The 224,271-nt window shown below is 40.1% G+C and carries 213 protein-coding genes and 1 pseudogene (1 of these 214 cut by a window edge); 71 read left to right on the forward strand and 143 right to left on the reverse strand.

All coding sequences use genetic code 11. The features are described from left to right. The 4 genes from FDK13_RS23515 to FDK13_RS23530 all read right to left on the reverse strand — a co-directional run. Positions 1-1,267 carry the 5' portion of a TonB-dependent receptor gene (locus FDK13_RS23515; protein ID WP_137342461.1) on the reverse strand. Its footprint begins 1,199 nt before the window's first position, so the window shows 1,267 of its 2,466 coding nt (coding positions 1-1,267); the start codon lies at positions 1,265-1,267; its stop codon lies off the left edge, out of view. 103 nt (positions 1,268-1,370) lie between these two features. Then, the gene (locus tag FDK13_RS23520; RefSeq protein WP_137342462.1) at positions 1,371-1,736 is read right to left on the reverse strand and encodes a DUF8478 family putative metalloprotein; all 366 of its coding nucleotides are present in this window, start codon (positions 1,734-1,736) and stop codon (positions 1,371-1,373) included. 505 nt (positions 1,737-2,241) lie between these two features. Further along, positions 2,242-3,111 carry a phosphoenolpyruvate hydrolase family protein gene (locus FDK13_RS23525; RefSeq protein ID WP_137342463.1) on the reverse strand — a complete coding sequence of 290 codons (870 nt, stop codon included), beginning with the start codon at positions 3,109-3,111 and terminating at the stop codon, positions 2,242-2,244. A gap of 35 nt (positions 3,112-3,146) precedes the next feature. Continuing rightward, on the reverse strand, positions 3,147-4,418 hold the full coding sequence (locus tag FDK13_RS23530; protein ID WP_229216189.1) for a Tm-1-like ATP-binding domain-containing protein: 1,272 nt from the start codon (positions 4,416-4,418) through the stop codon (positions 3,147-3,149). A 251-nt stretch (positions 4,419-4,669) separates the two neighbouring features. On the opposite strand from FDK13_RS23530, the gene FDK13_RS23535 reads away from it, so the two are divergent. Continuing rightward, the gene (locus FDK13_RS23535; RefSeq protein ID WP_137342464.1) at positions 4,670-6,208 is read left to right on the forward strand and encodes an MFS transporter; all 1,539 of its coding nucleotides are present in this window, start codon (positions 4,670-4,672) and stop codon (positions 6,206-6,208) included. Positions 6,209-6,235: 27 nt separating this feature from the next. Here the strand turns inward: FDK13_RS23535 and FDK13_RS23540 are convergent, their stop codons facing one another. From FDK13_RS23540 to FDK13_RS23560, 5 genes are all read right to left on the reverse strand, one after another. After that, positions 6,236-6,760, reverse strand: a complete 525-nt coding sequence (locus FDK13_RS23540) for a GNAT family N-acetyltransferase (RefSeq protein WP_137342465.1) — start codon at positions 6,758-6,760, stop codon at positions 6,236-6,238. Between the two features lie 52 nt (positions 6,761-6,812). Next, positions 6,813-7,520, reverse strand: a complete 708-nt coding sequence (locus tag FDK13_RS23545; RefSeq protein ID WP_170982895.1) for an OmpA family protein — start codon at positions 7,518-7,520, stop codon at positions 6,813-6,815. A 419-nt stretch (positions 7,521-7,939) separates the two neighbouring features. Then, on the reverse strand, positions 7,940-11,596 hold the full coding sequence (gene purL / locus FDK13_RS23550; RefSeq protein ID WP_137342467.1) for a phosphoribosylformylglycinamidine synthase: 3,657 nt from the start codon (positions 11,594-11,596) through the stop codon (positions 7,940-7,942). Positions 11,597-11,749: 153 nt separating this feature from the next. Further along, positions 11,750-12,496, reverse strand: coding sequence for a LytR/AlgR family response regulator transcription factor (locus FDK13_RS23555; RefSeq protein WP_310588138.1), 747 nt, complete (start codon positions 12,494-12,496; stop codon positions 11,750-11,752). A 9-nt stretch (positions 12,497-12,505) separates the two neighbouring features. Beyond that, positions 12,506-13,576, reverse strand: coding sequence for a sensor histidine kinase (locus FDK13_RS23560; protein ID WP_137342468.1), 1,071 nt, complete (start codon positions 13,574-13,576; stop codon positions 12,506-12,508). 300 nt (positions 13,577-13,876) lie between these two features. On the opposite strand from FDK13_RS23560, the gene FDK13_RS23565 reads away from it, so the two are divergent. Together FDK13_RS23565 and FDK13_RS23570 are read left to right on the forward strand one after the other, a co-directional pair. Further along, positions 13,877-14,404 carry a hypothetical protein gene (locus FDK13_RS23565; RefSeq protein ID WP_137342469.1) on the forward strand — a complete coding sequence of 176 codons (528 nt, stop codon included), beginning with the start codon at positions 13,877-13,879 and terminating at the stop codon, positions 14,402-14,404. Positions 14,405-14,454: 50 nt separating this feature from the next. After that, positions 14,455-15,045: a GntR family transcriptional regulator gene (locus tag FDK13_RS23570; RefSeq protein WP_137342470.1), complete on the forward strand. Its 591-nt coding sequence runs from the start codon at positions 14,455-14,457 to the stop codon at positions 15,043-15,045. Positions 15,046-15,120: 75 nt separating this feature from the next. Here FDK13_RS23570 and FDK13_RS23575 read toward each other — a convergent pair whose 3' ends face one another. The 7 genes from FDK13_RS23575 to FDK13_RS23605 form a co-directional block, all read right to left on the reverse strand. Continuing rightward, a complete protein-coding gene (locus FDK13_RS23575; protein WP_170982896.1) occupies positions 15,121-16,830 on the reverse strand; it encodes a SusD/RagB family nutrient-binding outer membrane lipoprotein in 1,710 nt (569 codons plus the stop codon). A 38-nt stretch (positions 16,831-16,868) separates the two neighbouring features. Then, positions 16,869-20,474 (reverse strand): SusC/RagA family TonB-linked outer membrane protein, encoded by a 3,606-nt coding sequence (locus FDK13_RS23580; RefSeq protein ID WP_170982897.1) that lies wholly within the window; start codon positions 20,472-20,474, stop codon positions 16,869-16,871. A 194-nt stretch (positions 20,475-20,668) separates the two neighbouring features. After that, entirely contained in the window at positions 20,669-21,724 is a 1,056-nt protein-coding gene (locus FDK13_RS23585; protein WP_137342473.1) for a FecR family protein, read from the reverse strand. A gap of 69 nt (positions 21,725-21,793) precedes the next feature. Next, positions 21,794-22,333: an RNA polymerase sigma-70 factor gene (locus FDK13_RS23590; RefSeq protein WP_137342474.1), complete on the reverse strand. Its 540-nt coding sequence runs from the start codon at positions 22,331-22,333 to the stop codon at positions 21,794-21,796. 465 nt (positions 22,334-22,798) lie between these two features. Next, positions 22,799-24,211, reverse strand: a complete 1,413-nt coding sequence (locus FDK13_RS23595) for a carboxylesterase family protein (RefSeq protein ID WP_137342475.1) — start codon at positions 24,209-24,211, stop codon at positions 22,799-22,801. 171 nt (positions 24,212-24,382) lie between these two features. Continuing rightward, complete coding sequence (locus FDK13_RS23600; RefSeq protein WP_137342476.1) at positions 24,383-25,075, reverse strand: hypothetical protein; 693 nt, start codon at positions 25,073-25,075, stop codon at positions 24,383-24,385. 8 nt (positions 25,076-25,083) lie between these two features. Continuing rightward, on the reverse strand, positions 25,084-25,440 hold the full coding sequence (locus FDK13_RS23605; protein ID WP_137342477.1) for a PadR family transcriptional regulator: 357 nt from the start codon (positions 25,438-25,440) through the stop codon (positions 25,084-25,086). Positions 25,441-25,789: 349 nt separating this feature from the next. On the opposite strand from FDK13_RS23605, the gene FDK13_RS23610 reads away from it, so the two are divergent. After that, the gene (locus FDK13_RS23610; protein ID WP_137342478.1) at positions 25,790-26,458 is read left to right on the forward strand and encodes an outer membrane beta-barrel protein; all 669 of its coding nucleotides are present in this window, start codon (positions 25,790-25,792) and stop codon (positions 26,456-26,458) included. 53 nt (positions 26,459-26,511) lie between these two features. On the opposite strand, the gene FDK13_RS23615 is transcribed toward FDK13_RS23610, so the two are convergent. From FDK13_RS23615 to FDK13_RS23685, 15 genes are all read right to left on the reverse strand, one after another. Beyond that, entirely contained in the window at positions 26,512-27,318 is an 807-nt protein-coding gene (locus FDK13_RS23615) for an alpha/beta fold hydrolase (protein WP_137342479.1), read from the reverse strand. A gap of 170 nt (positions 27,319-27,488) precedes the next feature. Continuing rightward, complete coding sequence (locus FDK13_RS23620; RefSeq protein ID WP_137342480.1) at positions 27,489-30,260, reverse strand: vWA domain-containing protein; 2,772 nt, start codon at positions 30,258-30,260, stop codon at positions 27,489-27,491. A gap of 94 nt (positions 30,261-30,354) precedes the next feature. Further along, complete coding sequence (locus FDK13_RS23625) at positions 30,355-30,669, reverse strand: hypothetical protein (RefSeq protein ID WP_137342481.1); 315 nt, start codon at positions 30,667-30,669, stop codon at positions 30,355-30,357. After that, the gene (locus FDK13_RS23630) at positions 30,666-30,875 is read right to left on the reverse strand and encodes a hypothetical protein (protein ID WP_137342482.1); all 210 of its coding nucleotides are present in this window, start codon (positions 30,873-30,875) and stop codon (positions 30,666-30,668) included. The genes FDK13_RS23625 and FDK13_RS23630 overlap by 4 nt, the downstream gene beginning before the upstream one ends. Positions 30,876-30,890: 15 nt before the next feature. Continuing rightward, positions 30,891-31,505, reverse strand: coding sequence for an HI_0983 family protein (locus FDK13_RS23635; protein ID WP_229216190.1), 615 nt, complete (start codon positions 31,503-31,505; stop codon positions 30,891-30,893). 44 nt (positions 31,506-31,549) lie between these two features. Next, complete coding sequence (locus FDK13_RS23640) at positions 31,550-31,810, reverse strand: hypothetical protein (protein WP_137342483.1); 261 nt, start codon at positions 31,808-31,810, stop codon at positions 31,550-31,552. Positions 31,811-31,904: 94 nt separating this feature from the next. Continuing rightward, on the reverse strand, positions 31,905-32,267 hold the full coding sequence (locus FDK13_RS23645) for a hypothetical protein (protein ID WP_137342484.1): 363 nt from the start codon (positions 32,265-32,267) through the stop codon (positions 31,905-31,907). A gap of 73 nt (positions 32,268-32,340) precedes the next feature. Further along, positions 32,341-32,613 (reverse strand): hypothetical protein, encoded by a 273-nt coding sequence (locus tag FDK13_RS23650; RefSeq protein WP_137342485.1) that lies wholly within the window; start codon positions 32,611-32,613, stop codon positions 32,341-32,343. A gap of 83 nt (positions 32,614-32,696) precedes the next feature. Continuing rightward, on the reverse strand, positions 32,697-33,587 hold the full coding sequence (locus tag FDK13_RS23655) for a DUF4595 domain-containing protein (RefSeq protein ID WP_137342486.1): 891 nt from the start codon (positions 33,585-33,587) through the stop codon (positions 32,697-32,699). Positions 33,588-33,643: 56 nt separating this feature from the next. Continuing rightward, entirely contained in the window at positions 33,644-34,039 is a 396-nt protein-coding gene (locus FDK13_RS23660; protein ID WP_137342487.1) for a hypothetical protein, read from the reverse strand. A gap of 503 nt (positions 34,040-34,542) precedes the next feature. Further along, positions 34,543-35,037 (reverse strand): DinB family protein, encoded by a 495-nt coding sequence (locus tag FDK13_RS23665; protein WP_137342488.1) that lies wholly within the window; start codon positions 35,035-35,037, stop codon positions 34,543-34,545. Between the two features lie 87 nt (positions 35,038-35,124). Beyond that, complete coding sequence (locus FDK13_RS23670; protein WP_137342489.1) at positions 35,125-35,652, reverse strand: YbhB/YbcL family Raf kinase inhibitor-like protein; 528 nt, start codon at positions 35,650-35,652, stop codon at positions 35,125-35,127. A gap of 88 nt (positions 35,653-35,740) precedes the next feature. Next, positions 35,741-36,607, reverse strand: a complete 867-nt coding sequence (locus FDK13_RS23675; RefSeq protein ID WP_220417411.1) for a helix-turn-helix domain-containing protein — start codon at positions 36,605-36,607, stop codon at positions 35,741-35,743. 112 nt (positions 36,608-36,719) lie between these two features. Then, a complete protein-coding gene (locus FDK13_RS23680) occupies positions 36,720-37,517 on the reverse strand; it encodes a lipid II flippase Amj family protein (protein WP_137342490.1) in 798 nt (265 codons plus the stop codon). Positions 37,518-37,643: 126 nt separating this feature from the next. Continuing rightward, entirely contained in the window at positions 37,644-38,009 is a 366-nt protein-coding gene (locus FDK13_RS23685; protein WP_137342491.1) for a winged helix-turn-helix transcriptional regulator, read from the reverse strand. Between the two features lie 196 nt (positions 38,010-38,205). Between FDK13_RS23685 and FDK13_RS23690 the strand changes: the two genes are divergently transcribed. Beyond that, positions 38,206-38,967, forward strand: a complete 762-nt coding sequence (locus tag FDK13_RS23690; RefSeq protein ID WP_137342492.1) for an SDR family oxidoreductase — start codon at positions 38,206-38,208, stop codon at positions 38,965-38,967. Positions 38,968-39,230: 263 nt separating this feature from the next. On the opposite strand, the gene FDK13_RS23695 is transcribed toward FDK13_RS23690, so the two are convergent. The 11 genes from FDK13_RS23695 to FDK13_RS23740 all read right to left on the reverse strand — a co-directional run bounded on the left by FDK13_RS23695 (position 39,231) and on the right by FDK13_RS23740 (position 48,327). Beyond that, the gene (locus tag FDK13_RS23695) at positions 39,231-39,623 is read right to left on the reverse strand and encodes a GreA/GreB family elongation factor (protein ID WP_137342493.1); all 393 of its coding nucleotides are present in this window, start codon (positions 39,621-39,623) and stop codon (positions 39,231-39,233) included. A 164-nt stretch (positions 39,624-39,787) separates the two neighbouring features. Next, complete coding sequence (locus tag FDK13_RS35540; RefSeq protein WP_170982898.1) at positions 39,788-39,955, reverse strand: hypothetical protein; 168 nt, start codon at positions 39,953-39,955, stop codon at positions 39,788-39,790. 50 nt (positions 39,956-40,005) lie between these two features. Beyond that, a complete protein-coding gene (locus FDK13_RS23700; RefSeq protein WP_137342494.1) occupies positions 40,006-40,353 on the reverse strand; it encodes a TerB family tellurite resistance protein in 348 nt (115 codons plus the stop codon). A gap of 78 nt (positions 40,354-40,431) precedes the next feature. After that, the gene (locus FDK13_RS23705) at positions 40,432-41,409 is read right to left on the reverse strand and encodes a hypothetical protein (RefSeq protein WP_137342495.1); all 978 of its coding nucleotides are present in this window, start codon (positions 41,407-41,409) and stop codon (positions 40,432-40,434) included. Between the two features lie 204 nt (positions 41,410-41,613). After that, complete coding sequence (locus tag FDK13_RS23710; protein WP_137342496.1) at positions 41,614-42,861, reverse strand: RNA polymerase sigma factor; 1,248 nt, start codon at positions 42,859-42,861, stop codon at positions 41,614-41,616. Between the two features lie 50 nt (positions 42,862-42,911). Next, positions 42,912-43,259, reverse strand: coding sequence for a YciI family protein (locus tag FDK13_RS23715; protein ID WP_137342497.1), 348 nt, complete (start codon positions 43,257-43,259; stop codon positions 42,912-42,914). An 80-nt stretch (positions 43,260-43,339) separates the two neighbouring features. Further along, positions 43,340-43,792: a carboxymuconolactone decarboxylase family protein gene (locus tag FDK13_RS23720; protein WP_137342498.1), complete on the reverse strand. Its 453-nt coding sequence runs from the start codon at positions 43,790-43,792 to the stop codon at positions 43,340-43,342. A 95-nt stretch (positions 43,793-43,887) separates the two neighbouring features. Continuing rightward, positions 43,888-44,442: a 2'-5' RNA ligase family protein gene (locus tag FDK13_RS23725; RefSeq protein WP_220417412.1), complete on the reverse strand. Its 555-nt coding sequence runs from the start codon at positions 44,440-44,442 to the stop codon at positions 43,888-43,890. Then, positions 44,439-45,593 (reverse strand): acyltransferase family protein, encoded by a 1,155-nt coding sequence (locus FDK13_RS23730; RefSeq protein ID WP_137342499.1) that lies wholly within the window; start codon positions 45,591-45,593, stop codon positions 44,439-44,441. Before FDK13_RS23730 ends, FDK13_RS23725 begins: the two co-directional genes overlap by 4 nt. 63 nt (positions 45,594-45,656) lie before the next feature. Next, entirely contained in the window at positions 45,657-46,910 is a 1,254-nt protein-coding gene (locus FDK13_RS23735) for an MFS transporter (protein ID WP_137342500.1), read from the reverse strand. A 451-nt stretch (positions 46,911-47,361) separates the two neighbouring features. Beyond that, the gene (locus FDK13_RS23740) at positions 47,362-48,327 is read right to left on the reverse strand and encodes a metallophosphoesterase (RefSeq protein ID WP_137342501.1); all 966 of its coding nucleotides are present in this window, start codon (positions 48,325-48,327) and stop codon (positions 47,362-47,364) included. A gap of 188 nt (positions 48,328-48,515) precedes the next feature. Here FDK13_RS23740 and FDK13_RS23745 point away from each other — a divergent pair, with 188 nt between their 5' ends. Further along, the gene (locus FDK13_RS23745; RefSeq protein WP_229216191.1) at positions 48,516-49,298 is read left to right on the forward strand and encodes a Type 1 glutamine amidotransferase-like domain-containing protein; all 783 of its coding nucleotides are present in this window, start codon (positions 48,516-48,518) and stop codon (positions 49,296-49,298) included. 104 nt (positions 49,299-49,402) lie between these two features. Here the strand turns inward: FDK13_RS23745 and FDK13_RS23750 are convergent, their stop codons facing one another. The 8 genes from FDK13_RS23750 to FDK13_RS23785 all read right to left on the reverse strand — a co-directional run bounded on the left by FDK13_RS23750 (position 49,403) and on the right by FDK13_RS23785 (position 59,782). After that, positions 49,403-52,636 carry a TonB-dependent receptor gene (locus tag FDK13_RS23750; RefSeq protein WP_137342502.1) on the reverse strand — a complete coding sequence of 1,078 codons (3,234 nt, stop codon included), beginning with the start codon at positions 52,634-52,636 and terminating at the stop codon, positions 49,403-49,405. Positions 52,637-52,803: 167 nt separating this feature from the next. Then, positions 52,804-53,244 carry a MarR family winged helix-turn-helix transcriptional regulator gene (locus tag FDK13_RS23755; RefSeq protein WP_137342503.1) on the reverse strand — a complete coding sequence of 147 codons (441 nt, stop codon included), beginning with the start codon at positions 53,242-53,244 and terminating at the stop codon, positions 52,804-52,806. A 10-nt stretch (positions 53,245-53,254) separates the two neighbouring features. After that, positions 53,255-54,082, reverse strand: coding sequence for a universal stress protein (locus tag FDK13_RS23760; protein WP_137342504.1), 828 nt, complete (start codon positions 54,080-54,082; stop codon positions 53,255-53,257). Positions 54,083-54,356: 274 nt separating this feature from the next. After that, positions 54,357-55,718, reverse strand: a complete 1,362-nt coding sequence (locus FDK13_RS23765) for a hypothetical protein (RefSeq protein ID WP_137342505.1) — start codon at positions 55,716-55,718, stop codon at positions 54,357-54,359. Positions 55,719-55,901: 183 nt separating this feature from the next. Next, positions 55,902-57,140, reverse strand: coding sequence for a sensor histidine kinase (locus FDK13_RS23770; protein WP_137342506.1), 1,239 nt, complete (start codon positions 57,138-57,140; stop codon positions 55,902-55,904). Next, positions 57,137-57,916 (reverse strand): LytR/AlgR family response regulator transcription factor, encoded by a 780-nt coding sequence (locus FDK13_RS23775; RefSeq protein ID WP_137342507.1) that lies wholly within the window; start codon positions 57,914-57,916, stop codon positions 57,137-57,139. The genes FDK13_RS23770 and FDK13_RS23775 overlap by 4 nt, the downstream gene beginning before the upstream one ends. A gap of 395 nt (positions 57,917-58,311) precedes the next feature. After that, positions 58,312-59,241 carry a carbon-nitrogen hydrolase family protein gene (locus FDK13_RS23780; RefSeq protein ID WP_137342508.1) on the reverse strand — a complete coding sequence of 310 codons (930 nt, stop codon included), beginning with the start codon at positions 59,239-59,241 and terminating at the stop codon, positions 58,312-58,314. Between the two features lie 37 nt (positions 59,242-59,278). Further along, on the reverse strand, positions 59,279-59,782 hold the full coding sequence (locus FDK13_RS23785; protein WP_137342509.1) for a GNAT family N-acetyltransferase: 504 nt from the start codon (positions 59,780-59,782) through the stop codon (positions 59,279-59,281). 248 nt (positions 59,783-60,030) lie between these two features. Between FDK13_RS23785 and FDK13_RS23790 the strand changes: the two genes are divergently transcribed. Continuing rightward, positions 60,031-60,699: an FAD-binding oxidoreductase gene (locus tag FDK13_RS23790; protein WP_137342510.1), complete on the forward strand. Its 669-nt coding sequence runs from the start codon at positions 60,031-60,033 to the stop codon at positions 60,697-60,699. 20 nt (positions 60,700-60,719) lie between these two features. Here the strand turns inward: FDK13_RS23790 and FDK13_RS23795 are convergent, their stop codons facing one another. The 3 genes from FDK13_RS23795 to FDK13_RS23805 form a co-directional block, all read right to left on the reverse strand. Next, positions 60,720-61,649, reverse strand: coding sequence for an EamA family transporter (locus FDK13_RS23795; RefSeq protein ID WP_137342511.1), 930 nt, complete (start codon positions 61,647-61,649; stop codon positions 60,720-60,722). A 101-nt stretch (positions 61,650-61,750) separates the two neighbouring features. Next, complete coding sequence (locus tag FDK13_RS23800) at positions 61,751-62,320, reverse strand: Crp/Fnr family transcriptional regulator (protein WP_137342512.1); 570 nt, start codon at positions 62,318-62,320, stop codon at positions 61,751-61,753. A 23-nt stretch (positions 62,321-62,343) separates the two neighbouring features. Continuing rightward, complete coding sequence (locus FDK13_RS23805; protein ID WP_137342513.1) at positions 62,344-64,059, reverse strand: arylsulfatase; 1,716 nt, start codon at positions 64,057-64,059, stop codon at positions 62,344-62,346. 351 nt (positions 64,060-64,410) lie between these two features. On the opposite strand from FDK13_RS23805, the gene FDK13_RS23810 reads away from it, so the two are divergent. Then, positions 64,411-65,478: a dipeptidase gene (locus FDK13_RS23810; protein ID WP_137342514.1), complete on the forward strand. Its 1,068-nt coding sequence runs from the start codon at positions 64,411-64,413 to the stop codon at positions 65,476-65,478. A 2-nt stretch (positions 65,479-65,480) separates the two neighbouring features. On the opposite strand, the gene FDK13_RS23815 is transcribed toward FDK13_RS23810, so the two are convergent. From FDK13_RS23815 to FDK13_RS23830, 4 genes are all read right to left on the reverse strand, one after another. Then, complete coding sequence (locus FDK13_RS23815) at positions 65,481-66,005, reverse strand: RidA family protein (RefSeq protein WP_137342515.1); 525 nt, start codon at positions 66,003-66,005, stop codon at positions 65,481-65,483. 73 nt (positions 66,006-66,078) lie between these two features. Continuing rightward, on the reverse strand, positions 66,079-67,002 hold the full coding sequence (locus tag FDK13_RS23820) for an alpha/beta fold hydrolase (RefSeq protein WP_137342516.1): 924 nt from the start codon (positions 67,000-67,002) through the stop codon (positions 66,079-66,081). Positions 67,003-67,146: 144 nt separating this feature from the next. After that, on the reverse strand, positions 67,147-68,457 hold the full coding sequence (locus FDK13_RS23825) for a M16 family metallopeptidase (protein ID WP_170982899.1): 1,311 nt from the start codon (positions 68,455-68,457) through the stop codon (positions 67,147-67,149). A gap of 16 nt (positions 68,458-68,473) precedes the next feature. Then, the gene (locus FDK13_RS23830; RefSeq protein WP_137342518.1) at positions 68,474-69,847 is read right to left on the reverse strand and encodes a M16 family metallopeptidase; all 1,374 of its coding nucleotides are present in this window, start codon (positions 69,845-69,847) and stop codon (positions 68,474-68,476) included. Positions 69,848-70,095: 248 nt separating this feature from the next. Here FDK13_RS23830 and FDK13_RS23835 point away from each other — a divergent pair, with 248 nt between their 5' ends. From FDK13_RS23835 to FDK13_RS23860, 6 genes are all read left to right on the forward strand, one after another. Further along, positions 70,096-71,355 (forward strand): hemolysin family protein, encoded by a 1,260-nt coding sequence (locus tag FDK13_RS23835; RefSeq protein WP_170982900.1) that lies wholly within the window; start codon positions 70,096-70,098, stop codon positions 71,353-71,355. 60 nt (positions 71,356-71,415) lie between these two features. Then, entirely contained in the window at positions 71,416-71,883 is a 468-nt protein-coding gene (locus FDK13_RS23840; protein ID WP_229216193.1) for a redoxin domain-containing protein, read from the forward strand. A gap of 6 nt (positions 71,884-71,889) precedes the next feature. Then, positions 71,890-72,417, forward strand: a complete 528-nt coding sequence (locus FDK13_RS23845) for a DsbA family protein (protein WP_137342520.1) — start codon at positions 71,890-71,892, stop codon at positions 72,415-72,417. Between the two features lie 220 nt (positions 72,418-72,637). Next, positions 72,638-74,578: a KUP/HAK/KT family potassium transporter gene (locus tag FDK13_RS23850; protein WP_137342521.1), complete on the forward strand. Its 1,941-nt coding sequence runs from the start codon at positions 72,638-72,640 to the stop codon at positions 74,576-74,578. A 584-nt stretch (positions 74,579-75,162) separates the two neighbouring features. After that, positions 75,163-75,723, forward strand: a complete 561-nt coding sequence (locus tag FDK13_RS23855) for a TetR/AcrR family transcriptional regulator (protein ID WP_137342522.1) — start codon at positions 75,163-75,165, stop codon at positions 75,721-75,723. 208 nt (positions 75,724-75,931) lie between these two features. Further along, complete coding sequence (locus FDK13_RS23860) at positions 75,932-79,108, forward strand: efflux RND transporter permease subunit (protein ID WP_137342523.1); 3,177 nt, start codon at positions 75,932-75,934, stop codon at positions 79,106-79,108. A 67-nt stretch (positions 79,109-79,175) separates the two neighbouring features. Here FDK13_RS23860 and FDK13_RS23865 read toward each other — a convergent pair whose 3' ends face one another. Next, the gene (locus FDK13_RS23865; RefSeq protein ID WP_137342524.1) at positions 79,176-79,709 is read right to left on the reverse strand and encodes a YceI family protein; all 534 of its coding nucleotides are present in this window, start codon (positions 79,707-79,709) and stop codon (positions 79,176-79,178) included. A 163-nt stretch (positions 79,710-79,872) separates the two neighbouring features. Here FDK13_RS23865 and FDK13_RS23870 point away from each other — a divergent pair, with 163 nt between their 5' ends. The 3 genes from FDK13_RS23870 (at position 79,873) to FDK13_RS23880 (ending at position 82,834) form a co-directional block, all read left to right on the forward strand. Further along, entirely contained in the window at positions 79,873-80,568 is a 696-nt protein-coding gene (locus tag FDK13_RS23870) for a GNAT family N-acetyltransferase (protein ID WP_137342525.1), read from the forward strand. 497 nt (positions 80,569-81,065) lie between these two features. Next, positions 81,066-81,827, forward strand: a complete 762-nt coding sequence (locus FDK13_RS23875; RefSeq protein WP_137342526.1) for an alpha/beta fold hydrolase — start codon at positions 81,066-81,068, stop codon at positions 81,825-81,827. A 653-nt stretch (positions 81,828-82,480) separates the two neighbouring features. Then, entirely contained in the window at positions 82,481-82,834 is a 354-nt protein-coding gene (locus tag FDK13_RS23880) for a hypothetical protein (protein ID WP_137342527.1), read from the forward strand. On the opposite strand, the gene FDK13_RS23885 is transcribed toward FDK13_RS23880, so the two are convergent. Together FDK13_RS23885 and FDK13_RS23890 are read right to left on the reverse strand one after the other, a co-directional pair. Continuing rightward, positions 82,820-83,920, reverse strand: a complete 1,101-nt coding sequence (locus FDK13_RS23885; RefSeq protein ID WP_137342528.1) for a Fic family protein — start codon at positions 83,918-83,920, stop codon at positions 82,820-82,822. The two genes, FDK13_RS23880 and FDK13_RS23885, sit on opposite strands and share 15 nt — an antisense overlap. A gap of 89 nt (positions 83,921-84,009) precedes the next feature. Beyond that, on the reverse strand, positions 84,010-84,474 hold the full coding sequence (locus FDK13_RS23890; RefSeq protein WP_137342529.1) for an SDR family NAD(P)-dependent oxidoreductase: 465 nt from the start codon (positions 84,472-84,474) through the stop codon (positions 84,010-84,012). A 140-nt stretch (positions 84,475-84,614) separates the two neighbouring features. Between FDK13_RS23890 and FDK13_RS23895 the strand changes: the two genes are divergently transcribed. Then, positions 84,615-85,007 (forward strand): RidA family protein, encoded by a 393-nt coding sequence (locus FDK13_RS23895; RefSeq protein ID WP_137342530.1) that lies wholly within the window; start codon positions 84,615-84,617, stop codon positions 85,005-85,007. A gap of 17 nt (positions 85,008-85,024) precedes the next feature. On the opposite strand, the gene FDK13_RS23900 is transcribed toward FDK13_RS23895, so the two are convergent. Continuing rightward, a complete protein-coding gene (locus tag FDK13_RS23900; protein WP_137342531.1) occupies positions 85,025-86,218 on the reverse strand; it encodes a glycosyltransferase family 87 protein in 1,194 nt (397 codons plus the stop codon). Positions 86,219-86,446: 228 nt separating this feature from the next. Next, a complete protein-coding gene (locus FDK13_RS23905; protein ID WP_137342532.1) occupies positions 86,447-87,292 on the reverse strand; it encodes a sugar phosphate isomerase/epimerase family protein in 846 nt (281 codons plus the stop codon). Positions 87,293-87,513: 221 nt separating this feature from the next. Here FDK13_RS23905 and FDK13_RS23910 point away from each other — a divergent pair, with 221 nt between their 5' ends. From FDK13_RS23910 to FDK13_RS23920, 3 genes are read left to right on the forward strand one after another with little or no spacing between them, the layout of a single operon-like run. After that, positions 87,514-90,279: a M14 family metallopeptidase gene (locus FDK13_RS23910; RefSeq protein WP_137342533.1), complete on the forward strand. Its 2,766-nt coding sequence runs from the start codon at positions 87,514-87,516 to the stop codon at positions 90,277-90,279. 54 nt (positions 90,280-90,333) lie between these two features. Beyond that, positions 90,334-91,665: a TldD/PmbA family protein gene (locus FDK13_RS23915; RefSeq protein WP_137342534.1), complete on the forward strand. Its 1,332-nt coding sequence runs from the start codon at positions 90,334-90,336 to the stop codon at positions 91,663-91,665. 56 nt (positions 91,666-91,721) lie between these two features. Beyond that, a complete protein-coding gene (locus FDK13_RS23920; RefSeq protein WP_137342535.1) occupies positions 91,722-93,365 on the forward strand; it encodes a TldD/PmbA family protein in 1,644 nt (547 codons plus the stop codon). Between the two features lie 870 nt (positions 93,366-94,235). On the opposite strand, the gene FDK13_RS23925 is transcribed toward FDK13_RS23920, so the two are convergent. The 3 genes from FDK13_RS23925 to FDK13_RS23935 are packed head-to-tail and all read right to left on the reverse strand — an operon-like array spanning position 94,236 to position 97,872. Further along, positions 94,236-94,748, reverse strand: a complete 513-nt coding sequence (locus FDK13_RS23925; RefSeq protein WP_137342536.1) for a molybdopterin-dependent oxidoreductase — start codon at positions 94,746-94,748, stop codon at positions 94,236-94,238. A gap of 1 nt (position 94,749) precedes the next feature. Then, positions 94,750-95,877 (reverse strand): cytochrome-c peroxidase, encoded by a 1,128-nt coding sequence (locus tag FDK13_RS23930; protein ID WP_137342537.1) that lies wholly within the window; start codon positions 95,875-95,877, stop codon positions 94,750-94,752. A 9-nt stretch (positions 95,878-95,886) separates the two neighbouring features. Then, a complete protein-coding gene (locus tag FDK13_RS23935; RefSeq protein ID WP_137342538.1) occupies positions 95,887-97,872 on the reverse strand; it encodes a TonB-dependent receptor plug domain-containing protein in 1,986 nt (661 codons plus the stop codon). A gap of 627 nt (positions 97,873-98,499) precedes the next feature. Between FDK13_RS23935 and FDK13_RS23940 the strand changes: the two genes are divergently transcribed. Beyond that, positions 98,500-98,868 (forward strand): BlaI/MecI/CopY family transcriptional regulator, encoded by a 369-nt coding sequence (locus FDK13_RS23940; RefSeq protein ID WP_137342539.1) that lies wholly within the window; start codon positions 98,500-98,502, stop codon positions 98,866-98,868. 13 nt (positions 98,869-98,881) lie between these two features. Next, a complete protein-coding gene (locus FDK13_RS23945) occupies positions 98,882-100,459 on the forward strand; it encodes a M56 family metallopeptidase (RefSeq protein WP_137342540.1) in 1,578 nt (525 codons plus the stop codon). A gap of 31 nt (positions 100,460-100,490) precedes the next feature. Here the strand turns inward: FDK13_RS23945 and FDK13_RS23950 are convergent, their stop codons facing one another. From FDK13_RS23950 to FDK13_RS23960, 3 genes are all read right to left on the reverse strand, one after another. Beyond that, the gene (locus FDK13_RS23950; RefSeq protein ID WP_137342541.1) at positions 100,491-101,621 is read right to left on the reverse strand and encodes an Ig-like domain-containing domain; all 1,131 of its coding nucleotides are present in this window, start codon (positions 101,619-101,621) and stop codon (positions 100,491-100,493) included. Beyond that, positions 101,605-102,717, reverse strand: a complete 1,113-nt coding sequence (locus tag FDK13_RS23955; protein WP_137342542.1) for a hypothetical protein — start codon at positions 102,715-102,717, stop codon at positions 101,605-101,607. Before FDK13_RS23955 ends, FDK13_RS23950 begins: the two co-directional genes overlap by 17 nt. Positions 102,718-102,863: 146 nt before the next feature. Beyond that, complete coding sequence (locus FDK13_RS23960; RefSeq protein ID WP_170982901.1) at positions 102,864-103,256, reverse strand: LytR/AlgR family response regulator transcription factor; 393 nt, start codon at positions 103,254-103,256, stop codon at positions 102,864-102,866. A 613-nt stretch (positions 103,257-103,869) separates the two neighbouring features. Between FDK13_RS23960 and FDK13_RS23965 the strand changes: the two genes are divergently transcribed. Continuing rightward, entirely contained in the window at positions 103,870-105,534 is a 1,665-nt protein-coding gene (locus FDK13_RS23965) for an ArnT family glycosyltransferase (protein ID WP_137342544.1), read from the forward strand. A 10-nt stretch (positions 105,535-105,544) separates the two neighbouring features. On the opposite strand, the gene FDK13_RS23970 is transcribed toward FDK13_RS23965, so the two are convergent. From FDK13_RS23970 to FDK13_RS23980, 3 genes are all read right to left on the reverse strand, one after another. Continuing rightward, positions 105,545-106,138: a hypothetical protein gene (locus FDK13_RS23970; protein ID WP_137342545.1), complete on the reverse strand. Its 594-nt coding sequence runs from the start codon at positions 106,136-106,138 to the stop codon at positions 105,545-105,547. A gap of 66 nt (positions 106,139-106,204) precedes the next feature. Next, a complete protein-coding gene (locus FDK13_RS23975; RefSeq protein ID WP_229216195.1) occupies positions 106,205-106,876 on the reverse strand; it encodes a CAP domain-containing protein in 672 nt (223 codons plus the stop codon). A 151-nt stretch (positions 106,877-107,027) separates the two neighbouring features. Continuing rightward, positions 107,028-108,002: a 3-keto-alpha-glucoside-1,2-lyase-like domain-containing protein gene (locus FDK13_RS23980; protein WP_137342546.1), complete on the reverse strand. Its 975-nt coding sequence runs from the start codon at positions 108,000-108,002 to the stop codon at positions 107,028-107,030. A gap of 180 nt (positions 108,003-108,182) precedes the next feature. On the opposite strand from FDK13_RS23980, the gene FDK13_RS23985 reads away from it, so the two are divergent. Next, on the forward strand, positions 108,183-109,631 hold the full coding sequence (locus FDK13_RS23985; RefSeq protein ID WP_137342547.1) for a TlpA family protein disulfide reductase: 1,449 nt from the start codon (positions 108,183-108,185) through the stop codon (positions 109,629-109,631). Positions 109,632-109,776: 145 nt separating this feature from the next. Here the strand turns inward: FDK13_RS23985 and FDK13_RS23990 are convergent, their stop codons facing one another. From FDK13_RS23990 to FDK13_RS24005, 4 genes are all read right to left on the reverse strand, one after another. Next, positions 109,777-110,022: an SRPBCC domain-containing protein gene (locus tag FDK13_RS23990; RefSeq protein ID WP_137342548.1), complete on the reverse strand. Its 246-nt coding sequence runs from the start codon at positions 110,020-110,022 to the stop codon at positions 109,777-109,779. Positions 110,023-110,327: 305 nt separating this feature from the next. Beyond that, positions 110,328-110,570 carry a hypothetical protein gene (locus FDK13_RS23995; RefSeq protein WP_137342549.1) on the reverse strand — a complete coding sequence of 81 codons (243 nt, stop codon included), beginning with the start codon at positions 110,568-110,570 and terminating at the stop codon, positions 110,328-110,330. 502 nt (positions 110,571-111,072) lie between these two features. Further along, on the reverse strand, positions 111,073-112,677 hold the full coding sequence (locus FDK13_RS24000; protein ID WP_137342550.1) for a Na+/H+ antiporter: 1,605 nt from the start codon (positions 112,675-112,677) through the stop codon (positions 111,073-111,075). An 87-nt stretch (positions 112,678-112,764) separates the two neighbouring features. Beyond that, a complete protein-coding gene (locus tag FDK13_RS24005) occupies positions 112,765-112,998 on the reverse strand; it encodes an acyl carrier protein (RefSeq protein ID WP_137342551.1) in 234 nt (77 codons plus the stop codon). A 492-nt stretch (positions 112,999-113,490) separates the two neighbouring features. Between FDK13_RS24005 and FDK13_RS24010 the strand changes: the two genes are divergently transcribed. After that, a complete protein-coding gene (locus FDK13_RS24010; protein ID WP_137342552.1) occupies positions 113,491-114,753 on the forward strand; it encodes a PepSY-associated TM helix domain-containing protein in 1,263 nt (420 codons plus the stop codon). 33 nt (positions 114,754-114,786) lie between these two features. Here FDK13_RS24010 and FDK13_RS24015 read toward each other — a convergent pair whose 3' ends face one another. Next, positions 114,787-115,908, reverse strand: a complete 1,122-nt coding sequence (locus FDK13_RS24015) for an AI-2E family transporter (protein WP_137342553.1) — start codon at positions 115,906-115,908, stop codon at positions 114,787-114,789. 131 nt (positions 115,909-116,039) lie between these two features. Between FDK13_RS24015 and FDK13_RS24020 the strand changes: the two genes are divergently transcribed. After that, positions 116,040-117,314 carry an MFS transporter gene (locus FDK13_RS24020; protein WP_137342554.1) on the forward strand — a complete coding sequence of 425 codons (1,275 nt, stop codon included), beginning with the start codon at positions 116,040-116,042 and terminating at the stop codon, positions 117,312-117,314. A 25-nt stretch (positions 117,315-117,339) separates the two neighbouring features. Here FDK13_RS24020 and FDK13_RS24025 read toward each other — a convergent pair whose 3' ends face one another. Next, entirely contained in the window at positions 117,340-118,719 is a 1,380-nt protein-coding gene (locus FDK13_RS24025; RefSeq protein WP_137342555.1) for a sensor histidine kinase, read from the reverse strand. Between the two features lie 137 nt (positions 118,720-118,856). Between FDK13_RS24025 and FDK13_RS35545 the strand changes: the two genes are divergently transcribed. Both FDK13_RS35545 and FDK13_RS24030 read left to right on the forward strand, forming a co-directional pair. After that, positions 118,857-119,030: a hypothetical protein gene (locus FDK13_RS35545; RefSeq protein WP_170982902.1), complete on the forward strand. Its 174-nt coding sequence runs from the start codon at positions 118,857-118,859 to the stop codon at positions 119,028-119,030. A 156-nt stretch (positions 119,031-119,186) separates the two neighbouring features. Beyond that, positions 119,187-119,474: a hypothetical protein gene (locus FDK13_RS24030; protein WP_137342556.1), complete on the forward strand. Its 288-nt coding sequence runs from the start codon at positions 119,187-119,189 to the stop codon at positions 119,472-119,474. Positions 119,475-119,623: 149 nt separating this feature from the next. On the opposite strand, the gene FDK13_RS35880 is transcribed toward FDK13_RS24030, so the two are convergent. The 4 genes from FDK13_RS35880 to FDK13_RS24045 all read right to left on the reverse strand — a co-directional run bounded on the left by FDK13_RS35880 (position 119,624) and on the right by FDK13_RS24045 (position 123,269). Then, positions 119,624-119,770: a hypothetical protein gene (locus tag FDK13_RS35880; protein WP_220417413.1), complete on the reverse strand. Its 147-nt coding sequence runs from the start codon at positions 119,768-119,770 to the stop codon at positions 119,624-119,626. Next, the gene (locus FDK13_RS24035) at positions 119,763-121,847 is read right to left on the reverse strand and encodes a TonB-dependent receptor domain-containing protein (protein WP_220417414.1); all 2,085 of its coding nucleotides are present in this window, start codon (positions 121,845-121,847) and stop codon (positions 119,763-119,765) included. The genes FDK13_RS35880 and FDK13_RS24035 overlap by 8 nt, the downstream gene beginning before the upstream one ends. A 277-nt stretch (positions 121,848-122,124) precedes the next feature. Further along, positions 122,125-122,373, reverse strand: a complete 249-nt coding sequence (locus tag FDK13_RS24040; protein WP_170982903.1) for a hypothetical protein — start codon at positions 122,371-122,373, stop codon at positions 122,125-122,127. Between the two features lie 77 nt (positions 122,374-122,450). Further along, entirely contained in the window at positions 122,451-123,269 is an 819-nt protein-coding gene (locus FDK13_RS24045) for a phytanoyl-CoA dioxygenase family protein (protein WP_137342558.1), read from the reverse strand. Positions 123,270-123,407: 138 nt separating this feature from the next. On the opposite strand from FDK13_RS24045, the gene FDK13_RS24050 reads away from it, so the two are divergent. Beyond that, a complete protein-coding gene (locus FDK13_RS24050) occupies positions 123,408-124,262 on the forward strand; it encodes an AraC family transcriptional regulator (protein ID WP_137342559.1) in 855 nt (284 codons plus the stop codon). A 97-nt stretch (positions 124,263-124,359) separates the two neighbouring features. Here the strand turns inward: FDK13_RS24050 and FDK13_RS24055 are convergent, their stop codons facing one another. Together FDK13_RS24055 and FDK13_RS24060 are read right to left on the reverse strand one after the other, a co-directional pair. Then, the gene (locus FDK13_RS24055; RefSeq protein ID WP_137342560.1) at positions 124,360-124,656 is read right to left on the reverse strand and encodes a Dabb family protein; all 297 of its coding nucleotides are present in this window, start codon (positions 124,654-124,656) and stop codon (positions 124,360-124,362) included. A gap of 147 nt (positions 124,657-124,803) precedes the next feature. Continuing rightward, the gene (locus tag FDK13_RS24060; protein ID WP_137342561.1) at positions 124,804-125,385 is read right to left on the reverse strand and encodes a porin family protein; all 582 of its coding nucleotides are present in this window, start codon (positions 125,383-125,385) and stop codon (positions 124,804-124,806) included. A gap of 388 nt (positions 125,386-125,773) precedes the next feature. On the opposite strand from FDK13_RS24060, the gene FDK13_RS24065 reads away from it, so the two are divergent. Next, a complete protein-coding gene (locus FDK13_RS24065; protein WP_137342562.1) occupies positions 125,774-126,946 on the forward strand; it encodes a threonine aldolase family protein in 1,173 nt (390 codons plus the stop codon). Positions 126,947-126,963: 17 nt separating this feature from the next. Here the strand turns inward: FDK13_RS24065 and FDK13_RS24070 are convergent, their stop codons facing one another. Both FDK13_RS24070 and FDK13_RS24075 read right to left on the reverse strand, forming a co-directional pair. Beyond that, positions 126,964-127,362, reverse strand: a complete 399-nt coding sequence (locus tag FDK13_RS24070; protein ID WP_137342563.1) for a response regulator — start codon at positions 127,360-127,362, stop codon at positions 126,964-126,966. Next, on the reverse strand, positions 127,349-128,959 hold the full coding sequence (locus FDK13_RS24075) for a sensor histidine kinase (protein ID WP_137342564.1): 1,611 nt from the start codon (positions 128,957-128,959) through the stop codon (positions 127,349-127,351). Before FDK13_RS24075 ends, FDK13_RS24070 begins: the two co-directional genes overlap by 14 nt. 615 nt (positions 128,960-129,574) lie before the next feature. Here FDK13_RS24075 and FDK13_RS36440 point away from each other — a divergent pair. Together FDK13_RS36440 and FDK13_RS24080 are read left to right on the forward strand one after the other, a co-directional pair. Beyond that, complete coding sequence (locus tag FDK13_RS36440) at positions 129,575-130,207, forward strand: alpha-amylase family glycosyl hydrolase (RefSeq protein ID WP_262711826.1); 633 nt, start codon at positions 129,575-129,577, stop codon at positions 130,205-130,207. Next, entirely contained in the window at positions 130,126-131,064 is a 939-nt protein-coding gene (locus FDK13_RS24080) for an alpha-amylase (protein WP_445438714.1), read from the forward strand. The genes FDK13_RS36440 and FDK13_RS24080 overlap by 82 nt, the downstream gene beginning before the upstream one ends. A gap of 67 nt (positions 131,065-131,131) precedes the next feature. Here FDK13_RS24080 and FDK13_RS24085 read toward each other — a convergent pair whose 3' ends face one another. Beyond that, a complete protein-coding gene (locus tag FDK13_RS24085) occupies positions 131,132-131,434 on the reverse strand; it encodes a hypothetical protein (protein WP_137342565.1) in 303 nt (100 codons plus the stop codon). A gap of 457 nt (positions 131,435-131,891) precedes the next feature. Between FDK13_RS24085 and FDK13_RS24095 the strand changes: the two genes are divergently transcribed. Then, positions 131,892-132,785 carry an SDR family oxidoreductase gene (locus FDK13_RS24095; protein ID WP_137342566.1) on the forward strand — a complete coding sequence of 298 codons (894 nt, stop codon included), beginning with the start codon at positions 131,892-131,894 and terminating at the stop codon, positions 132,783-132,785. A gap of 176 nt (positions 132,786-132,961) precedes the next feature. Here the strand turns inward: FDK13_RS24095 and FDK13_RS24100 are convergent, their stop codons facing one another. Both FDK13_RS24100 and FDK13_RS24105 read right to left on the reverse strand, forming a co-directional pair. Continuing rightward, on the reverse strand, positions 132,962-133,405 hold the full coding sequence (locus FDK13_RS24100) for a VOC family protein (protein ID WP_137342567.1): 444 nt from the start codon (positions 133,403-133,405) through the stop codon (positions 132,962-132,964). Between the two features lie 62 nt (positions 133,406-133,467). After that, complete coding sequence (locus tag FDK13_RS24105) at positions 133,468-134,172, reverse strand: 3-keto-disaccharide hydrolase (protein WP_137342568.1); 705 nt, start codon at positions 134,170-134,172, stop codon at positions 133,468-133,470. Positions 134,173-134,375: 203 nt separating this feature from the next. Between FDK13_RS24105 and FDK13_RS24110 the strand changes: the two genes are divergently transcribed. Continuing rightward, the gene (locus FDK13_RS24110) at positions 134,376-135,242 is read left to right on the forward strand and encodes an AraC family transcriptional regulator (RefSeq protein ID WP_137342569.1); all 867 of its coding nucleotides are present in this window, start codon (positions 134,376-134,378) and stop codon (positions 135,240-135,242) included. A gap of 212 nt (positions 135,243-135,454) precedes the next feature. Here the strand turns inward: FDK13_RS24110 and FDK13_RS24115 are convergent, their stop codons facing one another. After that, on the reverse strand, positions 135,455-136,405 hold the full coding sequence (locus FDK13_RS24115) for an aldo/keto reductase (RefSeq protein WP_137342570.1): 951 nt from the start codon (positions 136,403-136,405) through the stop codon (positions 135,455-135,457). 190 nt (positions 136,406-136,595) lie between these two features. On the opposite strand from FDK13_RS24115, the gene FDK13_RS24120 reads away from it, so the two are divergent. Next, positions 136,596-137,318 (forward strand): IclR family transcriptional regulator, encoded by a 723-nt coding sequence (locus FDK13_RS24120; RefSeq protein ID WP_137342571.1) that lies wholly within the window; start codon positions 136,596-136,598, stop codon positions 137,316-137,318. Positions 137,319-137,343: 25 nt separating this feature from the next. After that, a complete protein-coding gene (locus tag FDK13_RS24125) occupies positions 137,344-137,928 on the forward strand; it encodes a TetR/AcrR family transcriptional regulator (RefSeq protein ID WP_137342572.1) in 585 nt (194 codons plus the stop codon). Positions 137,929-138,021: 93 nt separating this feature from the next. On the opposite strand, the gene FDK13_RS24130 is transcribed toward FDK13_RS24125, so the two are convergent. From FDK13_RS24130 to FDK13_RS35550, 3 genes are all read right to left on the reverse strand, one after another. Further along, the gene (locus tag FDK13_RS24130) at positions 138,022-138,861 is read right to left on the reverse strand and encodes an oxidoreductase (protein ID WP_137342573.1); all 840 of its coding nucleotides are present in this window, start codon (positions 138,859-138,861) and stop codon (positions 138,022-138,024) included. Positions 138,862-139,006: 145 nt separating this feature from the next. Beyond that, a complete protein-coding gene (locus FDK13_RS24135; protein WP_137342574.1) occupies positions 139,007-140,332 on the reverse strand; it encodes an MATE family efflux transporter in 1,326 nt (441 codons plus the stop codon). 154 nt (positions 140,333-140,486) lie between these two features. Then, a complete protein-coding gene (locus tag FDK13_RS35550) occupies positions 140,487-140,657 on the reverse strand; it encodes a hypothetical protein (protein ID WP_170982904.1) in 171 nt (56 codons plus the stop codon). A gap of 311 nt (positions 140,658-140,968) precedes the next feature. Here FDK13_RS35550 and FDK13_RS24140 point away from each other — a divergent pair, with 311 nt between their 5' ends. Next, positions 140,969-141,148, forward strand: coding sequence for a hypothetical protein (locus FDK13_RS24140; RefSeq protein ID WP_137342575.1), 180 nt, complete (start codon positions 140,969-140,971; stop codon positions 141,146-141,148). 923 nt (positions 141,149-142,071) lie between these two features. Here the strand turns inward: FDK13_RS24140 and FDK13_RS24145 are convergent. Beyond that, the gene (locus tag FDK13_RS24145) at positions 142,072-142,623 is read right to left on the reverse strand and encodes a YfbU family protein (RefSeq protein ID WP_229216197.1); all 552 of its coding nucleotides are present in this window, start codon (positions 142,621-142,623) and stop codon (positions 142,072-142,074) included. Positions 142,624-143,092: 469 nt separating this feature from the next. Here FDK13_RS24145 and FDK13_RS24150 point away from each other — a divergent pair, with 469 nt between their 5' ends. From FDK13_RS24150 to FDK13_RS24165, 4 genes are all read left to right on the forward strand, one after another. After that, positions 143,093-144,340: a Pycsar system effector family protein gene (locus FDK13_RS24150; RefSeq protein WP_137342576.1), complete on the forward strand. Its 1,248-nt coding sequence runs from the start codon at positions 143,093-143,095 to the stop codon at positions 144,338-144,340. A gap of 15 nt (positions 144,341-144,355) precedes the next feature. Next, positions 144,356-146,377, forward strand: a complete 2,022-nt coding sequence (ppk1, locus tag FDK13_RS24155) for a polyphosphate kinase 1 (RefSeq protein ID WP_137342577.1) — start codon at positions 144,356-144,358, stop codon at positions 146,375-146,377. Positions 146,378-146,414: 37 nt separating this feature from the next. Further along, the gene (locus tag FDK13_RS24160; protein ID WP_137342578.1) at positions 146,415-147,272 is read left to right on the forward strand and encodes an SdiA-regulated domain-containing protein; all 858 of its coding nucleotides are present in this window, start codon (positions 146,415-146,417) and stop codon (positions 147,270-147,272) included. Between the two features lie 104 nt (positions 147,273-147,376). Then, positions 147,377-151,177 (forward strand): metallophosphoesterase, encoded by a 3,801-nt coding sequence (locus FDK13_RS24165; protein WP_137342579.1) that lies wholly within the window; start codon positions 147,377-147,379, stop codon positions 151,175-151,177. Between the two features lie 239 nt (positions 151,178-151,416). Here FDK13_RS24165 and FDK13_RS24170 read toward each other — a convergent pair whose 3' ends face one another. From FDK13_RS24170 to FDK13_RS24195, 6 genes are all read right to left on the reverse strand, one after another. Next, entirely contained in the window at positions 151,417-152,829 is a 1,413-nt protein-coding gene (locus FDK13_RS24170) for a TolC family protein (protein ID WP_137342580.1), read from the reverse strand. Positions 152,830-152,841: 12 nt separating this feature from the next. Beyond that, positions 152,842-156,018 carry an efflux RND transporter permease subunit gene (locus FDK13_RS24175; RefSeq protein ID WP_137342581.1) on the reverse strand — a complete coding sequence of 1,059 codons (3,177 nt, stop codon included), beginning with the start codon at positions 156,016-156,018 and terminating at the stop codon, positions 152,842-152,844. A gap of 18 nt (positions 156,019-156,036) precedes the next feature. Further along, positions 156,037-157,161 (reverse strand): efflux RND transporter periplasmic adaptor subunit, encoded by a 1,125-nt coding sequence (locus FDK13_RS24180; RefSeq protein ID WP_137342582.1) that lies wholly within the window; start codon positions 157,159-157,161, stop codon positions 156,037-156,039. A gap of 259 nt (positions 157,162-157,420) precedes the next feature. Further along, positions 157,421-159,793 (reverse strand): GAF domain-containing protein, encoded by a 2,373-nt coding sequence (locus FDK13_RS24185; RefSeq protein WP_137342583.1) that lies wholly within the window; start codon positions 159,791-159,793, stop codon positions 157,421-157,423. 320 nt (positions 159,794-160,113) lie between these two features. Next, positions 160,114-160,839, reverse strand: a complete 726-nt coding sequence (locus tag FDK13_RS24190; protein ID WP_137342584.1) for a lipid A-modifier LpxR family protein — start codon at positions 160,837-160,839, stop codon at positions 160,114-160,116. Positions 160,840-161,121: 282 nt separating this feature from the next. Further along, complete coding sequence (locus tag FDK13_RS24195) at positions 161,122-161,787, reverse strand: sterol desaturase family protein (RefSeq protein ID WP_137342585.1); 666 nt, start codon at positions 161,785-161,787, stop codon at positions 161,122-161,124. 569 nt (positions 161,788-162,356) lie between these two features. Between FDK13_RS24195 and FDK13_RS24200 the strand changes: the two genes are divergently transcribed. Continuing rightward, entirely contained in the window at positions 162,357-162,821 is a 465-nt protein-coding gene (locus tag FDK13_RS24200; protein ID WP_137342586.1) for a peroxiredoxin, read from the forward strand. A gap of 261 nt (positions 162,822-163,082) precedes the next feature. Here FDK13_RS24200 and FDK13_RS24205 read toward each other — a convergent pair whose 3' ends face one another. Next, positions 163,083-163,970 (reverse strand): SDR family oxidoreductase, encoded by an 888-nt coding sequence (locus tag FDK13_RS24205; protein ID WP_137342587.1) that lies wholly within the window; start codon positions 163,968-163,970, stop codon positions 163,083-163,085. A gap of 182 nt (positions 163,971-164,152) precedes the next feature. Between FDK13_RS24205 and FDK13_RS24210 the strand changes: the two genes are divergently transcribed. The 4 genes from FDK13_RS24210 (at position 164,153) to FDK13_RS24225 (ending at position 166,949) form a co-directional block, all read left to right on the forward strand. Then, the gene (locus FDK13_RS24210) at positions 164,153-165,001 is read left to right on the forward strand and encodes a helix-turn-helix domain-containing protein (protein WP_137342588.1); all 849 of its coding nucleotides are present in this window, start codon (positions 164,153-164,155) and stop codon (positions 164,999-165,001) included. Positions 165,002-165,076: 75 nt separating this feature from the next. Next, positions 165,077-165,409: a YegP family protein gene (locus FDK13_RS24215; protein WP_137342589.1), complete on the forward strand. Its 333-nt coding sequence runs from the start codon at positions 165,077-165,079 to the stop codon at positions 165,407-165,409. A gap of 71 nt (positions 165,410-165,480) precedes the next feature. Next, the gene (locus FDK13_RS24220; RefSeq protein WP_220417415.1) at positions 165,481-165,912 is read left to right on the forward strand and encodes a MarR family winged helix-turn-helix transcriptional regulator; all 432 of its coding nucleotides are present in this window, start codon (positions 165,481-165,483) and stop codon (positions 165,910-165,912) included. A gap of 11 nt (positions 165,913-165,923) precedes the next feature. Then, positions 165,924-166,949, forward strand: a complete 1,026-nt coding sequence (locus FDK13_RS24225) for a phosphotransferase (protein WP_137342590.1) — start codon at positions 165,924-165,926, stop codon at positions 166,947-166,949. A gap of 6 nt (positions 166,950-166,955) precedes the next feature. On the opposite strand, the gene FDK13_RS24230 is transcribed toward FDK13_RS24225, so the two are convergent. After that, positions 166,956-167,687 carry an SDR family oxidoreductase gene (locus FDK13_RS24230; RefSeq protein WP_137342591.1) on the reverse strand — a complete coding sequence of 244 codons (732 nt, stop codon included), beginning with the start codon at positions 167,685-167,687 and terminating at the stop codon, positions 166,956-166,958. Between the two features lie 1,219 nt (positions 167,688-168,906). Between FDK13_RS24230 and FDK13_RS24235 the strand changes: the two genes are divergently transcribed. The 3 genes and pseudogenes from FDK13_RS24235 to FDK13_RS24245 all read left to right on the forward strand — a co-directional run bounded on the left by FDK13_RS24235 (position 168,907) and on the right by FDK13_RS24245 (position 173,554). Beyond that, complete coding sequence (locus tag FDK13_RS24235; protein ID WP_220417416.1) at positions 168,907-171,051, forward strand: hypothetical protein; 2,145 nt, start codon at positions 168,907-168,909, stop codon at positions 171,049-171,051. Between the two features lie 6 nt (positions 171,052-171,057). Next, positions 171,058-172,079 (forward strand): annotated as a pseudogene (locus FDK13_RS24240) (pectinesterase family protein). 53 nt (positions 172,080-172,132) lie between these two features. After that, entirely contained in the window at positions 172,133-173,554 is a 1,422-nt protein-coding gene (locus tag FDK13_RS24245) for a glycoside hydrolase family 28 protein (protein ID WP_137342592.1), read from the forward strand. Between the two features lie 134 nt (positions 173,555-173,688). Here the strand turns inward: FDK13_RS24245 and FDK13_RS24250 are convergent, their stop codons facing one another. Further along, complete coding sequence (locus tag FDK13_RS24250) at positions 173,689-174,324, reverse strand: LysE family translocator (protein WP_137342593.1); 636 nt, start codon at positions 174,322-174,324, stop codon at positions 173,689-173,691. Between the two features lie 196 nt (positions 174,325-174,520). Between FDK13_RS24250 and FDK13_RS24255 the strand changes: the two genes are divergently transcribed. Both FDK13_RS24255 and FDK13_RS24260 read left to right on the forward strand, forming a co-directional pair. Further along, entirely contained in the window at positions 174,521-175,642 is a 1,122-nt protein-coding gene (locus FDK13_RS24255) for an AraC family transcriptional regulator (RefSeq protein WP_137342594.1), read from the forward strand. A 123-nt stretch (positions 175,643-175,765) separates the two neighbouring features. Continuing rightward, positions 175,766-177,631 carry a serine hydrolase domain-containing protein gene (locus tag FDK13_RS24260; RefSeq protein WP_137342595.1) on the forward strand — a complete coding sequence of 622 codons (1,866 nt, stop codon included), beginning with the start codon at positions 175,766-175,768 and terminating at the stop codon, positions 177,629-177,631. Positions 177,632-177,976: 345 nt separating this feature from the next. Here the strand turns inward: FDK13_RS24260 and FDK13_RS24265 are convergent, their stop codons facing one another. From FDK13_RS24265 to FDK13_RS24365, 21 genes are all read right to left on the reverse strand, one after another. Further along, on the reverse strand, positions 177,977-180,427 hold the full coding sequence (locus FDK13_RS24265; RefSeq protein ID WP_137342596.1) for a TonB-dependent receptor: 2,451 nt from the start codon (positions 180,425-180,427) through the stop codon (positions 177,977-177,979). A 34-nt stretch (positions 180,428-180,461) separates the two neighbouring features. Continuing rightward, the gene (locus FDK13_RS24270; protein ID WP_137342597.1) at positions 180,462-181,157 is read right to left on the reverse strand and encodes an ABC transporter ATP-binding protein; all 696 of its coding nucleotides are present in this window, start codon (positions 181,155-181,157) and stop codon (positions 180,462-180,464) included. Next, positions 181,150-181,860, reverse strand: a complete 711-nt coding sequence (locus tag FDK13_RS24275; protein WP_137342598.1) for a DUF3526 domain-containing protein — start codon at positions 181,858-181,860, stop codon at positions 181,150-181,152. The genes FDK13_RS24270 and FDK13_RS24275 overlap by 8 nt, the downstream gene beginning before the upstream one ends. 154 nt (positions 181,861-182,014) lie before the next feature. After that, a complete protein-coding gene (locus FDK13_RS24280; protein WP_137342599.1) occupies positions 182,015-182,200 on the reverse strand; it encodes a hypothetical protein in 186 nt (61 codons plus the stop codon). Between the two features lies 1 nt (position 182,201). Continuing rightward, the gene (locus tag FDK13_RS24285; RefSeq protein ID WP_137342600.1) at positions 182,202-182,561 is read right to left on the reverse strand and encodes a hypothetical protein; all 360 of its coding nucleotides are present in this window, start codon (positions 182,559-182,561) and stop codon (positions 182,202-182,204) included. Beyond that, entirely contained in the window at positions 182,558-183,124 is a 567-nt protein-coding gene (locus tag FDK13_RS24290) for a hypothetical protein (RefSeq protein WP_170982905.1), read from the reverse strand. The genes FDK13_RS24285 and FDK13_RS24290 overlap by 4 nt, the downstream gene beginning before the upstream one ends. A gap of 2 nt (positions 183,125-183,126) precedes the next feature. Further along, positions 183,127-186,549 carry a hypothetical protein gene (locus FDK13_RS24295; RefSeq protein WP_137342602.1) on the reverse strand — a complete coding sequence of 1,141 codons (3,423 nt, stop codon included), beginning with the start codon at positions 186,547-186,549 and terminating at the stop codon, positions 183,127-183,129. Further along, positions 186,549-187,352, reverse strand: coding sequence for a hypothetical protein (locus tag FDK13_RS24300; RefSeq protein WP_137342603.1), 804 nt, complete (start codon positions 187,350-187,352; stop codon positions 186,549-186,551). The genes FDK13_RS24295 and FDK13_RS24300 overlap by 1 nt, the downstream gene beginning before the upstream one ends. Then, positions 187,349-187,870: a hypothetical protein gene (locus FDK13_RS24305; RefSeq protein WP_137342604.1), complete on the reverse strand. Its 522-nt coding sequence runs from the start codon at positions 187,868-187,870 to the stop codon at positions 187,349-187,351. Before FDK13_RS24305 ends, FDK13_RS24300 begins: the two co-directional genes overlap by 4 nt. Continuing rightward, complete coding sequence (locus FDK13_RS24310; RefSeq protein ID WP_137342605.1) at positions 187,867-188,157, reverse strand: hypothetical protein; 291 nt, start codon at positions 188,155-188,157, stop codon at positions 187,867-187,869. Before FDK13_RS24310 ends, FDK13_RS24305 begins: the two co-directional genes overlap by 4 nt. Beyond that, the gene (locus FDK13_RS24315; RefSeq protein WP_137342606.1) at positions 188,154-188,747 is read right to left on the reverse strand and encodes a hypothetical protein; all 594 of its coding nucleotides are present in this window, start codon (positions 188,745-188,747) and stop codon (positions 188,154-188,156) included. Before FDK13_RS24315 ends, FDK13_RS24310 begins: the two co-directional genes overlap by 4 nt. 54 nt (positions 188,748-188,801) lie before the next feature. Next, on the reverse strand, positions 188,802-189,842 hold the full coding sequence (locus tag FDK13_RS24320) for a hypothetical protein (protein ID WP_137342607.1): 1,041 nt from the start codon (positions 189,840-189,842) through the stop codon (positions 188,802-188,804). Then, positions 189,842-190,339, reverse strand: coding sequence for a DUF6046 domain-containing protein (locus tag FDK13_RS24325; RefSeq protein ID WP_137342608.1), 498 nt, complete (start codon positions 190,337-190,339; stop codon positions 189,842-189,844). Before FDK13_RS24325 ends, FDK13_RS24320 begins: the two co-directional genes overlap by 1 nt. Next, positions 190,339-192,180, reverse strand: a complete 1,842-nt coding sequence (locus FDK13_RS24330) for a tape measure protein (RefSeq protein ID WP_137342609.1) — start codon at positions 192,178-192,180, stop codon at positions 190,339-190,341. Before FDK13_RS24330 ends, FDK13_RS24325 begins: the two co-directional genes overlap by 1 nt. Before the next feature lie 175 nt (positions 192,181-192,355). Further along, positions 192,356-192,727 carry a hypothetical protein gene (locus tag FDK13_RS24335; RefSeq protein WP_137342610.1) on the reverse strand — a complete coding sequence of 124 codons (372 nt, stop codon included), beginning with the start codon at positions 192,725-192,727 and terminating at the stop codon, positions 192,356-192,358. A 43-nt stretch (positions 192,728-192,770) separates the two neighbouring features. Further along, a complete protein-coding gene (locus FDK13_RS24340; protein ID WP_137342611.1) occupies positions 192,771-193,250 on the reverse strand; it encodes a M15 family metallopeptidase domain-containing protein in 480 nt (159 codons plus the stop codon). Continuing rightward, positions 193,240-193,563, reverse strand: coding sequence for a hypothetical protein (locus FDK13_RS24345; RefSeq protein ID WP_137342612.1), 324 nt, complete (start codon positions 193,561-193,563; stop codon positions 193,240-193,242). The genes FDK13_RS24340 and FDK13_RS24345 overlap by 11 nt, the downstream gene beginning before the upstream one ends. A 143-nt stretch (positions 193,564-193,706) precedes the next feature. After that, positions 193,707-194,117 carry a hypothetical protein gene (locus FDK13_RS24350; RefSeq protein ID WP_137342613.1) on the reverse strand — a complete coding sequence of 137 codons (411 nt, stop codon included), beginning with the start codon at positions 194,115-194,117 and terminating at the stop codon, positions 193,707-193,709. A gap of 6 nt (positions 194,118-194,123) precedes the next feature. After that, entirely contained in the window at positions 194,124-195,293 is a 1,170-nt protein-coding gene (locus FDK13_RS24355; protein ID WP_137342614.1) for a DUF2586 family protein, read from the reverse strand. Positions 195,294-195,386: 93 nt separating this feature from the next. Continuing rightward, positions 195,387-196,298 (reverse strand): phage capsid protein, encoded by a 912-nt coding sequence (locus tag FDK13_RS24360; protein WP_137342615.1) that lies wholly within the window; start codon positions 196,296-196,298, stop codon positions 195,387-195,389. Positions 196,299-196,433: 135 nt separating this feature from the next. Continuing rightward, positions 196,434-197,387, reverse strand: a complete 954-nt coding sequence (locus FDK13_RS24365; protein ID WP_137342616.1) for an HK97 family phage prohead protease — start codon at positions 197,385-197,387, stop codon at positions 196,434-196,436. A gap of 180 nt (positions 197,388-197,567) precedes the next feature. Between FDK13_RS24365 and FDK13_RS24370 the strand changes: the two genes are divergently transcribed. The 13 genes from FDK13_RS24370 (at position 197,568) to FDK13_RS24430 (ending at position 208,553) form a co-directional block, all read left to right on the forward strand. Beyond that, positions 197,568-198,029, forward strand: a complete 462-nt coding sequence (locus FDK13_RS24370; RefSeq protein ID WP_137342617.1) for a hypothetical protein — start codon at positions 197,568-197,570, stop codon at positions 198,027-198,029. Continuing rightward, positions 198,029-199,582 (forward strand): hypothetical protein, encoded by a 1,554-nt coding sequence (locus FDK13_RS24375; protein ID WP_137342618.1) that lies wholly within the window; start codon positions 198,029-198,031, stop codon positions 199,580-199,582. Before FDK13_RS24370 ends, FDK13_RS24375 begins: the two co-directional genes overlap by 1 nt. A gap of 1 nt (position 199,583) precedes the next feature. Continuing rightward, entirely contained in the window at positions 199,584-199,958 is a 375-nt protein-coding gene (locus FDK13_RS24380; RefSeq protein ID WP_137342619.1) for a hypothetical protein, read from the forward strand. 6 nt (positions 199,959-199,964) lie between these two features. Continuing rightward, the gene (locus FDK13_RS24385) at positions 199,965-200,171 is read left to right on the forward strand and encodes a hypothetical protein (protein WP_137342620.1); all 207 of its coding nucleotides are present in this window, start codon (positions 199,965-199,967) and stop codon (positions 200,169-200,171) included. Positions 200,172-200,175: 4 nt separating this feature from the next. Continuing rightward, on the forward strand, positions 200,176-200,595 hold the full coding sequence (locus FDK13_RS24390; RefSeq protein WP_137342621.1) for a phage protein Gp36 family protein: 420 nt from the start codon (positions 200,176-200,178) through the stop codon (positions 200,593-200,595). Between the two features lie 77 nt (positions 200,596-200,672). Next, positions 200,673-201,980, forward strand: coding sequence for a phage portal protein family protein (locus tag FDK13_RS24395; protein ID WP_137342622.1), 1,308 nt, complete (start codon positions 200,673-200,675; stop codon positions 201,978-201,980). Between the two features lie 17 nt (positions 201,981-201,997). Then, the gene (locus FDK13_RS24400; RefSeq protein ID WP_137342623.1) at positions 201,998-202,849 is read left to right on the forward strand and encodes a phage head morphogenesis protein; all 852 of its coding nucleotides are present in this window, start codon (positions 201,998-202,000) and stop codon (positions 202,847-202,849) included. Further along, the gene (locus FDK13_RS24405; RefSeq protein ID WP_170982906.1) at positions 202,824-203,342 is read left to right on the forward strand and encodes a phage virion morphogenesis family protein; all 519 of its coding nucleotides are present in this window, start codon (positions 202,824-202,826) and stop codon (positions 203,340-203,342) included. Before FDK13_RS24400 ends, FDK13_RS24405 begins: the two co-directional genes overlap by 26 nt. A gap of 177 nt (positions 203,343-203,519) precedes the next feature. After that, positions 203,520-204,005, forward strand: coding sequence for a hypothetical protein (locus tag FDK13_RS24410; protein ID WP_137342625.1), 486 nt, complete (start codon positions 203,520-203,522; stop codon positions 204,003-204,005). Beyond that, the gene (locus FDK13_RS24415) at positions 204,002-204,442 is read left to right on the forward strand and encodes a hypothetical protein (protein ID WP_137342626.1); all 441 of its coding nucleotides are present in this window, start codon (positions 204,002-204,004) and stop codon (positions 204,440-204,442) included. The genes FDK13_RS24410 and FDK13_RS24415 overlap by 4 nt, the downstream gene beginning before the upstream one ends. Next, complete coding sequence (locus FDK13_RS24420) at positions 204,439-204,795, forward strand: hypothetical protein (RefSeq protein WP_137342627.1); 357 nt, start codon at positions 204,439-204,441, stop codon at positions 204,793-204,795. Before FDK13_RS24415 ends, FDK13_RS24420 begins: the two co-directional genes overlap by 4 nt. 2 nt (positions 204,796-204,797) lie before the next feature. Then, positions 204,798-207,725 (forward strand): collagen-like domain-containing protein, encoded by a 2,928-nt coding sequence (locus FDK13_RS24425; protein WP_137342628.1) that lies wholly within the window; start codon positions 204,798-204,800, stop codon positions 207,723-207,725. Between the two features lie 24 nt (positions 207,726-207,749). Beyond that, positions 207,750-208,553, forward strand: coding sequence for a hypothetical protein (locus FDK13_RS24430; protein WP_137342629.1), 804 nt, complete (start codon positions 207,750-207,752; stop codon positions 208,551-208,553). A 65-nt stretch (positions 208,554-208,618) separates the two neighbouring features. Here FDK13_RS24430 and FDK13_RS24435 read toward each other — a convergent pair whose 3' ends face one another. The 16 genes from FDK13_RS24435 to FDK13_RS24505 all read right to left on the reverse strand — a co-directional run bounded on the left by FDK13_RS24435 (position 208,619) and on the right by FDK13_RS24505 (position 216,688). Beyond that, positions 208,619-208,888, reverse strand: a complete 270-nt coding sequence (locus FDK13_RS24435; RefSeq protein WP_137342630.1) for a hypothetical protein — start codon at positions 208,886-208,888, stop codon at positions 208,619-208,621. Positions 208,889-208,977: 89 nt separating this feature from the next. Continuing rightward, positions 208,978-209,139, reverse strand: coding sequence for a hypothetical protein (locus FDK13_RS35555; protein ID WP_170982907.1), 162 nt, complete (start codon positions 209,137-209,139; stop codon positions 208,978-208,980). 93 nt (positions 209,140-209,232) lie between these two features. Further along, complete coding sequence (locus FDK13_RS24440) at positions 209,233-209,745, reverse strand: hypothetical protein (protein ID WP_137342631.1); 513 nt, start codon at positions 209,743-209,745, stop codon at positions 209,233-209,235. 2 nt (positions 209,746-209,747) lie between these two features. Then, a complete protein-coding gene (locus FDK13_RS24445; RefSeq protein ID WP_137342632.1) occupies positions 209,748-210,200 on the reverse strand; it encodes an LvrA C-terminal domain-related protein in 453 nt (150 codons plus the stop codon). Further along, positions 210,197-210,574, reverse strand: a complete 378-nt coding sequence (locus FDK13_RS24450) for a hypothetical protein (protein WP_137342633.1) — start codon at positions 210,572-210,574, stop codon at positions 210,197-210,199. Before FDK13_RS24450 ends, FDK13_RS24445 begins: the two co-directional genes overlap by 4 nt. Beyond that, entirely contained in the window at positions 210,571-210,936 is a 366-nt protein-coding gene (locus FDK13_RS24455) for a hypothetical protein (protein ID WP_137342634.1), read from the reverse strand. Before FDK13_RS24455 ends, FDK13_RS24450 begins: the two co-directional genes overlap by 4 nt. After that, positions 210,937-211,356 carry a hypothetical protein gene (locus FDK13_RS24460; protein WP_137342635.1) on the reverse strand — a complete coding sequence of 140 codons (420 nt, stop codon included), beginning with the start codon at positions 211,354-211,356 and terminating at the stop codon, positions 210,937-210,939. 233 nt (positions 211,357-211,589) lie between these two features. Then, on the reverse strand, positions 211,590-212,042 hold the full coding sequence (locus FDK13_RS24465; protein WP_137342636.1) for a hypothetical protein: 453 nt from the start codon (positions 212,040-212,042) through the stop codon (positions 211,590-211,592). A gap of 37 nt (positions 212,043-212,079) precedes the next feature. Further along, a complete protein-coding gene (locus tag FDK13_RS24470) occupies positions 212,080-212,334 on the reverse strand; it encodes a hypothetical protein (RefSeq protein ID WP_137342637.1) in 255 nt (84 codons plus the stop codon). 9 nt (positions 212,335-212,343) lie between these two features. Beyond that, positions 212,344-212,703 carry a hypothetical protein gene (locus FDK13_RS24475; protein ID WP_137342638.1) on the reverse strand — a complete coding sequence of 120 codons (360 nt, stop codon included), beginning with the start codon at positions 212,701-212,703 and terminating at the stop codon, positions 212,344-212,346. Between the two features lie 2 nt (positions 212,704-212,705). Then, positions 212,706-212,918, reverse strand: a complete 213-nt coding sequence (locus FDK13_RS24480; RefSeq protein WP_137342639.1) for a hypothetical protein — start codon at positions 212,916-212,918, stop codon at positions 212,706-212,708. Between the two features lies 1 nt (position 212,919). Continuing rightward, entirely contained in the window at positions 212,920-213,132 is a 213-nt protein-coding gene (locus tag FDK13_RS24485; RefSeq protein WP_137342640.1) for a hypothetical protein, read from the reverse strand. 42 nt (positions 213,133-213,174) lie between these two features. Next, positions 213,175-214,101 (reverse strand): AAA family ATPase, encoded by a 927-nt coding sequence (locus FDK13_RS24490; RefSeq protein WP_137342641.1) that lies wholly within the window; start codon positions 214,099-214,101, stop codon positions 213,175-213,177. 62 nt (positions 214,102-214,163) lie between these two features. Beyond that, complete coding sequence (locus tag FDK13_RS24495; protein ID WP_137342642.1) at positions 214,164-214,403, reverse strand: hypothetical protein; 240 nt, start codon at positions 214,401-214,403, stop codon at positions 214,164-214,166. A 26-nt stretch (positions 214,404-214,429) separates the two neighbouring features. Further along, entirely contained in the window at positions 214,430-216,490 is a 2,061-nt protein-coding gene (locus tag FDK13_RS24500; protein WP_137342643.1) for an integrase catalytic domain-containing protein, read from the reverse strand. 6 nt (positions 216,491-216,496) lie between these two features. Beyond that, the gene (locus FDK13_RS24505; protein ID WP_137342644.1) at positions 216,497-216,688 is read right to left on the reverse strand and encodes a hypothetical protein; all 192 of its coding nucleotides are present in this window, start codon (positions 216,686-216,688) and stop codon (positions 216,497-216,499) included. A 139-nt stretch (positions 216,689-216,827) separates the two neighbouring features. On the opposite strand from FDK13_RS24505, the gene FDK13_RS24510 reads away from it, so the two are divergent. The 5 genes from FDK13_RS24510 to FDK13_RS24530 all read left to right on the forward strand — a co-directional run bounded on the left by FDK13_RS24510 (position 216,828) and on the right by FDK13_RS24530 (position 219,833). Next, positions 216,828-217,673, forward strand: coding sequence for a S24 family peptidase (locus FDK13_RS24510; RefSeq protein WP_137342645.1), 846 nt, complete (start codon positions 216,828-216,830; stop codon positions 217,671-217,673). Further along, complete coding sequence (locus FDK13_RS24515) at positions 217,670-218,578, forward strand: putative phage head morphogenesis protein (protein WP_137342646.1); 909 nt, start codon at positions 217,670-217,672, stop codon at positions 218,576-218,578. Before FDK13_RS24510 ends, FDK13_RS24515 begins: the two co-directional genes overlap by 4 nt. 107 nt (positions 218,579-218,685) lie before the next feature. Continuing rightward, on the forward strand, positions 218,686-218,994 hold the full coding sequence (locus FDK13_RS24520; protein ID WP_137342647.1) for a hypothetical protein: 309 nt from the start codon (positions 218,686-218,688) through the stop codon (positions 218,992-218,994). 69 nt (positions 218,995-219,063) lie between these two features. Then, positions 219,064-219,330: a hypothetical protein gene (locus FDK13_RS24525; RefSeq protein ID WP_137342648.1), complete on the forward strand. Its 267-nt coding sequence runs from the start codon at positions 219,064-219,066 to the stop codon at positions 219,328-219,330. Continuing rightward, positions 219,327-219,833, forward strand: coding sequence for a DUF5053 domain-containing protein (locus FDK13_RS24530; protein WP_137342649.1), 507 nt, complete (start codon positions 219,327-219,329; stop codon positions 219,831-219,833). Before FDK13_RS24525 ends, FDK13_RS24530 begins: the two co-directional genes overlap by 4 nt. A 230-nt stretch (positions 219,834-220,063) precedes the next feature. Here FDK13_RS24530 and FDK13_RS24535 read toward each other — a convergent pair whose 3' ends face one another. The 4 genes from FDK13_RS24535 to FDK13_RS24550 all read right to left on the reverse strand — a co-directional run bounded on the left by FDK13_RS24535 (position 220,064) and on the right by FDK13_RS24550 (position 223,955). After that, a complete protein-coding gene (locus FDK13_RS24535) occupies positions 220,064-220,741 on the reverse strand; it encodes an ABC transporter permease subunit (RefSeq protein WP_137342650.1) in 678 nt (225 codons plus the stop codon). Beyond that, positions 220,738-222,177, reverse strand: a complete 1,440-nt coding sequence (locus FDK13_RS24540) for an ABC transporter permease (protein ID WP_137342651.1) — start codon at positions 222,175-222,177, stop codon at positions 220,738-220,740. The genes FDK13_RS24535 and FDK13_RS24540 overlap by 4 nt, the downstream gene beginning before the upstream one ends. A 368-nt stretch (positions 222,178-222,545) precedes the next feature. Next, the gene (locus tag FDK13_RS24545) at positions 222,546-223,184 is read right to left on the reverse strand and encodes a class I SAM-dependent methyltransferase (RefSeq protein WP_137342652.1); all 639 of its coding nucleotides are present in this window, start codon (positions 223,182-223,184) and stop codon (positions 222,546-222,548) included. Positions 223,185-223,391: 207 nt separating this feature from the next. Beyond that, entirely contained in the window at positions 223,392-223,955 is a 564-nt protein-coding gene (locus tag FDK13_RS24550) for a DUF4256 domain-containing protein (RefSeq protein ID WP_374756111.1), read from the reverse strand. A 93-nt stretch (positions 223,956-224,048) separates the two neighbouring features. Here FDK13_RS24550 and FDK13_RS24555 point away from each other — a divergent pair. Then, positions 224,049-224,271 (forward strand): transposase (locus tag FDK13_RS24555; protein ID WP_137342654.1); only part of this gene is annotated, 223 nt, incomplete at its 3' end.

The following is a 224,271-nucleotide window of genomic DNA, read 5'->3' on the forward strand; positions in this document are numbered from 1 at the left end:
TATAGGTATTCAACTGGACATAAAGCCCTGGCTGCGCCGGCATAGTCGGGTGATTATATTCCCGACGTACACTTTGCTGAAATCCAAACAGTGCAGTCAGATCCGCTTTTCCCAATAAAAAACGGTTTCTCGTAAACAATCGGTAGTGCTGTATGCGCTGGTGAAGCGGATTGATGCTGTACGTTTTTAAATCGTGCTGAGACACCAGAGGCCGGTTTTTGATATTATCCGGGCCACTTTCAAGTACCTGCCTCGTAAATTTTCTTGTTAGGGAATCACGGCTGCCATCAGGAATTTCCTGTAAATTGTTATAAAGCGTTGCATATACGTAAGACGATCCCCAGCGCTTTTCAACGCCGGTCATCGCAGAAAGATTCAGCTCATTAAAGGCCGTTCCAAAAACTCTTCCGTCTATTTTATTTTTGTAAGCCGTTGCGTTTTTTCCGGAAACCCGGAATGCTGATTTCCATCCGTTTTTGTTATAAGCCAGTCCGCCCGAAGCACCGATCATGCCGTTGTTGGTGTGATATTCTGTCGTAATATCACCTTTAATTTTTCCCTCGGGGCCCTTTGGAATGTAGGGAATAAAATTAATCACACCAGCAACCGCGTCGGATCCGTAGATAAGACTGGCCGGACCTTTTACAACTTCGGCGCGCTCTACTCCATATTGATCAATTTCAATACCGTGTTCATCGCCCCATTGCTGCCCTTCCTGGCGGATTCCGTTATAGAGCGTAAGTACTCTGTTGTAGCCAAGTCCGCGGATAAAAGGCTTGGAAATATTCGGCCCGGTTGTAACCGCACTAAGTCCCGGAACGCCTTTTAAAACCGCATCAACAATGTTATTATTGACATTCATATCCATTTCCTTTTTGCTCATCACGGCAATTGCGACGGGACTTTTCCTAAGCTCGGTCGCTCTGGAAACACCGGTAACGACCACTTCGCTAAGTGTATTATTGACCGGTTTTAGGTCGATTGTAAGAGTCAAAGTTTTGGTTTCAGTAATGTCTATTTTTTTTGTAAAGCTTTCAAATCCGATGGATGAGGCTATTATTTCATATTTTCCAGCTACAATATTTGATAATTTAAAAGTACCTGAACTGTCTGCCTGGGTGCCAAAAGAAGTTTTAGAAAGAGATATCGATGCGTAAGGAACCGGCTTTCCGCCTGAATTAATCTGGCCTGAGACGAATCCGGTTTGTGCTCTTACAAGGGAATTTCCGGCTAGTAATAAGGTAATTAAGAGAATATATATTTTCATAAGTGAGTTAACGTTAAAGGCAATATCAATCTAAGTCACGTAACAATACGTGTTTGTTCGTTTTTAAAAAAGAGTAGTAAGAATTATGTTAATGCGTTGAAATTCAGCAAACAGGTGGTCCACGTAGAAATAAAACAGAAAGTTTTTGATCAGCTTTCTTTTCTACATACAGGTAATTTATAAGGACTGCTTTTTTAAAAATTCCGGTCTCAAAACCTATATCAGCAGTAAAAGAATCAAAGGGGATATTGCTGATACAATCCAGCCAGTTTAGCTCAGACTGGGAGTGATGATGATTCGGAAAAGGGCATTTTGAAGCAAATTCTGCATAGGGGTGGACGTGGCTGATGATGCGACCGTCAGGTAAACGATGAGAATGTCTAAAGACGACGTTACTCAGGCACATCAGTGCCCAGAGCACCAGCAGGAAGCTGGCCGTTCGTCGTCGTTTAGCAATTTGTTCTCTCATTAGTTAATTTTGTGCAACAATGTTGCAAATATATAATTATATAGAAACGGAAGTGATTTGTTAAATTTATTTTATCGAAACGCTCAATGAAAAGCTTTATATTAAAACTGATTAGCTGTGTTTTAAAAATAATTTAGGCAAATCTAAAAATTAAATTTAACAAAGCAAATTTAATAATTAGAATAATCATACACATAAGTTTAAATGTAACTTAATCTACTGATCAGTAATTGGTAATGAGATTTTTGTAGCTTGGGGATTTATTATTTGGTAGTATAGCGGGTTAGGAAAAGACTCGTTGCTGAAATTAACTACTACCTATTTCCTGCAAATTATGAAGGATTTAAAATTATTTGTACCATCGCCGGATTAGTGGAAGATGAGATACACAAAGATTTGGTTTCCAGTACTAAGTGGCCTGAATTGCCAGAGCAGTTGGTAAAATAAAAACGAAGAAAACTTTTACCAGAGCTTGGACTTGCCAACTCTGGTAATCAATTATTTTTTAATCTTTCTTTTCAATCGTAAGTGATTTAAAGCTTCGTGTCAAATCTGTAAGTGATTTTTCGACACCCATACGTTCAAGTGAAGAGGCTCCGACAAATCCGTGCACATTGGTTTTGTCTAATATAACACGCACATCCTCAGGTGTATTGATCGGGCCGCCGTGTGCCAGAAAGAAAATTTCAGGATTAATAGCTTTTGCTGCATCGATGATTTTTTGCGTACGTTCTATGGCATCATCCATCGTACACGAAGCATCAACGACACCGATAGAACCGCCAACGGTTGTCCCGACATGAGCAATAATAGCATCTGCGCCGGCTTCTGCCATCTGCGCAGCTTCCTCCGGTTTGGCCACATAAACGATAGAGAAAAGATCCATTTTACTGGCAATTCTCACCATTTCAACTTCTTTATCAAAGCCCATTCCAGTTTCTTCAAGGACCTGGCGGAAATGCCCGTCAACTATGGAATGGGTTGGGAAGTTATTAATCCCGGAAAAACCCATTTCTTTTACTTTTAGCAAATGATGCCACATCCGGCGCCTCGGATCGGAACCGTGTACGCCACAAATTACCGGAATTTCCTGAACCACAGGCAAAACTTCAAATTCTCCAATTTCCATGGCTTCTGCATTGGCATCTCCATAGGCCATCAGTCCGGCAGTCGAGCCATGTCCGGCCATTCTGAAACGGCCCGAGTTATAGATAATGATCATATCGGCACCGCCTTTTTCAATAAATTTGGCGCTGATTCCAGTACCCGCACCGGCAACAATTATGGCTTTATTTTGATCTAAGGTAGTCTTTAAGCGGTCTCTAACTTCCTGTCTCGTGTAAGGATTTCCCTTACCTGTCCATGGATTTGGCATAGTGATTTTTTTGTTAATAAGTATTTTGTGATGTTTTAAAAAGTTGATTTTCTAACACTGTTTAACGTTTCAATTAGTGTTTTTACCAGAATTTCAGCAAAAGATTTGTCGTTAATATGCGCATCTGCCTCGATAATCCTGACACTTTTATTTGCATTATTTTTGATCGAATCAAATAACGCCTGATCATTTTCTGGCTGGAAAAATATGCCGCCTTCACTATCAATCTGCGAAATTCCTTTCAACGGCAAAACAATACTTACCGGAGCCATGGATTTATTTAGTTTTTGTGAAAGCTCTTTTCCCAGGATTTTGTTTTCTTCAACATTAGTCCGCATAAGTGTAACATCCGGCGCCCAACTGTAAAAGAAACGGTATTTGTATTTTTCAGGAACCGTATCGGCATGACCAAAATTAACCATATCCAGACAACCCGGAACGACTACCTGTGGAAGATTCATTTCACCAGCCGCCAATAATCTTTCAGGACCGGCACTACAAATTCCTCCACAAAGATCGTCAGCAAGTTCCGTTGTTGTAATATCCAGAACTGCATCAAAATAACCTTCCCGTATCAACGCCTCCATTGTCCTTCCGCCAATTCCGGTGGCATGAAATGCGAGCACTTCATATCCTTCTTTTTTTAACAATTCTGTACACTGATCAACGCAGGCTGTTGTATTGCCAAACATGCTGATTGCGATTCTTTTGACGGCCTTATTTTCAGGATCAGCAATACTGTTGGACATTGCTGAAATGGCTGATGCCGACTGGCTGATCAATACTTTTATTATACTGTTCAATCCTGCAACGTCAACAACGGACGGCACAAGCGTGATATCCTTATGGCCGATTTGTCTTGAAAGATCTTTTGCAGCAATTGTGGTCAGACAAAGTTTGGGAATCCCAAAAGGGATTTGCTGCATCGCGGAAAGTGTAATATAAGTCCCGCCACCACCGCCCATGCCTATTGCGCCTTTCAGTTTTCCTTCGGCAATAAGTGTTTTAACAATCTCGGCAGCACCTTTTCCCATCACATCCATGGCATTACCACGGTCTCCAAGTTTTCTTAAACTGGAAATTTCAGAACCACCTTTCATAGCCACCACATCCGATTCAAAATCGACAGGAAATAAATTTGTTGTGCCCAAAACGCCCGTATTGATAGTAATCACAGTTTCACCTGATAACAGAATACAATTTCGCAAATGAGCGAAAACCTCACCTTTGGTATCAAAACAACCCAGAATTAAAATGTGCTTTTTGGAAGAAGGCATTTTTGATTTAACAGATTTGGTACCTGACATATGGCTGCCCAAATTTAAGGGATCACGCTGAGGTTTCTACTTTTCCGGGGGGCGATTATTTTAACCTTGATTTACAAGATTTGAAAACCGATTATGTCTAATGTGCTCGTATCTTTTTACATTAAAACGAAAACATTCATAACCAGTAGTCCGATGTGTACATTGCGGATTAAAATTGTTCTGTAAAATAACTGTAACTTAAATGAATTAATGTTGAGTAAACCTATCGAACCAGCTTATACTCTCAAAAAATGTCGACAGTTGCAATTGCGAGTACGGAGGGGAAATGGATTATGGCGTCAGTCATATTGGCTTCGGCGATGGCTTTTATTGACAGCACCGCGCTGAATGTCATTTTGCCTTCGCTGCAAAATAGTCTGGGCGCGACAGGCAGCGACCTTTTCTGGATCTTAAACGCTTATCTGCTTATGCTCGCATCCCTGATTTTGATTGGAGGAACTTTGGGAGATAATCTGGGTCGCAAAAAAGTTTTCATGGTCGGCATTGCCATTTTTATAGCTGGTTCTGCCGCCTGCGGATTTTGTCCAACAGTTACCTGGCTGGTTATTTTTAGATTGATCCAGGGAGTTGGAGGCGCACTGATGATCCCAGGAAGTTTGTCGTTGATTTCTTCTTCAATCAATGAAAAGGAGCGGGGGAAAGCGATTGGAACCTGGTCGGCATTTACGACCGTAGTAACCATTGGCGGACCAATTCTTGGTGGCGCTTTGGCCGATGCAGGTCTTTGGCGTTATATTTTCTTTATAAATGTGCCCATCGGCGCGGCTGCTTTGATCATGTTGTGGTTACGGGTTAAAGTGACTGAAGAAATACCTTCTGGTAAACCGCTGGATTTTGTCGGAGCCATTGTGATTGCTTTGGCACTTGCCACATTAACACTTGCTTTTTTGAGAATGCCGTCGATTGGTTTTAATAATTATCAAACATACATTTCTCTTGGTGCTGGTATTTCTCTGATCGTACTTTTTGTTTATCTGCAACACAAAAGTGCCAATCCGATGATGCCATTGAGTCTATTTTCCAGTGTTACTTTCAGCGGAGCCAATTTGCTTACCTTCTTTCTCTATGCTGGACTTGGGGGCGGAATGCTGTTTTTGTCACTCAATCTGGTACAGGTCCAGGGATATAGTCAGTTCGAATCCGGACTCACTTTTTTACCTTTTACAATGCTGATGATTTTGCTGGCCAGGTATGCCGGGAAACTGGCAGATAAATATGGCCCAAGGATTTTCCTGATCGCTGGTCCAATGACAACAGGAATCGGTTTGTTGATATTATCTTTTGTAAAACAAACCAACGGTCCGTCAGATTATTGGACGACATTTTTTCCGGGAATTTTGGTTTTCGGCCTGGGTATGTCTTTCACAGTTGCTCCTTTGACGACGGCCGTTATGGGCTCAGTCAGCGATCATTTTTCAGGAACCGCTTCCGGTGTTAATAATGCAATGACCAGAATTGCCAATGTTTTTGCAAATGCAATTTTCGGCGCATTGGCGGTTTTGTTTTTCTCAGGAGCATTGGCTGATCAGTTGGATAAATCTTCTTTTAGTAATGCTCAAAAAACTGAAATTCTGAAAGAAGCCGCCAATTTGGGAAATGCAAAAGTACCTTTCGAGATTGAAAAGTCGGAGAAATCAATCGTGATGAGTGCTTATCATGCATCGTTTATCCGCGCCTATGCAATTATTATGCGTATTTCTGCCGGACTTGGATTTTTGGGTGGATTGATGGCTGTGTTGTTCATTAAGTCTTTGAAGGCGAAGAACTGAAAAATGGCATTTAAATTTTGAGATAGATTATTTAGTCATTTCTTGTAAAGTTTTCTGTAACCAGATAATATCAAAATATGTCCCTTTTTTGTGAGCGATTCCTTTAAAATTTCCACATTCAACATAGCCTAACTTCTTATGAAAGTTCAGACTAACCAGGTTTTTAGAGGAAATATTGACTAAAATATTTTTGATGCCCAAAAGACTAAGTTCGTTTTCGAGAATATGATAAAATTTGCTTCCAATCCCTTTTCCTGTACATGTGGATTTTAGCCAATAAGTAAGTTTAACGGTTTCTGAAAAAGTATTTTCCGGTCTGAAATCATAAGCATAGCCAAATCCGATGATTTTTTCTTCACTTTGAATTACGTACCTGGGAAGATTAGTTTCTTTCATTATCAAATCATAGACCGCGCTGATCTCAATTGGTTCATCGGAAAAATGAAATGTCGTTTCTGAAATATAATAATTGACAATATTTAAAATATCATGAGCATCACTCAGCCGGATCGGCCTGAATGATATGTTTTGATGATCTAAATTGTCATTCATTTTTGGTATGATTAGTGTAACAGCGATATATATCAAGTGAATATGTCATTAATTATTCCTTCGTAACCTTCATTTCTACACGCCGGTTTCTTTTACGGTTTTCTTCACTATCATTCCGGGCCACAGGAATTTTACTTCCATAACCCTTTCCTGTAATCCTTCGACTGGCAATGCCATGGTCTGTCAGATATTTTTTTACAATTCCGACCCGTTCTTCTGACAATTTATAGTTTTTAATAGCATCACCACGGTTGTCCGTATGGCCGGATAAATCAATCTCCATAGTAGGGAATTGTACAAGATAATTCAAGATTCTGTCTAATTCGGGTTTAGAAGAAGGTAAAATAATCGCTTTACTCTGCTCAAATTGAATAGCTAAAATTACTTTTTCACCGAGCTTGGGTTTAGCAGCGTTTGAAGTATTGTCTCGTTTCTGAATTTCATTTTCCTTTCGGATTACTTGAATTGCCTCTGATTTTTTTTGCTCTAATATTTTTCCTGCAGCAGAGGATTTGTGTGTAGATTGTTCATTAAGTGTTACTTGTTTAATATCAAACGTACCGGGAGGACAGTCACCCTCTATATAATTTCCAGATTGATGGGCTTTATGACTTACCCACTTTCCTCTAATTTCAGATTTTCCTGTACCATAATCAGTAAATAGATAACCTTCCAGAATTTTCAGGCACCAAGGAAGTTTGTTTGACGATTCACTGATTACTTCATATTCTATCATTACAACTTTATAGTTGGTAATCATTCCTCTGAATTTTTGTATGACAAAACCTTTTGAATGATTTGTTTTTATTTGGCCACTCAGAAATACACCGACCTGATATAGAGATATTTCAACCGTGCCGTTTTTATATTCAGGATTTTCCTGGGTGATTTCTCCTGACCAGGAGCCCGACAGATTTTGACTTTTTACAGATAAAAAACTTATGAGGTGAAGAAATACAATGGCTATTAAACTTTTCATGGCTGTTAGGGAGGATGGTATTTATGATGATTCTCAAAGTAAGTTACCTTTGGAAACTTAAAACAAAATATCAAATCCAATCTACTATAAATTAATTATGGGCTTTTGCCTACTTTGTCGATTCAATATAAAAACAAAACACCCTCAATAAACGATTAAGTCTATTGAGGGTGTTTTTTAACTTTATTTATATCAGCTTCTTACTTTTCCAACCACAATCTCGCGTTCACAAACGCTTCCATCCATGGAGAAACTTCGTCTTTTCTTCCTTTTGGATAATTCGCCCAGTGCCACTGGAAGAGTGATCTTTCAATGTGCGGCATCATTACCAAATGTCTTCCTGATTTATCGCAAAGCATAGCCGTGTTGAAATCAGAACCGTTTGGATTAGCAGGATAAGACTCGTAACCATATTTCGCTACGATGCTGTATTTATCTTCTGTGTAAGGAAGTTCAAACTTACCCTCACCATGAGAAATCCATACACCGAGCGTGCTGCCGGCCAAAGTGGAAAGCATTACCGAATTATTTTCCTGTATAGTCAGTGACGTAAAACCGCTTTCATGCTTTTTACTTTCGTTGTGAAGCATTTTAGGTTTTTCTTCATGATCTTCATTGATAAGGCCAAGTTCTATAAACAACTGGCATCCGTTACAAATACCAACCGATAGCGTATCCTCGCGTTTGAAGAAGTTTTCCAAAGCGATTTTTGCCTTTTCATTGTAAAGAAATGCACCCGCCCAGCCTTTGGCAGAACCCAAAACATCTGAGTTTGAAAACCCACCCACAGCACCGATAAACTGAATATCTTCCAGCGTTTCACGGCCAGAGATCAGATCCGTCATGTGGACATCTTTTACATCAAAACCTGCCAGATACATTGCATTGGCCAATTCTCTTTCCGAGTTGCTGCCTTTTTCCCGGATAACAGCCGCTTTTGGTCTTGGTTTAGATGGATCAATTACTGGCTTTTTACCATCAAATTGCAATGGGAAATTGTATTGCAATACATGGTTTTTATAGTTGTCAAAACGTTCTTTTGCTTTAACCGGTCCGCTTTGTTTTTTATCTAACAAATAGGAAGTTTTAAACCAAACATCACGAAGTTCGTCGATTGCAAAATCCTGAGTTCCTGACTGATCTTTAACCGTCAATGTTGTAGTAGAAGTTACTGTTCCGATTTTATGGAATTCAACACCAGCAGCTCCAAGAACAGATTCGGCCTCTGAATCTGCCTGGAAAACGATTCCGATATTTTCAGAGAAAAGTTTGGTGATGATATCCTGGTCAGATAAAGATGAAAGATCAATATTAGCGCCAAGATCACGATCCGCAAAACACATTTCAAGAAGTGTAGTAATTAATCCGCCGCTGCCAATATCATGGCCCGCCTGAATTTTACCAGCTTTAATTAATTGTTGAATCGTGTTAAAAGTATTTTTGAATGATTCCGCGTTTTTAATGTCCGGTGTTTCCGTTCCGATTTTACCCAAGATCTGGGCAAAAGAAGAACCGCCCAGTTTATAAAGATCTTCTGAAAGATTGATATAATAAATCGCACCTCCGTCTTTTTGAAGTACTGGTTCGATTACTGCGGTAATATCATCGCAATGTCCGGCTGCTGAAATAATCACAGTTCCCGGAGCGATCACTTCTGCGTCTTTATATTTTTGTTTCATCGACAAGGAATCTTTTCCCGTAGGAATATTGATCCCAAGACTGATCGCAAATTCGGAACATGCTTTTACGGCTGCATATAAACGCGCATCTTCACCTTCATTTTTACAAGCCCACATCCAGTTGGCAGAAAGCGAAACGCTCGCAAGTCCGTCCTGCAAAGGTGCCCAGATAATATTCGAAAGGGATTCTGCAATCGCGTTACGACTTCCCGCAGCAGGATCGATCAAGGCAGAAAGAGGAGCGTGACCGATTGAGGTCGCGATTCCTTCTTTTCCTTTATAATCAAGCGCCATTACGCCAACATTGTTCAATGGCAATTGAAGCGGACCAGCACATTGCTGTTTCGCTACACGGCCGCCTACACAACGATCCACTTTATTGGTAAGCCAATCCTTACTCGCCACAGCTTCCAGTTGAAGAAGTTGCAACAGATAGGCATGAAGTTCTTTCTGGTCGTAAGTTACAGGCTGATATTTTCTGTCAACCGTTTTGTCGTGCATGATCACTTTTGGCGAGCTGCCAAACATATCATCCATTTCCAGATCCATCGGTTTTGCACCCGTGGAAGAAGATTCAAAAGTAAAGCGGTGATCCGAAGTTACTTGTCCGACAGTATACATCGGTGCTCTTTCGCGGTCTGCTATTCTTTGAAGCGTATCAATATTTTTCTGTCCGATCACAAGTCCCATACGTTCCTGGGATTCGTTTCCGATTATTTCTTTTGCAGAAAGGGTAGGATCACCCACCGGCAATTTATCAAGATCAATTTTCCCACCTGTTTCTTCCACAAGTTCAGAAAGACAGTTTAAGTGCCCGCCTGCTCCATGGTCGTGAATGGAAACAATCGTATTATGATCGCTTTCAACCATTCCGCGAACGGCATTGGCAACTCTTTTCTGCATTTCCGGATTAGAGCGTTGTACCGCATTAAGCTCAATTCCAGAGCTCATCGCACCGGTGTCTGCCGAGGATACTGCCGCGCCACCCATACCGATCCGGTAATTTTCACCGCCCAGTACTACAATTTTATCATCAACAGAAGGTTTTTCTTTTTGAGCCTGATCCGCTTTCCCATATCCGATTCCACCTGCCTGCATGATCACTTTGTCGTAACCAAGTTTTCTGGCATCTTCTTCATGCTCAAAGGTTAGCAAAGATCCGACGATCAAAGGCTGTCCGAATTTATTTCCAAAATCAGAAGCACCATTAGATGCTTTAATAAGAATATCCATCGGTGTCTGGTATAACCACGGCCTTTCCGCCATCGGTTGTTCCCACGGACGATTTTCTTCCAAACGAGAAAAAGAAGTCATATAAACAGCCGTTCCCGCTAGTGGCAAAGAACCCTGTCCACCGGCAAGTCTGTCTCTGATTTCTCCTCCTGATCCGGTTGCTGCGCCGTTAAAAGGCTCAACCGTAGTCGGGAAGTTGTGCGTTTCCGCTTTAAGGGAAATTACAGAATCAAAATCTTTTGTTTCGTAGTATTCAGGAACATCCGGACGTTTCGGAGCAAATTGCTGAACGCGCGGTCCTTTTACAAAAGCAACATTATCTTTATAAGCAGAAACAATCCCATTTGGATTGGTTTCCGACGTTTTGCGTATCAGTTTGAATAAAGAAGATGGCTGTTCTTCTCCGTCAATAACAAAAGTTCCGTTGAAAATTTTGTGACGGCAATGCTCCGAATTCACCTGAGAAAAACCAAAAACTTCCGAGTCGGTAAGTTTGCGATCCAGTTTTTCTGATAGCTTATTAAGGTAATCTATTTCTTCGGAGCTTAGCGACAAACCTTCCTGCTGATTGTATTCAGCAATATCCTTAATTTCAAGAATAGATTCAGGCTGGATGCTGATGGTGTAAATTTGCTGGTTAAGCTCGCTGTATTTTTGCGACAGCATCGGGTCAAAACCTGTAAAATCCTCTTCAACTTTTAAAAACTCCTCAATCCTGATAATGCCATGGATATCCATGTTCTGGGTAATTTCCACGGCGTTGGTACTCCATGGGGTAATCATCGCAGCACGCGGCCCTACAAAAAATCCTTTCAGTACAGTTTCTTCGCTGAGCTGGGCGTTACCAAAAAGCCAGGATAATTTAGAAATATTTGCCTGAGTGAGGGTTTGTTCAATTTGCAGAGCAAAGACAGTATTGCGGTCGTTGGAAAAGAAGTAAATCATGATATATTTTTAATGCGGCAAAGGTATTTAAAAAATTACCGAAGCCCATCTATAATGTAAAAATTGATCTGATTTATAAAAAAGGTTAAAACACCAAGGTTAGTTCCTGCGTTGGCATTTGATTTTGCTTAATGTTTAAAAATTGTATTTTAATCAGATCCAGTTTCCTGTCAATTTCTTAAAAGCGTCTTTGTACAATTCCCCAACTGCGATTTCTGTGGTGCCGATATGTACCGCATTTTTACTAATGGAATCAACTTTTGAAAGAGAAATAATAAAAGAGCGGTGTAAACGAAGAAACCTGGAAGCGGGCAATTTATCTTCTATCGATTTAAGGCTGCTTAGTGTAATGATAGGTTTTAGAGGAGGGGTTAAATGTATTTTAACATTATCCTTAACCGATTCAAGATACAGCACGGAATCAAAATCAACACGGACCAGTTTGTAATCCGCTTTAACAAACATGCAATTTTCGGTGCTTTCATCAGGCAGGACGGTATTTCCGTTCAGCAGTTCAAAATAATTTTTAACCCTTAACGCTGCATTTAAAAACGCATCATAACCAAACGGTTTTAGCAAATAATCCAGCGCGTTTACCTTGAAAGCTTCCAGTGCAAATTGATTATACGCCGTGGTAAATATAATTTTCGCGATAGGAGTTGTACTATTTTGGTTAATAACCCGGGCAAGTTCCATTCCATTCAAATGAGGCATTTGTATGTCTAATATAATAAGATCAATGGGTTGGCTATGAATGGCTTGCAGTGCTTCGATTCCGTTGGCATAACTTCCTTTCAAACTTAAAAAGGGCGTTTGCTCAACAAAAGTATTGATAAGGTTAAGTGCGAGCGGTTCGTCGTCGACTGTGATGCAATTCAAAAGGATATCCTGACCTGACATGGAGAATGTTTATGCATTTATTAACCACAAATCAATTTGTAAATCAACCTGATAAGTTCCTTTTTCGGTGTTTTCGTCTATGGCCAGTTTATAGCGATCCGGGTACAGCAAATCCAGTCTTCTTTTTGTATTAACCAATCCAATTCCGCCGCTCGATAAGTCCTGAGAAGCTGTTTCATCCTGAATGTGATTAAAGACTTTGAGCAACAAACTGCCTTTGTCAACGCTGAGATCAATTAAAATCTGTGTTTTTTCAAGAGAACTGGTTCCGTGTTTAAAAGCATTTTCAATAAAAGGCAGAAGCAGCATCGGTGCTACGGAATAATCATGGTCGGTGAGTGGCGGATTAAAATCCAAAGTTGTATGTCCGTGAAGCCGCAATTTCATCAGTTCAATATAATCATTAATAAAGGAAATTTCCTGGCTCAACATGGCCTTATCCTGCAAGGTATCGTACAATACATAACGCATCATCCGGGAAAGTTTTAAAATAGCTTCCCGGGATAAAGGAATATCGGAATAGGTAAGTGAATAAATATTATTGAGTGTATTGAAAAAAAAGTGTGGATTGATCTGTGCTTTTAATAAGGATAACTCCGACGCAATATGCTGTTTTTCAATCATTTCATGCTTTTTTTCATTAGCCTGCCATCTTTGTGCACCGGCGATACCAGTACTGATTACGAGCACTAAAAGTGTAACAATGAAAAGATATAAATCCAGGTAAAAGATACTTTTTGGTTTTTTATTTGGTGACAAAGCGGCCATTTCTTCCATAACGTGAAGATTGATTTCAATGATTCTGGCAGTAATTAAAACAAATACTAATGCAGCAATGAACCAGATAATGAATACCGCTCTTTTTTCCTGAAAGAGAAATTTCGGGGTCATGTAAAGTGCATTAAAATAGAATACAGCTGCCAAAATGAAAATATTCAGCGACTGCTTGATCCAGAAGGAAGCGGGGACTTTAATGTCCCATGTAAGCGGTGGAAAAAAAAGTAAAACGAATCCAAGAAGGACCCAAACCATGACGTGCACAAAAATGGTCAAACCATTTTTTGACTTTCCTGAAAGCATAGCGGTAAGTTAAGCTGCAAGGTTACGGCAATTAGATCAAAACATCAATAATAACCGATATAAAGGTAGTATTCGTGGATGCACTACGGAATTTTGGCTGCAAAAATGGAGTTTTTATCCTGATAATTCAGCTGTGAAAAAAGGTTTGACCGGAAATTTTAAGAGTCTGTCTATGATCTTTTGGTTTCTATCTGGTGGGTAGTTCTGTTTTAAATAATTTTAAGTCCATTTGCATATGTATTTGATACAAATACCAACGTTTTATTTTTTTGGAATTGAGATCAAACCCACCTTTAAATTATGAATGATATTGATAAAACGGACCCTGTGTTTCTTACGCTTTGCAGTGAGACTTTAAAAAACCTGATAAATCAGAATTCCCGGAAGGAAACTGTTCGGCAAATATTGGAAATAAAATTTGAGGCGAAAATGTCCGAGGAGGATTATATCCACTATATGTTCTTCAAGGCGTTGAGTGAAATGTACAAAGCAGGGCTTGAAGAAGGAGAGAGCCATGAAGAATCCGAAGTTGTGACGGATTCGAATCAGGAGAAAAGTGTTGTTTATTTTCGTGCAAGAAATTCAAAAAGAAGTATTCCGGCGGATAATTTTGCTATGAAGCTGGCTCCTGTTTTAAAAGAAATAAGACAAGCCGGACCTATTACACTTCTGGAAATTGCAAACAAACTTACCGAGCTTGGGATTAAAACTATGGAAGGAGGGAAATGGCATCCCGCTACGGTGAGATCTCTGGAAAACAGAATTATAAAAGTTACCAATAAAACTGCTGAATGGAATATGAGTCCCAAAGGAAATTCTAACAGGTAGAATATAACTTTTAGTAGTTGATAAAGAACGTGCTGTAAAATCAATAACCTATGAGCCAAACCAATAAAAATATCAATTCCTGGTTTATGGATGTGTTTTCCATTGAAAAAACCTCCCCAATACCAACGTATCAGCAACTGGTAAATGCGGTGTCTAATGCTGTGAAGGAAAATATTTTAAAGCAGGGAGAAAGACTTCCATCTATAAATCAATTGAGTGCGCACTATCAGGTTTCCAGAGCAACTGTTGAAAAAGCACTCGAAAACTTAAAGAAAAGAGGAATTGTCCAGTCGGCTCCGTACAAAGGCTTTTTTGTTGCTGAAAATCTCAGGCTTGAAAAACATAAAATACTATTGCTTTTTAATAATCAGGGATCAGTCAATGATTTGATTTACAGATCATTTTTGAGACGTGTTGGAAGTAATGTTCAGGTTGATTGTCTGGTTTACAACAACAATGTGGGACTTTTTAACCACATTTCGAAAACAACACCTAGCGACACTGACTTCGTGGTGATTCCGCAAATAACTGAGGATTTTGAAAACCTGTTTAGCAATATTATGAACCTTCCGGGAGAGAAATTGTCGATGCTGGAAAAGTATGTTGAGAAGTTGCTGGGTTCGGGTTTTGGGGGTTTGTAGGAAGATATGATTTTAAATCCAAACAAAAAAACGGCAACCCACTGGATTGCCGTTTCAAATTAAAACTAAAACCAATTATTGCAGCAGCCACATTTTTGACCATTGGTCATTAGTTGCCGGAACTAATCTGGAAATAGCATCACTTGTATTTTTTGGGTTATAGTTTGTTTCATTTTCACCATACATTAAGCGTGACGGAATTTTTGTTCCTTGAGAGCCATTCAGGATATTGCCAGCGATATTAGGGAAGCCCGTTCTGCGGTAATCAAACCAGCTTTCCATTGTCGCAAAAGATGAAACCCATTTTTGCTGCATAATAACTTCAAGCGGATTAGCAGCCGCGTTGAATTCCGTTTTTAACTTATCAAGATATTCTGTTTTATTAAAAGCAATAATCGCATGTGTTGAAGGATTATAAACCTTAACATCTCCATTTGCAATGCTATACTGATCCATTGAAGCGGATACTGCTGCAACCAGATAATCCGGCGCAGCACCTTTGATCCAGCCTCGGGAAGAAGCCTCAGCCAGTATGAAATTCACTTCTGATGCTGAAATAAATACACTTTTTATAAGCGGATCCGTGTTTGTCCTGAATATCGTTCCCAAATAAGAAACAAAAGGATTTGCTGCACCGCTGTTATACACACTGCTGCTAAGCGCCGCTGCCTGAGTACGTTGCGCCGCAACGTTGTTGTTGTAGCTGTCAGGATCTGTCAGCGCTATTTTCAAACCTACATATAAAGATGTATCAATTCCTGTCTGATAAGATTTTATGTATCGTTTTACTTTTCCGGCGGCATCCGTTGCAATAACCACATCCGCCCCTTTGTCGCGAACAAGCGTTTGTACGTCTACTGGCTTAAACCATACGGTTAAACGCGGATCATTGCGTACTTTCAAATAATCGACAATTGTAGCAGCTGCTTTGATTCTGTAAAACTCTGAAATTGTGGTTGTGACCAAAGGTCCAAGCGTGTAAGAATCCGTTGTGTTAGTACCTGGGAATTTGATCGAAGCGTCATCCGCACTACTTGTGATCAACGGATAAGTTGCAGGATCTGAAACAATTTTATTGAATTCGCTGGCAATATCAACGCCTGCTGCCTTCATTTCTGCCGCTTTTCCTGACAACCGCATGAGATATCTCAAATGCAGCGAATTAGCAAATTGTCTCCATTTTAAAAGTTTCCCCGTATAAAGTACATCAGCCGCAATCATGACCGACGAGTTAACAACCGTAGTTTTTGCCAAATAACTATTAGCATCTTCCAAATCTTTCAGGATCCCTTTAAATACATCAATTTGTTTGTCAAATGCCGGTTGCAAATTATCTGTACCTTTGAATGCCTGACTGTAAGGCACATCGCCCCAAGACGAAGACTGGACGCCAAACCATAACGCCTGCATGGTTTTGGATGTACCTTTTATGAACAAGGAATCAACATTTCCCGAAGCTCGTTTTTCAAGATAACTTGCATTGGACATCGGCAGATACAAACCACGGTAATCGAAATTAAGCGGGATCCAGGCAAACTGATTTGTTGTATTAAATTCCAGGAAATCCCTTTGTACATACTGCATAGCGGCCGGCGCAACGCATTGCGTCACATTACCGGAGAAAGAAATATCCGCCAGTTCAGAAGCCGTGCCCGTGATAACGGACGTTAATACATAAGCTGGATTTGTCTTGTCGTCGGTAAGCGCATTGGGGTTTTGATTGATCTCAGTCAGGTCCTGGCAACCCGCCAGTGACAACAGGAACGGCATTGCTAATATGCCCAAATAGTAAAATTTATGTCGCAATATCATGGTATACCTGATTAAAATTGAATATTTAATTTGACACCGGATGTCATTGAGAACGGATAAAACGAAGCTCTGTCAAATCCAAAAAGATAGCTTGTGCCGGGTGTGAACTGATCGTTGTTATTCATCATGGTTGCTTCCGGATCAAGATTATTTTTAGCCTTTGTCCACAACATCAGGTTTCTGACAAAAAAGGATAATGACATGCCGTTTGAACCGATATGGCGCGCCAGACTTTCAGGTAGTTTATAGGCTACCGAAAATTCTCTTAATTTGATAAAGGACGCGTCATAAATCCAGGTTTGAACGCCCCGGCTCCAATAGCCTGCTCCCGGATCTGCGATCAGGTCACTACGGAAATATTTTGTGCCTGTTTCTCCAAAATTCTCAATGTATTCTCCGTTGGCACCAGCAATTACACCCGGAAAGAATGAGCCATTTGAAACTGCTGTACCGTAATTAAATCCGCCAAGTTCAGCTGTACGGCCACCTACATAGGTTAGGCCGTCCATTGCGTTATATTTTCCGGGATTTGATTTGATCTCTGCGGCAAGTTTGCTGTTATCTCCATTGAAGGAATTGTTGCTCAAAATACCAGTCATTGTGCTCGATCCGTCTCCTTTGTGCCAGCTGTCCTGACGACCGTCGCGGGTCAATCGCTTCATACTTTCCGAATAGTATTTGCCACCCTGACGCCAGTCGATGCTTGCTGAAAACGTAAATCTTTTAACCGTTAAATTGGTCTGGAAACCGAGCGTGAACTTCGGCATAACATTTCCCAGATTTATGTTGGTTGTACTTTGTTGCACGGCACCGTTGCTGTTTAAAAGCGGCCATCCGGCATATTGCCCTTCTGTAACACGCTTAACATCAGGCCCCCACAAATCACCCACTTTTCCGCCAAGGCTGGTTTGGTTGTAAATGTTATTTCTGTTCCAAAACTGATAATTACTCACACCTTCGGGCAGTGCGGTCAGCTTGCTTCTTTCCTTGGTAAAGTTGAAAGTCGCATCCCATATCACATTTTTGGTCTGAACAGGAACCAGGCGCATCGAAATTTCCAGCCCTTTATTTTGAACAACGCCTGCATTTACATTAGCAGCAGTATAACCTGTCGAACCTGATACGGACACGCCGGTAATCTGCTTTTTGTCCTCTACTTCATAATAGGTAAAATTAAGTCCTATGCGTTTTTTGAAAAATGACGCATCAAATCCTAACTCGGAAGAAATGATACTTTCCGGAAGTAAATTACTGGTTGGCGTAGTACCTGGCAAAGAATAAACGGTGTTGCTGCCCCAGGTTGATTTGTCAAGTGTCATAGAAAGTTTGTAAGGGTTTGTGTCCTTACCAACTTTCGCCCAGCCTCCTCTTAATTTCAAAAAAGAAATGGCTGTCGGAAGTGAGAATAAATCAGAAACTACAACACTTAATGAAGCAGACGGATAGAAATAAGATCTGTTATTTACCGGTAAAGTGCTCGACCAGTCATTCCGGCTTGTTACTTCCAGAAAAATAGCTTCCTTGTAACCAAAAGAAGCCATGCCGTATAAGCTGTTGATTCTTTTGTTATTTTTTGTTGAAGTATAGTTCACTGACGCGCGGTCAATATTGCTGGCCGTGTACAATCCCGGAAGTACAAAACTTTGGCCGGTAATCGTAGCCAGCGCATTATTTTGAAAAAATAAGTTTCCACCCGCCGAAGCATCCAGTGAGAAATCACCAAGGGTTTTCTTATAATTTAAAAGAAAGTCGGTATTGATTTCCTGATTGCTTCTTGAAATGTAGGAATAACCACCGTTTGGAACCGCTTTTTCTGATTTGGCAGTACGGTTATTGGTAATATAAGATTCATTAAAACCACCCACACGGGTCATCAGACTAAGATCATCTGTGATGTTCCAGTTCAATTTGATATTTCCGTATGGACGTACTTTGCTGAATGTATTGATGTTTTCATTTACAGTGAACCAGGGATTATTAAATCCGTTTGACCAAACATTTTGCTGAACATTCGGCTCTTTCCAATAATTTTTCAGATCGTTAATATCCAGCCAGTTCGGAGTGAAATATAGATCTTCATAAGGATAATTGTCATAAGAAAGTCCCCGGTTATTATCAGATCCTGAATTCAGATAATTGAAATTTCCGCTCACACTTAGCCGGTTTGTGAAATTATAAGTGGCTGAAAGGGCGATTGCATCCTTACGCAAATTGCTTTTTGGATACACACCTTTTCCTCTTGTATCGGAAACAGATAGTGAAAAGCTCAGTTTCTCATTGGAATTTGAGATCGTAACATCATTGATAAAACTCGCGCCGGTATTGACAAAATCTTTCACATTATCCGGATGTGGTTCAAGCGGCGTAGCCACACCGTTGGTTCCGAAGCGGGCAACGGAAGTTCCCATTTTGGGTCCCCACCATAAGTTACTTGTCTGGTCAAAATTTCCGTTTGAGCCTGTTACAAATTGTTGCTGAATCGGTACATATTTATAAGGAACGGTGGCGGTAAAAGCAGAATTGACACTTATTCCCAGACCTTTTTTTCCTTTGTTTCCGCTTTTGGTGGTAATTAAAAGTACACCGTTACCAGCCCTTGATCCATAAAGAGCTGCGGCACTTGGACCTTTAAGGACACTGACACTTTCTATATTATCAGCACTTAAGTCCGAAAGTACGCTGACATCATTACCTGTTGGAAGTCCATCTACGACGATTAGAGGTGAATTATTTCCTGAAAGTGAAGTATATCCACGTATTAAAATCATTGGGTCACTGTTAAGATCAGGTGTTGTATTGATGACTCTGACACCTGCAATTTTTCCTGTCAAGGCGTTGACTGCATTTTCCTGAGGTACTTTGGTCAAAGCATCACTTTTTATTTCTCCCACGGAATATCCCAGCGACTTGGTTTTTCTCTGAAGTCCAAGAGCCGTAACCACCACTTCGTCCAGTGAGCGGGTATCCTGTGACAGGCGCACGGAGATCTGGCTTTGAGAACTTACCGTAATATCCTGGGATAAATATCCAACAAAAGAAAAAGTAAGCACTGTTGGTTCGTCAGGCAAGGAAAGCTGGAAATTACCTTTTTCATCCGTTGTCGTACCTCTGGTGAGTCCTTTTATAAGGATACTTACACCCGGAAGCCCTTCATTATTGGCAGCATCCACGACGGTTCCTGAAACATTTCTGGCCACGAGGCTGAACATTATTTCAGGTAAAGCCAACCCGACGTTTTTGAGATCTCTCTCTCCCGTTCTCTTTTTCAGAACGATTTGTCCACCCATGACGTCCCAGGCAATATTTGTCTTGCGGAAAACGGTCTCAAGCACAACATCCAGTTTCTGGTTTTGTGCGTTCACCGATACTTTTTGTTTGGAATTAATCACTGCGGCACTGTATACAAACCGCACATCAGCGGTTTTTTCCAGTTCGGCAAGTACCAGATGGATCGGCGCTTTGCTGACATTCAGACTAACCCGGCGGCTCAGTAATTCCTGGGCAGACAATGGAATAGCGTTGGCAATGCCTGCCAGACAAAACATGATTGCTATTTGCGAAAAGCTAATTTTCATGACAGTCCACAGTAATGTGCGGTTTCGTCGTTTGTATTTCATAAATTTGAATGTTTTGTTCAATTGTTGTAAAAGTTGGGCAAAAGGATCCCGCACCCGTTTTTCGGGCGTGTTCGCAAAAGGACATTTCGTGTGATCGTAAGCCATTGACGGTACCAGCGTCAGTGGCTTTTTTATGCGGTGATTGTCGAGGTTTTTACATAAATCAGCATTTAGGGTGATTGAAAATTTATCGGTCAATTATTATTACATCCTGATCCTTCAATAAAAATTTTGGTACCTTCCAGATGATATGTCGTACCTATACTCGCACAAATCATATCCAGTTTTGTGAATAAAGGCTGATCAGTGAGCCGGGCAGTAAGCGGACAATTTCCCAGGATTTGCTTGTCGTAAACAATTTCTACATGATACGCCTGCTGCAAGATTTCAAAAGCTTCGGAAACCGGGATGTCATTGAATTCAAACTTGTTTTTTACAGCATCGGGATTCACGATTTCAGGTATTGAAACCAGCGTTTTCGTAAGTTTTCCTTCTTGTATATTTTCAACTGCCTGCTCATTCGGACCTAGAAATAATTTTGTTTTTGAGGTTAAAGAAGCGACCATAACTTTACCCGATTTAACAACTACTTCGGTTATCGATCTACTTTTTTCTGCAACGTTAAAGCTTGTACCTAAAACCCGGATCTGGAGCGCTGCGGTCCTGATCGTAAAAGGGTGAAGTGTATCGCGGTGTACAGCAAAAAAAGCTTCGCCCGTAAGGCGCACCTGGCGAAGATGTCCCTCAAACTTTTCAGGGTAGGAGAGTTTGCTATGCTGAGAAAGTGTGACAATGCTGCCGTCATTTAGTACAACGGACATTTTTTCATTGGTGTTATTCTGTTTTTCCGTCCATTTTAATTGCAGTTCGACGTTTTCATTCAGGCTGAATTCATCTTTTTCAGTAGGATGGCTTAAAAACCAACCGGCTCCTGCAAGAAGCAAAAGAGTGACGGAAGCAGCTGCCATATACCAAAGATTGCGGCTGTTTCTTCGGTCTGGGAGTGATTCCTCTGATTTAACATCGGTTTGTAAAACTCCATTAAGCTGTTCCCAGATATACGTTTGGGCAGAATCTGCCGATTTTTGCAGAAGCAGATCGTTAATTTTGTCAGCATTCTGCCAGTCCTCCGTTAATAAATCTTTCATTTCGCCCATATCGTTCCGATCGAAATAGTTCTGTAAAACAGCTAGTTCGTCAGGGGTACAACGGCCTTCCCGGAGTTTTTGCAAGAGCTCTCGACTGATCATTATAATTGATTATATATAGGAATACAAACAACTCTGACACCACCTTTACTCTGGTATGTGAAGAAATTGTTAACTAAGAAAAATAAAGGTAAAAAACAGAAGACTTGTACGAAGTGAACGGAGTGCTTTAACCATCTGGCTTTCCACGGTATTTCTCGAAATAGACAATTGCTGTGCTATTTGCTCATAGGAAAGTCCTTCAAAACGACTTTTTTCGAAGATTTCTCTTCTTTTTGGTGGTAAGTTATCCAGAGCGGATTCAAACCGTGTGGTCAGCTCGGTGGTCAGCAAAGGCTGATCGGAATTATCAGAGGACGAAAATTCCAGTTTATTTTCATACCAGCTTTTATAAACTTTCTGCCTGACAAGCTCACGTTTGTAGCGGTTTATGACAAGTTGGCGGGCAATGGTCAGCAGCTGGGCGTCGGCAGGAATTAATTCTGAGAAAGAATCCCTGTTCAGCCAAAATTTTAAAAAAACTTCCTGGGTCAGATCCTGGGCTTCGTCAATATCACGGGTGTGCTTGTGTGCAAAAACAAATACCTTTCTAAAGAACCTGTCGTAAAGTTCTTTAAAATCTTTTTGCTGCTGATCACCCTGCTCCCTCATAGATATGCCTATTAACGAATTGTTATTGAGTACAGAAAATCACCTTGGTAAAAGCTCATTTCGCAATCATCGAATATCAGACAAAGTTATTAATCACACCGATTAATCATGCTTTTTAACAATTTGTTAATAATGGCATCCGGTCTCTGTATTTTTCAACGATCGTAAATTGTGTATTTGCCGTTACATACCCTTATATACTGAATTACGCTCCATTTATACCCCTGAGCCTATGTAAATTAATAACAAATTTCTCATAATGATTTTTGATTATGCGTCCGTTTGAACAACGGATACCTTATTCATGAGCAGAAATCAGAATTGGTGCCGTGTGAAAATAAAAATCCTGGAAATGTTATATTTGAAATGATCAAGCCAGGCGCATTTATTATGTAAAAATTAAATGGGTTTAGTATGATTTATAAATTTTGAGAGGCAATTGACAGCCGGAATCGATCCTTTTTTCTAAAACCTGTTAGTCTTTTTTTGAGAAAAAAGCCAATCCAAGAGACCGTGGGTTTGTTGAACCTGCCTGCCGATGTTATGACCGGCATTTGGAAATTCGGTATATTTGGGATGACCGCCTGCTTTTTTGATTCCGGCAATGATACTTCGTGTGCTGCTAACGGGAGCTAATGGATCCTTGTCTCCATGAAATGCCCAGACCGCAACATCTGTCATTTTATCAGAAAGTCCAACATCTGTTCCGCCGCACATCGGTATGGCAGCTGCAAACATTTCAGGATGCGTACCAATGAAATACCAGGATCCCATACCTCCGCCGGATATTCCAATCACATAACGCCTTTTTACATCTACTGAAAATTGCTTCTCCAAATCACCGATGGCTTCAAAAGTCAATTGAGACATAGCGGGATCAGCCCAATTTATGTTTTGCGGACATTGGGGAATAAACAAAAATGCGGGATATTTTCTTTTATTGACATAATTTGAAAATAATGAAGCATCCGATCCTTCAACCTGAATAATATTATCTGTCCCGTGCGCTCCGCCATGATGCAAAAGCACGACAAGCGGATATTTGTTTTGTGGATTGTAATCCAGCGGTTTCATAAATCGGTAACGCAGCGTATCACTATTGCCGTTGACATAATTCCTTGCTTCAAACAAGGAAGCCATGCCCTTGGCTTTTTCACTTATTTGATTAGGAAAACCTACAAACTGACATTCAGTATACATTTTGTGCCCCAAAATAAATACTGAAACAAATACAATCAGTACAGGTGCTATTACTCTGTAATTCACAGAATTTTGAGCCTGATCTTTTATCTGTCTGAGTTCACTTATAAAATTGCCAAGAAGCAAACCCGGAACAATACATGAAAACCAGGACGTCCAAAAGTTAATACTTTCAAAAATCGGTTTTAAGTGCAGAGAAGGAAAATAGGTATTCCATAGCAAAGATGTCAGCAAAATCGCTCCCAATACCAAGGCGAAAATCCCGGCTAATTTTAACAAAGGTCGTTTTCCGGAATTTGAAAATATTATAATGCTGTAAAATGAAAGCGAGATTAGCAAAAGGATAATACAAAAAGGTATGTAGAATGAATACAATATTTTGAATACCAGTATTATGTAAAGAATAATGTTGAAAATAGTGGATGCTGCGAGGATAATTGTACCTGCGAAAAATGTAAGCCGATATGCTTTATGATAATAATACTTCAGCAAAAGGGATGCGCTAATGACATCCATGATGGCGGTAAGAACAAGCCAGGAAGAAAATGTGGGGACAGTATAAATCTGTATGCCGTGCTGCAAATAATTCAAACACTGAAAAGAAGTTGCCAGGATGCCTAAGGCGATAAAAAATATTCCAAAATAATAGAAATTCCGTGTTAAGGGTTGTGATTTCATATTGCATAAAGCGTTGGTCGATGGTTGTTTTGATTCATACAGCCATATGACTAGGACGGTTGTTTTATCTAAACCATTGACGATTCGCTTTATACCTTATTAGAAATGTTAAAAGATCTTAATTGATTATCAGCTTCTTTCTAAGATTTCTTGGCGAGAAATTAATATTTATTACCTTGTTCTATACCAATAATCAGCTTCGAATGTTTTTGAATATTCAAAAATTGAAATAAAAGACAAAGTAAATGCTGTCGACAAAATAGAGTATGAGAATGTCTTTATCAGCATTGAAAATTCAGATCCTGAGATTATCTTGAATAATAAAATTGAAATTAGAAAAAGTAAAAAAGTAGCATAAACCCGTACAACCATTTGAGATTTAACTACGCCAAAAAGATGCTGCCATTTCACATATCTTTGCAGAAGAAATACCGGCAGTGTCACAATTGGCAGTGCTGCCGATCCGATGAGAAACCCGTTTGAGAAATTAAAATTATCCGGACTATTCTTTGCAAAAATGGATATGTAAAAGCTCAAAGCTGTCAATGAAACTGCAATCAGACCAGATCTCAACATCTTTTGCCGGGAAAACTGGCTTTTCTCCAATGCCCACAAAACCTGGAGTTGTTTTTTTACAAAACCTTTTCTGTATTGCCATTCCATCTTTTGAATAGCACCCAGGCCGCCAAAATCTTCAATTGTAGAATCCATGGCTGCGTCAAACGGAGTTGATTCAGTTAGTTTAGTTTCAATCGCATCAATAAAATGGTCGGTCATTTCTTCAATGAATTCCGTTTCAACCAGCCTGCATTTTTCTGTAAAAAATTCCTCTATCTCGAAATATTGAGCCTGTGTTATTTTCATGGAGCTTGTTATTTTACGGGTATTGAAATCAGATCTTTCGGTTCGAGTATCAGTTGAAGCTGGTTGAGGAAATTTTGTATCATCGCCAGCCTGTCCACTGCATTTCCCTGCTGGTCATTCGCTATGGAGTAATATTTTCTGGCACGGCCATCTACAACTTCCGTTTGCGTTGTCAATATTCCTTCTCCTTCCAGCTTATGCAGCGCTGGGTACAAGGCACCTTCTGTTATGCGTAATTCGCCGTGGGTCATTTCCTTTACCTTTTGGCAAATTTCATATCCATACATCCGTTCAGTTTGTGAAAGGAGCTTTAATATTACTGCGTTGATACTGCCTTTTAACAGTTGCTGTGCATTCTTATTCATAGTTCAAATATACTAAACCTATTTATACATCCAAATCTTATGTATTATTTTTTTTGCAAAAAAATAACAATCTAAGCTATTCGACGAAATGATCTTTTAACACTTTTACAGCAAGGATTGTAAGGGCATTTTTGAGGATATCGAATTTAACGATTTGTAAAGTTGAATGGCCAGGTAATTATGATTTCCAGGCGCTTTTTGCTTCAAAATGATAATTAGAATATTGCTATTTATTTGTCTTTTTTTAATATATATTGCGTAGTAAATTAGTGGTTAATTAAATTTGATATTATAATTGAGATCCGAATAATCCCTAATAATCCTAAACCTATATTTAAACGGATAAATAATGAAAGCACTATTTATTTTTGCGATAATTCTGGCAGGATTTTTATTTTCCCCGTCAGAGGTTTTGGGACAAAGTAAGTTTGCTTTTTCAGCAACAGTTGCACCGTTTTATGGTCATATTAATTCCAAAAATATCTTTGTTGTTCCGTCATATAGCGTTGGAGGCGGGCTAATCACTACTGAAATGAAATCTAAAACAACAACAAAGGGTTATTGGGTCGGTTTGAATGGAAGATATTCTTTTTCGTCCAAATGGTCTGCTTCAACCGGTTTGTGGTTAAGTGAATCCCGGCAAAGTGTTTCTGATATTACTTTTACTCCGGCAGTGCCCTACTACACTGGACGTAGCAAATCGCATAATTTTGCCATTCCGGTAATAGTCAATTTTCAAACGTCTGAAAGTAAATTGTCTCCCTATTTTTCGGCGGGTGCACTGTGGAATTTTAATTCTACAAGCCGTTTAAACATATCCAGCTCCGAAAGTTACATTGTATTCAAGAGCAATAATTCCAAAGTAACACCAATGGTGGGTGCGGGAGTAATATATAATTTTGCACAGCATTTATCGGTCATTGCCCAGCCAACTTTTGGTTACGTCATTCCTTCCTCCGGTATAGATTCACATGCTTACCGTCTTAGTTTTAATTTACAGCTGATGTATAAATTGTAATTTATTTTATAAAATCTGCCTAAGATCAGTTGTGAATTTTACCAAATGACGGATTACGGCAGGGTGGCTGCAAGAAATTCATTCAACATAGCTACAAACAATTCGGGCACTTTGCTGTCAGAATCCCGTGACATAATCTCGCCCATATAGCTACCATGGCTTGCGGGGAATATGGTAAGTCTTCCATAAGGAAATAACCGGTACATGGCAACCGCGTGTTCCGGACAAACAACGTCCTGGTCAGCACTTATTACCAGAGCAGGCACTTGAATCGAGCTGATATCTTCATCTTTCCAGTCCTGAAACGAAAGCATTCGCTCCACATCTTTGTCATGCATATTCTGTAACGCTGCCTGGCTGAAGTTAATTTTCAAATACTCATCTTGATAAATTTTCGGCATATTATCAAGACTGGCATGATGCATGGCATCCCAAAACCATGGATACATTCCTTCTTTTTTGTAAAAAGCAGAAGCAATTATCAACTTGCTTACCCGTTTCGGGTGTCTGATGGCTACCTGCATCGCGGTATTACCTCCATTGCTGAAACCAAAAAGATTTGCGGCCGAAATGTTCAGTTGTTTTAACAGTTCGGCAACATCGTCCGCATCCTGTTCAAAACTTTCCGGAGCATTTCTATCGGAGGTATGTCCATGTGCCTGAAGTTCAACACCTATAACCTGATATGTTTTAGCAAGCAGCGGTAATATTTTCCCAAAAGTGGTATATAATGTCGAGCCGCCACCGTGAATCAGTACAAGCGGCGCGCCATTACCATGAATTTCAAAATACATTTTTAGTCCGTTGACATCAGCGAACTGTCCAGGCCCGGAAGTCTGGTTTTTATCATTTGAGATCATAATACCCTTGACTTTTTTATTTTAATAAGTAAAAGTTACAGCATCAAATATATACCGGTCCTTTGGGTAAAAAGGGGGGGAGACGAGAAAATTATGGCGGTAATTTGTGACATTAGCGGCATTGATAATTTTCTGAAAGCACTGAAATTTTAAAACTTTTAAGAATAATTTCAAGGCAGTTTTTTTGACTGTGCTTCCAGTATCAGCTGCAAATCTGCACTTTCTTCGGTTACGTGTGCATAAGAACCCTGACCTAAGTCGCTCAGTTTTTTTAGTTTCTGACCTGTATGCGCATTACGGCCAAATGTAAAAACACTTAGATAAACATCCTGACGGGCGTTTTCGCCAATCATTTTTTGAACCGCTCCGCTGATAGGAAATTCGCCATCGGTAGCGAGCACAACCCGGTTATTTCCACCGCGTACATATTGTTTGTTGATGACTTTGTAAGCCAGGCGAATTCCTTCATTTCCATCGGTGTCGCCAGTTGATTGAAGCAGGTCGATCATACGCGCAATCTCAGCGGATTTGCTGCCTGAGGTAGGTTTCAGCACAACCCGTGCTTTGCCTGAATAAAGTACTATTGATATTTGATCTTCCGGCCGAAGCAATGTTAAAAGTGATTTGATTGAGCGTTTAAGCAGAGGAAGTTTCAACGGAGAATCCATCGAAGCGGACACATCCAGTAAGAGCACCATATTGTTAGGTGCAAAACCTGCCAGCGACCGAGTGTTTTCCGGGTGCCCGCCGGTTCGATCCATGTAAATGGTATCAATCCGTACGCGTTCAACATAAACGGTATCGTGTTTGGCTTGAATAGTGTTACCGTTTTCCGTTGTTTGCTGCGTTGCAGTTTCTATTGTGGAAGTATTTGTTTTTGGAGAAGATAAAATATCGGGTTGAGCTTCATAAGTAGTCTTCTTTTCCGCGGGCCTGTTAGTGTCCGTTATTAAATCGGCTGACCTGGGTTTTGTCAACTTGCGAAAGGCAAAAATATCTGGCTGATTTACGACTTTAAGCAGACCGCCGTTTGCCAGATCTACAAATTTGTTGTACTGATATACCAGTTCATTGTTATAAAAATAGTAAAATGATTCGTAGGGGTTGGTTGTAGAATTTGGCGAGACCGTTTTTACTTTTTGAGCCTTTTCAGCAAAACGGGAAGAATTTGTAGCCAGATCTTCATACGGCGAATAGGGGCAAAGACCATTACTGCGCCCAAATCGTTTCAATCCGTTCATATTTTGATATTCATCCACGATCAGTTGCCGGGCGTCTGCTTCAAGTTTAGCACTTGCTGGAATTTGAGCCTTTTCACCTTTCAAATAATCTTTTACACCAAAGAGCATTTCCTTGTCATGATCCAATGTTTTGAGTAAAACACCTCCGGAAATTATCCACGAACTTGCCGGATTTGCAGACGGGTAGCTTTCGAAAATTCTTCTTAAATCGTTATAAAGCTGTTCTTTTTTCTTGTCAAAACCTTCGAAAAGTTCCAGGTATCTTTTCAAAATAGCATCGGAGCGTGTCAGGCGATCATGGAGATATACCTTTTCAGCCGTGTAAGAAATCAGTTCAACACTTAATCCGTCCATTTCCTGTAACATGTTGAGGAGCATATCTGCCTGCACAAAAACAGAAGTTCGGTAAGACGGATCGATTGATGAGCCGGAGTTTTTTAAAATTTGATATAATGAAACGGGTTTTTTAAAATCCTCGTGTGAATACGTTAGCGCAGCACGTTTCCTGGCTTCCTGCGGGTCCCGGTAGTACTCAGCCGAAGACTGATAATTGCGAAGTAATATCTGCATTAAATGCATCTGACGAAGTGATTCATTGATAAATTCCACATAATGATTCAGCGTCAAAAGTGTTTCCGGATTTATTGGAAGAGTAGCTTTCTTTGTATTAAAAGTAGAAACTGAAATATCATGAAAAGGTTTTGTTGGACTTATTTCTTGTGTATCACCTGTGGCAGATTCCGACGCAAAAACCGGACTGTATTCCGGATAGTCGAGCAGCTGCCTGTTTGACGGACTATAATTAACAAAAGCCTTGTGGCTCGCCAAAAGATCATGGTTATAGGCATTCAGCATCGAAATATAAACTTTATTGCCATGCCGGGCTGATTGCCGTGCTGCAAAATTATTGTCGTCAATAGCTTGTCGTTTCAGCTTTTGAATTTCTGAAAGCGCTGATTTGAAGGAATTGACTGCTTTTGATGCCGGATAGGCAAGTTTCAAGTTCGATTTTTCAAAATCTGATAATAGCTTTTCGTCAGTTAGTATACTTTCCTGAATTTTGGCGACCGGCCAGCCCGACGGTTTGTCTTCGTTTAAATAATAAGGTAAAGAGTCCAGTAATTGCTGCTGAATGATCAAAATCTGTTCCATTTGTTTTGCGGTTTTCAGATAAGGATCCGTTGGTTGATAAGGTTGGTATTTGTTATAAACCTGTTGAATCTGATTGTGGAAAACAGTTTTTTCTGTACTGAATTTGTTTAAAATGGATTGTAAATCAGCGATGTATGCGTCAGATTGTTTCAGGTTATCTTGTTGAAATGTTTTTAGCCGGACGTAGGTTTCAAGTGTTTTGCTGGTTTGATCGAGTTCTGCCAGCAGATTCCGGATTGTTTTGGCACCAGCATTGAGCTGTTGTTTTTCGGTTGAAGTTAAACCATTACCGGTCAAAGCTTTTTCATAATAAAAAGTCTCCAACGGACCTGATGAAGGTAATCTCAATAAAACCTCCGGTCTTTTCCGATACGCAACTACCTCCGCCTGATAGTTGCATATCATTTCAAACCGGCTTATCACGACATCTGTTGACTGGTTTAGAAACGTAACGTGTTGATTTAGCGATTTTTGAGGTGTTTCCTTTTGGGCATTTGCATTTGTAAATACCAACACGAAAAGAAGTAAAAAGCTAAAAAATGATTTCATGACTGGCGGATTACGTGGCTGCAAATTTTCAAGACTGGCATCAAGGCAAATTTCAATAAAAAATCTAAAAGATGTTATTGTGAAGATCTATTTCTCAGTTTGCGTTCGGATTCTTTCCACGACAAATCGATAATATATTATCGTCTATCAGAAAATAGCCTTCTCCGGAAAGCTTGTCTTTTATTACCTGTTCGCCAATAAAACCAAGGATTTCTTCCCTTTTTGATAAAGGAGTTTTGGTGTGCGCTTCCCAGTATTTTGGCTCGGGAATGCCCATGATAATGATGGCGGGCGGCATCGCCAGTTCATACCACATCTCTAAACTGGTTTCTGCACTTTGAAAATAAATGGTGCCGCTGCGTCCGTTTTCGGAATAGCGAAGAGGTGAATCTGTATTGGAATTGTTCATGGAAAAGTATTTTTTGCCCAGATATATCCGGAAATAAATGAAAGAATAAAACCGACCGGGCCGAAGACAAATATGCTTGTCATACTGGCTTCAACACTTCTGTCGTGGCCGTTTGATGAAAATTTCCCTATCAAAAAATAGCTTAGGGACGCCGCGATGATGAAGCCGGCAATACCCGCTACCAACGCAATACCAAAGGATTTCATAGTGTTATTTATGGTTTAAAATTGTTTTGAAATGTTCGGCTCCGGCATTGGAAATTTGGCAACTTCGGCAATCAAAATCTGTTTTTCTGTTTTCAGTTTTGCCAGAAAAGGTTTGATTTCCTTTCCGTATTTTCTGGTGCTTGCCGCCAAAAGTATAATTCCGCGCTGTCCTGATTTGGCTTTGATGGTTTTGAACCGGAATATATCCCGTTCCGCCAAACTGTTTTTGTCATTCGGTGCCGTTTGAGTAATCAAACAATCGAGAATTTTTTCACCAGAAACTGAATTGACAAGAATTTCAAATTTTACATCCAGATCTGGTCTTTTCAGCTGTTCGAGTTCACGCATTTTCGCAGCAACCAACTGGTCAATATTTGATTCAGTGACGGCGAAGTCAATGGAAAGCATTTTGTTATAATTTGGGAAATCATCACCTGCGGCCAGATATTCCTGTTTGAAAAACGATGATTCCGGATGTGATGACCACGCGAGCTGATATGTGTTTTTTTGAAGTGACAGCGCGTCTTGAATTCCCAGATAATTCACCGCGGCCTTTTTTGTTTGCGCTTTACTTTGCCAGGTTAACAAAAGCAAAGTAATTAAACAGGCGCCTTTCATATAGTTTGTCATTGATATTTTTTGAGTTTTAATGATTGAGATTTTAATGGTATAGTCTAATTTGTTGCGACCTGGCGTACAATTAAAAGAAGAACTATCGCAATAAGCATCGCCAGGATTTTCATCCATTGATGCACTGTAATGTTCAAACCGATCAAAACAAGAAGCATAAGGAACATGGCTCCTTTAATGATTGATTCTACACCCGGCATTTCGTGGCTTGGTTTGCTTTCCTGAATAAAAGCCCAGACTACAAATCCGCCATAGACACCGATAAGTATCCAGTTGATCACGGTAATAATTTTGATGAAAGTCATAAATACAAACGTTACAAGGGTTCTTTAAACTTGTTTTTTTTTGCGGATCGGGCTTCCGGTTTTTCGGATAATCCGGAAGCGCCGATCTTCTCTTTTACACCTCGAAAGGCAGTTCGTATTCTTTGATGATCACTTTGGAACTGCGTGTTTTAACCTCAACCCGGGCTTTTAGCGGCGAGCCGGGAACCAGATAATTTTTAATGAACTGATCTTCATGCGCCGTCCAGGAATAATCCGTTAGCAAAAAAGCGGTATCGCCTGCTTTGGAAGCCTGATATGCCCAGCGCTCAACAATATTCGGCTCAAAATTGATAGTGTTTCCCATGTAAAGTACCTGTATTCCCGGCAATGACTGGTTACCAAGTTCAGTGCAGTTGATTACAGTTACAGTCAGGGACGATCCGTCTTCAAGATCCTTTACTGCCCATTCATCGAGCAGTGTTTTTACGTTAGCCATTTTGTGATTTATGTTTAATGTTGAATTAAATTTTAGTTACTGCGTAACGCCCATTGCCATACGCAGCTGAATTTCAGGCAATAGAAGTCAGCATCGTCAGCGATAACAGACTGCTTAAAATCAGATTGCCAAACCATTTTAAATTTGGAGGTACACACCGGCTTTGCTGACGATTCTGGTATTTATGCCAGTGGGAACCGAAAATTACATTGAAAAGCTCCAACGATGCGCCGACGATATCGCCATGACGTAAGTTGGCCGTTACAGAATCCAGTCGCATCAATAAGGCAACAGGTAATAAATGAAAAATAAGAACGTGAGGATTAAATACTATTAATTTTTTCATGACTAAGGATTGCTAATAAGTTTTGATTGAAGAGAAATACACTGGATTTGTGTATTTCTCCCGGACTTTTCTATGCGTAAATGTCAAAGGTGAAACCCGATTTCAGTGACCAGATAATCATATAATCTGGTTTCAACCAGCGCTCCGCCGGAAATATTATAAGTCTGTCTTGACGTTACATAGCCGTCATTGTTTAGTGTGTAATTGTAATACTTCCCGCCAGGAGTAGATTTCTCTGTGATCATTTTAACCAGATGTTTTCCCTGTTTTCCGAAAATTTTAAGGTATTGATCCGGAAGATTGGCCTGCTCTAAATTCACTGGTGATAAATCATCAAGAATAGGATCGCCTCCCAATTGTTCGTAGTAGAAGGTAGATTCAGCCAGCAAACTTGGTCCGGGCGTGCTTCCGGAATAACCGAAATAGCTTATCTTGTTTAAGTCACCTATCACATTGTAGCCAAATAAAGTTTTTGAATTTGGAGCTTTTTTGTCGGTCACGTTTACCAGTTGCCCTTTCCCGTTATACAAATATGAGAGTATCGTTTCCTGCTCCTGTATCGCATTTGTTCCTAATGGGATGTAATCTATTTGGCTGGATTCATAGCAATAGCCCGTGTTTGCATCTAGCGAATAGGTGATTACCTGCATGATTTTACTATTTCTCGTTAAAGTGGAAACAATAGAATTGGTGCTGTACGCATACGTAATATTGGTCAGATAACTTCCGCGTATGTTTGCTCCCAAACTCACTTTTTTTAATTTCCCATTCTCATAATAGGACAAGGTTGCATCTCCGTGTTTGATAAGCTGATACATTTTAGGAATACTTGCGGAAATCCCGTCTCTAAGTGCTTGTGCCGAAGCCGGATTTGGAAGATCAGGAGTTGGTACATTGTCCTGCTGGCAGGAAACCAGGCCAATGGCCACTACTAATTCAACGGCCAATGTTAATTTGTAACGTAAGATTTTCATTCGTTTTGGATGTTTTATTTATGACTAATTGATTTTGGAATGCGTTTATTGGTTTCTTAATTGACAAGCGAAACCGTCCTTGCCGAGAGTAAATCGTTTGGTAAAGTCCTGCTGAGTTCTATGGATTTGCTAATAACTTGGTGTCCCTGTCTGACCCGCAAAATGTATTTACCGTTCTCTAAATTTGTCATATCAAACTTCTGGCTGAATTTGACACTGTTTTTGGGTAAAGCGCTGCCGTAAAGCTCAATTCCACTTTCTGTCAGCAATTGTACAGAGGCTAACTTTTTTGGACCTTTTTCAATAAGCAAGCAAAATTTATCAACGTTCCTGACCTGATAAACACCCACGACAAGGTGGTTATGATCCTGAAATTGTTGAGCGAAAGCAACAGAACCTCCTAATAGTAAGAGGCCTGCGACTACTGTTTTTATGCCGATGTTTTTCGGCATGATTTTGACATTTTTCATGCTAATAGCTAAATAAATTTGTTATAAAAATGATTGAAGTTTTCTTGCCAACCGGGTTAAAGCATGTTGCTTTTGGAAGGCAATGCAAACGTATGGCAGATAAATTTAGCCGTCAATTTTAAAGGGTATACAAAAGGTTGATCACACCTGAAAAGTGGTGTACAAAAGGTAAATGACGGAAAAATGACGGTGACAAAAGGTGTACGAGGGAGTTTTAAGGCTGAAAAGGCTGGTTTTAGTGTTGGTATTTTGAAAGAGAAGAGTCGATTTTTATTTCTGCCAAAGTATTTTTAGCATTATAAATACGGAATTGTTGATGGTTTTCTGCTGGTGGAGATTGCTATTCGCAGTTTGAAAACTACGAATTTTTATACTTTGTCGTTTGTAACGGTAAGCGATTTTCATAAACATCCCCTTCATAACATGGCATATGCTGTGAAGGGGATGTTTTTAGTTAAATTAGTAATAAAAAGCTTAAAATTATTTCAAGTCAAACGATAGAAAGTAGCCAGATCGATAGAAGAAAACTTTGTAAATCCAATCTGACGCAGTATTGTTACTAACTGTCCGCGATGGTAGGTGGAGTGGTTAATGATGTGAGAAAATGTTTGCCAAAATTTCATTTGACCTTCGCCACCTTTCGGATATCTAAAAGTAATTTGTTGCAGATAATTTTCTTCCGGATATGTCTCGATGAAATTTTTCAAACCGGTTGATGCTATTCTCCAAATTTCTATTAGATCATTTTTACTGCCTTCAAATTCCGTAGATAAATAAACCGGATCCGGTGCATTTTTCCAGAAGTCTATCCAAATTTTTTCGGCACTGGCAATATGAATTCCCGTTTCTCTGATACTGCTAAAACTGCTGATGATAACCTGGTTCCATTGTTCTTCATTGATTTGTTCCAACCATTCAACAGCAATATTATTTGCCCAGATATTGTAACTGGCTAATGCCAGAAAATACTTTTTGTTCATTTGTTTCGATGTTTTTTGACGCTAATAAGACCAAATTGTTCTTGTTACCTGACCACAATTTGTAACCGGAGAAGTTAATAATGTGCTTTACTGTTTTTGCCCGTAAACCAGGAGCGAGGCTTTGGCCAGGGTTATGAAATGCATATTGAAACCTACGAAAGCCGGAGTGGCATTTTTATCTAAATTAAGTTTTTCGCTCAATGCATAAAGTGTGATTAAGTAACGATGTGCTGGGCCTTCGGGTGGAGCCGCACCGACGTAACCAGGAGTACCCATATCCGTATTACTTTGCATCGTACCGCCTGGAAGTAAATATTTTTCAACATTTCCCGCATCTGGTTCGAGCCTATTTACATCAGCTGGAATATTGAAAATTACCCAATGCCATAGGCCACTACCAGTAGGCGCATCCATGTCGTACATAGTTACCGCAAAGCTCTGGGTTTCTTTGGGGGCATGTTCCCAATAAAGCTGAGGTGATTGATTTTCGCCGGAAAATCCCATGCCGTTAAAGTACTGCTTATTGGTCAGCTGACCTCCAAGTTCGGTGCTTTTTAAAGTAAATGTTTGTGCCAAGGCACTGTTGCTCAATGTATTTTCTGTTAAAGTTGTCATAATCTTCCTGTTTGAATTTTTATTCAAAGGTAGCCTGTATTAAGGCTGGCAGAAGATAGTTTGACGTTCAAAAAGTGTTGCTAAACGTTCAATTTGAGAGCTGATATTGTTTAGGCGTTATCCCATGAATCTGCTTAAATGACTGAATAAAACTTGATAGATTTTCGTACCCAAGGTCGAAATATATGTCGCTTGCTTTGTATTGGCCTTGTTTTAATAGTTGAGCCGCTTTCTGCATTCGTTTTTCAAGAAGCCACTTATTTGGCGAGGTGTCATATACCTTTGCAAAGCGTCGCTTAAAAGTGGACAGGCTCATGTGACATAAAAAGGCTAATTCTTCAACCGTTACGGAATTATAAATATTGGCCGTCACAGCTTGACGAACAAGCAAGTCATCATCAGCGTCGTACTTGGAATTGCGAAGCCGTTGGATTTCCTCAGGATAATGCTCACTTAGGTAGATCAGCAATTCTTCCAGTTTCACTCTTTGCATTTCAGCAGTTAAAGGTTTACCGGAAAGAAGCATAAAGCCGAGCGACTCAATGAAGTTTATGAGGAATGGGTCTTTTTCAAATACCAGGAAAGGTTCTTCTTTGTGTTTTTTAGTTGAAACCTGAGATACTAAGGGATGACGGATGAAGAAATCTACCAACAGCTTGTTATCGAAAAAAAACAGAATACTTCTGTAACGGCCGTTTTGTGCGGCAATCTTTTCGCTCATCAGGCAATTGCCGGATGAAAGCAGCAAAAACTGACTTGGATTAATCTTTACTTTTGCTTCTGCGTATTGTACACTTTTTTGGCCTTCCAACAAAAAACTAAACAAGTTTTGCCGCAATTTGATCCTGGAATTTATACTTACTATATCCGAATTATATCGTATGATTGAAACATGGTCAATCATATGTTGTAAATCGGCGGCATGACGGTCAACAGATAGGGTGGACTTTTTCATGGGTTAGGCTTAGCAAGTGATATACACAACACGAATTTACAAGGTTTTTTGATGAAAGATTCCGGGTTATAAAACTGGTGAAAAGTCCTTTTGCTGTGTTATAAGTAAACCATCAAATTTTAGTAGCTGTCCAGGCTAAAAGCTGTGCACAGGGTATAAAGAGAATTTGCGCTGCAACGGTACCGATAAGTCGGGCGATAGTCATGTAAACCACGTATTTTCTGAAAGTGGGTTCGGAGCATTTTCCGAGTGTGACATCGTCTGTCATGACCGATAAATGTGGGTCTATGATAGCAAACATGAGGATTGTTGCAAACCCGTTTATAAAGGCGGACAGGTTACTCGCCGTTGTTCTGTATTCCGGATTGAGGTAAGAAGCATAAACGGCCGATAAAACACCAATTGTTAAAATGGCAACGGCGAAAATGTTCAAAATGAATATTTTCCAGGGGAAGGCTTCAAATTTGATTTGGGTAATATTTGTTTTTGCCGGTATACTGATATTATCTTTCAAGTAAAGAATACCAGCTTTGGAAAAACCGTGCATGATCAGTTTTGGCATTGATTTATGCAAACTGAAATTCAAAACCGCTTTTGATAATACTCTTTGGAATGTAGGAATAAGAAAGGCTCCGAAAAGCGTGGCCAATGTACAGGAAACAATAATTAGCCTGAACATAAATTCGTTACCGGCAACTCCGTTTTTAATATCGTTTTCTACTGTTTTGGCAAGAAGAGGTGCCTGAAATCCGTTGGCCGTCCTTGAAACCAGTACCAGGATATTAAACAGAGCAAATGAAATTGCAATACGACCAGTCCGTATTCCAACAATCCTGACAGAATAGGAAAGTGTTGTTATTAGGTTGATTACAAAGGTTAAAGCAAGAACTATCAGGACTTGGGTTGTCATTTATGGCTGGCTAATTTGGTCGGTCTGTATAGAATAACACCCTTAAAGTATATTAAATATTTGGTAAAACTGATATTTAAATCCAAGTCAAACCAACTCATCCGGATAGTTTAAACTTGTAATAGTTTACTTCCCTTCTTTTTCATCGTCAATTAATTTCTGCCGGTGTTTTCTTCCCCATTTTTCCATATCTCCTATAATATTTTTCAGGGTGCAGCCATACGGCGTTAATTCATATTCTACCGTTATAGGCCTGGTGTCGCAAACGGTCCTTTTAACCAGTCCGTTCATTTCAAGATCTCTCAATTCCTGGGACAGCATTTTTGATCCGATTCCCTGTACCCGGCGCTGCAACTCCATAAAATGGGTTTTTCCAAAATAAAGGATTGTCAGAATTTTAATTTTCCATTTGCCGCCGATTACATCCTGAGTATCCTGAACCGCTTGCATTTGTGCCCTGCAATGAGCGGTGAATTCTGTTCCGTTTGCCATAATTTCATTTTTAATAGTTTCGGAAAAGAAAGTACTTTCAAAAAGGAAACTAGTTTCAAATATAAAGTATTAGATCTAGCTTTGCAAGTAATCAGTTTATAAAAATTCAAAGACGCCTGGCAGTGCTGATCCTTAAAAATCAGCCTGTTAATGTGTAGTTAAAAAATACAAAGATCATTTTCAAAAAACAGAAATTATGGAATTGAAAGGTAAAACAGTACTCATAACAGGAGGAGCTTCGGGTCTTGGCCTGGAATCGGCGAGGCAATTTTTGGCGAAGGGAGCGCATGTAATCATTTGCGGAAGAAATCAGGCAAAACTGGATCAGGCGAAAAAAGGTCTTCCTGAAATACAGGTAATCGCTTGCGATGTGTCCAATAAGGAAGACTCGAAAAAACTGTTCGATCAGATAAAAAGCTTAGGCGGCATCGACATATTGTACAACAATGCCGGCGTTGGCACGCAGCCTCGTAACCTTGGTTTGGCAGGAGAACTCAATTACGACAACGCCGCTTACGAAATGAATATTAATTATCTGTCCGTAATTCACCTGACCAATCTTTTTATTGAAATGCTTAAAACAAGAAAAGGAGCAATTATCAACACAACATCGGTTTTAAGCTATTTGCCTGCGCTGCTTGCTCCAACGTATTCGGCTTCCAAAGCTGCATTGCGGTTTTATACAGAGTCGCTGAGGAAACACCTGGAAATTACCGGAAGCGCTGTGAAAGTGTTTGAACTTCTGCCGCCTTTGGTTGATACCGATATGACAGAAGGACTGAATGAAAAAAAAATGTCCTCAGAAGATGTGGTAAAAGCTTTGATATCAGGAATTTATCAGGACAAATTTACAATAAGAGTAGGGCCGACAAAATTTCTTTATGCAATGAACCGTCTTTTCCCAAAGCTTGCATTCTCCATGTTAAACCAGAAAAAGTATTACGCACTGCTTCAATAATTGAATTTTAGCGATCAAAAAATTCCCATTATAACCTTATTCGCCCAGGTGGACAAGGTTATAATAGGATATCCGGCCGCTTTAAAGCAGTTATAAAATAATAAAGAACATAGTAATGGTTAGCGTCCAGATGACGATAATGATAATTTCAGATGTAGTTAATCTGTCCGAATTACGAAGCCTTATTTTTTTCATTTTTATATATCGATGACATTTCAGGTACCGGGAAAGCAGCAAAATATGGCCGCTGTACATACAATGATTTAAACTCTAAGCTGTCTTACATCCAGGATTTCAAATTTTTTCATTCCCGCCGGCATTTTCCATTCCACTTTTTCGCCTTTGCAAAGGCCGATTAATGCAGCACCCATAGGTGTTAAAACGGATATTTTTTGTTGTTTTATGTCCGCAAATGCTGGCATGACAATAGAGAATTCCAGCTCTTTATTGGTAATCAGTTCCCTGACTTTTACCATTGAATTCAGTCGGATACTATCTTCCGGAAGCTCATTGTTTTCTACCACAATGGCGCGGTTTAATTCATAAGACAGCGTCATTTCATTACCGTTGGCAGTGGAAGAAAAAGTTTCTGTGAATTGTTTTAACAGGCGAAAATCATCTTCGCCCAATATTACAAGGTTTTTTATATTGCTCATCGTCGGATGTATTTATATCAAAGCGTCGCATATTAAATTGCCGGACGCCTGTATGCAGGTTTCCGGTGTGGAAACCTGTGTATAATGGGCAGATTGACTACCCTGAAAAGTTTAACCTGGAATTATTTTCCCCTGAACCGGAGAATTAACCCCGATATCTCGCATTAAAGCAGATTCGGGGTAATCGTGTTGAAGTCCTTGAAATTGGAAATGTAGTAGGTTTTTGCAGTAAAGCTATGGAACGGAACCTGATCCACGGAATGGAACGTTTCCATCAGCAGATCAGGATAGTGCGTAATCCTGCAAAAATATTTTTCTGATTTAGCTGTCATTATTAAAAATAAAATGCGTTCGAGCCCGCTACGTTCTACTTAAATAATCCTTAAAGCCTGCGGACCTGAGCCCAGAACTGCTGAATAAAGCTTCTCTCTCTACGGGAAATTCCTTCATGTAATCTGGTGACACGCTGCATGGTACGTACAAACCGTTGTTTTGTAGTTTCATTTAATTCAACACGCGGAATAGCCATTTTTCGTGAACCGGAAACATATCCTTCCTGATCCGGATTGCTGATAATTTCCCGGATAAAACTGGCGTATAGGTCAATATCCTCATGCGGAAGAGCTGCGAAAAGGTCTTTGACAAAATGCGTTTCTCTCAAATTGGGACTATTTTCATTCAAAAATAAAGATTGAATTCCTGAGGCAGGACTTAAATTAGCTGAATGCATATTCTAATGATTTTAACACATATTGAAATTTTATGCTGATTGCGATAGTCAACAAAAAAACAGCTTCAAATCCCGTACCTAAGCAAAAGATCGGGCGGCCAAATGGTGAAAGACCCGCTCATCCAACCGGTATCGGTCATTAAGTGTCAAACTGCTGCGGGCTGTGAACAAGGCATAGTTGACCGCGTTGTACAGTAACCAGTAGGAGGGGGCGGAACTCAAAATCCGCTCTTCGAGGCGTAGACGTTCCTGTGCCTGTTTCGCAAGCTGGACTGGAATTGGTAAAGTTTTCAGCAATCCTTCATCCGCTTTTTTCATAACAGTATTATGGAAATGTTCGTAAATGTCCGCCGTTAATGTTGGTTTGGACTGGATGTGATAGGTGAGCATATCACGTAAACGCTGCTGGAAAATGTCCATCGTAAGTTTGCCATGATGGATTTTACGTATTTCAGAACCTGCTTTCGAGGGACTATTTTGCCCCTTCGGACTCTTTGCGGTCCGTGCTTTCTCTTTTCCTAACGACCATTGTTTCAGCCATTGCTGATAAGCCGATACTTTCACAAAAGGATCAGCCCAGCCAACGAGTCCGTTCTGGCAAACCGTCCGGAACATACTGCTGCCCGGCAAGGTGTTTTCGTCCGGTACCGAAGTCAGTGTCTGTCCTTGTACACTAAATGGTGTTTTGCCATTGTAACTATTGGTCAGGATCAGACTTTTATGCAGTTTTTCACCGCTAATGGATAATTCTTCTGGTAAGATAATGCTTATACTAAACTCACCCGTGGTGGTATGTTTGATTTGAAGTGTGTAATCATCAATCAGTTCATTAACAACATCACGGATCGCAGCATTTGGAATAATGGAATAATCAGCGCTTTGAATGCCAAAAATTGTTTTCCGGCCTCCATCAGGTTGCCCCACAATAAGTTGCTGACGATCAGTAGCCATTATATCATATTCTGGCAACAGGTCGGCCAGCCACACCGGATTTACAGGATAACATATGTCGTCCCATGAATTCGCTAATTGTGGTTGTGCGCTGATATAAGTCATTAATTTTACTTTTTTATTTTTACAGTTGTAAATTTACAGCCGTGTTTTTTAGAAACAAAATATTGGACTAACAATTATTTTATTGTTGATTTTTCTTCACTTAGAAAGTGCCTGAAACTACTCGTTATGGAAGTTTTTAGATTGAAAAAGTGATGAAATATTTCGGGCCAAATTAATCACTGTCAATGTTTGAAAATTATATTTTCAGTTTAACAGCCGGTCAATATTTTTGCTGATCGTAGCTTTATCGGCAGAAGAATGCGCAAGATTTAGTGCAGTTTGAAAATGTTCCAGTGCTTTTTTATTATCAATTCCAGTGTACAGATTACCCAACAAGGAGTAATAGAAATGATAATCCGCCAGATGTAGCTTTTCCGCTTCAATAATCGCTTCCTTTTTACCATTGGTTTTCGCCAGTGCAAAGGTGCGGTTTAATGCCGCAATCGGAGAATATTCTAAAATAAGCAGGGCGTTATAAAGTTGCAGGATATTTTCCCATTTTTCGGAGCTGTCCTGTTTCTGCGTATGCCAATAAGCTATACCTGCTTCCAGATGATATTTTGACACTATGTTTCCTGTGGAAGCAAGATTTAAAAAGTGTGTACCCAGTTCAATCAGTTCCTGATTCCAGAGCGTTTCGTCCTGTTCTTCATATAAAATCGTTTCCCCATCATCGTTTGTTCTGGCGTCAAATCTTGATGAATGAAAACTCATTAATGCAAATAATGCATTCACAGAAGGTTTATTTGTACTGGCATTTTCTATAAGCAGGTAACAAAGACGCTTCGCTTCTTCGCAAAGGTCTTTTCTTAAAATAGTGTTTTGAGATTCGGGACGGCGGCCTGTGGAGTAATAACCTTCTGAAAATAGTAGATATATAGTAGTTAAGACGCTGTCCAGCCGGTTATTTATTTCAGAAACTGTGGGCTGTTCAATTTTAATATTTGCCTCTTTTAATTTTTCCTTGGCCCGGTTGATCCTTTTATAAATTACCTCTTTGTTCGTTAAAAACGCATCTGCAATTTCCTGGATCCCAAATCCGCAAAGCAGATTGAGTGCGAGTGCAACCTGCGCTTCACTGGAAATCGCGGGGTTGCAAACGGTGAAAATCATAGCCAGCTGGCTGTCGGCAATGTTTTTACCGGACAAATCAATTTCGATTTCTTCTGTTTTTTGGGTAAGGTATTTGATATCAGCCGAGAGCTTTTGTTCAAAAAATGAATTGCGCTTTAAATAATTTTTGGTCTTATTTTTTGCCACAGTATAAAGCCAGGCCGTCGGATTTTCGGGCAATCCTTTGATACTCCACAACTCGGTCGCAGCTAAAAATGTATCACTCACAATATCTTCCGCAATCTCAATGTGTTCGATACCAAATAAATAACAGAGCACCGCTACGATTTTACGATACTCTGTCCGGAATACTTTTGGTATTAATTCTCTTTCTTCCATAAAATTTATAAACTGCCTTCGCAGATAACAAAGGCAGTTTTGTATTATTTCTAAGCAGTTACAACGGCCATGCGCACTTCCACTTTAGCGCCCCATTGCAATATCGGACAACCTTTTGCGATTTCAACGGCTTCGTCATAATCGTTGGCTCTGATAATCAGCATCCCGCCGATCGATTCTTTGATTTCGGCGTAAGGTCCGTTGATTACCGTATTATTCTCTTTGACAACGCGGCCGTCGGAATCCCAACGTTTTGGCGGAGCCACCAGTTTATTTTGAGCGGCAATACCGCCGATCCAGTCCTGAAATGGTTTAATAGCAGCCTGCATTTGTTCGGGAGATGGTTTGGCATCCACACTGGTCAGGTCCCGGTGGATTACCAATAAGAATTCGTTCATGGTTTATTGATTTTAAGGTTTTAGTAAAACAACTTTGACAATCAGCTATCGGCAGAAAGTTGATTGCCATAGCCTTTTTCTCAGCCAAATTGCCCTACCTGATACGTACCTGCTTGATTTGGAAATGCAAGATTAATACGATTCCAGGTATTAATGTTTGTGATAACGAAAGTCAGGTCAATCATCTCTTCATCGGAAAACTGCTTTTTGGTTTCGTTATAAACTTCATCCGGAATGACAGCTTTCGTGACCGCTTCGGCCCATCCCAGCGCGGCTCTCTCACGCTCGGAATAGTACGGAGTTTCACGCCATGCACTCAAACCATATAACCGTTGTTCCGTTTCACCGTTGGCACGCGCATCTTTTGAGTGCATATCAAGACAATAAGCGCAGGAATTTATTTGTGATACTCTGAATAAAACCAGTTCGAGAAGATTTTTTTCAAGAGGGGATTTTTTTAAATAACCTCCAACCGCATAAAGCGTTTTTAAAGCATTTTGACCTTTTTCGTGTACGTTAATTCTAGGTTCCATTTTATTGAAAATTTAATTGTTAAAAACTAATGACAACTGGATTTTCATATCTGGACAAAGTGGTCAAAATATTTTTTTAAACAGGGAATATTTTTTCAAAGGACCGATTTTACGATGGGGAATTGTTCGATGATAGTCCATCGTCCTCCATCAGTTTGTTCAATTAAACTGATTGTATCAAAAGTTACCATTGACGGTAATTTGTACTTTTTTATTTGGTCAAAAATCTCATCGGTACAAGTTGAATTTCGAGGATGCATTAGGGTGATGTGCGGGAGATAATGTTTGTTGAATTCCTGTATTCCTTTTAATACTTTTTCCCTTAGGTCGTAAAACTCTTGATTCCCGGTTCTGGCAGGAATTAATACACCTTTTCCGTTCTCAAATCTCTCCGCAGGTTCAAATTCAATTATCAAAGGTTGGACAAGGGAAATCGTTTTGATATTGTGTATAACCACATCAGGCTTTTCAATCTCATTATCTCTGCACAGCGTAACATGTGCAGAGATAAGCTCATGTTGAGCAGGATTGAATTCTGCTCTTATCTTTTCAATTTCTTCGTTTTGACTAGAAAGAAATAAGGTAAGCTGGCGTCTCATTTTATTATTTTGAATGCTTGATTGGAAGTGGTGATTCAGCAAATTAATCAAAGAATTTTCTTTACACCCGGTATTTGAACGATAAGGTAACCCAGCAGAAAACTTAGTAAAATACCGGCGGGCGCAACAATTAAAAGTTTTAATGAAGAATCTACCGACCAGTTTTTCAATAAAAGTGACAAGCAAATAAGAACGAATGGATGGAAAATATATACCGCAAAAGCGCAACGGGACAATTTCCCCAAAAATGCAGACGGCTTATTCCAGTAATTTTTACCGATATAAAGCAGTAAGGTAATAATACTCAAACCGGTAAGCTGTTCCCACATTGGATAGAGTAATGATTGAAAATGCGCGCCGCCACTGTACCATTCGATAGGTGTATTGAATAAGATCTTGACTGCATAAATTAGTGGAAAGCCAAATAGGATCAGACAAAGCGTTATCATGCCAAATTTTTTATAACGGGAATTAATGTCATCCAACCAGTTGCTGTTATAACAAACAAGTCCCCAAAAGAACAGAGCAATGTATTGTGGAAAATGACCAAGTTGAAATCCAAAAGGATCTAAAACCCAGCCCACAGGAAACACAATTCGTACAAGAAAACTCACGAAACCAAGACCGCTGGCAAATACTAAAATTGCAGAAACCGAAGGTGCTTTTCGCATCGCAGGTTTTGACTTGTCAGCTTCCCTCCATAAAATATATATGGCCGTAAATAACAAAAGAGCGACAACAAACCACATCACGCCAAAACTGATCCAGTTGTCGTATCCGCTCAAAAACTGCCAGAATGTGATATGGTGGCCTCCGGCGTAATAATAAACCAGATAATTCATCACCGGAGAAAGTATAAAGGAGTAAAACAGCAGCGGAATCCCAAGCCTTTTAAGCCGGTCTTTAACAAAAACTGCTGTGCCCTTTTTAGTAAGAGAAGCCGGAATAAACAGCGCAGAAAGGAAAAAGAAAAACCCCATGAAAAATGCCTGGTTGGTTGCTACAAGCATGGTGACTGGAATTATTACACCACTTTTTAAGGTCTTTTCTGAATAATACCAGGAGCCTGGACCGGCGTACGTGACACAGGCATGGTGCAAAACGACCAGTCCGGTGAGCAATACTTTCAGGTGATCAATATAGAGGATTTTGCCGACGGGAGGATTTAGGCCTGTCGTTGGGTTTAATGGTTTATGTGACATTTTCGAAATATTTTAGAATCGATTTTTTCCAAATTACAATCACATTTAATTGAATCAAAGATTTTATTCAGGTGACACCTCAAACGTAATCCTCTTCGTAGCATCAATTTTCAGCCAGAGCAGCGCTCCAATGATCAAAAGAATGGCCAGAAGTACAACCGGGGCGTGATAATTATTACCGAAAGCGGTAACCAGATAGCCAAATCCAATCGTATTCAAAGTACTCCCAAAAAGTCCGGCGGTATTCATTGCTCCGGTAATTGTGCCTGCATTTTTGCCTCCGATATCCATGGCTGTGGACCAGGATGCAGGAATTGTGAAATCCATAAGTCCAAGTCCGGAAGATAACAGGATCGTTGCGGCAGTGTTGTCATTGACAAAAACGGATATCATCATCAATATTCCCGAAAGCCCCAGTCCTGTAAGTGCCACGGCCGCGCGTCCCCATCTTGGACCAATCTTTTTGACCAGAAAATCACAGACAAAACCTCCTGAAAGACACCCCACTGCGCCTAAAACAAATGAAAAGGAAGTGATAAACGACATTTCCTGATCGTCAAGTCCTCTGCCTTTTTGCAGGTAAGTGGGAAGCCAGGCCTGAAAGAAAAAGGCTCCGGAAGCGTAGCAAAAGTACATTGCCATCAGAAGCTGTAAATTGGTATTTTTGAAAATGGCCCAGGAAAATTTGTGATGTCCTTGCGGCAGATTTCGCTTGTTAAGAATGTTATTTAATTCGTGTTCGGTGATACCTTTCATTTCGGAGGGCTCTTCCTTAAACCACAATTTCCAGAAGATTACCCACAACAAACCGAGTATCCCAAGGAAGAAAAAACTGCCCCGCCAACCGAAATGATTTTGAATCGGTATGACTAAAAATGGCGTTAAAGCCCCACCCACGCGGCTTGCTGACCATATCCATGCTTGTCCCCGTGCCCTTTCGATAGCAGGAAACCATTTGGAAAGAACAATGGAGGAATTTGGATAAGCGCCGGCTTCTCCAATTCCAAAAAGAAAGCGTGTCATGAGCATCATGCCAAAACCTGTTGCAAAGCCGGTCAGCACTGTAAAAGCCGACCACCATAATACGACTCGTATCAGTACTTTTTTTGCGCCAAGCCGGTCGCCCATTAAACCGGTTGGAATTTCAAAACCACCATAAGCCAATGCGAAAATACCCAGAATCCAACCCAGTTGCTCTTTGCTCAGTCCCAGATCTGTCATGATTTTGGGACTGGCAACACTGATTGCAATACGATCCAGAAAAGTGATTACAGAAAGAAGTGAAAGGGCAAAGAGAACCTGATAACGTTTTTTCATGAAAGGTTATGGAGGAGAAATTTATTTAAAATTTAGATTGAAATCGTGCGGTGTAATCGCGGGTTAATATTAATATTTTAATTAAGAAGAGACCAACCTGGTGACTTTTACTGATTGTTGTTGGTTTTTATATGTTTTCCTGATTGATTCTTTTATCTGATTTTAATACATCGATTCGTCATATACAGTTGCCTCGGTTTTTAGCAATGTATGGTCATCATAATTTTTCCACTTTTGAAAAGTGAAAAATCAACATCAAGTCATTCATCAGTTCGAATTTTCTCCTTTGGCGAAGGTGGGTGTTTTTGTGATCGAGAATAAAAGATAAGAAAAATACAACTTTGTTTTCTGAAACGGCAAAGGCTCTTATTGCAGCTGTGGGAGAAACAAAACAATTAGTTTGCCTGATTTTTAAGAAATATATCCTATGTTTAATTTCGGTCATTAAAATCTACACTTTCGTTAGTTCCGTTTCATATAATAATTTCCCCGTATGGTTGATAGCCTTTACATTCAGCCGTTTGCTATCCATTGAAAAATACATAAAACCATTTTCCGAAGCCTGAAAGCGGGCGTAATCAACTCCGGTTTTTACGGGTGATAGTTCCGATCCGGCTCCTGAAATAAACTGATGCGTGTATCCTTCCGGTTTCAGATGTTGAAGAGAATGTTCATGGCCGGAAAGGTATACATCAACCTTATGCTCTTCAAAAGTTTTCGTCAATTTGGCTCTGATCGCAAGCGTATCGTAATTTGTTATACGCGGGCCAACTGTGTAGTAAGGATGGTGCCCAACTACAATTTTCCATTTTACATCCGCAGAAGCATTTTGCAAAGTTTCGTTGATCCAGGCTATTTGTTTGTCGGCTTCATCTTTGTGCTCATCATCGATCATCGGATTGCTATCAATCATGACAAATAAAACCTTTCCTTTTTCCTTACCGATCTGGATTTCCCTGGCATAATAACGTGACGGCATTTTCCATCGCCGGCTAATGCCGCTGTAACGGATCTGTGCGTCAGGATCGGTCATATAATCATGATTTCCCAGGATCGCGTACCAATCACATTGCAGTGCATAAGCCGTATATACATTTTCAAAAGAGTAGTGCCACAATGGATCGTGCTCGCTAACAACGCCTTTTGGGTAGAAATTATCTCCGACAGAAATGACAAAATTATTCTTATGCTGACCGCCCCATTGTCCCATCTGTTTTCCAACTTCCTGTTGAAGAAATTCACCATTTCGCCCCCAATCGCCTAATGCCATAAAATGCAAAGCATAATTATCTTCGACAGCCGTGCGACCGGTAAGATCTTCACTTTCAATATGAGTTACTGCCGGTTGAACAACTTTTTCAAATGGATTTATTAAAGATGCTCCAATGGTAGATCTTACAAAGTCTCTGCGTTTCATGATTGCTTTTGTATTTTGATGATGTCGGCAAGTTGATTTTTGTAACCACCGTTGTTTGAAGTACAGCAGCAGGGCTTGTTACGGGCTACTCTTCTTTTGGATTTTTTTTAATATTATAGATGTATCTTGTTGAGACAATGATATTTTTAGATATTTTACCATAACGCCAACCGCCAACTCCTGTTAAAATGATGAACCGACGTGAATTTGTTCAACTGAGCGCAACAACTGCCTTAACCGCAAATATTACATTAGCCAAACCCAGTACTGAATTGAAGGAGTTGAAAAAGAAAATTTTCATTACCGGTGGATCGATGGACAGCAAGTTCATCATGTACATCGCCGGACTAACAGGGAAAGAAAACCCAAAGATTTGTTTTTTGCCAACTGCAACCGGTGATTCTCTGGTTACTATCACGCGCTGGTATGATTCCTGTTCTGGTTTACCAATCCGGCCGTATGTTCAGCGTTTATTTATTTCGTCTTATACCCAGAAAGAATCATTTGAAACAGTGCTTTTAGGTATGGACGCCATTATTGTCGGCGGGGGAAATACGCTGAATATGATGGTGATCTGGAAAGCTCAAAAAATTGATGAAGTGTTAAAAAAGGCCTGGGAAAAAGGCATCGTCCTTGGCGGCGGCAGCGCAGGTTCTCTTTGCTGGTTTGAACATGGAACAACAGATTCCCGCCCGACGGAACTGACAAAAGTAGACGGATTGGGATTTATAACGACAAGTCATTGTCCACATTATCATGCAGAAGCTCCACGGAAACCACTTTATTGGGCAAAAATTAAAAGTGGAGAATATAAGGCGGGATATGCGGTTGACGATAAAGCCGGTATTTATTTTGAAGACAATCAGGTGAAAAAAGTAGTAGCGCTTGATGAGCAAAGCAATGCCTATTTTGTGTCTCTTGAAAAAGGAGAAATTAAAGAAGATGTGTTTCAGAAGGAAATTCTGAAATAATTGTAAGGGCTCTTTTGTTGTTAAGTTTGATGCGCGAAACGAAAGCTCATAAAGAAACCGCAAGGCTCGTAAGTCCTGCGGTTTTTTTATTTCTACTTCAATTCTTAGAATGAATATCTCGCACCAAGCTGCATCTGGCAACGTGATCCTAATGGATCAATCGAGTAAGGTGCGCCTGGTTTTGTCCATGTAAATGTTGGATCACCTGTTGTTGGATTTGTCGCACGTGTCAAACCAACAGAAGCGGTTGAGTTAAACGTATTTGGAGAGAAATATGAATATCCTAATTTTTTGTCAACCAGATTCAGGAAGTTAAGAATGTCATACGTAACCTGGATCGACTTACGGCCTTTGATTTTAAACTCATGCATAAAACGGAGGTCCATCGTATTGTTCCAGGGTGTACGGCCACCGTTTCTTTCTGTGAAATTTCCTTTCTGACCTTTCAAATATGATTTTGAATCTACAAAAGCCATGAAATCAGTGGCTTGTGTTCCTGTTGGCAATAGTTTTTGTGCTTCGGCCAGGTCTTTTGGAATGTAAGCTAAGCTGTTTGCCTGCCCTGTTCCGTCAACTGTTGTATTAACATAACCCCATGAGAAAGGCGTACCTGACTGGAAAGAATAGAATAAACTTATCGTAGTTGCGTTTTTCGGGTTCCACATTTTGCGGTAATTCACAGTTCCAACAATGCGGCTGCGGATGTCAAAGTTGGAGTAAGCAAGCTTTGGATTGTTCGGATTCAATGACTGGTTAAGCTGCCAGTTTGATTCCATTGAGTTTCTGATACCGTTTGTGATATCATATGATTTTCCGTAAGTATAAGCTGCCGAGAATCCAAAACCCGTTGAGAAATTTTTCTGGATTTGTCCTGTCAAACTGTAACGGTAACCTTGTTTTGTGTTTGAAAGCATATAAGCATTCGCAAAGTTATTGTCAATCCGCTGCGCTCCGGCTGATCCGTTTGCTGCAACATAAATCGGCTGCTGATGCTGGGTGTCATAGCTGTAATAACGAACAACATCTTTGGTATTAACCTGCTGGAATTTAAGATCCTGAATTACTTTCGTATACAATGCTTCAACTGTAAACTTGTAGCCGTCCAATGTATAGTCTACCGCCAGATTACTTCTGAACATTTGCGGCATTTTGAAATTATTGTCGATTAAGTCAACCTGCGTACGTTTTACACCACCATTTGCAGGATTATTGTTGATCAATACACCCCCATTTGGTACTAATGGATCACCAACCAGTTTCGTTGCGGCTGTTGCATTGTTGTTGAAATCATACGCGCCATAACCTACACCGTTATTGTAGAATGCGTAACCCAGCCATGCAAAAGGAATACGCCCCGTAAATAGTCCTGTTCCACCGCGAAGAATAATGCTTTTATCTCCTTTAATGTCAAATTTGAAACCCAGACGTGGAGAAACCTGTACATTATTCAGAAACTTGTTATTGATCTGATTTAAAGGCGTGTAAGAATAAGTTCCGCCGTAGCCAGGATCTGTTGCAGCTCCTGTTACCAAAGGACTCAATGTTGGTTTTGTAGGTAATCCTGAGTAATCAAGACGAATACCAGGCGTGATTTTAAAGTTGTCTGTAAGCTGGATATCATCCTGAATATAAGCGCTCAACAAGTTGACCTTGAACTGTGCATAAGGATTATCAAACTGATTATCCAGATTATTTGTAGGATCAGCAAATGGATAAGATCCTCTCACACGGTTTGGAAGCGACTGGTTATTCGGCGTGCCAATGCCCAGAAACTGATTTAAATTACTGTAAGAAATACGACCGTTCGGGGAGTTTACAAATCCGTAGTTGATGTTGTAAAACTCGTTGTGCGTTCCAACCGTGAAAGTATTTTTACCTACATAAAAGGTGAAGTTATCCGTCAATTCAAATGTTTTTTGTTTAAGATTGAAAACGGATGCTTCGCGGTCATTGCCAAGGAAAATGGTTCCTCCGTTATATCCGATTTCCACCTGAGGGAAAGTTCTTACGTTGGAAAGCGTATTACGGTAATCATGGATCGATGAATATCCAACGATCAAACTGTTGGAAGAATGTCCTCCAAACTGGCTTTTTAATTCAGCAACGGTACTTGTCTGATTGTTATGTTGTTTGTAATCAATGCTTCCAAAGCGGAAATTTTGTGAATCACGTTCCAGGTTGGTGGCTTCTGAAAATACAGTATTGTTACGGATCGACAACTGATGTTTGCTGTTGATGTTCCAGTCAATTCGGTTGAAGAATTTGGTACTTTTCGAGTTGATCGAATAATTGCCGAAAGAACCGGCATCAAGACCGTAATTTGTTTTAACATAATCACTGATCTGCTGCGCAATAGCAACATCTTTGATGAGAGAAGAAGCAGTACCAGCCTGAAACTGAACAGGATCCTGGCGATTTGTGATCTCTTCATTCGTGAAAAAGAAAAGTTTATCTTTAATCAAAGGAAGACCTACACGAACACCCGTCTGGTATTCATGAAAAGTACTTGGCAATTTTTCCTTCGCATCAGAAGCTCCGTTCCATTTGGTAACTAGCGATGAATTACGTCCAAAACCGTAAACCGATCCGGTTACATCGTTTGTTCCGCTGCGTGTTACTGCATTTACAGAGCCACCTAAAAAGTTACCAAGTCTTACGTCAAAAGGAGCCACAGCAATCTGAATATCCTGAATCGCATCAAGACTGATCGGGTTGGTACGTGTACTGGATCCCGGCTGTCCGGTAGACCCTGTTGAGCCACCCAAAGATGGGCTAAAACCGATCGCATCATTATTTACCGCACCATCGACGGTTACGTTATTATACCGGAAGTTGGTACCTGCAAAAGAGTTGTTATTGTTTACCTGGGGAGAAGTTCTCGTCATATCGGTCAAACTGCGGGAAATCGTAGGCAGCCTTCGAATGGTTTCTGCGTTTATGCCGGATCCTGCGCCTTCGCGTTCTCCGCCACGTGATCCTGTTACCGTTACTTCGGTCAGTGTTTGGCCTGCATCTTTCAAGACCACATTTAAATTTGTCGTTTCGCCAAGTTGCAAGACGATGTCTGACAAAGTTTCAGTTTGAAATCCAACATAGGTAATCATGATTTGATAAGGGCCGCCAGCGTTCATGCTGTTGATGCGGAAACGTCCGTCAACATCCGTAACGGTTGCATATTTAGTTCCGGTTGGCACATAGGTGGCCTGAACCGTCGCTCCGATTAAACTTTCTTTTTTAGAGTCATTAACAAGGCCGCTTATGCCACTGGTTGTGATCTGGGCCCGGGAGATTGTTGTAAATAAAAGTAATAATAGCAGGGTAGAAACTGAAAGCTTCATGATTCGTAACTGTTTGATTGTTCTGGTTATACAATACAAAAGTCACAGAAATAGATAGCATGTATGTTAAGACAATGTTATGTAACGCGTTTTTAATCCTTTATTAATTTTGCAATTGTTGTTGGATATTGGCAAAAAAGACACAAATCCGGAATTTACGAATGCGATCATTTCAACAAATTAATCTCCATATTTTTAAGAAAACCAGTAATTTTCTTCATGTCCTGCCGGGGCAAATTTTTTGCCAGAATTTGATAAAATCCTTCTAATAATGGTTCAAGCTGCTTTTCATACTCTTTTCCGGAATCGGTCAGTGATATGATTTTATTTCGTCTGTCGGCAGGATCTTCATTTCGGGTTATCAGATTTCTTTTAGCCAGATTATCCAGAAGCGAAGTCAGGCTGGCTTTGTTTTTTTGAACCCGGTCTGCAATTTCCTGCTGGTTCATTTCTCCTTTTCGCCAAAGTACACCAAGCACCTGAACCATTTCATAAGTAAGATCAAGCTTATCTTTGCGTATTCTTCGCTGGACATACTGCTTCATGGCAATTCTGATGTTCAGAATTGCATCGATCAGGGCGGTGGTTTCTTTTAAAGGATCTTCCATCGCTTTTGAATTAATTTTCCTTAAAAATCAATACCGGAGTTTTCGCATTGAGTGTGATCGCTTCTGTGATGTTTTGATGGGTAAGATTATAGAAAAAACTGTATTTGCCTGGAAGTGCAACAATAAGCTGGATATCCTTGCTCTCTTTTGCAAAATCCAGGATACCTTTTGCAATGTTTTTTTCCTGGGCGTAAAAAACCTTATAGCTGAAATCACCGAGCATTTCCTTGATTTGAGCCTGGTAATTTCCGTCATCCCCGGTATGTTTGTGATCTACGTTTAGAATCACCAGCTCGGGATTTGGAAGTATTTGGCGTAACCTGTTAAGTCTTGGAAGTTGAGGGATCGCTCCCGGGCCGCAGGGGACCAGCACTCTTTCCACTTTTTTGTATTTACTGGCAGACGGGATAATCAAAACCGGAATTGTACTGATCTGCGCTATTTCAATCACATATTCGCCAATCGGACTTTCATCATCGCTGGCATCACTTCCCAAAAGAAGCAGGGTAGGGCCTTGATCTCTGATCATCTCGTGAACAGCACGCAAAATCGGAAGATCGCTAACAGCAATTTCGACTTTTACGCCATTTTTACATTTTTTAAGCAGCTCTTGTCCGGTCGCATTCAACTTTTCTTCGGTCTCAGTTCTTTCCTGAAGAATGTATTCGGCATTGGATTGCCCGTAGCCGGAAGGAATTATACTGGAATAAATTGAGACGTAATGTGTTTTAAGTAAGATAATTTTCTCAATATCAATATCTTGATTCAGGTCCGCGATAAACTGCAAGGCGTTGGAAGAAGTATTTGAAAAATCTACGGGAATCAGTATCGTTTTCATTTTACTTAAATTTAAAGTGTAATTTTTTTAGTTTAAATTTTCAGGTTTAAACTTTTTGATATGCTATGAAATCGCATATCTCTCACATAAAGTTAAGTATTAGATAGTTAAAATTCAAACTAAATTTGGAGAAAAAATTAATATTTTAAATGAGTGAAATATTGCGATACTGCTAAATATCCGATGAAGAGACAAAATCAAATTTTGTAATAAAAAACCCGTTGAGACTTAGCTTTTAAGTCGTAACGGGATCTTCCAACTGTTTATTTTTGGATTAGTAAATAGTAATAATTTTATTGTACCGTTCACTAACCAGCAAGGGATCCGTACTGGTCAGGCTTTCGGTACTTAGCCAGGCTTCATAGCGGCCGTTTGGAATTTCAGGCGTGATAGTAAAGTAAGGAAATGGAAAAGTTGAGGTGGTATAACCGGTATAAGCCTGTTTGAAAATCTGGCCTGATTCAATGTTTTTCAGTACTATATAACTTTTGCTGGTATTAGCTTCGGGCCAGGCTATTACCGGCTGGTTTCTGTCAAAAGAAGTAATGGCTTTGTACAGATAAACTTCGCCGTAAATGACTTCTTTCGGTTGGGAAAGTACTAGTAACGCGGGCTGAATACTGTCTTTTTTTGCCAAAAGCAAAGCAGGGTTTTCGGTAAAAGAGGTTCTAACTTCCTTATTGTCAATAAAAAGTTTTAATTCATAATTTCCCTGTGAAAAGCCGGAAGGAAGTTGTCCCCGAATGGTAAATCGATTCACAGCCGATAGTTTAATACTGAGAGATTCTGTGAAATCATTTTTTAAATGCAATTGATAAGAATGATCGTCAGTCATGTTATATCCTCCGAAAGAAACGGTATTTTGTCCTTCAAAACTGTATTTGTTCCACCCGTTTATTATTCTTACAGTAGGTGATCCATATTTTACCGTCAGGCTGTTTGGCAGCAAAAGTGAGCGGTTGTCCTTTTGCAAAGTCATTTCATAGTCACCTGCTTCGGCATCTTCCGGAAGATGAAATTTGAAAATTTTGTCTTCTCCCGAAATTCTATAACCGGCAATACTGGTAAACACTTCGCCTGTTTTTTTGTTTTTTATAGAAATTTTTCCTTGGACAAGACTGTCCTTTTCAGTCATACCATATTCAGTACCCCAATTTTCTACCGGTAATTTCAGATATTGATCCCAACCATCAATCGTATACTGATAATCGTTGCCGTCATCCTGGACTTTAAGAGGTGCAGCGGGCTGGACTATAACAGCAATCCCGTTTATCAAATTCTTATTGGCATCTGATACAACAAGTGTGACATATTCTCCCTGATAGCTGATAGCAAATTTACCGGATTGATTGCCTTGCTGAGCCTCCGGATGCATAAAGAATCCGTCAGGCATCTCAGCGGTTATGTTTAAAAGATTTCCACTTTTATAATCAGCAGGCAGCGTGATTATAATATAAGGCCGTTTATTGTCCAGGCTGATAAAACGAATGTTTTTTTCGGGAACTCCGTCAACCGAAAAACTTTCCAATCCAAATGTTTTGGTGAGATCAGGCGGAGGCGCAGTCTGTTCGGTAATTTCCTTTTTCTTACAGCTTGCCAAAGTTAAAATTAACAACAAAAAGAAGAGATTTTTCATAAGGGGGAGAAGTAAGTATTTAGAATAATAATATTTTAAGTAATTAATAGTGAGGGTATTATTTACTAAAATGAAATATTATAACCAATTAAATCAAACTAAATATAATTCCGAAATATTTTAGACCAATGCTTATGAAAGATAGATGAAAGCTATAAAAACCTGATATCAAATTAATTACGTTTAAATCGGATCCAACTCAATATTAAGCGTAATCTTATAAATATGCTGTGTCTGATCAATCGTCAATGTGTGCAATCCGGGGTATAATAAATTCAGGCGTTTGCGGGTATTTGAAAGACCAATACCTTCGGTATTCTCATCAATTGGCTGTTTTTCAGAATTTTTTCTTAATTTGTCAAAGCTGTTCTCCACAATGAAATTCAGCGTTCCCAGCTCTATGTCAGCAGTGATTTGTATGAAAGATTCTTTTGCCGACTGATCCAGACTATGTTTAAAGGCATTTTCTACAAAGGAAATCAGGAGCAAAGGGGCAATTTTTTTGTTTTGAATATTTCCGCTGACCGTCATGCTAATACCCGCAAGTTCCTTGGAGCGACGGTAGTTTTCAAGATCGAGATAATTCTGGATATAGCTGAGTTCGTTTTGCAGGTAAACCTTGTCTTCCTTTACAGAATAAAGGCTATAACGCATCAGATCCGATAATTTCAAAACAATATCAGAGGCTTCACCATTCAAATCCACCGTTCGAAGATAAAGACTGTTTAAAATATTGAACAGAAAATGCGGATTGATCTGGGATTTCAGAAAACCAAGTTCCAGCGTCAGATTTTCGCTTTGCAGCTGAAAGCGTTGAATTTCAAGATTGAGATTATCCTTTTCCAGTTGGAGTTTGTCGTTTTCAAGTTTAAGTTTATCCCTTTCAAGTTTTAATCCGCCCGTACGAAAACCCAAAATATCTTTTATCAGTTTGATAAAGAGCAGAATGCTGACTACAAAGTAACTCCAAACGAAGGTTAGATAGGCAACCTCACTACTTTTAAAAACACCAAGAAGACCGTATGGCTCGTAATAATCTCTCCAGGCTTTTTGAAGATAGGATGGTTTTACTTTTAAATTTCCATCACTTAGCGTAGCCAGATATTTGATTTCGTAATAATTCATCCAGTGAGCCACGTTGAGCAACAGGATCACAAAAAGTGCAACCACGACAAACTTTTTCTTGTATAAAAAGTTTGGAAAAATGTAATAACTGGTCAGGTAATATGCAGCAATGGTCTGACAATAAACGAGAACTGAGGCATGATTTGAGATGTACTCATTATCCTGCATGATATCCGCCGTGAATGCATGACGCAGGAAAAACCATGGAAATATCCAAATCACCGCAAGTTTTATAATCTTCTCAAAAGCAGAACGCCCTGGGAAATTCAGGAATCTTTCAGATAAAGTTGGCTTCATTTATTTACTTCCGTTTTGAGAGTGTTCCAAACGGTTTCACGATACGTTACACCAATATCTGCCTTTTTACCGTTGATAGTCGTGATCTCATTTCCATCTATTTCACTGATCGCATTTTCCCTGATAATGCACGACCGGCTGATGCGCAGAAATTTATTGGCCGGAAGTAACTGCTCCATTTTAGTAAGCGTACTGTGCGTAATGATGACTTTTTCTGCCAGATGTACTTTAATATAATCTTTCATCGCCTCGATCATGACAATATCAGTCACGGCGACACGGATCATTTTTTTCTCGTTTTTGATCAGAATAAATTCATTTTCTTTCGCTGGCTTGGCGGAATGATCGTTTGAAATATCCGTAGTTTTTAATGAATTTTCTGTCGTCGGAGAAAGGATTTGTGGTACGATTATGAAATATTCCATGAACTTGTTAACCGCTTTCATGAATCGTTCAAAGGAAACTGGTTTTACAAGATAGTCCGTCACCTGATGTTCAAAACCTTCCAGCGCATACTGGGCATAGGCCGTGATCATGATTATTTTCGGGCATTTCCCATTTAACGTCCGAATAAATTCAAAGCCGTTTATCTGTGGCATTTCTACGTCCAGGAATACCAGATCCGGCTTTATTTTCTGAACCTGCAAGAGTGCATCGATCGCATCCTCAGATTCTCCGCAAACCGTCAAAAAAGGAATTCTTTCTACAAATTTTTTGATGAGCTCCCGTGAATCGGGCTCGTCGTCAATGATAAAACATTTAAGAGGATGAGTCATAAAAGAAATATATGTCACTTAGTTAACGGTAATATACTTATTTTTTATGATGAGATTCTCCTAAAATTATAAAAAAGGTTTCTTCGGTTACATCTGTATTATGACATTTTTAATTGACGTGCTGCACGGTTACATTGGTCGACGAAAAGATGTATTCTGTCGAATAAATTTTATTTCAAGTAGAATAAATACGATTTTTAACGCATCAAAAAAAAAGAGGAAATATATAATTACAGTCTTCTAAAAAATACCTGAATCATCAATTAGTAAAAACCAATAAATTCTTGTTTCATTAGCCATGATTAACCATTTCCTTGTCCGCATTTGCAGGCAAGGATTATTTTTGATAGCTTAAGCCTCTAACCTGATTGTTGGTACAAAAGGAATAAATGATATTACAATACTTTAATACTTTCCGGCTGTTTATTCACGCTGAACTCGAAAACATCCGGGCGGCTGTAATGACCGATACTGTCAAAATCCATTTTGCTTTTGGCGAGTTCTGAAAAATCAAGTTCAGCCGTTAAAAGTCCTTCCTCATTCCACAACGGACCGGCCAAAATCTCACCCATTGGCGAAATGATGACACTTCCACCGGTGCACATGATTTCAGGTTCCCCGGAAAGCTGGTTTTGATAACGCTCAGGATAATCGGATTTTTTTACAAATTGATTCGCCGCCAGCACAAAACAACGTCCTTCCAAAGCAATGTGCAGCATAGTTGCCTGCCATGATTGCCTTGAATCGGCTGTTGGCGCCAGATAAATTTCAACGCCTTTGCTATACATGGACATTCTGGCAAGCGGCATATAATTTTCCCAGCAGATCAGTCCGCCAATTCTTCCCAGTTCGGTTTCCAGTGTTGTCAATGTACTGCCGTCACTTTCCGCCCAAATATATCGTTCCAGGCCGGTTGGTTTTAATTTCCGGTGTTTTCCAAGTAAGGTACCGTCTTTTCCAAAATACAAAAGCGAACAATGAAGAGAGCCTCCAAGTCTTTCTTTTTCAGTAACACCAAGCGCCACCAGTATACTGGCAGCCTTAGCCGCTTCACTTATAATTTTTATATATTCAGAATTTACTTCAATGCTATTCTGCCAGTAATCGAGCCAGATATTTCTTCCGTTTTCTGTCCTTTTTCCAATCACCGCATCAAAACTAAGGCCTCTTGGGTAACAGGGAATAAATGATTCGGGAAAAAGAACCATTTCGCAGCCGCTTTCTTTGGCTTTTACAATCCATTCGCAAACAATTTCTACTGTTTTGGCAATATCAAAAAGTGCCGGAGTTGCCTGCACAACGCCAACTTTTACTTTCTTTTCCATGAATATATTTATAAAAACAATTGAAATTGAGTTGATATTAGCGCTTAATGTGTAGTGACATATAGTCATCGTCAATATATTTGCCTTCAAATTTAATAGCATTCCGCTCCGTTCCGAAGTGCTCAAACCCGAGTTTGGTATAGAGTTTTTTTGCAGTTTCATTCCTTGTGGCCACATTCAGATTGATTTGTTCAATATCGGGTAACTGTGTTTTGACGCGCTCAATAAGTTGTTCAATTAATATGGTCCCGATATTTTTCCCCTTGTTTTCACTGGATACGTACATTCTAATAAGCTCGCCTTTGTGGGCCAGCTTTTTTCGGTCTTCCATTAAAAGCTGAAAACTGACTACGCCCATTAGCTTTTCGTTTTCGTCAAGAGCTGCCAGCGTAAAACTGTGTGGTGTGCATTTTGTAGGAAAAAAACCAGGCCGCTGTTCCTGTGGACTTATTTTGAAAAATTCGCTATGGCGTTTGAGTCCTTCCACGAAAAAATCCTGATATCCGTAATTATTTTCCAAAGTGATTTCAACAATATGCATGGTTGGCTTATTAAATTTTTGATCGATTGATTTACAAAATTACTTTTCCTCCACGAGGTAAAACAGATACAGTTTTGTTATTTTTGATGGTATCAGTTTTTCGTGACTTTCGTTCTCTGCCACGAATGATATACAGGCAGGATTGTGAAATTATCATCTCATAGTTTTTATATTTACATCTGGCCGGTCCGTTATTTGATATGATGGCTTTTGACCAATTTGTTTTTTACTATTTTGATATAAAAACTATGGCAGATTATCAGGTTAAAGTAATTGCTGTTAAAAATGTAACTCATAATGTTCACGCATTTACGATTGAAAAACCAGCAGGGTTTACTTATACGCCCGGTCAGGCAACAGACCTTTCGATCCTGAAAGAAAACCGGGAAAAAGAAAAACGCCCTTTTACATTTACTTCGCTGCCCGACAGTGAGACGCTGGAATTTACGATAAAATCCTACACAGACCATGACGGTGTGACCAATCAGCTTACTCAGATAAAACCAGGTGACAGCTTTGAAATCAGTGATTCCTGGGGAGCAATAGCATATCGGGGCGAAGGTGTTTTTTTAGCTGGTGGTGCTGGAATTACTCCTTTTATTGCCATTTTTCGGGATTTGTATTCGCAAAATAAAGTGGGTCTCAACAGATTGTTTTTCTCCAATAAAACCGTTTCAGATATCATTCTGAAAGATGAATTTGAGAAAATGCTGGGTGACCGGTTTTTCAATCTTATCTCGTCGGAAGGAGCAGAAGGATTTTATCATGGCCGAATTGATAAGAAATTTCTTCAGTCAAAGATCAGGGATTTCTCTCAACCTTTTTATGTCTGCGGTCCGGATGCCTTTACTTCCTCGATTTTGTCGGACCTGGAAGAACTTGGCGCCAAAGCTGAATCGCTGGTATTTGAAAAATAACCTGACTTTTGTTGAAAGACTTAGATTTTTGGCTTGCCTGTTATCTGGGCATTACTGATTCGGGGTTCATAAAAAGTTTTCAGATTGATCACGATAACCGAGCCAAGAATTAAGGCTACTCCCGCCCATTGCAGCCAGGAAACGGCCTCTCCCAGAATCAGATGTGCAGAGAAAATGGAGACCGGGATTTCAACCGCTGCGATAATACCACCGAGTGCCATGCCGGTCATAGGCATTCCTTTGGTAAATAACAAGGGAGGTAAAATGGTGCCAAAAAGTGCCAGGACCGCACCCCATTTTAAAAAGGCAAGCCAGTCGAAATGAAGCCATATATCCGTATTCCAGAATAATAAAACAATGATCATTCCGCCGGCTATCAGGTATTTACTTCTTGTATGACTATCAAGATTGGACGCAACATGATTGGAAGCATGCATGGAGATGGTATAACAGCAAGCTGCCAAAAGTCCAAGTCCAACACCCTTCCAGTTTAAATCTACATGCTGGCTAAAAATATTTGTTGCCAATAATGTTCCCGCAACAATAAGTACTGCACCTATGATTTTGGATAAACTGACCGTAGTTTTTTGTGAGAACGCTTCCCAGACAATACTCATCCAGATTGTTTGCATCAGAAGAATGATGCCAACTGAAACTGGAATGTAACGTATGGACAAATAATAAAAACAACTGGTTAAACCCAGAGAAGTACCAAAGAGCAACAATTTTAATTTAGTATTTTTGTCATTATTATCCGTCCTGTTGGTACCGGAATCTTTTATTTTGGAATAACAAACCAGAAAAAACAGCCCGATTGAAAACTGTGCAAAAATCAGTAAACTGGTATGAACACCCTGGTTATTTGCAAATTTGACAATCGTGGCCAGGATTCCATAACTTGCCGCACCCAGTGCAATCAACGCGGCACCTTCAATTTTTTTAATATTCATAACTTAATGTCAACGAGAAACTGATAAAGTGAAATCCGAGGAACAAAGTTCAACTTCTCTTTGACAGGAAACATCTACATATGTTGAGACTTTGGAAATTGTTACATCGTTTTTCGGATGCGGCTGAGTTGGGTAGGGGTAATGCCCAAATAGGATGCGATCTGATGTAACTTAAGGCGGCTTTCAATTTGCTGATATTCCTGATGGAATTTTTGATAACGCGCTGCCGCTGTTTCGTATTTAAGGCTGATCTCCAAATGTTCTTTTTTTACAACCCAGTTTTTTTCAAGATAGGCGATGTGGAAAAAAGCAAGTTCAGGGTACTTGTGCATCAAACTGCGATATTGCTGATCGTTATAAGTCAGGACTGTACTATCTTCCAGCGCACAAATACTGAAATGGCCGGGGCGGTTTTCTATCAGGGCCGATGTGGAAGCAATCAATGATTTTTCTGCAAAAAACTTTTTGATAACTATATCTCCATTTTCTGAGGTGAAATAGTAGGAGAAAAGTCCTTTGGAAACAAACGCATAAGAAACCGGAATTTCTCCTGCCCGTAATAGAAAATTGTTTTTTGAAATAAAACGTGTTTTCAAAAGACTGGCAAACTCGTTTTTACAAGCTTCTGACAAAGCATGATACCGTTCAATTTCCTGAAAGAATTCTTCCATAATACTTAAAATGCACAAACAAATTATTTCGCAACCCGGCCCGGTTTAGGAAATACCTGATGCGTTTTCGCCCAGTTATTCCAAAGACTGTCAAGCTCATGCACTTTGGATGGATTACTCGCAGCCAGATCAACGGTTTCCGTTTTATCCTTGCTGATGTCGTACAAATGCCAGCTTGAATCTCTTGGAAGGGCAACCAGTTTCCAGTTTTGGCTGCGCATATAACGAGCCCCGAAATGTTCATTGAAAAGCTGCGGGTGGCCTTTTTCGTTTTTATTTTGAAAAGAAGCAACTAGACTTTTTCCAGAAGAAGGCGTTATTTTTTTACCATTAAAATTGCTGGGATATTCCGTACCGGCCAGTTCACAAAACGTAAGCATAAAATCCATCACGTGACCTGTAAAATCACTGAATCCTCCTTTTTTGACCGTAATACCTTTCGGCCAGAATGCAATCATAGGCGTATGAATCCCGCCTTCAAAAGATTGTTCTTTCCAGTATCGGTAAGGCGTATTGGCAACATGCGCCCATCGTGGTCCTATGGATGAATAAGTGGTTTGAGGGCCAGGAATAGCCTGTTTTTTTGTAGCGTAAACAATCGTTTTACCATCTCGTGTCTGGCTTGGACGATCGAAACCCGGGCCATAATTGGCGCAGTTTTCTGCACTTGCACCATTATCTGACAAAAATAATATCAAGGTATTATCCATCTGCCCGGTTTGTTTTAAAGCATTGATAATTCGCCCGATACCCTGATCCATATTATCGATCATCGCAGCGTGCACAGCCATAGCCGTTGCGTCCCAGTCTTTGTCCGGGTTGTTTTCCCATTTTGTTTCATCGATAGGATCAACGGGGAGTTTTGTAGTTGCAGGATCTATCAGGCCCAGTTTGATCATTTTTTTGTACCGCTGTTCCCGAATCACATCCCAGCCAACTTTATAGGTTTCCTTATATTTTGCAATGTCTTTTGGCTTAGCCATCAGTGGCCAGTGCGGTGCATTTTGAGCGACATAGATAAAAAATGGTTTATCACTTTTTGCATATTCCCTGATGTAAGACACTGTCGTATCGTTAATGGCGTCGGTATGGTAATAATCTTTTGGAACCGATTTTACAGTCTCCGTACCATTTACCAGACTAAAAGGATCGAAAAAATCAATTACTCCCCAGATCGTGCCGAAGAATTTCTCAAAACCTTTGGCCGTAGGATATTGCTCAATCGGTGAAAATGGCCCGAAATCTTTCTGGTGGTTAAGCCAGTTAAGCTGCTCTTTTGGATTTTTTTGAGAGATAGTATTTGAAACATGCCATTTGCCGGACATAGCCGTATGATAACCTGATGATTTTAGTACTTCGGCTATGGTCACGGCATTGTCAGTAATGTGTCCCTGATAACCTGGCGCGTCCTCCGCCTCAGTCATTTTCCCGATTCCGGCCTGTTGATTATACAGGCCCGTCAGTAAAGAGGCGCGGGTAGGGCAGCACCTGGAAGTATTGTAAAACTGCCGGTAACGGATTCCATTTTGTGCAAGAAAATCAATATTGGGTGTCTGAATTTCTCCGCCGTAACAGCCGGCATCAGAAAAGCCCATATCATCCGCCATGATCACGATAATATTCGGTCGTTTGGCTGCGGCTTTACTCTTAGTATTTTCCGTTTTGCTTTTCCATGAAAGCAGCGCAATGGTGATAATCGAAAGAAACAGAAGTCCGGAAAGGATCTTTATTTTACTCATTACAAAGGGTTAGCACATTTTATCAAGTTAATCAGTAGGCTAAGTTATGCCAATCATCATGAGTTTTGAGAAATTATGGGGATTTTTTTATTGGTAACTTTTTAACCAAAGATAAAAAAAGAGACATTGCGACAATATTTATGTTCATATTCTGATATGTTTTGTCTGATTTTAACAATAAATTCTGACGATTCTATTTTAGAAAAATTTCATTTAAAGCAATCTTTGGATTTTTGAAAGAAGTAAAATCCTGTCTATATTGATATGGGCAATTTTTTGGGAATCTGGTTGTATATCAGGAGTTCCGAAGTTTTGGCCTTTTCTAAACCACCCTAAGCAACTCTATTTTCAATGGAAAGTAATCAAGTGAACCGCAGAGATTTTCTGCAAAAAGCGGGCAGTTTTCTTGCCGCTGCTCCTTTTGTTAATGGCATTGATTTTTCCGCTGATGACAAGCCTTATCTGACATTTGATTTTCATGCACATCCGGGATTATTTTTTGCCAAAGAAACAAAGATGTATCCGGGTGACGGGATGTTGAAAAAGACACTGGGTGATATCAAAGAGGGAAAGTTAACGGGTGCTTTTTTTGCTCTGGTGGCTGATGCAAAAGTTATCGAAATCGGGCCAACCGGTGTTAAACCTTCGCGCTCCTATGAACCGAATGAAGCCTGGGCAGAGTACAACCGCCAGATCAAAATACTTAAAGACATTATCTCGGTCAATGATTTAATTTTAGCTACCAAAGCTTCCAGTCTGGATGATGCTTTGAAAAGTAAAAAAACAGCCGCTTTTATTTCGGTTGAAGGTGGAGATTTTCTGGAAGGAAATGCATCACATCTGGATCAAATGTATCAGGATGGCGTTCGTTCTGTTCAGCTGGTTCATTATCATACCAATGAACTGGGCGATCTTCAAACGGAGCAACCGATGCATAATGGACTTTCAGCGGCAGGTAAGGAAGTTGTCAAAAAAATGAACAAGCTAAAAATGCTTATCGATCTGGCGCATGCCACCGAAGCGACTACAAAAGCGGTTTGCGATATCACGGACGCGCCAATCATTATTTCCCATTCAATTTTGCAAACAGGTGATAATCGTCCGATGGCAAAACGGGCCATTTCTGTGGATCATGCCAAAATGGTTGCCCGTACCGGTGGCGTGATAGGTGCCTGGCCATCGGGTTTTAACACCAGTTTTGAAGAGTTTCTTGACAATACCTTACGACTGATTGATGCCGTAGGAGTTGACCACGTAGGTTTGGGGACAGATATGGACGGTAATTTCAAGCCTGTATTTTCAACCTATACCCAGTTGCCGGAATGGATTCAGGGGTTAAAATCAAAAGGTTTGAAAGATGACGAAGTACGTAAAATTGTTGGCGGGAATGCGAAAAGAGTACTCAATAAAGTACTCTGAAATCAATTTTCGACCTCTATCACCATTTCAATTTCAACAGGAATATTAAAAGGAAGAGAATTCATGCCTACTGCGGAACGGGCATGTTTTCCTTTCTCTCCAAAAATAGCGACCATCAAATCGGAGAAGCCATTGATCACTTTTGGGTGATCGGTGAAGTTCTCTGGGCAGTTGACCATTCCCAAAACCTTGACTATACGCTTCACTTTATTTAGATCACCGATTTCCTCTTTCAAAGAAGAAAGAAGGCTCAATCCTGTTAATTTGGCTGCGTCATATCCTTGCTCAATAGTCAGCTCTTTGCCTACTTTTCCGGCAAGTAATTTGCCATCGATAGTTGACGGCCCCTGACCGGATAGGAAAACAAGATTTCCCGAGCGAACCGCTTTAACATAGTTGGCAATGGGTTTCTGATTTGGAGGAAGCTGTAAACCCAGTTCTTTGAGTTTTTTTTCAACATCCGGCTGCTGTGCAAAAGCGGCAGAAGCGCTGGTAATCAATAAGTACAGGAGTATAAGATTTTTCATATTTTCTTTTTATCCAATATAAACAAGATTCTGTTCAGTTGATTACCAGAGCTGATTTTTTGACAGCAAATGTTTATTTAATCCAATTTTGCACCGAAGATAAAAACACAGCCTGCTGGTCAATAAACAAAGTATGAGAACTGTTGTCAATATATTTGACATGATCATTACCAATAATTTTTCTCAGATCAGCCATTTGTTCTTCACAAAAAATTCCATCCTGTCGGCCATTAAGCGCATAAATTGATATGTTTTTGCTGCGTATTTTTTTTAGACTGCTGCTTACATCAATATTTTTTAACGGCTCGTTTTTCCAGAATGTGGGCACTGCCTGCTCGTTTTTGACATATTTCGTAATCAACGGATCTGTATCATAACTTGCGTACATTTCTATCGCTTCCTGATTTGGATTTTTTAGTTTGAAATAGCTGTTCAGTGTGGCATGTTTGAAGCAAGCCGTCCGGTATTCCAATGTATTTTTATCCATTTTTTCAATTAGCGCAAGGTCTTGCAGATTGGCATTATCTCCGTTTTTCTCATAAATCGCCTTGGTAGTTCTTAGTATCGTATTGTAAGATTCCTGCTGAGATACCAGCGCACTCACAAGCACGATCGATTTTATTTTTTTCGGATATTTCTCGGCAAACTGAGCGGTTACCAAACCACCAAAACTGAATCCGATTAGGGTAGCTTTTGTTAATCGGTATTTTTTGTAGAGGCTATTTAAATCTTCGAAATATTCACGAAAATTCATTTTTGCTTCGGTATCTTTTGAGCGGCCCTCGCCTCGTCTGTCATAAATAATGACATAAAATCCTTTATCTGCAAGTTTCTGTGCCGTAGTGGCTTCAAAGTAAACAGAACTATTTCCCGGGCCACCGTGAAGGAAAATTAAAGGTTTGTTTTTGCTGTTTCCAAACGCTTTTGAATAAAGTGTCTGTCCGTTGACAAAAGAAATGGTTAAAAATAAAAACAGAAGCGTACTGATTTTTTTCATTAAACTGATTTGTGTTTTTGGGGAAAATATAAAGTTTGAGAATTTAAAAAGCTTCATTTTCTGTCATGCAATCTCTTTAAAGATTATGACAAAAAATGAAGCGGAATGACTATGGCATTTCAGGCATTACTAAAATTACTTACTTTATTTAGCCAGCTGTTTGAAATCCTCTTTGGCAACCTGATCCTGTTTGCCCAGATAGGCCCAGTCGATAACCGTCATGTATTTATTGAAAGCTTTATTCAGGTCAGCTAATTTTACCAGACTGATTTTATTGTTGATTTCGTCAAATAACTTCCAGTTTCCTGATGCTTCACAAAAACCAAGTTGGGACGCCTGTGCCGCGCTCGATTCGTTCGTCATATAATAACGGGTAAGGAAGCTTTTCTTTTTGTCTTTCACTTCTTTTTCGGTGAAACCGTCTTTTTTGATACTGTTAATTATATCCGTCATCACCAAAAGTGATTGTTTCGGATCAATGGTGGTGATGTACAAATTGGCCAAAGGCTGCTGAATGGTTCTTTTATTGTAGCTGGCGGCTGGCGCATAAGAAAGACTTCTTTTTGTGCGCAGCTCGACAAAATAACGGTCGTAAAGAATCCGGATGGCGAAGTCAAAAAGCGGCCCGTCAACCGAATTGTATTTAGGTGCGTTCATTGTGCCCAGGATATAATTGGTCGCCAGCGTTCTGTCCTTGATAATCGCATCAGGCGTAGTAACACTTTTGAAAGTTGGCGTTTTGGCAAGTTGTCCGGCAGGCAATTTTGCCAGACTGTTTTTTACATTTTGCAAAAGCTCTTTTTCGTCAATATTTCCTACAACTACCAGGTAACATTTTTTCTTACCCAAAAGATTTTGATAGTATGTTTTTACATCAGCCAAAGTGATGGTTTCCAAAGAAGCAGGCGTTCCTTCCGGGGTTTTTGCATAATCTGTACCGCCAAACAGTGCTTCGGTTGCCATTTTTCTCAGATAAGTATCCGGGTCCGACTCGCGCTGTTTTGCCTGTGCGATCATCTGATCTTTCAAAACCTTGAATTCGCTTTCATCCATCGCAGGCTCAAAGATTGCATTGTTGAACATTTCCCAGCTTGCTCCAAAATTTTCTTTCAGGCTTGTCATCGTCATCGTACTGTAATCTGTTGATCCGCTGGCCGCAAAACTGGTCCCAAGTTTGTCCGCTTTGGCCGCAAAATCGTCTTTGTTTAATTTTTTTGTACCACCATCCAGCGCCAGATTTAAAGCCATAACTTCAAGTCCCTGCTGTGCGTCAGTAATATTGGCTGTGCCTCCTTTTATAAAAAGACTTGCCGTAATTACCTGTTTCGGCGTCTTTTTATAAATGATTTTAAGGCCTTCAAAATTGATTTCTTTTGTTGTGTTTTGCGCGAAAATCGGGCTGGAAACCAATATCAGACAACATAGTATTGCTGAAAAAGAAAATATATTTTTCATAGGAAGTGGATTCTTTTTAGTTGAACAGCGCATCTACATTTTTCACATTTAACGTTTTTTGCTGCTCAGCATTAAGCAGTAAACCTTTCACGCAGGGCTTGCCTTTGATATATTTCTGAACATAGGCATTCAAATCAGCTCTTGTTATTTTATTGATTTCATTGACATAATTAAAATAGTACGGCAATGAAGCCGACGCCCACCAGAAAGTAAGGGTATGAATATATTCGGAAGTAACTTCGGAGCTGTATTTTTCTCCATTCGCCAGTTTTATTTTAGCGGTTTCAATCTGCTCGTCGGTATAATAATCCGGAGCATCAAATTGATCTATCTGCTGTTTTAATACTTTAAATGATTCTTCGAATTTGGCAGGATTCGGGATCATAAATAACTGGATCGGACCAACATATTTCTGGGTCAGATAATTGATACTCAGGTTGAGTGCATAACCCTGATCTACCAATGATTTCTGGAATTTGGAGTTCTTTTGCGAAAGAATAAAAGAAAATACATCGGCCACCAGCGTATTTTTTATATCGTTTCTGGTATCCGGGCCATGCCATGCAATTTCGAGTGCCGGTACGCGCGCATTAGGGCTGGTAACTACAAAACTCAGGGAATCCGCCGGATTCAGCGGCTTGATTTCAGGAATTGGCCATTTTTGAATCGGATCAAAATCCGCCGCTTTCCAGTCTCCGAATATGGCAGTTACTTTTTTAAGAATGTCATCATTTTTAACATTTCCTGCAACAACCAGAATCGAATTGTTTGGATAGTAATACTTGTCTTTGATCACATTCATTTTTTCCGGGGTACAGGTCAAAATGATGTTGTGGTCGCCAATTACATTTTTTCTTGAATACAGATCTCCCCACATTTTATGATCAAACTTATTGAAAAGAGGAAAGAAAGGGCTGCTTTCCGCTCGTTGGAATTCACCATCAACAACCGGATTTTCATTTTTCATTTCCTTTTCAAGAAATAATGGATAGCGGATGGCACTGTTTAGAAACTGCAGGCCTTCTGTCACTTCGTCGCTGCCCAGAGTAAAGAAATAATTTACACGTTCTGTGCCCGTAGTCCCGTTGAAAGAAATACCAAGTTCCTGAACCCGTTCCAGATATTTTTCCTGTGAAGGAATGTCTTTATTAGCCTTGAAAAACATGTGCTCATAAAGGTGTGAGAGCCCATTATATTCAGGTGATTCGGTAAAAGAACCGTTTTTGACAGCAATTTCAACTGTTACCAGCGGAACGGAATTATCTTCCAGTACAAGTACTTCCAGCCCGTTGGGCAACTTGGTAAGATGAATGTTCGAGGGCTGTCTGTCCTGTGCACCTGCCGATAAGGCAGTAAGCAGAGCGAAGCAAATCAGGGAAAATTTGTTCATAAACAAAAACATAATTTGGTGGTAAGAAATGTCAAATTAGTTATTTTTAAAATAAGTGCAACTGTGAATTTCCTATTTTTATATGAACGGTAATTGTGTTGGATATTTGAAGTGAATCAGGAAGTATCGAATGGGATTTCCTGACTCAGAATGAACAGAAATCATACAGGCTTATAAATTAACAGGCGGTGTTCTGTGTTTCATAAAGTATTTCAATGTTTATTGCTATCGTAACAAACCATAATCAAATGGCCATTCTTGTTATTATTCTCCTTATTATTTTAAACGGTTATTTTTCTCTGGCAGAAATAGCACTTGTTTCGGTAACGGACAGCGAAATGTCTGACGAAAATTTCAAAAATAATCCCAAAGCAGCTCAGGTACTGAAACTGATTAAAAATCCGGATGAATTTTTAAGTGCTGTCCAGGTTGGAATCACGCTGCTTGGATTGGTTGAAGGGATTTATGGTGGAAATATTGTTGCCAAAGAATTGGAGATATCGCTTGTGGAAATTGGTGTATCTGATTTTGCAGCACATGTTTCTTCATTAATCGTTGGTATCGGATTGATCACTTATCTGACCATCGTTTTTGGAGAATTACTTCCGAAATCAATTGCACTTCAAATTCCGGTGAGAATATCGCTGGCCATTGCTCCCTCTTTGAGTTTATTTTCCAAAATTATATATCCGTTTATCAAGTTGCTGACAGTCAGTTCCCGGTATTTGTTATCACTATTGCCAATCCAAAGTCAGGGTAGTAAAAAGTACACCGAAAAAGATTTGAGAAGAGTACTTAGTGCAGCTTATAAACAAGGCATATTGGAGAAACAACAACTATGGCTGCACCAGAATGTGATCACTTTTAAAAATCTGACCGCAAAAAGAATTATGAAACCTGCCCGCATTGTAGCGGCTGTGCCCGTCATTTGGGACAGACAGGTACTGAAAGAGTTTATTGAAAAGAGGCCTTATTCCTACTTTCCGGTTTTTACGGAGCATGAGGATAATATTACAGGAATTGTCAGCACGAAAATTTTTCTTCTGAATGACGAGCAGGACTGGCAAAAAACAACACTGGAGGCCTGTTCAATTCCGGCTGACATGGCGGCGCGGGATATTTTCAGCATTTTTAAAGAAAAGCGGGTTGATTTTGGGATAGTCCGGGATCCGGCGGGCAGATATCTGGGCATAATAGCGATGCAGGATATTATGGAGGGCATTTTTGGTGACATTCCTGAGCTGGAAGAATATTCGGATTATTTTTATTCAAAGTCTGAAAAGGTATGGATTGCCGAAGGATTTATGCATTTACAACGGATTCGCAATACGTTGTCACTTCCCTGGCTAAGGGATTATGAAGGGAAATATCTCAGTCTGGCAGAACTGATCACGGGGGAAACGGCCAATGTTAAGGACGGCGATCCGTTGGTTTTAAACAGAGTAAGTTTTAGGGTCATTGCAGGTACAAATCAAGATCCCGAAAAAGTATCCATTACCTTACCCTGACTTCCGGCTCTCGGGCACGGAACTTGTAACAATATTGAAAGGCTTTAACCAAAAAATATAATGATGTTACAAAAAGGAGATAAAGCACCCGATTTTAAATTATTTGCCACGCCGGATCGGCAGTTTTCGTTAAGTGAACTGAAAGGTAAAAATGTAATTCTTGCATTTTATCCTGCCGACTGGAGCCCGGTTTGTTCTGATCAGATGGTACTTTATAATGAAATGCTGAAATATTTTGACAAATACAATGCGACGATTCTTGGTATTTCGGTCGATAGTAAATGGTGCCATTTGGCCTTTTCTGATTCCAGAAAACTACATTTCCCTTTACTGGCTGACTTTGAGCCGAAAGGCGAGGTTTCAAAGTTATACGGCGTCTATGATGAGCAGCAGGGCGAAAGCAACCGTGCTTTATTTGTCATAGATAAAGAAGGATATGTTGCATGGAGTTATCTGTCGCAGGTATCTGTTAATCCGGGAGCGGATGGAATACTGGATGCATTGGAATCTATCACGCCAAAAAATTAAAACGAAATGTCCAATCACTTAAAACCTGAAGTAAGCAGCCATGACCACGTTCAGGGCTCTGCGAAGGCTTCGATAGAAATTGTTGAGTATGGGGATTACCAGTGTCCGTCTTGCGGCGTGGCATTTCCGGTCTTAAAAGAAATTCAAGAAAAGTTTGGTCAGCAGATCCGTTTTGTATTCAGGAATTTTCCTTTGTCCGAATCGCATGAATTTGCCATGCCAGCGGCCGTTGCCAGTGAAGCAGCTGCTTTGCAGGATAAATTCTGGGAAATGCATGACATCATTTTTGAAAACCAAAATTTATTAAGTAACGAAGGATTGTTTAAAATGGCATCCGGAATTGGTCTTGATATTGAGCAATTTAAGGAAGATATTCAAAATCCGCAATTGGAACAGAAAGTAGAATCAGATTTTGAAAGCGGAATCCGTAGCGGTGTCAACGGCACGCCTTCGTTTTTTGTGAACGGGACAAAATTCGATGGCGACGCTCAGGATTTAATGGACATGCTCACTGAAAATTCATCAATTGAATAGTTTCAAATCTAAAACAAAAAGTTACTAAAACCTGCTTTTGTCGTCCAGACATTTAAGCAGGTTTTTTTGTTGGGATTTAAAAAAATAAAAGATTGCTGATTTGGTATGATACTTTTAAGCAAATTAAACACCTTTGCAGCGGCGTTGGCTTGTTTTTGGGTCTGCGTATCGAAAAATAAGTTACCCTATACATAAGCATAAGACATTTTAAGCATCAACAATGAGTTCTCTTAAACATAGTGACAGGGCCTCGGCTGCTGGTCTTTTGGTCGCACTCGGGATTATTTACGGAGATATCGGAACATCTCCTTTATATGCCATGCAGGCTATTATTGGCAAAGAGCGTATTTCCCTGGATGTCGTCTACGGTTCGGTGTCGTTGATTTTCTGGACGCTGACGCTGCAAACAACCCTGAAATACGTAATTCTGATTCTTCGGGCAGATAATAATGGGGAAGGAGGGATTCTGGCTCTTTATGCGCTGGTCCGTAAAAATGCCAAGTGGCTGACGATTCCTGCCATTATTGGTGCCAGTACATTGCTTGCGGACGGAATTATAACACCTCCGATTTCAGTTTCTTCGGCGGTGGAAGGCCTGAGGATTTTGTATCCAAATATTGAAACTATCCCCATTGTAATCGGAATTCTGACACTTCTTTTTATTATCCAGGTATTTGGAACCACCATTGTTGGCAGGGCTTTCGGTCCGGTAATGGTGATCTGGTTTTTGATGCTGCTGGTACTTGGACTTTCTCAGGTTATTTATCATCCTGAAATCTTCAAAGCATTTAATCCATATTATGGTTACGAGCTTTTGTCAAAACATCCCGGCGGCTTTTGGCTGCTTGGATCTGTATTTCTTTGTACAACGGGAGCAGAAGCACTTTATTCGGATCTTGGACATTGCGGAAGAGGCAATATCCGGATTAGCTGGATTTATGTAAAAAGCTGTCTTGTTATCAATTATTTCGGTCAGGGTGCTTGGCTTGCGCTTCACAACGGCGAGTTTTTAAACGGGCGCAAACCATTTTATGAAATCATGCCCGACTGGTTTTTGCTGCCCGGAATTTGTATAGCCACCATGGCAACGATCATTGCCAGCCAGGCTTTGATAAGTGGTTCTTTCACACTTATTTCAGAAGCGATCAGGCTGGATTTATGGCCAAAAGTTCGTCTTGTTTATCCTAGTGATCAAAAAGGGCAACTCTATGTACCAAGCGTAAACTGGCTTTTGTGGGCAGGCTGTATCGGTATCGTGCTTTATTTTCAGGAATCATCCAACATGGAGGCTGCGTATGGACTTGCTATTACGCTGACAATGATCATGACGACATTGCTGATGTCGTTTTACCTGTACGTCCATAAGATAAACAAGTTATGGATTGCCGCTTTTATGCTGGTTTATCTGACTATTGAAGGCTCGTTCCTTGCTGCCAATCTTTTGAAATTTACACATGGAGGCTGGGTTTCTTTACTTCTGGCCGTGATTATTGCCGATATTATGGCAATGTGGCTAAAAGCAAATTCGATCAAACTTCGTCTTACTGAATTTGTAAATCTGGATGAACATATCCCGGCTTTGCGGGAATTGAGCAATGATATCAGCATTCCGAAATATTCCACACATTTGATATTTATGTCAAATGCAGCAGGAGAAAATGAGATTGAAAGCAAAATCATTTATTCCATATTTCAAAAAAGGCCTAAACGTGCTGATATTTTCTGGTTTGTCCATGTTGAAACAACGGATGAACCCTACACAATGGATTACCACGTCAATATTATGGCAGAAGATGATGTAATTAAGATCACATTCCGCCTTGGTTTCCGGGTCGAACAGCGCATCAATCTTTTTCTTAGAAAAGTGGTACAGGATATGGTGCTTAACAAGGAAGTGGATATCACGAGCCGTTACGAATCGCTGAACCGCCAGAATATTATGGGCGATTTTCGTTTTGTGGTGCTGGAACGCTATCTGTCTGTGGAAAATGACCTTCCCTGGTATGAGGAATTTGTGATGAATTTTTACTTCGCTATTAAAAATATTACCAACTCAGAAGATAAATGGTTTGGGCTCGACAGCAGTTCTGTGAAAGTAGAAAAAGTGCCGCTTGTGATCAGAAGTAATGTTAAAATAAAAATGAAAAGGGTTTATAGCTGATAGCCGCACGTCTGTAAAACTTGGAAAAATAAGACCTTAGTTTTGTTACTTATATTGAAAAAGGGATAATTAAGGCTTTGCGGCTCAATTATCCCTTTTTCAATATAAAATGAAAGTTGAAATTTATACAGCGTCGTTATAATCACAAGAAAATTCACGCTTCCTTGCAAACAACAGGATTTCACCGGGTTTATATCTTATATAGCTTGATTTGGATAGATCGTTAGCTTCGGTTGTAAGTTTAAGGTTGCCAGTAATTTAGGATTTTTATTTTTTAGTCGGTACTAAATCCGGTACAATAAGTTGATCAGGAGTTGGCTGTGGAAATTACCCGAAATCCCGGATTGTGTTAGAATGCAGGTGCATTTTCGTAAGGCGCCGGTCCGGAACAGTTTTGTATACTGCGGCGGATCTGATTCACGCAGTAAAACCTGAGCCTGATAGTGAAATGCCTCAGGCGGCATCTTGACACGATACTTTTTGGGATTTTTTTAACGTGAGGCCTGATAATTTTCAGAATTTATATTGTGGCAAAGAAAACAGATAGACTTGTCTATATATTTTTTTAATGTTAGTTTTACCCGATGAAAAAATCAGCGGTACGCGAACGGATTCTTGAAGTAGCTTCAAGATTATTTTATGAGCAGGGTTATAATCTTACAGGGATCAATCAGATCATTGAAGAAGCTGATATCGCCAGAGCATCACTTTACAACCATTTTGAATCCAAAACGCATCTTTTGCTGGTTTATCTGAAAGAGGCCGAAGATATATGGTTCACAGAAATGGAAAATTTTACCGCCAGCTTTACAGATCCTAAGCAAAAACTGCTTGCACTATTTGATTTTCGAATGGAAAGGCAAAGCAAGCGTAGTTTCGGAGGTTGCCAGTTTATCAAAATAAGTGCTGAGGTTTCCAGGCAGGATAGCCAGGTATTCGATGCGGTCAGCCATCAAAAAAACCGGTTGAAGGTTTTTATTGTCAATATTATCAAAGACTTACCGGAAAACAATCAGACATTAACCCATAACCTGCTTGGCGATGCGCTATTTCTTCTTTTAGAAGGAGCAGCCGTAAGCGGATCCATTTATAAAAACCAGGAGTCGATGAAAACCGCAAAAGAGATTGCAGACAAACTGATATAAAAACGATTTGGTTTTTCTGTCATTAAAATTCAATTATAATATATGAACAGTTACAATTTAATTGAATAGTAAACGGATCATGAATTAAATTAGTGAGCTTATGAGTGCCCAATATTTAATCCTTGATTTAGTACAATTTTAAATGACTTTTAGTAAATTTTTATAGAAAATATAAGTATTCTTCCTATTTCTTTTCATTCACTCTATCATGAATTTAATTCTTTTAGCATTAAGGAAACCGATTACCGTGATGGTAATTGTGGCTACCATGCTGTTTTTCGGGATCAATGCGCTGCGTAATATCAAGATTGATATTTTTCCAAAACTTGATATGCCGGTATTGTATATATCTCACCCTTTTGGAGGTTATACGCCCAATCAGATGGAAACTTTTTTTGCCAAACCTTATATAAACCTGCTGTTGTATGTAAACGGTATTAAAAGTATTGAAACCAAAAATATTCAGGGACTAACGTTAATCAAGGTTAATTTTTATCCCGGTACAAATATGGCCCAGGCCGCTGCCGAGGTGAGTGCCTCCTGTAACCGGGCACAGGCAATTTTTCCACCAGGCTCACAGCCGCCCTTTATTATCCGTTTTGATGCTTCAACGCTTCCAATCGGCGAGCTGATCGTAAGCAGCGATATAAGGGGAAACAACGAACTTCTTGATCTTGCCAATACCTATGTAAGGTCTTCATTTACAACAATCCCGGGTTTGGTTTCGGCACCTCCTTTTGGTGGAAATATCAGGACAATCGTTATAAAAGCAGATCCTGCGCTGCTCAGATCACACAACATGACACCGGATCAGCTGGTGGAAGCCATCCGGATTAATAATCAGACAGCGCCTTCAGGAAATGTGCGGATGGGGACCAAAAATTACATTACACCTACAAACACGACGATTCACAACATCAAGGATTTTGCAGATATTCCTTTATTTAAGGGAGGCGTTCAGAATCTTTATCTACGCGATGTGGCCACTGTGGAGGATGCTGCCGATATTACGGTGGGCTACGGATTGGTTAACGGAAAACGTTCGGTTTATTTAAGTATTGCCAAAAGTGCTGATGCGTCAACCTGGGAGGTGGTCCAGAAACTGAAAGCAGCTTTACCAAAAATGCAGGCGCAGCTTCCGGCTGATGTGCATTTGACTTACGAATTTGACCAGTCAGTTTATGTAATTAACTCTGTAAAAAGCCTGATTACAGAAGGAGCGCTCGGTGCCGTTTTGACTGGTCTGATGGTTCTCCTGTTTCTGGGAGATCCAAGAGGTGCTTTAATTGTAATATTAACGATTCCGACTTCGATAATCGCCGGTGTTTTGTTTCTGAATTTATTCGGGCAAACCATCAATATCATGACTTTGAGCGGTCTTGCACTGGCCATCGGGATTCTGGTGGATGAAAGTACGGTAACCATAGAAAATATTCACCAGCATCTTGATATGGGAAAACCCAAGCGGCTGGCCATTTGGGATGCATGCCGGGAAATTGCTTTTCCAAAACTTTTGATCCTTTTTTGTATTCTTGCCGTATTTGCACCTGCTTTTACAATGGGAGGAATTCCCGGGTCGCTCTTTCTTCCGCTTGCTTTGGCAATCGGTTTTAGTATGATCGTTTCGTACTTTCTTTCCCAGACTTTTGTACCCGTAATGGCCAACTGGATCATGAAAGGGCACAAAGCGAAAGCACATGACGCACCTGAGGAAAAGCTGTCGGGCTTTGAAAAACTTCGTTTGCGTTTTTTAAGATTTGTAGACAGGACTTTACCGCTCAGAAGGCCGATTGTTATCATATATTTGATTGTGACAATTGCTTTAACGGCTTTTCTGCTGTCAATTATTGGTAAAGATGTACTTCCGAAAGTGAACGGCTCCCAGTTTCAGGTAAGGCTTCGTGCAGCTGAAGGTACCAGGATTGAAAGAACCGAAGAGAAAACGCTGGGCATGATCCAGATTATTAAAAATATTGTCGGCCCGGAAAATGTTTCAGTTACTTCTGCTTACGTAGGTCAGCATCCGGCACTCTTTTCTTCCAACCCGATTTATCTCTGGATGGCAGGCCCGCAGGAAGCTGTTTTGCAAGTAGCTTTGGAAGAGGGTTTTAAAACCAATCTGGATGAACTTAAAGAGAAAATCCGCAGCCGTGTTCATGATTCAATCCCTGATGTGAGTCTTTCGTTTGAGCCTATGGAATTGACTGACAAGATTTTAAGTCAGGGTTCGCCAACACCTGTGGAAATACGTTTTGGTGGAAGAAATAAAAAACTCAACGAGCAGTATGCCAAAAAGCTGATGGTTGAATTGGCCAAAATCAGCTATATGCGTGATATACAGCTCGGACAATCCAACAAATATCCGGCTATTAACATTGAAGTGGATAGGGTTCGCGCTGCTCAGCTTGGTACCGATATCACAGATATTTCAAGATCCATGACGGCATCGACATCGTCTTCCCGTTACACGGATAAAAATATCTGGGTTGATGAAAAAAGTGGTTTGAGCTATAATGTTCAGGTTCAGATTCCTGAAAATCAGATGAACTCACTGGATGAAATAGGGGAGATCCCGCTTTTGAAAAATACAAGCAGACCGGTACTTAGTGATGTGGCTACAATTAAGCTGGATACAACTTATGGCGAAAATGATAACCTGGGTGCTTTGCCGGTGCTAACTGTTACCGCCAATTTGAATGATAAAGATCTTGGTGCAGCAACTGTTGATGTGCAGAAAGCGATTGCTGCGTTAGGAGAACTTCCAAGGGGAATTACCGTCGGGCAAATCGGGATGAGCTCAACTTTGACGGATACTTTGAGCAGTTTGCAAAGCGGACTTCTGGTTGCGATTGTGGTAATATTTTTAATGCTGGCGGCTAACTTTCAATCATTCAGGGTTTCTGCAATTATTCTTACCACTGTTCCTGCGGTAATTTTGGGTGCGCTTGCGATGCTGCTTTTGACAGGATCTACTTTGAACTTACAATCTTACATGGGTATTATCATGTCGGTCGGTGTTTCTATTTCCAATGCCGTGTTGTTGATTACCAATGCAGAACAGCTCCGGCTTGTTAATGGCAATGCATTAGCGTCAGCGAAGGAAGCGGCAGCTTTGCGGATGAGACCGATTGTGATGACTTCTCTGGCGATGGTTGTGGGTATGCTTCCTATGGCCAGCGGACTTGGTGAGGCGGGTGATCAGTCTTCGCCGTTAGGTCGGGCGGTTGTTGGCGGGCTGATTGCTTCCACTTTTGCTGCGCTCTTTATTTTACCGCTTGTATTTGCATGGGGGCAGAAAAATGCGTCGATCGCGTCTGTGTCCTTGGAAGCAAATGATCAGGAAAGCCAGGAATTTATGGCCTTAAATCCTGACAAGATTTATTAAATCAAAGTAATTAAAACAGCACTGCAAAAGCTATCAAGTTGGCACAGTGCTGTTTTTTTATTGATTTCTAAGCTTGTTTTGCAAGCTGAATGTTGGCAATTACTTTTATGTTTTCACCCAGCGCAAGTCCGCCTGTTTCGGTAAGAGAGTTAAAGGAAACGCCGAAATCTTTACGATTTACGGTTCCGGTAACTTCGAATCCTACCTTTACATTGCCGAATTGGTCTTTCTCAGTTCCGCCGTATTCTGCTTCAAGTTCTACTTCTTTTGTAACACCTTTCAAGGTAAGATTACCAATCAGATTGTATACATCGCCTTTCGCTTTTTTGAAAGAAGTTGATACAAAATTAATTTGTGGAAAGTTTTCAGTATCGAAGAAATCTGCTCCCTTCAAGTGCTCATCACGACCTTCCTGGCTTGTGAAAACACTGTTTACATCAATTGAAAATTCAATTTTAGAATCTTCAAACTGATCGTCCTCGGTAGTGGCCTGACCGCTGAACGATGTAAATGAACCAGTAACTGTGGAAATAACAAGATGTTTTACTTTGAACTGCACTTCCGAGTGCAGCTTATCAACAACCCATGTAGTTTGTGACATTTTTGAAAAAGTTAATGTTAATATTGTTTATTGAGTGTTATTTTAAGGCCATAAACAAGTTGTAACCTTAAAATAACACTTCAAAGGTAGGTCTATTAAATCAGTATAGTAATAGGCCTATACTTTTGTATAGTAACATAAATTCGTTTGACAATAATCTCCTATGACTTCTGATTCTTATAAAATCCTTGACAATCCTGTTTGGCACGCATTGCAGACTGTACATAAAAACTTTGCTTTTGGTGCCGATAATATAGCTCGCTACCGTCCGGAAACGCTGCAGATACTGGGATGTGAAAATCCGGAAAAAGTTGATCTGAATGCCTTGCGTCCATGGATTTCGACAGGGGAGAAATTATTTATGGTTGGCAAACTTGCAGCTCCTGCTCCTGGCTGGACTATCGGCAGGAAACTGGATTGTATTCAAATGGTTTGCGAAAACGCCGAAAAACTTATACACAAACCAATAGAAGAAATACTAACACTTACAGAAGACGACCGTGCGGAAATGCTTGAACTGATTAATGAGGTTCAACCTGGATATTTCTATAAAGACACGCCGCTTCTCGGCAGTTATTTTGGAATCAGGAAAGATAAAAAGCTCGTGGCAATGGCAGGTGAAAGGCTCAGGATGACAGGCTTTTCAGAAATCAGCGCTGTGGCTACGCATCCGTTACATACGGGAAAAGGTTATGCGAAAATGCTTGTCAGTCATGTGGCAAAAAATAATATGGAAGCAGGGATTATCCCTTTTCTTCACTTTGTCAATACTAACACAAGGGCGGGTAAAGTATACGAGCTTTTGGGTTTTAAGGGACGCCGGGTTATGCCTTTCTGGGAGCTGATCGTGGAATCGTGAAAGAAAATGATTCCATGATTTTAAAGATGATCTGCCTGTATTTTGATAAATAAAAGAATAAGAGATTGAGGGAAATCTTCTTTCTCCGCAATCTTATATTTAATTAAATGTCTCGGTATTATTTTATTGTAGAAAATAGACATGTTTGAATCTTACGACTTTCAAATAGATTAGTGCAATTTAAAGGCATGGGATTTGTAGATAGAAAAAATTTACAGAAAAGCAGCGAGCCTGAATTTTTCAAATCCTGCTTTTTTCAACACTTCATCAACAAACTATGAAACAATATCCCAGGGCCATAGATTTTAAAGGTCAGAAACAACCTTATCCGGCCCGGCAATCGGAAATGGATGATCCTCTGCCTAATCCCTGACCGGTAGCTGATGCCTGCAAAATGCTTTTGAAAGAATACGGACAAATTACCATTATTCCGCACGGAGAAATGTTTGAAATTACGAACCAGGATGCCCGGCTTAAAATAGTTTAACAAAACATATATGCACAATATCGATTTGAATTATGTCAGGAAAGGCGGTGGTAACGATATCACAATTGTTTTTCTTCATTATTTTGGAGGCTCATCAAACTCGTGGTCTGCTGTTACTGATTCACTTGCGGACGATTTTCACTGCGTTTCTATAGATCTTTGCGGATTTGGTCATTCACCCACAACTGCCTGGGAGGTTTCTGTACATGAGCACGCGCAGTATGTAACTGATCTGATAAAGGATCTTAAAATTGATCGTTATGTATTAGTCGGGCATTCTATGGGAGGGAAGATAGCGCTTTACATCGCTGCCAAAAAAACGCTGGATGTGACATCACTGATTTTGGTTGCTCCATCACCTCCAACACCAGAACCGATGACAGAAACGTACAGGCAAAAGATGCTGGAGTCCTATGGTAATAAGCTTGCAATAGAAGAATTAATAGGAAAAATTACTGCAAAACCACTACCGGAGTTTTTATTTGAAAGTGCTGTGCGCGAGCATCTGCAAATCTCTGAAATGGGCTGGGTTTCATGGCTGGAAAAAGGTTCACGTGAAGATATTTCGTCTTTTATGCCGATTGTAAACTCGAATTTATTGGTTATCAGCGGTTCAAAAGATCCGAATTTTTCAAGTAGTTATCTACGCAAAGAATTTACGAAATATTTTCCATCTGCCACCTTTAAAGAAATTAGGAATTCGGGTCATCTGATTCCGGTGGAATATCCTGCTGAGCTTGCAGATTTGATACAGGATTTTGTAAAATCTTAAATAAATCAAGTTTTGTGTAACTAGGACTATACTAAGATCCAAGATGGTGTTTTAATTGTGAGTCGAACTATGGATGAAGAATATTCCCAAATTTGATTCGTTGATGAGACCTGAATGCCCTATTAAACCAACCATCGTTTAAACCGAACAATAGTTAATTTGGATTATTTATAAAATGCGTTCTGTTGAAATTCGGATTTCTACAATAATCGTAGTAATTTTACTACAAGTCTTACTAACTAAGACTGTGAGAAATATTTAGTAAAAGAGCTTCGGATTTTCCGGAGCTTTTTCTTTGCCTTAACTTTTTGTAAATCTGATGTTTATCTTCAATTTTAAGTCGGGACTATCAATTTGTAACTGAAATAATTTTTTAAATAAATATCCTGAAAGAGATATAGGTTATTACGTATATACCATAGAGTTTAGTGCTGACTTCAGGTCGTTTTGAGAGTGCTATATTGTTACTATTAGTTACTTGAATATTTTAAAAATATTATTTTTTTATTTATAACTATTCGCAAAAAAAAATGCTCAGTATTATTTTAAGGTTATTCCGGTGATCCATTTATTGAAAAAATTATAATGTATAAGTTGTTTCTATTTAGGCATAATTTGTAACTTTAAACATTGAACCCTCAACGTAATCAATAGTGAATAAGTCAAACATTTTCGTCTACACCGAACTGTCCAAACTTGTGGCAAGTTTGAACAGTAATATCTTATTGTCAAAACAATATTTAAGATCTCAGGCTGCCTATTTCAATATTATTGTTCCCAAATATTTTTCTGATACACTCAGTCCGGAGTGGGAAAGCATTACAAACCAGATCAGGAAAATGGGTCCAGGATTTGACAAAGAAGGGAAACTTACGGCCAATGCAATTATCAATACCATTGATCAAATGACATCAGAAGAATGTATTTCGCTGGCTATGCGGGTTATTAGTCTTTATGATAAAGTCAGAATTGAATTTGAAAACCCTGATCTGTTAAATGGGAAGTGAATAACTTACATTCCTTCCGCCGCCGCCAACTTTTAAAGCTCTTATTTCAACAAGATTTTGAAGATCTCGTGTCGCCGTAGCTTTTGAGGTTTTGGTAATGCTCATGTATTTTTTTGCGGTCATTCCTCCTTGAAAACCGTCAGGTCCGGGTTCAAGCATTTTTCTTATTGCTTTTGCCTGACGCTCGTTAAAAATGTTTTTAAATTGGTCAAAAAAATTTGTTTTTTGTAAAGTGAAATTCAATAATTTTTTTGCCTCAATTTGGGCATCCAGTAGAGTTTGTGTAAAATAATGGATCCATGCAGTAATGTCTGTACTGTGTTGTGCATTTTCCAGAGCATTGTAATAAGCTTTTCTGTCAGTCTCAATTTTTCGGGACAAGCTTAGAATCACTGGGCGGCCCATGGTTTGGGATAAAGATTTTTCAGCTAAAACTCTTCCTATACGCCCATTGCCGTCTTCAAAAGGATGAATTGACTCAAAAAATAAATGTGCAATAGCCGAGCGAACAGGTGCTTTCCTGATTTCATTACTACCTCCGGGTGCAGTTTCATTAAACCATTGTATGAATCTTTTCATCTCCTGTGGAAGCTGAGCGGAGGGAGGCGCTTCAAAATGTATTTTTTCCTTCCCGACAGTTCCTGAAATAACCTGCATCGGTGAAGTCCCCTTGCGCCACTTTCCCGAATTAATTGATTGATTTTGACCTAACAGCATTATATGCCACTCAAAAAGTTTCTCCTCAGTCAGTAAATCTGCATAGGTTTTACGAACATCGATCATTAATGCACTCAATCCCAAAGCCCGTTTATCTTTCACAAATTGTGGACTGATATTGAGTCCTAAATTATTTCTGATTGAAGAAACGACATCGATGCGGCTTATAAATTCGCCTTCAATTTCGGATGTTTTGATAGCTTCGGCTACCATAATATCAAGAAGATTTTCAGTTTTCACACTTTCCGGAGAAACTTGCAGGATTCCGGCAATATTTCCTGTCTCTTCCGCAAAAGATAACAACAGATCCTCTGAATCTGAAAGGTTGTAAACGAAATCTGGCCATTGCGGCCGCTGCCAGTTGTACATTGTGAGCCGATTAATCTTTTTATTCGGCTCAAATATATAAAATAAATGAGCCGAATAAAATAATTATTCGGCTCATTTGTTTACGAAAATTAAAGAGTTGGAACCGTTCCTCCATCAATAATGTACTCGGCACCTGTTAGATACACAGTTAAGATCGTCTCCCAATCTTGCTCTTCAAGTGCCATCACGCCGCCGGTTGGCGCGGAGGAACCACCAGCACTATTGATCGGGATATCAAGGCCGTTCATCCTTTTGATCGTTTCTTCAATAACTTTGGCAGTGCCTTGTTTTATACTGATATCTGCCTGAATAATTTGCGAAGCGTTCATATTGTCAGGAATTGTTCTGGCTGTTGTCAAAATGTTTGCACCGGCTTTTGCCAGTCTTTCGAAAATGGCTCTTCCTGCACCTTTTGTACCCCCGGTTACCAATATTCTTTGTCCTGTAAATTCCTCCGGATCTATTTTAAATGCACCTACTTTCATGATTTTTCGTTTTGTTTTTACAAAAGTCAGACTATCTGCTGGCCCCGCAATAAGGGAAAAATGATTCAATGGGGATAAATTATTCCCTATACTTACTAAGCGAAAATCTGAACAATATCTGTAATAAATAACTTTTGTAGATTTGCAAGTGTCTGTTGGAAAAGGCGGGTATATACCAGATAAATTCCGATGTTTTAATCAAACTAAAAATGAATCCTTCAATAAAAATTATAAAAACGGATAAAGCTGCGCCTGCTGGCGGGCATTATGTACAGGCAACTGTTTTTCAGGGACAAATGTATATTTCCGGACAATTGCCTGTAACGGCCGCAGGAGAGCATACCTTTAATGAACCGTTTGAAATACAGGCAAGACAGGCTTTGAAAAACCTGCTGGCCATTCTTGAAGCCGCGGGCGGCGACCCGTCTCATTTGTTGAAAGTGACAGTCTATCTGGTTGGCGTAGCGCATTGGCCGGCGTTCAACCTGGTCTATGCTGAAATGCTGGGGGAGACAAAACCTGCACGTTCGGTTGTGCCGGTTCCTGAGCTGCATCATGGCTATTTGATTGAAATTGACGCAGTTGCCGTAGATCCTTCTTAGTGAGACAAAGGTGGTATTTAGAAAGAAGATGAACGCGAAATTTCTACTTCCATAGCAAAGTTTTTTATTTTGGAAGGTATAAACAGTTGAATTTGTACTATAATCCAAACTAAAAGACAAGGTAAAACGCGTACTACGAGCGGAGGTATTGTTTCATCAATGGGCCATGATGATGGAAAGAAATCCCTGTTGACCAGAATACAAAAAGCCAGAACAAAGAGTGTTAGTGGTTTCCACCAAACATTTTGACTGCTTTTGTTGGCAACGAAAAAAAGTCCTACACCAGTGATGGCAATAATGTAAGTAGGAGATTCGGATGTATGATTAAAAAGTATAACCCATAAAAAGGTATAAGCCAGCAAAAGCAGTCGTTGCTTTTTAGTTTTGTAAGTGCCTTTTATCCAGTTATATACCATGGTTATGGCAAATAGGATAAGACCTGCAAGCTGTACTTTGCTAAGATCATTTTCGGTAAAAGATGGCATCGCCAATTTCATCAGTCCCATTACCGAAGAGCCAAAATTAACCTTGTGGTCATCGATCAGGCAAGTTATCCAATTTTGATAAACCTGTAAGAAATAATCCTTTCCGGTAAAAGGTAATGGAAGAAGCGTTAAGGCGATCAGCCACAAAATGGAATAAGTAATATATTTTTTCTTTTCAGGATAAAATAGAAAAAGTATTGCGAAAACAAGACCGTAACCCTTGATGCAAAAGGCCAGCAAAGGAAAAAGAGCCGCCCGTTTTGGTTTTGATTTTTCAAGAAAAATAAAGGTCAATAAGCCTAGTGCGGCAATTACGGAATTGGTTTGCTGGCTATGCAGGTTATTTAACAGTTCAATCAGTACAAACCAGTATAAAAATATCTTTGCCTTTTCTGCAACCGGCATCATTTTGACTGCATAATAGATAAAAAGCGAACTGATAATTGTCCATAAAATCAGTGATAATGAAACCGGAATTAAGCTTAGCGGGCTAAAAAAAACTGTGAATGCAGGATGATACAAGAATATATCATAGTACTCTGAGGGATATTCCAGATATAGATTTTTGTGGTCAAGCAGATGAAAAAAGGACTGTCGGTAAATGATCAGATTGTTGAAACGCCGAGGTCCCTGATTGTAAAAAATCAAACTGATTACAATACTTAAAATCAAATAAACATAAAGAATTATTCTATCCTTTGAGAAAAAATTCAGAGCACTTTTCATTGTTAGGGATAATAGATATTTTTCAAAAGTAAGAATAACTTTTTGCCCGTAAATACCTCTTTTGACAACAGGGGCATTTTTTAATATTCAGCTAATATTTAAAAACCTTAATTATGGAAATTAGAGCCTGTAATGTCCTTATCTTCATAAAATTAAGCAGGCTGATATCGCGTCCGGATAGAAGCGGTACCAGCCTGTTTAGTTGTCTTAAAAGCAAAAACGCAATAATTACTTTAATTTCTTCACTTCTTCATTATAGTATTTAACGGTTTCAATCACTGAGGGTAAATTACTTGGTTTCGTCTCTGCATCTCTTTCAATGTAAATGTTACCCCGAAATTCCTGTTTTTTGAGTTCAGCAAATATTCCCGGAAAATCAACGACACCAGTGCCGACCCTTACATCCTGAATTTTAGGATTGTTAAATTCGGCAATATCTTTCAAGTGTATAGCAATGATATGCCCTTTTAGTTTTTTAACAGCGTCCAAAGGATCAACACCACTTTTAGGCCAGTGACCAAGATCTGCACAGGCTCCGAAATTCGGGTGGTTTTTAATGGCGGCTAACACAGAATCAGGATGCCAGTATGCACTAACACCCTTCCAGTGTTCGTGAATCGCCACTTTCATACCATAAACACCGGCCAGACTGTCGATGCTGTCCCACATTGTAACGGGTGGCTCGGCTGTAACAAATTTCACACCGAAGAGTTTTGCTATTTCAAATTCCTTCTTCCAGGAAGCCACTGTTTTGCCACCTCCAAGATAAATGGATTCAATTTTGATCCCTTTTCCGGTAACCAGTTTTTTCAATTTCGCAATGCCGGAAGGTGATAATTGAGAAATCAAACTATCCTTTAAATCCGGGCCAGACCGGTGAAAAGTCATTCCTTCAATATAATGAAGCCCGGCACTATCTACCTTGTCGAGTGCAGCCGGAAAGGATACGGTATGGAAAGTGTACATGGCAACGCCAAGTTTCCAATCGTCGGTGACTTTGGATTTTTGCTGAGCGAAAGATGTGGAAACCACAAAAATCAACAGAAAAGTAAGGAAAGCAGAACTTAATTTCATAATCAGCGATCAGGTTATAATGGTTTTTCCAAATCTAGCGATAAAAAAATTTTAATTGATAAGCTGGCTTTTTTCAACTTTCCAAAAGTGTAATCAAGTGATAACTTATAAAAATAAATATTTGGTTTATCGTCAAAAATAAAGCATTTTTAAAAATAGTATTTCAAAAATACCTTAATAATCTATTGATTTACTCCAATTACCTAACTTAACCTATTATAATGAAAATTTGCCGTTATTTTTTATTACTATTCCTGTTTTTCAATTTTGTCTCGCTCGCACAGACAGTTCCCACCCCTAAAGAACATTTTGGATTTAATATCGGAGACGACTATCATTTGGCATCCTATACGCAGTCGGAAGCCTATTATTTAAAAGTCGCGGCTGCTTCTAACCGTGTAAAAGTAGTGGAGATTGGTTTGACCGAAGAAGGCAGGCATCAATATATGCTTATCGTTTCTTCTCCCGAAAATCTTAAAAAGCTTGACCGGTATAAAGAAATATCCCAGAAACTTGCCCGTGCAGAGGGGATCACCCCGGAGGCTGCCAAACTTTTGGCAAAAGAAGGGAAACCGGTAATCTGGATTGACGGCGGACTTCATGCCACGGAAACTGTGGGAGCGCATCAGCTGATTGAAACGTATTACCAGCTTGTCAGCAGAACAGATCCTGAAACGATGGCGATTCTTGACAACGTAATTATCCTTCTTTCACAGGTAAATCCTGATGGACAGGAACTTGTATCAAACTGGTATATGAAGGATGCGGATGAGAAAAAGCGGAACATGAAAATTCCAAGACTTTATCAGAAGTATGTAGGGCACGATAACAACCGGGATTTCTACATGAACAACATGAAGGAAACCATCAATATTTCGCGTCAGCAATACATTGAATGGATGCCTCAGATTATTTATAATCACCATCAAACAGGACCTGACGGAAGTGTTTTGGCCGGCCCGCCTTACCGTGATCCTTTCAATCACGTTTTTGATCCAATGATTATCACCGGCCTGGATGCCGTTGCTGCTGCCATGATCAACAGACTGAATGTTGAAGATAAACCGGGTTATACTCGTTTATCAGGTTCAAATTATTCTACCTGGTGGAACGGCGGACTTCGGACTGCGCCTTATTTTCATAACCAGATCGGGATTTTAACAGAAATAATTGGAGGTCCTACGCCCTCGAAAATTCCATTAGTGCCCGAAAGACTGATTCCTGATAATTCCACACCCTTCCCGGTAACACCACAGGATTGGAAATTCAGACAATCCATCGATTATTCGGTATCACTTAATTATGCCGTTTTTGATTTTGCCAGAAGATCAGGCGATGAGTTGCTGTACAATATTTACAAAATGGGAAAAAATGCCATTGACCGCGGAAACACCGATCACTGGACAATGCTTCCGAAATTTTCGGCATCGGTAACTTCTACTTATGAAGCTGATAAGAAAGTAGTCAAAAAAGATACTGCGGCTGCAAAAAGAGATTCTCTGCTGGCTGCGAGAAGTGATGAATATGGCCCCGGACCCGGGGTTCCGGTTAAATTTTTTGATGCGGTATATAAAGATCCGGCATTGAGAGATCCTCGTGGTTATATCATTTCTACCAAACAACCTGATTTCCCCACGGCTGTTAAATTTCTGAATTCATTGATTAAATCCGGAATCCAGGTGCATATTGCAACTGCTGATTTCACGGTCGAAGGGAAAAGTTACCCGGCCGGTTCCTATATAGTAAAAACAAACCAGGCTTTCCGTCCGCATGTACTGGATATGTTTGAGCCTCAGGATCACCCGAATGATTTCCAATATCCGGGCGGACCTCCGTTGAAACCATATGACGTAGCAGGCTGGACGCTGGCCTACCAGATGGGCGTAAAATTCGACAGGATTTTGAATGGATTTGATGGTCCTTTTACCGCAATTCCTTACGGTGAACTACAAAAGCCCAAAGCTGATAAACTGGCGGATGCCAAAGCAGGTTACATTTTAAGCAGCCAGAATAATGACGCTTTTACTACGGTGAATAATTTACTGAAAGCAAAAGTACCGGTTTCCCGGATTAATGAAACATCGGCTTCGGCTCCCGCAGGTTCATTCTTCGTAGGTGCAAAAGGAAAAGCATTACTTGAAAAAGCAGCTTTGGATTATGGAATTAAAGTGACAGCGGCAAAGGATAGAGCAGTTAAAACCACGCCGATCGCAGCTTCCAGAATTGCACTTTTTGATCAGTACGGAGGTTCGATGCCATCAGGTTGGGTACGCTGGCTTTTAGAACAAAATAATTTTGCTTTTACCGTTATCTATCCAAAAGATATCGATTCGGTTGATCTTCATTCAAAATATGATGTAATCTTGTTTATGGGCGCTGGAATTCCTGCGGTAACGGCAAAATCTGCGGATCTGGCAAAAAGATCAAGAGACCCGAAAGCGTCTGAAATACCGGCCGAATTTCGTCCCTGGCTTGGATATCTGACAGCGGAAAAATCAATTCCTGCCTTAAAGAAATTTATGGAAGACGGTGGCTCAGTGGTGACCGTAGGAAGCAGCACCGCGCTGGCTTACCATCTGAAACTTCCGGTACATAACGCGTTGGTTGAAATGAATAAAGGTGAGGAAAAACCTCTGCCAGGCGACAAATACTACATTCCCGGAAGTATTTTGCAGGTTGCGGTTGATACGACCAATAAAGCGAACTGGGGTATGGGGGCAACTGCTGATATGGTTTTCAGCAGCAGTCCGGTTTTCAGACTGGATCCTGATGCGGCCTTAAAAGGTGTTAATCCGTTGGCCTGGGTTTCCGGAAAAAAGGCACTTCGCAGCGGCTGGGCCTGGGGGATTTCATATCTGGATGGCGGCGTGGTTTCTTTTGAAGCCAAAGTAGGAAAAGGAAAATTGTATGCTTTCGGGCCGGAGATCATTTTCAGGGCGCAGTCGCACAGTACTTTCAAGCTTTTATTCAACGAGCTTTATAAGTAATCGGGCATCTTCACTGGCTATTCTCACAGTTTTTGTCTCAAAAAGTTTAGTAAAATGGGCATATTATCACAGCAGGAAGCAAAAAAGATTATTGATAAAGTTTTGTCTTTTTCAAAGGCGGATGAAATGAGTGTAAGCCTGAGCGGGGAAAATGTCGGAAACATTCGTTACGCCAGAAATGCCGTTAGCACGAGCGGTGATTCCAGAAATGTTTCACTGGCCGTTACAGCGGTTTTCGGTAAAAGAACCGGTACAGCGACTATCAATGAATTTGACGAAGAATCGATTAAGAAAACGGTAGCACGAGCGGAAGAACTTGCCAAACTCGCACCCGAAAATCCGGAATATGTGAGTATGCTAGGTCCGCAGAACTATCCGGAAACCAAATCATACGCAGATAGTACAGCCAATATTGATCCGGATAAAAGAGCGCAAATTGCCCTCGACAGCATTGATCTTTGTAGGAAAAAATCAGTCGTAGCGGCGGGTTATCTGGAAGATTCTGCCGGATTTAAAGCGATTGGAAATAGCAAAGGACTTTTTGGTTATTACAAAACGACCTCGGTAGATTATTCGATTACAGTTCGCACGGAAGATGCAAAAGGTTCTGGTTATGTGGTTCGTGATTTTAACGACGTTTCAAAACTGAATAGCGCTTCGCTTACCCAAACAGCGCTTCAAAAAGCGATGGCTTCCACGGCGGCGCAAGCGATTGAACCGGGAAGATATACCGTAATTCTGGAACCTACCGCGGCCGCTGAATTAATGCGCAACATGATGTCGAACATGGATGCCAGAAGCGCTGATGAGGGAAGAAGTTTTTTGTCAAAAAAAGGAGGAGGAAACCGTTTGGGGGAGAAGTTGTTTGATGAAAGAATAACAATCTATTCTGACCCGATGAATGCCGATATTCCAGGTTCTCCTTTTGTAATCGGGGATAATACTGTTGATGGAAGGGCGCAGGAAAAGGTTGTCTGGATTGAAAAGGGAGTTGTCAAAAATATGTTTTATTCGCGTTTTTGGGCTGAGAAAAAAGGGGTTAAAGCCATTGCCGCTCCGTCAGGATTTATTTTTGAGGGGGGAACCGAATCGATTGCTGATTTGATAAAAAGTACGCAAAAAGGAATTCTGGTAACACGTTTCTGGTATATCCGGGATGTGGATCGACAGACGCTTCTTTATACAGGACTAACCCGTGATGGTACTTTTTATATTGAAGATGGAAAGATCAAATTTCCGGTTAAAAATTTCCGCTTCAATGAAAGTCCGATAGTGATGCTCAATAATATTGAGGCGATGGGAAAACCGATGCGTTCAGGCGGTAACATGATCCCGCCTATGAAAATCCGCGATTTCACATTTACAAGCTTGTCTGATGCTGTCTGATTGATAATCAAAAAGATCATCAATCTAATTTTTCAACCTCAAATTAAAACATTGTTTTGAATAGAAGAGATTTTATCCAACAAGCCAGTATAGCGGCCGGCGCTTTTATAATTCCGGTACTAACGCCTGGCGGAAGATCGGTGGCAAGTGAAGCATTACTGGAACCCGGACTTGATGTAATCGTCAAAAAAAGACTGGCCGATGCCGGACTGAATACCGCAACTGCCAAGGGCGCATCTTACGCCGATATCAGAATTGGGAGATATCTTAATCAGTTTGTTATAACCCGGGAAGATAAGGTTCAAAGTATTGTCAATACGGAATCTTATGGAGTTGGCGTGCGGGTGATCGTTAACGGATGCTGGGGATTTGCTTCTTTGGGAGAAGCAAAAACGGAGACGGATGTTGCCAAAACGGCTGAAATCGCAGTAGCGATTGCCAAAGCGAATTCCAAACTTTTGGCAGAACCTGTTCAGCTTGCGGCGCAAAAGGGTTTTGGTGAGGTTAGCTACAAAACGCCGATCATTAAAAATCTTTTTGAAGTTCCAATCAAGGAAAAGGTGGATTTGTTGATGGCTGTAAATGCTGCGGCTCAGAAAAACGGTGCAGATTATGTGAATTCACAGCTGTTTATGGTGAACGAACAGAAATATTTCGCTTCCACGGATGGTTCTTATATTGATCAGGATATTCACAGGCTTTGGCCGACGTTTACCGTAACCGGAATTGATAAAGCCAGCGGACAATTCCAGACCAGAAACTCGCTTGGGACGGCCAAGGCGATGGGTTATGAATATCTTGAAAGTAAACCAGCTGACAGAATTACTGGAAGAAAAACGACTTTATTTAACAGTCGTTATGACATGATCGATGACGCGACTTTGGCGGCTGTTCAGGTGAAGGAAAAAATAAAAGCGAAATCCGTTGAGCCGGGAAAATATGATCTGGTGCTGGACCCAACGCATCTTCGGTTGACCATTCATGAGTCTGTTGGACACGCCACTGAGCTTGACAGGGTTTTAGGTTATGAGGCCAATTTCGCCGGGACTTCCTTTGCGACGATGGACAAATGGAAATCCAAAAACTTTAATTACGGAAGCAAGATCGTAAACTTTTTTGCGGACAAAATTCAACCAGGTTCCATGGGCGCGGTAGGTTGGGATGACGAGGGTGTGAAAAGTAAAAAGTGGGATTTGATAAAAGATGGAATTTTGGTGAATTATCAGGCTACGCGTGATCAGGTGCATATGATCGGAGAGACGGAATCGCATGGGTGTTCGTATGCCGATAGCTGGAATTCGGTTCAATTTCAAAGAATGCCAAATGTTTCATTGGCTCCTAAAAAGGAAAAACTTTCGTATGAAGAAATGATAAAAGATGTCAAAAAAGGAATTTATATTGTCGGTTATGGTTCTTTTTCCATAGATCAGCAGCGGTATAATTTTCAGTTTGGCGGGCAGCTTTTCTATGAAATCAAAAACGGAGAAATTGTCGGTATGTTGAAAGATGTGGCCTATCAATCCAATACCCAGGAGTTCTGGAATAGCTGTGTAAAAATATGTGACGACAGCGATTTTCGCGTGGAAGGATCTTTCTTTGATGGAAAAGGTCAGCCTTCGCAAAGCAGCTGTGTTTCTCATGGAAGTTCTACTTCACGCTTTGACGGTGCCAATGTGATTAATACGGCGAGAAAGGTTTAGTTCGGGCAATGGCTAAAGCCTTGGAGGTCCTTAGTTCCTGGCCCACCCAGGGTTGAAACCCTGGGTTAATTTTTAGACCAGATCACGGGTCACAGGGTTTCACTATCAGGTCTCAGAGCTATCCAGGATCAATCAAACTCCTGATCTCAAATTCCCTAACCCAGGGTTTCAACCCTGGGTGTTAGATCCACCCAAATGCTTCCGGATTTAGCCAGCTTCCTGATCTCAAATTCCCTAACCCAGGGTTTCAACCCTGGGTGTTAGATCCACCCGGATACTTCCGGCTTTAGCCAGCTTCCTGATCTCAAATTCCCTAACCCAGGGTTTCAACCCTGGGTGTTAGATTCACCCAAATGCTTCCGGCTTTAGCCAGCTTCCTGATCTCAAATTCCCTAACCCAGGGTTTCAACCCTGGGTGTTAGATCCACCCAAATGCTTCCGGCTTTAGCCAGCTTCCTGATCTCAAATTCCCTAACCCAGGGTTTCAACCCTGGGTGTTAGATCCACCCGGATGCTTCCGGCTTTAGCCAGCTTCCTGATCTCAAATTCCCTAACCCAGGGTTTCAACCCTGGGTGTTAGATTCACCCAAATGCTTCCGGCTTTAGCCAGCTTCCTGATCTCAAATTCCCTAACCCAAGGTTTCAACCCTGGGTGTTAGATCCACCCAAATGCTTCCGGCTTTAGCCAGCTTCCTGATCTCAAATTCCCTAACCCAGGGTTTCAACCCTGGGTGTTAGATCCACCCGGATACTTCCGGCTTTAGCCAGCTTCCTGATCTCAAATTCCCTAACCCAGGGTTTCAACCCTGGGTGTTAGATCCACCCGAATGCTTCCGGCTTTAGCCAAAGTTCATATCTATAATTGACAATTCAATCTTTTGCAAAAACAATCTTAATCGACCGTACCTCTCTGATCCAGCGAGCCTGTTTTTTGTCATTTGGTGTAATAATACGGAATGGACCTTCTCCATTTGGCAGCGGTTGCCCATCTTTTTCTGTAGCCAGTATGATAACCTGATCTGTAAATTCAGGATCAATTTCCGGAAGCGAATAAATCACTTCGTATCCATCCGCTGCTTTAATCAACGCATATTTTGCAAGATTTTCGCCTCTTAATTTGCTGCCGGTAGTAACACCTGCTTTTTCAAATACTTCAATCAATGCAACACCTTTAAATTCATGTTCTTTTCCGTCACGGTCTTTCACTTTGTGGCTGATCTGTTTGAATCCTGAAAGATCCTGAACGGTAAGATTAAGCGGCGTGGTCACTTCACCGGAAACAGAAACTGTATTTGCGTTTTGAGAAAATACAGAAACCGAAATGCAAAAAAAATAGATTGCCAGTAGCCTGGATACGAAGTCTGGAAATTTAATCTGGGACATATTATTGAGATTTTAAGATTAGATGAGGATTTGAAAATTCCGGATTGGTGATGAACGCTGAATCCGTCAGCATAGCAAGAAATGAGTTGATATCGCTTTTTTCACTAGTTGTCAAAAGCAATGTTTTTCCTCCTTTTTGATTTGAAACATCGATCAAAAAACTGCTTAATGTTGGACTTTGCCGGATGTGTTCATTGTAATGATCAAGAACCTGCTCAATTGTGGAAAAACGTCCATCATGCATATACGGAGCTGTCAGCATAATGTTTCTAAGCGTTGGCACCCGGAACCTGCCTTTGTCGGAAGCCTGGCCCGTAAATTGTTCTCTTCCTATATCGGCGGCTACACTATCCAGGCCGTTATTATGAAAAAGCTCTTTAAAACTTTTAGGGCCACCGTGACAATGCTCACAGTTGGCACCGCGAATATTTTTTTCAGGAACTGGCGAATTCTGGAAAAGTGCCATACCTCTTTGCTCTTCCAAAGTTGGTTTGTACGTACCTGCCAGATATTTGTCATATTTAGAATTCGCAGAAATCAGTATCCGCTCAAATTGTGATAATGCTTTGAGAACGTGATCTTCCGTTATAATATCGCCCCCAAAAGCAGCCTTGAAAAGTGGTGGATATAAACTTGTTTTTCGAAGTTTGGAAACGGTTTCAGGAAGTGTTTGCCCCATTTCATGTTGATTTGTCAAGGGGAAAACAGCCTGGGTTTCAAGACTTGGAGAGCGTCCGTCCCAGAAAAAATTCCTGACCCATAAAAGATTCGCAAGTGACATAGAACTTCTGGCGGTCGGTGAATTATTTACGCCGACGCTCAGCGCGTTACCATCGGTAAAGGCCAGTTTTTGCAGGTGACAATTTTCACAGGAAATCTTGTTTCCGGCCGACAATTTCTTTTCATAAAAAAGTAATCTGCCCAGATACACACCTTCTTTTGTAGTCGGATTATTTTCAGGAATCACAAAACGTCCGCCGAAATTGGAAGGGTATTTTAAAATATAGGGTTGAGGTTTCCTATCAGGAAAAATCCGGATCAGGCTGCAAAACAGAAAAAACGAAGCAATCAGGCTGATAACAAACCAGCCTGATTTTGTACGTGACGATATTTCTTGTTTTAATTTCAAGTTATAATATCAAAAATGATTAAAAACAAGATTGACAAAGAAATTACGTCCCGCTTCCGGGAAGCCTTCTACAAGCGTATAATTTCTATCAAATATATTATTTAAACCAGCTTCGGCAGACAGGAATTTATAAAGTTTTACAGATGCCTTCGCGTTGACAAGCGTATAAGCTTTTGCCGAAGTTCCATAACTTGTGCTGTAACGTCCGCTGTTATGTTCTGCACTCGCCATAATGTTAGCACGTTTCAGGAATGAATAATCGGCGTAAGCGAAGATTTTATGTTCCGGAACATTGGTGAAAAGGATCGTCGGATTCGTGATATTTTTTCTTTTGATATACGAATAATTTGAACCCAGTTTCAAACCGCTGATAACCTGATAATCAAACCCGGCCTCTGCTCCATGGAACTTTGCTTTTCCAGCATTTTGCAGCTGAAATTTCCCTGGCTGCACATTATCAACCTGCTGGATAATGTCATTGATATCACTTTTGAAAACGCTGGCCTGGAAAGTAAGTTTATCAGCAATTTTTGCGGAATAGCTCAAATCATAGTTCACAGCCACCTCGGCCGAAAGTTCCGGATTTGGAATTGCCAGTCCCATCCGGTAAGAATAGCGGTCTTTTATTGTGGCAAAACGTGTTTTCCTTGCAACCGAACCTCGAAGCGAGTGATTGGTAGTTATGTCCCAAAACAAGCCAACCTGTGCATTGACTGCATTGTTTTTGCTGTTATCAAAATTGGAAAGTTCCTTGGTTGTTGCGTTATATTCCTGTGCTTTTTCACTTTTTCGGGCATTAAAACTGATACCCGGAACAACGGATAATGAAGGTATAATCTGATACGTGTTTTCTATTCCAAGAGAAATTGTATTGTCAATATAAGCCTGCACAGGTTCACCCAAATCATGTTCACGGTGTACATCGCGTTTGTATTGTGCATTGAATTTGAAAATATTATTCGAAATAGCTTTCGACTCAAATTCCGCATTTCCGCCAAGCGTGTAGTCATTGTAAAAACTCTGGAAGGCATAACCTTTGGTTTGTTTGGTGTACGTGGTATCGTCGTAGCTATAAAGCGAGTTGATAAACGTATCATAATACAACCTAGTTTTGACCTTATTTTTTTCACCAACAGCAGTGTTGGAAATAAAATAAAGGCTTTGTTTGTTCCATTTGGGCCATTTCCAGAATCTTGTGACAATTTTTGAATCGTCACCCACATATGGCGGAGTTCCTTTTTCTCCTTTTTGGTTGACATATCCGATCACATATTCGTCGGTGGCATTTGGTGTGAAACCAACTTTGGCACTTAATTTCAAATCGTCGCGGTAAGAATTTTCCCTTTCGTCCGTTTGCTGGTATTTTCTTGGTTTGTAATCTTTTGAAAGGGGATAAGAATCCTGTTTTAATTGAGACGCGCCAAGCTGGTAGTAAAACTTACCCATTCTGGATCCTGCATTTACATTCCAGCGGTAGCCATTTCCACTGTAAATCCCGGCTCTTCCGTTAATTTCAAACTTGCTGACAGGCTTGCGGGAAACCAGATTTATTGCACCACCCATCGTGTTGGCTCCGTAAAGAATTGAGGTGAAACCTTTGGATACATTTATTTCTGCAAGGTCAAAAGTTGTAAATCTGCCCATATCTACATAGCCATCGTAAGGCACATAAACCGGCACACCGTCAATAAAAACCGGAACCTGACGAAGATCAAAACCACGAACATAAACCACCGATTCATTTCTCGGGCCGACATTGGCGATAGTCACACCGGGAAGGATATTCAGGGCATTTGAAATGTCATTTCTGTTGAATTTTTCGATTTTCTGGTAAGTGAGCGTGCTGCTGCCATCTTTATTACCAGTTCCGGATACTGTTACTTCTCCCAATTGAAAAGTACGATCTGTTGGCGTAGATTGTTCAGGTTGCTTGGACTGCGCGTAAGTGGTGGAATAAAGAGCGGTGAGACTGAGTAGTAATAGAATTTTTTTCATTATTTTGTCGATATGTACATGCAGATATATCGACAAATATAAAAAGAGACTTTTATACTAACCGTTTTTTTAAATAATAATGCTCTTTTATGCTGCTTTTTGATTCTCCATGCCAGCTTTTCCTGTAAGTTGAAACATGTGAAAAGTGCAAAATTTTCGACTCGGATAAGTGATTTATGTAACTGATCCCTGAAAAATAAAACATTTTGTAAATGGTTGATTATCTGCTGTTAATGATTTTTATAGAGAGAAATTGGTTAAGTACATTACCGTTAACTAAGTTGTTCATTGCCGGTTAATAAATAATTTATACACTTGCATTATAGAATCCTCCTTTATCAATCGTAAGTGCAAATGCCAGTCGTAAAAAGCTGGCATTTTGTTTTAAAATTATCCTTTCGCGGTCATCATCCGTCGGACTGTTGAAATTTTCATGCTTTTTATGAGTAACTCGCGATTTGTGTACAAGTACGAACTCTTAAATTCTGACACCAAAATTCAGCTAATTGATTTTTCTCCACTGATATATTAAGGTTTTTAAAAAAATAACTATTTAATTAGTTGTTGTAACTAATTAAATAGTAGTATATTTGACATATCTATTTCAGACTTGTTTAAGTGCAAAAAATGAAAACACTAACCCGGGCGGAAGAAGAAGTGATGCGGATATTATGGCAATTGAAAAAAGCATTTGTCAAAGATATCATTGCCGAAATGCGTGATCCCGCGCCAGCTTATAATACGATTTCTACTGTCATCAGAATTTTGGAGAAAAAGGAAGTCGTGGGTTATAAAGTGTATGGAAACACGCATCAGTATTTTCCTCTGATCTCAGAAGAGGAATATAAACGGCAGGAAATGAAACAAATGATGGCGAGCTATTTTGACAATTCACTGCCCAATATGGTTTCCTTTCTGGTGAAGGATAACGACCTTGATGTCAGTGATCTGGATGAACTGGTGAAATTGATAAAAGATCATAAAAACAAGAAATAAACCCGATACTGTAATGGAAAACCTGATTTATTTGGCGAAAGTGAATTTGTACTGGACCATTTCATACACTTGTTTCTGGCTGCTCTTTCGTAAACATACTTTTTTTGCCCTCAACAGATATTATCTTCTTGGGACTTTGTTTATATCATTATTTCTTCCCCTTATTACGATTTCGAAAACAGCGGCGGTAAAAATCCCTGACGTCGTATATAGTATATCGGTTGATCCGGTTGTGCAGACAGAAAACCAGATTTCCAACCAAAATATAAACTGGACGCCAATCATTTTCCTGGTTTATATAATCGGCATTACTATAATGTCATTCAATCTTTTTAAAGGATTTTACAATCTCTTTTCCTTAATCAGAAAAGGAGAGGCGATTAAATTTGAAAATCACACCTTAATATTGTTGCCTGAAAACGTTGCTGAAAAGGGCAAAATTGGCTCTTTTTCATTTTTCAAGTGGCTGGTTATCAGTTATGATGATTATGGAAATTGCTTAGAAAATGTACTCAGGCATGAAATGGTGCACATTAGCCAGAGACATAGTGTTGATATCCTGATTGTTGAATTTCTGAAAACTATATGCTGGTTTAATCCGGTATTGTGGCTTTATAAAATTTCAATGCAGCAAATTCATGAATTTCTGGCTGATGCATCAGCGCCGGACCGGGAAGATTACGCAACTTTCCTTATTTCATATTCTTTTAATGCCCCCGTCCAGTCTTTGTCCAACCCGTTTTTCAATTCTTCTTTACTAAAAAGCCGAATTAAAATGATCTTTCAAAATCGTTCACCGCGTTGGTTATTAAGTAAATACATGATGATTTTACCTGTTCTTGGCTTGGTTGTTATTCTTACAGCAGCCAGAGAACAATTAACCAAAATTTCAGATTTTGGAACAAAAATGATTGAAAATAGCAGTTCTCAATATGTTGGAAATTCAACTGAAAATCAGGAACAATCCAATCTGTCTTTGACTGCTAAAATTGATAAAAAGGCAAAACCAATAAAGAATGATTCCGTGCCTGGAAAACTTGTTTTAGATAGAAATGCCTATTTTCAAAATAGCTTTCGATGGACTGAAAATTATTTCTATTCTCAAATAAAATATCCGATTGAAGCACTGGTTGCCAATATTCAAGGTCAGGTTAGAGTTTCTTTTACCGTAGATGAAAATGGAGATATCCGTGATGCTAAAATAGTTGAAGGGCTGGGTTATGGTATTGATGAAGAGGCTTTGCGTGTGATTCAAAACATGCCGAAATGGCATTCTGCTATTAAAAATGGTAAACCAATAGCTGTAAGAATTACAATGGGAATTGATTTTTATCCGGCTCTTGCCGGAGGTAGAAGAAAATCGGATATTGAAATAAGGAAGGAATATTATAATGTAGCACCCAAGGTGGCAGCACTTGATATTCCATTCCAGACTATTTCTGAAATTGGCAAATTTTTTAATAAATCACTAGATTTTTCAGATGCCAATCCACCGACAGCGAAATTGTTCAGGTACGGATATACAATGTCCGGATGGGCGTTCCTCCCGCCCATACAAATTACAAATGACTCGGTGGAAGTAAAACGTTGATGTAAGAAATCAAAAGTAAACGGTTTACTATTCAGTCCTTAACCTGAAATGAAATTTCAGCAAAATCTCCCAATTTTTTCTTGTTTTCCTTTTTAGTAATATCCTTGTCAAATGGCCGGTTTAGATTATTTCCTGCCAGATCTTCGAGTTTGGTTTCGATACGAAGTATATAATTTGCCGAAATCCAGTTTTGATCGGGAGAAAAAAGACAAACCTTTTCTTCGTCCAAAATTTGCCATTTGCCTGAAATAGTTTCGCCTTTTTGATTTTTTACAGTCAAGGTTTCCTGTAAAAGACTGTGGTCCAAAGGTTCGTGGAAATCAATTTTTAAAGCATTAGAAGTTCTTTTTTCTGGTAATGATATCTTCCAGAGATCAGGATCGGGGGAAAGGCTATCTCGAATGATCGTGGTAAATGTTTTGGTAAATGACCTGGAAAGTGAATTTCCGGATGCGTCCGTCCAGTCTTTAGAAATAACAATTTGATAAGAACCATTTTTTTTCAGCGGTGCTCCCAGAAGTTTATTAGGAATTAAATCACGTTTGATTCTTCCCGGATCGAGCCATAGCGTTAAAATAGTTCTGTCTGGATTCCAAAGCTCGGGTTGAAGATCAAGAAAAGCGCCTTTTATTGTATCTGAATTATTTTTCAGCAAAGTCACATATCTGGCCGATTGGCCCTCACGCATGGGATGGGAAAAATGGAGATAAACTTTCAGAAGATTTTCTGGCAAAGTATCTGCTGATGGAAAAATGCCAAGCAGAGCAGGGGCGCGGGAGGAGTGGTTTTTTGGAATCTCAAAAGTATCAATTTGTTTTCCTTTAACCAGAATTTCATAAGAAAGTCCGTGTGTAAATGGTATTAAAGGAGTAAACAAAACCGTTTGATTTACAATTGAATAATCTCCCAAAATCGCGACGGATTTATTTTTGGACAGTAAACGAACTTCGGCGAATGCGAAAACAGAATCAGGAGGAATTCCTTCTGTATATTTTAATGGAAAGGAAATGCCAACGGCTTTTTGATCTTTCCGGATTACAAAAGTTTTGTTAACTGATTTTTTAGTATCGCACGATTGGAGTAGTACAATAAAAAAGATCAGGCCATGCAGCTCGCATGACCTGATCAGCAAAAAGAAAGGTTTCTTACAAAAATCTTTCACTGGAAGTCCATAAGTCTAAGCTTCCGTTGGATCTGCGTTGCAAAAGGATCATGCGCGTATCATCCAGTTTATCCAGCTGCACCACATTCGTTACCGGTAAAGACACAAAATCAACACCTGCTGTTGCGAAGTTTTCTTCCACCGGCGTGGTTAGCGATCCCTGATAAGCTTCAATGCTTTTATATTTCACCTTGAAAACCGGACGGGCGGAATTTGCCATCATCAAAAAAGATTCGCTGCCTTTTTTCATCGTAACCATATCCACAGGAGAATTTCCGCTACCCATTTCCGCAACCGTTCTGCCTTTTACATGACTTCCGGCTTTCAGTTCATCCAACGGAAATAATACCAACGGCGTGCAGGTATAACTTGCTACCAGATATTTTTTACCGTTGATATCCGCCGTAGTAAAAGTCCGGATAGGAGCAAGGGTTTCGTACTTTCCATGCGCTGCGTGGTATATTTCAAGCATAGCCTGATCCTGTTTGTCTGTAAAAGGAAAAGGGATACTTCTAAAAGTGGAGCTGAATTCCTGGCCGGATAAACCGCTAACCAAAACCTTCCCATCCGCAAAACCGATATCCGAAATGGCAGAAACACGCATTGATGTTCCTCTTTTATCTTTGGCCCCCTCAGAAGGTACATTGTTAAGCGCCAGACTGGAAAACGGAATATTCTTTGTACTGACAGGTACTATTTTGTCACCTTCAATTTTGAACAAAACAGGTGTTCCATCGCCCGACTGAACGGCGCAGTAAACGCTTTTTGATACCGGATTAACAGCAATATCCTGAATTGTAATATTTTCCGGAGTCGTACCCAGCAATGCAGCAATTTTCTGGTCAATATTTTTGATTTCAACCGTGGTGACCTGGTCATTAGCCACAGCATCTTTGGTATCAACAGCAAATATCACCGCACTTTTGGAGTCGCCGATAAATAAAATCCCCTCAGGCCCGAAAGCGAGTGAGTTAATCGATTTTATTTCGGGAGTTCCCACATTAAGCCCGTATTTTCCACGAGTCAGACGGCTTGTACCCGCCAATAACGTAAGTCCGGCGCAGACCACAGCCAGAAGGAAATACATTTTTTTCATATCCGTATAAGTTTGATGAACAGGATTGTAATCACGGGAGTAAGTTAGTGAAAATCAGTGTGGTTTTGCCTGATTATCAAAAGAGAAATACCCGTTCATTTTACTCAATTCGGTATTGGCAGAAGCAAGGTATGCCGGGTTTGAAGTCAGCCAACATTCAGATATTCGCCAGCCAGCGTTTCCTGGATTTCCAGGATTCTTCTCCGGGCAATAGGTAGCTGTTTGCCACCGTTTAAAACAACCCTATCCGGATTAATACGCGCCAAAAGGTGCATTGGATTGATCATATAAGATTTATGAATACGAAGAAAACCGGCATTTAGAATTTGTTGAATAGCCTTCATTGTTTTTGAAATAAGGTAGCGCTTGCCTTGTGTGGTATATACGTAGGTATAGTTTCCGTCTCCTTGGAGGTAAACGATTTCCCGAAATTCCAGTAAAAGTATTTTACAGCCCAGGTGGACATTGATAACATTACCTGTTTTTTTTCTCTTGGAAATCGTCAGGTTTTCAAAGGGTTGGTTTAATAATGCTTTCATCGCGTTGTAAAGATTAAGACCCATTTTCAGGAGCCGGGTTGATAAAAATTTCTGATCTGAATAGTGTTTGAAAAATGAATTATGACTGGTAATGAGCTGACTTTTACTGCATCCTTTCGGATGGTAATAGCTTAGTCGGGATTTTATTGGGGAGGGGTAACAAGAATCAGGTCTTTTCTTAAAACTTTTTTAAAAAGTCCGGGAGGGTAGGATCAGTTTTCTAATCTGACTTTAATAAATGTTCTTAAAATCAAATATAATAATTTTATAGTGCTATATGTCAGTGTTTTATCGAATAGCTCATTATTTCCTTTGACTTTTGTTCTGCGGAAATATTTTCTCAATAAATCTGTCATTTAAAGTTATTTCCTTAGAAAAACGGTACTCTCGATCTCTGTCCAATTGTAACTGGCGTGGTATGCATTTTTGTCTGATGGATGAGTCAATTGAGAATTTCTCACCAGCACTTTCCAATTTTTTATTGAGTGCACTGCATAAATCTGGCGGTATGCTGCGTACCTGCTAATGTTATCATTTTGTAATCAATGATTCTACCCGAAATTTTACTCCGTTTAAACGGTTAACATTGAATAGAAATACGAAGACTCAGCTTATGAAAACTACCGAACTTTCTTTGCAGCGTTATTTTCCATGGTTGCTTTTGGTTGGGATATTATTGAACATGCCAGGCCTGTGGCTGGACGTGATGGAACCCGACGGAGCGTTATACGCCACAATTGCCAAACACATTGTGCTTCATAACGACTGGATCAATTTGTTTGGAGACGGGCACGACTGGCTTGACAAGCCGCATTTTCCTTTCTGGATGGCTGCTATCAGTTATAAAGTGCTTGGTATTAATGGCTTTGCCTATAAGTTTCCGGCATTTGTTTTCTGGCTTTTGAGCCTTTTTTATACTTATGTCACAGCGCGGGATTTGTTTAATGCCACAGTCGCCAAAATATCATTATTGCTTTACACAGTGGCTCTGCATAGTACGCTGGCCAATTTTGATGTGCGGGCAGAACCCTATTTAACAGCCTGTACCATTGCTGCAATCTGGCATATGCTTAATATTTATAAAGGGAAACACTGGCTCAATATCGTTGCAGCGGCATTTTTTATCGCCTGTGCTGTGATGACAAAAGGAATTTTTATACTAATAACCATAGGTTCCGGATGGTTTATTTTCCTGATAATTACACATCAGTCGAAACAGTTTTTGAATTACCGCTGGTGGGTTATACTTGCGCTTTCTTTTATTTTCATCATTCCCGAATTATATAGCTTATACATCCAGTTCGACCTGCATCCCGAGAAAATAGTTTTTGGAAGAACGAATGTTTCCGGCCTTCGTTTCTTTTTCTGGGATAGTCAGTTCGGGCGTTTTTTTAATACGGGCCCGATTAAAGGAAGGGGAGATCTTAGTTTCTTTTTGCATACCACTTTGTGGGCATTCCTGCCGTGGTCGGCCGGATTGGTTGGAGGTCTTGTTTATTTATTTCGCTACGAAAAGGATAATAATTCCTCACGCTGGATCATTTATGGCAGCACGCTGGTTACATTTGTGCTGTTTTCTTTATCAAAATTTCAGTTGCCGCATTACATCGTTATTGAATTTCCTTACTTCGCTATCATCACCGCCTATTTTTTATATCAAAAAGCAAACGATCCGATACTTGGCTGGTTTGCTGCTATCCAAAACGGGCTTTTGTATATTTTGTGCGGTTTGATTTTGTATCTTTTTTATATTACCAATATTCAAAATGCCTGGATCGGGGCAGTTTTAGCAGTTTCGATAGTCATAATTTCTGCATTTTTCAGAGACAAGATCGTGCTTCGAAAAATACTTTTCAGAGGATATGCCACGGCTTTGATGTTGTATATTTTTCTGTTTGTATTTTTCTATCCTTTTTTGCTTCAATATCAGTCAGGAGCAAGTGCTGCAAAAATGATTTCACAAAAAGATGGAGATATTCCCGTAGCTTCTTATCAGTCCTTTTCTTACGCTTTTGAGTTTTATTCGCCAGGCGGCGTTAATCTTATCAAAAACACGGATCAGTTGGATGATTTTATAGACAATAATCCCTGTTATTTGTACACATCTGCCGCTGTTGGTGATAGTTTGATGAGATCCGGAATTGATGCGGAAATTGTTTCCGCATCACAGAATTTTCATATTACAAAACTCAAACTGGGATTTCTTGACTATAAAAAAAGGGGAAAAGCTCTTGAAAAAAGATACCTGTTGTATATAAACGATTCGGATCCGGACTGACAACAACCGTTCAAAACGAATAGCCAATACCAACTCGTCCGCCAGGATTGATCATGCTTTGTCTTGCTCCTTGCCGCGAATCTCCAAAATTTAAATAGGCATGTCTTTCTAAAAATGGATTGACAAAAATAGCAACATTTCTGTACTTATATTTTAATCCTGCCCCCAGTCCAAGTCCGATACCGGATTGTTTATTTATGCTAGCTTGTTGCCTTTTGATTTCAGTATCGATAAGTAAACCACCGTTTATAAAAAAATACCTGAGAAATGTTAAATGAGCATAAACAGGAATAGAAATCAGTTTGATAGTTTGCTTAATATCCGGAATTACCACATCCGGATTGTCAACATAATCAAGTTTGAAATGATAAATTGCGTAATCAATTCCGGTTTCAAGCGTGATGATTTTTGTACTTTTCATATGATATCTCACTCCAAACGAGCTTGATGCCACCGGCCGGTAACCAGCTCCGCCATCCACTGACTTGTTGTAAACGGGCTCAGGATTTGAAAGTGCATACGTTAAAAATAAGGTGTTGCTATTTTGTGCGAAACAAGTAAAATTTAACAAAAGGATAACACTAAACAGGAAGAGGTTTTTCATAACAAATTGAGTAAAATATACAGGATCAATATTTGTGTTAAGATAGTATACGTCAGTCACATTTGATTACTTTTCTCCGCCGAAATTTTGAACCAGTCGTGCATACGGCGCGCGCCTTTCCTGGTATGGTGAGCCGCTTAATCTGGCTGCACATCCCAAATAGGTATAGTGCGTATTTAAAAGATTTGCCCGATGCGGAGTAGATTCCATCCACTGGCGGACACAATAATGGGCATAATCTGCATAGGTATAGGGCTGACAAATTGTGTTTTCATCCATGTCCAGAAATTCGTAATGACGTAGGCCGGAGTTCCAATGAACACCAAACCATTGTTTTGTAACCAGCGTTTGGTACTGGCCAATGTTTTCAGCGGTTCGCCTAAAACGTTTCGTAATCAATTCAATTCTTTTATCTGCTGTTCTTTCAAAACCACTGTACGGATTTCTGTGATTATAGAAATTATTGACAATCATCGAACGTGCATGATTGGACGAGGAAAGATATAAGCTGAAATCGTAGGTGAAAATAGGTATTCCGTTTTTCCTTCGCGCCTCGTTTGTGGCCTGGAAAATCGCTGCGTCAAGAAGTAAAGTATCCGGTGCGTTGAGTGGAATGATTTGCTGCAATTTTGGTAAGGCGAAAAAATCTTCATCCGTCATGCCATAATACCCGAGCTTGCCGCTGTTGAGGAGCGCATATACATCCATAAACATTCCAAAGATTAGAAAATATCTCATCGCCGACAAACTTTAAATTTGTTAAATTTATTGATTTTGTTTTGTATTTTAATGTAATAGTGATGAAATTAATACGATAAAAGAAAAGCAGTGATAAACGAATTTACCACTGCTTTTTGCTGCTTATATGTTTGTAAAATACTGACCTGTTTTATTTGGCAGGCGTAATTACGATGTTACGATATTCAACCGGGCCGTGATCGCCCTGAATAAGCAACGGACCTGGCTCGCCTTCATTGCTATCTAAAGCACCGCCGGTAATTCCTGGAATTTCCTGGTTTGTGATTACCGTTTTGCCGTTTACAGCCAATGTCAGCATTCTGCCAACAAGTGTTAAATCAAAAGTCTGCCATTCGCCAGCTTCTTTTGCCATCATTTCGCTGGGACTGATAAATCCGTAAACAGCGCCCAGTTGGTCGACAGCCGGTTCAAGACCTTTGCCATCAGTCACCTGCATTTCATAACGTCCTCTCAAATAAACACCGCTGTTGCTTCCTTTTGGTATGCGGAATTCCACGTGTAATTTGAAATCACCGTATTTAGCATCTGTCACCAGATTCGCTCCTGATTTTTCGCTTTTTAAGATACCATCTTTGGCAACCCACTGATTTGTTCCTTCTGCGTGCCATCCTTTTATTTCATTGCCACCAGTAAGCGGAATCGCTTTTCCCCAAACCGGTTGCGTAGTTTTACGAAGTGACGGTGCACGAACGCCGGTCCAGCTATACGTTTTACCATCAACTGTGTTCATCGTTCCACTCAATTTTTCTCCCGAAAGTGAGCCTTCAACAGTAAGATCTTTATCTCCTTTTTCCCACTGCGGCGGAATTGCGAAAGATAATTTTCCATCCTTAAAGTGAACTTCCGAGATAGGACGGGCACTTCCGGAGAAACCTACAAATTGTCCAATCAAAGTATGTGTTCCTGAATGTCTTACTTCCAGCCATGACGGAGAAGGTTTTCCCGCTACGTCAACGGTGATATCCCAACGCCCTTCAAGCGGAGATGCAAGTGGTTTTACAAGATTGCCGGCCGTAGCCGAACCTATGGCAATCAGTAATGAAAGTGCCGGAAGTAAAAAGTACCGGGAAAGATGTTTTGGGTTGGTCAGGAATATTTTGTTCATAAAATTTTTAGAATATTAGAAGCCGTCAATTTACTTATAAATCTTAAATAAATTGTTTTTCGCAACAAATGCCGGGGAGGGAAAATTTATATTGAAATTCAGATTTTTAAAATATTTGAGAAAAAACTAAATAACTTTCGGTTAATTAATCCCTCACAATATACAACTATACGATAGGCTATGAAGAAAATGGAAACGCTGCTGCTCTTAATCCTGACAATTTATTTTGGCGCGGCATGTAACAAAAAAGAATCAGGCCAAGTGAAAATTTCTGTACATGCCACTGGACTGAAAAATTTGAAAGTTCAGGCTTTTACAAGCGATATGTTAAGTATGGAACCGGTTGTAATTTCAGAATCTGTGTTGGATAGCTCAGGAAATGCTGTTTTGGAATTTAAATCCGATCATCCGGTTTTAGGATTTGTAAAGATAGGTGATCTCGAAGCATCAGCATTTTCAGCTCCCGGCGATGAGTTTAAAATAATACTGGACAGTCTGCAAAAACCGCAAGGCATAAGATATGAAGGTGACGAAGCTGATGTTAACGATTACATTGTAAAGTGCTGGGCGGTACGCCTTAGACTCGATAAAGTGAATGACAAATATTATTTTCAATTGGAACAAGACGAATTTTTAACTGTAAAAGATTCTCTTCAAGCTAACTATGAAAGACTTTATACACTTTTGAAAGAAAAAACAACCCTTGATCCTGAGCTTGACAAGGTACTTGAAATACAGCAAAAAATGAATATCACTTATTTCGTCCACAATTATGTACGGTCTAAGTATGGAAGCCAAAACGAAATTCCTGAATCTATAAAAAGCATTATTGATAAAGTACCTGACGATTCGCTTGCTCTGAAATATAAAATGAGTGCATACAGTCTGGTTGTCAACGCATTTTTGGAGTCCCGGATATATACTCCACTGTTCAGAGAGTATAAGGGTTTATCACCGGATTCAATCAATGGAATGATGCCGGCTCTGGCTGTGGGGAAAATTGAAAAATCAGATTATCCGGAATTTCTGAAAGAATTTTTATTTGCGAAAAATGTAAATAACTATCTGATTTTTAATGGTATTACTCCGGAAGTGAATTCTATCTATCTGAAATTCAAAAAGACTTACGAAGACGAAGATTATTTAAGTGCATTAAAAAAATCGTATGATAAATGGCTGGCGATCGGGCCGGGAAAACCTGCACCGGATTTCAGCGCAGATACGCCAGACGGCAAAAAAATCTCCCTTTCAGATCTGAAAGGAAAAGTTGTTTATATGGATGTGTGGGCTACATGGTGCGGACCGTGCAAAACAGAATTACCATTTTCCCGAAAAATTCAAAAAGATTTCGAAGGTAATGATCAAGTTACTTTTCTTTATGTTTCTATTGATGAAAGTATCCCTGACTGGCATAACATGCTGAAAAAAGATAAAGATTTCGTTGGAATCCATGTCAATCAACAACAACATCAGCAACCGGGCGCTATTTGGGAATCGTATCTTATGACGGGAATACCAAGATACGTCCTGATTGACGCCGACGGGAAAATTGTGCAGTCCAACGCGTCAAGACCATCGTCTGGAAAAGTAACCGGAGAAATAAAGATGCTTCTAACCAGAAAACGTTAGTTAGCAAATAAAAAGAAATCAGGTTTTGGTATTTAAAGCCGCAACCTGAAATATCTTTCCTCAGGCGCCTCCGACTTTCGATTGCTCGGGTAATTCATTATACCCTCCTGAGCGGTCATTCATGCCTTCATCACTTTTTACACTGTCAATTCGTTTGGATGACTTTTCCAAAAAGGATTTGAGGCTTTCCTCGGAATTCATTTTTCTCAAACTCATATGTGATATCGCCGCCATCCTGCAAATCGTTTTTTATATCTGAAAGCGAATCTTCCATAGGATGCCACCATTGTTTTAGCTTTTCCGGGGAAGTCCAGGCTTCGAAAAGTGTTTCTGCGGGAATTGTAAAGTCTTGGCTGAATTCAATGTTATATGCGTTTTCTTTGATTTCCATAATTTTATATAATCTTTAATTAAATCTCTGTTTCACAGGATCATCGGAATAATCCCACAGCTGATCATCTATAATAATTATGCCTCAAAGAAAACTTTGATTTGGTTATTTTGAAGTGGGGATAAAAGTAAAAAGGCTCTGAAATCCATCAGAGCCTTTTACTTGCTATATCTTAAGAAGTAATTCAAATTTGGTAGAGTACATCAATTTAATCTTTGCAAAACCGCCTTGGGGATGAGTAAATCATAAGTATTATGCATACCTATATTTACTCTCTTATCCTTCTGACCGCTTTTTTGCTTCAATTATTTTTTATCGATGCTTTTCAATTTAAGCTCAACAATATTTGCTTTTTGAATGGCAGTTTTTGTTGATTCTGCTGATAAATTAACACGTTGTGGTGCTGGTCCGTCCAAAACCGGAAGTGAAGCAGGCAATACTTTATTTATCAGGGTAACTTTTGATTTTTCTTCGTTAGAAGCATTAGCACTTGTTGCGATAGTCATTGCTATTAAAGCTACTGCTATCATTTTGTTTGCATTTTTCATAGATAATCATTTTTACAACTTTTCTGTTGTTCTTGTTTTATTACAATGCAAATATACCACATATAATTATAAATTATACACTCAGTGAAAGTTATGGATATTTTTCAATATCATCAATAACTATATTTTGCCTGAAAAAACGATTTTTTACTTTATAAATTATAGGATTATTTAAATATTGAAATTAAAATTGTAACCATTTTTGCAATTCCGGTGCATAATAAGATTTTGCATTGTTAACCACAAAGCAACGATCTTATTAGTTAAAATTATAGTTCAATATTTTATATAGGTAAAAGATGCCTTTTTGATATTTTATTCTGAATGTACTTTGCCAATAGGCTTTTTTTGGATATCAACCCAATTTTCTTTCTTTGATGGCGAAAAGTATTTTTAAAATAATTTAAAATATTTTTTATTATTGAGTAACCGGCGACCTTTTGGATCATAAAATGCCAGCTGACTTTTATTTTTGGTCAAAAAGCCAATCCTGATTTAGACTTTAGTGTATATGATGATAAATTCGTGCTTCATCCAGATCCATCTGTTTTTCACGTTTTTTCAGGACTTCCTCGTCAAAATTATTTTCTTTTCGCATCCGCGATAATTCCCTTCGCAGGTTGCGCAGTATGTTATTTGTCACATGACCAAACCTGTCTACTTTACCAATATTGTGCATGCTGGAAGCTAAAACCTGGGAATGAAGAAGGAGGTCCCTTTCGAGTTCAGATTTAAACCTTTGCAGCATTTCGTTTTCAGCAACATCAAAAGTGTAATTTTCATTGAGTTCTTTTAACGCAACATCAAGGAGGCGTTTATTAATATCTGCTTCCTGAATTGCATTTGGAATGACTGGTTTTTCTTCTTCAAATTTTAAAAATCGCACTAGAAAGGGTAACGTGATTCCCTGAAAAACCAATGTCACCAGGATGACCGTAAAGGTGATGAAGAGAATGAGATTGCGTTGCGGAAAAAACTGACCATCATTAAGAATCAGCGGTACCGATAGGGCAGAAGCCAGTGAAACAACGCCGCGCATTCCTGCCCAACTGATCACGAATACGCTTTGCCAGCTCTGTTTTATAGCTTTTGTACGAATTTTGGAACTTAGCCAGCCCGGAACAAAGGAGGTGAAAAACAACCATAACATCCGGACAATTATCGTAAGAAGGCTTATCACAACAGCATATTTCAGCGCTTGCGCAATGGAATAACCATGTAAACCAGCTACAACGAGCGGTAGCTGAAGACCGATCAATATAAAAACAAGACCATTCAAAATGAAAACGATAACGGAACCCATCGCGGCTGAATGCATTCTGGAAACGGCGTAATTGTGCAGCTTTACAGATCTTGACGACATAAATAATCCTCCGCTGACAACCGCCATAACACCGGAATATCCATAATGTTCCGCGACCAGATACATGAAATAAGGCGCAATGAGTTCCAGCGTTGCGTCCATACTCGGTGTTGTCGGCAGGTAACGGTGGATGATATAAAATAAGGCAGCGAAAGCAAGACCAGTCACTATGCCCATAAAACCGACAACTATAAAAGCAACCGCCGCTTCTTCTTTTATAAAGCGCCCTGTCAGTACGGCTTCCAGTGCAAAACGGAAAACGATCAAACTGGCAGCATCATTGAGCAGACTTTCACCTTCCAGGATGGTAACCGTTTGCCGGGGAACTTTCATATCCTGTAGCACGGAATTGGCAGCAATAGCGTCGGGAGGGGAAATGATGGCTCCGAGAAGAAGCCCAAGCGGCATTGTAAAACCCGGAATGAAGGCGTTGGAAAAATAAGCAACGATGCAGGAAGTAAATAATACCAGCCCAAAAGCCAGCATAACGATGGAACGTTTCCATTTCCAGAAGTTATTCCATGGCGTATTCCAGGCGGCCTGATATAACAAAGGCGGTAAAATAACCATAAAAACCCAGTCGGCCGATATTTTGAAACGAGGAACGCCGGGAATAAATGTGATGAGCAGTCCGGCTAAAACCAGAAAAATCGGGTAGGATATTTTCAGCTTTTGGCCTAACATAATCATCATAGAAACTGCAAAAAGCAGTAGAAGGGTAATCAACAAATTTTCGTGGAGCATTTTTTGGTTCAGACAGTTTAGTGTAAACCTTTTCCATGATGCTTGTTATTTTGGGTTGAAATGAAGAATTATTTGAAAGTTATTTGCTCAGGCTTCGGCTTTTTTCTTTAACAGATAATCAGAAAACTGTTTTACAGTTTGAAGATCCTGGTACTCTTCGTCGGGAATGGCGATTTTGAACATATCTTCCATTTGTAAAACCAGATCGACGGTATCCAAGCTATCTAATCCAAGATCTTTGGACAAATTGGAGTCGTCTTTAATTGAAGTAAATGGAAGACCGGTATTGGCCGCCAACAGTGCTCTGAGCTGATCGTTCATATGAAATTCTTTTTTAGTTTTATGGAGGAAAAATTTCCTTGTAAAATTATCTCATCGGATCTCAGGCGATTTTTAATGTTTTAGTTAATGAAAACTTGCTATTGGAAAAGTAATCCTTAGCAGTCGTCAAATTGATAATACTGACAAGCTCGTTTTAATGTGGCAGCTTTAAAAATATTTAAGATTCGTTAACATTTGGTCGGGGTATGGTGAGTCATATAAGACTAACTCCTGATGTCTTATTCTTGTTGTATGTAAATCTTGTTTTTTGGTTACATTCCGGTGGACTGGTATATACTCTCCAAATGACCCAGGTATTTATCCAACTAATTTGAGAAGTACTTGTAATTTTTTAAGAATATTGTAATTTATTTGGACGAATTTAAAATAAGCTTAAACTTGTATGGATTAATTCAATTTGGAATGATTAAGCCTAGTGATTTAATCATTCTTTTTAGATAGAACTTATTGAACTATACGGTCTGGCGTCTTATGAAAAGTAAATACACATTCAGAAAATTTGTTATTGATCTTCATCTCTGGGTTGGGCTTCCGAGTGCTATCGTTCTTTTTATCATGTGTTTGACCGGCACCATCTACGCTTTCAGAGTTGACATTACACATTTTCTGGATACGGATAAATATACAATAGCCGATGAAAATAAAACGCTGATGCCGCTGGCCGCGCTGACTGCAAAAGTTGAGGCTGAAATAAAGGGAAAAATAAGCAATATCCAGATTCCTGAAAATAAATCCGAAGCCTGGACCATTGCGCTAAATATTCCGGAAAAAGAAAAGGCTGATAAAAAAGATGCAAAAGTGCACAAGGGCAAAAATACTTCTAAAGCATCCAAGGACCTGAAAATGTCTGATAAAAAGGAGGAGCGTAAAGTTAAATCAGTCAGTTATTTTGTTAATCCATACAACGGAAAAATACTTGGTGATGCACAGACATCCTCTTCAACGTTTTTTGCCACGACATTAAAACTGCACAGATGGCTTTTGATGGACAAAAAAATTGGTGGAATAATAACTGGTACCGCTGCTCTGATGATGATTTTTCTTCAAATTTCAGGATTGATTTTATGGTTTCCGGCCAAGATCAAAAGCTGGAAAAAATCAGGCAGCTGGTCTCCCGGATTTAAAGTGAAAACGGATGCAAGCTTCAAAAGAGTTAATTTTGATCTGCATAAAACGTTAGGGTTTTATGCTTTTGTCTTTGTTACGATTATGGCAGTGACCGGTCCGTATTTTGCTTTTGACTGGTATAAAGAGGGATTTACAAAAGCGATGGGGGTCAAGAAAAAGGAAAATCCTGTTTCCAAAATCCAGGGAGTGAAAACTTCCGCGCCTCTTGAAAGTATTTTGGCAAATGCTAATAAAATCTATACTTACCAGGGAAACATTCGCATCAATATGCCGTCAGATTCTCTTGGTACTTTCGCAGTTCTTAAAAGTCAAAGTGGATTTTTAACACTTGCGGCAATCGACAGGGTTTATTTTGATCAGTATACAGGGAATTTGGTGAGGCTGGAAAAGTATTCTGATAAACCTTTGGGAGAAAAGATTACTTCCTCCGCAAAATTTATCCATACCGGTGAGCTGTTTGGAACATTTTCCAAATTACTCTACTTCATTGCCTGTTTATTGGCTACATCATTACCGGTTTCCGGCTTTTTGATATGGTTTAATAAAGGCAAAAAGGAACCTAAAAAAGGAAAAACCAGATCAAAAATTTTGGTAAGCCAAGTTTAATTGATCTGGTTTTCCGATGATAATATTTAAAGGCTAGTTTGATACCGGATTAGCCTTATTTTTTTCATCTTCCTCAAACTCCTGAATGGCAGGTTTTGAATCGGGATGACTATCGTCATCACCCAAAACCATTCCCCAGGGTTTCAGGCCATCAACCCTGTCAAAAATTACTTTGATAATCGCTATAACAGGAATGGACAAAAACATTCCCGTGATTCCCCATATCATTTCCCCCAGGACAAGCCCGATAAGCGCAATCAGTGTATTGATTTTTACTTTTGAGCCAACAATTTTAGGCATTATGTAATTGCTGTCGATAAGATGTATCACCAGAATAGCAGCCATTACAAACAAAATATGACTGGAAGTTGATGTGGCAAATGTGATTAAAATGGCAAGTAAAAGTGCCGTTAGAATCCCTATGTAAGGAATGAGGTTGAAAATGCCGGTGATCAGTCCCAATAAAAAGCCGTATTTTATTCCCAGGATCGTGAATGCTGCAACAGAAAGCCCCGTCACAATGATCATTTGAAGAAATAAGCCGGCTATGTATTTTTTGACAATGTACTGAATCTGATTAACTACGTCGTAAACCACTATACTTTGTTCTTCACTAAATAATGAAACAATGAAACGAAGCAGCAGACGTCTGTGCAGCAGAATAAAAAAAGTATACAGAAATGTAAATAGTAAAAATAGCAGGACCGAGGAGACTGAAAGCAAAGTATGACCCAGCAAAGTTGTACCAGTGTTCAAAGCTTTTTCAGTAGAGTCATTGATATAGCTCATTTGCTGATCGCTATCCACATGGAATCTCATAGAAATCCATTTTTGTAAATCCTCTGTACCCGTTAGTACTTGCTGCTTGAAGGCCGGCCAATCCTGGGCAAGTGCTGTAAGTTGCGATCCAAGAATGGTCATAATACTGACAATCGCCAAAATCAAAGACAACAATGCGATAAGAGACGAAGCCCATCTTGGCAAACGCAGCTTATTTTCCAGAAACACGGTAAATGGAAGAAGCAGCAAAGAAAATAATAAAGCAAAAATCAGTGGTGCCAACAGCGTACGCCCTATAATAGCGATATAAAAGAGGCAGATGATACTGATCAGTATTTGAGCTAACCGGGTATAAAAAGGTGTGACACGTGTCATGAGGAACGAAAATTTATTAAATTTGATTTCGTAAGTTATATATATAATCATGCCAGATAAAAAATCGGGCTGCTAATACAGGTAGTGTTTTACTTTGGTCGCCTTTATACAAAAAAGCTAAACCCAAAAGTATGAAGCAGCCACTGGCTCCAAAGCGATGGTTCCGAATTATTCCCATAGTATTTATAACATATAGTCTGGCTTATCTGGACCGCGCCAATTTTGGTTTTGCGGTTGCGGGTGGTATGGCAGATGATCTTAATATCGATAAGGCTACTTCTTCTCTTCTTGGATCATTATTTTTTCTTGGTTACTTCTTTTTTCAAATTCCCGGGGCGCACTATGCTGCCAGTAAAAGTGCTAAAAAACTGATTTTTATTTCCCTGATTCTCTGGGGAGCTTTGGCGGCGGCCACCGGAATGGTTAGTAATGTGGGTTCTTTGATTACGATCCGGTTTATGCTGGGCGTAGTAGAAAGCGCGGTGATGCCTTCAATGCTGATTTTACTTAGCCAATGGTTTACCAAAAAAGAGCGTTCAAGAGCAAATACCTTTCTGATTTTAGGGAATCCGGTAACTGTTCTGTGGATGTCGGTACTTTCCGGTTATCTGATTGACTCGATGGGCTGGCGCTGGATGTTTATTATTCAGGGCATCCCGGGGATAATATGGGCATTTATCTGGTGGAAAATGATCGATGAAAAGCCAAAAGATGCAAATTGGCTGAGTGAGGAAGAAAAACAGCAGGTAGAAAAGGAGCTGAGTGAGGAACAGATTGGCATTAAACCTGTCAAAAATTATGCAGAAGCGTTTAAATCCAGGGCCGTGATCCTTTTGTGTTTTCAGTATTTATTATGGAGCCTGGGTGTTTACGGATTTGTGATGTGGCTTCCGTCGATCATCAAAGCCGCGCCTGATATGGATATTGTGAAAACGGGCTGGTTATCTTCAGTTCCTTATCTGCTTGCAATCATGGGTATGCTGGCAACTTCGTATTTTTCAGATAAAACACTGAACCGGAAAATATTTATCTGGCCATTTTTATTAGCCGCTTCGGTTGCGTTCTTTTGTTCGTTTCTTATCGGTACACATCATTTCTGGATATCATTTACGCTTTTGGTAATTGCCGGTGGAGCACTTTATGCACCGTACGGGCCATTTTTTGCGGTTATTACAGAAATTCTACCTAAAAATGTGGCGGGTGGAGCCTTGGGACTTATTAATAGTATCGGCGCGTTGGGATCTTTTGCGGGGGCTTATCTGGTAGGGTATTTGAATGGTAAAACAGGTGGGTTCGAAGCGTCTTATATTCTAATGTCAGTTGCTTTGCTGCTTTCAGCTGTTATTACGATAATTGTTGTTAAATCGCCGGATTCTAAATTGAGCAAGACAAATCAAGCTAAATAATTACCAATTAATTGCTCCAAACCAATTAATTCAATTCAAACGGATGGTTGGAAATTGCGGCATTTCTTGGGACCGATATATAAAAACAAGAACCTTGGTCAGGTGTACTTTCAAACCATATTTCTCCATTCTGGGCTTTGATGTATTCTATACAAAGCAAAAGGCCCAAGCCGACACCTTTTTCACCTTTTGTACCAAAAGTCGATTCCGCTTTCAAAGAAAAAAGATCCTGCTGTCTTTCTTCGGGAATTCCGATCCCTGTGTCTTTTATTGAAATAATACAGCTGCCAGGCTCGGTTTTGGCACTCACCGATATAACACCGCCTTTATGGGTAAATTTAATAGCATTGCCAATGAAATTCCTGATAATAAGCTGCATCATATCTTTGTCTGCATAAATGGTCAGGTCGGGATCGAAGGAATAATCCAGCAAAATATCTTTTGAAGAGGCAACGGTTTTTTCAAAGTCCAGTGTATCTGCCAAAAGATCATTAACATTTAAATGTTCCAGATAGGCAGAAATACCGTGAAGCTGGGATTTGGACCAGGCCAAAAGTTTGGTAAGCAGTGCAAGCGTATCTTTTGTTGCGTGCAGGAGATCTTTTTCTATGTCAATTTTCTCTGTTTCATCGAGGCCATAGGAGGAGAGCAATTCGAGGTAACTCTGAATGCTGGACAAAGGAGATCGTAAATCGTGGGCGATGATGGACATCAGTTTGCTTTTCTCGGCACTCAGACTTTCCAGTTCCTGATTTTGTTTTACGATACGCAAATTCTTTTTTTCAATCGATTTGGTCTTTATCAGTGCAGATAATTTCTCGCGCTCATAACTCTTTCGGATGTATGAAGTACAGAAGAAAATCAACAGCGCAACTTCAATGTAAGAGGAAGTCTGATCAATAAAATGTTCAAGCCGGCTTGAATAAGGGTCAGGAAATAACTTTGGATAATAATATTCGGTAAAATGCAGAGTCAGTACAATGCCGATATTTACAGGAACCCAGATCTTATATTGTTCCACCGGACTTATTGAAATACTCAAAAGGAGAAAAAGCAAGAAAAACTGGTCAGAAGGGCCGGACAATCCGCTATTTACAAAATAGGTAAATATGAAAAGTCCAAGTCCCAGGAAATTGGAAATGAATATGCTTGTTTTGACCTTGTGCAAAAATCGGGAAGCATAATATAAACCAAAGCATAAGATCAATACCAGAACACAAGCCATGGCTACATCCGGCAAGCCAACAAAAAAGTTGAAGGGCACATTATAAATCAGTGCTCCAATTGAAATCAGACAAGCAGAATGGAAAATGCGCGCATTAAGCGGGAACTCGGAAGGATGCCCCGTCAATCTGATCCAGTACCTATCTAGCAGTGCTGTTTTGGGAAAGATTTTGCTTTTCATTTGCACAAATATAAGGTATAACTTATACCAATACATTCAAATTTTTCAGGTTTCTTATTTTTATGGAATGAATATAAAATACTTTTGCGGAGCTTGTGAATAAGAGTGAATTCACTTTTTGGATTAAATAGTTACAAATGAAAATAATAAAGATCTTTTTGCTGGTTTGCCTTTCATTTGCCTGCCACGCACACGGCTATTGGTTTGATATCAAAGGATCGGGAAAGATAAATGCGCTGGTCAGGATCCAGATTTGTTATGGAGAAATTGATGAATTTGGAGTATCCCACCGCGGAAAAGGAGCGGAGTAATCTTTGAGTGGCGATTTTAAAGTGTTTGTAATGAATGAAAAAGGCAAACGTTTCGATTTGCAGCTTAAAGCTCAGACCGACTGTTGGCAAGCTACGTTTACGCCTTCGGAAATTGGATCTTATTGAATTTTCGCTATAAATGAAACATTGCCGGTCGTGGATCGGTCTGCAATAAAAGGCAAAAATGTTCGTCCGGTTGATTTTCCCTGTGCGGGTTATAACGTTGAAAGTAAAGCGAAAGCATTCATACTTTACCGGTTTCTGGATATTGTCACTTCCAAAAAAGAAAAACTGGTTTTGGTGAAGGCTTTCAAAGAAAATGTTCAGGTGGACAGCACGACAAAACTTCGTGTTTTTAATCCTGAAAACTGGGAGAAAAGTCTTTCGGTAAACGAAAAAGGAGAAAGGGGTTTTTATGCAGACAATGAAAGGGCTTTATATTAACAGGCACGACTGGACTGAACCAAAATCCGGAAATTATAAAGGTGTGGCATTCAGTGGCTTTCGTTACCGGTGCAACTATTGCCTGCTTGTAGAGTAATACTTTCTGAATACCAATGCAGTTCATAAGCACTGGTATTCAGAAAGTTAAATTAAAACTTCAAAACAAGATTTCCCATAAAGCGGGCAGGAGCTTGTGGTGTTAAACGTACAGACCAGGTTTGTTCGCTTGTCAGGTTATCTACTTTAAAACCGATACGGTAGCGCGTTTGATCATAGAAAATACTGGCGTCAAGCAAAGTATAGGCAGGAATTATAATTTTGGATTTTACCGTATTCGTCTGGTAAGAATCGCTGCCGGAATTTCCTCCGAATCCAAGTCCCAAACCTTTTATATTTTCCCTGTGAAAGCCGGTAACTAACCCAGAAATTCAGCGTTCGTGCCGGCCCCGACAAAGCCGGCCGAAGTCCTTGAAGCGTTTCATCTGCTTTGGTATATTTACTGTCGTTATAAGCATATCCGGCCACAATATTTAATCCTTTAACCGGATTTGCAGTCAGTTCAAACTCCACACCTTTGCTTTGTTGCGTGCCATTCTGAATCGAGTAATTGACGTCGTTAGGGTCAGTGCGGATTATATCTTTTACACGGATGTCGTAATAACTAACCGTTCCCACCAGTTTGTGATTCCAGATATCTCCTTTGATCCCGTATTCAAGCTGATTTGCCTGTTCCGGTTTAAATGCATTTCCTGCCGCATCCGATCCGGCCTTGTTGAAAAATCCGTTCATGTAGCTCCCGAACACCGAAACCCGGTCTTTTAAAAGTTGATAAACCAGACCCAGTTTTGGCGAAAGTGCAGTCTGGTTATATGCTCCGGTAGTCACAGCCGTTGCGATGTTGTAAACGCCCTGGCTTTTGTAACGGTCAACTCTCAAACTCAACATCGCCATCAGACGTTCGTTGACATTAAACACATCTGAGGCATAAACCGCGTAACTATTATCTCCATTGTTTTCCGCACGAACTGTTCCTGTTGAAGCCAGCGCATCAATTACCTGTGCATTAATTTTTGAGTTTGCAGCCGGATTTATAAAGTTAATCGTCGGGCCGTTTATTGCTATCCGGTCAAAGGAATTGGAATTATTATAATAATCTAATCCAACCACAAGACGATTTCTGAAATTTCCGATCTTGAAATCTCCTATGAAATTTTGCTGAATATCCGTGGCGATAAATGCGGTATATCCTCTTGTTACCGAAGCACGTAATGTCGAATCCGTACGCCCGGTTAAAGCGGAAATATATCCGTTAATAGACGAACGCGACCGGGAAATGACTGTCTGTGAAGTCCATTGTTCGGATATTTTGTAATTAAGCTGAGCGAAAATGTTCAGCATCTGTGTGTCGTAAGTAAGATCGTTTGCTCCGAAAAGGCGTTTGTAAGGAAATTTCATATCCTTAATCGATTGTGTTTTGTTGCTGCCGGTAAATGGGTTGAAACGCACCACGGAAGTGCCTTTTGCCTGACCGAACTCAACATCCAGCCACAGCGAAAGTCTGTCTGTAATTTGATAGGAAATACTTGGCGCAATACTTAAACTTCTGGTAAATCCCTGATCCTGAAAGCTTTTTTCGAAAGTGGTGGCGCCGTTAAGCCGGAATAAAATCGTTTTATCAGCATTCACCGGCGTATTCACATCAAGCGTCAAACGGTTAAGATTCCAGCTTCCTCCGGTAAAGGAAACTTCACCGCCAAATCCGTTAAAAGGTTTTTTGGTAACACGGTTATAAAGTCCGCCGTAACTGCTTGAAACATTGGTTCCGAATAAAGCGGCAGAAGGACCTTTGATCGCTTCCACACGCTCAATGTTCGCCGGATCGATGGATGAGAAAGCGGCTCCTGCAACACCATTTCTGGCATTTGGCTCTGTTTCAAATCCTCTCTGGCGGAAAGTAACCCTGCCTTGATTTGCCAGCATAGGAATGCCTGCCCCAGGAACGTTTTTAGAAATACTTCCAAGATCAATAGCCATTTGCTCCTGAATCAATTCCTTTGGCACAGTGGTGTAAACCTGCGGATTTTCGAGATTTTTCAATGGCAAACGGGCTACATAAATACTTTCCTTTTTAGAAAATTTATTGGTTGAACCCATCACGGTCACCTCCTGTAAAGCATGGATGTTTTCTTCTTTTAATTGATAACTTATTACAGAAGTCTGGCCCTCAGTTACTTCAACAGGCAGATCTTTTTCCGCTGCCCCGAGCATTTGTATCCGTATGGTATATTTGCCAGGTACAAGGTTAGGGATCTGATAATTCCCCTGACTATCGGTTAATGTTCCTCTGTTTAATTCAATTAGTGATACCGACACAGATTACAGAGGAAGTTTGTCAACAGAGGTAATCTGTCCGGAAATGGTACCGGTATTTTGGGCAAAAGAGGCGGTAATACCTGCAAAAAAACAGGCTAAAAAGATGAGTATTAACAATTTCATATAAATGAGTCTGAGTAGAAAAAAATGTACCGTTGTAAAGCGATGTATCAAATCTATTAAGACTAATTATAAATTGTTCTGTTTTCTTTGATAGGTTATAACAATTGTTGTTTAGTTGAAACTCAATTTATTTTTATACAGAAATTATCTGTAATCAATTGAGCTGCTTGTGGATTTCCAGTGCTGTGCTGATGAGAACAAAGTGTGTAAACGCCTGAGGGGAATTTTTCAAATGCTCAGCTTTTTGACCAGCGGTTCCGGGTAAATAAAGCTGCCTGGTTTTATAGTCTTTTATTTGCGGTGCAAGAGAGAAACTGCCATCTTTCTTATGATCCGGTAATTTTGCAAAAACAGTAGGAGAGTCAAAATCGGGATAAGACATAAAACCTAGACAATCAGCCATAGAAGAAGCACAAAAAAGGTATCCCATTTACGGGATACCTCCAAATTTCAAGAATGTAAACGGGCTGGCAAAATTTCTTATAGAATTACCGGATTCAGTATAGAAGCAAACAATTCGCCTGCCGGTGAGCCAGCCATCCAGCGCTGACGATCCGCTTCCTGATGTTTGTTTTGAGGCTCAGTTATTTTTGCACCATCTGCCACAAAAATGATTGTCATCACTTCCCGGACTACATCTGTTGATTTGTTTCCCGGGGCAGAATGCAGCGTCCAGCCGTAATGCCAGGTAGCATCACCTGCATTCATGGTTTCCGCCCTGGCTATTTTATAGCCTTTTTCGTTAACAAATTTTTGCAGCATAATTTCCGACTCATCAGAAATCGGTACGTTTTCAATAAACCCGCTTTGATGTGAGCCGGAAGCAAAAGTGAGCATGCCCATTTCTGAGTCGATATCAATCAAAGGCATCCACATCGTAATGGTTTTGTCCGTGTCAACCGGCCAGTAGTACTGGTCCTGGTGCCATGGCGTAAAACCTCCGCCGGGTTCTTTATACAGAGCCTGATCGTGATAAATTCTGACATTTTCGACGCCGAGCAAGTCGGCGGCGATTTTGCCAAAACGTTTCGCAAGTGAGAAGTTTTTTACATTTTCATCAACTTCCCATAAATTGGTAATTTGCAGAAAAGCTTTTCCGTAAGTGTCCCTGTCTTCCAGTTTACGCTTTTCTGTGTTGTAAGTTATGGCTGCTTTGTTGATCGCGTCCCTGTAATAGGAAACTTCATTTGAATCAAGAACTCCGGGAATCATCACATGCCCATTTTCTTTAAAACTTTTAATTTCACTTTCGAGGACTGTTTTGTAACCGGTTAGATCGGGAGCGGTCAAAGTAGTCATAAAAATTTAAGGTTTAGGAATAATCATCCTCAAATTTCGGGTCTTTCCTGATTTTAAGTTAGGCGGATAATGGCCATTTTATGGTGTATTTTATCTATTTTTATATTTTCGATTTAATAATTGATTAATAAAGTCGATATGAAACCTTTATTCGAAAATTTACAGCCGGGTCCGGAAAGTTCTTTCATCGTCAGATCATTTGATCTGGAAAAATTTACAGTTCCATTTCATTTTCATCCGGAATATGAACTTACACTGATTTTAAAAGGAAGAGGAAAGCGTTATGTTGGAAATAATATGGCAGATTTTGATGAGAATGATTTGGTACTAATTGGTCCGGATTTGCCTCATTGCTGGAAAAGTGAGAAAGAAGATGGTGTGAAATCAGTTGTTGTACATTTTATAAATGATTTTCTGGGCAAGGACTTTTTTGACAAACCTGAGCTTTCCGGTATTCAGAATATTCTCAAACGCAGTGCTTCCGGTATTCGGTTTACGGGCAAAATAGCAGAAAATGCGGTACCAAAAATGGAACTGTTATCAGTCGAGGAAAATCCTTTCCGGAAAATGCTCCGACTGCTCGATGTTATGGAAGACCTGGCCGGATCTTCCGAATATCAGTTGCTGGATCATGGAGGAACAGTTGCGCAGCTTCCTCATATCAACAAGGAAAGAATGAATTCTGCGCTTGGTTACATTGTCGATAATTTTCGGAGCGGGATTATTTTAAATGAAGTAGCCGCTGAAGTGAATATGTCGCCGAATGCATTTTGTAAGTATTTCAAAAAAGCCACCAACAAAACATTTATGGAAACGGTAATCGATTACCGAATAAACTTTGCCATGCAGCAACTCTTATCAACAGAAAAACCGGTAGCAGAAATTGCTATGGAAAGTGGATTTGGAGATGTGTCTCACTTTTACAAACTTTTCAAAAGATTGATAAGAATAAGTCCGCTGCAATATAGAAAGGATTTTCAAAAGGGAATATGAGGAGCGGGGGAATTTAACTTTTCTTAGAAAGATCTATTATAAAAGCCATCAACCGTACAAGTGCAGTTAATGGCTTTATGTTTTCTAAAATTTAAAGCTATTTGACGTATTGTACGTAATCGATTTCAAGAAAGTCTTCCACGTTTTTCACCCATAGCTGTTCAACAAATTTTACATGATCGGGATGAGCAGAATAGTCATCATATTTTTTCTGATCCTCAAATTCCATAGTCAGTCCGTAATCAAATTTATTCGACTTGCTGACTTCCCTGACACATTGAAAATTATTAACACCGGGAATGGAAGACAATTCAATTGCTGCATTCAAAAATGTCTTTTCTTCTACTGAACCTTTTGGATGTTTGAGTTTGAAAAAAACAGAATGAGTTATCATAAGTTTTGGCAAGAAAGTATTAAAATTGTAAAAGACGAAGTTAATCTTTCGTTTTTAATTTTTTCAAATAATTGAAAAACCTTGTAGTCTTTATACAAGAAAAGGGAAAAGATTGATTTCTTTCCCCTCTTCTTGTAAGTTATTTAACTAGTCGTTATTGATCAAAGGAATAGCCCAGAAAATACTGGCCTGAATAACGCTGTTCTTAAAATCAGGGCTGATATTTTGTCCTGTGAAATCACCAACTTTTGAAAGTCCTGCAATATAACGGGCACCAATTCCCAGACCAATTTTTGTCTGATATCCAATTCCTGCACCTACTGACAAATCAAGATTTTTGGAGAAATGACTGATTGTTTGGTCTGGAAGATTTTGGGAAGTTCTGAATCCAACCTGCGGGCCAGCTTCAACGAAAAATCCACCATTCGTTTTCAATTTGAACATGACAGGAATTGTAAGGTAGCTTATTTTGTAATCCTGCTGACCTGCCGGACGCTGAACTTTGGCACCTTGTGTCGAAAATAGAACTTCAGGCTGAATTGAGAAATTCTTACCAAAGCCAAAATTAAGGAGACCGCCAATGTGATAACCTACCAGTGGATCAGAATCAATATTTCCACTTGTGTAATTGCTGACATTAACACCTGCTTTCGGACCGATACTGAAAGTTTGTGCGAAAGTGAACGTGCTGATCGTTGCCAGGCATATTGTAAAAAGTAGCTTTTTCATGTCGTTTTATTGGTTATGAAATTAGATAATTTAATTTTTTAGACTAATGAAGTGTTTTAGTCTAAAAAATATATCAATAAAATAACCATACCGTTTCACTTGGCCCGGCGAGCTTTCCTAATACAATAAATTTGGATTATGACTTGTAATTAATCAGTTTTGTTTCGAGAATGCGATCGGATTGTAATATCTTATTTTGTTGTCTTGTTGCTAACCGAAATATGAGAATAGTTTGAGTAGCTATAACAACGAATGATTTTTGTAACCTTGTTTTATTTAGCTGGGGAAAATATTCTCGGCAGTGGGAAAGGAACCCTGCTAAATTTAGTTTGGTAATTTTTATTCTTATTAAAAAACTGATAAACCAACTCATTTAAGTTTTTAAAATATGTTTAACAGAAGAGATTTTTTACGTATTTCAGGGTTGTCGGTAGCACCGGCACTTTCTCCGTTAAGAGGTTTTTCGACAGAGGGGAAATCAGAGGCTCCGAAAAAAGAGGGCCTGTATTTCATGGGTGACGGTCCTATGTATTCTCCTGAGGAATTTTTAGAGAAATTGCAGCAGATCAACAAGGACAAACCGGTTGTAAAAGATTTTTACGGAAAAGGCGGCAGTGTTGAACAGCTTTTAAAAAAGTTTTGCGAAATAACCGGAAAGGAATCGGCCATTTATATGCCTACCGGAACTCTTGCCAATCAACTGGCTATTGCTGTTTTATCTGGTGAAAACACAAAAGCATTTGTCCAGGAAACCAGTCATGTTTATCGCGATGAAGCAGATTCTGCGCAGTCGGTTTTCAACAAACGCCTGATTCCGCTTGCTGCCGGTAAAGCCTATTTTACGCTGGAAGAATTACAGAAATCAATAGAAGAACATACACAGGGAGAGGCTTTTAAGAGTGGGATAGGGGCGATATCAATCGAAAATCCTGTGAGGAGAAATGACGGACAATTTGTTCCTCTTGCAGAGATTAAAAAAATCAGTGCGTTTTGCCGGGCGAAAGGGTATAAACTTCACCTGGACGGAGCACGTATCTATCTGGCATCGGCTTTTTCCGGAATTTCAGTTTCGGAGTACGCTTCCTTTTTTGATACGGTTTATATTTCGTTATACAAATATCTTGGGGCGTCCGGAGGCGCAGTTTTGTGTGGCCCCAAAGACGTCATTGATAAAATGGAACATTTGGTAAAAGTGCATGGCGGTGTGGTTTTTTCAAATTGGGCAAATGCGGCGATGGCATTACATCATCTTACAGGTATTGAAGATCGTTTTAAAAATTTTGCAGCTCAGTCAGAGCAGCTGTTCAAAAAGCTGAACGAACTGCCTGAAATAAAAATTACAGGCATAGAAGGTGGTACAAATATTTCTATATTAAAACTTGCAGCGACTGTAAATTCTAAAAAACTCAGCGAAATTTTATGGCAAAAATATAGCATTGCCTTGCCGGTTGCAAAACCGGATGGGATAGTAAAACTAATGGTGAATGATAGCTTGCTGACGCAATCCAGTGAACAAATTGTTGCGGCTTTTAAAGATGCGCTTGGATTATCGAAGGTCTGAAAACAGTGTAATAAAATTTACATCTGCTCAACCAGTTGTTTCAGTACATCGATATCAATAGGTTTTCGTATAAAATTCTTTACCGGGCCAATAGACATGGCACGGTCGTAATCATCCTGGTCTTCCGAAGAGCTAGTCATATAAAGAGTTATGTCTTTTTCTATAATAGGAGCCAGTTTGGAATAGCCATCCAGAAACTGCCATCCGTCAAGAATTGGCATATTGATATCGAGCAATATTAATTCCGGAAGTTTTTCCGGATGCATTTTGTTTTCGATAAAAAATTCCAGGGCCTCCAGGCCGTTTTTAAAGAAAATAGTCTTTTCTGCAACATCCGCATGTTCGATTATTCTCTTAATAAGAAATGTATAAATTTGATCATCGTCAATAACACATAAAAGGTTAATTTTTTTCATAAAACGTTATTTTAAATTTGGTTCCTTTATCCGGTTTACTCTCTACTGTGATTTTTCCACCCTGAGACTCGATCTGATTTTTAATCAGGAATAATCCAACGCCGTTTGCATCTTTATGGTTGTGAAATGTTTTATAGAGTCCAAAAACTTTCTCACCGTGTAATTCAAGGTCGATACCAACACCATTGTCAGTATATTCAAGAATTGTGATCTGATTTTTGTCCAGATACGTTTTCAATTCAATGTGTAAGTCCTCGTCTTCCTTTTTATACTTTATCCCGTTGGAAACCAGATTCATGATAATACTTTCAAGATAAATTCCCGGAAACAACACAGTATCGACTTCAAAATCCATATCTACAATGGCGTGACTTTGGATAAGCCCTGTGTCCAAAACACTTAATACCTTTTCAGTAGTCGTTTTAAAATCTAATTTCTGACTGGGTAAATAACTATCCCTGATCTTGATGACGGTCGACAGATCGTTTAATGTTTCATTCAGATTTTCGGAAACATGTTTAATCTTCTGAAAGATTTCAGTATTATTATTGTCGAGCGTGGTTTCATCAACGATATCCGACAGCATCGAAATATTACTGGAATGGTTCCTCAAATTATGTGACAAAATATGAGTGAAACTTTTAAGCTGACTGTTTTGCTGAGCCATTAAGTCAACCGACTTGCTTAGCGCCACTTCATTTGTTTTATATTTATCAATATCCATTATGACACCACGCATCTTGACCAGGTTACCGCTTTGGTCAAATAAAGGTTTTGCATAATACCGAACCCACTTTTTGCTTTGTTCGGGCGTGATTAACTGTAATTCCAGGTCCCATCCAATCCCTTGTTTATAAGCATTTTCAAGTGTTTGCTTTAAAATTTCCTGATGCGGTTTTATAAAAAAAGATATTGATTCTTCCGGCCCGATAAAATAATCTTCTTCCCGCCCGTAAATCTCGTAAGCCGTTTTGGACCAGTTGAATTTTTTAGTCAGCACATCAAGTTCCCATCCGCCAACACGTCCGACATGTCCGGCTTCGGATAGTAAAAATTCGCTGGCGGCTAGTTTTTCTTCTACCAGGCGGCGTTCGTTGATTTCATGTTCCAACTCCTTCACGGACCTGAGGAGTAAGACGTTTGGCAAAATCCTGTAAAGTACATAAACGGTTGTCATGGATACTAAGGCAGTAAGCAGCCTGATAAAAGCGCTCAGGCGATAGACTGGCCACCAGAAAATAATGGCATCAACAAAGTGAGTAGTGCCGCACAAAACAATAAATGCACCAAAAAGCCATACTACTTTCGGGAAAGGGAAATCTTTCCGAAGTATGACCAGACGAAATAAAAATATAGGGATGAGAAAATAGGCGGCCCAGATCAAAAGATCGGAAATGATATAAAGCCAGCCGTGAAAATCAGACCATGTTCCACAATGCCATCTGGCTGGCCAGTTACTGGTATCCAAAATGCCAATAAAAAATGTGGAAATCTGTTCACCCAGTCCCGCTTGGGAAGGCGGGTGATGGATATGGCCGGTTTGGCAGACGGGTCCGCAATCCGGAATTTTTGAAAGGGCTGTATCTTGTGGTTTCACGGTGTGTAGGCTGGGTGTGTTGTAGTTGGGTGGTGGTGAAATACATAAATTTCACCTTTATTAAAAAAAGTAAAAATCACATAATTTCTGTAGTGAACGACCGGAGAAAACAGGTTCGGGTTTTGTTACCGGCTTTTGACATGACATATATTTCGACAATTATGGCATGGAATCAAGTTCGTGCAAACAGAAAGCAGAAACGAAAAACGGAAAGCCGGTTTTTCGATAATATACCGGATGTGTAGAGTATTGGTTCATTTGCTTTTTAAGTTGGAGGATTAAAACTATGACGGTCAATGTGATACGTCTTCGCGCGTTTATATACGATTCGAAATTTCTTTTGGATCGTTTTAGTTAACTTTTTTATTTTTGTTTGAATCGGTAAATATGTAAGCCATCAACGGCATAAAATATTTGCACTGCAAATTAAAATCCGGCAATGTAATTCTTTATAGTTAAAAATCAGAATTTATGAAAATGTATTAGCTCTCAGGATATAATAAATATGAGGAAGTTGAAATCGGCGGGGGCATAGTAATTGTGTCAAGCGATTATAATTGGTAAACCGGAAGCAAAAATTGCCAATCCGGTCAAATGGAAATTATATACTTCATCATGGAAAATTTTACAATGCTGCAATTTTTTGAATGGTATTATCCCGCCGACGGAAGTTTGTGGAATCGCTTCAAAAACGAAGCAGAACGACTTAAATCCATTGGTATTGATTCGGTTTGGCTTCCGCCCGCACACAAGGGAATGGAGGGCAGTAAATCGCCAGGTTATGATTCTTACGATTTATATGATTTGGGGGAATTTGATCAAAAAGGCTCAGTGCGAACCAAGTACGGTACAAAACAGGAATTGATCGATGCCATAACTGCCGGAAAAGAGGCCAGTCTTCAGGTATACACCGACGTCGTTTTAAACCATATGGGTGGTGCCGATGAAAAGGAGTTGGTGACAGTTAAAAAAGTTACACCCGAAAACCGTAATGAATTCATCAATGAGCCTATGGAAATTGAGGCTTATACAAAATTCACTTTTCCGGGCAGACAAGGAAAGTATTCCTCTTTTATCTGGGATTATCAGTGTTTTTCAGGAGTAGATTTTGATGCTAAAAATGAAGAAACTGCTATTTACAGTATTCAGAATCAATATGGAGATGGTTGGCAGGATGTTCTGGATCTGAAAATGGAAACTATGATTATCTTATGCTTTCTGATATTGACTTCAGGAATCCGTTTGTAAAGGAAGAGCTGAAACGTTGGGGGGAATGGTTTTACGAAACGGTGGGAGTGGATGGCTTTCGTCTGGATGCCATCAGGCATATGGATCCCGAATTTTACAATGAATGGCTGGATCATTTAAGAGGTAAATATCAAAAGGAATTTTACACAGTAGGAGAATACTGGGTGCCATACGATTTGCAGTCGATATTGACCTACATTGAAGCAACAAATCAAAGAATGTCTCTTTTTGATGCACCACTTCAAGGTAATTTCTACAAGGCTTCAAAAGAAAATAGTGACTTCAATCTATGCACGATTTTCGATGATACGTTGGTTCAGTCATATCCGCAACTGGCTGTTACTCTTGTGGGAAATCATGATACACAGCCGCTGCAATCATTAGAACAAACCGTTGAGGCCTGGTTTCGTCCTTTGGCATACGCTTTGATCTTGTTTAGAAAAGATGGCTATCCTTGTATTTTTTACACGGATTTGTACGGAACAAAATACAAGGATACCGGGAATGATGGCGAAGAACATGAGATCACGCTTGAAAAAATAGACAAGCTGGAAGTATTTCTATATGTCAGGAAACATTTGTCTTACAGCCAGCAAAACGAGTATTTCAATCATCCGAATTGCATCGGCTGGACCAGAGAAGGAGATGATGAGCATAAAGGTTCTGGCTGCGCAGTCATTATTTCAAATGGCGAAGAGGGTACTAAAACAATGTCCGTTGGCGCAAAACATGCCGGTAAAAAATTCGTGGATTACCTGGGAAATGTGAGCGATGAGATCGTTATCGGTGAAGATGGTTCGGCAACGTTTAAGGTTAGCGGCAGATCGGTTTCTTTATGGGGATTGAAAAATAATTGATTTAGAATAAACCAGTTTTTATAGAAATGGAAAAGAGCGGTTGAAATTTTTCGACCGCTCTTTCCCATTAGTGTAATACGGCAGGACTAAGCATTTGCTCAAATTCTTTAACAGCCTTTCTTAACTGTTTTTCCGAAACCCCACTATATTTCGTCTGAAGTGACCTGGCTTGTTCTGCGTCCAGTTTTTTGAGTTTCCAGAACTTGGGATGCGTTTCTACAATCGGCAAATGAAAGTCTTCTTCTTTGGGGTCTTTAATCAGTACATTTACTGTTATCGTTATCTTTGAAAAATCTTCTGCTAATAATCCCTCTGTTATTACTTTCAGGCAGCGCCCGGTTTCCAGCGTAAATATTTTTTCTTGTCTCATGTCTAAATCCATTTCTCTGAGCCGCAAAGATATTTATTGTCCGCAGTAAAAGTAAGCATTTAACAAAATGATAATTTTGGCAAATTTCAATTACTAAAAAAGATTAACATGTACTTATTGGTATTAAAATGGGCTTTTTGCATTTACCAGGGTAGTTCCTCTCCAGGGTGAATAAATTTTCCGGTAGGACCATCTACATCGAGCAATGCAAGATCAACACTCGTTTTTGCTCCATCGATAATGGTCATGGGTGCCTCATTTTCGCCAAGTTCCCCGGTTAGCACCGGTGATAAGAGCTATTTTTTGATGTTTATTTTTTTAGTTGAATTTAATAAAATGTAAGTAATTGATTTACAGTGAAATGTTTTCGCCAGGCTATTTTGTAGCAGGATTAATTGTTACGATTTAGATCAGGCCGACAATAAGCGTAACTTTGCGGTTTCATTTTATAAAAGAAATGCCAGATAACAAACTCCCCAGAATATTAATTACCGGTGCTACCGGCCAGGTTGGAAACAAAACGATAGGGTTTCTCAAAAATAACAATGAAGTTGAAATTATAGCAGCTGTACGTTCACAGGAAAAGTCCCGTCAGTTTAAAAAGAAAGGTATAACAACGGTTCTTTTAGATTTTGACGACGAGCTCACGCACGCGGAAGCACTAAAAAATATTGACCGTGTTTTAATTGTAACGGGTTATACCGTTGATATGCTTCGCCAAAGCAAAGTTTTTTTGGATAGCGCGAAAATAGCCGGCGTAAAACATGTAGTCCATCTTGGTGCCTGCGGGCCTGATAATACAACTGTCGCGCATTGGGCCTGGCACCAGCTGGTCGAAAAATATATTGAATCAGCTGGTTTTTCCTTTACACATTTAAGGCCTGAAACCTTTATGCAGAACCTGTTGAGCTACGGTGGAAAGCGGGTTGTAAGAGATGGTATTTTTAATCAGTATGTTGAAAACGCGACAAAGAGCTGGGTAGATGCAGATGATGTAGCGCAGGTTGCGGCTCTGTCTTTATTGCATCCGGAGCTTCATGCCGGAAAAACCTACCGGATGGGGTATGATGCCAAATCGTATGATGACATTGCTGAAATGTTGACAAAAATGATTAAAAAGCCTTTTCAATACCAGCCGCAATCACCTGAGGTTTTTTTGAAATCCATGCAGGAAGCCGGGGCGGATATGGCCTACATGCATTGTGTATACGATCATTACAAACGTTATGCCGCCGGAACAATTCCTGGTGCAGATGAAACATTTGATAATTTTCAACAGATTACGGGAAGTAATCCTGTAAGCTGGGAAACTTTTATCAAAAAACACAAAGCAGAATTTGATTACCATTGAGGTAATCTGAACTGTTTTCTGTAAATCTTAGAAATTTTTATCCAGTGCTTTAAATTCAATGTTTTGAATAAGGCCTGATAGCGGCCTTTGTATTGATTTTAAGATTTGTTTTTGGACAAAAAAGAGAAAGGAGCCACTTATAGATAGCTCCTTACTCTTTTTTTGTATAGAATATTTTACTTCTGATTCAACTCGATTAAATAACCGTCCGGATCGGCAAAATAGATTTGGGTAACGCCGTCAAACCTGACCTGTTTGTGGAATTTTATATTTTTTTCAGTCAAAAACTTTTCTGACTGATCGATTGAAGCAACAAATAGAGCCATATGCCCGCCGTCTTTATCATTAACTACCGGTGTTGTGCGTCCTGCGAGTAAATGAATCATTTGCCCGTTTCCGGCATCAAACCAGCCACGGATTGCCTTTAAATTGTCAGGCACCTGGACAGGTTTCATCCCGATAATTTCCCTGTAAAATGTTTTACTGGCCTCAATATCCTTTACCTGAAGTGCCATATGGTTCCATCCTGTATAGCCGAGTTTTGAAGTCATGTCCTGTGCAGAAGAGGTCGCCGAATTGAATAATTGTGTCAGCAATAATAAAAAAAATAACCGTTTCATGAATGATAAAATTAATTTGGAAATCTTAAAATCAAAGGTAGGATTAGGAATAGTAATAATGTTTACAAACGTCGGATTTTTATATTTTTATACCACATTTCCTGCCCGTGGTGCTGAAACATAATATGGCCTTCCGAATACTGGGCAAAGCCGATAATATCCTTGTATTTACTGCCTTGTATCAATGCATTCAACTCGGGGCTATCAATGGTGTATTCCACTACTTTGCGTCCGTTCAGCCAGTGCTCAACATGTTTGTTTTTTACAATTAATCGGGAGGTATTGAATGTACCAACGGGTTTGAGAACCTTATTTTTTGGTGCGATCAAATCGTACAAAGATCCGGCAGAACGCTTCGGTTCTTTGTCATTAAAACCTATATCGTCCAGTAGCTGCATTTCAAAATTTGTTAACCAGTTCGGGCTGTTTCCATTTCCGGCTTCGTGTTTTGCATCTTCCATCACATTATAGAAAACACCGCCATTGCCGCCTACGGAAGTTTTCCAGTCAAATTGCAGTTCGAAATTCTGGTATTGCTGTTTGGTCAGTATATCTGTATTTTTCACTCCGGGAATCGTTTTCAGCAGTCCATTTTCAATTGACCAGCATTCGAGCGGGAAATCTTTTCTTTGATAACCTCTAAGTTTTTCAACAGACTTTCCGTCAAAAAGTACATCCCAGGAGCCAGTTTGGGAATTGTTTGTAAATGAGGTTAGTGTGAGCACTGAAATTAGTAATGTCAGAGCTGGAATAACAATATGACGCATAGGTATAAAGGTAGGTTTACAAATAAAAGCAAAACTAGCGACTACCATCAAACTTAAAGTAAGGGATGTTAACCAGTTTGTTAAAAATCTTAGCAGAATTGGTATTTTTAGACTATAATTTAGATAAATATGAATGTTTTTTTGCAGGATTTGGGATAAATTTGTTTAGAATCCTTTTCCTTTGACAGAATTACAACAAACACATGCAACCAAAGTTCCATAAAATACTGACGCCGCCATCCAACAGCATCAATGTTGTGAACAATAAACGTCACCATTTTTTAAATCCATTTCATTATCATCCTGAAATGGAAATTTCACTGGTTTTGAAGAGTTCAGGATTTCGGTTTGTAGGCGATTCCGTGGAATCTTTTGAGTCTGGTGATTTGATTTTTGTTGGATCTGATATACCGCATTGCTGGCGAAATGATCAGATAAGTATCACAGATCCGGATCATGAAGCAGAGATTCTTACCGTTCATTTTCCAAAAGCCTTTATTGGCGATGCTTTTTACAATCTTCCTGAATGTTCTGCGATCGATATCTTTTTGAAAAAGTCAAAACAAGGAATAAAAGTAACCGGAAAAACACGGGATGAAGTAGCTGAAATGCTTTTATCTCTCAATGAGCAGGATGGTATGAGCAGAATTATTACTTTGTTATCTATTCTGGATAGACTGTCCAAATGCCGGGAAATTCTTCCGTTGGCCAGTGCAGGTTTTGTCAATCGGTACTCTGATGTGGAATCCGACCGGATTAACATGGTTTTCCTGCATGTGATCAATAATCTGTCCGGTAAAATTACTTTGCAGGAGGTAGCTGCATTGACTAATTTAAGTGAAACTGCTTTTTGCAGGTATTTCAAATCCAAAACAGGTAAACGTTTTTCCGGTTTTTTGAACGAAGTCCGGATTGGATATGCCTGTAAAATCCTGATAAGCTCAAACCGGAGCATTACTGAAATTGCCTACGAAAGCGGCTATAATAGCCTGGCAAATTTCCTGATACAATTTAAAAGTATCATGAAAATAACGCCAAGACAATATCAGCTGCAATACCGGGAGATTTAAAAATTCACAAACTGTTCATGATTGATTTCTCCAATATTTCTTATTTGAAAAACGGAAGCCGAAAACAGCAGTATGCTTTTAACTTATTGATAAATAGTCAGATAATGGATTTTATGATTTATTATCTGACTATTTCTCATCAAATAAAAAGCCGGTACCGTTTTAATTATTTCGATACCGGCTTTCGCAGGGTTTTAAATTTTTTCTATTTTTTACCAGGCGCTGGCGGTATTCAGTTTTTCGATAGCCGCTTCATCCAGATTGATCGTTGCTGCCTCCGTTAATTGTCTAAGCTGATCAAGCGTGGTAGCACTTGCAATAGGAGCGGTTACGGCCGGATGCGCAATCAGCCATGCAAGAGAAATTGTTGCAGGGCTGCTGTTATATTCTGCGGAAATCTCATCGAGTGCTGCCAATATTTTAAACCCTCTTTCGGTAAGATATTTTGCCACCATACCACTTCTTTTACTGCCTTTTAAATCGTTTTTTGAACGATATTTTCCGGAAAGAAAACCGCTTGCCAAAGAGAAATAACTAATAACGCTCAGATTATTGTCAACCGTAAAAGGAGCAATATTTTCTTCAAAATCCTGTCTGTCAAACAGATTAAATTCAGGCTGAAATGTTTGATAAACGGCAAAGTTTTCCTGCTGACTAACTTTTACAGATTCTTCCAGTCTTGGTATCGGGAAGTTTGATGCGCCGATAATACGTACTTTTCCGGCTTTTACCAGTTCATTGTATGCTTCCAGTGTTTCTTCAACAGGCGTTTCCGGATCGTCATAATGTGACTGGTACAAATCGATATAATCCGTCTGCAATCTTTTTAATGAACCTTCAACGGCTTCCCGGATATATTTTTTGCTCAGCCCTTTTTTGCCCGGCCCCATTTCTGCACCTACTTTGGTAGCTAAAATAATTCTATCACGTTTCCCGCTTTTTTTAAACCACTTGCCAATGGCTGTTTCAGATTCCCCGCCATGATTTCCCGGAACCCAGGCTGAATATACGTCGGCTGTATCGACGGCGTTAAAACCTGCATCAACAAAAGCATCCAGTAGTTCAAATGTACGGTTATCGTCTGTTGTCCAGCCAAAAACATTTCCGCCAAAAACAAGTGGCGCAATTTCGATATCTGAATTTCCTAATTTTCTGTTTCCCATTTTTAATAATATTTGATTCCTGAAATAGTTGTTATTCAATCCTTATGCCAGACTATTTTCTGACATCTGATTTTGTTATGGTCGCCTGGGCAGGCCATTAATTTGTTACTGATCCGAAATTACGGTAGTTTTGAATTTAATAAACAAATTCTGTGAGATATTGTTAATTTGTTCATCATTGCTGAACTTTATGATACAATCAGTAGAAAGAGCTTTTGAAATATTGGAATACATTGCATTTAACGGCAATTTTGTCAGGCTCAATGATATTGCAGATTCTGTCGGACTTAAAAAAACAACTGTCCACAATTTTCTGAATACACTCAAAGAACTGGGCTATATTGAACAGGATGAATTAACGCCGCGCTACCGGATAACCTACAAATTCCAGTGTCTTTATTCACCTGACGTTTCTCTTTTTCAAATTAAAAAAGAGTTGAAACCAGTCTTGGAAAACATTACCCAGGTTACCGGGGAAACATCTTACCTGGCCATTCAGATGGGTTCCTATTTTCGGCATGAGCTGAAATGTGAACCTGACCGTTCTGTACGGATTTCGTTGGAACTTGGGAAGGAATATGAAATGACGACCACCGCGATAGGTAAAGTTTTTCTATCCTATTCGGATCATCTTCAGGCCAGTCTGATCAAATTTCAGGATGACAGTTTTCATGAAGCGCTAAGACAAGATGTTATAAAAATAAAGAAAAATGGCTATGCCATTGATATTGAGCAATATGAGCCCGACCTTAATTGTGTCGCTGTTCCTGTTTTTCACCACAGAAAGGTGATCGCAGTGGTTTGTGTGTCAGGGCCGTCTTACCGGTTTGGTGAAAAGGAGATCAGTTTTACACTTACAAAATTGGAAGATATGTTGTCGCGGCTGGATAAATATTCTTCCCGGCAGATTTAATTCATTATTGAATACAAAGTTAGATATGGCAAGATCAAAAGAATTTGATGAAGAGCTGGTGCTTGACAAGGCGATGGATCTGTTCTGGTTTAAGGGTTACAATGGCATTTCAGCCCAGGAACTTGTGGATGGACTGAGTCTGAGCCGTTCGAGTTTATACGATACTTATGGTGATAAACGCACGTTATTCATCAGGGCACTGAGACGTTATCGGGGTAAGGTAACAGGTAATATGATTGCTCTTTTGGATAATGCAACGGATGTTCCCGGGGTGATAAAAGATATTTTTCAGGCAACTGCGGTGGAATGTCTGGGCGAGAGTTCGCCAAAAGGATGTTTTATGGTTAATTCAAGAATTGAGCTGGCGCCGCACGATGCTGAAATTGCAGAGATCATTACCGAAAATCGCCAGGCGATAGAAGATGGTTTTTACAAAGCGATTAAAAGAGGGCAGGAGCTGCAACAAATAACAACGAATCAGCCCGCGAAAGCATTAGCAGGATTTTTTGTAAATAATCTATGGGGTTTAAAGGCTTACAGCAAATCTGAACCTGAAAAAGAGATCATCGAAGGGACGATCAAAATTGTTTTATCTGTTCTGGAAAAATGAATCCAGCTATTTTGAAATATCTGCCTGATAGTAAATAAGTTAACATTTGAAATGGACGTCCCTTTTCAAATGTTAACTTATCATATTTCAAATTCATGCGTCAAAACCTGTGGATTTTGTCAAATCTTCCCATTTTTCATATGCATTGGTAAGCACCTCTATTTTCTTGAATGCGCGCTCATAGGCGTCATTTCCTAATAAAAGATACAGCGGAGGATTTTGCTCTGCAACAATCTGAATCATAGCAGCGGCCGCTTTTTCAGGATCTCCCGCCTGATTTCCGTCCATTTTGAGATATTTTGTATGTGAATCTCTCACGGCCTGATATTCCTGAATTGGATTGCTGGTCATCACTAAAGATTCCGGTGTAAGAAAACTGGTCCGGAAAGCGCCGGGAGCTACAACTGTTACTTTAATCCCAAAAGATTTTACATCATCAGCCAGTACTTCTGATAAACCGATAACCGCATATTTTGCAGCCGCATAAACAGACCAACCAGTTCCGGGCGCAATACCGGCGATGGAAGAAATGTTAATAATATGTCCGGATCTCTGCTTTCTTAAATAAGGAAGCCCTTTTCTAATCACATTGAGCGTGGCGAAAACATTAACATCAAAACTTAAACGAGTCTCTTCGTCGGTCAGCTCTTCAATACTTCCACCGATCCCGTAACCGGCATTGTTGATGATAACGTCAATACTTCCGAATTGCGCATTTGCTTTTTCAAGTGCTTCGGCTACGCTTTCCTCATTTGTCAAATCAACAGAAATGGGCAGGAAAGAAGCTCCTGACGAGCCCACAGATTTTGTTAATTCGTCTATATTTCTTGACGTAGCCGCAACATTTTGTCCAGCTTCTAATAATTGTTTCACCAAACTAAGCCCCAAACCTTTTGAAGCTCCCGTTATAAACCAGGTTTTTTGAGATTCCATATTTTTGTTCTTTTTGTTATAACAAAAGTACGGCTGCTCCTATAAAATTCTATTGCCCGTATCAAACGGATGATTGCAAAATTCAAACAATCTAAATCTTTGATTGAATAGAAAAAATTGTATCGGGAAATAGCAGCAGATACAATTAATTATTGCGCTTTGCCATTTTTAAAAAGCGGTTAATTAAAAATACAGAAGCCAGTGTGAGTCCTATAATAAGTCCCAGCCAGATTCCCGGAGCACCCATTCCAAAATGAAAAGCAAGTACATAACCAGCCGGCAAGCCGATAACCCAGTATGCAATGGCGATCAGTATCGTTGGCGCTTTCACATCCTTAATTCCTCTTAACAAACCTGCGCTAATGGCCTGGGTGCTGTCAGATATCTGGAAAACGGCGGCAAATAACAGCAGTAAAGCGGCCAGCTGCAAAACTTCCGCATTGTCATTAAATGCTTTTGGCAATTCAAAACGAAACATCGCAAACGCAATGGCACAGAAGATTCCATAAATCAGCGCGGTGATCATTGTGCTTTTTCCAATCACGGCAATTTTCGCCCAGTTGGACGTTCCGAAGGCATTACTCACCCGAATGGAGCCAGCCTGAGCCAGACCCATCGACACCATAAAAGTAAAAGATGCACTGCTTAATGCGATCTGGTGTGCTGCCTGGGCAACCGCTCCGATTGTCCCGATAATGATTCCCGAAACCGCAAAAGCACCCGCTTCCATACCAATTTGCAAACTGCTGGGAACACCGATATGAAGCAATTCTCCCAGAGTTTTGCGTTGCAATGTCCATTGTTTACTTCTTACAGCTATATACTTTCGGAATGTTTTATGTCTTAAAATAGTGGTACCTAATGCCAGGAAAATAATGGTTCGCGTAATAAGTGTAGCATAACCTGCCCCTACGAGTTCCAGCCGTGGGAAACCCCAGTTACCATAAATCAGAAGCCAGTTTAAGAGGATATTTATAGGCATACCTGCCAAAGACAAAAACATGGCAGTTTTGGTAAATTCCAGTCCGTCAGTAAATTGTTTCAACGTCATAAACAGCAGCATTGGAATGATCGATAGCCCCATAAGCTGCATAAATGGGAGAGCAAGCCGAACCACTTCAGTATCCTGTCCAAGATGATAGAGTATATTCTTGCCAAAAACCAGCGTTAATGAAATCAGTAACGCAGTAAATGCGCATAAGCAGAACCCGTTGTATAAATAGTGGGAAACCTGCTGGCCATCGCGCCTTCCGTGTGAAAGTGAAACCATTTGAGAAACAGAGATCGTCATCCCGATTCCGATCACAAAAGGAATGTTCATTGTATTGACTACCAGAGCCGCAGCCGCCAGTTGTTTGTAACTAATGGCACCAACCATGGCCGTGTCAATCAGGTGAAGAGCCATTTGGGCAAGTTCTCCGATAATAATGGGCAACGCCAGCTTTATTGTTTTTGTAGCTTCACTTTTCATAAATTGCAACACTGTCTTAGAATGTTACAAAGTTATCAAAGTTTAAAGGAAGCGTGGCAGAGAATAAAAAAGTTATTAAAAAAGCCTCTGTAAACCATATTTAGAAAATTTGGTTCCTGAAAGTTATGGAAAACGTTTCGCGGAATTCTTGGTTTCAGGCAATTTCTTCTGCTACTTTTCTGGAAATAACAGTAGTTTTATTTTTTACAGTGAGGGATAAAAAAAGTGTTGCAATACCTGTTATCAGCCAGTAAATATCGGCACCTGCTACAAAATAATTTGCATTGGATAAGGTATTCCAACGCCAGTCTCCGGTTTTTATCACCGACGATTCGGGTTGTCATCACACTATCCTCTTTACCATAATTATCGATTTTTAAGTAAGATGATATTCAGGGGGATCTGCTTTAAGTTTAGAAATTATTTGATGGATAGATAAATTTTTTTGCTGGTTGCTGCCATATCCAGTGGGTAAAAAAACGGGCAGTTTGCGCGTCAACGACTGCTTTTATGGTAAATGTTTTTTATAGTAATCCCCAATAATGAGAATTTTGGACAAACCGGGATTTTTGCTGGTGTGGTACGGTTGTTTTAATACTGTTATTACCTGACTATCAACTTCAAACAGAAACCGTTATGATACAACTACTTAAATATTCTGATACAGTTGGACCATATTTTTTTATGATCCTTGTAATAGCGATCACGACTTGTGCGATCTGGTTGATCGCTCAATTGAAGAAATCTGCGATGACTAAGAATGATTGGTTTGTTAAGCGTAACAGTGAAGGTTTGAAGAAAATGATGATCAACTAACCAATCGATTTAAAACGAAATCACTTTGTACGGATTGGAAAAACTAGTGAAGAAATGTTCTCATAACGACATCAAGTACATAGCTGGCATTTTTACAATGTCAGCTTTTATATTTAGTGACAAAAATTACGAGTAAGGGGCTTGGAGTGGAACGGAAGATAAGGCTCAGTCAAGGAGTAAATTAGGATTAAGTTTACCCACTTTTCTCAAATTTAATTTTGTTTTTCTTAATTAATGGCTCGTTAAAGTAGATGATTAACAAGTGGTTACAAAATAGATTGTGCATAAAAAAAACATCCCTAAGGTATAACCTACGGGATGTCCGATTTTACTCAACGTTATGAGAACCATTTAACTGGTTTTCAGTCACAAAGCTAATAAATTTTTGGAAAATCAACAGTATTTTAATGAATAAACTATTTAAAAATTTTGCTTTTTTTATATTTGAGGTATGGGCAGATAAGAAAATTTATATTTTATTATCATTTAAGAGTTAAATGAATTTTATAATATACTCAATTTTCATATTTTATTTTTATTAAATTTAAAATATGAAAAATACCATATTTCTGTCACTATGTGTTGATTAACTACCAGAGGTATAGCTAATGTTATATTTTGAATGTTTACTTTTTAGTTTTGCCAAAGTAAATTTGTTCAAATTAAGGGAAGCGATTTTTAATCCAATCCAGTTTCCCAACCGGAAATTTTGATACTTTATTTTTTTTAATTTTTATTAAAAAAAATGATTCTGGCTGACCATCATAGATGGGAAATTACGCTACTAGAATTTTTTTGTAGTGAGTTATTTTATAAATTACTACATATAATAAATTAATTATCAGTTAGATGCGATAATTGTTCTATCTTGAATTACAAGTAATATTACAATTATGCCAGCATGTAGTTTTTTTACTATTCTCCTAGCTGTTTTGCACTGCATCGACAAATTTCTGTAAGTCTGATAAGGAATATTTTTCCCTTTTCAGGTGCTTAAATTCGCGGTGCACGTTAAGCATCTTATTATATTTTGAAAGGGAAGTAGTGTTATGTGATTTTAATTCACGGCCCTTATACTCCAGATATTCATCCATCCGGTCTACGAGGTAGGACATCATATAATAATGCATTCCGCTGTTTTCGTCAAAACCTTCAAATTCCAGGCTGCCCAGATCAAGCGCCTCTTTGTCCGGACCTGTTAAAAGACGAATCGAGTCATTGATGTGGCTGTACATTTTCAGGATACTTTCAACTTCTTTGTATACACTGATGGGTACTTCCTCATATAGTGTATTAAAAACTTTTTGGTAGAGGCCTGTGTAGCCCTTTTCCAAAATTTCAATTCGCCTCTCATTTAAAGCCCTTTCAGTAGAGTCACCGAAAACAGAAAGAATTTTACATTGGTTGATCAGTAGTTGCCGCTCCACCAGAGAGATGGTTTCGGGAATCATATTGTTACGCTTTTCAGAATCCATTAAGTTTTTAATAATACTTGTCTGTTGAATAATTTTTTAAATATATAAGGTTTACGCTAAATACGATTATAATACCTGATCCATATTCCCAATGCCATCGGCATGACCGATATTGTAGCCCCAGGTTTCAACCTGAGCGGCTTTGAGATCGATTAAATTCGCAATCCGCGATTATTTATACAACAAAAGTCAGTTTATAGACATTTCATTCACCATTTCTTTCAGATAAGTTTGCTGATCACATTTGATATAAATTTTACATAATTACAATTAATCTTTTCTATCAGAATGGCAGAAGTAAAATGGATATAAGGATGGTACAAAAGAAAGGAACCATCGCGGTCAGATGGTTCTGGATTTGCATGTATATACGCTGATGTTTTGATGAAAATACCGATTCTTATGCAGATATTTGAGGGAAAAAGGATGTTGGTAAATAATGGCAATTGATCAATCAAATTCCCGGAATATGAATTATTCTTCTTTATTGGCAGAGGTAGAAAGTTATGTTAAGTCGGCAGAAAACGGAAATGCTTCCGAAGAATTAATTTATCACAACAGCGGCCATACGCAGGAAGTTGTTAGCCACGCAACCCAGATCGCGAAACACTACAAGCTTGACGACAAAGATTATTTTACAGTCATAACCGCGGCCTGGTTTCATGACTGTGGATATTTTAGCGGAGTTGCTTCCGGTCATGAAGAAAGAGGAATTAATGTTGCAACTGCTTTCCTGAAAGAAAGGATGGTCCAGGAGGATATTATCAGCGCGGTAGGTGGTTGTATACGGGCTACACATATGCCTCAGTCGCCAGAGAATTTGCTCGAAGAAATTCTATGTGACGCAGATTTATATCATTTTGGGACAGATGATTTTCAAGAGATTAGCAAACTAGTCAGAAAAGAGGTTGAATTACGTTCAGGGAAGAAAATTGATAAAGGTGAGTGGCGACTGAAAACGATAGCTTTGCTGGAATCCCATCACTTTCATACCGATTATTGCCAGCAACTTTTAAATAGTAAAAAGCAGGAAAATCTTGAAAAACTCATAAAAAAAGCGCTGAAAGAAGGCGATGAACTTCCCGTTGTAAGCGCTGCTCCAGAAAAAAAGACCGAGCAGGAAAAGGTTAGAAAACAAAAGCCGGAATCCGAAGATTTTTCATCTAAAAAACAGAAATCTGACCGGCCCGATAAAGGAATCGAAACCATGTTTCGTATCACTTCGGGAACCCATCAGAGATTGAGCGATATGGCTGACAATAAAGCCAATATCATGATTTCAACCAACTCAATTATTATATCTGTTTTACTGAGTATTTTACTTAGGAAACTTGAAGATAATTCCCAGCTCGTAATACCCACTATCCTTTTATTGACCGTTTGTGTGACTACAATGGTATTTTCAATCTTGTCAACAAGGCCTTCTGTTCCACCCGGCACTTTTACAGAGGAAGATATTGATCAGAAGAAAGTGAATCTTCTGTTTTTTGGTAATTTTTATAAAATGAGTTTTGCCGATTATGCTTCCGGAATGCGGGCCATGATGGATGACAGGGACTTTTTATATGGAAGTCTTACCAGAGATATTTACGCTCAGGGTGTTGTGCTTGGCAAAAAGTATCGTCACCTGCGGATTGCCTATAATGTTTTTATGTTTGGAATTGTCATTTCGGTAATCACGTTTGTGGTTAGCTCGATATTTTTTGGATCCCGATAAAATAACTTTTTACCGATGAGTGCTTATTTTTTTGCCGACAGGGATATTAGCTGGCTTTCTTTTAATGAAAGGGTTTTGCAGGAAGCCGGAAAAGATTCCGTGCCGCTGAATGAACGTGTCAAATTTTTGTCGATTTATTCCTCAAACCTGGACGAATTTTACCGCGTGCGTATGCCTGCGTTACTGGCATTAAAAAAAATAGACAAGGAAAAATCCGGAATTCCTGTTTATAGACAGGCAGTAGAAATAATTAACAGGCAGCAGGACGAATTTGGGAGAATATTTAATGAATCCGTTTTGCCGGGTTTGAACAGATATTGTTTTAAGCTGATATACAACGACAGAATTCCTGAAAAGTTAAAGGAAGCAACAACGCATTATTTTTTCACCCAGATCGCTGGATTTCTACAACCTATTCTGATCAAGGGGAATACAGATTTTTTTCTGGAAAACAATCAGCTTTATCAGGCAGTTGTTGTACAGTATGAGTCAACTGACGAGCAGCTTTATCTTGTCAATATTCCAACAAATAATATATCAAGGTTCTTCAGAATTACTCAGGAAGACGGTGATTATATTGTTTTTCTGGAAGATGTAATTCGTCAGAATTTACAGTATTTATTTCCCGGAGCCATTATTTCGGGTTCTTACAATCTGAAAATTACCCGTGATGCAGAGCTTGACCTTCGCGATGAATATGGCGATCTGGCAAAGAAGATTGAGAAGCAGCTTAAAAAAAGAGATATGGGTTTTGCTACCCGTTTTCTTTACGAACCGGGTATGCCGCTTCGTCATTTACAGGATATGATCGAGATTTTTAACTTGCAGAAAGCGTCTGTGGTTGAAGGTGGAAAGCATCATAACCTGAAAGATCTGGCTTCGCTACCGGTTCATAATGCATCGCTTTCGTACCCGTTCTGGCCGGCAATTCAAAGTTTAAAAGGCAAAGATATTCCCGGAACTTTGTTCGCTGCCATTGAAAAAGAAGATCGGATTGTTCATGCACCTTACGAGTCTTATGATACTATTATCCGTTTTTTCAATGAAGCGGCTATTGACAATTCAGTAGAAAAAATTTATACGACCATGTACCGTGTTGCCAGTGACTCACGCATTGGTTATGCGCTTATCAGTGCCGCGAAAAACGGGAAAAAGGTATCTGTTCTTGTTGAGCTTAAAGCCAGATTTGATGAAGCGAACAATATCCGCTGGGCTCAGAAAATGAAAGCTGCCGGTGTCCGTATTATTTACAGCAGCAATATTCTAAAAGTTCATGCGAAAATCGCTCTGGTAAAAAGGAAAAATCCGAAAGTGCCTTATCTGGGACTGTTAGCGACGGGAAATCTGAATGAAAGTACAGCCCGTTTTTATACAGATCATATTTTGCTGACTGCATATCAGCCAATGCTTGCAGAGATGGAATCGTTGTTTAACTTTCTTAGAAAAAAGAAAAAGGCAAATCCTCATCCGTTTGTTTTTCAGCATTTGCTTGTGGCACAGTTCAACCTTCAAACCCGTTTTCTGGAAATGATTGACCGGGAAATTGAAAATGCCAAGCAAGGTTTGTCGGCTTCGATAACGATCAAAATGAACAATCTGGAAGAGGAAGTGTTGATATCAAAATTGTATGATGCTTCTAATGCCGGAGTGAAGATTAATCTTATAGTCAGAAGTATTTGCCGGTTGGTTCCGGGAATTCCGGGACAAAGTGAAAATATAACGATTAAAAGAATTGTCGATCGGTACCTGGAACATGGACGTATTTTTATCTTTCACAATGAAGGGAAAGAAGAAGTATACATGGGTTCGGCAGACTGGATGAACCGGAACATTTACCGAAGAATTGAAGTCTGTTTTCCGATTTATAATGAAGCGATAAAAAAGCAAATGATAGAGCTCATTGCATTGCAATGGAGTGATACAGTCCAGGCAGTTTTGATCGATAAAAATCTGGAAAATATTCCATTAGCCAAGGAAAGTGGTCAGGGAGTAAGATCACAGGAAGCAATCTATAAGTTTTTGTCAGGTCAGATTTGATCTTTGTCGATAACAGTATTTTTATAATTATCAGTTTATGCCAAACCAGTTTCGTTTTTTGTTGTTCCTGACTTTTCTTTCTGTCATTTCATTCGGATGTAATTCGATAAGTAAGGAAAATAATTTGCTTAAAGAATATGATCTGGGAAATCCTGAGGTGTTTGCCATGCCCGAGAGCTTGAAGGAAATTTCAGGAATCGCTTTTGACAAAGGAAGAAGTGATAGTGTATATGCTATTCAGGATGAGGAAGGTAAGTTATTTCGGCTGGGATGGCAAAATCAGAAAGCACAGCATGTTAAGTTTGGAGGTAAGGGCGATTTTGAAGATTTGGCTATTTTAAAAGATCAAGTCATTATTCTTAAAAGTAACGGCGATCTGTATTCTTTTCCCTTTGCCGATGTACGTTTTGAAACGATGGATAAGGCACAAGAATGGAAAAATATTTTGCCAAAAGGTGAATACGAAGGACTTTATGCAGATCCGGTTTCGGAAGAAATATTTGTTTTATGCAAAAGTTGCAGTCAGGATAATGCTGAAAAAAGAGTATCAGGTTATATTTTGAAAATGGCAGGAGGTATTAAAAAAACCGGCAATTTTGAACTTGATGTTGAAAAAATAAAAGCCTTGACCGGTAAGGTTAAAAAAGGTTTCAAGCCATCAGCATTAGCTAAAAACCCTGTTACCGGCGACTGGTTTATTTTATCGGGTTTTAATAAAGTACTTGTTGTAACTGATAAAAACTGGAAGCCAAAGGAAGTTTATCCATTGAGCAGCAATAATTTCAATCAGCCCGAAGGAATTGCTTTTGATAAATCAGGTAATTTGTACATTTCCAATGAAGGAGACGAAACGCTGGATGGGAATATTCTGAAAATAAAGAGATTGGTCAAATAATAAATTCGGGATTGTCACCCTATTCTGAACCGGCTTCCTGCTTAAAATTTTTAATGGACTAAGAAATTTTCCGTGGTTACTCTTCGTGTTTCAAACAATTTGATATGAAAATAAAACTACATCTACTGGGGATAACAAGTCTTGTACTGGCTTCATCCTGCGCTAGCTATAAAAAAAATCAGTACGCTGATAATCCCGGTCAATGGAAAAACAGCAGCCCGGATCCCAAGGCAAAATTGACGCATACCATGTATCTTGTCGGCAATGCAGGTAATGATTCTCCGGATAAAAAAGCTCCGGTACTTCAATATTTGAAGACAAAATTATCCACAGAATCTAAAAACAGTTCGATCCTGTTTTTAGGAGATAATATATATGAAAACGGAATGCCTCCAAAAGAGGATTCTGTTGAGAGAAAAGAGGCTGAATATCGAATTAATTCAGAATTACAGACGCTGGATGAGTTCAAAGGAAGACCAATTTTTCTTCCGGGAAATCATGACTGGAAAGGGTGGGGCCTGAAAGGATTGAAAAGAGAAGAAAATTATATTGAAAATTATTTGAACACTCGTCATGGTAAAACAGATAAAGACGATTTTGAAAATTACTTTCTTCCCGATGATGGATGTTCCGGTCCTGAGGTTGTTGAGTTAAATGATCAGCTCGTTGTGTTAGTCGTTGATTCTCAGTGGTGGCTTACGGATTGGGATAAAGAACCGACGATCAACGACGGTTGTGATGTTAAAAACCGTGAAACTTTCAAGTTTGTTTTTGAGAATCTTGTGCGTAAGTACAAGAACAAAAATGTCGTAATCGCGCTGCATCACCCGCCTTATACGTATGGAGAGCATGGGGGAAATTTTACGGTTAAACAGCATATTTTTCCGCTTACAGATATTAACAAAAATCTGTATGTTCCTCTTCCGGTAATTGGTAGTTTGGCCGCTTTATTTCGGAGCAGTATCGGGCCAAAACAAGATGTTTCCAATCAATATTACAAAAATCTGAAAGCCGGCATGATGGCCGGTGTCCGGAAAAACGGAAGCTTTATTTTCGCCAGCGGTCATGAAAATGCCATGGAACTGATTGAAAATGAAAGACAGGAATTTATTGTCAGTGGCAGTGGTTCGAAAACCGGTCCGGTTCGCTTAGGCAAAGGTTCTAAATTTGCTTCAACGGCCATGGGATACAGTACGTTATCTTTTTATGAAGGAGGTGAAACCTGGGTCCAGTTTTGGGAAGTGAGTGACGACGGAACCAAGTCTGAAATGGTTTTTCAAAAGAAAATAAAGGATAAACTTCCCGTTCCAAAAGAGGAGGTTCAGCCTGTTTATACAGAGTACGAACAGCATAAGGATTCGCTTGACAAGCCGATATTTGCAAATAGAGTTAAGAAGGTAAATCATGCGCACAATTTCTTTTTTGGAGCACATAACCGCGCACTTTACCAGGAAAAATATCCTTTCCCGGTACTGGATCTTGCAACTTATAAAGGCGGACTGACGCCGGTAAAACAGGGTGGGGGAAACCAGACGAATTCTTTACGCGTCCGGGATTCAACAGGAAAAGAATATGTGCTTCGGGGTATGACCAAGGATGTGAGCCGATTGCTTCCTTTTCCATTTAACCAGATGACGGCGGCCAAATATGTGGCAGAGGATAATTTTCTTTCCACGCATCCTTTTGCGCCTTTGGCAATTCCATCGCTGGCCGATGCAATTCAGGTTTATCACACAAATCCAAAGTTATTTTATGTCCCAAATCAGCCTGCGTTAGGTGTTTACAATCCGATTTTTGGAGGTAGCATGAGTTTGGTCGAAGAGCGGCCTGATGGTAAAAAATGGAAAGATGATGCGTTTTTTGGTAATGCAGATAAGATAATCGGGACACCCGATCTTATGGAGAATATCCTGAAAGATGGCAAATATAAGGTTGACGAAGAATGGGCGCTCAGAACACGATTGCTTGATTTTCTTCTTGGCGACTGGGATCGTCACGACGATCAATGGACGTGGTCTTCAACCAAAAAAGAAGACGGAACGCAGCTTTACCGACCAATTCCCCGGGATCGTGATCAGGCTTTTTCACGCTACGATGGTTTGTTTACCAACATGGCTAAGTTGACTACTATGCCGTTTTTAAGACAATTACAAACGTATCAGCCTGAAATAAAAAGCATGAAATGGACGAGCTGGAGTGCCAGACTTTTTGACCGGACTTTTTTGACTGAGCTTAGTTGGGAACAGTGGGAAAAACAGGTGAAATTCATTCAGGCCAATCTTACTGATCAGGTTATTGAAGGTGCATTTGCCAGCTGGCCGGAAAAAGCACGGGAACTATCTGCTCCGTTTATTATTAAAAGTTTGAAAGCGAGAAGAGATAATCTGATGAATCTTGCCAAAGAACATTATGCTTTCATTGGAAAATCGGTCGATATTCTTGGAACAGAGGAAAGGGAACGATTCGATATTGAAAGAATTGACAGTGATCATACCAAGGTAACCGTACACGAAATCACTAAAAAAGGAGAAGATAAACGCCTTCATTACGATCGTATTTTCGATAATAAAATCACCAAATCGATTAATATTTATGGTAATGGTAATGATGATCAGTTTGTTACCAAAGGTACTTCTCATAAAGGAATCAAAGTCAGGCTGATCGGCGGGACGGGAAAGGATACCTTTGCAGATAGTTCCCAGGTTGAAAGCGGTTTAAAGAAAACAGTTGTTTATGATGACCTTTCGGATAATAATGTGATCGAAGGAAGTGAGACAAATGACAAACGTACGGGCTTGTACCGTTACAATATTTACGACCGTCGTGGCACTGGCAGTGATTATAATATCAATATGCCAATTCCGATTATTGGTTATAACCCGGACGACGGATTTTTGATCGGTGGAAATTTAACCATGATCCGCTACGGATTTAAAAAGGAGCCTTACGCTTCTTTGCAGCGTTTTGGCGGCAGTTTTTCTTTTGGTACAAAAGCGTTGAAATTGAATTATACGGGTGATTTTATAAATGCTTTCAAAATATTTGATTTCTATCTCGATGCATTTTATCATGGTCCGGCTTATGCGTTCAACTATGCTGGTCTTGGCAATGACAGTCAGCGTCCGGTGGACGATCCGAATTTTTACCGTGTTCGTCAAAAGGCAATTCATATTTATCCTGCAATTAAAAAGCGGTTTGGCAATAATGGTTCCATAACCCTTGGACCGATATTGGACATATCGAAAATCCAGCAAACGGCTGGCCGATACATCACGGTTGCGGATGGTGATCTGGATAAAAGTGACATTTTTAAAACCAAATATTTTAGCGGTGGCCAGGCGACTTTTGATTTTAACAATGTCGACAATATCTATTCTCCACATTCAGGAATTCGTTTTCATACGGATTTGAGCTGGGTGAAAAATTTGAAAGAAAATAAAAACTTTACAGGGTTGAGAGCGCAGCTGGCACTTTATAAAAGTCTGGATAAAAAAGAACGTTTTGTAATCGCTTCCCAGGTTGGTACGGGTCTTAATTTTGGAAAGGGCTCGGAATTTTTCCAATTACCTACGCTTGGCGGAAATCAGGATAGTCAGGGTTTGCGCGGGTATCGTACACAGCGTTTTTATGGTAAAAGCAGTGTTTGGCACAGTACAGATATGCGGGTAAAAATCAATAGCAGTTATAACAAAACGTTGCCCTTTACTTTTGGTGTTTTTGGAGGATTTGATTATGGCCGCGTTTGGCTTGAAGAATATCCTTCGGAAAACTGGCATTATGATTATGGCGGCGGCTTGTGGTTTGCACCGGTGGATATTGTGACGATTTCTGTGGGTGCTTTTTTTCCGAAGGAGAAAACGGAAGAGTCGCCGAGGATTATGTTTCGGATGGGTTTCTGGTTTTAATTTGTTTTTGGGTTACACGGAGGGCCACAGAGAAAAAAGGAGGGGCACAGAGATTTTATTATCATACAAAAAATGCTGTTAGGAAGCCCTGACAGCATTTTTCTTTATACATATTAATAATTAGTATAGCCAGTTTTCCGGCGGTTTTTGATTTGTTAACTTTTTTGAATTTCCATGTCCTCCAAATATTGAATTATACCTGGATACGAAGCAGTTCAAATATTGAATTAGATTTTTTTTCATTTCCATCCGCCTCCTAACGAACGATATAAGTCTACATTGGCACCAAGTTGCGCACGTTTGATCGCTACCAGTTCCAGCTCGCTTTGCAGCACGTTGCTTTGCGCTGTGATCACTTCAAGATAATTGGCCATGCCGCTTTGGAATAATAAATTAGAATTGGTTATAGCTTGTTCAAGTGTTTTGACACGGGTTGCAGCGATATCTTCCTGCTCTTTCAATTTTTCAATTTTCACCAAAGCATCTGATACTTCACCAACGGCATAAAGTACCGATTGTCTGAATTGGATGACCGTTCTTTCACGTTCCACTTTTGAAACCTCAAATTGTGTTTTTAACAGATTTCTCTGGAAAAGCGGCTGCGTAATTCCGCCTGATGCAAGTCCAAATAACGAGGCTGGAATGCTAAACCAGTTTGATGCTTTGAAAGAATTAATCCCACCACTTGCAGTAATAACCAGGGACGGATACATACTTGCTTTGGCTATACCCACGTTTGCATTGGCAATATCCAGTGCAAGTTCAATGCGTCTGATATCAGGGCGACGGTTCAACATGGCTGATGGTACGCCGGCTGACAATGTTTTTGGAAAAGAAACCTGATCCAGATTGATGTCCCGCTGGGTTCTACCCGGTAATTCTCCTGCCAGAATGCTTAACGCATTTTCTTGTAGAATAATGCTTTGCTGCAATTGAGGAATCAGTTTTGCTGCGGTCAATCGCTGCGCTTCGGCTTGCTGAATCGCAAGAGATGTTACCTGTCCGGAAGTAAACTGAAATCCGAAAATCCGTAGCGTACTATCATTCAGTGCCAGATTTTTCTGTGCAATGGCAAGCTGTGCATCCAGCATCAAAAGATTGTAAAATCCTTGTGAAACCGTTGCAACAAGATTTGTCTGAATCGCATTTTTTGCTTCAATTGTTTGCAGATATTCTGCCAGTGCTCTTCCGTTTCTGTTGCGGATTTTACCCCAGATATCAGCTTCCCAGGATAGGCCTACATTTGCTGTGAAATCTTCGATATGAGACGTACCCAAAAATGAACTTGCACTCAGTCCGTTCAAACTGTTGTCGGAAGGACGATTTGATCCAACACCAATATTAAGATTGGCACTTGGCAAGTAAGCGAACTTGGTTTGTTTGAAAAGCAGCTGCGCACTTTCAATATTTTTAAGCGCGACCTGCATATCGTAATTTTTTACGATTGCGCTGTCCAGTAATCTTTGAAGGGAAGCATCGGTAAAAAAGCTATTCAATGGCAAATCTGCAATACTGATTGTGTCTGCTGTGGCAGCATTCCTGAAATTTTCAGGTAATGCTGCGTTCGGCGTTTCAACATTTTTCGAGATTTTACAAGCGCTTAAAGCAGCTAGCAAAACAAGAAAAGATAATTTATTAACGTATTTTTTCATGATTTTTTTACTTTAAATTGCCTCAGCCATTTCATGAATTTCTTCATGTTTAGTAGCCGCAGCGGGTTCTCCTGTTACCAGTTCCTGTAAATATTGGAATATGATAAACAGAACGGGAATAATAAATACGCCAAGGATAACTCCGGTGATCATACCACCTGCGGCACCAATGCTGATCGAGTGATTTCCTTGCGCCGATGGACCAGTTGCAGTCATCATTGGAATCAATCCAACTACAAAAGCAAGTGAAGTCATGATGATCGGACGGAGACGAAGTTTGGCTGCTTCAATGGCTGCGTGCAGCAATTGTTTTCCGGCTTTTCTTCTTTGAACAGCGTATTCTACGATCAAAATCGCGTTTTTAGCCAGCAGACCGATAAGCATGATCAGGGCAACCTGAACATAAATGTTGTTTTCAATTCCTGTTAAACCGATCGCTGCAAATACTCCGAAAATCCCGGTTGGTATCGATAAAATAACGGCGAATGGAAGAATATAACTTTCATACTGTGCGGCCAGAAGGAAATAAACGAAGAGCAAACACAGTGCAAAAACGACAACCGATTGTCCTCCGGACGAGATTTCTTCTTTTGTCATACCTGAAAATTCATATTTGAATCCGTTCGGTAAATTTTTGGCCGCAACTTCTTCAACCGCTCTGATCGCATCTCCCGAACTGAAACCTGGTTTTGCAATCGCATTGATACCGATCGAGTTAAACAAGTTATAACGTGAAGCTGTTTCTGGTCCGTAGACCCTTTTCATTTTGACCAAAGTATTGATCGGCACCATGTTACCCAAACGGTTTTTGACAAGAACGCCATCCATTGAAGTTGGATCCGTCCGATCTGCTTTTTCAGCTTGTACCATAACCCGGTAATACTTTCCAAAACGGTTGAAATCGGATGCCTGTGAGCTACCAAAATAAGCCTGCATCGTTTGCAAAATGTCTTTTACATTGACACTCAATTGTTCTGCTTTCACTTCATCCACTTCCATTTCAAGCTGAGGGTAATCGGCACGGAATGCTGTAAAGGCTACTGCGATTTCAGGGCGTTTCATTAATTCACCGATGAAGTTATTGGCAACACCACTGAATTTGTCAAGTTTTCCCCCGTTTCTGTCTTGTAATACAAAGTCAAGTCCGTCAACATTACTGAAACCCGGAACAGTAGGGAAGGTAAAGACGAAGAAATTCGCTCCTTTAATCGTTCCCAGTTTTCCACGAATCTCGTTCATGATCGCGTTGATATCTTTTACTTCACCTCTTTCTTTGGAAGGTTTTAAAAGTACAAATGCTACGGCCGAAGAAGGGCTTGACGACTGCGTCAGGATATTAAAACCTGAAAGCCCCATCAGCGTTTTCTTCGAATCCATCGAACCCAAAATCTGTTCGGCGCGGTGAATTACTTCTGTTGTTCTGTCAAGCGAAGCACCAACCGGCATAGAAAGTGAAATCGCAATAAATCCTTGATCCTCAGAAGGTATAAAACCTGTTTTCGTAGTTTTAACCATATAACCTGTGGCAATTACAACCAGCGCAAGTGCACCCATGCTCAACCATCTGTAACGAATCAGGAATCTTAGACTGTTTACATATTTGTTGGTCAGTTTATCAAACCCAATGTTAAAGCCGATGAAGAATTTTTCCTTGAAACTTTTCTTAACATAAACACCAGTTTCAGGATGATGTTCTTTCAGGAAAATCGCGCAAAGTGCGGGACTTAATGTCAAGGCGTTCACAGCGGAAATCACAATCGCGATGGCCAGCGTAAAGGCAAATTGCCTGTAAAATACACCCGTTGAGCCTTCAAGAAAACCAACCGGTAAAAACACAGCCGACATAATTAACGTAATCGAAATAATCGCTCCGGTGATTTCACTCATCGCAGAAGTCGTAGCGGCTTTGGGTGATAACCCCTTTTTCTCCATTTTTAAATGCACGGCCTCGACGACGACAATGGCATCATCGACGACAATCCCGATGGCAAGTACGAGTGCAAAAAGTGTAAGAAGGTTAATTGAAAACCCGAAAAGAGACATGAAAAAGAATGTTCCTAAAATCGCTACCGGTACTGCAATTGCAGGAATCAGAGTAGAACGGAAATCCTGAAGGAAAATATATACAACGATGAAAACGAGTATAAAAGCTTCAATCAAAGTATGTTTAACCTGCTCAATTGACTGATCCAGAGAATCTTTGGTATTGTAAAGAATCAAATGTTTCATGCCTTTCGGGAAATCCTTCGAAGCTTTTTCCATCAATTCCTGAATCGCGATCTGGATTTCGTTAGCATTGGAACCCGCAAGCTGCATGGTAGCAATATTGACACCTTGTTTACCATTTACGCGGGTAAAGTTTCCGTATGTATATGAACCAAATTCAATTCTGGCCAAGTCTTTCAATCTCAAAATCGAACCGTCAGCATTTGACCGGATGATGATATTTTCGTATTCTTCCGGTTTGTTCAGCTTCCCTTTGTACTTGATTACATACTCAAAAGATTCCGTACTGTTCTCTCCAAATTTACCCGGCGCCGCTTCAAGGTTTTTGTCTTTAATTGCAGCCATTACTTCGTTTGGCGTCAGATTGTAAGTAGCCAACTGACTAGGATTCAGCCAGACACGCATCGAGTAATCTTTATTTCCACCAAAAATAATCGACTGACCAACACCTTTAATCCGTTTGATTTCAGGAATAATATTGATCTGCGCATAGTTGGCAAGAAACGTCTGATCATAGGTTGCTTCATCTTCCGAGTAAAGATCAACAACCATTAAAAGGCTGTTTTGCTGTTTCGCTGTCGTAACACCCGCCTGGATCACTTCCGCTGGCAACTGGCTTGTAGCCTGGGATACGCGGTTTTGAACATTCACCGCTGCCTGATCAGGATTGGTACCCAGTTTGAAATAAACGGTAATGACCAAAGATCCGTCATTACTCGCCGTAGAGCTCATGTAGCTCATATTTTCAACCCCGTTTATGGATTCTTCAAGGGAGGGAGCAACTGAACGCAGAACAGTTTCGGCATTTGCGCCTGGGTAATTTGCAATAACCTGAACCGCAGGCGGAGCAATATCCGGAAACTGCTGCAAAGGTAAGTTTGTTAGTCCGAGCACTCCGAGTATGACCAGCAATATGGAAATTACGGTGGCTAAGACAGGTCTGTCTATGAATTTCTTAAACATGATTTTGACTTTAAGTTTTTAATTTTGGGCAAGAGCCGGTTTTGCTTTTTCAGGCGTGATGGCAATGCCTTCCTGTAAGATATCCAGCCCGGAGAAAACAATTCTGTCTCCCGCTTTGACACCGTCTTTTACCAGATAATCCTTGCCGCTTTTTCCCACAATGGTAATCGGCATTTTCTTCACTTTATTGTCTGACGATACAGTATATACGAAGACTTTGTCCTGCATTTCAATTGTAGCCGACTGAGGTACCAGAATCGCAGAATCATGTTGCAGACTCAACCTTACTTTACCAGTATTTCCCGAGCGAAGCAAACCTTGTGCATTTTTGAAAGTGGCGCGCATCGTGATCGCTCCTGTGTTTTTGTCAAACTGTCCGTCGATCATATCGATTTTTCCTTGTGTTGGATAAACCGTCTGGTCAGCCAAAAGAAGTGAGATCGGGTCCATTTTTTTCAATTTGTCGTTCAGAGTTGCTCCGCCGTATTGTTTTTTGAAATTGATAAAATCATCTTCTCCAAGTGCAAAGTAAACACGAACTTCCTGAACATCTGAAAGTTGGGTTAAAGCTTCCGGATCAGTTGGCGAAACCAGACTGCCTTTTTTCTTTGGAAATCGTCCAACAAAACCGTTAACCGGGGCTTTTACTGTCGAATAACCCAGGTTGATCTGAGCAGTTCCTACCATAGCTTTTGCCTGTTCAACATTGGCAAGTGCCACACTATTAGCAGCTTTCGCAGATTTAAGCTGATAATCTGAAATAACTTTATTGGCCACCAACGGTGTGAATTTGTCAATTTCAAGCTGCGTATTGATCAGGGTTGCATTTGCAGCACTCAAACTTGCTTTTGCATTATTAAGCTGCTCGCGGAAAGGCTGGTCGTTGATTTTGAAAAGGGGTTGACCGGCTTTAACATATGCGCCTTCGTCTACAAAAACTTTATCAAGATAACCGGCTACTTGCGGACGAATTTCAACATTGACCGTTCCTTCAACGGAAGCTGGATATTCCTGATATGTTGTGGCAAGTCCTGATACAATTTCAACAACCGGTAATGTTGGTGGGGGAGGTGTTGTTGGAGCCTCCTGTTTTGGTGCACATCCGTAAAGGAAAATAGCAAGTGCTAAAAGAATATTTTTCATGATTGTGGTATTAATATTAATTGAAAAATTGATTTTTATGAATTGAAGATTTGTAACTTTTTTGTAGGTTCTGACTAATAATGTTTATTTTGGAATGATCGTTCAATAATTTCACGATATCTTGGAAAAAAGTTTTAATTGATGCTAAATAAGACTCTGGGTGATGTTTTTATTAGAAGAAATCTGATGATAATTATATTTTAAAAGCGCCCTTGCTAATCGGATTTACGAATTTTTTGATCAGTATCACGATTTGTTATTACAAATGTTTTACGCCGATTCTCAACGCTTTCAAACCGATTACGCCCTGTAATTCTTCCAGTTCAAGATATTCCAGATTATTGTCAAGCAGACCCATTTCCTGTAAATCGCTGATGTATTCAACGTATTCTTCGGCTTCGTGGTCATTGAAATAAACCAGGGCTATTTTTCCCGGCTGCGTCAGGCGCTCACGGCTGTCGCGCACGAGGGCTTTGTCAATCCGTTTTTTGATTATTTCATAACGAATATTGTATGCTCCTTCCACGTCAAATCTGCGCTCGTCATTCCTAAAATTGATATTGATCGCATTAGAATGAATAAATATCATCTGGGTGGTCCTGAGCGGCTTTTCCATTTGGGGCAAAAGCTTTTCAGTTAACCTCGCGATTTCTGCCATCGAAGTCAATTGCCATAGACGCAGGTTTTTAAGATAGATTTCATCAAACGGTTTTTCCGGCGCCATGGATTGCCCGATGTACATATCATACTCAATGCCATCGGTTCTGAATTTTTCAAAATAAAACGGATAAGCTGATTTCAATGATTTCTGAGCGTTCTCAATATAACCTGCAACGGAAGTATTAATCAGCTGAAGAGAACTTTCCAGTTTTCTTCGGTTTTCAAAAGCCATTCCGGCAGTTTCATCCAACGCCGCAAAATAGAAGTCAACAATATCTTTTGCAACCGGATATTCTATTTTTATACGGTTCAAAAACGGATTCACTTCCGCATCCAGAAAACGGTTTAATGCAATTTCATCAGCAGAAGAAAGATATTCATTGATTTCGGAAGACCATCTGTCGCAGGCACAAACCAGCGTTTCTGCGGTTTCCATTTTAATCATTTTTTTAAGCGAACTTAAAGTCCCCGTTAAAAGTGTAAGCTGATTTTTGATATCTTCTTTAACTGCCCGGTTACGCTCAAAAGTGGAATTACGAATGTCAATAGCTCCGTACAAAGGATGAACTTTTTCAAATGTAACGGTTTCTATATCAGCTATTTTTGTGTTTCCTATACTTTTTTCGAGATAATGCCACGCTGCCTGATTAAATTTCCATTGTACCGAAGGTTGAAGCGGCGTGAACTTGTCACGGATGATCGTTTCAATCTTGGCATCAAATTCCTCGGTACTATATTTTAACAGCTGAGCGATTAATGGAAGCGCTGTTTGTAACCTGGAAAAAATAGCGTCATCCAGCAAAACGTCATCTTTTGAAAAAACTTCCAGAATTCCCGCCATCGTTTTGTTATAAAAAACAGGAACCAGCGCATAAGAAGAAATTCCTTCTGCAATCAGCAATTTTAAAAGTGGATGTTCCGAAAGCGAGTCTTTTGACAAATGGTTGAAAACGACCATTTCCGGATTTGCAAAATATTCTGTGACCAACGTATCAAAAGTTTGCTGAGTCATCCCGTATTTTTTGGCAGCCTCAACAACCATACTCTGCGAACATTCTGCTTTGGCGACAACAAACTTCCCATTGATTTGAAAAGACGGAATTAACCCAAAATCAATCTTATCATTTCCGGCTAGTGTTTTTAACGCCTGAATGACGGATTCATTTTTGCAAGTATGATATTCATGATTCACCAAAACGCCTCTGATGATTTCCGTCGCCTGGGCAGCGGTAACATCGATCATCGTAATAACAGAAAAACCTTCAAACCGGAAGCTTCTCAACGGCAACAATTCTTCAAGCGGTGCCGTGTCTGCACCTTCCAAAAGGTAAGGTTCCATCGCTTTGTAATCCAGCTGCGGCAAGTTTCCCTTTGGCTGAATATCTATGAAACGGGTATCTGTGTAAATCGAGTAGGATTTAGGCAGATTTGTCGTTACATCGGTATATTGATACAAAACCTCGTTTTTCGCATGGGTCGGTATTTTGTACAGGCGATCCAGAATTAGTCTGTACAGATACTGCGTCTGCTGATTTTTATACAATTCTACCGGGCTGATTGTGATGTCAGGGCCGGAAGAAGTTTGCTGGGTAAGAAAATTGTAAAATCCGTCGGTACTGAAAAATATTTTGTCAGGAATCGGTGTGCTCAATGCCCAGAAATGTTCCTTTTCATTGGTTGCCAAAGGTGTCAGAATCATATAAACCAATTCCATCAGCTCCTTATACCTTGCCGAATCCCGGATCATGACAGCAGATCCTTTGGTCATTTCATTTTCAAACTTGCTGATCACATACCTGTAAAATTCAGATTTTACCGAAGGCTGATCTTTCAGCATATTTTTCAAATGCACCACAAAAGGCCGGAAAGATAAAGCAGACTCCATCGCAGCAGGCCTGAAATCGTTATTTTTGATTTCAAAGGTTTTCCGCTGTATGGAAGATTGGTCGGTATAAGATTTTGCCAGATACATTTCCTTTTTGCTTTACACTTTGTTTTGACTCCTTTTATTCGGTAGCTGAATTGAGGATATAATTAGACAAGCGATATTATTGAATGATCGTTCCAGATGTGAGGAATAATATGGAAATAATTCAAAATTTCTTTAAATAATTAAATATTTTAAAAAAATGATTAAAAAAGACTTAACATGTAGGTAATTTAAATTCCAGATTACTTATTATTGTAACCGATAGGTACAATTGTATATACTATCGAATATGGCTATACGTTAGTCAGTCTTTACTTTGAAAAATTAAATAGAATCTTTTTATTAACTTATTTTATATTGTTTTACCAACTAAAATAAAGTGAAATATTACCAACATTGTGACTATACAAACCTTTGTTGTATGCCGTACATGGTTTTTGGGTATAGGAAATACTGAAATTGTCAATACTAAGTACAGTTCCAAAATCCATTTCAGCAATAAAATGATTTATATTGGAGCTGAAGGCAGGTTCTGTTTTGCGTTCCAACTCGGTTTTCCGTTGAATTCCTCCATGCATGATCGCGTTACTTGCAAGCAAAGTGAACTTTGGTTTTATAAAGAAATAAAACTGCATTTTCCTTTTTGTCCCGCTGGCGGACACCGTGCTGAACTGACTAAAAAAGCCATTAAAGTAAGGATTCATTTTTCCGATACGGATTAATGGATAAATCGTAATGGAATTGGTCATGGTGCCTGCCGAGATTTGCGCTCCTGCAATAATTTCTGCAAACTGCTTAATCCCGGTCAGTTGCTTTTCTGCTATGAAATTTGCGTTTAGCAGGGCTTTTGAATTACAGTGGTTTTGCCAGCCCATTGGCGTTTCGTCGTGGATGACATGGTGAATCCATACATGTGTCTGTCGGGCAAATGATGCGGGGCCTCGTATACCGGCGACAAGTTCGGTCTGGAAATTGTATTTTTTGTCTTTGTTATAAGAGGAAAGTGAATGCGTAATGAAAAGTGCGCCGGAGTAGGTAACTTTTGTGATCTTATGGCCAAAATTTATTTGGCAGCGTATAGAAAAGATCTTCCTATTATTAAAATCAGAATATCAAAAAGAAGAATGCAAAATGCAGCAGATTCAAATGAGAAGTTTTGGCTATTCTACCGGCTCCGATAATTCCGATTGTCATGATGATTTCTTTTTGTTAGGAAAAAGTCCCGTGGCATACCTTACATTAACTATACAAAAATAGAATTTAACATGTTGATATAAAATGTCTTGATGCAGGTTGGTGTTGTATATATGAATGGTTTTATACTCGTTTTATCAGCTGCCTTTGGTATCATTATACGTACAACATCTCAATCAATCTGCAAGTTGCTTGTTATCTGTTCTTATCTTTTCATTCTTTTTTTCAAAGTCCGATAGAAAAATTTTATCCCAGAAAACTGAACTTACACCATAACCTTTATGTGCATCTGCGTAATGATGCAGCATGTGATGATCTTTTAATTTTTTCCAGTATTTATTTTTAAAATTGGCATGATGAAAAGCATAATGCATCATATCGTAGCATAGATAACCAGTAATAAATGCCGAGAAAAATGCTGCCAGCTGAGCCGGATCAAGAAATAGAGAAAACAAAAGGTAAAAACCTGTCGAAAGCGGAATACTTACCGACGGTGGGAGAACAAGACGCCGGGCATCGCTGGGATAATCATGATGGACACCATGAAAAATAAAATGAACCCGTTCCATCCACTTGACACCGGGCATTGGTTCGAGATGAAAAATGAATCGGTGCATGACATATTCGGTAAGCGACCAGATAAATAATCCGAGCAAATAGTAGCTCAAAAACGGAATTATCTGCATTTTTTCGATCCCAAAGGCCTGATACGTGAAGTAAATTATAACAGGAATGAAAATGAAAAGTGGTACCGAAAAATGCACTTTGGACAGCGATTCCAGAAGATTGCTTTTGAACATTCTGACAGAATCTTTCGAATTGGAAATATAGTTTCTGGCCATCTCAGTTTGGTCTGTTAATCGATTTAATATTTATTTTTTTGCAAGCAGGGCAATAATTCACCGGCTTCCCATTTTTGGTATGAGGTTAATTCTCACGGCGATATTTATCAAAAAAATCGAGCCAAAGAATGTCAGGATTTTACAAAAAATAATGTTTCCGATCTTTTGAAATACTTTTCCTTTGTATAAATCAATATTCACAATAAGGTTACAGAATTTTGACCAGCTGAATTTCAGCTTTAAATTTTAGTCATCTGTGGACAGAATTCCCGGTTCTGAAATCGAGCAGTTCAAATCGTATTCTTTCGTGCTTATTTACATTAACAAATATCAGATTTGGATACACTTTTATAAATGGCTAATCGAGGGTTAAAGATGTACATATACCAGTTATTTTGAGAGGTCAAAGTTTCCGGAAATACATGGGCTTCCATTTAACAAATGATAAAAAGCGATGACGGCAGAAATTAAATTTCAACCGATTTTAACATAGGTGAAATTTTTTGATACGGATTCTGTTGAGTTTTGCATCATCAGAAATTAATTAGCAGCATTTAAAAAACAGAATCATGAAAAACAAAGCCCTTTTGACAGGAAATCTGCTCCCGGCATTTATTCTTAAAGACCAGGATGGGAATACTTTTTCCAGCGCAGATTATCTGGGTAAGAAAAAGATGGTTATTTATTTTTATCCAAAAGATGAAAGTGCAGTTTGTACTAAGGAAGCCTGTGCCTTTCGGGATAGTTACGCGGATTATCAGGATGCTGGAGCTATGGTGATCGGAATAAATTCCGGCACGGTAGCAAGTCATAAAGCATTTCAGCAGCACCACCGTTTGCCATTTACTTTGCTAAGCGATCCGGACAATAAGTTGCTTAAAGCTTTTGGTATAAAAAATGTACTTTTCCTGACCGGTCGGGAGACCTTTGTAATTGATTTGAATGGGGAAATAGTATTTAAGTTTCGCGGTTTCTTAAACGGAAACGCGCACTCCGAAAAAGTTCTCGGATTTTTGAATTCAAATCAAGATTAATAAGGCCTGTTGTTAATACAAAAAAATCTTAGCAATATCTAGCAGTAGAAAACATTCTACAAAGAAATATTATTATTTCTACCTGTTTTAAAGAATTGCTTACGTACTTTTGCGTCGTTCTAATATACATTATTGTATTTAAGCACTATTCCTTTATTCTTTCTTCTGGAAAAAGGAATACAAAACGTTGAGTGTAATGCATAACACCTACCTTGAAATCAAAGTAGGTGTTTTTTTGTTCAAGGTGCTATAAAATAAATGTCAGGCTGAAAACAGAGAAGCGTAATCATTTATAAAATTATCAAAACCCCGGGCCTCGTTTCCAGTGGCTTCCTTAACACCCGATTTTACTTCAGCAGCTTCTCCAAGTTTGTAATGCGCATAATCTTCAACCAGTCCTTCCGCCTGCCATTCAGGAAAACCGACATGCAAAAGCGTTTGTTTCAAAGCTTTTGGCGTGATATTGATAAATTCAATTTTGCGGCCCACGGCTACTGAAAGTTTTTCGGCCATTTGATTATGTGTCAGTGATTCGGGGCCGGTAAGGTCATATGTTTTACCTTCGTGCGCTGCGAATGACAATGCTTCTCCGGCAACTGCTGCAATATCGCGGGTATCAATCATGCTGATTTTGGCATCGCCGATGGCACCAAAAAACTGATTTTGTTTGATAATGGTTTCCCGAAAACCCAAAAGTCCCTGCATAAATAAATTGGGTCGTAAAAACGTGTAGGTCATTCCGGATTCTTTGATCAGATTTTCGATAACGGCATGATATCTCAAAAAGCGGACAGTGGAATTTACATCCGCAGCCCACTGGGAAAGTTTTACGATGTGTTTTACACCGGCACGGGCGGCTGCGTTTACAAAAGCAGTTTGCTGCTGCTCGGCTAGTTCAGAAGAATTGGTTAATAAAAATGCTTTTTCGATTCCTTTCAAGGCATTTTCGAGGGATACGGTATCGTTAAAATCTCCCAAAACAACTTCTGTGCCGGGAAAAGTTAGTGACTCAAGATCTTTGGCGTGATCCATCGAGCGGACCATAGCGCGGAAAGGAATCCCCTTTGAGGCTAAATATTTTGTGAGCTCTTTTCCGATATTTCCCGTGGCGCCGGTGATAAGAATACTGGCTGATTTTGACTGTGGCATGTTTTTAATGTTTATGTGATTAATAACTAATATGTCAAAAGTACAGCTGCGTTTGCCGGGGAAATTGTAAGAAAACGAAATCCGGTTAATCCGCGCGAACTGAAAACAAATAATTATATCTAACTTTCATTGTCATATTGTTTAAACAAATCCATACCCAAAGCAGTCGGAAATCGAAAAAGATGGAACCAGCTGGAATTCATATTGATGTAGATGCGCCACTGAATGAGGTGATTAAATATTTGTACTGTATCCAGACTCCGGTGGATTTTGAAACCACATACCAGCATTTATCACCGAATCTGGAAATGATGCTCATCTTCAATTTTGGAAAGCCTGTTGGCTTTTCTTTTGCTGATAATACGTCTGCTGATCTGAAAATCAATAAAGTTGCAGTAATTGGGCCGTTGAGGAAAATGCTTACTTATGAATTGCAGCCGGAAACAAATCTGATCGTTGTTGTATTTAATCCGCAAGGTTTTTACAGATTAATGCAGCTTCCGATGGATGGAATGGGGGAGAGTGATCTTATTGATCCGGATGAATTATTACAAATAACAGGTTTTCTTGCTTTATGGAAACAGCTTGATAGTTTGCCTTCATTAGAAGACAAAATCGTTTTGTTAAAGGAGTACGGACTCAATTTTATTCAGGATGCCGATCATGCTACTTCACCTTTGTTAAAGGGAATTGATTATTTTGAAAATCCGATGATTCAGCCTGTGCGGGCAATTGCAATGGATTCAGATCTTTCGGAACGAACGATTCAGTTGCGTTTTAAAAAATATCTTGGTTATTCTCCCAAAGAATTGCTCCGTTTTTTACGTTTCAAAAAGATAATAAGCAGCATTTTGAAGCTTGAAAATCAGGAAGTTGACTGGCACGGACTTGTTGAAGAATTTGGTTATCACGATCAAAGTCATTTAATTAAAGATTTTCACCATTACCTGGGCACTACGCCTCATAAGTTTGTAAGGGAAATCGTCGGAAAAGAGTTTTGTATGAGCAGGGAAGGCAAATTTTATTCCTGACAACGGTTTCTATAATTATGATAATACGGGAATATTAAGTTAACTAGCGCCTTTTCTCAGTTTAACTTACCGATAATGGCGAATTTCCAGGTCTTTAAAAGCAGCACAAAAAATCAGTATTATTATCTTTTAAAAGCAACCGGAAATTCCCAGTTAATTCTTTCCTGTGAAGGCTTTACTTCAAAACAAAATTGTCTGGATGCCATAAAATACATCCGCGAAAGAGCTGCGGACGATGAATTTTATGAAAGAACGAGCAGTTATCTGAACTACATTTTCGTAGTAAAAGCAGCCGACGGAACGGTTATTGGTAAAGGGGAACATTACACGATCGAAAGTGCCAGGGAAAATAGTATCGAAATGATTAAAAGCGGATCAGAAAAAGCAGTTGTTCAGGATTTCTGCTAAATGAATATTCCGAAAGTTTGACGGTAATGATTAAACACCTATACTTGTATAATCATTGACTAATCAAGTATATGTCAGCAATAAATGAGTCGCTTACTATTTTAATGAATCTTGCGAAAGTCCAGTCCATTGTTTCCCGGCGTTTTGACCGCCTGAATATGCATGGAATTGGTTTTACGGATTTTATGATTTTGTATTTTTTAAACCAGTCGGCCGGACAAAGTATGCGTCGGATTGATCTTGCTGAAAAGGCGGGAATAACTGCCTCGGGAATAACCAGGACACTTTTGCCATTGGAAAAAATTGGGCTGGTGGGCAGGGAGACAAATGGAAGAGATGCGAGGGTTAGTTATGTCATACTTACGGAAGCCGGGAAACAGCTGTTTAACAATGCCAGCGGAACTGCCAATGCATTGGCAACGGAGATTATTTCCGCTGAAAATGCAGCAAATAATGGCATGTTATTTGAATTATTGACACAATTAGGTGGTAACATAAATTGAAATAAAAGCCGATGGAAACTTCATTTTTACCTTCAATAATGCCAGCTGAAAAGCTGAAAGCAGTAGAAAAAGCACTGTTGGATACCTTTGGTGATGTGAATCTTACCGACGTCACTTCGATAAAAGGCGGACTTTCAGGTTCGCTGGTTTACAAGATTGCAATGGATAGCCAGAGTTATATCTTAAAAATTGATATGGATGCAAGTCCTGTTTCGGGTGATAATACTTTTAATTGTTTGGAAACTGCTTCTCAGGCTGGTGTCGCTCCAAAAGTTTATTATTTGAATAAATCAGAGGGAATATCCGTTACCGCATTTATAAATAATGTGCCTTTGCGGGCTGTTTATAATTCGCCGGATTTACTATTTACGGAGCTCGCAAAAACGATCAGGCTTATACATCAAATGCCTCTTTTTGAAAAAGAAAAAAACTTACTGGTCACAATTGATACACTGGTTACGGAGTTCAGGAAATCGGGAATGCTGGCAGGGCCTATTCTGGATGAATGTTTTGACTATTTTGATGTGATCCGAAAACATTATCCCTGGCACGACAGCGATAATGTTTCCAGTCACAATGATTTGAATCCGAGCAATATAACTTGCGATGGAGAAAGGATCTGGGTTATAGATTGGGATGTGGCGTCCCAAAGTGACCGTTATGTTGACCTTGCCACTACCGCTAATTTTTTCGTACATACGGACGAACAAGAAAGATATTTTCTGGAAAATTACTTTGAAGGTGTTTTGGATGAATATAAAACCGCCAGATTCTTTTTAATGCGGCAAACGTGCAGGATTGTTTATGCCATGCTAATGTTTAAACTGGCAGATAAATTGAAACCTGCGGGAGAAAACCATGGTAACGATATGGAAGTACCTGATTTAAAGGAAATCGGTGAGCGAATGCGTGCTGGTACCATGCAGATTTCTTCTTATGAAGGTCAGATGATTTTTGGAAAAGCAATGATTAATGAATCCTTGAAAAATATGCGATTGCCACGTTTCAATTTGTCTATTGATATCATGAACCGGTGAATTAAATTATCGTGTTTGTCCAAGCGGTCTCAACACGATTTCGTTTACACTGATATTTCCGGGCTGGCTGATAGCATATATAACAGCGTTAGAAATGGCCTCTTCCTCCATTTTTGGCATATTCTGTAAATTACTGAAAGCGGATTTTATCATCGGGCTGGTAATGTCGTGACCTAACTCTGACTTTGTAGCACCGGGAAAAACAGTGGTTACCTTTATCGTTCGGGCAACTTCTTCACGCAGGGTTTCCATTATTGCTTTTACTGCAAACTTGGTTCCGCTATACACGCCAATGCCGGGCGTGGTTTTGATCCCGCCAACAGAAGAAGTTGCCAGAATATGGCCCTGACCTCTTCGCAGCATGTGTGGTAAAACGGCATTGATTCCGTACAAAACGCCTTTAATATTTATATCAATCATTTGGTCCCATTCCTCTACATGCCCTTCTTCAAAAAAAGAAACCGGCATAATACCAGCATTATTCCAGAATACATCCACATCTCCGAATCTGTCAATTGTTTGCCTCACCAGATTGTCCAGATCAGAACGTTTGCTTACATCCGTTACCACATACATGGCATTTTCGCCCAGTTCTTCGGCCAAAAGTTTTAGCTGATCTTCTCTTCTGGCTGCCAGAACTACCTTTGCTCCAAGTTTTATCAGTTTGCGAGCTGTGGCTGCGCCTATACCACTGCTTGCTCCGGTAATGACGATTACTTTATTTTCGATATTTTCCATTTCTTAATTTTGGTAAACCTGTAAATAGTATCTTTCAGATGCTGTTAATTTATTTATGATTTTCAGCAATACAAATTTAGATTTGGACTCAGGAATTTAAATTATGCCAATCAAATACATCGTTATGAATTGGCGACGAGCGTTTTCTTTTTCGTTTAAATTTAAAGTGGCAGTAAACTTTAATGCTTTTTGATACCGCGAAAATTGTGAAGTTGATCATCACATCTCAAAGTCAATATTTTAACTATGTGGCCAACAGCAGAGCCACTCCAATTAATTTTGACAAACACTTTTATTAGGTAGTTACCATACCAGAACGCTTGTCAAAATTGAAAAAAAGAACGTAACCAGTGATTGTTCGAACGAAACAATTATATTTTCAGTAACATTGGTCGCACCGACAGAGGGTATAATAAGTGCTGTGAAGACACAGGCTGTTTATTTTGCAGTAATTCCCAAATTTTCAGAAGATACAAAAGTGAAATTTGAGGTTATTTATTAAATCTGAGAAATTCGCTTCTTAAATATCTATTGTATTTTGGCAATCACCTTCTGCAAAACATGATGACGGAACGACAGTAATCATAACGACCGCAGTCTGCAACATCGCCGGTTCAGGGGTAAAATTCCCGATCAGAAGGTCCCTATTATGTGGAAAGTGGAAATATAAAAAAATCCAGTCGGAATCTGGACAGGAGTTGACTCCATCGAAATTACACGGATCAAAAGATTGAAATAAAACTGCTTCTATATTAACAGATCAAAAATATCTTAAAGTTTATAATCAGATTCCATCTTGGAAATATTGTATTGCAGTTAACAAAAAGCCAGGGTTTTATACGGCTCATATTTTGCAGAAAAGCGGCAGATAATTGGTTGCTTCAAAACATCGAATTCTATTTTCACATTTAAATAGTTCAAGTGAACAATTTGGCTATTTCGGATTTTTGGCTTCTAAATTAGTCAAAAACCATAAATTATTTATTTTATTTTTGGATTTGTTCAAGCTGATAACGTTCCCGGTTTCGTTTGCGTAGAAAAACCTTTATTTGTGTTTGGTATTATCTGAAAAGGTCATGTAATTAACTTTTGCCTTGGTCAGGTGTTTAAACGGGATTCGCGGAATAATTCAATTAATGTCATTTTGAATTGAAATAATTTTTGCTGAACTATATTAAATTGACCAAAAGATAATTCAATCTCTAAATCGGGTTTTACGTTGATAAATAAATATATTATAACTGGTTTTTTTGTAATATGGTTAAGTTGGGCTGATAATACTTTTACTCAGAAAATCGATCGGAAGTTGGTTGTAAACAGGCATAATGTACAAGTTAAATCAGTAGACACGCTGTCTTCGCTAACCATCGGAAATGGAAAGTTTGCTTTTACCGTGGATGTTACCGGACTGCAATCTTTTCCGGAATATTATGCCAAAGGAGTTCCGCTTGGAACACAGTCGGAGTGGGGCTGGCATTCATTTCCCAATTCTGATGAATTGAAATTCAGCGAAACTTTGAAACCCTATAATTTTAACGGACATCCCAATAGCCTGTATTCAGTGCAAATAAATGAACCGGCAAGAAATAGAAAGGCAGTAAATTATTTCAGAGAAAATCCTGCACGACTTCAATTGGGAAACGTCGGTTTTGAAATTATTAAAAAGGATGGTTCTGTTGCAAAGCCACAAGACATTCAGGCAATAAATCAGGAACTGAATGTATGGACAGGACAGATTACAAGCAATTTTTCGGTTGAAGGATCAGCGGTAAAAGTTATTACCTACGCTGACGCGGAGAAAGATATTATTGCGGTGAAGATTGAATCAGAATTACTTAAATCAAAAAGGCTGAAAATCAGGTTCAGATTTCCTTACCCGACAAATCAGTTTACAGACGTCGGCACAAATTATACTAACAATTCTTCGCATCAAACAGTGTTAAGCCAGCCAGATGAATTATCCGCTTTGTTTAGCCGCAAGCTCGATAATGATCAATATTATGTAACGGCGAAGTGGAAAGACGATGCCACAATTAGTAAAACAGGTGATCATGATTTCAATCTGCTCCCAAATGCGAACGGCAGTTTTGAAATTTCTGTGTCGTTTTCACCAGAAAAAACGATCAATCCGAATTCAACATTTAATGAAATTGAGAAAAGCAGTGTGTCTGGCTGGGAGAAATTTTGGTTGTCGGGAGCAGCAATCGATTTAAAAGGAAGTACGGATAACCGCGCGGATGAGCTTGAAAGGCGGATTATTCTTTCCCAATATCTGACGCGGGTGCAATGTGCCGGAAATTTTCCTCCGCAAGAAACCGGGCTAACTTACAATAGCTGGTTCGGGAAACCGCATATGGAAATGTACTGGTGGCACGCGGCACACTATGCTCTCTGGGGACGAACAGATTTGCTGGAAAAGGGAATGAACTGGTATTTTAGTGCCTATGAAGGTGCAGTAGATATTGCCAAAAGGCAAGGATACAAAGGTGTCAGGTGGCAAAAGATGACGGATCATGCCGGTGTCGAATCGCCATGGTCGGTAGGTTCTTTTCTTATCTGGCAGCAGCCGCATGTGATTTATCTGGCAGAATTGATTTATCGTAATAATCCGTCTAAAGCTGTTCTGGAAAAATACCAGAAGCTGATTTTTGGCAGTGCCGAATTCATGGCCTCGTTTGCAGAGTATGATCCTGCCACCAATCGGTACAATCTGGGAAAGGGCATTATACCTGCTCAGGAATGTTATAATCCACTTGAAACGTTCAATTCACCATATGAACTTGCCTACTGGAAATGGGCTTTACAAGTTGCCCAGAAGTGGCGGGTTCGCTTAGGAATGCAGCCGGATAAAGAATGGCAAAATGTGATCGAAAAACTCACGCCTCTTGCTCAAAAAGATGGGGTTTATAAAGCTGCCGAAAGTGTTGAAGATTCATATTCTCCCGAAAGCAAATATACGATTGATCATCCGGCTGTACTTGCTGCCCTGAGCACTCTTCCGTCAAACGAATTTGTTGATACGCAGATCATGCAGAAAACGTATGATACCATTGAAAAAGTCTGGCATTGGGAGCGTACCTGGGGCTGGGATTTTCCTATGATTGCGATGACTGCTACGCGTCTTCATCAGCCGGAGGAAGCGATAGACGCACTTTTTAAAAATATAACCACCAATACTTATTTGCCAAACGGCCACAATTATCAGGATAAAAGACTTACGATCTATTTGCCCGGAAATGGTGGTTTGCTTGCTGCTATCGCCTTAATGTGCGCAGGTTTTGGCGATAATAAAATCCCTGATCCGGGCTTTCCCAAAAACGGAAAGTGGAAAGTAAGATGGGAAGGCCTTAAACCACAACCCTGATATCAGATGAATTATTTAAAATTAATACTGGCCGTTATTTTTTTTCTTTTGGTTAAAAAAGATGTGGTCGCACAGGATAAAATATTGCCAAAAACGATAACCGTAGCGCAGGATGGAAGTGGAAATTATAAGACCATTCAGGAAGCTGTAAATTCTGTAAGAGATTTGGGGCAGGAGCGGGTGAAAATTTACATAAAGAAAGGTACGTATCGCGAAAAACTGGTGATTCCGTCCTGGAAAACGGCGATTTCACTTATCGGCGAAGATGCTGCCAATACGATTATTACACATAATGATTATTCCGGAAAACCGGTTGAGAGGCCGGGGAAAGATCTGTTTGGCAATGAAAAATTTGTAACCTACACAACTTTTACCGTTTTGGTGCAAGGGAATGATTTCGCAGCCGAAAACCTGACGATCGAAAATAGTTCGGGAAGAGTGGGGCAGGCGCGGTAGCACTCCATGTGGAGGCGGATCGGTGTGTGATTAAAAATTGTCGGATGCTGGGAAATCAGGACACGCTTTATGCCGCTGGCGAAAATACCCGGCAATATTTTCAGGATTGTTATATTGAAGGAACCGTTGATTTTATTTTTGGAGAAGCAACAGCCGTTTTTCAAAATTGTATCATTAAAAGTCTGTCTGATTCCTATGTAACGGCCGCTTCAACGCGCCCGGGACAACGATTCGGATTTGTGTTTTTTAATTGCAAACTTATCTCGGATGCATCCGCGCAAAAGGTATTTCTGGGACGACCGTGGCGACCTTTTGCCAAAACCGTTTTTATTAAATCTGATCTAGGCCCGCATATTTTTCCGGCGGGCTGGGATCCGTGGACAGGCGATGTTATGTTTTCCGAAAAAACAAAAACTGCGTATTATGCGGAATTTGGAAATACAGGAAATGGTGCAACGATAAAGGAACGGGTTAAATGGTCGAGACAGCTGACCGCAAAAGAAGCGGACGGGTATACAGTTGAGAAAATTCTTGGCGGTTATGATCACTGGAATCCGCTGGGTGTTAAGTGAAAAGGTGGCATTTGATTATCTGTGAGGCTTGTTTTATTAAATAATAGATTGAAATGAAAAATGCAATGATAAAAAATTCGATAATAACTGCGCTTATCCTGGGAATATTTTCGTACGGCTTTGCTCAGCAAAAAGTCTGGAAATCATCTTCTGAGCCCGTTAAAGAAATGGAGCTGCTTCGAAAGAAAATTATAGCACCAAAATTTCAAAAACGGGAGTTTCTGTTAACCAGTTATGGAGCAATTGGTGACGGAAAAACAAGTAATACAGCTGCATTTAAAAAAGCGATTGAAGATTGTAACAAAAAAGGCGGAGGCCGGGTGATTATTCCGGCTGGTACTTTTTTAACGGGTGCAATCTATCTGAAAAGTAATGTAGATCTTCATCTGGACGATCAGGCAAAAATTATTTTTAGCCGTGATCCCAAGGAATATCCAATTGTTTTTACGCGATGGGAAGGTATGGAGTGTATGAATTATTCGTCACTTATATATGCTTACGGTGAAGAAAATATTGCGGTAACAGGAAATGGTATCATTGATGGCAACGCGGATAATGAAAACTGGTGGAACTGGAATGGGAGTAAAAAATTTGGATGGAAAGAAGGTTTGCCAAAACAGACACCTGCCCGTGATGCACTCCATGCAGAAATGAAAAAGGAAACCGATCCAGGAAAACGCATTTTTGGAGAGGGGCATTATCTGCGCCCAAATTTGATTCAGCCTTATAATTGTAAAAATGTTTTGATTTCGGGTGTGCAGATGATCAATTCGCCCATGTGGTTTATCAATCCGGTATTATGTGAAAATGTGATTGTTGAAAAGGTGAAAATTGTTTCTCACGGCCCTAATAACGACGGCTGCGATCCGGAATCCTGTAAAAATGTTTTGATCAAAGATTGTCTTTTTGATACTGGTGATGATTGTATCGCGATTAAATCCGGAAGAGATGAGGACGGACGCAGAATTGCGCGTCCGGCTGAAAACCATATTATTGAAGGTTGTGAAATGAAAGACGGCCACGGCGGCGTTGTTATTGGAAGCGAAATAGCCAGCGGTGCCAGAAATATTTATGCGATCAATTGTACCATGGACAGCCCTCAACTTGAACGTGTATTAAGACTTAAAACGAGCTCTTCACGTGGTGGGATTATTGAAAATATTTTTATGAAAGACGTAAAAGTAGGCACTTATAAGGACGCTGCGATTACCTGTAATATGTTTTATGAAAACCCCGGCAAGTTTATTCCAACCATCCGGAACATTTGGGTAGAAAACCTGGACGTTGCCAGGGGAGGAGAATATGGCATTTTTGTAAACGCTTACGAATCTTCACCAGTTCAAAACCTGAGACTAGTAAATTGTGATTTCAGAGGCGTAAAAGTTCCGATGAAAATGGATTTTGTGAAAGGACTTTCGCTGGATCATGTAACGATTAACGGGGCGAGTGCGGTTGTTTTGGAGAAATTTAAATAGATAACTCAAAATGGTTAGTAGTCCGTTACAAGCGAGCCTATATTTTTGGTACGAAGTGTTCGAAGAACACCATGCACAACGACGATCTTTTTCAAAATAAGTTGTTGAGGATTATAAAAAAGAATTTTTCAAAGTTACTTACTCCTTTCCAAAGCCATTTTGGTTGCCAGACCGGTAAGGACAGTTGCCATAAACCATTTCTGAATTTTGATCCAGGCAGGTTTTCTGGCAAACCATTGTGCCATTGCAGATGCGCTCAATACGATGATAAAGTTCACTGTCAGGCTGATAAGTATTTGTGTGATACCTAATTGAAAGCTTTGTGCCATCACTGAGCCATTCTCTAATTTAATGAATTGAGGAAAAAAGGAAAGATAAAAAACGGCCACTTTGGGATTCAAAACATTAGTGAAAAATCCCATGCTGAATAATCTGGCAGGTTTATCTGCTTCCAGATTTGTTTGCACTTCAAATAGACTTTTACTACCCGGTTTGACCGACTGATAAGCCAAATAAACCAGATAAATTGTTCCGGCTGTTTTCAGTAATGTATATACAAAAGGAATTGTAAAAAGAACAGCGGTAAGGCCAAAGGATACCATGACAATGTGAAAAAGGAATCCGAAAATTACCCCGCTTAGTGAAATTAATCCTGCGGCTTTTCCCTGAGTAATGGAGCGGGATATAAGATAAATCATGTTTGGTCCCGGGCTGATTACCAGTATCAGTGCAGCAAGTCCAAATAATAAAAGATCAGATGTTTGTACCATAATTAAAATTTCGTTTTCCAAAATTGGCAATTAACTGGACTGTTATGGTGATCCGGTTTTTTAATTTATAGTAGTCCAATTTTGTATGTCTTCCTATAAATCATTGCTGGCAAGTTATCTGTAATTTCTCTTTTTTATGTAATTTCTTTCTACTTTACCGGTTGAATCCTGTTTTGTATGACCTACTCGATTTCGCATGTACAACCCCTTATTGACCGGTCTCGCTGGCGGCGGATCTTTTCTTCTTGCCTTTTTACTCTTTAAGCATCCGAAAGATAATAATTTGAATGCCAGCCGGTGGCTTGGTGTTTTCGTAATCAGTTTTGCATTCTCGCTTTTGGAAATTTTTGTTCATGATCTGGGTTTGCAGAACGTGTATCCTAAGGCGATGATCCTGATGGAATTAAGCCGGTTTTTAGCAGCGCCAACGCTCTATTTGAGTGTAGCTTACTTCACTGCGCCTGCCAAAACCTTTACCTGGAAATTTTTTTGGCACTTTTTACCTTTTTTGTTTTTCTTATCTTTCCAATTGCCCCGTATCGTGATTGGCAATAATGTAGAGATTCCTGATAAAATGCTTGCCCGGATTATCTTCACAATTTTCGCCGCGGCTTTTCCTGTTCAAATCAGTGTCTACTGGATTCTCAGTTACCGAAAGCTGCATCGGCACAAGCAAAATATCAATCAAATGGCTTCATCCACCGAGTCTATCAACCTCTTATGGCTTACTAATTTTCTTTATGTGGTTGTTGCAATAGTATTGATCTGGCTCAATCTGGCCTTTTTCAGGATTCCAGGGGTTTTCGATTACACGCCTGCTTTCTATTTGGTAAGCATTTATTTTCTGGCGTACTATTCTTTAAAACAAAAAGAGATTTACGCATATCCGCAACAAACCCTGAAAGAACTGGAAGTAATTATTAATCAGGATACTGCAATTAAAACGGAGAAACAAAAACGCCTGTCGGACACGCAAATAAACCATCTTAAAGGAAAGCTTGAAAAATTGATGGATAAGGAGAAAGTCTATCTGAACAATGAACTAAGTCTGCCGGCCCTGGCAAAAAGAATGGAGAGTTCAATTCACGAGTTATCGTTTCTGATCAACGACGTTTACGGTGAAAATTTCTTTTCTTTTGTTAACAGGTATCGCGTAGAAGAAGCGAAGGGATTATTGTTGTCAGACAACGCCGATCCGCGAAATATGCTGGATATAGCATTTGAATCGGGATTTAATTCAAAGACTTCGTTCAATACGTCGTTTAAAAAATTGACCGGACTTTCTCCAACGGATTTTCTAAGATCTTTCGAAAAATAATTTCAAAACCATGTCTCATCGATTCAAGGTGGCATAAAAATGCGTTCTTTTGGATAAATCCGAACGCAGGGCACACACTAAACGGCAACATTGGGTCAATAATCACCACAAACCGACTACAAAATGACCCGTTTTTTTCTGTCAGCTATTTGGCTTTTGATTCTCATCGCATTTGCATATGCTCCGGCGCAAGCCCGGCACGACACTACTCCTAAAAATATAGAGGAGCTAAAAAAAATGCTGACTGCCGAAATGGACAAACAACATGTTCTGGGTATGATGCTCACCATGGTCAATAAGGATTCAGTATTATGCATCACAGGCCTGGGTTTCTCCGATTTTGAAAAGAAGTTACCAGTTAATGAAAATGTACTTTTTAGGGGTTCCTCAATAACCAAAATGTTTGTAGCGGCTGCCGTTCTGAATTTAGTAAAAGAAGGAAAGCTAAGGCTTGATTCGAGACTCAAAGACATAGCGCCAAATATTCGGTTTAAGAATAATTGGGAAGCCACCAGTCCAATCACAATCGACAAATTACTAGAACATACCACAGGTTTTAGCGACAAGTCACCTTTTGAGGAATATAATTTTTCTTCCCATAGCTATACAAGTTTTGAGACGGTAGAGTTGTTTGAAAAATTTATGTCCTCAAAATGGATCCCCGGCCAGAGACACGCGTATTCCAGTGTTAATTACGCTATTCTTGATTACGTTATTGAACATGTTTCGGGGAAATCAACAAAGGATTATTTAAAAACGGAGGTATTCGCCAAATTTGGCATGCCTGATGCGAATTTAAACCTGACCGGTGATGGAACGGCCCGATATAGCAAAGGATATGTATGGAAAGGAAATGGTTTTTCATTGGTTCCGCATCAACCCGCTTTTAGCAGTGGTTACAGCTCATTGAATGTCAGTGCTGTTGATTTGGCTCATGCTTTGAAAATGTATCTGAATGGTTGGGAACAGCCTTATGGCAAATTTTTAGACAAAAAGAATCTGGCAAATTCGGAAGTCCCTCACACCTATTTATCAGCAAAGGCGGGACTTAAAAATACATATGCGTATGGAAACGAAAGCAATGAGTTGGAAGGAATCACATTTAGGGGACATCGGGGTGCCATTGGAGGGTTTCTCTCTGTTTTTCTATACAACCGTGCGCTGGTACTGGGTTATGCATTTGCGCTGAACACGCACAATGAAGATTTTTACCGCTTTGCAGATAGGCTGATCAGTCAATATTTACTCAGGGATACCGTCAAGCCAGTACCTGCAAAAGTTTATCCACTCAATCAGCAAACAATTGAACCCTTTTTGGGATATTACCGCTATGCTAATCCAAGCCAGTTGTACAGTGGTTTTTTCGAAAGCCTGACTAACACGATTCAAATTAAACAAACGGATCATTTTCTGGATGTAAGCATCATTGGGCGCGGGCAAATGAAATGGCAGGCAACGGATGAAAATGCTCGGTTTTATAAAAATATTAATGCAACAAACCCTCACATTTCATTCTTAAGGGATAGCGCAGGAAATCCGGCAATTTCGGATGGTACAATGTATTTTGAAAAGATTTCTGCCTTGCAAGCGTGGGTACCGATCATTCTTTTTGTCGCCAGTGCAATGTTATTAACCTCCGCTTTGATTTTTGGCCTTGTAAACAGCATCCTATTAATTTTAAAAAAGAGCAGCAGAAAACAGTGGTTACTTCGCCTGGCACCGGCATTTGCTGCCCTTTCTCTTTTGCTGTCACTGTACGTACTTTCGCAGCTTTTTGGATATATGAGAGAGGCTTTGCCAATGGACGGCCTTCATCGGGCCTGGATGATTGGGAATTACGGCTTTGTTATTTTTACAATGATCAGCTGTGTAATACTTGTGCTGCAATGGAGAAATATCAGGAGCGTTCTGTTAAAAGTCTACCTGGCATTCACTTGCGTGGGCGGCATTTATATAATAGCACTTCAGCTCGTATCGTCTGTTATTTAAAGAAATTCGGCAATTCAGTTTGTTTCTATAATTTTGAATTACAAATCCGCTGCCGGATCTTTTGTCTCAAACGAAAACGATTTGATAGTTTGAGGTGAAACCGTTGAAATAAATGATGAAATCCAGACCGTTGCTATGTGTATTTTTTCCAACTAGGCATAGCAAAAATCCGGAGTCTTTGACGGTTTGTAATAGTTATCCGATTTTAGGAATGGGATACTTGGTTGTAGCCTGTTACAAAAAGGCCAATATTTTTCGTCCGCAGCGATTCAACGCAAGACCGCGCTACAAACCCTAACCTATTCCAGCACCAATTTCAAATTGATGTTGGAATAGGTGCACGACTTAAAACTTATAAGTCAACGTTCCCGTCACATTCCTCGGTGCACCCGGAAATAAGCGCAGATAAGTCTGGGCACCCAGCCAGTAATTCGTATTAAGTAAATTACCTGCATTCAACGCGATCTGGATATTACTTTTTCCGGGATTGTAGTACAAAGCAGCATCAAAAATTGTGAAAGCAGGAATCATAAAGTCGCGGGTAAACCAGGGTACTTTATTTCCCTGATGTTGTACACCAAATCCAATACCCAGATCTTTCAGGGCTGATGATCCATTGAAATTATAACGCGTCCACAAGTTGGCGCTGTGTTTTGGTGTGTTTTGTTTTCTGGCTCCAATCAGGCTTTCGTTATTATCGTTGGTGATGATCGCGTCAATATAACTATACGATGCGTTGATTTGCCAGTCAGGCGTGATGTAGCCCGCTATGTCCCACTCAATTCCACGGCTGCGCTCGGCTCCTCTGGTTACCAATAAATCCGGATTGGCAGGATCATTTGCATTCATCAGAATATTTTTTTGTTTGATCTCGTAAACGGCCATGTTCAGTCTGATCCGGTTTTGGAAGAAATCTGCTTTCATGCCAAACTCTTTCAAATTACTAGTCAGCGGATGAAACTGGCTGCCGGCGGGCAAGGAGCCCGTTTGCGGCATTAGGGTTACGGTATTGGATTGGGGTTGAAAACCTTCCAGATACGTACCGTAAATATTCACAGCTTTGCTGACCGCGTAAGTAAGGCCGATGCGTGGCAGTAATGCGGTTTTCTTAACCGTCAATGTATTGGGCGACTTGTAATTGGTGATATCTTCAAACCATTCATTTCTTAGACTTAGCAGCATCGTAAATTTGTTCCATTGCAGCTGCTCCTGGATATAAACCGCGTTATTGGTCGTCAAAGCGGATGGCAGCGCTGTTCTTACATTCAGCGTATAATCTTCAACATTTCTAATCGTGTATAATGGATTTTGCAAGTCGAAATGATTTACGTTCGGTTTTGGAAGAGTCTTTCCATTAACCGTAATCGTCTGGTAATTAGCTGCATTGGCAAGTACGAAAGAACTGGCAACGGTACCATCTTTTAACAAAAAACCACGGGCTGCATTTTGTCCGCCACCTTTCAGTTTTTGCCAGCTGTTCAAATCGTATCCAATCAATAATTTATGATTAATCGCACCTGTATTGAAATTAAAATTGAAGTAACTATTAAGGTTGTCGATACCCCAATATTGCTGACGCTGAACAAATTGCATAGCTGCCAGGCTGGTAACAGGCTGATTGGTAATGTCCGGTGCAAAGGCATTTGTCGTTCTGTGCTCCTGCAAATTCTCTGTCCAGGATTGCTTCATATAGGAAGCGTTGAAGCTGATTTGAGAAGTGAATTTTTGTGTAATATTTCCCATAATGATCAATTCTTTTGACTTGAAAAAATCATTGGAAGCTCCCAGGTTTAAACTTTTTGGCGTACTGCTAAGATCCGTTTTTCCTGCAACTGCTCCGAAAATAGGCTGGCCGCGGTCTAAATTTCCAGTGGTATTAGTGTAGATCAACTCTGCATTAATAGCCGTTTTAGTATTCGGAATATAGCTGATCGAAGGAGAAAGCAAAAACGATTTGTTACCAACCAGATATCTGAATGACCGCGCTTCCTGATAAGCACCGTTCAATCGATAAAGCAAGGTTTTGGATTCATTTAAAGGGCCTGTGAAGTCCAGCGTTCCCCGAAAAGTACTAAAACTTCCTGCACTCATTGTTACCTCTTTTCTGTTGATTGCCAGCGGTTTCTTTGTGACAAGATTGATACTTCCACCCGGGTCCACCGAAGAAAACGTAGCACTGGCAGGTCCTTTGATCACTTCAACTCTTTCAATATTAGAAGTTAACGGTTGCAGAAAATAATATTGCCGGGTACGCATTCCGTTAATGATTTGCCCTTCTTCATTCTGACTGATACCGCGGATTGTATACTGATTGTAAAAACTTGAAGGGATAACGCCGCTTGCAATTTTTACAGCATCAGCGAGGTAAAAGGCCTGCCTGTCGGCTATTAATTCTTTGGTAATCGTCGAGATCGACTGCGGAATGTCTTTGTTTAAGGCAGATATTTTTGTCGCGGAAAATGAATATTCACTATTGTAATCTTTTGCGGTACGTCCAACCACCTCAACGGTTTGCAATTCATTGATCTCCGGCACAATTTCGATCGTAAGAAAATGATTCGTATTGTTAATCCTGAGTTTTTTATACCCTAAAAATGAAATGTCAATCGCTCCCTTTCCCTGAATTGAAAAGTTCCCTTCTGGGTCGGTAACCGCTCCGGTTTGAGCATCCGTAAGTTTTACCGAAGCCCCTTCGATTTTCTTTCCGGTGGTGGCATCCGAAATGGTACCGGAAATGCTTTGAGCTTTCAGAGAAGACCAGCCCAATAAAAATAAAAGAATAAAAGTATGCTTCATATATATAAGTTAATGTGAAAGGTGAGGTGTTATTTCAAATAGTTTTTAAATACAAAGCTTCAAGTTCATTAGCAGAAATATCAATGGCGTTGATGACCGATTCCAGATTTCCTTCTTTCATAATCCCAATGCGCGTTGCTACTTCTTTGGCCCTGAAAATATCATGTGTCGCCATCAGGATTGCCGTCCCTTGGGCAGAAAGCCTTTTCAGGATCTCCGAAAATTCATTGGATGCTTTTGGGTCCAGTCCGCTCGTTGGCTCATCCAAAAGCAGCACTTTTGCTTTTTTTGCAACCGCAATCGCAATCCCGACTTTTTGCCTCATTCCTTTTGAATATCCCGCCAGTCGCTGGTCAAAAGCCTGAGATTGCAAACCGGCCGTGTTCAGTAATTCTCCAAGTTCTGTTTCAGAATAATCAAATCCTGCCAGTGAAGAAAAATATTTAAGATTTTCAAGGCCCGTAAGATTTGGATAAAGCATCACGGTTTCAGGAATATAGGCCAGATACTTTTTTATTTCCTGCGGATGTTCGGCCACGGAAATGCCGTTGATGGAAGCCGAGCCCGCGGTTGGTTCTATAAACCCAAGAAATAGATTGATCGTTGTGGTTTTACCAGCTCCATTCTGACCAAGCAGGGCGAATATTTCCCCTTCTTTAATCGTCAGGTTAAGGTTATTCAGGGCTGTATGACTGCCGTATTTTTTGGTTAAATTTTTAGCTTCAAGCATTTTGCAGGTCTTTGATTTGAATAAAATTTCTTTTGAATAATAAAATGGAAATAACCAGCGATAAGATGGACCAGATCGTTATCGCCAACATTCCTCCCGTCAAAGGATCTGAGGAATAGGTATGGGGCTGGTATGCAGGATAACCCGCCCAGTTTATCTTTTCAGTTGGCGTATCGACAAAAATGAACGGATAAAAATATTCACGGATTTGTTTATGATGCGCTTTCACCGATTGTAAATAGTGTACATGGCTGGTCAGGTCCGTATTTGCAATTTTATTCAAAAGTTGCTGAGCTGCTATCACTGGATTAAAACCGGCTATGTTTTCAGATAATAATTGTCTTTGGTCTAATTTTTCAAAAAGCCCCGAAGAAGAACCTGCCGATTCCAGATCACCGGATAATTGCATGGCATAATACCAGCCTGGCGAATATTGGTCTTCTGGAATAGAATATTTTCGGTATTGCGGATATACGGCATAAAACTTTTCCATCGTCGGTTTTTTAGGCAAATCCCATTTTTGGTGCGTGCCTTCCCGCTGTTTGATCGCTGTTTCTGCGGCTTCGGGAATGGGGATACTGTTGTTCACAACAACATTCGCAATGCCGGGGAAAAGAATGCAAAGGAAAATCCAGACGGAAACCAGCGTGGTTGCGTTGAAGGAAGAGCTTTTGCCCAGAGAAACAATGATCACCGATACCATAAACCAGAAAAGATTGAATCACAAATCGAAAAATCAAAAATCACAATTCCAAATGTAAAAAACTACCCTTTTGCAAAAACTGGAGAATCCAAAGAAAAAGGCCATCAATCGACGGCCTTTTTTACTATTCACTTAAACCGCATTTAAATATCATTTAATGGCTCAATAAGCCGGTTTCAGTAAGAAGCTCCAAACCTTCCTTATCAGGCATGGCATTCGCAACTATCAAAGCCCTCACTTTTGTTTTTTGCTCTAATGGTAAAGCAATAATCTTAGCATCTATCTGCTCATTTGATAGACCTGTACTCGATTTTATGGCGTGAACAACTGGGTTAATCATATCAGTTCTTAGATTTAAAAAAGTCGGAAATCTGGTAAAAATATCGGGTCAAAAAACTTGTGGTTTCAACCCTTTTTTGTATATTTATACTGGGGATTTGTTGACCAATGCACGTCAGCGTGCTATCTACAACGGCCACATAAATCCATCCAGGCACATTCAGAACAGGCGGCAACTTAGGCCCCAAAACCCGGATCACATCCCGATTTTCAAACACCAGTGCTTCAAGCTCTGGACTTACCCGAACCAATCCACGGTGCATATTCTTGATGGAATAATGGTTTTTGTGATACTCTTGAACAGTCGGCATTGCTGACAACTGTCCATCAAGATTCACAATAAGAACATGCGTAAAACTCATGTTAGTGAGATTTTTGGAGTAACAGCAAACGTAACGCTTGCCAATTTATTTGTAACCCTGGTATCCCCCGGAACGGTGAAGGTATAAGGGATGACACTAATGTCAGTCACCAACGCTCTTACACCGGCAGGCAAAGACAAATAAGCTTTCATACTTACAGCCGGTGCAAATGTTCCAGGCAGAATCCCGGTTCCCACAGCATTCCAGTTAAATGTGGCCGTCTGCTCATCCCAAATAACTGGAACACTGGCAGGACGCCCAGTTACTTTATCCCAAGTTATTCCCGTTCCACTGGCGGCATCAATCATCGCCTTTAAATTTCCAGTGTCTGGAAACCCTGTAAAAGCTTTTAAAACATCGCCAAGCGTATCAATCGCACCTGGGGTTTCTGCTCTCAAAGCAGTATTAAAGGTATTTATCCGCAAGTCAATAGCAGAGTTATTAACAGTTTCAAGGTCATCCTTGTGAACGTAACTGTCAAAAACGTCACCAAAATCCGTGTCTTTCGGCTTTTTCAATAAACCAAAAGCAGCTTTCAAATAAGCTATCGTTCGCTTTGCCATAACTAAATATTTCGTATTTGTGATAGTGCCATATTGGATGACACCGTTCCAGTCCATATAACAGCGGGATCAACCGGGCTTACAATTTCAATGGAATGAGAAGCACCACCGCCGTATTGATTAAGCCAATAGTATGCAATTTTACCTGACTTGCGTCTTGAAAATACATAGCCACGTCTTTGATCTTTTGCGTCAATTATTTCATCCATTCCGGTGTTAGAAGGAGTGATCCAGGCACCGCCATCTAAACGGTACTTCAAAAAGGCATCCGTTCCCCCTTCAACTTCCTTCCATAGGTCAGCAAAATGCTTGACACCCAGATTATATATATCTGCAAGACCTGTGTAAGGGTAATAACCACTTCTACCAAAGTGAGGCATTGGAGCCAGTTCCGTACTTCCGGTTGGAAAGAACATCGGACTTTGTGCATATTCCGCGAATATTTCACGATGACTAGACTTAGACGCGCCTCCCCATTCAAGTGTTAAATTTCCGTGAATGTGTCCTAAATGACCTAAATTAAATGTATCAGCAGGACAAATAGGAACCTTACCTGATTGATAATAAGTACCGTCTGGGTAGTTAACATTCTGGTGATTGTTTGGTCTCCATTCATGTACCAAAAAGGCGAAAATAGCCGACTTCTTACCATACTTTTTAGTCGCACCCATCAGGTAAACCGTGTCATACATAACAGATTCCTTATCAGGTGCACCTAAATAAACAGCGTGGGCTATTGTATTTGTAGCCGCCAATGTACCACCTGGCTGAAAACCAGTTGCAGGCCAATCCGTTACAGGTCTGTTATAGGCAGCTTTCTGATCACTTGCAGATAGCCTACCCAAATAAAACATATCCGGATAACCAATATGAAAGTAATTATGGCACATGTACCACGAAATTCCCCTGTTAGTAAACCGAGCGGTCAAACGTTCAGCACATCTAGTATAGAACCAACCCCACATCGGCCAGTGCGACGATATAGCAGGCCAGTTTTCCTCCGTTTCACCAATATGACAAGCATGGTCTACAACTGGGGAAATATTCGCCTTACCAATTGAATCGGCTTCATTAAGTGGGCCATTAGGCCAAACTTGCAGATTGTAAATAAATGGCCAACCCTGACCAGGAGGATTACTTACCCACTGTTCAGGTATACTTTCGTTACGAGGCATCGACCAAATAACATTATTCAACGGCACATCACTGTAAGTTATTCCGGCGTCTCTTTGTGCGGGAATAACAGTTGCATAATCAGCGTTTCCCCAATCAAGCTGACCGTTTGGAATGTGCGTTGCTCCTTTGGCCAGAATCTGGGCAATTGTATAAACACCTCTTTGGACAATCCACGCGTGATCCGTTGGCAATTGAATTGCCGGTGCAATATCCAGATACTGAACATTACCTACTGCCGGGTCAAATGTATCAGGAATAGGATTGACAAATCCGTCATACGTCCCACCAATGAAAATAATACTGGTTTGAGCAATACTATTATTGTATGAGAACCCCGGACTGGCGTCTTCATGGATAGTAATCCCATTTGAATCAGCCCAATCCCAAAGACCGTTATAACCATCCTTCAAAATCCCTTTTAAGATCCTAACCGGTGAATTGGAATTATAAACATAGCCGTCAAGCTGATTTACATCCAGTGTATTTTCACCTGCAATTCTGTAACGGAATTTGTGGCCAGGAGGGCAAGGATAGTTTGAAACATCATAAAACCTCCAATTCTTATCACTTCCAGTAATTGTAATTTTGATGTGATATGGCAAAGAATGACTTAATACCTTGGCAACCACAGCCCCGCCGCTTCCGGCATCCAATACCTGTAATGTGTAAGAAAGAGCACCAACTGTAACCAGATAATTACCCGCAACAGCAGGTGTGATAGTCAAAGAGTTGCCGATTGTAAACGCATAATTCTGATCATATAAAACCGCATTGGTAGCAGTATTTTTAACCTTTACTGCCTGTGTTTCCGCTGTTTTAATCCGGATCAGAATATTATTGACACCGCCTGCATTTGTATACTTTGGATACCCGGTTTCAAACGCTAACGGTGTACCTACGATTACGAAAGGTTTAGAAGAAATCCCAGTTCCTTTACAGCTTGTAGCCTCAATTTCTATCGTTCTTGAACCCGCCGTCAAAGCAGCATAAACAAATGTAAAAGTATCAGAATTAAAGAACTGGATCAGTTTTGTAGGCTTAGCAGCTTCAATTCTATCCGCATCCGTGGCAAGTGGTTCATACACCATTTCTGCATTTCTGACAGTAGTAGACCCTTCCTTAATTCTGATATTGAATCTAAAAACTGATGACGCAGCAAATTGTCCAACCATGAAAGTTTCGGTTGCCTGAAAAATTGATCCAAGCGTTGGACTTAATGCACAAGCAGGCAAGTTGACTGTATCGACCAATGAAATATCTGTCGGAGGATATACATGACTTGCACTCGTAGTGGTAAATTTCTTCTGGAACACTACCGAAGGACTGGCCGTTCTTCTCACATAAATGTAATATTCACGTGATCTGATAATGCCGCCAGAACCTAACACAGTAGGATTATAACGCGCAAGTTCTGAATAGTTTGGCTGAGCGAATTGCGATTCTCCACCATCCACCCAGGTATTACTATCACCCCATACACCGCTGGGCTGAGCACCACTTACAGCCTCAATTCTTGACTGAACATCTTCTGTTGCATCAAAATAAAAGGTGCATTCAAGTGTATCAACGTCATGTGTATAAGCTATTTTATTAAGCCAGGCAGGCTTATCAGTCACCAAAGCCGGTGAAACTTCTATATACTGAATTAAATCTCCAACCTGGATCGAATATGTCCCAGGGGAAGTGACAAGGTAATTGACATTTTCTTGTGCCTGGTATTCCCTAACATTATTAAATAGAACAGAAGATCCGAATTTCAAAATGGTTTGAGCCGATTTTGATTGATTCAAGGCATAACGAATATTGAAATTTCCACCACCGTTATCAATGACAACCGGGCCATAATACCACGCCAAAGGTGTTACAGGAACATTCCCACCGCCCCAAGAAATGGAATCAACCACTTCATAACGTTTCGATTTAAGCCGGTAGCGCTCGATATATCTCACAACATCGCCACGCTGTTCAACTGTCAAAGTTGAAGGTATCAAAACACGGAAATCAATCAGGCTGCCGGTTCCATCCGTTACCCGGATATTACCATCAATGTAGCTTTGCAGAATATATTCCAACACTGCCACTTGTCCCGGAGTTCCAAGGTCAAACTGGCTATCATATTCGTACTTATTCAGTGAATTGATAACACCATTTATCGGAGAAAAAAGAGCAGTGGCTAGTGCAATATGCACCGGCTTACGTTTGTTTGGCGGCAACTCTTGCTGCACAAATTTTTCAATATCTATCAGCATCAGTTAATGTAGGTAAATAGTGAATCATTGTGCAAAAGAGCATGACCGGCCAGACTGACGGTTTCGCGTTGATATGCTACCCAAGTAACTGAAACAGGGCGTTTCGTAAAGCTGCCGGTAATCGTAAAATCTAGTACCCCTTTGACTGCCTGAACAGCATCAGTAAGGGCTGTATTGCTTATAACAGAAGTATATGGAAGCGAACGTAAATAAACCGCAATTGCATCCTGAACGGGCGCTTTTGTTGTATCCGAAAGTAAAAGACCATTGGAACCAATGACCTGTTTATCTACTTTGACGGTTACTATAAGTTTTAAATCATCTGCTTCCAGGCTGCTGACGTCTGCAAGTACACCGGCATACTTTACTTTGCTGACATACTCTTTAAGTGCTGTCAGCTCGTCCGTTGTCAAAGGGACTGAGTTTGCCTTTATCGCTTTAATGGCCAATCGCCCGGTCACCGTATCTTCGGTTACAGCGGATTGAAAGACAATCCGTTTTGATTCATCAATCGTATCATAGGTTACCCGACCATTCAAGATGCTAACCGGATCACCAAACTGAAAAGATTTCACCTGGTCTACATACCAGGGTAAAGAGCCAATGCTTGTACTGGCAATTTGTAGATCAACCTTAGCCTGGAATGAATCATAGGAAGATTCAACCAACAAGACCAGGTGTGCCCACATATTACGTAATGTTGTCCAAAATGATACATCACTGGTACTATCCAACGCGTCCAACTGCGAAAATTGAACCTTTGTTACATCAATGTCCGCTTTTATCTCATCCAAAGTCCTCATAATGTGTTAATAATTAAGTGTGCTGTTAAATAACCTTCTATTTCAACTAAATAATCTCCATTTTCGACAACGAAAAACCCACGTGCCCGACCGAAAGAATCCAGATATTCAAGGATTTGATTTGTTAGTACAGTGCCGGTACTTAGGTTTGTAATCTTGGTTAAAAAATTACCTTCGTGATCTAGTATAAAGTAGATTCTTTCGTTATCAAGGAAGATCGGTTTTTGCTCAAATTGAATACCTGGAATTAAATACTCGTCAACGCTCCAAAAGCCAATCCCTTCCGGTTTATCCAAATTGTCAATTGTGGCAATCGTAGTATAATCGTTCAGGTATACCTTTTGTCTGAGATTAATTGCGTTGTCACGATAAAGCAAAACCTGACCTTCATAAATCCGGTCAACCGGTCCATTTAAACCATTATCAATAATCAGGAAAGCAACGCCGGTCACATCACCATAAACGATTATAGCAACATCAAAAAGGCTTTGACCTGGTGTAACTATGTACTTTTTCATTCCTGGTATTTTGCTTCAATTTTAATCCCATCAGTGCCGATTGCTACACTGTCAACCGTCATTCCATCCCGTTCTAGTTCCTGACTTATTGCACGGACTAACCCAGGAGCCGTCCCGTTTTCATTTACATAACTTTGTAAATTCACACCGAGTGACGGTGAATGTTTCCACCATCCTTTTGCCGACAAAATGATATCTGATTGATGCTGTAATGTACTTTCAGTTACAGCAAAATCACTACCTGATATAACCAGGTCCCCGTTTTCATCTAATTGAAAATCTGTCATGATAGCAGTAAAGGATATTTTGATTTTAAAGCAGTAAGAGAAGCAAGGGTATCCGGAAACAAAGCCGTACTTGGCCCTTGTGCCGTAACAACTTTGAAGTTTTGCAATAGTGAAGTCAGGTCGTCAAAAAGCTCTTTCAGCGTAACGCTGCCGTTTGTGATTGAAACCAGATTGTTTGATAAACTAATTTCGGTTTGATCCTGTGAAATAGATATTTCACTTGCACTTAGCGCCACTGAACTGCTACCGTTGACCAGGTTAACCTGATCTTTATCAAAATTGATCAGCGTATTTCCACAAAGAATTTCACCGCCGTCCAATTCTCCGTATTGCACCAGGTACATATCTGAAACTTCGTTATTAACCGCCCCAACTAAAACGACACTTCCCACCCTGGGACGAAGTTTAATCCATTCACTGCCGTCTTCTTCCGCAACGAGTGTGACATTATCAACTTCCAGATCGGAACCAAACAATGTGACGGTGCATCTGTTGTGATCGTCAATACTTTTGACCACCGCACGATAGACCTGAATAGCTGACTTAGGATTCAGGAATAAATCTAAAAGCTGCTGCCTTTTATTGCTCACAAAAAATACAATTTTGACTATTAAATTATGTACAACTTTTGGCCTGAAATTATGTCAAACGCTCAGCTTGGCACCTAGTGACACTTTTCGGACGCCTCCATTAGAACCGAATTCCAACTTTGTACCCATGACATAGTAAGTACCTTCCCTTTCTTTATAATCCGGATCACGGACAACAACAGAATAGCCGGTGGTGCAGTAAGGGATTAACCAACCTTTTATTTCACCACGATAACCGTCATACGTCAGGCTTTTTAATTGCTCTCTTGCAATATTTTCAAGCGTACCTTTGTCTGAAATAGTAGGGCGCTGTAACGTGATTTTATCCCCGCCATCTTCACCGGCTGAGCCTTCAACCTTGGCACCTTTTACAGTCCGGCCAACAACCGTAATTTTTATTTTTGCGTCCTGGGCTCTGACATATTTAAGATCATCTGTTGCCTCGATATTCACGCCAAAATCATAAATCGCGTCACCCGTTTTCTGTGTGAAGGCTAAATGATAATGCAGCTCATTTCCACGGGCATAAATCATCAATCCTGATTCCTGCCTTAATTTATCCAACACCTCAAATCCGGTAGCATTATGAATAGTGAAACTATCCCATTTATAACTGGCGTCAGAAAGATCAGACACCAGGGTAAAAGGGGTTGGAATTTGAGGATTGACCTGATCTAAAACATAATTCAGAATTGTCTTAACGGCTACGTTGCGAAAGATGACCGATTTAACCGGCCTGCGAAAGAAAAACACACTTTCTTCACATTCCAAAATCATAGGGCTATCCGGATAAATCGCTCTTAGATAACCTGAGAATTCAGTTACAAGGTCACCATTGTATCCAAGCCGAACAGTAACAGCATCACCACGCTTAATTTTGTCCTCGATCTGAATTGCCTTTCCTGCAACCATTGCCGGTACACTGATCCTACATTCATCACTAAGAAGCTCCTGGCTGTTTTCGATGGAAACATTTTCAACGGCCTGCAATTTGTAATTTCCAATCGTAATTTCGTAATCAAGCTTGTACATAGCTGCTACCTGGTTAATTGTCAGCAGCACGATGAGCGCCGCAAATAGTGTGAAACGTTTCATTATTTTTCGATTAAAAGTTGAAAATTCTGATCACTAAAACCACGCAAAACAATTACCTGGTCTTCAATATTTTCCGTTGGTGGAAACTCCCAATCCGTGATGGCCATCATTCCGATACCAATAGCATCAAAAAGAGCACATTTAACAGCTACCGACTTCCCAAGGCTACATAAAGCGTTCAAACGGGAAATAATTTCAGTTGGTAACTCGTCCGGATTTAGATAATCATCGAGCATACAAGTGACAATAATCTCGTAGTCACCCTTTGACCAGTATTCTTTAATGGTACCAGAACCACCTCTTTGCTTTGCTACATTTCGAAGAGAAATATTATTGTGTCCTCTTACGGCAACAAGCGGCTCTAACGGTAAAAGTTTTAAGCTTTCATTGGTTTCGCCGATATAAAACGGCATTTTCATCTGAACACCTGTTCTAGCTACCGTTGCTTTGTCAATCGGGGGAATTCCACCACCGGGATTTAAAACCAATGCACCCATTATGATGTAATTGCTCTTGTACCTGAATTTGCTATCCGTAGCATCAAATCAATCATTTGCGTCTCTAAATCTTTCAGATCAGCACTTTGCATACTGGCCACGGTTATCTGGTTATTTTCAATCAGAGATTTGATACTGATCGTCACATTGCTGCTTTTCGAGTTGCCTACTGTCGAACTTAACCCGGCAGCAGCTCCTAATGATCCTGCACCCGTACCTTTACCATCCGTAAAATCGAGGCCATCCGTTGATTTATCCCGGCTTTTACGCCCTGCTCGTCTTTCGTTTAGTTTCTCTAAACGATCCTGACTAACCCGCTTTTGCCCATTATCAATGCCCTGACTAACTGTTTTCCCGATAATCGCCAATGCCCCGGCAATATCCCCAGTAAACAACGCGCTAAGGAATCCACCAATATTTGAGAAGACGGACTTGATAACTTCCCAAGTTTTCAGAACGGCTTCGCGGAAACCATCAAATTTGTCCCAGGCCGTCATAATTGCCGCAACTAATAACACCACTCCTGCGATGATCAGTACAAAAGGATTCATGGCCATTACAACATTTAAAAAGCCCCATGCCTTAACAATCCCATAAATACCAGCAATTAGCAATACCACAGGATTACCAATAAGATACTCTATGACCTTGGCAACAACCCAAAGTGCACTACCGACTATTTTTAAAATATTACCTAAAAAGTCCCACACGGTAGATAAGGTGGTGAAAACCCCTTGGCTGATCGCTCCCTGTTCATTGAGAATTCCGAACCATTTCAAAAGATCGATAATGCCGGTAGTTATCGGGGAAACGATACTCCAAAGCTTTTCAAAAACCCCGACAAGTGGGCCAGTTCCATTCAAAATATCATTGAACATCGAAAGTATGGAATCCTTAATTGGTAGCATCAATTCGCCAATTCCTCGAAGTTTTGCGTTTAGCTTACCCGATACCAATTCTTCTTTCCCTTCTGTCGTTGACATCATTTTACGCTCATAAACCTGCTCATATTTGCTCCCCTTACCGGCATATTTTTGCATGGCTTTGTCAAAAATATCATAGCTGATTTGACCTTTTGACTGAGCTTTGGCAATGTCCCCTTCCTTAATTTTCATTACCTGGGCCAAATATGGATTCAGGTTAATTCCTCGCTCCTTAAACATGTTGATTTCATCTCCCTGAACATATCCGGTTGCTTTAATTTTTGACTGGATCATGGCCAGATCATCAACCTTGGAACCAGTTAATGCTGAAATGTTATTTAAGTATTTCAGCGTATCCATAAGCTTACTGGATTCTACACCAGATCCGGAAAGTTTTTGAGCAGATGAAAGCAATTCGTCCCTTTTTTCAGGCGCGTACTTATCAACTCCTTTCACCAAGGCACCGGCATTAGTCTTACCCATTAGCTCATTCAGTGTAAATCTGGTAGATTGGCTTTTTTGTGCCGCACCAATGGTCTTTTCGGACATATCTCCGATTTGAGCCATAATTCCGTCAACGGCTCCCATTGCAATGCCACTTATACTTCCCCCGACAAGACCACCAACAATTGCAGATTGTCCTGCTAAACTTTTCAACTTGGTAAGAAGTCCTGATATTTTGCCAGAGGCTTTTCCAACCTGACTATCGTCAATCTTAACTTTAAAACCCGCCGCAAGTCCTGACAATTTTTGGCGAAGAGTTGAAACCGACTGAGCAGACGAATTGAGCATATTTTTGACCCTTTCTGAAAGCCGCGTCATGAATGACGTTTTTTGCTCAAACATTGTAGCAACACGCTGCATTTGAGGTGAAAACAAATCTTGCAGTTTTATCGCAAACTGATATACTTTGTTCATTTCTCTTTCTGAACTGGTTTGATTTGAATTAAAAGGAATTTAGCTTCCTTCCATAGCCGTGCAATTTCTTCCGGCTCGGACTTATATATGTCAACATGGAAAAAGTATCTTATCCACGCTGACATATATCGAAATGCGTCAGCTTCGGACGAATCGTCAATATCTGATTCGTCCTCTAAACTTTTTTTAGCCGACTTTGGTAAAAGTCAACCAATTCAATCGCTTGTAGAGCCGCCGCCAAATTATACGCTTCATCAGTTAATAACCTTTCATCACCTCCTAACCAACAATCTTTTACAACTGCTTTTCCTGCACCACTTATACTCTTAGGAAGAGTTACGACCGCATAATTCATTACTTTTCTATCTGGCTTTCTTAGATATCCGGTAATTTTCGGAATATCATCATCCAAGTCTTTTGTAACCGTTCCGGGTTCATATTTTTCCGGATCAACGGCAACTTCCAAAGCGAAAACTTCGCCGTATTGCTTTTTCCATCCCTCGATAATTTCCGGCGTAACATCTGTAATATTCTCTTTCTTAGCCATTTTTGATAGTATTTAAATAGTGTTTAAATGCGTTTAAAAGGTATTATTGAACTTCAAAGTGAGGCATATCTACAAGCCGTTCGTCATCACTTCTCCAATTGTGATTCCAGTCAGCGCCCCAGGTAATTTCCGGATTAAAACCCCTTACCATTTTTGCCAGGGCTTTATAAAAGTTAATGTCCTGGCTGATTTCTCTCTGGGTACCAGGCTTTACAAAAAGTACATCAATTGCCTTTGATGGAAGACTTTGATGTTTGCTTTGCCCTGGTTTGGAGTTGGTGACCTTGTGCCTGTTTTCTTCCTCCGTGATCGGTGCCAGATTGACAAGCCTGCGTTGACTATTTACCCTGGCCAATGGATCACGCCCCTGGGCATAATAGGCTCTTTGTAAATCCGGACTACGGTATACTTCCGATAAAAACGGAAGTGGACTGTTCGGGTATAGCCTGGGCCATTCTGTTAGAATGAATGCCCAAGCCAGTTGAAGACGCGTATCGGCATCTTTAATATCTCTATTCCCCATATTTAGTAATGAATGCCTGAACCCTTTTTGTTAATGTTAAAATTTCCTTTCGCAGACCCTTGTTCTCGATTTTCAGTTGTACATTCTCGTCAGATAAATCATTTACCCGACCTTCGAGCTTATTAACTTTTGCCTCCAATGCTTCACCAGTTTCGCGCCATATCCTGATTGCCCGGTCAACCAAATCAAGTTCAAGTGCTTCTACTTCCTTTACCTGCTTTTTGCGGGAATAAAACCACGTAATACCCGCCGCTGATAAGGAAGAAAGGAACCCGGTAATTATTTCAGTAAAGTAATTTTGAGGGTCTTGCATGTGATCTTTTCGATAGAGGACGCAGGAAGGTGGAGCGCTTGTGCTTCCGCTCCTTCCTGCGTTGTGTGTATAGTGTTGTCACTCGTTCGGTATAAATACCGGTGTTTTGGATACATCAGGATCGCGTCCTGCAACGCGTCCATTTAGATTCGAATTTCTCTTAGAAACAAAAACGGCAATACAGCTCTTCCGATCAAATCCCCCTGTTTGGATTCATGCGGTTCTTCTGTAAACTCTACCCCAATCAGTGAATAGCGAACAATAACCCCGTTTTCCTCATAAGCAATCTGCAAATCCAAATCTTGCAGATTGACAATTTGCCCGTCAGGAGCAACGTCTAAAATTTGCTCTAATTCGTCCTGCAAAACAGATAAAGATCCTTCGTAGCTTTTGTTCCCTCTTTTGATTTTTTGAGGCTCATTACCCTTTCCGTAAATTGCTTCTTTTGCCTGTTTAACATTCCAGGAAACGCCTTCAACGCCCGTTAGCATTGTACCTATTAGGCGTATTTCGCATTCACTCCATCCGTAATCGCGTGTGTTCTTTCCGGCCATTTTTATTTAGTTTGAAGGGTTAAAAAACCCAAGTTCCACAACAATTGACCCCAGATATCCAAGCGGTGTGATCTTAACAACCACCTTAATCATTTCCGTGGAAAGCACGTTTTGATTAGGATCAACAGACACATTTACAGCAGAACAGTTACCTTCCGCAACCATTCTCTGATTTAAGGTACGTCTGATAACGTCCTCTATATAGCTCACTTTTGTTGGCAAAAGCTTACCATCCGAACTGATTTCAACCGTGTCGTTCAGCTCCAATACGTAGGTTTGATATGCCAAACGGATCGCCTTATCCATCGTCCGACCAAGCGCAATACTGGTATAATCGCTCGTGTCGGAAGCAAGAGTAAGATCCTTAGAAATAAAAGCACCTTGCAAGCCCTGGAATGATCGAAGGATCATATAACCGGCATCATGCAAACTTCCAAGTTGAGCGTCAGAATATCCCGATAAAGGAAGGCCCGAAGTAAGCGCACCATTTGCCGAAAACATTCCTGTTTTAACCCTTGCAATAGACTGATGAACCGGGATAGCAGCAAGCGCACCCAGAAACATTCCCATAGAAGCAGTACGCTTTCCGGATTCGGTAACACCCAGAAAAACACCTACACGGTCATTAGCACCTTTTACGCTCACAACACCCGTTAAAGGCGTTACAAGATAACTACCGTCAAGCACTACACGCAATGGTGAAAATTTGGCCGTTTGGCCGTTTGCTACTGCCTGGGCCAAAGTGGCAACGGCGACAAGATCGTAATCCAAAAGACCGGTCATGGTCGGTGTATAACCAACTGCACGACCTAATGCAGTAGCTGCTATTGTTACACGGCCCTGGGCTGCATCCAAAAGTTTTTGCATTGGTCCGGTAGTCGCTGTGAAAACAGCAGCGTGTGTTGTCGCTTCCGCAACCAGGATAATCCAAAGCTCAGCACCAACACCCGTTTTAGAGTAAAAGTCTGAGATCTGGCCATAAGCATACGGATGTGTGGCAACCGCAATTCCAAGGGTAGCAGCATCCGAAAGACTGTAAATTCTGGCCGGTACATTCAAAGCTAACCCTGATGCAGCAATACCGGTAAGTACCATAGCGGCAACTCCGTCATCCGTCACCGTGGTACGCCCAAGGGCACCGTCAGAAACATTTATTTGAACACCTGGCAAAGCCATATAGTAGTCAGTTTTAGAGATTTTAACATAACATATACCTCAAATTCCGTCAGGAAAAGAGGTATATGTCTTAATATTCAGTGTGTGCGTTGGTTACGCTGCTGATGCTTCTACGATTGAAAGAACACCTTTTCCATCCGGACGGCGGCCACGGCCTCCCATCATAATCAGGAATGAGAAAAGACTACCGTAATATTCTGGCTTGTCAATGTCATAGAACATCTTAACATCACCCATTGCACGTTCAACACAATCCCGCTGCCATAAAAGTGTCGCCTGGTTATCCGTAGCGGCACCTGCTGCACCTGGATTTTTAGCAACCGGCGTTCCCGCCTCAGTGTAGATCATCACGTCTGAACGTTCAATCAGATCAAAGCCATAAAGACGGGTAATTACACCACCCTTAATATCGAGTTCCATTGAAACATCACGTTTTAAAAGATCAGGATCACTTAAAAGAAAATCCATTTGATCCGAAGGGATCAGGGCCACACGACCTTCTTTTAACACTTTTTGTTTGTTCATCACCAAACGCGCCTTTTTCAGATCCTCCTTGGTAAGACCTTTACGGTTTCCAGTTGCACCCGGTGCAGCACTGGTAACAGCAGCGCCAGTGGTACGAAGAATTGAAGCAGCGTCAGCAGGTGACCAAAGGCGTAACATCCAGTCAGCAACTTTTTCGCGGATTGTGGCCATATCTTCACGCAAAACGCTTTGAACCTTATCGTAGCTGTATTGCAGCGTTTCAAGGTTGGTCACTAATTTTGGATCAGACGTAAATTCTTTCAGCGTGTAAGTTACCTCAGTATCCGTACGTTTACTGATCGTTGCAGGCAAAATAGTACGGTCAATTTCGACATTGGACGGTTGCCCCGAACCCGGAATATGGACAATTTTACCCAGGTTAACATACTCATCTGCTTTTACGCAGTAATCCAAAAACTCGTTGCTTTTGTACAACAAGCCAATGATTTCTTTTTTCCAAATTTCTACCTCTAAGGCCACGTGTGTATAGTTTAATGTTTGATAATACAATGAAAATTGGAGGGGACACCTATGCAGGCAGGTTATGCCCGGCAGTGTAATTTTAACTCCCACCGTTCTTGCACGGTGCCCCTCACTTTCGCTTTCTGGTTGTGTTTATGTGGTCATTACGGGTTCTACACCGTGGAATGCCTTAAATATTCGCTTGAACTTGTCCGGATTTTCTGCCTTCAAAGTCAACAGTTTCCCTTCTTTGTACAGAGAATCATATTCATCTTTGTCCGCTTTCAAAGTTTCCCCGGATGTTGGCGTAGGCGTGTTTGCAAATTCTTTCAAATTTGTAATGGCCGGTATCGTATCCAAAACTTTTTTAGTCGTGTCAAAGTCAATCATTGCCAGTTTTTTGTAGTGCTCGCGGTCACCGTCAGAAATCTTTTTCTGATTAAAAGCCGAATCCACCAACAGATCAACGGTCGTTTTCTTGCTTGTTTCAGCGACAAGTTTCAACGTAGCATTTTCTTCAAGCACGGTTTTAATATGAGCTGCAACCGTTTCGGCAGTCGCATCTTCACCCAATCCGGCAGCCAAGGCAACGCTCTTTGGGAAAACCTCTTTTTCAACAATTTTCTCGGTAGCAGTTCCCGCTCCCTCCTGTGTTTTACTCATAATGGAAAGTGTTAGATTTTTGATGTACGTTTCTGGGTCTTTCACCACTTCCCCGAACGGTGTGTAGAGCTGTAAAGAATTTGGATTGCTGCCTGAATCGACAATACTGGCTTCGTAAGGTTCCCAGTCCGTAGCGACAATTTCATTACCGATCATCTGAGCGTCAAGGATCGCAACACCTACCGAGCAGGCGTTTAAAAATCCGCGTTCTACTTTACCGGCAATTGGTTTTACTTCTGGATCTTCCAGGTCGAATTCAGGATTGGCAAACCATCCGTTTCCTTCTAGCTTTAAATCGTTCCACTTGCCGATCACCTGACCACGTGTGTGCATAAATAGCATCACCGGATTTTTTTTAAACCGATCCCATCTACCACCGGCAAGCGCAAAGCGGATTCCGTGCATGGTCATCGTATCGTCAATAAGAAGAAATGGTTTGGACATTTGTTTCGTTGATTTGAATCCAAAATTGAGTGCATTTTTTTGATGTCGCAACCGAAAAAAAGAATGGTTGTACCCCACAGCAGAATGGTTGTCGTATATAGGACAACGGTACTTTTTAATTTTCTGATAATTGCCTTTGATTGCTCAATTTTGAACAACCAAAAATCACGACACACTTGTATGAATAAGGATGAAGAGCGTTCAGCCGCAAAAGATCTGTTTATGCTTGGAAGAGATCAGCAGTACGTAGCACGTATGTTGAAAATTTCATCAGCAACAATGTCTAAATGGGCAAAAGAAGGAAATTGGCGTGAAGAACGCTCGACAAAATTTAGCCTTGAAGAATCAAGGGCCGACCGGATGCTCGGCCTGATTGATTACCAGATTGAAGCTTTGCAAGCCACAACCGAAAGAAACCGGAAGGAAGGCGAAACATTAAAACTTCTTGAAAAAGGTGACATTGACGCGCTTAGCAAGCTGTTTGCGACAATTAAAGGAAAAGATTTGTCCTGGTCTCAATATGTGAACGTAACCCGTGAACTGATTGAATATGTTTCAGCCAGGGACAACGATCTTGCAAAACTGATCGTGGAACACACCGATTCCTTTTTGATGCACAAACGTGAATTAATCGCAGCTTAATGGCAACCAAAGACGAAAAGTTCTGGAAGGAATACCAGGAAGAGAAAAAGCGGATTATTTCAGGACGTAGTATCCCGGTCAATGAAAGTGCTGACGCTAAACGAATCCGGATAAAAGGGCTGCTTGAAGATTTTTCAAAGTTCTGTAATTACTATTTCCCGCATTATATGAGCAGCCCTTTTGGTTGGTTTCACAAAAAAGCAGCAAAGGAAATACTTGCAGATCCTAAAATTTTTATTGCCCTCGAATGGCCACGTGGTCATGCCAAATCAATTTTCAGTGACGTAATGATGCCGCTGATATTGAAGGCAAAGAAAGAGCTTAGCGGCATGATCGTTGCATCAAATAACGAGAACAAAGCTATTATGCTTTTGGCTGATATCAAGGCAGAACTAGAATTTAATGACCGCTATATCAATGACTTTGGAAAGCAAAAAACTTTTGGAAGTTGGGGCGATTCCAGTTTTTCAGCCGATGGAATAGGCTTTTGGGCATTTGGGCGTGGTCAATCACCCAGGGGAACAAGAGAAGGAGAAAAACGGCCTGATTATATCGTTATTGATGACATTGATGACAAGCCACTTGTAAAAAATGAGCAGCTTGTCAAAGAAGCCGTTGATTGGGTTTTGGAAGATTTAATGGGCTGTTTCGATCCTAAAAATGGTGGGCGCTTTATTATTGCCGGTAACAGAATTCATAAAAAATCATCACTGGCTTACTTGGTTGGAGATGTTGAAGACGATGACCCGGTTAAAGAATACATTTGCCATATCAAGGTTTTTGCACTTGAAAACCCGAAGACCCATAAAATGGATCAGTCGGTTGACGGTGTTCCCGCCTGGAAGGAAAGATTAACCAGGGCCGAACTGGTTGACCGGATGACGAAAATGGGTTACCGGGCATCACAAAGAGAATACTTTCACATCCATTTGCAGGAAGGTGACAAGTTTAAAGCAGAATGGTTTATCTGGGACAACATGCCCAACCTAAGCGCTTACAAGCAGATTATCACTTACTGTGATCCAAGTTACAAGGACACGGCCAAGAACGATTTCAAGGCCATTGTTGCCGTAGGACGCATGGGAAGATTTTATGACGTACTGGCCGTGTTTGTTGATCAGTGCACTTTAACGGCAATGGTTCAAGCTCATTACGACATGAATGAGGAACTTAAAGCAGCCGGGGCACTGCTGATTTACAACTATCTGGAAACCAATTTTATTCAGGATATGCACCTGAAAGAGTATGTAACAGAAAGTGAAAGCCGTGGTTATATGCTGCCGATCATGGGCGATAATCGTAAAAAACCGGACAAGAAAGGCCGTATTGAAAACTGCACACCATTGTTTGAACGTGGCGTAGTCAGGTTCTGGAATAAGCTTAGAAAATCCAGGCACATGCAAAATCTTACTGACCAGTTTTTATCCTTCCCTGGCGGCCACGATGACGGTCCGGATGCCTTTGAAGGAGCAAAAGAAATTGCAGACGAATTAAACAGAGAAACCAAACCAGAAGCGCCAGAAGGTGCCAGAAGGAGAACCCAAAGACTTTAACATGATAAATTTAATCCTTGTCATTTTCGCCATCATTTCGAGCATCATTTGCATTCCGATCGGTTTTGTATTTGAGATCATAAGCGCCTTCCGATACGAGCGAAGCCGCAAAAAGATTTACCTGTATCTATCAAAAGTGATGCGTGGAATCGCCATCTGCATTGACATGTTAGGCAATGCTTGTTGTGGTGCCTTTTTCAATGCTATTCTGATCACCAAAGGCGGCTACTATTTCGGCAGGACTGGTGAAACGATAAGCAGCGCCCTGGGAAAAAATCAGCTCAAAGGCACCCTTACCAAGGCAGGCAATTTCCTGGCTAATATTTTGGACTGGATCGATGACGAACATTGCTTTAACTCAATTCAAGAATTTTAATAACTCATGGACAAAATTAAACAGATCAAAGAGGCAAGTCAAAAAGCCAGGGAACTAGAAGAAATTCAAGTTGCAATCGAAAGAGCAGAAAATAACTCTGAACATGTTTTCATTCCTGAATTTGCTGAACAAAGAGTTAGAAATGCTGTTTTGGCAGCCCTGAAAAGTATTAAAAAGCGACTTTCGACAGAAATCGAAGCCATAGAAATTTAAGATTATGTTCATAATAAGCACCGATTTAAGCACCGGCCTTTATACGGAAATCAAAAACCTGCTCGCCCGTTTTTCCGAGGTCATGATTTTGACCGCCTGCAAAGCTGCCGAAAGGGAAATTGAAGATTACTTGTCCCGCCGTTACCTGATCCGGCCAGAACTGGAAAAAACCGGCGAAACGCGTGATCAATTGCTAGTAATGATTGGCCGGGACATAGCCATTTACCATTTGTACAGCGTTGCCGAAACCATCCCCGCCAAGGTTTCAGACCGATACAGTGACGCTATCCGGATCTTGAAAGATTACGCATCCGGGGAAATGGCTTTGACAGGTGTAGCTGCTGCACCAGATCCCGGAATTGGAACGCCGGACGGCAATCAGATTGGATTCGGCGGCAGACCGCCACGGCCACCACTGGTTTAAGCCCGTTTAAGTGCCGTTTAAATAACGAGCACGGATTATAATAGCACTAGGATTCATTTTTAAATCTAAAAGGCCGTATGGCAAGGAAAAATAAGGGTTTTAACAAATCCGCTTCAACCGCTAATTCTCAGATAAAACCAGGGCAAACCGTTATTAATGATTTTAGCATTGATATCAGGACGGTAGACATTACCCGGAAGGATTTAACCAAGTGGCGAAATGCTTACCAGTCTGCCATCAGTATTGAGCGCCCAAACCGCAAAGCACTTTATGATATCTATACCGATATCCTGATTGATGACCATTTGAAATCCGTTATTAATCAGCGCCGGTTAGCCGTCACCAATAGCAATATAGTTTTTCAGAATGAAGGAAACCCGGTTGATTCGATCAATAACCTTTTAAATTCTGAGCATTTTGATTTGTTTTTGAAACATGCATTGGATAGCCGTTTTTGGGGTTATAGCCTGATTCATGCCGATTTCAAGAATGATCTTTTCGAATTGGTACCACGCTCGCACGTTGTCCCGAAAGACGGCATTGTTGTTGCAGATCCTTATGATATAACCGGGATCAGTTACACCAAATCACCATATAGCTACTATTACATTGGAGTTGGTGAACCTGACGATTTGGGCTTACTCCTGATAGCAACCATTTTGGTTCTGATCAAACGGGGCAACCTTTCCGACTGGGCGCAATTCAATGAAATCTTTGGTCAGCCAATGCGTAAAGGCACGTATGATCCTCATATGCCAGGCAACAAAACGCAGCTACTCCAAGCCCTGGAACAAGCCGGTGCAATGTCTTACATCGCAGTTCCCAACGGCAGTAATGTTGAATTTATTGAAGCCAACAAATCGGGCGCTAGTGATACCTATGACGGTCTTTATGAAAAGATGGAAAAGGGATTATCAAAACTGATCGTTGGCCAGACCATGACCACCGAAGACGGCAGCAGCCGTTCCCAGGGAGAAGTTCACGAACGTGTTGCACAGGCTATCGCCCAGGACGACCGGCTGTTTGTCACCAAGCTGCTTAATGGCCGTGTCCGGAACATGATGATTGCCCAGGGCTTCCCCGAAGCGGCAACCGGGGAATTTCAGTTTATGGATGAAGAAGCTACCATACCCAAAGACAAGCGGTTAACTATGGATCTCAGCATTCATACGCAGGTAGCACCTTTGACAATCGAATATTTTGAACAGGAATATAATGTCGTTTTTGATATGGAAGCGCTTAAAAAACGTGAGGAAGAGAAAACCAAAGCAGCTGCTCAAATCCCGGTACCAGGTAAACCAGATCCTAAACAAAATGACAAGACAAAACTGGCTTTAAGCCTTTTAGACCGTATACAAGATTTTTTCGTGGCGGCCCGGCATTGACCGGGCCGGAAATAGAAATGGCCATAAGGCTGCATGAGCTTTATTATCATAGTTGTGATCACATTAACCTAAAAGCGGGTGATTCAGATTACAAGCTGCCAAGTTTCCTTAACATAGGTGACCTGGTGGGCAAAGCCTTAAAACGCATTTTCAGTACAAAAAAGGCTGATGTTGATCCTGACCTGATGGAGATTACTTACAGTACATTAAACGAGGCGGTGAACATCGGTGCAGGTAAGATTGAATACGGTAAGCCTAATTATGATCTGGCTCAGCAGCTACGTGAATCCGGCGCTTTGTTTGCTGCCGGTAAGTCCTGGCACCAGGCGAAAGAATTGGCAGCGCTGACGGTTCGGCCAGATGGTAAAATCAGGAGTTGGGAAGAGTTTCAGACACTGGCCGCGCCGGTGGTTGAGAATTACAATCAGACGTGGTTAAAGACTGAATACAACACCGGAATCCGTGCAGCAAGATCTGCAATTCAGTGGAAAAAGTTTGAAGCAAGCGCCGATTTGTACCCAAATCTGGAATACATGCCTTCAACGGCTGCTACGCCAAGCGATGAACACAAAGTCTATTACCACATCATTAAACCGATTCAGGATGATTTCTGGATCAAGCACATGCCACCAAGCCGGTATAATTGCCAGTGTAGTGTTTCTCAAACTGACGATGATGTATCTGACGCAATACCGGATGGGCCAGATGTGGCACCAGGGCTTGACAATAACCCAGGGCTAACAGGTAAGTTATTCAGTGATAATCATCCATACATATCAACACTGAGCGACAAAGAATTAAAAATTGTAACCAAGAAAGCCAAGCAATATGTCACCAAACGAAATGAAGACGGCAGCCGCCGCAGTTAAAAAACTGATGGAGGATGACGCTTACACCATTATTGGTGTAGAAGGTGAAAAGCACTTTAAGAAATCATTTCGGGATGAAGGTTTTACCGACGAAAGTCTTGAAAAGTGGACACCCTTAAAACCGGCAAGTGAAGAACGTAAACGCAAAAAGAACGGCAGCGTTCCTCCAATCCTAACAGATAAGGGCCATTTGTCTGATGCTGTTGATTGGCATAAAGGTAACGGCAGCGTAGTATTTACTAATGATCGTCCCTATGCCGAAATACATAACGAAGGCGGGGAAATCAGGCAGGGTGCAAGATCAGAAACCTTCCAGCGCAACCGTGGCGAAAAGAACAAGTTCGCGAAGGGTACAACACCCGGAAAGGGTTTCGCTTTCAAAGAAAAAACCATTGAAATGCCGCAACGTCAATTCATGGGCCCTTCGAAGGTTTTAGAGGAAAAAATCATTTCGAAAATTGAAAAGCAGCTTGACAAAATTTTTAAGCAATGAGGGTTATAATCATAGGCCACTTATCCAGTTTCGGGGATTTATCAAAACTATTCCCACACGAGACTGTCTTGATCTATCATCATGAAGAACCACCAGAACCGGTAATTATGCCCGTGCTGAGCTACGAGTTATCAGAAAGCATTTACGAGTTTAAACACCATTTTACACCGAAGATCCATGTTCAAAACATTCAGAGACCTGGCAAGCCACATCGGGGATACCGTCACCGCTATCAACTGGATAGACCGCGACAAAGGTCAACTCGAAAAACCTGATTCATTCAATTCCATCATTATACCTGGTATCCTTCTGGATTTCTCAGAAATCGTATGGTTTGGCACAACCAAAGGTAATCAGACCGGCACCGGCCAAGTTACCGTAAAGCTAATTTTTAGCCTTCCACCGGCAACATATGAAAGTTCAGCATGGAGCGACTACCCGGAATATGAGCAAATCACAAATGATCTTTACCAGTCAATTTCACAATTCAATGGAATTAAAGACAGGACAAAAAGCTCAGATTATTACACCGGCAGCTACTACGTCTGTGAGCAAGTATTTAACCTAACCGTTTACCAGGTCATTCAAATCCGGACAATGCAAAAGCCAAAACCGGAAATCCAAGGCACATTATCACACAGTTTAAACATACCAATCCAATGAAAAACCTTCTTTTTGTCCTTCTTTTTTTATTCGCTACTTCCTGCGTGACTTACAAAAATTGTGAGCGTAAATTCTCAAAGTCAGTCGTGGCCGATAGCGTAAAAATTATGGTACCCGTTTCTGTACTAGTTCCCAAAGACAGCGTAATTCTGTCATTCAAGACAGATACCACCTATTTGTACAAAGAAATTCAGCAAGGCCGCGCCAAGGTAATTGTTGAACGTACGCACACGATTACCCAAATCAAAGCTGAATGTGACACGGTTACCATCTATAAAAAGGTACCGTACAAAGTGCCTGGTGAGCGCGTAATCTGGGGCGTTGCTCCGTGGCATAAAGACGCCTTTCGTGGAACGCTCATTGCTCTGATACTTTCAATAGTCTACATCTTTTTTAATAAATTTTTCACAACTCAACGCCGTTCAAAAACCCAATGATTTACAGACCACAAACCATTAATTTCCGGGAGGTTTACCGTGGGGACACCTTTCACCTGACCGATTTCATAGTATCCTCCAACTATGAAATAAAGCCCACTACTGACATTCTGATGCAGATCAGGCCAACCGGCGACATTCCGGAAATGCCAGTACTGACCTTTTCCACGGAAGAAAATGGAGGCATTACAATAGCCGGTCAAACGCTCACATTCCACAAAGAAACGTCAGAAATGCAGCTTGTGCGCTCAGGACGATTTGAATATGATATGGAGTTTACGACCGACAATATTAAAACAACACTATACAAGGGTCTTTTTGAAATCATGCAAGACGATTCTAAAACTTCTTAAAAATGTACATTGAAATAATTCACGACGACAGAGTTGAAGCGCCAGTTTTATTCCAGGGGCCAAAGGGAGAAACCGGTGTAAAAGGTGATAAAGGCGAACCGGGCAACAGTGGCCCTGCCGGTTCAACAGGTGCCAAAGGTGACAAAGGTGACCAGGGAAACCAAGGAATTCAGGGTATACCTGGTGTTAAAGGCGACACTGGAAACACTGGCCCGAAAGGTGATAAAGGCGATCAGGGAATACAGGGAATTCAGGGCATTCAGGGTTCCAAAGGTGAGATTGGCAACACCGGAACTAAGGGCGATAAAGGCGAAACGGGCGATCAGGGAACCCAGGGAATTCAGGGTGTAAAAGGCGACACTGGCAACACCGGCTCCAAAGGTGACAAAGGTGATCAAGGTATTCAGGGCATTCAGGGTATACCAGGCGAAAAAGGCGAAATTGGCAATATTGGTACCCAAGGTGAAAAAGGAGATCCGGGCATTCAAGGAATTCAGGGCATCCAGGGTGCAAAAGGTGATACTGGCAACACTGGTGCCAAGGGAGACAAAGGCGATCAGGGTATTCAGGGCATCCAGGGTATTTCTGGTGTTAAGGGTGAAACCGGCGACACTGGCCCGCGCGGTGAAAAAGGTGACCAAGGTATACAAGGAATTCAGGGTATAATCGGCACAAAAGGTGATATAGGAAACACTGGGCCACAAGGTGCCAAAGGTGACCAGGGTATCCAAGGAATACAGGGTGTAGCCGGATCACAAGGCCCGATTGGTTCTTCCGGAGCAAAGGGTGATAAAGGTGATCAGGGAGCGCCAGGAATCGTTACACAGGATCTGCAAACCTTGGCTCAAAATGTCTATGATGATAAGCGTACAGTTGGGGAAAATCTTCAAACCGTTAATTCACAAACGGCAATAGTTATCACTAAAAGTGGCGAAGCAGGAGTTTCCGCAGGAGTATCACTAGAAGCGTCAATTGATGCCGGTGCTAAGGCTGCCGATGCTGAAGTAAGCAAAGTAGCCGCAGGTATCAGTGAGGGAAACGCCAAGGCTAGCGAAAATAATTCACTTGCCTATAAAGTGTCAGCGGCTTTATCTGCCGATGCTGCATTAATACAATCTGGTGTTTATACAACCGAGGCTTTGGGTAGAGCTGCTGTTGCAGATGGACAAGCATTTAAGGTTCAGGGAACTGGCGAAATTGCAGCCTTTGAATTTAGACGAATAGACGTAAACACTTCTGTTTTGATAGCAACATATGCTAGCGCGTCTGCCCTTAAAGATATTTTCACTCAATCGGCCACAGGAACATTTACGCTTGCCGATTCAAATGGAGACGTATTTTGTGAAATCAGTCCAAGTGGAATTAATTGGGTTGGCCGATCAGCTGAATTACTGGACGCTGTTGATTTCAAAGAAAAAACAAAAAATATCTTAACATCCAACACAGACAAAATGTCTTTCTGCGATCCGTTAGGAAACGTATTTTTTGAAGTTTCCCCCAACGGAATTAATTGGGTCGGGCGAGCAGCGGAATTGGCCTTAATGGCATCAGCGCAAGTGGCTATTGATAAAACCACTCAATTAATTCTAAATAGCAATGATAGGTTAGTTGCTTCTGACATGGATGGGAACGTATTTTTTGAAACAACCCCAAATGGAATTAATTGGGTGGGACGTAAAGCAGAACTGGATACCATTACTTCCATAAAGGATAGTTTAAAAAAGAACAACTCCGGCAAGTTTACCACAGTAGAGCTATATGCAGATTATGTTCACGTTATTGTATATGGACAAAGTTTATCTGTAATGGGAAGCTTTGCTGTTCCGACAACCCTTTATAACGCCAGAACGCACAAAGGCGGGATTTTAACGAATTATAATCCAGATACAGCAGGGGCGGCAGATACTTTTTATGGAACTGGGTTCATTCCTATGCCTACAAGTGGCGATGAGTCAGGAAAGGCAATTTCAAAAATTTTAACGGAGTTAATTCGTGACGAAAACTTAATTGCTGTCTCTGATCAAGGTTTTTTTCCTATTGTAAGTGCGCCTGGAACAGGAGGTGCCAGCTATGCACTTCTGACGGATCAGACTCAAATTTATTACAAGCGCCTGATTGAATCTATCAAGAGATCAAAAGAAATGGCAATGGCCGAAGGGAAGACTTACAATGTTCCTGCATTTTGTTACATACAAGGTGAAAACGGTGATGACGCGAATAATACAATTGAAGTGTTTTACAATAAGCTTGATACGCTTTTCACTTCTTTAAATACTACAATAAAGGCAATCACTGGGCAAACCAATGACGTTCAGTTCTTTGTTTATCAAATGGCTTCTTACCCCGTTAGACCAGGGGCGACCACTGGCCCGCCACTAGCACAATTAAAATTAGCCAAAGAAAAGAGTTACGTGCATTTCGGGACTGCCATGTATCAATATGAGTACGCAGACACAGTGCATTTAACTTCTAATGGATTTCGGGTAATGTATGCAGCCATTGGCGTTGTCATAAAAAGGGCGATTGTTGATAAAATTAAAATGCAGCCTATCGGTATTGCTTCATACATGATTCAAAAAAATGAAGCGAGTACAGTGTGGATTATAATTTGCAAAATGAATGTGCCGGTAAAACCTCTAATTTGGGATGAATCAGTAAATGTTCTATATACAACTTTGCCCACGCATAAAGGCTTCGTTTTGAAAAACGGCTCGGCAGATATTATTACGAACGTAACTTTAAGTCATGGCGACACTGTTAATATCTTCTGTTCTCAAAATCCCGTCGGTCTAACACTAAGTTATGCAATTGGAGGCCGATCAAGTGGTGGAAACTTGCGTGATTCCCAAGGTGATAACGTAAAGATAGATTGTGAAGGCGTAATAAAAAGAGTAGACAATTGGTGCCCAATTTTTGAAACAATCATTTAATTTCAATTACTAAATAATATAATTATGATTTTCATAATCAAAGACGCAGATGCAAGTGTCAATAACATCGGAAGTAAGGTTGAAGTCCCAATAGTTTGGGATGCCGCCGCCGCTGCTTATATCGCACAGATTCCAACCACACTCGCATCTCTTCCTTATGCGAAAAAAAGAGCTTTAAATGATTTTTTTAAGGGAGTAAAAAGTGCTGGATTTTATTCTAAGATAACACATCTTTTCTTACCGTGTTTTGGTCGAGTTGAAGGGGGTGTTAATTTGGTAGCTCCTGCATACAATATTAATTTTCCTACAACGGATGCTGTCTACGATGCAAAAGGTGTGTTCTTTAACCTTGGATGGCAAGTTCCCTTTTTAAAAAACATTAAAGAAAACCACGTTGCTGCGTACACTTCAACAATACCATCCTCTAATGTCGTTGGACGCTATTCCGTTGCTCAAAGCGCAACCAACCACATATTAGGACGCTATGTTATTAATCCTGATGCTGCTGGATTCAGAGTGAATTCAAGTGCAGACAATGCCACAGTAGCGGGTCTTGGAATGTCAATCGGACCTCTGATCGGTTCTGTTAGTAGTAGCCTAGGGAAGCTAAATGCATCTGTTAACGGTGTGCTTGCGAGTAAAACAATAACAACAGTTGGAGGAGCTAATGACTTTCAGTTGATTATCGGAGGTAACGCGCTAACAGGTACGGCAGGATTAGCGATGTGCTCTCATAGTCTATTTTCATTTGGTGATTATTTGACAGAAGTCGAACTTGCATCTTTTGCAAGTCTGCAATCAAATTTAATGGCGGCTTTGCTAGTCTAGTAAATTTGTTATTTCATTTTAGAGAAAAGCCCTGGCACAATCGCCAGGGCTTTTCTCTAATAATTTCATCCAATCCCATTCCCACTATAAGACAAAACTTCTGCACGATCACTTCCGGCCCTAAAAACAAAGGCATGTGTTTTATGCTCTCGATCCCCAAGCTTTTCAATAAACTCAAATCCAGGTGCATCTAATGTCCTTTGGTATTCCTTGTCCTCAATCTTTTTTGCAAGAAACGGCCCTATCTGGTGACGGTCATAAGTTCTGGCAATGTAATCAGCGGATTGATTTGATAATCCATACACTACGGTAATAAGGTCTGTAAATAGCGGCATAATCGAATAGTATTAAATATTCGCTAAATATAACAAAAAAAGCCCTGGCACAATCGCCAGGGCTTTTAAACAATCCTCTCCTCTTAACCTTAAAAATCATTATACGGCTTCTTTTTATACACGATAGCTTCAAGCGTGTAAGCATCCAAAGCGAACATTGATATCATTTCCTTTATAATAAAATCATTGCGGTAGCCGCCTTCAAACCTCTTTTTATAGTAGGTTCTGATCTTTTCATTACGTTCACTCAATCTCGCTCGTCTTTCAGTCCTCTTAATCTCCTTAACCGGCATACGCTGATATTTGCAGGGTTATTCTTTGTTGTAAAATTCAATCATATAATCCTAAAATGCAAAGGGTTCAGGATCAGTAATTTTAATATCTTCTTTTTGGTTGATGTAATAATGGAACGCTTGACGGTATTCTAATAGTTGCAGCAGCCTTTCATTTAATATTTTTAGTACAAAACCTGCATCATGGTTATCAACGTCCTCAGTTGACAGCCACTTTGTTGCTTTGCCAAAAATGCCCTCACAGGTTGTTTTGTCAAATATACGCAAATCCACAAAGTCAAGATGCCCGTTAATTTCCAATTGAAAACCGTAAGCTTTGTTCTTTTCGGTCACCGTATCATAATAAAAATCTATGGCGAATTTACAGACCTCGGTATGAAAGAAATTAGTGATTTTACTCACCTGGCTATACATGATCTGCTTTTGTTTTGTGCTGCCGTAGTAGAATGAATCTCTTTTTTTAAGCAGTCCTGTAAGCAGTTCGAGAATAGGGTTAAAACGTCTCATTACCTTTTTTGGTACAGCGTTTATCATTTCTTGTGTAACTTCAAAATTAGGTTCCATAGTTATCCTTTTTTAATAATAAACTCATTCTCATACCTTCTTTGATTCAAATATGTAGTGGCGTGAACCATCGGCGTTGTATTTGTTAAAAGCCAATATTTGTACCGTGGTAAGGCTGCCATCGCTGCCATCTTATCGGCATCACTCGTTGCGTTCCAAATCTTCTCAGCCTTCTTTCTGTCGCCAACCTTGTAATCGTAAGCGTCCCAAAAAACTGCAAAAGTCAAATCTTCCGGAACCTCTTTGACTTCCCGGATCAGGGCATTTTCACGCCAGGTAAAAAGAACCTCCCTGGTATACGGTGGATGTGCCCAGATCCACCGCCAAATCATACCCGGCCAGTCACCCACAACATTCCAGGATTTTAAAAAATGAAACCCTGTATTGCTATATTCGAGCGTCATAGACAGCTCTTTTCCTTCATCGTCGAAACTTGTTACTATAAATTTGCTCATACTAAATAATGTTTATGAATTTCGCCTCTCATGGTTCTGATCATGTTCATTGTGTGATCAGGAATCGCGGGTAAATGACTTTCATTTTCTGGCTTGGCATCATTGAACAGCATAAATAATGCAAGTGCCTCATGACGCTTTAAAAACACTTTTACCGACTTTCCGGGTTTGTGGCCAAATGCCTGGATCTCCTTTGTTTTTGAATCCAGGCGATTATACAAATCATGCACACAGCTGAATAATAGATAATCCATTTTGCCGTGCATCAATTGAATTTTAAGCGCATGAACATCGCTGCCAGTCAATATCAGCCCCAGGATTTCAGCCAGTATTTTTGTTTCCTGGGGCGTAAGGTTTATTACTAATTTGTTCATCCGGGCAGTTTGATTTGATAGAGCGGTGTCATTAGTCCGTCAATATCTTGGACAACAGGCTCTGTAAATACAATTGCCTTTTGAGGTTGCAGATTAAAGAAACGTTTGCAAGCCGGACGACATGAAAAAGTAAAATTCATGGACTTTAAATTTACTGTTATCTTAAATCCTGTTTCCTCCGATGATTGCATAATAAAGAGTTCACCTTTATTAAAAACAAACTCCACATATTCAGGACTTCCCATTAATTCATAAAGCCCTTTTGTCAATCTGAATCCTCCTGATTTGCTGACACTGACCAATATTGGACTTGGCCTTTCAATAGGCAGTGGTTTTACTGTAATCTTATTTATACGTTCCATTTAAACAGTTTTTAAAGCCTCATTAACCATCTTTTTAGTGCGATAATCCCGCCATCTTTCCAGTGCCGTAATGCACACAACTAGCTCTTTATAGTCGAGCTGAAACAGGTTAGGTTTCTTACAGGTCTTCAAAATGAAGGTATTTAAAGCCGTATAATCTACTTTACCATCCTTCATTTTCAAAGCTCCGATATCGTTGGCGATGGCGCGTGCCTTGGCTTGCATTTTAGCCACACGGGCGTCGAAACTTCCGGAAAGCATATCAATGGCCCTTGCCATTTCGTGAGCTGTCAGGTCTTTGGATGAAGTGCAGCGTCCGGCACTTACTTCCCTGACTAATTCTTTCTTTTCGTCCCGATCAAGTTTTAATTTGCCAATCAGGCCGTGAAATCTTTCGTTTTGCGATTTAAGTCTTTGCATTTTAAGCGTAGAAAACCTTTTTACAATTCTGACAAATTCCCATTCTCATATCAAACTGATGGCCGCAGTTGTCGCAGATCCACCATACCTCGTGATTAAAAACAAACGTTCTGTATCTCATTTTGAAGAACCTGAAAACAGCCAGATGGCCGGGTAAATGATGATAAGAATCAGGGCGGCCAATATTGCCGATATGCCAAACAGGCCGCCCAGGATAATTTTAATAGCGCGGATCATTTTAGAGCCTTAACGTCTAGTCTGATATCCTGCTCCTGGCTAATATTATACTTAGCAAGAACTTGTCTTAAATCCGCGTCCGTATCTGCATTCTGGCAGATCATTTTGATGTTCAGATCAACATTCAAATACTGATCAGTCATGTCATTAGCGACAATTTCCCGATCCTTTGGCGTCAGGCTTTTGCCGTTTTTAGCCCAGACAAGTTTTGGCGTTCCCATTACTTCTTTGACAATTCCGGTAGTTAGAACCAGTTCTCCATCAACAAAAGGAGGCTTTTCAAATGCGATACGTGCATCAATACGCTCTTTCAAATCCTTCATTTTGACAGCCATTGCACCGGCAGCTTCTTTCAGTGCCAGATACTGGGCAACTTCAACATCCAGTTGATCAATAACCACTTTTACTTCTAATCCTTTGTCTTTAATTGTTGTGCTTTTCTTAGCCATTTTAAAAGCGTTACGCCGCCGCGTTTGGTTTAAATTGTTATTTTAAATCACAGAATGTTGGTACTATTTTATTGGTAAACTGGTCAAGTTCTGCCTGATTGGTTAGCTTCCATTGTAAGGCTCCAATCCTGCCATAGAAGACGCTTAAACTATTTTCGATGTAAGCAACCGGCTCCGTATCAGTTCCAAGAAAACGGCTAGTAAACATTTCCTTAAATCCCCCGTTATTATCCCATTGCTTGACCACTTCCTGTTCAAAACCGGCCTCGATAAATTGTGAATGTTGAAGCATTTCCATCGGTTAAAGGTGCTCTTCAAGCCAGTTCGTGACCATTTCCAGAATTTCACGACCAACCGCCCGGCCTTCTGCCGTAAACCAGTCCACAAACAAAAACAGCTCGTGATCTTCCGGAACATCGCTAAATCCATGCAGGCTGATTTCTTTAATGGCAGGAATCAATTCGTTAGGGACAATCTGATACTGATAATCGCGTAGATACACGCCTGTAAATCCTTCCAGGATCTTTTCAAAGTCGTTACGCATCACGGTCAAAAACATTTCCTGATTAGTCAGGTTTGCGGCTTCTACCATTGCAATTGCTTCTGCCTGACGATCAGTTGCAGTAATTTCTGTTAATTCTAAAATTCCTAAGCGTTCCATAATTAGCCTTGTTTAGATGGTAAAAAACCTGGTATTGCTCTTTCAATAAAATCGTAGAAAACATCCTGTGGCAGGTTGGTATTACAGCTTATTCCTGGCTTATTTCCCTGGTAATTAATTGTGAACACCACGTAATCTTCTGAATCTGTTACACTTTGGATCGCAGCCTCTTTTCCTTCATTGGAAAGGGTTGCTTCCGGTAGTCCGTTGGCCATTTTAGTTATCGTTGCGGACAGCATCTCTACACTCAACTACCTTTGTCATTACTTCCTTTTGTACTTCCAAAGGCAAATCTGAAAAGGTGTCAACGTTGCCACCTGCAACATTGCGCTCTGAATTGATTGTGATCAAAATGTAATTTCCACTTGTAATAAGGGCCTGGGCAGCTTTAATACGCCCGCTGGACACTTTGTTAAATGATTGATTCATGAAAAGTTTATTTAAAGTGTTTAAGTGATTGTTTAAAAGTGTTTAAGCAGCGTTGGCAAGTCTCAATTTTTCGGCCTTAATAGCCCTTTTCACGGCCCGGACGTCTTCAACGCATTCGACAAACTTGCCGTTAATGCTTTTAGTGATCGGCTTGCATTTTGTAAATATCCGGTCAACGGTATCGCGTTCAGTAATGCCATTTGCCTGGCAGATCAATTCCACATCTGAACGAAGCGAACCAACCAGGTGCACGAAGTTTCTACCCAACCGGCTGTCAATCTCGTCATAGCCTTTTTCAGCTTTCCTAACCCCGTTTTTAATCTCCTTTTCAAGGTTTTCAGTACCACAGCACACAAGGCCGATTTCATCTTCCAGTCTGTTGTAAAGCGGGATCAGGAAGCGTTTTGCAGCCGGTTTCAATTTGTCCGCTTCATCCAGAATCAGCAGTGGTGAACAGTCCTTTGCACGTTGCTTGAAAAAGCGGACAATTCCCTCAGTGATATCTTCCGCGCTGTCATACTTCCCGGCTTCAACACCTACTTCCTTAGCCAACCGAATAAGGAATCCTTTGCGGCTCCATTCCTCACATTGAAGAGAATAAACAGAGCTATTTTGATCCTTGGCCACGAAGTCAGCAATACTTGAAGTTTTGCCAGATCCTGCCTTTTCGCTAACAGCCATAAATAGCGCTTCACGCTGAGCATCGGCCAGTGTACGATGCATAATTTTCAGGTTGTTGGTCTGGGCAATATTCCAACCACGGTTAACCAGGCTAATTCCTAAATCGGCAGCGATGCCAGTCCACATCTTTTCAGATACGTTATGCCAGTTTTCCGATTTCATTAGGTTATGGCTGATCGTACCAGCGTTAATTCCCAGTTTATTAGCCACCTTGTTCATGCTGCCAAGCAGACTTCTTTCCGCGACGATCGCGCTAACGATCTCGTTTTTCTTTTGTTCGCTAATCATTTGTATATTGGGTTTGTATTGGTGTTTCTCTCATGCCCTGGCCGAACGGTCAGGGTTTTGTTTTAAGCTGTGTAATGCTCTTTTGTTCTGCGTTGCTCCATTAACCGGGCAATCTCGTCTTTCACTATTTTGTATTCGCGAAGATCTGCCTGAACACCAGGTGCAGCCATTCCGTTTAAAAGGACGACTTCCAGAAACTTAATTTTGTTATCCAAAACCATCCAGGCAGTACTTAACTGACCGTCTTTCACCGTGATCAATGACCCGGAATTAAAGTGATGAATAGATTCTAAAATGCTCATTTATAGTAGTATTTAAGTGTTACAAATCAGTACTGGCTCTGAGCAAAGGCATCAGCGTCAAAATCATCGATGGTGGAAACCTTCACTTTTTTCTTTTCCTGAACTTTGCCAAGATTCCATTCATCATTATTGAGCAAATAGGCCGTTTGAGCATCCTCACTCACTTTTTTATTCAGTTTTGTAGGAAGCATAGCCGCCGCCTCTTCCGGCAGGAATGATAAATAAGTATCCAGATCCTCCTTACGTCTGACATCAATTGCTTTGTTCTTAGCTTTCCAATCAGCAGCCTTATTCCATTCTGCATCAGCTCCGTACAGATTAATACTTTCCTGTTCAACCACTTCCGCAAGGAAATTACCCTCACTGTCAAAAAGCATTATTTTGCTTAGGTCAAAAGGCTCATATCTTACAGTAAGCTTCACATTAGGTGCCTGGTATTCAGCCAAAATATGGTAATGAGTAGTATCAATCAGGTCATAACGATATGTTTTACCTTTCAGAACCATTTTAATACAGCGGTTCCGGATACCTTCCTCGCGTTTCGGCCAGAACAGATCCGCAATTTCAAACACCTCTAATTTGCGTCCTTTCGCTTCATCCTCAGCGTTTTGGTACATTTGCCACGGTGAAACATCTACCTTGGCATGTTTGCGGCTGTATTTGCTCAAAGGAGTATGATTGTAAGCAGCAATAACACCACATTCAGCCATCCAGGCAGCATCAAAATCCCATCCGCTATTCTTTAATTCCCGGCTAACCTGGTAGCGGTAAGCTTCCGTTGGATGCGCCGTTGCCATGCTTGATTTAATACCTTGTCCCCAGTATGCAAGATGTTCACTTTCAAATACTTGCTGTAAAGTCAGGAACGCGCGTTCAACGTTTGGTTTCCCGGTTGCTTTACTGGTTACTGTCAGTTTAACGCCCATTTCATTAAGCCCTTTGAACAAGTGCTCAATTTCCTGTGTGTTATGACCCGGAAATCTATCGTGTTTAAGTTCGTAAGGAACTCTACCCGTTAGGTTTACGGCCATTTTTAGCGCCATTCTGTACGAGTGGCCACTTTCCGAAGTTGAGAAGTGCCAACCCAAGTACGCGCCGCTATATACGTCACGACAAACCACCACGTAAAGAAACTTTAAACCATCGACAGTCCTGTGAGGTGCAAGCTGCACCCGCGTACCATCCATTTCCCAACATTCACCCGGATACATGGATTCAAGCCGTGGCATACTGGTACGATACCGCTGTAATGCCTTATTATTGATATCCATCCGTTTGTCAGCCGTAAGGAAATTGGTTTCACGTAAAAGATTCCTTACAGTCGTTTCACTCGGTGCCTCCTGACCAACCACATCGGCCAATTCACGCAATTTGCGGGTAATAGCGCTCTGTGTCATATTTTTGCCACTTACGCTCAATTTAATTGCAGCGGCTTGCCACCACATTTCCTTTTTCTTAGTTGAACGGTTATCATTTTCCGACCGTGGAAGCGTGATAACCTCATTCAGTTCCTTTCCATCCACGCCACGTTCACGAACCTTTTCAATTAACCTGGTTGGGTTCATTGGCAGATATTTCAGATAGAAATATTCGTCTTTATGCTGCGTTACCCAATCAGCCACTTGCTTAACCGGCTCATAAGATTTCCAACTGATATTATTCGACTTGTACCAAGCTGCTGTTATCTCAATAATACCGGCAGCCCGTCCCAGTACTCGCTGTTGACGCGGCTCAGCTCCTCTATATAAATGAAGGTATTGTCTATAACCTTCTGTACACATATCAGCAACTTTATCAATCAACGCAGCCCGGTTGCCTAACTGAATATCTTGCTTTGCCTGTTCTTCCAACATTGCAAGCCATTCGTCCGGCTCTAAACCGCCACATAGATCGGCGCGAACATCATTTTTTACATCTTCCTTTAATGTAGAAAAGCGTATTAACTTAACCCTACCATCGGTAGGATCTTTCATCGCCTGCCAAATTTTGGATTTGCGCTTTATACCAGTTTTAATGGTATCCATGCCAACACCAACATCAAGTAGGTTCTTATAAGTTAAATAAACTTCTCCAAGTAGGATTCGCATCGTATTCTAAGCTTTCTTTTGAAACTTTTTAGATAATTTTTCCCGGTCAGCAATTAGCTCCGCAGCAACCTGCTGAACTGCCTTGTTATTTCGCCTGCCAGAACTTAAAGTTTGTCGTGCAGTATCATAGCTAACTCCCGCAATTGTTGCGATTACAGCCAGATCTCCGCGTTTTAGTTTATCTCTCAGTACAGTCATTGCATTTACCGTTAACTCAAAATTTTCTCCAATTCTTCAAAAACTTTCCTTTACTTTGTCACGTCTTTGCGTGACAACAGGACAAAGATGGGTAGAAAATATTCTCCGTCAAAATAAAAAGTAGAAAATTTTACACTTTATGTTTTCAAACCGTTTAGAAACCTTTATAAAATCGATTAGGGAAACTCCGACCTCTTTTGAAACGCTTATTAGCGCCACAAAAGGATCGATTTATAAGCCCATCAAGAATGGGAAAACGGTTGGAGTTGAAATATTGGAGAAAATCGTCTCCAATTATCCGCAGCTTAATTTAGAATGGCTGATTACAGGTGCAGGCGAAATGTTGAAGGATAGTACTAAATCTGGAAGCAAAATTGAAAATGTACACCTAATAAGTACACCTAATAGTACACCTAATTCGAAAAGTAAAAAATTAGGTGTACAAAATATAGCAAACCCTTATCTTCCATATAACTCCGAGCTAACGAAAGAAGTCATTATGACTAAACATGAAGCAGCTGCCGGAATCTCAGGAATTTTAAGCGGTGATGATAAGGATCATATTAAAATTAATCTTCCTGCAACGATGCTCGGATGGGGTAGCAAATTTTTAGGCTTTAAGGTCCGAAATGACAGTATGCACCCGACATTATATGACGGTGATTGGGTAATTGGAAGATTTATTGATCCAGGGGAATGGCAGGAAGTAAAAAATGAGCATATATATGTAATATCAACAAAAACAGATGGTATTAAAATAAAACGGGTAAGAAACCGGCTTAAAGAGGTAGGTTTCTTGCGTTGCAAGTCTGATAATAAAACAGTTCCATCATTTAACGTCGAATCAGAAGATATTGCATCCCTATTTGAGGTTCGTTGCCGTATAAGCTTTAATTTCCCTAATGAACCGGCTATAATGCAGGAACAGATCAGGCGATTAGAAGATAGATTGGATGATATTCAAGGAAAAAATAAAACCTTATGAACTTAACCGAATTTAGTAATCTGGTCAACACAATGTATTTTGGCGATGGAGACGAAACCAATTCCATTCAAAAAAATAGAAATTATAAGTACCAACAGCAATTCTCCCACATATCAGAAAAAATCTACAAAGAAAAACTTAACCCACTCGTTCAGGAAGACATTTTCTTGCACCATTACAAGGAACTAATATCACCTATACTTGATATTTTCCGGGAAATTGCTAATGATAACAGCCTTATTTACTTGAATTTACAGCGCGACATATGCCGATTTAACACGTACAGAGCATTTTGGCATACAAAATACTTAGTCGAACTTATTGATAAGGCAAAGGACTTAGAAAGCTTTTCAGAAGAATGTCTAACAATAAATAATCTTTTTAATAAGAAGTGGATTGAATTAGAATTGGCCACAATACGCTCAATAATTTATAAAACTCGAAGTTATTTGAAAGATGAAATTTCTACTCACATCTATCCAAATTTAGAGCTACGAGTAAGTAGTCAAAATGCAAAAGAAGATGATTTATTGATCATTAGACCGTTTAATGACCCTTTTTGGAATACTTTTTACCCGCCAAACGATTTTAACCGGTTAGATGTGGTTCAGTTGAATCATGATGAAAATTTAACCTTACAATTCCCTTCATTAAATTTAAATCCTGCATTGGGCCACAATTCAGCCTTGACAGGACGGATTTTTACAGAGGAGCATATCTATTACCAGTTAGACCCTCTAAAAAAACAGGAAATCGATAAACTTTCGGATCAACTTTTTGTTAAGTATGCCAAAGAAAGGTTAGCTCCTGAGCCGAAAACACCATATACCGTGTCTATCAATCCTCAAAAAATAGTCGAACCAAAGGTTTCTATTTGGGGGAAAATAGGTAAAATATTTTCATAAAGTTTCAATAAATGCTTGATAATAATCAAATGATTATTATCTTTGTAATGTCATCACACTGATGACGTTAACAGTGACAGCGACACTATAAAGACCGCTAGAAAACAATGTTTAAGTTTATTTCTTCCCTAAAAGACGGCTTTACTTACGATCTAAAAAGCCTTCAACCAGTAAAAAGCGGCATTATCGTTGCTCATTCCTCAACTCAAAACGCTTTCGGCCTTAAAGGCTTTGTGAAAGCATTCACCCACGCGCGTTATAATGACAACGTGTTCGGCGGATGGTATCACAAAGGCAGTTTTTACTTTGATAGCTGCAAAGTGTTCACAGACAAAGAAGAAGCAATAAAATTCGGAATCGAAAACGAGCAAATAGCAATCTTCGATCTGGATAACTTACAGGAAATCAGATTATAACAAAGGAAGGGGCGAAAGCCCCAACCTTTAAACAATATATTTTTATATCATATTTTAATATAAAAAACCATGTTAAACTTGGGACAAGTGCCGTTTTCGGCTGAAAACATTGAAAGAATTGAAACTTCTGTTAATAATTACATGAGGTTTGCAAAAATTAAAATTGACACAGAGCCACTAGGAGACACTTTGCGGGTAACAATCGCACAAACAGAGGTTGTTAACGGCAGAATTCTTACACTGGCAGAACTGACAGACAGGGCAATAGAAGTTTTCAGACCTGTAATGCCAGAAGGTTATGTTTATGTCATCAATGCTCAGCCCATCGAAGAATGAAAAAATTTATCTGTATTGACGACGAAGACGACAGGAATTTGATTTACAGAAGTCAGTTCCCAAGATATATTTTTCAGCTCACCGATAATCCAGAAGTTGGAAGACCAGTAAAACTGTATGATTTAACGTATTACGTACGTGAAATCGAAGATTTAAACAATTTCGGAGAAGCACCGGAAAGTTATTTAAAGGAGCTTGTCCGATGGTATTACCACGAAGGCCATACTGATGAATACATAACATTGGAAGAAATAGGAGCTTTAAGAAAAGAGCCTAAGGAATCAGATTTGGAATTAAAAAAGGTTTTTGAGCTGCTAAACGGCTCATTTGTAGCTGCTGACTGTTTCGCGCGCGATAGAACATGGTTTTATCAGCGTTTAAACGGCAATACTATAAACGGAAAACCCGCAGAATTCAACCAAGAGCAAAAGACCAAGCTAGCAGACTATCTACGCTTAAAGGCGCAATTATTGATAGAAACGGCTGATTTACTTGCACAATAATATAAATCAGTCACATTTAAAGGAAAAGGCGGCCAATCGGTCGCCTTTTTTCGCATATATTTAAATAGAACTTAAATACCGATTAAATTGCACTCAAAAATTATAGATGGATAATAGTTTTTTACATTTGGTTCGAGGTATTTAAAAAGGCAAAATGTGGATAACTTCCTTATAATCAATCAAAATCCACCTTTTTTTTCTCTCTTCTCTTTTACTTTTAGTTTAACCCCTCAATAAAGCGTGTATAGTAACAGCACAAACAATAGCTGAAAAGTAGGGTAGGAGAGTGGAAGCCGCAGGAACAAAACCGCCGCCAGAAATAACAGCAGCGCCGTGATAAGGATGACCGAGAGACGAATCAGTAGCTTGTTAAATATCGCCGCGCTGATACTATCTGTCGTGGTGCGAACAATTTTCCAGACGCCGTTTTCCTGTTCTTCCGAAATTACATTATAAGTAAAAGCAATAATCAGCAGTGGGAATAGGAATATAAATACAAAGGAAGCGTCCAGGTTTCCGACCAGTAATGTCAGTGGATTTGTGAGCTCGGAATCATACAATTGTCCTTCGATGGCCAGCATTTTTACTTTGAGCATGAACGGATTTACGTCTCGCTGACCGATGGCAAATTTTGCCCAAGGTGATGCGGGATTTGTAGTAAAGAAAAAAGGATAATAGGCTGTTGAACTGACCGGTTTGCCTGTTCCGTGCTCCACAATTTGTTCCAGATGGTTTTTTTGAACACCGGGAACAGAATCGATTGTTTTTTGCTGACGATCAATAACCTGGCTTCCATGATAAAATCCATAGATCCCAAAAAGCACAAGACATAGCGCACCGATCAGCACGGTCTTGCCCAGAAGGAAATTTTTGGTTTCCAGAAACAATACTTTATGACTGATTTTCATAGTTGAAAGGCGCGTTTTGAAGAAATAAAATGTAAGGCTAGAAATCCCGCTGCGACCCAGATAATCAGAGCAGTCAGGCTCAGGACTCCGTTGGTAATATTTTGGATAATCGGTACAGGCTGAAAATGAAATTCCGGCTGTTCCTGCCAGTTTTTAGTACTCACTTTCTGGTTACGATCGTCTTTATATTTGATTCGTGTCAAATGAATTTCATTGATACTTTTTGTTTTGTCAAAACGGTATTTTTCAGTTTGTTTTTGAAATTCAGTGAAGGAGTCGAAGTCGGTTCCGGACAGGTTCATGGACATATTACGGATGGCGAGATATGGATCCGTAAAACTTAAAAAGAAAGAAACCTCATTTTGAGATTGATAGGTGCTGATCAGTTGATCGTAGTGTTTGTTGAAGATCCGTGAACTGATATTTTCTCCCTCCTGCATCACAAGGGCGCCATAATTGACAGGCAGTGCGCCGATGGAGTCGACACCATATTTCTTCAACGTTGATGATTTTAGCTGTGCAAAATGCGGATCATCCGGATTATGGCTGTCGCCTTCTTTGCTTACATCAAGTTCGATTGCATGTTCAAAAGCAATTTTGTCAGGAGCTTCATAAAGAGTGTTTCCAAGTGTCTGCGCACTTTTTGGAACAACGATAAAAAACAATATCCAAATTAAAACCAGCACCATCAGCGCGTTTTTAGCAGTTGAGCTCATGGCAGAAACCGCTACAACGAGCATAGTGATAATCAGGAAATACAAACCGTATAAGAGAACGATCATCCCGATGCGCATCAGACTTTCGGAGCTGAAATTACCCGCGAGTGACACAATCCCGACAAACAGACTGAACAGAAGCAAGGGCAAAAATAACACCCAGATTACGGCTGTAAGTCCAAATGTTTTACCCAAAAGTATATCCAGATAAGATGCCCGCTGGCATAGCAGAATTTTGAGTACACCGTTTTGTTTAAGGCCTGCAACGCTATGAAAGCCGATGAAAATGATAAACAACGGAACAAGAATCTGCAAAACCATGGCCATACTTAACTCGCCAAAGCGAAGCATTCCGTTGGAAAAACCGGCTTCGCTCATGTTAACGGTATTCTGCCGGTGTGCTTCCAGAAAAACAGAATTTCCTGCATAACTATCAAGACCGAAATCAAAAAAACTAAGCGGAGATTTTTCACGAAAAACCAGATATCCATAATGCGCCACACGGTGGGGATGGCGTTCGGGCTGGTTCATCCAATGCTCATGGACTTCGTCACGGGCAGCTTCCTGCTGCCGATTGAATTTGCTGACGTACTGCCAGCCTGTGAAAGTAGCCAGCAGACTAACAGTCAAGAGAACTGCATACAGAGCCAGTGGAATTTTGCTCCTGAAGATGGAATTCCACTCTTGTTTTGCAATGATTTTAATAAAATTTAACTCCATAATGTATTTGGCACAACGTTTTATTTATGCAACAATGTTGCGAATTAACAAATACTTCATGTATTTGCATCTATGTTGCATAAAATATTTTTGAAAATAAAGTGCAGGTTTTTAAAAACAAAAACGCTATTCCCTGGTCGCCTGAACCAGGAATAGCGTTTTATGGAGTTTTACCAACTCGCGGAATGTACTGTATTTGGGATTTATAGCGTAATGCCCGGCATGAATGTTGAAATACCGAACTAATCAATTGATGAAAGCCAGACTTGAATTTTTTGCGAAATGAATTATGAAATTTCCGCCAGTCTGGATGAAGCTGTGCAATTATTAATACTAAAAAGGGCATAATTGCCCTTCTTAGACCAGTCTTATTTCTTCCGCCCAACAAATCGAATCACTGATCCTTTGCCATTGTGAAAAATTCCTTCCTTTAATTCAATTTCTGTTTCTAGCAATTCGATAATTTCATAATTGGCAAAATCAGATTTTATTTCGTCCGTTGAAAATAAGCTTTCTATATCTTTCGGCCCTCCGACTTTTTCGTTTGCAGCGATGTAGTCTAGGTGTTTTTTGCTAAATGCTTCAAAAATAATTGTTCCTCCTTTTTTCAAATATTTGTCAAAAGTCTTGTGGTAAAGAGATTTAATATTGGCTGGAAAGTGCGCATAAATTAAAGCAATGGCATCAAATTGTTCACTTTCAAAATTCAGTGTTTGTAATTCTCCAACCTGATAATCAATACTTACATTATTTTTCTCGGCAAGTTTGAGTGCTTTACCTTTACCTTCACTACTAATATCAAATGCAGAAACATTCCAACCAAGTTTAGCTGCAAAAACAGCATTTCGTCCTTCACCTTCTGCCGGAAAAAGTATTTTTCCAACAGGTAGTTTGGTCAATTCTTCCTTTAAATAATTGTTAGGCTCTTCTCCGTAAGCAAACCCTTCATTACTATATCGTTCGTTCCACCTGGAAGTCCAGGAGTCATTTAAATTCGTTTCACTCATATTTTAATTGTCTATTTTATTTTTCCTAATTGCCGTTAATGTTTTTAGATATTGAGGGATGATTTTTATTTGTTTGATCGTTTGTTCGAATAACAGAAAATGGATACCTGCTTATGCGCAGAGATCTGTTTTCTGTATTTTCCTTTTCTTCCATTTTTTATTTTAATAACTAAAAGAATAACTACGTAACTACATCCCTGTTTATAATTAAACCTTTAAAACACCACGAAAACCTCTGGCAGCGTAGTAAGAATCAGCCCCGTTGTGATAAATGAAAATACGGCCGAAGCGGCGATCTCCAAATATCGCACCGCCCAGTTTCCTCATATCAGAAGACGTTTTCAACCAGCTGGACGTCTTTAAATCGAAATTTCCAAGCTGCTGCAACTCCTGATATTGCTCTTCATTTAACAACTCAATTCCCATTTCGGCTGCCACATCCATAGCGGTGTTTTCTGGTTTATTTGCTTTTCTTGACTCCCAGGCTGCGCGATCATAACACAAACTTCTGCGATCTCTCGGACTTTCAACCGAACAATCATAAAAAATATATTCACCCGATTTTTGATCAAAACCAACAATATCCGGCTCTCCACCCGTTACTTCCATTTCATCAAGAGACCAAAGTTTTTCAGGATTTGCTTCCAGCTTTTCCCGGACCTTAACCCATTCGATTCCTTTATGGCGGCTCATGTTTTTCTCAAAACGGGCTTTTAAGGTTTGGAGAAGTTCTTGACTTTGTTCCGTGGATAATTCTTTTTTGTAACCCATATTTTTCATGCTTTTTATTATATGACTGTCCGTTACTTGTACTATTGAATAAAAATAGGTATATTGTAGTATTAAATTGAACGCAATATTCCTATGAATCTGAGTGAATTTTTCGAGAAATACCCTGATGAAGCGAGTTGCGTTGAAGCATTTAAGAACAAACGTTTGGAACTTGGAGTTGTTTGTCATAAATGTGGCTGTACAGAGCATTATTTCAGGAAGACCGATTACAAATTTGAGTGTAAAAAGTGCCACAGCCGTAAAAGTTTGCGGGCCGGAACGGTCATGGAACAGACTAATTTGCCGTTTAGGTATT

Source organism: Dyadobacter frigoris, assembly GCF_005280585.1.
In the GTDB taxonomy this organism is placed as follows: Bacteria; Bacteroidota; Bacteroidia; order Cytophagales; family Spirosomataceae; genus Dyadobacter; species Dyadobacter frigoris.

Excerpts from the sequence above, each read along its gene's own strand:
- FDK13_RS23985 (WP_137342547.1), top strand. The coding sequence starts at position 108,183 with ATGAAGAAAATGGAAACGCTGCTGCTCTTAATCCTGACAATTTATTTT.
- FDK13_RS24460 (WP_137342635.1), bottom strand. The coding sequence starts at position 211,356 with ATGCAAAGACTTAAATCGCAAAACGAAAGATTTCACGGCCTGATTGGC.
- FDK13_RS23900 (WP_137342531.1), bottom strand. The coding sequence starts at position 86,218 with ATGAAAAGTGCTCTGAATTTTTTCTCAAAGGATAGAATAATTCTTTAT.
- FDK13_RS24350 (WP_137342613.1), bottom strand. The coding sequence starts at position 194,117 with ATGGCCGGAAAGAACACACGCGATTACGGATGGAGTGAATGCGAAATA.
- FDK13_RS23675 (WP_220417411.1), bottom strand. The coding sequence starts at position 36,607 with ATGAAAAAGTCCACCCTATCTGTTGACCGTCATGCCGCCGATTTACAA.
- FDK13_RS23580 (WP_170982897.1), bottom strand. The coding sequence starts at position 20,474 with ATGAAATACAAACGACGAAACCGCACATTACTGTGGACTGTCATGAAA.
- FDK13_RS24535 (WP_137342650.1), bottom strand. The coding sequence starts at position 220,741 with ATGAAAATCAGTCATAAAGTATTGTTTCTGGAAACCAAAAATTTCCTT.
- FDK13_RS36440 (WP_262711826.1), top strand. The coding sequence starts at position 129,575 with ATGGAAAATTTTACAATGCTGCAATTTTTTGAATGGTATTATCCCGCC.
- FDK13_RS23525 (WP_137342463.1), bottom strand. The coding sequence starts at position 3,111 with ATGCCAAATCCATGGACAGGTAAGGGAAATCCTTACACGAGACAGGAA.
- FDK13_RS24540 (WP_137342651.1), bottom strand. The coding sequence starts at position 222,177 with ATGGAGTTAAATTTTATTAAAATCATTGCAAAACAAGAGTGGAATTCC.
- FDK13_RS24310 (WP_137342605.1), bottom strand. The coding sequence starts at position 188,157 with ATGACAGATTTTCAATTAGATGAAAACGGGGACCTGGTTATATCAGGT.
- FDK13_RS24515 (WP_137342646.1), top strand. The coding sequence starts at position 217,670 with ATGAACTTAACCGAATTTAGTAATCTGGTCAACACAATGTATTTTGGC.
- FDK13_RS23990 (WP_137342548.1), bottom strand. The coding sequence starts at position 110,022 with ATGGAAATCAAAGAAAACGCATATAACATTGAATTCAGCCAAGACTTT.
- FDK13_RS24130 (WP_137342573.1), bottom strand. The coding sequence starts at position 138,861 with ATGGAATCTCAAAAAACCTGGTTTATAACGGGAGCTTCAAAAGGTTTG.
- FDK13_RS23640 (WP_137342483.1), bottom strand. The coding sequence starts at position 31,810 with ATGACTTTCATCAAAATTATTACCGTGATCAACTGGATACTTATCGGT.
- FDK13_RS23655 (WP_137342486.1), bottom strand. The coding sequence starts at position 33,587 with ATGAAAATCTTACGTTACAAATTAACATTGGCCGTTGAATTAGTAGTG.
- FDK13_RS23710 (WP_137342496.1), bottom strand. The coding sequence starts at position 42,861 with ATGGAAGAAAGAGAATTAATACCAAAAGTATTCCGGACAGAGTATCGT.
- FDK13_RS24510 (WP_137342645.1), top strand. The coding sequence starts at position 216,828 with ATGTTTTCAAACCGTTTAGAAACCTTTATAAAATCGATTAGGGAAACT.
- FDK13_RS23545 (WP_170982895.1), bottom strand. The coding sequence starts at position 7,520 with ATGATTACCAACTATAAAGTTGTAATGATAGAATATGAAGTAATCAGT.
- FDK13_RS24395 (WP_137342622.1), top strand. The coding sequence starts at position 200,673 with ATGGCAAGGAAAAATAAGGGTTTTAACAAATCCGCTTCAACCGCTAAT.
- FDK13_RS23690 (WP_137342492.1), top strand. The coding sequence starts at position 38,206 with ATGGAATTGAAAGGTAAAACAGTACTCATAACAGGAGGAGCTTCGGGT.
- FDK13_RS23790 (WP_137342510.1), top strand. The coding sequence starts at position 60,031 with ATGGCAGATTATCAGGTTAAAGTAATTGCTGTTAAAAATGTAACTCAT.
- FDK13_RS23670 (WP_137342489.1), bottom strand. The coding sequence starts at position 35,652 with ATGACAACTTTAACAGAAAATACATTGAGCAACAGTGCCTTGGCACAA.
- FDK13_RS24165 (WP_137342579.1), top strand. The coding sequence starts at position 147,377 with ATGAAAATAAAACTACATCTACTGGGGATAACAAGTCTTGTACTGGCT.
- FDK13_RS23775 (WP_137342507.1), bottom strand. The coding sequence starts at position 57,916 with ATGACTCATCCTCTTAAATGTTTTATCATTGACGACGAGCCCGATTCA.
- FDK13_RS23855 (WP_137342522.1), top strand. The coding sequence starts at position 75,163 with ATGAAAAAATCAGCGGTACGCGAACGGATTCTTGAAGTAGCTTCAAGA.
- FDK13_RS24220 (WP_220417415.1), top strand. The coding sequence starts at position 165,481 with ATGTCAGCAATAAATGAGTCGCTTACTATTTTAATGAATCTTGCGAAA.
- FDK13_RS23750 (WP_137342502.1), bottom strand. The coding sequence starts at position 52,636 with ATGAAGCTTTCAGTTTCTACCCTGCTATTATTACTTTTATTTACAACA.
- FDK13_RS23570 (WP_137342470.1), top strand. The coding sequence starts at position 14,455 with ATGAGCCAAACCAATAAAAATATCAATTCCTGGTTTATGGATGTGTTT.
- FDK13_RS23805 (WP_137342513.1), bottom strand. The coding sequence starts at position 64,059 with ATGAGTAAAATAAAGATCCTTTCCGGACTTCTGTTTCTTTCGATTATC.
- FDK13_RS24470 (WP_137342637.1), bottom strand. The coding sequence starts at position 212,334 with ATGCTTCAACATTCACAATTTATCGAGGCCGGTTTTGAACAGGAAGTG.
- FDK13_RS24195 (WP_137342585.1), bottom strand. The coding sequence starts at position 161,787 with ATGGCCAGAAACTATATTTCCAATTCGAAAGATTCTGTCAGAATGTTC.
- FDK13_RS24445 (WP_137342632.1), bottom strand. The coding sequence starts at position 210,200 with ATGAGCAAATTTATAGTAACAAGTTTCGACGATGAAGGAAAAGAGCTG.
- FDK13_RS23850 (WP_137342521.1), top strand. The coding sequence starts at position 72,638 with ATGAGTTCTCTTAAACATAGTGACAGGGCCTCGGCTGCTGGTCTTTTG.
- FDK13_RS23875 (WP_137342526.1), top strand. The coding sequence starts at position 81,066 with ATGCACAATATCGATTTGAATTATGTCAGGAAAGGCGGTGGTAACGAT.
- FDK13_RS24480 (WP_137342639.1), bottom strand. The coding sequence starts at position 212,918 with ATGGCCAACGGACTACCGGAAGCAACCCTTTCCAATGAAGGAAAAGAG.
- FDK13_RS24425 (WP_137342628.1), top strand. The coding sequence starts at position 204,798 with ATGTACATTGAAATAATTCACGACGACAGAGTTGAAGCGCCAGTTTTA.
- FDK13_RS23765 (WP_137342505.1), bottom strand. The coding sequence starts at position 55,718 with ATGAAAAATCTCTTCTTTTTGTTGTTAATTTTAACTTTGGCAAGCTGT.
- FDK13_RS23940 (WP_137342539.1), top strand. The coding sequence starts at position 98,500 with ATGAAAACACTAACCCGGGCGGAAGAAGAAGTGATGCGGATATTATGG.
- FDK13_RS23955 (WP_137342542.1), bottom strand. The coding sequence starts at position 102,717 with ATGAAAAAAATGTATTTCCTTCTGGCTGTGGTCTGCGCCGGACTTACG.
- FDK13_RS23760 (WP_137342504.1), bottom strand. The coding sequence starts at position 54,082 with ATGAAAACGATACTGATTCCCGTAGATTTTTCAAATACTTCTTCCAAC.
- FDK13_RS24145 (WP_229216197.1), bottom strand. The coding sequence starts at position 142,623 with ATGGATTCTGAAAAGCGTAACAATATGATTCCCGAAACCATCTCTCTG.
- FDK13_RS24020 (WP_137342554.1), top strand. The coding sequence starts at position 116,040 with ATGAAGCAGCCACTGGCTCCAAAGCGATGGTTCCGAATTATTCCCATA.
- FDK13_RS24060 (WP_137342561.1), bottom strand. The coding sequence starts at position 125,385 with ATGAAAAAGCTACTTTTTACAATATGCCTGGCAACGATCAGCACGTTC.
- FDK13_RS24285 (WP_137342600.1), bottom strand. The coding sequence starts at position 182,561 with ATGAGTTTTACGCATGTTCTTATTGTGAATCTTGATGGACAGTTGTCA.
- FDK13_RS24330 (WP_137342609.1), bottom strand. The coding sequence starts at position 192,180 with ATGAACAAAGTATATCAGTTTGCGATAAAACTGCAAGATTTGTTTTCA.
- FDK13_RS23825 (WP_170982899.1), bottom strand. The coding sequence starts at position 68,457 with ATGAAAAATATATTTTCTTTTTCAGCAATACTATGTTGTCTGATATTG.
- FDK13_RS23565 (WP_137342469.1), top strand. The coding sequence starts at position 13,877 with ATGAATGATATTGATAAAACGGACCCTGTGTTTCTTACGCTTTGCAGT.
- FDK13_RS23685 (WP_137342491.1), bottom strand. The coding sequence starts at position 38,009 with ATGGCAAACGGAACAGAATTCACCGCTCATTGCAGGGCACAAATGCAA.
- FDK13_RS24010 (WP_137342552.1), top strand. The coding sequence starts at position 113,491 with ATGAAAAGTAAATACACATTCAGAAAATTTGTTATTGATCTTCATCTC.
- FDK13_RS23520 (WP_137342462.1), bottom strand. The coding sequence starts at position 1,736 with ATGAGAGAACAAATTGCTAAACGACGACGAACGGCCAGCTTCCTGCTG.
- FDK13_RS23535 (WP_137342464.1), top strand. The coding sequence starts at position 4,670 with ATGTCGACAGTTGCAATTGCGAGTACGGAGGGGAAATGGATTATGGCG.
- FDK13_RS23915 (WP_137342534.1), top strand. The coding sequence starts at position 90,334 with ATGGGCATATTATCACAGCAGGAAGCAAAAAAGATTATTGATAAAGTT.
- FDK13_RS23665 (WP_137342488.1), bottom strand. The coding sequence starts at position 35,037 with ATGAACAAAAAGTATTTTCTGGCATTAGCCAGTTACAATATCTGGGCA.
- FDK13_RS23800 (WP_137342512.1), bottom strand. The coding sequence starts at position 62,320 with ATGGAAGAATTCTTTCAGGAAATTGAACGGTATCATGCTTTGTCAGAA.
- FDK13_RS24335 (WP_137342610.1), bottom strand. The coding sequence starts at position 192,727 with ATGGCTAAGAAAGAGAATATTACAGATGTTACGCCGGAAATTATCGAG.
- FDK13_RS24390 (WP_137342621.1), top strand. The coding sequence starts at position 200,176 with ATGTTCATAATAAGCACCGATTTAAGCACCGGCCTTTATACGGAAATC.
- FDK13_RS24520 (WP_137342647.1), top strand. The coding sequence starts at position 218,686 with ATGTTTAAGTTTATTTCTTCCCTAAAAGACGGCTTTACTTACGATCTA.
- ppk1 (WP_137342577.1), top strand. The coding sequence starts at position 144,356 with ATGAGTGCTTATTTTTTTGCCGACAGGGATATTAGCTGGCTTTCTTTT.
- FDK13_RS24095 (WP_137342566.1), top strand. The coding sequence starts at position 131,892 with ATGCCAGATAACAAACTCCCCAGAATATTAATTACCGGTGCTACCGGC.
- FDK13_RS24405 (WP_170982906.1), top strand. The coding sequence starts at position 202,824 with ATGAAGACGGCAGCCGCCGCAGTTAAAAAACTGATGGAGGATGACGCT.
- FDK13_RS24070 (WP_137342563.1), bottom strand. The coding sequence starts at position 127,362 with ATGAAAAAAATTAACCTTTTATGTGTTATTGACGATGATCAAATTTAT.
- FDK13_RS24410 (WP_137342625.1), top strand. The coding sequence starts at position 203,520 with ATGTTCAAAACATTCAGAGACCTGGCAAGCCACATCGGGGATACCGTC.
- FDK13_RS23820 (WP_137342516.1), bottom strand. The coding sequence starts at position 67,002 with ATGAAAAAAATCAGTACGCTTCTGTTTTTATTTTTAACCATTTCTTTT.
- FDK13_RS24295 (WP_137342602.1), bottom strand. The coding sequence starts at position 186,549 with ATGCTGATAGATATTGAAAAATTTGTGCAGCAAGAGTTGCCGCCAAAC.
- FDK13_RS23830 (WP_137342518.1), bottom strand. The coding sequence starts at position 69,847 with ATGAACAAATTTTCCCTGATTTGCTTCGCTCTGCTTACTGCCTTATCG.
- FDK13_RS23975 (WP_229216195.1), bottom strand. The coding sequence starts at position 106,876 with ATGAGATATTTTCTAATCTTTGGAATGTTTATGGATGTATATGCGCTC.
- FDK13_RS23660 (WP_137342487.1), bottom strand. The coding sequence starts at position 34,039 with ATGCCGAAAAACATCGGCATAAAAACAGTAGTCGCAGGCCTCTTACTA.
- FDK13_RS24170 (WP_137342580.1), bottom strand. The coding sequence starts at position 152,829 with ATGAAAAAATACGTTAATAAATTATCTTTTCTTGTTTTGCTAGCTGCT.
- FDK13_RS24100 (WP_137342567.1), bottom strand. The coding sequence starts at position 133,405 with ATGAAACGGTTATTTTTTTTATTATTGCTGACACAATTATTCAATTCG.
- FDK13_RS24420 (WP_137342627.1), top strand. The coding sequence starts at position 204,439 with ATGATTTACAGACCACAAACCATTAATTTCCGGGAGGTTTACCGTGGG.
- FDK13_RS23795 (WP_137342511.1), bottom strand. The coding sequence starts at position 61,649 with ATGAATATTAAAAAAATTGAAGGTGCCGCGTTGATTGCACTGGGTGCG.
- FDK13_RS24040 (WP_170982903.1), bottom strand. The coding sequence starts at position 122,373 with ATGGCTGATTGTCTAGGTTTTATGTCTTATCCCGATTTTGACTCTCCT.
- FDK13_RS35540 (WP_170982898.1), bottom strand. The coding sequence starts at position 39,955 with ATGACAGCTAAATCAGAAAAATATTTTTGCAGGATTACGCACTATCCT.
- FDK13_RS24180 (WP_137342582.1), bottom strand. The coding sequence starts at position 157,161 with ATGAAAAATATTCTTTTAGCACTTGCTATTTTCCTTTACGGATGTGCA.
- FDK13_RS24325 (WP_137342608.1), bottom strand. The coding sequence starts at position 190,339 with ATGGGTGCATTGGTTTTAAATCCCGGTGGTGGAATTCCCCCGATTGAC.
- FDK13_RS24505 (WP_137342644.1), bottom strand. The coding sequence starts at position 216,688 with ATGACTGTACTGAGAGATAAACTAAAACGCGGAGATCTGGCTGTAATC.
- FDK13_RS23630 (WP_137342482.1), bottom strand. The coding sequence starts at position 30,875 with ATGAAATCCTTTGGTATTGCGTTGGTAGCGGGTATTGCCGGCTTCATC.
- FDK13_RS23720 (WP_137342498.1), bottom strand. The coding sequence starts at position 43,792 with ATGGAACCTAGAATTAACGTACACGAAAAAGGTCAAAATGCTTTAAAA.
- FDK13_RS23650 (WP_137342485.1), bottom strand. The coding sequence starts at position 32,613 with ATGAAAAAATTAATAGTATTTAATCCTCACGTTCTTATTTTTCATTTA.
- FDK13_RS24205 (WP_137342587.1), bottom strand. The coding sequence starts at position 163,970 with ATGCCACAGTCAAAATCAGCCAGTATTCTTATCACCGGCGCCACGGGA.
- FDK13_RS24485 (WP_137342640.1), bottom strand. The coding sequence starts at position 213,132 with ATGAATCAATCATTTAACAAAGTGTCCAGCGGGCGTATTAAAGCTGCC.
- FDK13_RS23605 (WP_137342477.1), bottom strand. The coding sequence starts at position 25,440 with ATGAATAAGAATGCACAGCAACTGTTAAAAGGCAGTATCAACGCAGTA.
- FDK13_RS24015 (WP_137342553.1), bottom strand. The coding sequence starts at position 115,908 with ATGACACGTGTCACACCTTTTTATACCCGGTTAGCTCAAATACTGATC.
- FDK13_RS23935 (WP_137342538.1), bottom strand. The coding sequence starts at position 97,872 with ATGAAAAAAATTCTATTACTACTCAGTCTCACCGCTCTTTATTCCACC.
- FDK13_RS24270 (WP_137342597.1), bottom strand. The coding sequence starts at position 181,157 with ATGCTTGAAGCTAAAAATTTAACCAAAAAATACGGCAGTCATACAGCC.
- FDK13_RS24455 (WP_137342634.1), bottom strand. The coding sequence starts at position 210,936 with ATGGAACGTATAAATAAGATTACAGTAAAACCACTGCCTATTGAAAGG.
- FDK13_RS23680 (WP_137342490.1), bottom strand. The coding sequence starts at position 37,517 with ATGACAACCCAAGTCCTGATAGTTCTTGCTTTAACCTTTGTAATCAAC.
- FDK13_RS23815 (WP_137342515.1), bottom strand. The coding sequence starts at position 66,005 with ATGAAAAATCTTATACTCCTGTACTTATTGATTACCAGCGCTTCTGCC.
- FDK13_RS23810 (WP_137342514.1), top strand. The coding sequence starts at position 64,411 with ATGGAAAGTAATCAAGTGAACCGCAGAGATTTTCTGCAAAAAGCGGGC.
- FDK13_RS23615 (WP_137342479.1), bottom strand. The coding sequence starts at position 27,318 with ATGATCTCAAATGATAAAAACCAGACTTCCGGGCCTGGACAGTTCGCT.
- FDK13_RS24005 (WP_137342551.1), bottom strand. The coding sequence starts at position 112,998 with ATGAACGATCAGCTCAGAGCACTGTTGGCGGCCAATACCGGTCTTCCA.
- FDK13_RS24305 (WP_137342604.1), bottom strand. The coding sequence starts at position 187,870 with ATGAAAAAGTACATAGTTACACCAGGTCAAAGCCTTTTTGATGTTGCT.
- FDK13_RS24105 (WP_137342568.1), bottom strand. The coding sequence starts at position 134,172 with ATGCGTCATATTGTTATTCCAGCTCTGACATTACTAATTTCAGTGCTC.
- FDK13_RS24065 (WP_137342562.1), top strand. The coding sequence starts at position 125,774 with ATGTTTAACAGAAGAGATTTTTTACGTATTTCAGGGTTGTCGGTAGCA.
- FDK13_RS24550 (WP_374756111.1), bottom strand. The coding sequence starts at position 223,955 with ATGGGTTACAAAAAAGAATTATCCACGGAACAAAGTCAAGAACTTCTC.
- FDK13_RS24215 (WP_137342589.1), top strand. The coding sequence starts at position 165,077 with ATGGCGAATTTCCAGGTCTTTAAAAGCAGCACAAAAAATCAGTATTAT.
- FDK13_RS23960 (WP_170982901.1), bottom strand. The coding sequence starts at position 103,256 with ATGAAAGCATTATTAAACCAACCCTTTGAAAACCTGACGATTTCCAAG.
- FDK13_RS23595 (WP_137342475.1), bottom strand. The coding sequence starts at position 24,211 with ATGAAATCACAACCCTTAACACGGAATTTCTATTATTTTGGAATATTT.
- FDK13_RS23905 (WP_137342532.1), bottom strand. The coding sequence starts at position 87,292 with ATGAAATTAAGTTCTGCTTTCCTTACTTTTCTGTTGATTTTTGTGGTT.
- FDK13_RS23540 (WP_137342465.1), bottom strand. The coding sequence starts at position 6,760 with ATGAATGACAATTTAGATCATCAAAACATATCATTCAGGCCGATCCGG.
- FDK13_RS24545 (WP_137342652.1), bottom strand. The coding sequence starts at position 223,184 with ATGAGTGAAACGAATTTAAATGACTCCTGGACTTCCAGGTGGAACGAA.
- FDK13_RS23590 (WP_137342474.1), bottom strand. The coding sequence starts at position 22,333 with ATGAGGGAGCAGGGTGATCAGCAGCAAAAAGATTTTAAAGAACTTTAC.
- FDK13_RS24530 (WP_137342649.1), top strand. The coding sequence starts at position 219,327 with ATGAAAAAATTTATCTGTATTGACGACGAAGACGACAGGAATTTGATT.
- FDK13_RS24525 (WP_137342648.1), top strand. The coding sequence starts at position 219,064 with ATGTTAAACTTGGGACAAGTGCCGTTTTCGGCTGAAAACATTGAAAGA.
- FDK13_RS23700 (WP_137342494.1), bottom strand. The coding sequence starts at position 40,353 with ATGCATTCAGCTAATTTAAGTCCTGCCTCAGGAATTCAATCTTTATTT.
- FDK13_RS24265 (WP_137342596.1), bottom strand. The coding sequence starts at position 180,427 with ATGAAGCATACTTTTATTCTTTTATTTTTATTGGGCTGGTCTTCTCTG.
- FDK13_RS23845 (WP_137342520.1), top strand. The coding sequence starts at position 71,890 with ATGTCCAATCACTTAAAACCTGAAGTAAGCAGCCATGACCACGTTCAG.
- FDK13_RS24260 (WP_137342595.1), top strand. The coding sequence starts at position 175,766 with ATGACCCGTTTTTTTCTGTCAGCTATTTGGCTTTTGATTCTCATCGCA.
- FDK13_RS24475 (WP_137342638.1), bottom strand. The coding sequence starts at position 212,703 with ATGGAACGCTTAGGAATTTTAGAATTAACAGAAATTACTGCAACTGAT.
- FDK13_RS24400 (WP_137342623.1), top strand. The coding sequence starts at position 201,998 with ATGGCCATAAGGCTGCATGAGCTTTATTATCATAGTTGTGATCACATT.
- FDK13_RS23620 (WP_137342480.1), bottom strand. The coding sequence starts at position 30,260 with ATGAAATCATTTTTTAGCTTTTTACTTCTTTTCGTGTTGGTATTTACA.
- FDK13_RS24185 (WP_137342583.1), bottom strand. The coding sequence starts at position 159,793 with ATGTATCTGGCAAAATCTTATACCGACCAATCTTCCATACAGCGGAAA.
- FDK13_RS35545 (WP_170982902.1), top strand. The coding sequence starts at position 118,857 with ATGAAAATAATAAAGATCTTTTTGCTGGTTTGCCTTTCATTTGCCTGC.
- FDK13_RS24490 (WP_137342641.1), bottom strand. The coding sequence starts at position 214,101 with ATGATTAGCGAACAAAAGAAAAACGAGATCGTTAGCGCGATCGTCGCG.
- FDK13_RS24115 (WP_137342570.1), bottom strand. The coding sequence starts at position 136,405 with ATGGGAAACAGAAAATTAGGAAATTCAGATATCGAAATTGCGCCACTT.
- FDK13_RS24275 (WP_137342598.1), bottom strand. The coding sequence starts at position 181,860 with ATGGTATCGGTGATCATTGTTTCTCTGGGCAAAAGCTCTTCCTTCAAC.
- FDK13_RS24280 (WP_137342599.1), bottom strand. The coding sequence starts at position 182,200 with ATGATTAACCCAGTTGTTCACGCCATAAAATCGAGTACAGGTCTATCA.
- FDK13_RS24375 (WP_137342618.1), top strand. The coding sequence starts at position 198,029 with ATGGCAACCAAAGACGAAAAGTTCTGGAAGGAATACCAGGAAGAGAAA.
- FDK13_RS24500 (WP_137342643.1), bottom strand. The coding sequence starts at position 216,490 with ATGCGAATCCTACTTGGAGAAGTTTATTTAACTTATAAGAACCTACTT.
- FDK13_RS24050 (WP_137342559.1), top strand. The coding sequence starts at position 123,408 with ATGAAACCTTTATTCGAAAATTTACAGCCGGGTCCGGAAAGTTCTTTC.
- FDK13_RS24250 (WP_137342593.1), bottom strand. The coding sequence starts at position 174,324 with ATGGTACAAACATCTGATCTTTTATTATTTGGACTTGCTGCACTGATA.
- FDK13_RS24365 (WP_137342616.1), bottom strand. The coding sequence starts at position 197,387 with ATGTCCAAACCATTTCTTCTTATTGACGATACGATGACCATGCACGGA.
- FDK13_RS23785 (WP_137342509.1), bottom strand. The coding sequence starts at position 59,782 with ATGCATATTGTTGAAATCACTTTGGAAAATAATTACGGATATCAGGAT.
- FDK13_RS23740 (WP_137342501.1), bottom strand. The coding sequence starts at position 48,327 with ATGAAACGCAGAGACTTTGTAAGATCTACCATTGGAGCATCTTTAATA.
- FDK13_RS23555 (WP_310588138.1), bottom strand. The coding sequence starts at position 12,496 with ATGTCAGGTCAGGATATCCTTTTGAATTGCATCACAGTCGACGACGAA.
- FDK13_RS24440 (WP_137342631.1), bottom strand. The coding sequence starts at position 209,745 with ATGGAACCTAATTTTGAAGTTACACAAGAAATGATAAACGCTGTACCA.
- purL (WP_137342467.1), bottom strand. The coding sequence starts at position 11,596 with ATGATTTACTTCTTTTCCAACGACCGCAATACTGTCTTTGCTCTGCAA.
- FDK13_RS24290 (WP_170982905.1), bottom strand. The coding sequence starts at position 183,124 with ATGGCAAAGCGAACGATAGCTTATTTGAAAGCTGCTTTTGGTTTATTG.
- FDK13_RS24355 (WP_137342614.1), bottom strand. The coding sequence starts at position 195,293 with ATGGCTTTGCCAGGTGTTCAAATAAATGTTTCTGACGGTGCCCTTGGG.
- FDK13_RS23895 (WP_137342530.1), top strand. The coding sequence starts at position 84,615 with ATGAATCCTTCAATAAAAATTATAAAAACGGATAAAGCTGCGCCTGCT.
- FDK13_RS23745 (WP_229216191.1), top strand. The coding sequence starts at position 48,516 with ATGATGAACCGACGTGAATTTGTTCAACTGAGCGCAACAACTGCCTTA.
- FDK13_RS23835 (WP_170982900.1), top strand. The coding sequence starts at position 70,096 with ATGGCCATTCTTGTTATTATTCTCCTTATTATTTTAAACGGTTATTTT.
- FDK13_RS24255 (WP_137342594.1), top strand. The coding sequence starts at position 174,521 with ATGTACAACCCCTTATTGACCGGTCTCGCTGGCGGCGGATCTTTTCTT.
- FDK13_RS24370 (WP_137342617.1), top strand. The coding sequence starts at position 197,568 with ATGAATAAGGATGAAGAGCGTTCAGCCGCAAAAGATCTGTTTATGCTT.
- FDK13_RS24150 (WP_137342576.1), top strand. The coding sequence starts at position 143,093 with ATGAATTATTCTTCTTTATTGGCAGAGGTAGAAAGTTATGTTAAGTCG.
- FDK13_RS23715 (WP_137342497.1), bottom strand. The coding sequence starts at position 43,259 with ATGAACGAATTCTTATTGGTAATCCACCGGGACCTGACCAGTGTGGAT.
- FDK13_RS23865 (WP_137342524.1), bottom strand. The coding sequence starts at position 79,709 with ATGTCACAAACTACATGGGTTGTTGATAAGCTGCACTCGGAAGTGCAG.
- FDK13_RS24045 (WP_137342558.1), bottom strand. The coding sequence starts at position 123,269 with ATGACTACTTTGACCGCTCCCGATCTAACCGGTTACAAAACAGTCCTC.
- FDK13_RS24125 (WP_137342572.1), top strand. The coding sequence starts at position 137,344 with ATGGCAAGATCAAAAGAATTTGATGAAGAGCTGGTGCTTGACAAGGCG.
- FDK13_RS23530 (WP_229216189.1), bottom strand. The coding sequence starts at position 4,418 with ATGTCAGGTACCAAATCTGTTAAATCAAAAATGCCTTCTTCCAAAAAG.
- FDK13_RS23910 (WP_137342533.1), top strand. The coding sequence starts at position 87,514 with ATGAAAATTTGCCGTTATTTTTTATTACTATTCCTGTTTTTCAATTTT.
- FDK13_RS23925 (WP_137342536.1), bottom strand. The coding sequence starts at position 94,748 with ATGTCCCAGATTAAATTTCCAGACTTCGTATCCAGGCTACTGGCAATC.
- FDK13_RS24435 (WP_137342630.1), bottom strand. The coding sequence starts at position 208,888 with ATGCCGCTATTTACAGACCTTATTACCGTAGTGTATGGATTATCAAAT.
- FDK13_RS23625 (WP_137342481.1), bottom strand. The coding sequence starts at position 30,669 with ATGAACAATTCCAATACAGATTCACCTCTTCGCTATTCCGAAAACGGA.
- FDK13_RS24025 (WP_137342555.1), bottom strand. The coding sequence starts at position 118,719 with ATGAAAAGCAAAATCTTTCCCAAAACAGCACTGCTAGATAGGTACTGG.
- FDK13_RS24225 (WP_137342590.1), top strand. The coding sequence starts at position 165,924 with ATGGAAACTTCATTTTTACCTTCAATAATGCCAGCTGAAAAGCTGAAA.
- FDK13_RS23770 (WP_137342506.1), bottom strand. The coding sequence starts at position 57,140 with ATGAAGCCAACTTTATCTGAAAGATTCCTGAATTTCCCAGGGCGTTCT.
- FDK13_RS24430 (WP_137342629.1), top strand. The coding sequence starts at position 207,750 with ATGATTTTCATAATCAAAGACGCAGATGCAAGTGTCAATAACATCGGA.
- FDK13_RS24135 (WP_137342574.1), bottom strand. The coding sequence starts at position 140,332 with ATGAAAAGTGAAGCTACAAAAACAATAAAGCTGGCGTTGCCCATTATT.
- FDK13_RS24160 (WP_137342578.1), top strand. The coding sequence starts at position 146,415 with ATGCCAAACCAGTTTCGTTTTTTGTTGTTCCTGACTTTTCTTTCTGTC.
- FDK13_RS24085 (WP_137342565.1), bottom strand. The coding sequence starts at position 131,434 with ATGAGACAAGAAAAAATATTTACGCTGGAAACCGGGCGCTGCCTGAAA.
- FDK13_RS24000 (WP_137342550.1), bottom strand. The coding sequence starts at position 112,677 with ATGCTCCACGAAAATTTGTTGATTACCCTTCTACTGCTTTTTGCAGTT.
- FDK13_RS23860 (WP_137342523.1), top strand. The coding sequence starts at position 75,932 with ATGAATTTAATTCTTTTAGCATTAAGGAAACCGATTACCGTGATGGTA.
- FDK13_RS23585 (WP_137342473.1), bottom strand. The coding sequence starts at position 21,724 with ATGATCAGTCGAGAGCTCTTGCAAAAACTCCGGGAAGGCCGTTGTACC.
- FDK13_RS23980 (WP_137342546.1), bottom strand. The coding sequence starts at position 108,002 with ATGAACAAAATATTCCTGACCAACCCAAAACATCTTTCCCGGTACTTT.
- FDK13_RS23995 (WP_137342549.1), bottom strand. The coding sequence starts at position 110,570 with ATGAAAAATGCAAACAAAATGATAGCAGTAGCTTTAATAGCAATGACT.
- FDK13_RS23560 (WP_137342468.1), bottom strand. The coding sequence starts at position 13,576 with ATGCTTTCAGGAAAGTCAAAAAATGGTTTGACCATTTTTGTGCACGTC.
- FDK13_RS24140 (WP_137342575.1), top strand. The coding sequence starts at position 140,969 with ATGATACAACTACTTAAATATTCTGATACAGTTGGACCATATTTTTTT.
- FDK13_RS24465 (WP_137342636.1), bottom strand. The coding sequence starts at position 212,042 with ATGGCTAAGAAAAGCACAACAATTAAAGACAAAGGATTAGAAGTAAAA.
- FDK13_RS24380 (WP_137342619.1), top strand. The coding sequence starts at position 199,584 with ATGATAAATTTAATCCTTGTCATTTTCGCCATCATTTCGAGCATCATT.
- FDK13_RS24210 (WP_137342588.1), top strand. The coding sequence starts at position 164,153 with ATGGAACCAGCTGGAATTCATATTGATGTAGATGCGCCACTGAATGAG.
- FDK13_RS24110 (WP_137342569.1), top strand. The coding sequence starts at position 134,376 with ATGCAACCAAAGTTCCATAAAATACTGACGCCGCCATCCAACAGCATC.
- FDK13_RS23870 (WP_137342525.1), top strand. The coding sequence starts at position 79,873 with ATGACTTCTGATTCTTATAAAATCCTTGACAATCCTGTTTGGCACGCA.
- FDK13_RS24340 (WP_137342611.1), bottom strand. The coding sequence starts at position 193,250 with ATGGGGAATAGAGATATTAAAGATGCCGATACGCGTCTTCAACTGGCT.
- FDK13_RS23755 (WP_137342503.1), bottom strand. The coding sequence starts at position 53,244 with ATGGAAGATCCTTTAAAAGAAACCACCGCCCTGATCGATGCAATTCTG.
- FDK13_RS24230 (WP_137342591.1), bottom strand. The coding sequence starts at position 167,687 with ATGGAAAATATCGAAAATAAAGTAATCGTCATTACCGGAGCAAGCAGT.
- FDK13_RS23735 (WP_137342500.1), bottom strand. The coding sequence starts at position 46,910 with ATGAAAAAACGTTATCAGGTTCTCTTTGCCCTTTCACTTCTTTCTGTA.
- FDK13_RS23645 (WP_137342484.1), bottom strand. The coding sequence starts at position 32,267 with ATGGCTAACGTAAAAACACTGCTCGATGAATGGGCAGTAAAGGATCTT.
- FDK13_RS24300 (WP_137342603.1), bottom strand. The coding sequence starts at position 187,352 with ATGAGGACTTTGGATGAGATAAAAGCGGACATTGATGTAACAAAGGTT.
- FDK13_RS23695 (WP_137342493.1), bottom strand. The coding sequence starts at position 39,623 with ATGAGCAATATAAAAAACCTTGTAATATTGGGCGAAGATGATTTTCGC.
- FDK13_RS23945 (WP_137342540.1), top strand. The coding sequence starts at position 98,882 with ATGGAAAACCTGATTTATTTGGCGAAAGTGAATTTGTACTGGACCATT.
- FDK13_RS23970 (WP_137342545.1), bottom strand. The coding sequence starts at position 106,138 with ATGAAAAACCTCTTCCTGTTTAGTGTTATCCTTTTGTTAAATTTTACT.
- FDK13_RS23885 (WP_137342528.1), bottom strand. The coding sequence starts at position 83,920 with ATGTACAACTGGCAGCGGCCGCAATGGCCAGATTTCGTTTACAACCTT.
- FDK13_RS23635 (WP_229216190.1), bottom strand. The coding sequence starts at position 31,505 with ATGACAAACTATATGAAAGGCGCCTGTTTAATTACTTTGCTTTTGTTA.
- FDK13_RS24175 (WP_137342581.1), bottom strand. The coding sequence starts at position 156,018 with ATGTTTAAGAAATTCATAGACAGACCTGTCTTAGCCACCGTAATTTCC.
- FDK13_RS24495 (WP_137342642.1), bottom strand. The coding sequence starts at position 214,403 with ATGAGCATTTTAGAATCTATTCATCACTTTAATTCCGGGTCATTGATC.
- FDK13_RS23730 (WP_137342499.1), bottom strand. The coding sequence starts at position 45,593 with ATGTCACATAAACCATTAAACCCAACGACAGGCCTAAATCCTCCCGTC.
- FDK13_RS24450 (WP_137342633.1), bottom strand. The coding sequence starts at position 210,574 with ATGAACAAATTAGTAATAAACCTTACGCCCCAGGAAACAAAAATACTG.
- FDK13_RS24200 (WP_137342586.1), top strand. The coding sequence starts at position 162,357 with ATGAAAAACAAAGCCCTTTTGACAGGAAATCTGCTCCCGGCATTTATT.
- FDK13_RS24245 (WP_137342592.1), top strand. The coding sequence starts at position 172,133 with ATGAAAAATGCAATGATAAAAAATTCGATAATAACTGCGCTTATCCTG.
- FDK13_RS23780 (WP_137342508.1), bottom strand. The coding sequence starts at position 59,241 with ATGGAAAAGAAAGTAAAAGTTGGCGTTGTGCAGGCAACTCCGGCACTT.
- FDK13_RS24055 (WP_137342560.1), bottom strand. The coding sequence starts at position 124,656 with ATGATAACTCATTCTGTTTTTTTCAAACTCAAACATCCAAAAGGTTCA.
- FDK13_RS23840 (WP_229216193.1), top strand. The coding sequence starts at position 71,416 with ATGATGTTACAAAAAGGAGATAAAGCACCCGATTTTAAATTATTTGCC.
- FDK13_RS24345 (WP_137342612.1), bottom strand. The coding sequence starts at position 193,563 with ATGCAAGACCCTCAAAATTACTTTACTGAAATAATTACCGGGTTCCTT.
- FDK13_RS23705 (WP_137342495.1), bottom strand. The coding sequence starts at position 41,409 with ATGACTTATATCAGCGCACAACCACAATTAGCGAATTCATGGGACGAC.
- FDK13_RS24385 (WP_137342620.1), top strand. The coding sequence starts at position 199,965 with ATGGACAAAATTAAACAGATCAAAGAGGCAAGTCAAAAAGCCAGGGAA.
- FDK13_RS23600 (WP_137342476.1), bottom strand. The coding sequence starts at position 25,075 with ATGAAAATAACACAGGCTCAATATTTCGAGATAGAGGAATTTTTTACA.
- FDK13_RS23965 (WP_137342544.1), top strand. The coding sequence starts at position 103,870 with ATGAAAACTACCGAACTTTCTTTGCAGCGTTATTTTCCATGGTTGCTT.
- FDK13_RS24120 (WP_137342571.1), top strand. The coding sequence starts at position 136,596 with ATGATACAATCAGTAGAAAGAGCTTTTGAAATATTGGAATACATTGCA.
- FDK13_RS24415 (WP_137342626.1), top strand. The coding sequence starts at position 204,002 with ATGAAAAACCTTCTTTTTGTCCTTCTTTTTTTATTCGCTACTTCCTGC.
- FDK13_RS24320 (WP_137342607.1), bottom strand. The coding sequence starts at position 189,842 with ATGAAACGTTTCACACTATTTGCGGCGCTCATCGTGCTGCTGACAATT.
- FDK13_RS23610 (WP_137342478.1), top strand. The coding sequence starts at position 25,790 with ATGAAAGCACTATTTATTTTTGCGATAATTCTGGCAGGATTTTTATTT.